Origin of the sequence: Lelliottia sp. 489, from assembly GCF_050435885.1 — a bacterium.
Lineage (GTDB): Bacteria > Pseudomonadota > Gammaproteobacteria > Enterobacterales > Enterobacteriaceae > Enterobacter > Enterobacter nimipressuralis.
The window spans coordinates 230686-461371 of sequence record NZ_JBNDLC010000002.1; the positions used below are offsets into that span (position 1 = coordinate 230686).

The window sequence follows — 230686 nt, forward strand, 5'->3', positions numbered from 1 at the left end:
TATCCGCCGCGCGGCGGATCTCCGGACCTTCTGGCATTTTATCTTCCTTTGTTTAGTGCGTCGCGCCGCCCACGATTTTCACGTCAGACGCCTGGCGCAGGGCCACTTCGACCGCCACGATCAGCGCCGCTTTCACCGTGTGCGCCGCCATACTCGGTGCGCCCGGATGCGCTGCAGCCTGTTCAGGCAGGTACGGAATATGGATAAATCCACCCTTCACTGCGGTTTTTCCACTGATTTTATGCAGCAGCCCGTACATGACGTGGTTACAGACGAAGGTGCCCGCCGTCTGCGAAACGGAGGCGGGGATCCCCTTCTCGCGCATCGCCGCCACCATCGCTTTGATCGGCAGCGAACTGAACCACGCCGCGGGACCATCCGGGACGATCACCACATCAATCGGCTGCTGGCCGTGGTTATCGGCGATCCTGGCGTCGTCCACGTTAATGGCGACGCGCTCGACGGTCACATCCACACGACCGCCCGCCTGTCCGACCGCGATCACCACCGCAGGTTCAAGTTCATCGATAGCCGCATTCAGCACGCTTAACGACTCACCAAAAACGCAGGGCAGCTGGCGCGTCACCACGCGGCAGCTGTCGATGATACTCCCCTCAAGCTGCCTGACCACTTCCCACGAAGGGTTAACGGTCTCGCCGCCAAATGGCTCAAAACCGGTGACTAATACATTACGCATCGTCTCTCCTTACAGGAACATCAGGAAGTACAACAGGAACACGTTGGCAATCAGCAGCAGCACGCCGGTCGGCACCTGCGCTTTGATTACCGCATTTTTATCCGGCAGCTCCAGCAGCGCGGCGGGCACGATGTTGAAGTTCGCCGCCATTGGCGTCATCAGCGTTCCGCAGTAGCCGGAGAACATGCCAATCGCCGCCATCACCGCCGGGTTACCGCCATGCTGCAGCACCAGGATCGGGATGCCGATCCCCGCCGTCACGATCGGGAACGCCGCAAACGCATTGCCCATCACCATCGTGAGCAGCGCCATGCCGATCGTGTACACCGCCACGGCGATAAAGCGGCTGTCCACCGCCAGGTAGCTTTTCGTCAGCCAGGAGATGCCCTCACCCACGCCAGCGGCGGTAAAAAGCAGGCCCAGCGTCGCCAGAATTTGCGGCAGGATAAACGCCCAGCCGATGGAATCCAGCAGACGGCGCGCCTCCTGCAACGGCTGATGCACTTTTTCGTGCGTCATTTTGACCGCCATTGCGAGGCCAATCAGCGACCCGGCGGTCATCGAGAACAGCGTCACCAGCGTCGAATGGTTACCCGGTCCGAACAAATTTTCCTGCAATCCTGGCACATGGTTGAACATCAGCACGCCCACCACCGTCACCACAGGAATGGCTAACGCCGGATAGAACAGACGGTTGCCGAGCCGCTTCGCGCTGGCCTCCCGCTCTTCGGGTTTACGCTGGTGATAGCTGCCCAGACGCACGCCGCCAAAACCGGCGATCAGCGCCAGCCCAACCACCGCCAGACCGACCGCAATATGCACGGTGCGCTTATCGCCCACCAGCTGATACGTCCAGTCACCGAGCAGGAAAATCAGGCCGTACACGCCCCAGAACAGGCCGGTAGTGATGCGACGCGGGTTCGCTTTATCGCGAAACGACATCACGGCGACGATCAGCAGGATCAGCCCTGCCAGCCAGTAAAGATAACTTTGCTGGAAATTCATGAGGCATCTCCCTGCGTGTGCGTGGTTTTCGCCAGCTCGCGCTCAAGATGCTTGTCCAGCCGCCACAGGCGAGTGGCGTGGATAATAAAGGCGCAGACCGCCGTCGGAATGCCCCACAGCGCAATGTGCAGCGGCTCGGTCTGAATTCCGCCGGACTCCAGCATAAAGTTATGCATAAAGATGATCGCCCCGAAGGCGACAAAGATATCTTCACCGAAGAACAGCCCGACGTTGTCCGTCGCCGCCGACATCGCCCTCAGGCGATAGCGCACCGCGCCCGGCAGTTCGCCGTATTTTTTCTCCGCAGCCCCTTCTGCCATTGGAGCCAGCAGCGGTCGCACCATTTGCGGATGGCCGCCCAGACTGGTCAACCCCATCGCCGCCGTCGCTTCACGCACAAACAGATAGACAATCAGCAGTCGCCCTGCTGTGGCGCTGTGGATTTTGGCAATCCACGCCTGCGCGCGCTCTTTCAGACCGTGACGTTCCAGCAGGCCAATAACGGCCAGCGGGATCAGCAGGATATAAGGCAGGTTACGGGTATTCAGGAACCCTTCGCCCAGCTTTTCGAGGATAGTCGCGACCGGCATATTCGCCGCCACACCGGTGACAATCCCGGCGACAATCACCACCAGCACCGGATTAAAACGTAAGATAAACCCGACCACGATCACCGCAATACCGATGAGTGGCCAGAGCGAAAGCGTCTCTGCCATGTTGTCCTTCCTGTTGTTGTATAGCGTTTTGTTGTGTTTGCGTTTTGTGCTTTAGGCACTGATTTTTATATTATTTAACTCAAATTCTGCGCGCAAGCGACGGGCAAACGCCAGCGCGTGTTCGCCGTCTCCGTGCAGACACACCGTCTGCGCGCGCACAGAGGCCCACTCACCGCTCGTACTTTTCACCCGCCCCTGCTGCACCATGTTCAGAGTTTGCGCCAGCGCCTGCTCTTCATCGGCAATCAGCGCCCCCGGCTCGCTGCGCGGCACCAGGCTGCCGTCGGCCCGATAGCCGCGATCGGCAAACACCTCTTCGCGGGTCACCAGGCTATAACGCTCACCGGCGCGGATCAGCTCGCTCCCCGCCAGCCCGACCAGAATCAGATTGCCGTCCACCGCATGCACCGCGCGGGCGATAGCGTCAGCCAGCTGCGCGTCTTTCGCCGCCTGGTTGTAGAGCATCCCGTGAGGTTTCACGTGACGCAGTTGCCCCCCTTCGGCGCGGGCAATCGCCGCCAGCGCACCAATCTGGTACAGCATTTGGGCGTAAACCGTTTCTGGCGGCAGATTCATGGCCGTGCGCCCGAAGTTCTCCCGATCGGGAAAGCTCGGGTGGGCACCTATCGCCACGCCGTTTTTTAACGCGCCTCGCACGCTTTCGCGCATGGTCTGCGCGTCCCCGGCGTGAAAGCCACAGGCAATATTGGCCGACGACACCAGCGTCAGCAGCTCGGCATCGCTCCCGCAGCCTTCACCCAGATCCGCATTTAAATCAACGACGATCATTCAACCTCCATGCCAGTTGTTCGATGAATTGCCGCTGCACACGGAGCGCGTCGAGAGCCTCTTCCAGGGTACAGGGCACAAAGTGGATCGGCTGTCCGAGCGGGATTTGAGCCAGATGGTACATATCGGCTTCAATGATGCAGGCGATGCGCGGATAACCGCCGGTGGTCTGGGCGTCATTCATCAGCACAATCGGCTGGCCGTTGTGCGGCACCTGGACAACGCCCGGCAGCAGGCCGTGGGAGACCATTTCACGATCGGTGGTACGCGCCAGCTGCTGGCCCTGCAAACGGTAGCCCATACGGTTACTCTGCGGGCTGAGCCGCCACGGCAATCGCCAGAAGGCATCCTGCGAGGCCTGGTCAAACTCATGGTACTCCGGCCCCGGCAGGGCGCGAATGCGGTTACTCCACAGGAGCTGTTTCACCCCCTGCGCGTCGGTAAATTGGCGTGATTCGCTGCCCAGCGGCAGGTTATCGCCATCCTTCAGCAGGCGCCCTTCAAAGCCACCAATGCCCGTTTTGAGATCGGTGCTGAACGAGTTCATCACTTCCGGTACGTCAATCCCGCCGCCGACCGCCAGATAGCTGCGCATGCCGTGAGTCGGGCGATGAAGCGTCAGACGCTGCCCTGCTTTCACCTGCAGCCGCCAGCCGGTCCACACCGCCGCGCCGTCAAGCGTCGCGTCACAGCCCGCGCCCGTCAGGGCAAACCAGCCGTCGCGTTCAAATTCAAAGCTGCACTGTCCGAGGGTGATCTCCAGCGCTGCGGCATTCGGATCGTTGCCCACCAGCAGGTTGGCGATCTGCAACGCCGGTTTGTCCAGCGCGCCGCAGTAGCTGACCCCGGACTGGCGCAGCCCGGTGCGCCCGCCGTCCTGTACCGAGGTGTATAACCCCGCGCGAATCACCTTCAACATACCCCCTCCTTCTGCGGCACGAACCGCACGGTATCGCCCGGTCGCAACAGCACCGGCTCTTCGCGTTTAGCATCAAACAGCGCCTGGGAGGTATGGCCGATAAGCTGCCAGCCCCCCGGCGAGGCGAGCGGATAAACCCCGGTCTGCGATCCGCCAATTCCCACGGAACCGGCCGGGACCATCAGGCGCGGCTCGCCCCGGCGGGGCGTGTGGAGCGGCTCCGGCAATCCGCCGAGATACGGGAAACCTGGCTGGAACCCTAAGAACCACACCACGTAGTCCACCGAGGCATGCAGCTCGACGACCTGTTTTTCCGACAGCCCCGCATGACGCGCCACGTCGCCTAGATCCGGGCCAGCCGCGTTGCCGTACACCACCGGGATCTCGATAAATCGCGACTCCGGCTCCAGCGCCTCGCTCTCCTCCCACCAGCGCTGCAACCGCTCGATGGCGTCCAGCGCCACCGACTGCGGATTGCGCAGCACCACGGTAATGTTGTTCATCCCCGGAATGGCCTCGACCACTTCAGGGATTTCGCCCAGCCGCTGGGTTAAGCGCCAGATCCTTTTTTGCGTCGTCATCGTGACCGGAGGCTCTAACTCCAGTACCACTGCCGTTTCGCCTAATAAATAACAACGCGCTCGCTGCACTTACACACCTCTCATCAGGCAGGATTAGGGATATCGATAAAGGTCACGTCGAGATCGGTATTTTCCGTCAGCCATTCGCTCAGGGCGCGGATGCCGCCGCGCTCAGTGGCATGGTGCCCTGCCGCGTAGAAATGCAGCCCCTGCTCGCGGGCAGAGTGAATGGTCTGCTCGGACACTTCACCGGTAATAAAAGCGTCGACACCAAAGCGCGCCGCATTGTCGATAAAGCCCTGGCCGCCGCCGGTACACCACGCCACACGTTTCACCAGATCCGGACCGGTATCACCGCTCCACAGTGGACGGCGGCCCAGACGCGCCTCAATCCAGGAAGCAAGTTCCAGGCCAGGAACCGGCATGGACAGCTCACCCCACGGCAGCAGCTCTTCGATTTCACCCATCACGGTGATGCCGAGCAGCTGAGCGAGCTGAACGTTATTGCCCAGCTCCGAATGCGCATCCAGCGGCAAGTGCCAGCCGTACAGATTGATGTCGTTCGCCAGCAGGGTTTTCAGGCGGTTGCGCTTCATGCCGCGAATAATCGGTGCTTCGTTTTTCCAGAAATAGCCGTGATGCACGATCACCGCATCCGCTTGCAGGCGCACCGCTTCATCCAGCAGGGCCTGACTCGCCGTGACGCCGGTGACAATCTTTTGCACCGTTTCACGCCCTTCCACCTGCAGGCCGTTAGGGCCGTAGTCGCTGAAGCTGGCGCTGTTCAGCTTTTCATTGATTAAGGTTTCCAGTTCGCTGTTTTTCATCATTACTCTCTTACGCTTTGCGGGCGGCTTCATAGGCCGCCAGTGTGGCGACTCGCGCCTGTTTATGGTCAACAATCGGGCGCGGATAATCGAGGGTTTCACCCGTTTTATCCGCCCACACCCAGGGTTCATGGATCGATTTTCCCGGCACGTCGGCCAGTTCAGGTAGCCACTGGCGGATAAACTCGCCGGTAGCGTCAAATCGTTGTCCCTGGGTTGTCGGGTTAAAAATACGAAAATAGGGAGCGGCATCCGTTCCGGTCGACGCCGCCCACTGCCAGCCGCCGTTATTGGCCGCCAGATCGCCGTCGATCAGCTGAGAAATAAAATATCGCTCTCCGGCGCGCCAGTCGATCAGCAGGTCTTTCACCAGGAAGCTGGCTACGATCATCCGCAGGCGGTTATGCATCCACCCCGTTTCGTTAAGCTGACGCATGGCCGCATCGACTATCGGATAGCCCGTCTGCCCGTTTTGCCACGCCTGTAGCCGGGCGTCATCCTGTTGCCACTGCACCTTGTCCGTCCAGCGGATGAAGGGACGATGTTTACATAAATCAGGATGATACGTCATCAGATGACGGTAGAATTCGCGCCAGATCAGCTCGTTAAGCCATACCGCCCCCGGCCCGCCGTCGAGGGCCTGCGGCTGTTCGGCCAGCAGGCGGTGCAAACACTGACGCGGGGAGAGCACGCCCAACGCCAGACAGGCGGATAAACGGCTGGTGCCTTCGATGGCGGGAAAATCGCGCTGTTCTTCATACTCAGCGGCCTGCTGTTTGCAGAACTGCCGCAACTGCGCAATCGCGGCCTTTTCGGTTGGTGGGAAGTGGTCCGGGTCGAAATCGCGCTGAGGGTAGTCAACGTTGATCTCCGCAGAAACGGTCAGCGCCTCTCCTCGGGCCGCTGGCGCGGCGACGCACTCCGGTAGCCCCTCTTTCAGGCGTTTCAGGTAGGCATTTTTGAACGGGGTGAAGACTTTATACATCTCGTGATTGCCGGTCATGACGCTGCCCGGCGCTAACATCACGCTGTCGTCAAAGCCCTGGCACACAACCGTAGTAAGCCGGTTTTCAAGCTGTCGGTCGCGCTGCTGCTCGTTGAATTCGTACTGATAGTTGTAAAAAAGATGGGTGACGTTGTGCGCGTCGCAGATCTGCTGCACTTTGTCGCTCTGCGCGGCAAAGTCGCTCACTTCCTCATAAATCAGTGGAATGCCCTTCTCCGCCAGCCCCTGCTGCAGGGCATTGAGATGCGCACGCAGGTATGCCGCCTGTCGCGGGGCCATGCCGTGCTCACGCCACTGTTCGGGCGTGGCGATAAACAGGGCCAGCACGCGGGCGTCTTGAGAGCGGCAGGCGGCCGCGAGCGCGATGTTGTCATGAAGGCGCAGATCCGCGCGAAACCAGACCAGATGCGTGGTCATAACACTCCTAAATAATTGTCCATAACCTAAGCGTAGCGTTTCTGACCGCAGGCCGAAACCGCGTCGTCTATCCCTAAACGTGGGATATCTGACTCTATAATGTTTAAGTTATGTTACAGGAGCAAGTGTAACCTTTGCCCGGCGGGCGAGCGGAAAGCGACAGACACAAAAAAACCGCCACATCGCTGTGGCGGTTCGACATTGCTGTGTGGCTATTTGTTAGTAAAAATCGCAGGTCGCTTTTTCGGCCTGGTCCATCCATACCGGTTTCTCGCTGGTTTTCGCCCAGACGCGGTGCAGATAGCTATAAAAACGTGCACGGTCTTTCCAGAACAACATCACTGGCAGCGCCACAATCCCGGCCACTACGGCGAAGGTGCGACGTAAAAAGACAACATGTGCTGGAAACTCTTTATACAGGTCCATGATTTTCTCCCCTATAGCTGGCCGGAAACGTTATCCGGAAATTTCAAAAGTGGTTATCTGGCTAAAATAGTACCGCTTTGTTTGTAATTTTACTACTCATCCGACCACTTATTTTCATCCGTTTAGTGAATATTTACACTCCGCCTGTAATTAAGTTACATAAAAGTTAACAAGATACTTACCATTAGTTAAATCAGGGTCTTGTCATTTTTATACTTTTTTTACACCCACCCCGCTGATTTTTGCGAAATCTTTGCGCCATAAATCCTACCTTTTGCACAACGACAAAAGTCACCCGGAGGTGAATTGTGAGTGCAGGTCTGATTGCTGGCATCGTGCTGGTGTTCCTGTTGTTGGGCTATTTGATTTATGCCCTGATTAATGCGGAGGCGTTCTGATGGTGGCCCAGGCATTTTTACTGATCGCCAGCTTCCTGCTGGTGCTTTTCCTGCTCGCAAGGCCGCTGGGAAGCTGGCTGGCACGGATGATTAACGGCGGCGCACTGCCGGTGATTGGGGGCGTCGAAAACGGGATCTGGCGCGTACTTGGGATCAACACCCAGGAGATGAACTGGCGGCAGTATCTGATCGCCATTGTATTGCTGAATATCGTCGGGCTGGTGGTGCTGTTCGCGATGCTGATGCTGCAAGGTATTCTGCCTCTCAACCCGCAGCAGCTGCCGGGCCTGTCGTGGCACCTGGCGCTCAATACTGCCGTCAGCTTTGTCAGTAACACCAACTGGCAGTCTTATGCCGGTGAAACCACTCTCAGCTATTTCAGCCAGATGGTGGGGTTAACGGTGCAGAACTTCCTCTCTGCCGCCAGCGGCATTGCGGTGATATTTGCCCTTATCCGCGCCTTCGCCCGCCAGAAAATCAGCACTCTGGGCAACGCCTGGGTCGATCTCACGCGCATTACCCTGTGGCTACTGCTGCCGATTGCTCTGCTGATCGCCCTGTTCTTTATTCAGCAAGGCACCCTGCAAAACCTGCTGCCCTACTCGTCTTATACCTCTCTTGAAGGTATGAAACAGATGCTACCGATGGGGCCAGTGGCATCGCAGGAAGCGATCAAAATGCTGGGCACCAACGGCGGGGGTTTCTTTAACGCCAACTCCTCGCATCCGTTCGAGAACCCGACCGCGCTGACCAATATCGTGCAGATGCTGGCGATCTTCCTGATCCCCGCCGCGCTCTGTTTCGCCTTTGGTGATGTGGTAAATGACCGCCGTCAGGGCCGGACGTTGCTTTGGGCGATGTCGATTATCTTTGTGGTCTGCGCGGCGCTGGTGATGTGGGCGGAGTGGCACGGCAACAGCCATTTCCTGCAGCTGGGCGCTGACAGCAGTATCAATATGGAAGGCAAAGAGAGCCGCTTCGGTATCCTCGCCACCAGCCTGTACGCGGTAGTGACAACGGCTGCCTCCTGCGGCGCCGTCAACGGGATGCATGACTCCTTCACGGCCCTCGGCGGGATGATCCCTCTGTGGCTGATGCAGATTGGCGAAGTGGTCTTCGGCGGCGTCGGTGCCGGTCTGTACGGCATGCTGCTGTTCGTACTGCTGGCGGTGTTTATCGCCGGGCTGATGATTGGCCGCACGCCGGAGTATCTGGGTAAAAAAATCGACGTGCGCGAAATGAAACTGACCGCCCTCGCCATCCTGGTAACCCCTGCGCTGGTGCTGATGGGCACCGCGCTGGCCCTGATGACCGAGGCCGGGCGCAGCGGCATTTTCAACCCAGGCATCCACGGCTTTAGCGAAGTGCTGTACGCCGTGTCGTCTGCGGCCAACAACAACGGCAGCGCCTTTGCCGGATTAAGCGCCAACTCTCCGTTCTGGAACTGCCTGCTGGCGTTCTGCATGTTCGTGGGCCGCTTTGGGGTGATCGTGCCGGTACTGGCTATCGCCGGATCGCTGGTGAGTAAAAAAATTCAGCCCACCTCAACCGGTACGCTCCCGACACACGGCGCGCTGTTTATTGGCCTGCTGATTGGCACCATCCTGCTGGTCGGTGCCCTGACCTTTATCCCCGCCCTCGCGTTAGGCCCGGTCGCGGAACATCTTTCTTTACGCTAACAGAGCGGAGATATCAGTCATGAGTCGTAAACAACTGGCCCTCTTAGAACCGACACTGGTTCGCCAGGCGTTGATGGATGCGGTGAAAAAACTCAGCCCGCGCGTGCAGTGGCACAACCCGGTGATGTTTATCGTCTGGATTGGCAGCGTGGTCACCACCGCGCTTGCCATCGCCATGAGCACCGGACACCTGACGGGCGACGCCTTGTTTACCGGGGCCATCAGCCTGTGGCTGTGGTTTACGGTGCTGTTCGCCAACTTTGCCGAAGCGCTGGCGGAAGGCCGCAGCAAAGCGCAGGCCAACAGCCTGAAAGGGGTCAAAAAGACTGCGTTTGCGCGCAAATTGCGCGAACCGAAATATGGCGCGCAGATGGATCACGTCCCGGCCGATGAACTGCGCAAAGGCGACGTGGTGCTGGTGGAAGCGGGCGATATTATCCCCTGCGACGGGGAGGTGATCGAAGGCGGCGCGTCAGTGGACGAAAGCGCCATCACCGGGGAGTCCGCGCCGGTGATCCGTGAGTCCGGCGGCGATTTTGCCTCGGTCACGGGCGGGACGCGCATTCTCTCTGACTGGCTGGTGATCCAGTGCAGCGTCAATCCGGGCGAAACCTTCCTCGACCGGATGATCGCCATGGTCGAAGGCGCGCAGCGTCGCAAAACGCCAAATGAAATCGCGCTCACCATTCTGCTGGTAGCCCTGACCATCGTCTTCCTGCTGGCGACCGCCACCCTGTGGCCGTTCTCCGCTTACGGCGGCACGGCGGTGAGCGTCACGGTGCTGGTGGCCCTGCTGGTCTGCCTGATCCCGACCACCATCGGCGGTCTGCTGTCGGCCATCGGCGTGGCCGGGATGAGCCGGATGCTCGGCGCGAATGTGATCGCCACCAGCGGCCGCGCGGTCGAAGCGGCGGGTGACGTGGACGTGCTGCTGCTGGATAAAACCGGGACCATTACTCTCGGCAACCGTCAGGCGTCGGACTTCCTGCCTGCGCCGGGTGTCGATGAGAAAACGCTGGCCGATGCGGCGCAGCTCTCCTCGCTGGCGGATGAAACGCCGGAAGGCCGCAGCATCGTGATTCTGGCTAAACAGCGCTTCAATCTGCGCCAGCGCGACGTGCAGAGCCTGCACGCCACTTTTGTGCCCTTCACGGCGCAAACGCGGATGAGCGGGATTAACATTCAGGATCGCATGATTCGTAAAGGCTCCGTGGACGCCATTCGTCGCCACATCGAAGCCAATAACGGCCACTTCCCACCGCAGGTCGATCAGCTGGTGGAAAGCGTGGCGCGTCAGGGTGCCACCCCGCTGGTGGTCGCTGAAGGGGCTAACGTGCTGGGGGTGATCGCCCTGAAAGATATCGTCAAAGGCGGCATCAAAGAACGCTTTGCCCAGCTGCGCAAAATGGGGATCAAAACGGTGATGATCACCGGGGATAACCGTCTTACCGCCGCCGCCATTGCCGCCGAAGCGGGGGTGGACGATTTCCTCTCCGAAGCGACGCCGGAAGCGAAGCTGGCGCTGATCCGCCAGTACCAGGCGGAAGGCCGTCTGGTGGCGATGACCGGCGACGGCACCAACGATGCCCCGGCGCTGGCGCAGGCTGACGTGGCGGTAGCGATGAACTCCGGCACCCAGGCGGCAAAAGAAGCGGGGAACATGGTCGATCTGGACTCTAACCCGACCAAACTTATCGAGGTGGTCCATATCGGTAAGCAGATGCTGATGACGCGCGGGTCGCTCACCACCTTCAGTATCGCCAACGATGTGGCGAAATATTTCGCCATTATCCCGGCCGCGTTTGCTGCCACCTATCCGCAGCTCAACGCGCTGAACGTGATGCATCTGCACTCGCCCGCGTCGGCGATTCTCAGCGCCGTGATTTTCAACGCCCTGATCATTGTTTTCCTGATCCCGCTGGCGCTGAAAGGGGTGAGCTATAAACCGCTGACGGCGGCCGCGATGCTGCGCCGCAACCTGTGGATTTATGGTCTTGGTGGATTAGTGGTGCCCTTTATCGGGATCAAAATTATCGACCTGTTACTGACCCTGTTCGGGCTGGTTTAAGAGAGAAATCAAATGACTATGTTACGTCCCGCTATACTTCTGTTTATTCTGCTGTCGCTGATTACCGGTGGGCTTTACCCGCTGGTGACCACCGCGCTGGGCCAGTGGTGGTTTAAGGATCAGGCCAACGGCTCGCTGATTATGCAAAACGGTGAGAGCCGCGGTTCGCGCCTGATCGGGCAGAACTTTACCGATGCCCGCTACTTTCAGGGGCGTCCTTCCGCCACCGCTGAAACCCCGTATAATCCAATGGCATCGGGTGGCAGCAACCTGGCAGGAAGTAATCCTGAACTGGATAAAGCCGTGAGTGAACGCGTCAGCGCCCTGCGCGCGGCTAACCCGCAGGCGAACCCGACGGTGCCCGTTGAACTGGTCACCGCTTCGTCCAGCGGGCTGGATTATAGCCTGACGCCCGCCGCTGTGACGTGGCAAATCCCGCGCGTGGCCGCCGCGCGCGGGCTGACCACTGACCAGGTCAGCAAGCTGGTTGCTGAGCACACGCAAAAACCGCTGGTCAGCTTTATCGGCATGCCGGTCGTAAATATTGTTGAGCTGAATCTGGCGCTGGACGCGCTAAGGAAAAACTAAATGACCGACGAGCCCCTGCGCCCGAATCCGGATCGGCTGCTTGAGCAGACCGCTGAAGCGCATCGCGGCAAATTAAAAGTGTTTTTCGGCGCCTGCGCGGGCGTCGGGAAAACCTACGCCATGCTAACCGAGGCGCAGCGTTTGCGGGCGCAGGGGCTGGATATTCTCATCGGCGTGGTGGAAACTCACGGGCGCAAAGAGACGGCGGCGCTGCTGGAGGGGCTGGCGACGCAGCCGGCGCGTCGCATCAGCCATCGTAGCCGTCTGGTCTCCGAGTTTGATCTCGACGCCGCCCTCGCCCGCCGTCCGGCATTAATTCTGATGGACGAACTGGCGCACAGTAATGCGCCAGGCTCGCGTCATCCCAAGCGCTGGCAGGATGTCGAAGAGCTGCTGGAAGCGGGTATCGACGTCTTTACCACCGTTAACGTGCAGCATCTGGAAAGCCTGAACGACGTGGTCAGCGGCGTCACCGGCATTCAGGTGCGCGAAACCGTCCCCGATCCCTTTTTTGATTCCGCCGATGAAGTAGTGCTGGTCGATCTCCCCCCGGACGATTTGCGCCAGCGCCTCCACGAGGGCAAAGTCTATATCGCCGGGCAGGCCGAACGCGCTATCGAGCACTTTTTCCGTAAAGGGAACCTGATTGCCCTGCGCGAGCTGGCGCTGCGGCGCACCGCCGATCGGGTGGACGATCAGATGCGCGCCTGGCGCGACCGACAGGGGCAGGACCGCGTCTGGCATACCCGCGACGCTATTTTGCTCTGCATCGGGCACAGCGGCGGCAACGAGAAACTGGTGCGTACCGCCGCGCGGCTGGCGGCAAAATTCGGCAGCGCCTGGCATGCGGTTTACGTCGAAACCCCACACCTGCACGCCCTGCCGGAAAACCAGCGGCGCGCTATCCTCAGCGCCCTGCGCCTCGCCCAGGAGTTAGGCGCAGAGACCGCTACCCTGTCCGATCCGGCAGAAGATAAAGCCATCCTGCGCTACGCCAGGGAACATAATCTCGGCAAAATCGTCATCGGGCGCCGTCAGCATCGCCGCAGGTTTAGCCGCGAATCTTTCGCTGACAAACTGGCGAAACGCGCGCCGGATCTGGATCTGGTGATTGTCGCGCTCGACGAAAAACCGGCCCCCCTTCCCAGCCGCACGCCTGACGCCCGCAGCTTTGGCGATAAATGGCGCATCCAGCTCAGAGGCTGCCTGGTGGCGACGGTGCTTTGCGCCCTGATCACCATTGTCGCCAGCCAATGGCTGATTGCCTTTGACGCCGCCAACCTGGTGATGGTCTATCTGCTCGGTGTGGTGGTGGTGGCTTTGCTCTACGGGCGCTGGCCGTCGGTACTGGCGACGATCATTAACGTCGCCAGCTTTGACCTCTTCTTCATCGCCCCGCGCGGCACGCTGGCGGTGTCGGATGTGCAGTACATTCTGACGTTTGCCGTGATGCTGACCGTCGGGCTGGTGATTGGTAATCTCACCGCGGGCGTTCGCTACCAGGCGCGTATCGCCCGCTACCGCGAACAGCGCACGCGCCATCTGTATGAGATGTCGAAATCGCTCGCCGTCGGGCGCACGCCGCTGGATATCGTCCAGACCAGCGAGCAGTTTATTCGCTCCACGTTCCAGGCCAGCAGCCTGATTTTGCTCCCGGACGAGCACGGAAAACTGCGCCCGCTCACCTCCGCCAACGGCATGACGCCGTGGGATGAAGCCATCACCCGCTGGAGTTTTGACAAAGGGCTGCCCGCCGGTGCCGGAACCGATACGCTACCCGGTGTGCCCTATCTGATTCTCCCCCTGCGCAGCGCCGACAAAACCCTGGGGCTGGTGATTGTTGAGCCGTCGAATCTGCGACAGCTGATGATCCCGGAACAGCAGCGTCTGCTGGAAACCTTTACCCTGCTGGTTGCCAGCGCGCTGGAGCGTCTGGCCCTGACCACCAGCGAAGAGCAAGCGCGGCTGGCGAGCGAGCGCGAAAGTATTCGCAACTCCCTGCTGGCGGCGCTCTCTCACGATCTGCGCACGCCGCTGACAGTGCTGTTTGGTCAGTCGGAGATCCTGACCCTCGATCTGGCGGCGGAGAATTCCCCTCACGCTCTGCAGGCCAGCGAGATCCGCCAGCACGTGCTCAATACCACCCGGCTGGTGAATAATTTGCTCGATATGGCGCGTATTCAGTCCGGTGGGTTTAACCTTAAAAAAGAGTGGCTGACGCTGGAAGAGGTGGTCGGCAGCGCGTTACAAATGCTGGAGCCAGGGCTGGGCGGTCGCCATATCACCCTCGACATGCCTGAACCGCTCACGCTGATCCACGTAGACGGGCCGCTGTTCGAGCGGGTGCTGATTAATCTGCTGGAGAATGCGGCGAAATACGCGGGCGCAAAAGCGGAAATTGGTTTAACGGCGGGCGTCGCGCATCAGGCACTGCGCCTTGAAGTGTGGGACGACGGGCCGGGCATTCCGTCCGGTCAGGAAAACGCGATTTTTGAGAAGTTTGCGCGCGGGAATAAAGAGTCGGCCATTCCCGGTGTCGGGCTTGGGCTGGCCATCTGTCAGGCGATTGTCGATGTGCACGGCGGAACCATTACCGCCCACAACCGACCGGAAGGAGGTGCCTGTTTTTGTGTTACACTTCCGCTGGATGTCCCGCCAGAAATGAATGAATTACCCGAGGATTTGTGATTAACGTCCTGATTGTTGAAGACGAACTCGCCATTAGCCGTTTCCTGCGCGCTGCGCTGGAGGGAGACGGCTTGCGCGTGTATGACGCCGGGACATTACAGCGCGGACTTATCGAAGCGGCCACCCGCAAACCCGACCTGGTGATCCTCGATTTAGGCCTCCCCGACGGCGACGGTCTCGATTTTATCCGCGAAGTGCGCCAGTGGAGCCAAATGCCCATCATTGTGCTCTCTGCCCGCGCTGAAGAGACGGATAAAATTGCGGCGCTGGACGCCGGGGCCGATGACTATCTCAGCAAACCTTTTGGTATTGGTGAACTTCAGGCTCGCCTGCGCGTGGCGCTGCGCCGCCACAGTGCGACGACGCCGTCCGATCCGGTGTTTACCTTTTCAGATATCCAGGTCGATCTGCCTGCCCGTCGAATTCTGCGCGGTACCCAAGAGATCCACCTCACCCCGATTGAGTTTCGCCTGCTGGCCGTGCTGCTTAACAATCACGGCAAAGTGCTGACCCAGCGTCAGCTGCTTAATCAGGTCTGGGGACCGAACGCCGTTGAGCATAGTCATTATTTACGCATATATATGGGCCACCTTCGTCAAAAACTTGAGGCTGACCCCGCTCGCCCCCGCCATTTATTAACTGAAACCGGTATCGGTTATCGGTTTATGCTTTGAATAACTATTCAGAATTAACTCAATTAAATTAACACAACATATTTCTGCCTTTTTAATTATTACGAAAACACGTATTCCCTCCCACTTTAAATTAAATAAACACACCAAGAATACATTGTATTAACATTATTAATACAATGCAGCGTTATGCACTGCTCTATTCACGCAAAACGAATATTTATTTCTGATTTGATCGGTTATTGGTGATCTTCTTCACGGTTTGCTGCCTTTTCATGGATAAAATGGCCTTGCTTTCAATTACTGAAAGGAAAAACAGTCATGGAAAACAATAATCGTTTAATGCCGCATATAAGGCGAACAACGCATATTATGATGTTCGCCCACCGCAATAGCTTTGACTTTCACTTCTTCAACGCCCGGTAGTCCTTCGACCCAGGGCGCGACTGCTTACAGGTTTTCCTGAAACACCCTGACTTACAGGCATTTGCCTGTGGGCGCTGCGCTCATTTTCCTTAAATCCTGTCTATTCCGTTTCCGGACGGCCTGGGATTTAACTCATCAAAAAGCAATTCACTGATTTTTTATCAGCGGCTCCTCTTTGCTTTTTTTTCCGGACTATTTCGATTTCTTATTTATACGAAGTCGAAGGACAAATATTGCCTAAAATAAAGAGATAAATATGAAAATGCTAAAAATCGCTGCCAGCCGCGCTTGCCCGGACTGCTTCACCACCACTCGGGAAATGGTCGATGCCAGTGCGACCGATTATATTGATGTGGCAGCCGTAGTACTGGCCGTCGGCGATATTTTTAATGGCACCATTGAAGAAATAGAAGCCACCGGTTTTGGAATTCCGGTATTTATCGCGACTCATAAAGAAGAGATGGTTCCGGCCGAATATTTACCGCGCATTCACGGCGTATTTGAGTGCAACGACACCAGCAACGATTTCTACGGACGCCAGCTGGAAGCCGCCGCGCTGAAGTATGAAACTCAGCTGCGCCCGCCGTTCTTCCGCGCGCTGGTAGATTACGTGAAACAGGGTAACAGCGCCTTTGATTGCCCGGGGCATCAGGGCGGTCAGTTCTTCCGCCGTCACCCTGCCGGTAATCAATTTGTCGATTTCTTTGGCGAGACGCTGTTCCGCTCTGACCTGTGCAATGCCGACGTGGCGATGGGCGATCTGCTCATTCACGAAGGTGCACCCTGTACGGCACAAAAACATGCGGCGAAAGTGTTTAACGCCGATAAGACCTACTTCGTGCTGAACGGCACGTCGTCGTCCAACAAAGTGGTGCTGAACGCTCTGCTGACGCCGGGCGATCTGGTGCTGTTTGACCGTAACAACCATAAATCTAACCATCACGGCGCGCTGCTGCAGGCCGGTGCAACGCCGGTCTATCTGGAAACCGCTCGCAACCCGTACGGCTTTATCGGCGGGATTGACGCCCATTGCTTCGAAGAGAATTATCTGCGCGAGCTGGTGGCCGAAGTGGCTCCGGCCCGGATGCGCGATCAGCGTCCGTTCCGCCTGGCGGTCATTCAGCTCGGCACCTACGATGGCACCATCTACAACGCCCGTCAGGTGGTCGATAAGATTGGTCATCTGTGCGACTACATCCTGTTTGACTCGGCGTGGGTCGGCTACGAGCAGTTTATTCCCATGATGGCAGATTGCTCCCCGCTGCTGCTGGAGCTGAACGAGAACGATCCGGGGATTCTGGTCACTCAGTCGGTGCATAAGCAGCAGGCTGGCTTCTCCCAGACCTCGCAGATCCACAAAAAAGACAGCCATATCAAAGGCCAGCAGCGCTACGTTCCGCACAAACGTCTGAACAACGCTTTCATGATGCACGCCTCCACCAGCCCGTTCTATCCGCTGTTTGCCGCGCTGGACATCAACGCCCGCATGCATGAGGGCCAGAGCGGACGCAACATGTGGATGGACTGCGTGGTGAACGGAATCGAAGCGCGCAAGCTGATCCTACAAAACTGCCAGTTCATCCGCCCGTTTGTGCCTGAAACGGTAGATGGCAAGCCGTGGGAAAGCTGGCCGACGGCAGAGATCTCCACGGATCTTCGCTTCTTCCATTTTGTGCCGGGTGAAAACTGGCATGCCTTCGAAGGTTACGCTGAGCATCAGTATTTTATCGATCCGTGCAAACTCCTGCTGACCACACCCGGCATCAACGCCCGTACCGGGGAATACGACGATTTCGGCGTACCGGCCACCATCCTCGCCAACTTCCTGCGTGAAAACGGCATCGTCCCGGAAAAATGCGATCTCAACTCCATCCTGTTCCTGCTGACGCCTGCCGAAGACATGGGCAAGTTGCAGCAACTGATCGCTCAACTGGTGCGTTTCGAGAAGCTGCTGGAAACCGATGCGCCGCTGAAAGAGGTGCTGCCGTCCCTCTACAAGCAGCATCCTGAGCGCTACGCCGGTTACTCTCTGCGCCAGATTTGCCAGGAGATGCATGACCTTTACGCCCGCCACAACGTGAAACAGCTGCAAAAAGAGATGTTCCGCAAGGCGCATTTCCCGCAAGTGAAAATGAACCCGCAGGCGGCGAACTACGCCTATCTGCGCGGCGAAGTGGAGCTGGTCTCTCTGCGCGATGCAGAAGGCCGTATTGCCGCGGAAGGCGCGCTCCCTTACCCACCGGGCGTGCTGTGCGTGGTCCCGGGGGAAGTGTGGGGCGACGCGGTTCTGCGCTATTTCACGGCGCTGGAAGAAGGGATTAACCTTCTGCCGGGCTTCGCGCCGGAACTCCAGGGTGTGTACGTCGAAGAGTGCGACGGGCGCAAACAGGTTCGCTGTTACGTGATTAAGCAGCCAGCCGCCCAGCCCGCGCTGCTGAAAGGGGAAACACTATGACTAAAAAATCCAACAAGATGGGCGTGGTGCAGCTCACCGTCCTGACCATGGTCAATATGATGGGCTCGGGGATTATTATGCTCCCGACCAAACTCGCCGAAGTCGGTACCATCTCAATTATCTCCTGGCTGGTGACCGCCGTTGGCTCGATGGCGCTGGCGTGGGCTTTCGCCAAATGCGGGATGTTCAGCCGTAAGTCCGGCGGGATGGGCGGTTACGCAGAGTATGCCTTCGGCAAGTCGGGCAATTTTATGGCCAACTATACCTACGGTGTGTCGCTGCTGATCGCTAACGTCGCGATTGCGATTTCGGCGGTCGGGTACGGCACCGAGCTGTTCGGCGTCGCCCTGAGCCCGGTGCAGATCGGTATCGCGACCATCGGCGTGCTGTGGCTGTGTACCGTCGCTAACTTCGGCGGCGCCCGTATCACCGGGCAGATCAGCAGTATCACCGTCTGGGGGGTGATCATCCCGGTGGTGGGTCTGTGCATTATCGGCTGGTTCTGGTTTAGTCCGACGCTGTACGCCAACTCCTGGAACCCGCACCACGTGCCGTTCTTCGCGGCGGTCGGTTCCTCCATCGCCATGACGCTGTGGGCTTTCCTTGGGCTGGAATCGGCCTGTGCGAACGCCGAGGTGGTGGAAAACCCGGAACGCAACGTGCCGATCGCGGTACTGGGCGGGACGCTGGGGGCTGCGGTGATTTACATCGTCTCCACCAACGTGATTGCCGGGATTGTGCCAAACATGGATCTGGCGAATTCGACCGCGCCGTTTGGCCTGGCGTTTGCGCAGATGTTCACGCCGGAAGTCGGGAAAGTGATCATGGGCCTGATGGTGATGTCCTGCTGCGGTTCGCTGCTCGGCTGGCAGTTCACCATTGCGCAGGTGTTTAAATCCTCTGCCGACTCCGGATATTTTCCGAAAATCTTCTCCCGCGTCAGCAAGTCCGACGCACCGATTCAGGGGATGCTGGCGATTGTCATTTTCCAGAGTGGGTTGTCGCTGATGACCATTAGCCCGTCGCTGAATAGCCAGTTCAACGTGCTGGTGAACCTGGCGGTGGTGACCAACATTATTCCGTACATTCTGTCGATGGCCGCACTGGTGATTATCCAGAAAATGGCGAATGTCGATCCCCGCAAAGCGAAGATTGCGAATTTCGTGGCGCTGGTTGGGGCGATATACAGCTTCTATGCACTCTACTCTTCCGGCCAGGAAGCGATGCTGTACGGGGCGATGGTGACGTTTATGGGCTGGACGTTGTACGGTCTGGTGTCGCCAAGATTTGAGCTGAAGAATAAGCACAGCTAAGAGCGACAAAAAAGCCCGGGGGCCTTACTGCTCACCGGGCCTGCGAGGTAAAAGCAAAACGGCAACCGAGGTTGCCGTTTTAATGTTTCCCTCACGCTTGTCGGCTAAGGGTATCAGACCGCAGACTTACGCGTTCTTCAGCACTTCACTCACAATCTCAACCGCTTCTTTTTCAATCAGCTTACGGTGTTCGTCGCCGAGGAAGCTTTCGCAGTAGATTTTGTACGCATCTTCCGTACCGGACGGACGCGCGGCGAACCAGCCGTTATCTGTCATCACTTTCAGACCGCCGATTGACGCACCGTTACCGGGTGCCGCCGTCAGACGTGCGGTGATCGGGTCGCCTGCCAGCGTGTTAGCGCTCACCATCTCTGGAGAGAGCTTAGACAGCGCGGCTTTCTGTGCGGAGGTCGCACCGGCCTGAATACGGTTATAGCTTGGCGCACCAAAGCGAGCCGCCAGCTCGTTGTAGTGCTCCTGCGGGTTTTTGCCGGTGACGGCGGTGATTTCCGCGGCCAGCAGGCACATGATGATCCCGTCTTTATCCGTCGACCACGGCGTACCGTCGAAACGCAGGAAGGATGCACCCGCGCTCTCTTCGCCGCCAAAACCAAAGCTGCCGTCGTGCAGACCGTCAACGAACCATTTGAAGCCCACTGGCACTTCCACCAGCTTACGGCCCAGATCGTTCACCACGCGGTCAATCATCGCGGAGGAGACCAGCGTTTTACCGACAGCCACCTCTTTACCCCACTGTGGGCGATGCTGGAACAGATAGTTAATCGCCACAGCCAGGTAGTGGTTCGGATTCATCAGGCCCGCAGGAGTAACGATACCGTGGCGGTCATAGTCCGGGTCGTTGGCAAAGGCCAGATCGAACTTATCGCGCAGGGCCAGCAGACCCGCCATCGCGCACTCGGAGGAGCAGTCCATGCGGATTGCGCCATCTTTATCGAGGTGCATAAAGCGGAACGTCTGATCGACCTGATCGTTAACGATAGTCAGATCCAGCTTGTAGAATTCGGCAATGCGCTTCCAGTATTCGATACCGGAACCGCCGAGCGGATCCACGCCCAGCTTCAGGCCCGCTTTCTGAATCGCGGCGATATCAACGATATCGGCCAGCCCTTCGATGAACGGCTGAACCAGATCCAGCTCTTTCACGTGACCGGAAGCCATCGCCGCATCCAGAGAGATACGTTTTACGCCTTTCAGGCCGTCAGCCAGCAGCGCGTTGGCGCGGTCTTCGACCACTTTGGTGACATTGGTATCAGCCGGGCCACCGTTGGGTGGATTGTATTTGATACCGCCATCGTCCGGCGGGTTGTGCGAAGGGGTGATGACGATACCGTCAGCCTGCGCGCCACCTTTTTTGTTGTGCACCAGAATCGCGTTTGAGACCGCAGGCGTCGGGGTGAAGCCGTTGTCTTCCTGCACGATGACATCCACACCGTTTGCCGCCAGCACTTCCAGCACGGAAATGAACGCCGGTTCGGACAGCGCGTGGGTGTCTTTCCCGACATAGCACGGACCGGTAACGCCATTTTTAGCGCGCTCTTCCGCGATGGCCTGAGCAATGGCCAGAATATGCGGTTCGTTAAAGCTATGGCGCGCCGCGCTGCCGCGGTGGCCAGACGTACCAAACTTCACTGCGTGTTCTGCGTTGCCCACTTCCGGCTTCAGTACGTAGTACTGCGCGGTGAGTTGAGCGACGTTAATCAAATCGCTTTGTTGTGCAGGCTGACCCGCACGATCGTGATTTGCCATTGCCTGGTCCTTCCTGTGCAAGGGTTAAATGGTACCGCAAACCTTTTCAATCAATTCCGCCGGGAATTGCATCGACTGCATGATGTGTTCGACCATGCTGCATTTGCGTCCGGTGTTGGTATTGGTGATCACCCAGTACGGCGTACCAGGGACATGTTTAGGTTTGGTTTGATTGCCGTTGGCAAGCAGCGTCTGTTCGTCGCCCGCGAAGTAGACGCGGGTACGGCCATGAAGCGAATCAGTGGCTTCAGCAAACGCTTTGTTATCCAGTGAATAGAGTGTAGACAGCACCAGCATAAAGCGGTTAACCGCTTTTTTCTGCTCGGCGTATTCGTCGGAAAGCAGCAGTTCACGCACCGCGCGTACTTTGTCTTTCACCGGAGCCACTGTTTTCGCTTCCGCGACCACATTTGGCTGACGAACCTCTTTAGAAACCGGAGTTGCAGGCTGTGAGGCGGCGGAAAATTTCAGCATGCGCCGTAAAATGTCTGATGCACTCTCGCCAATATGTCGCGTGTGGCTGGCAATATACTGATAGAGCTCATCATCAACTTCGATTGTTTTCATCTTAATCCAGTGCAATATCTTATCTGAATACAAGTCGTTGGGATTATAAGGGCTAATCCCAACCGCGGATAGGGTCAAACCTGGGTGGCGGCAAAAGTCAGATTAAACTGGAACCTTGCAGCCGGGCGGCAGAATGGTCAACATAATACCCTAACCTGACATACGTAAAAAAAGAACTTTGCCATGAAATTGAATAGCCGAGCGCAATCTGCACAATCGCCGAACAATAATTCTCCCATCGTACTGGTTCATGGCCTCTTTGGCAGCCTGGATAATCTGGGCGTTCTGGCCCGCGATCTGGTGGCCGATCGCGATATTTTGCAGGTGGATATGCGTAACCACGGGCTTTCCGAGCGCAGCCCGGAGATGACTTACAGCGCGATGGCCCAGGATCTGCTGGATACTCTCGATGCGAATCAGATTGAAAAAGCGACGCTGATTGGCCATTCCATGGGCGGCAAAGCGGTGATGGCCATGACGGCGCTGGCACCGGAGCGTATCGATCAGCTGGTGGTGATTGATGTCGCCCCGGTGGATTATGACGTGCGTCGCCACGACGAGATCTTTGCGGCGATTAATGCCGTGACCGAGGCCGGCGTGTCTACACGCCAGCAGGCCGCAGCCATCATGCGTGAACATCTGGATGAAGAAGGCGTGGTGCAGTTCCTGCTGAAATCTTTCGTCGATGGCGCATGGCGGTTTAATGTGCCGGTGCTGTGGGATCAGTATCCTCAGATTGTCGGCTGGCAGACCGTTCCGGCCTGGCCACACCCTACCCTGTTTATTCGCGGCGGCAATTCTCCGTACGTCACCGACGCCTATCGCGATACGCTGCTGGCGCAATTCCCACAGGCGCGTGCGCATGTGATTGCCGGAGCCGGGCACTGGGTTCACGCTGAAAAACCCGAAGCCGTGCTGCGGGCGATCCGTCGCTATCTCTCTGATAAAGCGATTTGATTAAAAAGCCAGCGACCGGTTGCCCGCAGGCTACCAGTCGTTGGCGTGCAGGTATCCGTGATGTATGATGTCGCGCTCATCGCCCCGGCAATAGCAGGGCCGCTCGTTTTCCCCGAAGTCTCTGAATCATGGCCAAAGAACAAACGGACCGCACGACACTAGATCTGTTCGCGACTGAACGTCGACCGGGACGACCAAAAACCAATCCGCTTTCGCGTGATGAACAGTTGCGCATCAATAAGCGCAATCAGCTGAAACGCGACAAAAGTCGTGGGCTTAAACGCGTCGAGCTGAAACTCAACGCGGAGGCCGCCGACGCCTTAAGTGAACTGGCCGATGCCCGCGAGATCAGCCGCAGCGAGCTGATTGAAGAGATGCTAATGGCGCAGCTTCAGGCATGGCGCAGCACCAGGTGATCGTCTGAAAATCCCCTCAATTGTCCCTTTCATGTAGCACAGAGTGCAGTCCCGCGTGATAGCTGTTTCCGCAGACTTCTCTGTTCTGCTATGATTGCCCTTATCCGTGGACAATTTGCGCCACCATACCATTAAGTTTCAAGAGGTTATTTTACTCATGGCAATCATCGGCATTTTCTTCGGCAGCGATACCGGTAATACCGAAAACATCGCAAAAAACATTCAAAAACAGCTTGGTAAAGACGTTGCCGACGTACATGACATTGCTAAGAGCAGCAAAGAGGATCTCGAAGGTTACGATATTCTGCTGCTTGGCATTCCAACCTGGTACTACGGCGAAGCACAGTGTGACTGGGATGATTTCTTCCCGACGCTGGAAGACGTGGATTTCAACGGTAAACTCGTTGCCCTCTTCGGCTGCGGTGACCAGGAAGACTACGCGGAATACTTCTGTGATGCACTGGGCACCATCCGCGACATCATTGAACCGCGCGGCGCGGCAATCGTCGGTCACTGGCCAACGGCGGGTTATCATTTCGAAGCCTCTAAAGGCCTGGCCGATGACGACCACTTTGTCGGTCTGGCTATCGACGAAGACCGTCAGCCAGAACTGACCGCTGAGCGCGTCGACAAGTGGGTAAAACAGATCCGCGAAGAGCTGCACCTCGACGACATCCTGAACGCATAATGCAGTGATGAGGTGCAACTTACTACGTTGCACCTCATTGATAGATAATACCGATTAAAATAATTGCTACAAATTTTTAACTTTCGTGTTCATACCTGTACAATGTCCCCGGGTTAAAGTGGATGCCATCCAACAAGTTTGTTGGTGATACCACGTTTTTATAAGCATACTTTGCTTGAGACTTGCAGTTTTCATTTAGGCATGGCAGTTCTATAATGAGACGCATTATCCCAACTGCATTTTCTGTCACTTCTTCTAAGGAAGTGAATCGTTTAGCAACAGGACAGATTCCGCATGACTGACAACAATACCGCATTAAAGAAGGCTGGCCTGAAAGTTACGCTTCCTCGTTTAAAAATCCTGGAAGTTCTGCAAGGGCCGGACAACCATCACGTCAGTGCGGAAGACTTATACAAACGTCTGATCGACATGGGCGAAGAGATTGGACTGGCGACCGTATACCGCGTTCTGAACCAGTTCGATGACGCCGGGATTGTCACCCGCCATAATTTCGAAGGCGGTAAATCCGTTTTTGAACTGACGCAACAGCATCATCACGATCACCTGATTTGCCTCGACTGTGGCAAGGTGATTGAATTCAGCGATGACTCTATCGAAGCACGTCAACGTGAAATCGCCACCCGACATGGCATCCGTCTGACCAACCACAGCCTGTACCTGTATGGTCATTGTGCTGAAGGCGATTGCCGCGAAAACGAGCACGCACACGATACCAAATAATCGTGTTACAAACTCTGAGCCAACCTGACGGTTGGCTTTTTTTTTGCCTGCAATAAATGCAAAAACGCCCAGCAAGCTTTCGCGGCCGGGCGCTGAATACAACGAATTACTGTGCGTTGTTACTGCGAATCTCTTTCCAGATCTGATCGCAACGTTTTGCCACTTCCTGATCGTTACCGGTTTTACGCGCCTGAATGCAGGCCTGATAATCCATCACGCGGATGTTTTCCTGCGTCGCGAACTGCTCATGGGCTTTCTCTTTCTTCAGCACCGTCAGTACGCTCTGACAGGCTTCGATTTTTTCCGGCGAGCCTTCAGCGGTGTTAATGCAGGTGCTGTAAGCCTCTTTCAGGCGAGAATCTTCTTTCTGTGCCTGAGGTTGTGCGCAGGCGGTCAGTCCTGCGGCCAGCACAGCAACGAATGCGATTTTCTTCAACATGTCGGTCTCCATTCCGGCGGGAGTGATCCCGCCAGATCGTTCATCAGAAGATGGTGAAAGGTGCGATAACCATGAATTTCACGTCACGCTCATCCTGGAAGATGTTGCCGTAACCGCCCGAGTAGCTCGGAATATCGGAGTGGTTGTCGTATTGCGTGAAGTGCAGTTTGAACATGGTGCCTTTGGCGCGACCATCCTGCAGGGTATACATTGCATCCAGGCTGTATGAAGACTCTTTCAGACGATAGTTTGGATCGTAGTAAGCATCTGGCGTCGCCATGTCAGCTGGCTTCGCGTCCCATGCGTAGGCGTAAGATGCGCCCACCGCCCAGCCCGGCAGATTCCAGTTTTTAAGGTCATACATCGCGCCGAAGAAGAGCGCTTTTTCGCCGTCGGCGTTGAAGTCAGAACGGTTATCCCACCAGATATCCAGACGACCGTTAGACGAGGCGTAGGTTGGGGTCATACGCTGCAGGAAATAGCCCTGCTGCCCTTCCGCTTTAACGTAAGTTCCTTCAAGGCGTAAATCTACCTGACCAATTTTGTAGCCGAAGGTCAGAGCCTGCAGCCATGCGGTGCCGTCATACAGATCGTTTACGCCGCCATCGCTGACTTTGTCCCGCGTACCGTAGAACTGATAGCTGGTGGTCAGCGGGCCGCCAACGATATCGAATTTGTAGCTGGCTTTGGCGAAGTACTGATCGACGTAACCTTCTGCCTGACCGAATGCCGCTTCCAGTACCAGATCATTTTTGAAGTCATATTTCGCGCCGAGTGAGTGCAGATATTCCACCCGCGTCTTTTTATCGTTCTGGTAGAACTTGTCCATCTCGATGTGCCACGGCGCTTTGTACTCGTTGGTCCACATGTACGAGAAGCTCAACGCACCAGCGTCGCCATAATCAAAGTTCGCCCCGGCTTCTGCGCCCTGGTAAGTACCCGGCATGAAGCTCCAGTGCGGTGCTAACAGAGTCTGGCCGGTTGGCTGAATATAACCGCCGCGCGCCCATACCGGACCGTATTTAAATTTGGCCGCCGCTTTATACAGGCTTATACCGCTCTTATCGCCCGACCAGTCTTCTTTGTAAGCTTTATTACTGGAGGAGAATGCGATTTCGTTCGGGTGTGCGCTATCGCCGTTTTCCGCCATTTCAATGGCAGTAAACGCGGCAATATCCAGGCCAAACATATCAGCGGCATAACCGGACTGGAAATCCAGGTTGGCGTTCCAGGTGGAGTGAGAAAGGTTTGTTTTATATTTGTTTTCGGTGACGTCTTTACGGTCACGTTCACGTTGCCAGTAATAAATACCGCCCGTGAGCGTTGAATCATCAATAAAGCCTGCTGCCTGAGCCTGCGGAGCCGCGATAAATCCCGACACTGCTGTCACACCGGCGATAGCCAGCGCCAGCGCACTACGTTTGCCACTGAACGTACGCATAGATTGTTCCTCTTTGACGAATAAAAGCGCCTTAAACGGCGAAAAATCTAAAAGACCAAATGGTCAGGGGTAGTCTGTAATACCCTCGAATTAACTACCGCCTTTAGACTATTTTTCGCGACGCGAATTATCAATGCTTTTCAGTGGGCAAAATGCAGGATTATGACGAAGTGCACATAATTGGTAGTGATTTGAAACATATCACTCGGGACAAGGCTTAATCAGAAAAAAATGGTTAAATTCAGTAGGTAATGATAATTGATAGCGCTTACATACTTTAATTTCGCTTATTTCACGTTACGCGAAACTTTATTAAAAAAAATAAGTAGCAGCTCATTGACGTGTAAATTTAATGTTAAAAATAGACGCGAAAAGTAAAAGCATGATCGATAAGCAAAAAAAACGCCGCGTTATGCGGCGTTTGTCTCTCATTGACCAGGCTTACTCGCCAATCTTGGCCCAGGTGTCACGCAAACCGACGGTACGGTTAAACACCAGTTTGGTAGCGGTTGCATAACGGCTGTCGAGGCAGAAGTAACCTTCACGCTCGAACTGATACGCTTTACCTGCTTCGGCCGTTTTCAGGGAAGGTTCTGCATAGCCCTGTTTAATGACCAATGATTCCTGGTTGATGGTCGCCAGGAAATCCTCTGCTGCGCCTGGATTAGGAACGCTGAACAGACGATCGTAAAGACGAATTTCAACCGGCAGTGCGTGTGCCGCGCTGACCCAGTGAATGACGCCCTTCACTTTGCGTCCGTCCGCCGGATCCTTGCTCAGGGTCTCGGCGTCGTAAGTGCAGTAGATGGTCGTGATGTTGCCTTCAGCGTCTTTTTCTACGCGCTCAGCTTTGATCACGTACGCGTTGCGCAGGCGAACTTCTTTGCCCAGCACCAGACGTTTGTACTGCTTGTTCGCTTCTTCACGGAAGTCGGCGCGATCGATCCAGATCTCCGCGCTGAACGGCACTTCACGGCTGCCCATTTCCGGCTTGCTCGGATGGTTAGGCATAGTGACCTGCTCGCTTTCACCCTGCGGGTAGTTTTCGATGACCAGTTTAACGGGATCGATAACCGCCATTGCGCGCGGGGCGTTTTCGTTCAGATCTTCGCGAATACAGGACTCCAGAGAGGCCATCTCAATGGTGTTGTCCTGCTTGGTCACGCCGATACGTTTGATGAACTCGCGAATAGAGGCCGCCGTGTAGCCGCGACGACGCAGACCGGAGATGGTCGGCATACGCGGGTCATCCCAGCCTTCAACGTGCTTGTCAGTCACCAGCAGGTTCAGCTTACGCTTGGACATCACGGTGTACTCCAGATTCAGACGAGAGAACTCGTACTGACGCGGATGCACAGGAATGGTGATGTTATCCAGCACCCAGTCGTACAAGCGACGGTTGTCCTGGAATTCCAGCGTACACAGAGAGTGCGTAATGCCTTCCAGCGCATCGCTGATGCAGTGGGTGAAGTCGTACATCGGGTAGATGCACCACTTGTTGCCGGTCTGGTGGTGTTCGGCAAATTTAATGCGATACAGCACCGGATCGCGCATCACGATGAACGGCGATGCCATATCTATTTTCGCACGCAGACAGGCTTTACCTTCCTCGAAGCCACCGGCACGCATTTTTTCGAACAGTGCGAGGTTCTCTTCGACGCTGCGATCGCGGAACGGGCTGTTTTTGCCCGGCGCAGTCAGCGAGCCACGGTATTCGCGGATTTCATCTGCAGACAGCTCATCAACGTAGGCCAGGCCTTTGTTGATCAGTTCAATCGCGTAGGCGTGCAGCTGATCAAAATAGTCCGAGGAGTAGCAGATATCGCCAGACCAGCTGAAGCCTAACCATTGCACGTCGTTCTTAATGGACTCAACGTATTCGATGTCTTCTTTTACCGGGTTGGTGTCATCGAAACGCAGGTTGCACTGGCCCTGGTAATCTTGCGCAATGCCGAAGTTCAGACAGATAGATTTCGCATGCCCAATATGCAGGTAGCCGTTTGGCTCCGGCGGGAAACGGGTATGAACTGTGGTGTGCTTACCACTGGCCAGATCTTCATCGATGATCTGGCGAATAAAGTTACTCGGGCGGGCTTCAGCCTCACTCATCGTGGATTCCTCAAAGCGTAAACAACGTATAACGGCATATGATCTTATAAGCAGGACGTAGTGACAACCTTTAGTTATGCAAAAAACGGCTTTGAAGTGAATATTGGGGAGGATTGCTGCAAAAAAAAGCGGCGGAGGATATCCCCCGCCGCTTAAGGCATGACTCTACTCAGGAGCGATTACTTGCCTTTAATCTCATACAGTGGCGTTTGACCGGCAACAACCTGACCTTTCGCCTGGAGAACCAGACCGCTAAAGTCGTCGATATTGCTGCAAACAACCGGGCTGATCATGGAGCGTGCATTGGCGTTCAGGAAGTCCAGATCCATTTCCAGAATCGGCTGACCTGCCACCACTTCGGCACCCTCTTCGACCAGACGCGTGAAGCCTTTACCGCCCAGGGCAACGGTGTCGATACCCATGTGGACTACGATCTCAGCGCCTTTCTCGGTTTCGAGGCAGAACGCATGGTTCGTGTTGAAGATTTTCACGATGGTACCGGCTGCTGGAGAGACCACGGTTTTTTCCGTTGGCTTCACGGCTACGCCGTCGCCGACAGCTTTGCTGGCGAACGCTTCATCAGGAACCTGCTCCAGGGCAACCACTTCACCGGTGACTGGAGAAACCAGCGCGGCGATGGTGGTGGCATTAGGAACAGCCTGCGGTTTAGCAGCAGCGGGGGCAGCGGCGACAGGTGCAGCTTCTGAAGCGGCTACCGGGCCAGTGGTTTTCATGGCGTTAGCGATTTTTTCTGCCACGAAGCCCACGATAATCTGCACGCTGGTTTTGTTCAGACGAATCACACCGGATGCGCCGAGACGTTTTGCCAGTGCTTCGTTAACCAGAGAAGAATCTTTGACGCTCAGGCGCAGACGCGTGATACAGGCGTCGATACCGGTCAGGTTGTCAGAACCGCCCACAGCGGCGATGTACTGACGCGCCAGACCTGCAACATCCTGCTCTTTGTCACCGCTCACATTCACGTCCTGACCATCTGCTTCGCTACCGGCAACAGCCAGTTCGCGACCAGGAGTCATCAGGTTGAATTTGGTGATAGTGAAGCGGAACACCACGTAGTAAATCACGAAGAACACCAGACCCTGAGGGATCAGCATCCACCAGTGCGTGGCCAGCGGGTTACGGGAAGAGAGAACCATATCCACCAGACCCGCACTGAAGCCGAAGCCTGCAATCCAGTGCATTGATGCGGCGATGAATACGGAGATACCGGTCAGCACTGCGTGGATAACGTACAGAACCGGTGCCACGAACATGAAGGAGAATTCCAGCGGCTCGGTGATACCTGTGAAGAAGGCCGCGAATGCGCCCGCCATCATGATACCCAGAACTTTTGCTTTGTTCTCTGGACGTGCGCAGTGGTAGATGGCCAGCGCTGCACCCGGCAGACCGAACATCATAATCGGGAAGAAGCCCGCCTGGTAACGACCTGTGATACCGACAACCGCTTTACCTGCTTCGATGGACTGTGCGCCGCCGAGGAAGTTAGGGATATCGTTAATACCTGCAACGTCAAACCAGAACACAGAGTTCAGCGCGTGGTGCAGACCGACCGGAATCAGCAGACGGTTGAAGAACGCGTAGATACCCGCCCCTGCAGAGCCGAGTTTCTGAATGTGTTCACCGAAGTTCACCAGACCGTCGAAGATCACCGGCCAGACGTACATCAGAATGAACGCCACGGCGATCATCACGAAGGAGGTCAGAATCGGCACCAGACGACGACCGCTGAAGAACGACAGCGCCTTCGGCAGCTCAACGCCGCTGAAGCGGTTGTACAGTTCCGCAGAGATGATACCCACCAGGATACCGACGAACTGGTTGCTGATCTTACCGAACGCGGCAGGCACCTGGTCCACCGGGATCTTCTGAATCATAGCAACCGCGGCCGGAGAACAGAGTGTGGTCAACACGAGGAAGCCCACAAAACCGGTCAGTGCTGCTGCACCGTCTTTATCTTTGGACATACCATAAGCGACACCTATCGCAAACAGTACAGACATATTGTCGATGATGGCGGAACCGGACTTGATGAACAGCGCCGCAAGCGCGTTATCACCACCCCAGCTAACCGGGTCAATCCAGTAACCCACACCCATCAGAATTGCTGCCGCCGGCAGCGTGGCGACCGGCACCATCAGTGCGCGACCAACCTTTTGTAAATAACCTAGAATACTCACTTGTGCTTCCCCCTATGAGACCCCGTTTAAGGCACGTTCTCAGCTGTTTTTTATTGTGTCACTAACTTATCAATACAGTTGATGAATCACTGGCATTCTGAGTGTGTGAAAAATTAATTCGTATCGCAAATTAAATGCATACTTTTTGTGAGTTTTGTCACCAAATATCGTTATTAACCCTCCCTTTTGCTGGCTAACAGTGAAAACTTATTTTATCATTCAAAAAATCAAGTCGGATTGCCCCCTGCCTCGCGTGATCCAGGTTACGCTTATTTCAGGTCAAGGCGCGCCATCCGCCCACTTTTTTTAACTTTAACTTTAGAGGTGAACAATGAGACTGATTCCCCTGGCGACTGCTGAACAAGTCGGTAAATGGGCTGCACGCCATATCGTTAACCGCATCAACGCGTTCAAACCTACTGCCGATCGTCCTTTCGTTCTGGGTCTGCCAACCGGTGGCACACCACTGACCGCGTATAAAGCTCTGGTCGAAATGCATAAATCAGGCCAGGTTAGCTTCAAACACGTTGTCACCTTCAACATGGACGAATACGTCGGCCTGCCGAAGGAGCACCCGGAGAGCTACCATAGCTTCATGCACCGTAATTTCTTTGATCACGTTGATATCCCAGCTGAAAATATTAACCTGCTGAATGGCAACGCGCCTGATATTGACGCAGAATGCCGCCAGTACGAAGAAAAAATCCGCTCTTATGGCAAAATCAACCTGTTCATGGGCGGCGTAGGCAACGACGGTCACATCGCGTTCAACGAACCGGCCTCTTCTCTGGCGTCTCGCACCCGTATTAAAACCCTGACCCATGACACCCGCGTGGCAAACTCTCGCTTCTTTGATGGCGACGTAAGCCAGGTGCCAAAATACGCCCTGACCGTTGGCGTGGGCACCCTGCTGGATGCCGAAGAAGTGATGATTCTGGTGCTGGGTAATGTGAAAGCACAGGCACTGCAAGCCGCCGTTGAAGGCAACGTTAACCACATGTGGACCATCAGCTGCCTGCAGCTGCATCCGAAAGCCGTTGTGGTGTGCGATGAACCGTCTACCATGGAACTGAAAGTGAAGACGCTGAAATACTTCAACGAGTTAGAAGCTGAAAACATTAAAGGTCTGTAATTGATGAGCCGCCTCTTCCCTGAGAGGCGGTCGATTTTTTAAACCGGGGGTCGTTATGTACGCTTTAACCCACGGTCGGATTTATACCGGCCATGAAATTCTGGATGACCATGCGATTGTTATCGCCAATGGCCTGATTGAACGTGTCTGCCCGCAGGCTGAATTACCGCCAGAGATCGAACAGCGCTCACTCAATGGAGCAATCATCTCCCCCGGTTTTATCGACGTCCAGCTTAACGGCTGCGGCGGCGTGCAGTTCAATGACACGCCAGAGGCGGTCACGGTTGAAACGCTGGAGATCATGCAGAAAGCCAATGAGAAATCAGGCTGCACCAGCTATCTGCCAACGCTGATTACTTCCGATGACAACCTGATGAAGCGAGGTATCCGCGTGATGCGTGAATACCTGGCGAAATATCCGCATCAGGCGCTGGGTCTGCACCTTGAAGGCCCCTGGCTGAACATTGTGAAGAAAGGCACCCACAACCCGAATTACGTGCGCAAGCCAGACCCCGAGCTGGTCGACTTCATGTGCGCTAATGCCGATGTGATCACCAAAGTCACGTTGGCACCGGAAATGACCGGGCCAGATGTGATCAGCAAACTGGCGGCGTCAGGCATCGTCGTTTCTGCGGGCCACTCCAATGCGACACTCGCCGAAGCGAAAACCGGTTTCCGCGCAGGCATTACTTTTGCGACGCACCTTTATAATGCCATGCCGTACATTACGGGCCGCGAACCTGGGCTGGTCGGTGCGATTCTTGATGAGCCGGACGTTTACTGTGGCATTATTGCTGATGGCCTGCATGTGGACTACACCAACATCCGCAACGCGAAACGCCTGAAAGGCGATAAGCTGTGCCTGGTCACCGATGCTACCGCACCGGCAGGGGCAAATATTGAACAGTTCATTTTTGCTGGTAAAACAATATACTACCGCAATGGACTGTGCGTAGATGAGAACGGAACGCTGAGCGGCTCTGCGCTGACGATGATCGAAGGGGTTCGTAACCTGGTTGAACATTGCGGCATTGCGCTGGACGAAGTGCTGCGTATGGCAACACTCTACCCGGCTCGCGCGATCGGCGTGGACAAACAGCTGGGCGGTATCGCACCGGGCATGGTGGCAAACCTCACCGCCTTCACGCGCGATTATAAAATTATTAAGACCATCGTTAATGGTAACGAGGTCGTCACTGAGTAAGTAAAAGTATGACATCTGGCGGACAAGCTCAAATTGGTAATGTTGACCTCGTTAAACAACTCAACAGTGCGGCTGTTTATCGCCTGATTGACCAGCATGGTCCAATCTCGCGTATTCAGATCGCCGAACAGAGCCAGCTTGCCCCCGCCAGTGTGACCAAAATCACGCGTCAGCTGATTGAGCGCGGATTGATCAAAGAAGTCGATCAGCAGGCCTCCACCGGGGGCCGCCGCGCCATCTCCATCATTACCGAAACCCGCAATTTCCACGCCATCGGCGTACGTCTTGGCCGTCACGACACCACGCTCACCCTGTACGATCTGAGCAGCAAAGTGGTGGCGGAAGAGCACTATCCCCTGCCCGAACGTACTCAGGAGACGCTTGAACACGCGCTGCTTAATACCATCGCGCAGTTTATTGACAGCTGCCAGCGTAAAATCCGCGAGCTGATCGCCATTTCAGTGATCCTGCCAGGTCTGGTCGACCCGGAGAGCGGCGTGATTCGCTATATGCCCCATATCCCGGTCGAAAACTGGGGGCTGGTCGGCGCGCTGGAAAAACGTTTCAACGTCACCTGTTATGTCGGCCACGATATTCGTAGCCTGGCGCTGGCGGAGCACTACTTTGGTGCGAGTCAGGATTGCGAAGACTCTATTCTGGTGCGCGTACACCGCGGTACCGGGGCCGGGATCATCTCCAACGGCCGCATTTTCATTGGCCGTAACGGCAACGTTGGTGAGATTGGCCATATTCAGGTCGACCCCCTCGGCGAGCGCTGCCACTGCGGTAATTTCGGTTGTCTGGAAACGGTCGCGGCCAATGCAGCGATTGAACACCGGGTGCGTCATCTGCTTGAACAGGGCTATCAGAGCCGTATCACCCTGGATGATTGCAAGATCAACACTATCTGCAAAGCGGCCAACAAAGGCGACGCCCTTGCCTGCGAAGTGATTGAGCAGGTCGGCCGCCACTTGGGTAAAACCATCGCCATCGCAATCAACCTGTTTAATCCGCAAAAAGTGGTGATTGCCGGTGAAATTACCGAAGCGGAAAAAGTGCTGCTTCCGGCCATCGAAGGCTGCATCAATACTCAGGCGCTGAAAGCCTTCCGCCAGAACCTCCCCGTCGTGCGCTCGACGCTCGATCACCGCTCCGCCATTGGTGCTTTTGCGCTGGTGAAACGCGCCATGCTTAACGGTCTGCTGCTCCAGCGTTTGCTGGAAAGCTAACAGCCCTTTATAGTTACGCCTTCTTTTTTTGAGATGCCAGGTAGTCCATGACCATTCAGAATGTGATTTGTGATATTGACGGCGTGCTGATGCACGATAACGTTGCGGTGCCCGGTGCCGCTGAGTTTCTGAACCGTATTCTGGAAAAGGGAATGCCGCTGGTTCTGCTGACTAACTATCCGTCGCAGACCGGCCAGGATCTGGCCAACCGCTTCGCCACCGCCGGTGTCGACGTGCCGGACAGCGTGTTTTACACCTCCGCCATGGCGACCGCCGACTTCCTGAAACGTCAGGAAGGGAAAAAGGCTTACGTGGTCGGGGAAGGCGCGCTGATCCATGAGCTGTATAAAGCCGGATTCACCATCACCGATGTCAACCCGGATTTCGTCATCGTGGGTGAGACCCGTTCATTTAACTGGGAAATGATGCACAAAGCCGCCTATTTTGTGGCAACAGGCGCGCGCTTTATTGCCACCAACCCGGATACCCACGGGCGCGGATATTACCCGGCGTGCGGCGCGCTCTGCGCGGGCATCGAGAAAATCTCTGGCCGTAAACCTTTCGTGGTAGGCAAACCTAGCCCGTGGATTGTGCGCGCGGCGCTCAACAAAATGCAGGCCCACTCCGAGCAAACGGTGATCGTCGGCGATAACCTGCGTACGGATATTCTGGCCGGTTTCCAGGCCGGGCTTGAAACGATCCTTGTGCTCTCGGGCGTCTCCACCCTGGATGACATTGACGCTATGCCTTTCAGGCCGAGCTGGATTTACCCGTCGGTTGCTGAAATCGACGTTATCTGACGAAAAACCACGCCGCTGAGCGTGGTTTCTCATTTTCAGGCCTTAAAAACGCAACGCCATCTAATAAAAAACGCCATCCATTGCATAATCATCAATAAATCTGCTCACGATATACTCTTTTTTCAACATTCAGCAATGACTGTTGCGTTATTTGCGTTTTTGCCCGTAAAAGTCTTGCGCGCGCACCGTGTTTTGCGGCATTTTCATAAGCAAGCAACATCACACTGCAACAGGGTTAACGGAGAAGGTTATGTGTTCAATTTTTGGCGTACTGGATATCAAGACTGACGCGGGCGAACTGCGTAAAAAAGCACTGGAGCTTTCTCGCCTGATGCGTCACCGCGGCCCGGACTGGTCCGGCGTGTACGCAAGCGATAAAGCGATTCTGGCTCACGAACGTCTGTCGATTGTTGATGTCAACGCCGGTGCCCAGCCGCTGTATAACGAGAAAAAAACTCACGCGCTGGCCGTTAACGGTGAAATCTACAACCATCAGGCGCTGCGCGCAGAATACGGCGATCGCTACGCGTTCCAGACGGGTTCCGACTGCGAAGTCATCCTTGCCCTGTATCAGGAAAAAGGACCCGAATTCCTGGACGATCTGCAGGGCATGTTTGCCTTCGCACTGTACGACAGCGAAAAAGACGCCTATCTGATTGGCCGCGACCACATCGGTATTATCCCGCTGTATATGGGTCACGACGAACACGGCAACTTCTACGTCGCCTCTGAAATGAAAGCCCTGGTCCCGGTTTGCCGCACCATTAAAGAGTTCCCGGCAGGCAGCTACCTGTGGAGCAAAGACGGCGAAATCCGTCAGTATTACCAGCGCGACTGGTTCGATTTCGACGCGGTGAAAGACAACGTCACCGACAAAAACGCGCTGCGTCAGGCGCTGGAAGATTCCGTAAAAAGCCACCTGATGTCTGACGTGCCTTATGGCGTGCTGCTTTCTGGCGGTCTGGACTCCTCCGTGATCTCCGCGATCACCAAAAAATTCGCTGCCCGTCGCGTGGAAGACGGGGAGCGCTCTGAAGCCTGGTGGCCGCAGCTGCACTCCTTCGCCGTAGGCCTGGAAGGTGCACCGGATCTGAAAGCCGCGCAGGAAGTGGCAAACCATCTGGGTACTGTACACCATGAAATTCACTTCACCGTGCAGGAAGGTTTAGACGCGATCCGCGACGTGATTTATCACATCGAAACCTACGATGTGACCACCATTCGCGCATCCACTCCTATGTACCTGATGTCGCGTAAAATCAAAGCGATGGGCATTAAAATGGTGCTGTCGGGCGAAGGGTCTGACGAAGTGTTTGGCGGTTATCTGTACTTCCACAAAGCGCCAAACGCCAAAGAGCTGCACGAAGAGACGGTGCGTAAACTGCAGGCGCTGCATATGTTTGACTGCGCACGCGCCAACAAAGCGATGTCTGCCTGGGGCGTGGAGGCCCGCGTGCCGTTCCTCGATAAATCGTTCCTCGACGTGGCCATGCGCATCAACCCGCAGGATAAAATGTGCGGCAACGGTAAAATGGAGAAACATATCCTGCGTGAATGTTTCGAATCTTACCTGCCGGCAAGCGTCGCATGGCGTCAGAAAGAGCAGTTCTCCGACGGCGTGGGCTACAGCTGGATCGACACCCTGAAAGAGGTGGCGGCGAAGCAGGTTTCCGATCAACAACTGGAGACCGCCAGCTTCCGCTTCCCGTACAACACGCCTGGCTCGAAAGAAGCGTATCTGTACCGTGAAATCTTCGAAGAACTTTTCCCGGTCGCCAGCGCAGCAGAGTGTGTGCCAGGCGGCCCGTCAGTGGCCTGCTCCTCAGCGAAAGCCATCGAGTGGGATGAATCGTTCAAATCCATGAACGATCCATCAGGACGCGCGGTAGGGGTTCACCAGTCGGCCTATAAGTAATCGCCAGAATCGTACTCAGGCCCTTCGGGGCCTTTTTTATGCCTCGCGTTTTGCAGAACAAAAACGATTAATAACCAATAATTGCCGATTATTCGGCCACGCTGTTCGCAACCTAACCAAACAGTCACAATCCGGCCATTTTCGTTGAAAAAGGTATTGACGCTGCAAAGCTCTATACGCATAATGCGCCCCGCAACGCCGATAAGGTAACGCGAAAAAAAGATGGCTACGTAGCTCAGTTGGTTAGAGCACATCACTCATAATGATGGGGTCACAGGTTCGAATCCCGTCGTAGCCACCATCTTTTTTTGCGGGAGTGGCGAAATTGGTAGACGCACCAGATTTAGGTTCTGGCGCCGCAAGGTGTGCGAGTTCAAGTCTCGCCTCCCGCACCATTTCCAGTTCTGCGTTGCACGGATGGGGTATCGCCAAGCGGTAAGGCACCGGTTTTTGATACCGGCATTCCCTGGTTCGAATCCAGGTACCCCAGCCATCTTCTTCGATTTAGCGGTTCTCCGCGGTTATTGGGGTATCGCCAAGCGGTAAGGCACCGGTTTTTGATACCGGCATTCCCTGGTTCGAATCCAGGTACCCCAGCCATCGAAGAAAGCAGTCTGGCTACGTAGCTCAGTTGGTTAGAGCACATCACTCATAATGATGGGGTCACAGGTTCGAATCCCGTCGTAGCCACCAAATTAGAAATTTATCGATTATTTCGATAAACTAGAAAAAATTGTTGGGGTATCGCCAAGCGGTAAGGCTCTGGTTTCTGATACCAGCATTCCGAGGTTCGAATCCTCGTACCCCAGCCAATTTCAAAAGTCGTTAGATTGTTGTTTGTTTAACGCACCCTGTTGGGGTATCGCCAAGCGGTAAGGCTCTGGTTTCTGATACCAGCATTCCGAGGTTCGAATCCTCGTACCCCAGCCACTTAATAGCAAAAAAGCCCGCTCTGCGGGCTTTTTTGTTTTTGTGCTCTGGAGATATCCCCCTCCCTCAAAACAACGAGGGAGGAGACAGCACTTACAGACCTAACGCGTACTTCAATGCCTGACGCTTCAATCCGCCCGCACGCTCGGCTGCCATCAGACCCACATTGCGCAGAATTCGCACCGGGCCGAGATCGTTGCTGAATCCCGCATAAAACAGATCCATCCCCGACTGCATTAAAAAGTTATCCGCCATGCGACGCGTCTGGTAGCGCTTCAGCACAGCCGCACTCGCCCAGGATTCCGCATGGTCACGCGCGCTGCTCATCACCGATAACAATGCTTCGACGTCACGATATCCCAGGTTGACGCCCTGCCCGGCCAGCGGATGAATGGTATGCGCGGCATCCCCCACCAGCGCCAGCCCTTCTTGTGCATATTGCAGGGCGTGACGACGGGTTAACGGGAATCCCCCCGCCGCCACCGGCGTCACCGCGCCGAGACGCGCCGGGAAGTGTTTTTCGATTTCGCGCTGCAGCTGATCCATCGACAAACTTTGCAGCTGGCGAATGCGCGCCGGCGTGTCGTACCACACCAGCGACGCCCAGTGTCCAAAGAGCGGTAAAAAGGCATGCGGACCGTTGGGGGTAAAGTGCTGCCAGGTACTGTCGCCCGGCTCATTTTCACATTTAACGGTAATCAGCATACAAGATTGCTGATACTGCCAGGCGTGAATACCAATCCCGGCCATCTGTCGCACCTGCGAGTTCGCACCGTCGGCCCCCACGACCAGCTTCACGGCCAGTTCATCGCCGTTAGCCAGCTCCAGCAAATAACCGCCCTCATGGCGATGCAGCGCTTTCAGGGAATCCGGAACGCGCAGCGTCACGTTCTCATGCGCCTCCAGCGCCTGCCACAGGGCTAGCTGCAGAACGTTATTCTCCACCATGTAGCCCAGCAGCGGCAGCTTCAGTTCAGCGGCGTCAAAGGTCACATGCGCGGTTTCCCACTCCCACGTCTCCAGCCGTCGATACGGATGGGCGCGCATCGCGAGGATCGCCTCCCACACGCCCAGCCCGCGCAGCAGATCGACCGACGCGGCGCTGATCGCCGAGATCCGCACGTCCGGCTGCTGAGCCTCGTCAAATTCGGGGGGCGCGGCCTGCTCGATCACCGTTACCTGGAATCCCTGTTGTGCCAGTCCCAGCGCCAGTGCGCCGCCGACCATCCCGCCGCCGACCACGGCGATTTCGGTTTTCTGGAGTGTCATGGTCAATAATCCTTTGAAGAGAATCCCTTAAGTTTACCGGATTTTTTCTCCCTTGAGGCAGCCAACCTTCATACTGGTCACAACCCCACCAAAGCATTACAATACGCGGCTTGCAATCCTGAGCCTGAGCAAGTCGATGACTAAAAAACTCCATATAAAAACCTGGGGCTGTCAGATGAATGAATACGATTCATCGAAGATGGCCGATCTGCTGAATGCCACCCACGGGTATCAACTGACTGAAGTGGCAGAAGAAGCCGATGTGCTGTTGCTTAACACCTGCTCAATCCGTGAAAAAGCGCAGGAAAAAGTCTTCCACCTGTTAGGTCGCTGGAAACTCCTCAAAAAGAAAAATCCGGACCTGATTATCGGCGTCGGGGGCTGCGTGGCCTCGCAAGAGGGCAAGCTGATCCGTCAACGCGCCCATTACGTCGATATTGTGTTTGGCCCGCAAACTCTTCATCGCCTGCCGGAGATGATTAACTCAGTGCGCGGCGATCGCAGCCCGGTGGTTGACGTCAGCTTCCCGGAAATCGAGAAATTTGACCGTCTGCCAGAGCCGCGTGCCGATGGCCCAAGCGCCTACGTCTCCATCATGGAAGGCTGCAACAAATACTGCACCTACTGCGTCGTGCCTTACACGCGCGGTGAAGAGGTCAGCCGCCCTTGCGACGATATTCTGTTTGAAGTGGCCCAGCTGGCGGCCCAGGGCGTGCGTGAAGTGAACCTGCTCGGCCAGAACGTGAACGCGTGGCGTGGCGCAAACTACGACGGCTCCACCGGCACCTTCGCCGAGCTGCTGCGTCTGGTTGCCGCCATCGACGGTATCGACCGCGTGCGTTTCACCACTAGCCATCCGATCGAATTTACCGATGACATCATTGATGTCTATCGCGATACGCCAGAGCTGGTGAGCTTCCTGCACCTGCCGGTTCAGTGCGGCTCTGACCGCGTGCTGAACCTGATGGGCCGCACGCATACGGTGCTGGAGTACAAAGCGATCATCCGCAAGCTGCGTGAAGCGCGCCCGGATATCCAGATTAGCTCCGACTTTATCGTCGGCTTCCCTGGCGAAACCACCGACGACTTCGCGCGTACTATGAAGCTGATTGGCGAAGTCAATTTCGACACCAGCTTTAGCTTTATCTTCTCTGCGCGTCCGGGCACGCCAGCCGCCGATATGGTGGACGATGTGCCGGAAGAGGAGAAGAAACAGCGTCTCTATATTCTGCAGGAGCGTATCAACCAGCAGGTCAACGCCTGGAGCCGCCGTATGCTCGGCACCACGCAGCGTATTCTGGTGGAAGGCACGTCGCGTAAGAGCCTGATGCAGCTCTCTGGGCGAACCGAGAACAACCGCGTGGTGAACTTCGAAGGCACTCCGGACATGATCGGTAAGTTTGTCGATATCGAAATCCAGGAAGTGCTCACCAACTCCATGCGCGGCAAACTGGTGCGCACGGAAGCGGAAATGGGCCTGCGCGTCGCCGAAACGCCAGAGTCTGTTATTGCCCGCACGCGTAAAGAAAACGATTTGGGTGTCGGTGTTTACCAGCCTTGATCCATTCAGGCCTGTCGCTCTGGCAGGCCTTGTATTTCCCCTCTGCGTCCCCAATATGCAACCATAAGCTTGCGCCTTTAAACTGTGGCGTGAATAATTTCGTAAAGACGACTCGTCTGTAAGTCAGTTCGGCACGTTGCTCTCTGACCCTACACACATTAAGAGGAACAGTTTGAATACAGAAACGCGTGAACTTACCCTGGAGCCAGCAGACAACGCTCGCCTGCTGAGCCTGTGCGGGCCGTTTGATGACAACATCAAACAACTGGAGCGACGTCTGGGTATCGAAATCAATCGTCGCGATAATCACTTCAAACTCACCGGACGCGCCATCTGCGTCAACGCCGCTGCGGACATTCTGCGCAGCCTGTATGTCGATACCGCCCCGATGCGCGGCGAAACTCAGGATATCGAGCCTGAGCACATCCACCTCGCCATTAAAGAAGCGCGAGTGCTTGAGCAGAGCGCGGAAAGCGTGCCGGACTACGGCAAGGCCATCAATATCAAAACCAAGCGTGGCGTCATCAAGCCGCGTACGCCAAACCAGGCGCAGTACATCGCCAATATTCTCGACCATGACATCACCTTCGGCGTCGGCCCGGCGGGGACGGGTAAAACCTATCTGGCCGTTGCCGCCGCCGTCGATGCACTGGAGCGTCAGGATATTCGTCGTATCCTGCTGACGCGCCCGGCGGTAGAAGCCGGTGAGAAACTGGGCTTCCTGCCCGGCGATTTGAGCCAGAAGGTAGACCCGTATCTGCGCCCGCTGTATGACGCCCTGTTTGAAATGCTCGGCTTCGAGAAAGTGGAAAAGCTGATCGAGCGTAACGTCATTGAAGTCGCCCCGCTCGCCTATATGCGCGGCCGTACGCTGAACGATGCGTTTATCATTCTCGATGAGAGTCAGAACACCACCATCGAACAGATGAAGATGTTCCTGACGCGTATCGGCTTCAACTCGAAAGCGGTTATTACCGGCGATATCACCCAGATCGACCTGCCGCGCAGCACCAAATCCGGTCTGCGTCACGCCATCGAAGTGCTGGCGGAAGTAGACGAAATTAGCTTCAACTTCTTCAACAGCGAAGACGTGGTGCGCCATCCGGTGGTCGCCCGCATCGTCAACGCCTATGAAGCGTGGGAAGAAGCAGAACAAAAACGTAAAGCAGAACAGGCCGCGGAACGAAAACGCGAAGCCCAGGAGCATGAGAATAAATGAGTCAGGTGATCCTCGATTTACAGCTAGCCTGTGAAGACAATTCCGGTTTGCCGGAAGAGCGTCAGTTTCAAACATGGCTGGATGCGGTGATCCCGCAGTTTCAGGAAGAGTCAGAAGTCACGATTCGCCTGGTCGACGAAGCGGAGAGCCACGAGCTGAACCTGACCTATCGCGGGAAAGATAAGCCGACCAACGTGCTCTCTTTCCCGTTTGAAGCGCCGCCGGGCATCGAAATGCCGCTGCTCGGCGACCTGATCATCTGCCGTCAGGTGGTTGAACAGGAAGCCAAAGAGCAGCAAAAGCCGCTCGACGCTCACTGGGCGCATATGGTTATCCACGGCAGTCTGCATCTGCTGGGTTATGATCATATTGAAGACGAAGAAGCGGAAGAGATGGAATCCCTCGAGACAGAGATAATGCTTGCTCTGGGCTATGAGGATCCGTACATTGCCGAGAAAGAATAGTCAGTTAAGCATCAGGCTTTATTGACCGATCAGGCCGCCGCATATGGACCTTTCCTGCGGCGGCGCGCATTAAACTCACAAGAGAACCCTTAACAAACGCCATGAGCGACGACAATTCACACAGTAGCGACACGACAACCAGTAAGAAGGGATTTTTCTCCCTCATTCTGAGCCAGCTGTTCCACGGCGAACCGAAAAACCGTGATGAACTCCTGGAGCTGATTCGTGATTCCGGGCAGAACGATCTTATCGACGAAGATACGCGCGAAATGCTCGAAGGGGTCATGGACATCGCCGACCAGCGCGTTCGCGATATTATGATCCCCCGCTCGCAGATGATTACCCTGAAACGCAACCAGACTCTGGACGAGTGCCTCGATGTGATCATCGAATCGGCCCACTCGCGTTTCCCGGTGATCAGCGAAGACAAAGATCACATTGAAGGGATTCTGATGGCCAAGGATCTACTGCCGTTTATGCGCAGCGATGCCGAAGCTTTCAGCATGGAAAAAGTGTTACGCCAGGCGGTGGTGGTCCCGGAAAGCAAGCGCGTTGACCGCATGCTGAAAGAGTTCCGCTCCCAGCGCTACCATATGGCGATTGTTATCGATGAATTTGGCGGTGTTTCCGGCCTTGTGACTATCGAAGATATTCTCGAACTGATCGTCGGTGAAATCGAAGATGAGTACGATGAAGAAGACGATATCGAATTCCGTCAGCTGAGCCGCCATACCTGGACCGTGCGCGCGCTGGCCTCCATTGAAGAGTTTAACGACACCTTTGGCACCCACTTCAGCGATGAAGAGGTGGATACCATTGGCGGGCTGGTGATGCAGGCCTTTGGCCATCTTCCGGCGCGCGGCGAGTCCGTTGACATCGATGGTTACCAGTTCAAGGTCGCTATGGCCGACAGCCGACGTATTATTCAGGTTCACGTCAGAATGCCGGACGACTCCCCGGTGCCAAAACTGGAAGATTAATGTAAATGGCATTTGCCCCACTGCTTGAACGCCAGCGCGTCCGTTTGCTGCTGGCGCTGTTGCTCGGAGCCAGCGGAACGCTGGCTTTTTCTCCTTATGACATCTGGCCTGCCGCCCTCCTCTCACTGATGGGGTTACAAGGGCTGACGCTGAATCGTCGCCCGATTCAGGCTGCGGCCATCGGCTACTTCTGGGGTCTGGGCCTGTTTGGCTCTGGCATTAACTGGGTTTACGTCAGTATCGCGCAGTTCGGCGGTATGCCTGGCCCGGTTAACGTCTTCCTGGTGGTGCTGCTGGCGGCGTATCTCTCACTGTATACCGGTCTCTTCGCGGGGATTTTGTCGCGCCTGTGGCCGAAAACCAGCTGGCTGCGCGTGGCGATTGCGGCACCCGTGGTCTGGCAAATCACCGAGTTTTTACGCGGCTGGGTGCTGACCGGCTTCCCGTGGCTGCAGTTTGGCTACAGCCAGATCGATGGTCCGCTAAAAGGCCTGGCGCCGGTGATGGGCGTGGAGGCGATCAACTTCCTGCTGATGGTGGTGAGTGGTCTGCTGGTGCTGGCCCTGGTGCAGCGCAACTGGAAACCGCTGGTCGCGGCAGTGGTGCTGTTTGCCCTTCCCTTCCCGCTGCGCTTTATCCAGTGGTTCACTCTGGAGCCCGCGCGCGCGACTCAGGTGTCGATGGTACAGGGCAATATTCCACAGTCGCTGAAGTGGGATGAGAACCAGCTGATCAATACGCTGAAAATCTATCTCGATGCGACGCAGAAAGAGATGGGCAAATCTGACCTGATTATCTGGCCGGAATCTGCGATTCCCGATCTGGAGATCAACCAGCAGCGTTTCCTGAGCATGATGGACGATCTGCTGCGCGCGAAGAACAGCACGCTGATCACCGGGATTGTCGACGCGCGTCTGAACAAACAGAACCGTTACGACACCTACAACACCATTATCACGCTCGGCAAAGACAACCCGTACAGCTACGAATCGGCGAATCGTTACAACAAAAACCACCTGGTGCCGTTTGGTGAGTTTGTGCCGCTGGAAACGATTCTGCGTCCGCTGGCGCCGTTCTTCGATCTGCCAATGTCGTCCTTCAGCCGTGGGCCTTATGTCCAGCCGCAGCTTCATGCGCATGGCCTGGCGCTGACCCCTGCGATCTGTTACGAAATCATCCTTGGCGAACAGGTGCGCGATAACTTCCGTCCCGATACGGATTATCTGCTGACCATCTCCAACGACGCCTGGTTTGGTAAGTCGATTGGCCCGTGGCAGCACTTCCAGATGGCGCGCATGCGTTCCCTGGAGCTGGCCCGTCCGCTGCTGCGCAGCACCAATAACGGCATTACCGCCGTGATTGGTCCGCAGGGTGAAATCCAGGCGATGATCCCGCAATTCACACGCGCCGTGCTGACAACCACCGTCACGCCAACCTCCGGCCTCACGCCGTATGCTCGCACCGGCAACTGGCCGCTGTGGATCCTGACGGTTCTGTTTGGTTTTGGCGCTGTGTTAATGAGTTTGCGTCAGCGTCGTAAGTAATCCCCCAGTGCCCGGCGGCGTTTCGCTTGCCGGGCCTTCATTCCCTCATTTCCAGGCCTGGCCTGGCACGACACATCTGATACCCGGCAAATCCCCCTCGACTCCCATTTCTGGCACGCCTATTGCTTTGTTAAATCACAGATTCAGTGGTTTGGCTTAACGTGCAACGTTGGCGCACCACCGCAGTTCATCGGTAGCACCGAAACGGTGCAGGCAGATATTTTTGCCTCTGAATGGTGCGGCGCGCTTCGCAAAAATAAACAATAACGCAGCAAAATCTTTACATTAAGCCAGACTAAATGTTAACAAGCTTGCATAACACTGCACTCGCATCGCGCGAGATATAACAACATCACAATGGGTATCAATGCGTCATTGGCGCAGATAATAAAGGAGTTGGGTATGCAATTACGTAAACTGGCCACAGCAATGCTGGTAATGGGGATGTCCGCAGGCGTCGTTCACGCTGAAGACGCTCCGGCTGCCGGGAGCACTCTCGACAAGATTGCCAAAAATGGCGTGATCGTGGTCGGCCACCGTGAATCTTCCGTCCCGTTCTCATACTACGACAACACGCAAAAAGTCGTAGGCTACTCTCAGGACTACTCCAACGCGATCGTAGAAGCGGTCAAGAAAAAGCTCAACAAACCTGACCTGCAGGTGAAGCTGATTCCAATTACGTCGCAAAACCGTATTCCTCTGCTGCAAAACGGCACCTTCGATTTTGAGTGTGGTTCCACCACCAACAACCTCGAACGTCAGAAACAAGCAGCCTTCTCCGACACCATCTTCGTGGTCGGTACGCGTCTGCTGACCAAAAAAGGCGGCGAGATTAAAGACTTCGCAGACCTGAAAGGCAAAGCGGTTGTTGTGACTTCCGGTACCACCTCTGAAGTGCTGCTGCATAAGCTTAACGACGAGAAGAAACTGGATATGCGCATCATCAGCGCGAAAGACCACGGTGACTCTTTCCGTACGCTGGAGAGCGGCCGCGCGGTGGCATTCATGATGGATGACGCGCTGCTGGCGGGCGAACGTGCAAAAGCGAAGAAACCAGACAACTGGGACATCGTCGGCACGGCGCAGTCGAAAGAGGCATACGGCTGTATGCTGCGTAAAGACGACGCGGGCTTCAAAAAGCTGATCGATGACACCATCGCTCAGGTTCAGACCTCCGGCGAAGCAGAAAAATGGTTCGATAAGTGGTTCAAGAACCCGATTCCACCAAAAAATCTCAACATGAGCTTTGAACTGTCTGACGACATGAAAGCCCTGTTCAAAGAACCAAACGACAAAGCACTTAACTAATTAGAACCATTAAGGGGCGGGATCTCCTGCCCTCTCGATTGTCGGGAAGCGCGGACAGACTATACGTTGAGTGGTCGTTCCCCACTCAGCGCGAACATTGAGCTTCTCACCAATCTTCGAGGGTAGCGCTGCTACCCTTTTTTTTCTGGAGTTTATTATGTCAATAGACTGGAACTGGGGCATTTTTCTGCAACAAGCTCCGTTCGGCAACACCACCTATCTTGGCTGGCTGTGGAGCGGCTTTCAGGTTACCGTTGCGTTATCGATAACGGCCTGGATAATCGCTTTCCTGGTCGGTTCCCTGTTCGGTATTTTACGTACCGTTCCGAACCGTTTTCTCTCTTCCCTGGGTACCCTGTACGTCGAACTGTTCCGTAACGTTCCGCTCATCGTGCAGTTCTTTACCTGGTATCTGGTTGTGCCTGAACTGCTGCCGGAAAATCTCGGCATGTGGTTTAAATCTGAGCTGGACCCGAATATTCAGTTCTTTGTCTCCTCGATGCTCTGCCTTGGCCTGTTCACCGCTGCGCGCGTGTGCGAGCAGGTGCGTGCCGCGATTCAGTCGCTGCCGCGCGGGCAAAAGAACGCCGCACTGGCGATGGGCCTGACGCTGCCGCAAAGCTACCGCTACGTGCTGCTGCCAAACGCTTATCGCGTAATCGTTCCGCCAATGACCTCCGAGATGATGAACCTGGTGAAAAACTCGGCCATCGCCTCCACCATTGGTCTGGTCGATATGGCGGCGCAGGCGGGCAAGCTGCTGGATTACTCCGCCCACGCGTGGGAATCTTTCACCGCCATTACCGTGGCCTATGTGCTGATTAACGCTTTCATCATGCTGGTGATGAACCTGGTTGAACGTAAAACTCGCCTGCCGGGCAATCTGGGGGGCAAATAATGTACGAGTTTGACTGGAGTTCCATTGTTCCCGCCATGCCCTATCTGCTCGACGGGCTGGTTATTACCTTAAAAATCACCGCCATTGCGATCGTGGTTGGTATTGTCTGGGGCACGATTTTGGCGGTCATGCGCCTGTCGAGCTTCAAGCCTTTCGCCTGGTTCGCCACCGCCTACGTCAACGTTTTCCGCTCTATTCCGCTGGTGATGGTGCTGCTGTGGTTTTATCTGATCGTCCCCGGCCTGCTGCAAAACGTGCTGGGGCTGTCGCCGAAAACCGATATCCGCCTGATCTCTGCCATGGTCGCGTTCTCAATGTTTGAGGCGGCGTACTATTCGGAAATTATTCGCGCGGGTATTCAGAGCATCTCTCGCGGACAATCGAGCGCAGCACTGGCGCTGGGGATGACCCACTGGCAGTCCATGAAGCTCATTATTCTGCCACAGGCGTTTCGCGCCATGGTCCCGCTGCTGCTGACGCAGGGCATCGTTCTCTTCCAGGATACCTCGCTTGTGTATGTGCTGAGCCTCGCGGACTTCTTCCGTACGGCCTCCACTATCGGCGAACGCGACGGTACGCAGGTTGAGATGATCCTGTTCGCAGGTGCAGTTTATTTTGCAATTAGTTTAAGCGCGTCGCTGTTGGTTACCTGGCTGAAGAAAAGGACAGTCTCATGATTTCCCTGAAAAATGTTTCTAAATGGTATGGGCACTTTCAGGTGCTGACCGACTGCTCCACCGAAGTGAAAAAAGGCGAAGTGGTTGTGGTATGCGGGCCGTCTGGCTCCGGTAAATCGACGTTGATTAAAACCGTCAACGGCCTGGAACCGGTGCAAAAAGGCGAGATTGTCGTCGATGGCACGAAGGTGAACGACAAAAATACCAACCTGGCGAAACTACGTTCCCACGTCGGAATGGTGTTCCAGCACTTTGAGCTGTTCCCGCACCTGTCGATTATCGAGAACCTGACGCTGGCGCAGGTAAAAGTGCTGAAACGCGACAAAAAAGCGGCGCGTGATAAAGGCTTAAAACTGCTGGAACGCGTGGGGCTGTCTGCTCACGCCGATAAGTTCCCGGCCCAGCTCTCCGGTGGTCAGCAACAGCGTGTGGCGATTGCGCGCGCGCTGTGCATGGACCCTATCGCCATGCTGTTTGATGAACCGACCTCCGCGCTTGATCCGGAAATGATCAACGAAGTGCTGGATGTGATGGTGGAGCTGGCGCACGAAGGGATGACCATGATGGTGGTGACCCACGAGATGGGCTTTGCCCGCAAAGTGGCCAACCGCGTGATCTTTATGGACGAAGGGAAAATTGTCGAAGATTCGCCGAAAGAGGACTTCTTCGCTAACCCGCAATCCGATCGTGCCAAAGATTTCCTTGCCAAAATCCTGCACTAATCAAACGGGTGCGCAATCTTCGGATTGCGCACCACTTCACGCTTTGGGTCTCTTCTTCTCGTCTGCTTCATCTTGCGGCGTTAACCTTGTCACAAAATAACGCCAAAAATGGAGCACCCTATGCCACTGCCGATCATTCTCGATTGCGATCCTGGTCATGATGACGCTATCGCGCTTGTCCTTGCCCTCGCCTCACCGGAATTAGCCCTCAAAGCCGTCACCTCCTCCGCCGGAAATCAGACCCCGGACAAAACCCTGCGTAATGTGTTACGCATGCTGACCCTGCTCAATCGCATGGATATCCCGGTGGCGGGCGGCGCGGTGAAACCGCTGATGCGCGATCTGATCATCGCCGATAACGTCCACGGCGAGAGCGGGCTGGACGGCCCGGCGCTGCCGGAACCTGGCTTTGAACCGCAAAACTGCACGGCGGTTGAGCTGATGGCGAACGTGCTGCGAGAAAGCGACGAGCCGGTGACGCTGGTGGCCACAGGCCCGCAAACCAACGTGGCATTGCTGCTCAACAGCCACCCGGAACTGCACGCGAAAATCGCGCGGATTGTGATCATGGGTGGAGCGATGGGGCTGGGGAACTGGACGCCCGCGGCAGAGTTCAACATCTTCGTCGATCCGGAAGCCGCAGAAATTGTCTTCCAGTCGGGCATCCCGATTGTGATGGCCGGTCTGGATGTCACCCACCGGGCGCAGATCATGGCAGCAGATATCGCGCGTTTTCGCGCAATTGGCAATCCTGTTGCCACCACGGTCGCTGAGCTGCTCGACTTCTTTATGGAATACCACAAAACCGAGAAATGGGGCTTCCAGGGCGCGCCGCTGCACGATCCGTGCACCATCGCCTGGCTGCTGAAACCGGAGATTTTCACGACCGTTGATCGTTGGGTCGGGGTTGAAACCCAGGGGAAATACACTCAGGGCATGACGGTGGTGGATTATTATTTCCTGACGGGCAATACGCCAAATACCACGCTGATGGTGGATATCAACCGGGAAGCGTTTGTCGATTTGCTGGCAGAGAGACTGAAGTTTTACGCCTAATCAGTGCGCCGGGCGGCGCCGCGCTTTTCCGGCCTACAGTTTTGCAGGCCCGGTAAACGTCGCGCCACCGGCGTTGAGGTTACGGCTCGAAAGGCCGTCTCTGGAACTGGTCATGACCGCATTTAGGGCAGCGCGGCAGAATGTCCGGGGTATACACCGCCAGATGGAAATGACAGTTTTCACAGACCAGATTGCCCAGCCCAACCACCTCGCCGCTGTGATACACGCCGTGATGGTTCAGATCCTGAAACACTTCGCGCCACTCCAGCTGGGTTTTATCGGTGATATCTGCCAGCTCCTGCCACAGACTCTCTTTAATCACCCGCATAAATACGCTGTCGGTAACGTCGTTTTGACTCTCTTCGTAGCTTCGCGCGAACTCCTCAAGGTCGCGGCGCACGGCCCGCGTCACCTCTTCCACTTCGGTGCGCGTCAACTCACCCGTCTGTACAACCCGAACACGCGCCTGCTCGACAAGAGCATCAATATCACGTTCGCCGTTACGCAGGCGTTCCGTCAGTGTGGCAACCAGTTCGCGGTAAAATTGAGCAACCTTGTTCATCCTTTCGCCTCCCGGGTAAGTAACTGTCTCTAATAATAGACCTTATTTTGCCGCTGCTTTGTCAGGTCGACCACAGACCGGGTAAATTCCTGCAAAGGCGTGATGCGATACCGTGCACAGTATTTGAACAGTTCGTGCTAGGATGAAGCTCATTCATTGAAAGGTTAATCATCATGTCTCTTCTCGATTACGCAATGAAGCTTATCGGTGGCGCATCAACCACCACCGTGACTTGCCCGCACTGCGGCCTCAAGTCCTCCCACCCGACCTCCAAAATTCGTCTCAAACAGGCCATGCTGTGCCCCGGCTGTAAAGCCCTGTTTGTTGCTCCACGCTGATTGCACGCGCGCCCTTTGGCGCAACATCGGTGTTCTATACTGAAGTAAGAGTCCAGCAGCTGTTAAATCCAAGATGCCCCACACCCATCCTGAGAGAACGTTTCTGATCTGATTTCACAACTGCTCCTGCGCGTTCATGTCGCACCAGAGCAACCCTATGAAAATGAGCCTTAAATCGTGGCGGAGTCGTTCCCGTTCACTTCCGCCTGTCAACGTCTCTGCCCTGAAGGGGCACGAGCCTGTACCGGAAAATAGTCTGCAGGCCGAGCTTTTTTCGACGGCGCAGATGGCGCGCTACGGTCAAAAACTGGCGCGTTCGCACAAGCTGTCGCCCGACAAACTGCCCTATTACCTGCTCAAACGCCTCGATGATAACGAGGCAGTCATTACGCAAAACTGCTACGACCTCAATGCCGGTAAAAAAGCGACGATAATGCCCGCCGGTGAGTGGCTGCTCGACAACTACTACCTGATTGAGGAGCAGATCCGCATCGTGCGCCAGCATCTGCCGAAGAATTTCGGCAAAGGGCTTCCGGCGCTGGCCTCCCCTCATGACTGCCCGCGAATTTACGCCATTGCCGCCGAGGCGATTGCCCATGGCGACGGGCGCTGGGACGCCACCAGCCTCACCAGCTATATCAGCGCCTATCAGCAGGAAACGCCGCTGACGCTGGGCGAAGTCTGGGCACTGCCCGGAATGCTACGCCTGGCGCTGATCGAGAATCTGCGCCGGGTCAGTATCGACGTGGTTAAAGCCCAGCAGGAGCGCAATCTGGCGGATAGCTGGGTCACCCGCATTTTCGAATGTGCGGAGAACACGCCCGCTGATCTCATCATGGTGATCGCCGATCTGGCGCGCTCCAGCCCACCGCTCACCAGCGCGTTTGTCGCCGAGCTGGTGCGCCGCCTGCAGGGACGCGGCAATATGCTGGCGTTACCGCTGACCTGGGTCGAACAGCGTCTGGCGGAACAGGGTGTCACCACCGATACCCTGATCCACCGTTTCAATCAGCAGTTAGCCGCCAGCCAGCTGTCCGTGAGCAACAGCATCGCCGGCTTGCGTTTGCTGAGTGAAACCAACTGGGCCGATTTTGCCGAAGCCATGAGCGTCGTCGAGCAGACGCTGCGCCAGGACCCGGCAGGCATTTACCCGCTGATGCACTTCGATACGCGCGATCACTATCGTCACGTCATAGAAGTTCTGGCGCGAGACAGCCGCTTTAGCGAGCCGGAAGTTGCCAGCCGCGTGCTGGCGCTTGCAAGCGAAAATGCGCCCGAGACACCCGGCGCCCATATTGGCTATTACCTGAAGGGCGAAGGCCGCCAGCAGCTGGAGATCCTGCTTACGGCAGATGCGTCGCGGCTGATTCGCCTGCGGCACAGCTTCAACCAGATCCCGCTGATGTCATGGCTCGGCAGCCTGAGTCTGTTAACCACTGCCGCCACGGCTGAAATCCTGCACCGCACGGCGCAGCAGGGGATGGGCTGGCTGCTGATCCTCCTCGCACTGCCGCTGATTATTGTGCTCAGCCAGCTTGCCAGCGACCTGTTGAGTGAAGCGACGACCCGTTTTCGTACGCCGCGCCCGCTGCCGCGCATGGACTTTTCCAGCGGTATTCCGCCGGAGTCAGCCACGATGGTGGTCATTCCCTGCCTGCTCACCAGCGCCGACGGAATCAGCAAGCTCATCACCCGTCTGGAAGTGTGCTGGCTGGGCAATCAGAGCGATCATCTCTGTTTCGCTCTCCTGACCGATTTTGCCGATTCGGCAGAGGAATATTCACCGCAAAACAGTGCCCTGCTCGACCAGGCGATGTCACACGTTCAGGATCTCAACCGCCGCTATCCGGCCAGCCGCCCGCTGTTTTATCTGCTTCACCGGAACCCAGAATGGAACCCGCAGCAGGGCGTGTGGATGGGTTATGAACGCAAACGGGGAAAACTGGCGCTGCTGAACAGCTGGTTACGCCATCCTGACAAACAATTTTCCAGCGTCGCCGATCTGCCAGCCCACCAGCGACCGGCGCCGATCAAATACGTGATCACACTCGACAGCGACACTCTTCTGCCGCGCGATACCGCCCATAAGCTGGCTGCAACCATGGCCCATCCACTCAACCGGCCAGAGTATGACGCCGCGCGCCAGCGGGTGGTCAAAGGCTACGGCATTCTGCAACCGGGCATGGCGGAAGAAATGCCCCGCAACGGGCAAGGGCGCTATGCCGCCATGTGCAGCAGTATTGCGGGGAATAACCCCTATTCAATGATGTCTTCCGATATCTATCAGGATCTGTTCAACGAAGGCTCTTTCGTCGGGAAAGGGATTTACGACGTCGATATTTTTGTGCAGGCCACGCAAAACACCTGCCCGGAAAACCTGGTGCTCAGCCACGATTTGCTGGAAGGGTGTTATGCCCGCTCGGGGCTGTTAAGCGAAGTGCTGCTCTACGAGCAGTACCCGAATAACTATCTTTCAGATGTCGCGCGCCGCACCCGTTGGATCCGCGGCGACTGGCAACTGCTGAACTGGCTCAAACCGCGCGTCAGAAAAGCCGATGGCACGCGCGATAAAAACCCGCTGTCCGCCCTGTCGTACTGGAAATTATTCGACAACCTGCGCCGTAGCCTGGTCGCCCCATCCCTGTTGGCGCTGCTGTTTTGCACCCTGCTGTGGGTGCCGAATCCCCTGTACTGGCTGGGTGTGCTGGCGCTGGTCTGGCTCTTGCCCACCGGGCTGGCGGTCGCCTGGGATCTGATCAATAAACCTGCCCGGCGCCATACTGTGCAGCATCTGCTGCTGGTCGCCTCCAGCGCCCTGAAGCGGCTTTCCCGCATCGGACTGACTGTGGCGACGTTGCCTCATGAGGCTGGCTATTCTCTGTATGCCATTGCCGTCACGTTCTGGCGTCTGGGATTCAGCCACCGCAACCTGAGCCAGTGGGCCAGCTTCAGCCCAGACGACGATGTGGCAAAAACCTCACCGCTCCGCTTTTATCGCGCGATGTGGATGAATGTCGCCTGCGGCGTGGCTCTCAACGTCCTGACCGCCCATATTGCGCCGATGTTTTCCTTTATCGCGCTGCCCTTAAGCCTGCTTTGGTGCCTGACACCGCTGCTGCTGAGCTGGATGAGCCGCCAGCCTGCGCGCCGGACATTTTCCCCCAACAAGGAACAGAAGCTGCTGCTGCGCCAGACGAGCCGCGAAATCTGGGCCTTTTTTGAAACCTTTGCCACCGCGAAAGAAAACGGGCTGCCGCCGGATAACTATCAGGAGATCCCCCACCCGGTTATTGCCCATCGAACGTCGCCGACCAATATTGGCCTTTCGTTGATGGCAAACCTGACGGCGTGGGATTTTGGCTATCTGCCGATTGGCGAGGTGTTGCAGCGCGTGACACTGACCCTGGACACGCTGGATAAAATGGAGCATTTCCGTGGGCATTTGTATAACTGGTACGACACCCAGACCCTCGCGCCCCTTAGCCCGCGCTACGTATCCAGCGTCGACAGCGGCAATATGGCGGGCCACCTGCTGACCCTGCGCGAAGGGCTGACCGCCATGCGAAATCAGCCCGTGTTAAATTGCACGCAGGTGCTGGCCGGGCTGAACGATACCCTGGGGATCCTCGAAAAACACTGGGGACAGCACGCCCCAACCGGGCTGCGGCTGTTGCGTAAACACTGTCTGAACGCTAACGCCCTGTCTCCGGCGCAGGTTTACTTCGAACTGAAGCAGATGCGAGCCCAAAGCAACCACCTGACGGCGCTGTGCCATCAGGATGACAAACTGGTTCTGCGCTGGATCGAGCATTTGCAGCGCCAGCTGGTGCAGCTGTGCCATGAATGGTCGCATCTGCTGGGCTGGTTAACGCCCGCCTATGACTCCCCGACGCTGCCGTCTTTGAGCGAGCTTGCTCAGGCGACGCACCGCGGTGAAGGCACGCCCTCCACCTCGGCGATTACCCTGGCACGCATGCGCCTGAATATTATTACCGAGCTGGAACAGCGGCTGAACGAGCATGCGCGGATGGATTTCACGTTCCTCTACAGCGAAGTGACCAGCCTGCTCAGCATCGGCTACAACTGCGACAGCAATATGCTGGATAAAAGCCACTACGATCTGCTGCCCTCCGAAATTCGCCTGACCAGTTTCCTCGCCATCGCCACTAACCAGCTGCCGCAGAAGAGCTGGTACGCGCTCGGCAGGCTGTTTACCACCATTGAGAACGAAACCGCCCTGATGTCCTGGAGCGGTTCAATGTTTGAATATCTGATGCCGAATCTGGTGATGCCCACCTGGCCCGGCAGTCTGCTGGACGAGATGAGCCAGTCGGCGGTAATGCGCCAGATCCATTGGGGAAAAGAGCGCGGCGTCCCCTGGGGGGTGTCGGAGTCGGGCTATCACGCCTTTGATGTGCAGCAGAACTATCAGTATCAGGCCTTTGGCGTGCCGGGTCTCGGCCTGCGTCGTGGGCTGGCGGACGATATGGTCGTCGCCCCTTACGCCACGCTGCTGGCGCTGATGATTGCGCCGCAAAAAGCCTGTGACAACCTGCTCCGTCTGGAAAAAAACGGCGCGCGCGGGGAGTTCGGTTTTTATGAAGCGCTGGATTACACCCCGTCGCGTCTCGCCTCCGGACAGTTGTACGCGGTGGTACAGTCGTGGATGGCGCACCATCAGGGGATGGCGTTTCAGGCGCTGGCGCACGTAATGCTGGATGCGCCGATGGCCGACCGGTTTATGGCCAGCACCGCCTTCCAGTCTGCCAGCCTGCTGTTGCAGGAGCGAGTACCGGACGCGGTCGATCTCTATAGCCCGCGTCGTCATTTTGAGTCTCACGAAGGACGCGTTAAACCGGTGCACTACGAGCCGAGGATTTTCACTACGCCGGACAACCTGATCCCTGAAGTTCAGCTGCTCTCAAACAGTCATTACCATCTGATGATGACCCACACCGGCGGCAGTTATAGCCGCTGGAACGATCTGGCCCTCACCCGCTGGCGCAGCGATACCACCCGCGATAACTGGGGGGCGTTCTGCTATATCCGCGATTTGCAGTCGGGCGAAACCTGGAGCAACTCCTGGCAGCCGATGGGTGATGCGGACAGCAGCGACGAAGTGATCTTTACCGATGCGGGCGCGGAGTTCCGCCGCACGCTCGGCTCCCTGAGTGTGAAAACTCAGGTGGTTGTGTCGCCGGAAGATGATATCGAACTGCGGCGCGTAACGCTGCTGCACCGTGGCCGCCAGCCGCGCACTATCGAGCTGACAACCTACGCCGAAGTGGTACTGGCACCGGCCACCAGCGACTTGGCGCATCCGTCATTCAGCAAACTGTTTATCCAGACTGAGCTGGTCCCTGCTCAGAACGCCATTCTGTGCCACCGACGTCCACGCGCGCCGGATGAAAAAAGTCCCTGGCTGTTCCACATGATGGTGATACAGGGTAGTAGTCAACCTCACGCCTCGTTTGAAACCGACCGAGCGGCGTTTCTTGGCCGCGGCAGGCATCCGGCAGATGCGCAGGCAAACTGGCAAAGCGGGCCGCTCAGTAACTCCTCTGGCTCGGTGCTGGACCCGGTGCTGGCCATTCGCCAGTCGATCACCCTGCAACCCGGCCAGCCGGTCACCGTCGATATCCTGTATGGCGTGAGCGAAAATCGCCAGCAGAGCCTGACGCTGCTGGAAAAATATCGCGATCATCCGATCGCCGACCGCGTCTTTGAGCTTGCCTGGTCGCACAGCCTGGTGGTGTTGCGCCAGATTAACGCCAACGAAGATGACGCCGCCCTGTTTAACCGGCTCGCCGGTGCGATTCTGTATCCGTGCCAGGAGTTGCGCGCCGACAGCCAGACCCTCAGCCGCAATCGACGCGGCCAGTCGGGCCTGTGGGGCTGGGCGATTTCCGGCGATCTGCCGATTGTGCTGCTCAGCATCAGCAGCGAAGAGAGCATTCTGTCGATTACCACCCTGATTCAGGCGCACCGTTACTGGCGGCTGAAAGGGCTGGCGGTGGATCTGGTGATCCTGAATGAAAGCCCCGGCGGTTATCAGCAAGCGCTGCAAAATCAGATTATGGATCTGATTTATGCCGGGTCAGAAGCGAGCCTGCTGGATAAATCGGGCGGGATTTTTGTCCGTAACGGCGAACATCTCTCCACCGAGGACAAACTGCTGCTGATGAGTGTTGCTCACCTGTATCTCGACGATCGTGCAGGCGGATTGAACGAACAGTTGGATCAACGCATTCATAGTCTTAAAACCGTGCCTGCGCCCTTTATTGTGCACGGCGGATCGGGCGTTATTCAGCATATTCCCTGGACGCCGGATACGGGGCAACTGCTGCATTTCAACGGCCACGGCGGTTTTTCTCAGGATGGCCGCGAGTACCAGATTGTCCTTCGGGAAAATGCCCCGACGCCCGCCCCCTGGTCGAATGTGCTGGCCAATGCCCGTTTCGGCAGCGTGCTGTCGGAGGCCGGGCAAGCCTACAGCTGGTATGAAAATGCCCATGAATATCGCATCACGCCGTGGGAAAACGATCCCGTCAGCGACCCTGGCGGAGAGGTGTTTTACCTGCGCGACGAAGAGAGCGGCGCGTGCTGGTCACCGACCACCTTACCCCTTCGCGGTGAAGGGGATTACCTCTCTCGCCACGGGTTCGGCTATAGCGTCTTTGGCCACCGGGAGAGCGGCATTGACAGCGAGCTGACGGTGCTGGTCGCCGAGCATGAGCCGGTCAAACTGGCGATCCTGACGCTCAGCAACAACTCCGGGCGGACACGAAAACTCTCCGTCACCGGATACGTGGCCTGGACGCTGGGTGAATCACGCTCGCAGTCGGCCCACCATATTGTGACCCATGCGGCCAGCGTCAACGGCGGCTGCGGCGTGATGGCGAACAACTTTTACGGCGGCAACGGCAGCGGCCGTACGGCATTTTTCGCCGTCAGCGGTGCCCACTGCTCCCTGACGGGCGATCGACGTGAGTTTCTGGGTCGCAACGGCTCCCTGCACGATCCGCTGGCGATGCGCTTGCAAAGACTGTCGGATAAAACCGGAGCCGGGCTGGACCCTTGCGGTGCGGTGCAATCGGCTACCACGGTGATCGACGGCGATCACAAGACCTTTATTTTTGTGCTGGGAGTGGGCGACGATCCGGCGCAAGCGCAGACGCTTCTCAATCGCTATCTCAACGAAGAGGCCGCCCGCGAGGAGCTGAACAACGTTCACCGTTACTGGCACAGCGTGCTCGATAACATCGTGGTTAACACCCCGGACAGCGCCGTCAATCTACTGACCAACGGCTGGCTGCTGTATCAGACAGTGGCCTGTCGTCTGATGGCGCGCAGCGGGTACTATCAGTCCGGCGGCGCGTTTGGTTTCCGCGATCAGCTTCAGGATACGCTGGCCCTTAGCCACGCCGCGCCTGAACGCCTGCGGGACCAGATTGTGCTCTGCGCTTCCCGGCAGTTTATTGAGGGCGACGTGCAACACTGGTGGCATCCACCGCACGGCAACGGCGTGCGCACGCGCTGCTCGGACGATTATCTCTGGCTGCCGCTGGCGGTTTGTCACTATGTCGAGACTACCGGGGATAACGGCGTGCTTGAGCAACAGATCCCTTATCTGGAAGGCCGTCTGCTTCAGCCCGGCGAAGAGTCGGTTTACGACACACCGATAGTGAGTGCCGTCGAAGAGACGCTGTGGCAGCACTGCGTGAAAGCACTGCGTCATGGTTTGCAGTTCGGGCAGCACGGTCTGCCGCTGATGGGCGCGGGCGACTGGAATGACGGCATGAACAGGGTCGGAATCGAGGGGAAAGGGGAAAGCGTCTGGCTTGGGTTCTTCCTGTACGACATTTTGCAGCGCTTCGCGGATCTGGCTGAACAGCGTCAGGACGGGACGATAGCGGAACTGTGCCGCACCCAGGCGTCACGTTTGCAGAAAAACCTGGAGGCTTCCGGCTGGGACGGAGAGTGGTATCGTCGCGGCTATTTTGACGGCGGCGAACCGCTGGGGTCGAAGGCCTCTCAGGACTGCCGAATTGATGCCATTGCCCAAAGCTGGTCGGTACTCTCTGGAGCCGCCGATCCGGTGCGCAGCACGCGGGCGATGCAATCGCTGGATAAGCTGCTGGTTGATAATGACGCCGGGCTTATCAAACTGCTGACGCCACCGTTCGATGGCCACGGCCCGAACCCGGGCTACATTCAGGGCTATCTGCCCGGCGTGCGGGAAAACGGCGGGCAATATACCCACGGTGCGATCTGGGCGGTGATGGCCTTTGCCCGAATGGGCAATACGGAGCGGGCCTGGCAGCTGTGGTCGATGATCAATCCCATCAACCACGCTTTAACGGCCGATGACGTTGAACGGTATAAAACCGAGCCTTACGTCATGAGTGCCGACGTCTACAGCGTCGCGCCGCATAGCGGACGTGGGGGCTGGAGCTGGTATACCGGTTCAGCGGGATGGGCCTATCGCCTGCTCACAGAGGAGTTGCTGGGGATAAAACGCTACGGTGAAACCTTTGTCGTACATGCGCAGTTACCGCATGACTGGCCGTCACTCAACATGAGCTATCAGCAAGGGAATAGTCATTATCACATTACGGTTTCCCGGGGTGGTGAAGCCTACCAGGTACGACTTGATGGCGTTATGCTGCCTGATGACCGCATTCCGCTGATGAAGGATGGGCAATCTCATACGGTTGAGATTGTTCAGAATTAATTTCTGAAAACAGGCGCATTAACACCTGCCGTTAATGCGCTGATTATCGCGGAGGACATCAATTGCCGTTTGCATCGCAATTTTATTATCCCGCTTTTTTTGCTGCGCTTGCATCACTTGCAAATATTCGAGCAACGTTCGGGTATTGATCGGCCTTCCCTGCTTACCCACAGCCAGGACAGCTTCACCTAAAATAATTTTGACGGGCGGTAATTGTGCGGGGTACCAGTCGAGAGTGTCTTCTGATTTCATTATAAAATTCTCACGGAAGGGTATTATATCATAAATCCTGTCTGAATTCCCGGTCCCCTTTTACGCCATGAATGCGCGAAAACATTACCCGTAAACGTCAGCATAAAAGCGTATAATTAATAACCACCCTTAAGAGTATTCATTTATGTCCTATACCAGTGGCCTTCGGGAATTTAAAGAGCGGCCCGTACACGTGGCCTGCCCGGTCTGTTCCCACAGGGCCGATCAAAAAGCGGGGAAGATGCGAAAGGATGCGGTGCTTGAATGCCCCTCATGCGGATTACTTTTCCGCCCCTCCGAATGCTGGTGCATTGGAGGATAACCTTAACCGAGGCCATCATCATGAAAACCAGGAAAGCTGTTTTTATTGAAGGTCATATTGTTGCTAATCGACGGCTTGGCGAAACCTGCCACCCTTTTTGTATTCACAGCGTCATGTTCAGTAATGGGAAATATGCCATTGTGCGCGCTGAGTCCGGGATCTGTTTTAACCCTGGAGAAATTATTCAACGCTACGATTGCGAATGGTTTTTCCACGAGCAGAAAATTCATCTACTGCCTTTTCAGTACATTAAAGAAAACGAATCTCTGCGGCAATTATCTGAATATGAAACCTGATACCCCCTCACACCGGGTTACTGTCAGTTATATTGTCAACGCCAGTGACGCTCGCTATATGAATAATAAAACGCGCGCCGAACCTGCTACCTAAAAATGGATGCCCCTCGCTTTTGGCCGGACGAACCGGTCGCCAGGGCCACATCGCGTGACGTTAACGCATTTGCGTGAAAGGCTGTTTTGACGCAGGCGTTTGGGCTATGCTATGCGGATCTGAAATACCACATCCATTGGCTACGTTTGTAGCTGTATTGAGAACAGGACCACTGGCTGCCATGCAAGAGCAATACCGCCCGGAAGAGATAGAATCAAAAGTCCAGCAACACTGGGACGAGAAGCGTACCTTTGAAGTCACTGAAGACGAGAGCAAAGAGAAGTATTACTGCCTGTCGATGCTTCCCTATCCTTCTGGTCGACTACACATGGGCCACGTGCGTAACTACACCATCGGTGATGTGATTGCACGCTACCAGCGTATGCTGGGCAAAAACGTGCTGCAGCCCATCGGCTGGGATGCTTTTGGTCTGCCAGCAGAAGGCGCGGCCGTCAAAAACAACACGGCTCCTGCGCCGTGGACTTACGACAACATCGCCTACATGAAAAACCAGCTCAAAATGCTGGGCTTTGGTTACGACTGGAGCCGCGAGCTGGCGACCTGCACCCCGGAGTACTACCGCTGGGAGCAAAAATTCTTCACCGAGCTGTATAAAAAAGGCCTGGTGTACAAGAAAACGTCTGCCGTTAACTGGTGCCCGAACGACCAAACCGTTCTCGCGAACGAACAGGTTATCGACGGCTGCTGCTGGCGCTGCGACACCAAAGTTGAGCGTAAAGAGATCCCTCAGTGGTTTATCAAAATCACCGCTTACGCCGACGAACTGCTGCGCGACCTGGATACTCTGGATCACTGGCCAGATACCGTTAAAACCATGCAGCGCAACTGGATTGGCCGTTCTGAAGGCGTCGAGATCACCTTTGACGTGCAGAACAGCGATCAAAAACTGACGGTTTATACCACGCGCCCTGACACCTTCATGGGGTCTACCTATCTGGCCGTGGCTGCCGGTCACCCGCTGGCACAGCAGGCGGCGGCGACCAATCCTGAACTGGCTGCTTTCATCGACGAATGCCGCAACACCAAAGTGGCCGAAGCCGAAATGGCGACCATGGAGAAACGTGGCGTCGCGACGGGCTTTAACGCCATTCACCCGCTGACCGGTGAAGCAATCCCGGTCTGGGCGGCTAACTTCGTGCTGATGGAATATGGCACCGGTGCCGTGATGGCGGTGCCAGGCCACGATCAGCGCGATTACGAATTTGCGACCAAATACGGCCTGACTATTAAGCCGGTAATCCTGGCCGCCGACGGTTCTGAACCGGATCTGTCCGAGCAGGCGCTGACTGAAAAAGGCACCCTGTTCAACTCCGGCGAATTTAGCGGCCTGAGCTTCGAAGAGGGCTTCAACGCTATCGCTGACAAACTGGCTGCGCTGGGCGTGGGCGAGCGTAAAGTGAACTATCGTCTGCGCGACTGGGGTGTTTCCCGTCAGCGTTACTGGGGCGCACCGATTCCTATGGTGACTCTGGAAGACGGTACTGTAATCCCAACGCCTGAAGATCAGCTGCCGGTGATCCTGCCGGAAGATGTGGTGATGGATGGGATCAGCAGCCCAATCAAAGCCGATCCTGAGTGGGCAAAAACCACCGTCAACGGCCAGCCAGCCCTGCGTGAAACCGACACCTTCGATACCTTTATGGAATCGTCCTGGTACTACGCGCGCTACACTTGCCCGCAGTATCAGGAAGGGATGCTGGACGCCAAAGCGGCCAACTACTGGCTGCCGGTTGACATCTACATCGGCGGTATCGAACACGCCATCATGCACCTGCTCTACTTCCGCTTCTTCCACAAACTGATGCGCGATGCGGGCCTGGTGAACTCTGATGAGCCAGCCAAACAGCTGCTGTGTCAGGGTATGGTTCTTGCAGATGCGTTCTACTATCTCGGCGAAAACGGCGAGCGTAACTGGGTTTCCCCGGTTGACGCCATCGTTGAGCGCGACGAGAAAGGCCGTATCGTGAAAGCCAAAGACGCGGCAGGCCACGAGCTGGTGTATACCGGCATGAGCAAAATGTCGAAGTCCAAAAACAACGGCATCGACCCGCAGGTCATGGTAGAGCGCTACGGCGCGGATACCGTGCGTCTGTTCATGATGTTTGCGTCTCCGGCGGATATGACTCTGGAGTGGCAGGAATCCGGCGTAGAAGGCGCGAACCGCTTCCTGAAACGCGTCTGGAAACTGGTTTACGAGCACACCTCTCAGGGTGAGGCTCCGGCACTGAATGTGGCAGCACTGAGCGAAGATCAGCAGGCGCTGCGTCGTGATGTTCACAAAACTATCGCAAAAGTGACCGATGATATTGGTCGTCGTCAGACCTTCAATACCGCAATTGCGGCTATTATGGAACTGATGAACAAGCTGGCGAGAGCCCCGCAGGAAGGCGAGCAGGATCGTGCCTTGATGCGTGAAGCGCTGCTGGCTATCGTTCGCATGCTGAACCCGTTCACGCCTCACGCCAGCTTTACCCTGTGGCAGGAGCTGAAAGGTGAAGGCGATATCGATAACGCACCGTGGCCGGTTGCTGATGAAGCCGCTATGGTTGAGAACACCACGCTAGTGGTGGTTCAGGTTAACGGTAAAGTGCGCGGTAAAATTACTGTTGCCGTCGATGCAACGGAAGAACAGGTTCGTGAACGCGCAGGCCAGGAACATCTGGTTGCGAAGTACCTTGATGGCGTTACCGTACGTAAAGTGATCTATGTACCGGGTAAACTGCTGAATCTGGTCGTTGGCTAAGCGCGGGAGGAAACGTGCGACAACTGGCAACAATACTCTTATCTCTGGCGGTGCTTGTCACCGCAGGTTGTGGCTGGCATCTGCGCAATACCACGGCAGTGCCGCCTCAGATGAAAACGATGATCTTCGATTCCGGGGATCCGAATGGTCCATTGAGCCGCGCCATTCGTAACCAGCTGCGTCTTAACGGCGTTGAGCTGATCGAAAAAGGCACATTGCGTCAGGATGTTCCATCGTTCCGTGTATTAAGCTCCGTGCTGAGCAAAGACACGGCGTCCATCTTCCAGGATGGCCGTACGGCGGAATACCAGATGGTGATGTCGGTGAGTGCTGCCGTGCTGGTGCCGGGTAAAGACATTTATCCGATCAGTACCAAAGTCTACCGTTCGTTCTTTGATAACCCACAAACTGCGCTGGCAAAAGATGCCGAGCAGCAAATTATCATCAACGAAATGTACGACAAGGCGGCGGAACAGCTGATCCGTAAACTGCCAAGCATTCAGATGGCGTCAAAAGACACCAGCACGGAACACTCTGTGCCACTGGATACCACACCGCAAGTTACCGGAACGCTGGGTAACTAATGGTTCGGTTGTATCCTGAACAACTCCGCGCGCAGCTCAATGAAGGGCTGCGCGCGGCGTATCTGCTCCTCGGAAACGATCCCCTTTTACTTCAGGAAAGCCAGGATGCCGTGCGCCAGGTCGCCGCGTCTCAGGGCTTCGATGAACATCACGCTTTCCAGATAGACAACAGCACCGACTGGCAGACACTCTTTTCCCTGTGCCAGGCGATGAGCCTGTTTGCCTCGCGCCAGACGATTATGGTCCAGCTGCCGGAAAATGGCCCGAATGCGGCGATTAACGAACAGCTCGCCACGCTGGTCAGCCTGCTGCACAACGATTTACTGCTGATTGTTCGCGGGAATAAACTCACCAAAGCGCAGGAAAATGCGGCCTGGTTTACCCAGCTCGCGGCCCATTCTGTGCAGGTGACCTGCCAAACCCCTGAACAGGCGCAGCTGCCGAAGTGGGTGGCAGTCCGGGCGAAGCAGCTCAATTTGCAGCTGGATGACGCGGCCAATCAGCTGCTGTGCTATTGCTATGAAGGCAATCTGCTGGCGCTGGCTCAGGCGCTGGATCGCCTGTCACTGCTGTGGCCGGACGGCAAACTGACGTTACCGCGCGTTGAACAGGCGGTGAACGATGCGGCGCACTTTACCCCCTTCCACTGGGTCGATGCGTTGCTGGCGGCGAAGAGCAAACGCGCACTGCACATTTTGCAGCAGCTGCGGCTCGAAGGCAGTGAGCCGGTGATTTTGCTGCGCACGCTGCAGCGTGAACTGTTATTGCTCAACACCCTGAAACGCAAGTCGGCCAACATGCCGCTGCGCGCCCTGTTCGATAAACATCGCGTCTGGCAAAACCGCCGCGCCATGACCACCGAGGCAGTTAATCGCCTCAGCGCCGAGCAGCTTCGTCAAGCGGTGCATCTGCTGACACGCGCCGAACTGACGCTGAAGCAGGATTACGGTCAGTCGGTCTGGGCGGAGCTGGAAAGTCTTTCCCTTCTGCTGTGCCATAAGGCGCTGGCAGACGTCTTTATTGATGGTTGATATGAGTTCTTTACAGGCGTTGTATGGCGGCACCTTCGATCCGGTCCATTATGGACATCTGAAGCCGGTCGAAATTCTGGCGAATCTGATTGGCCTGCAGCGCGTGATCATCATGCCGAATAATGTTCCCCCGCACCGCCCGCAACCTGAAGCGACCAGTGAACAGCGTAAAGAGATGCTGGCGCTGGCCATCGCCGATAAGCCGCTGTTTCAGCTTGATGAGCGCGAACTGCGCCGGGATACGCCCTCCTATACTTCGCAAACGTTGCAGGAGTGGCGCGCTGAGCGCGGCCCGACGCAACCGCTGGGATTTATCATCGGCCAGGACTCTTTGCTCAATTTCCCCTCCTGGCATCAATATGAAACCATTCTGCAAAACAGCCATCTTATCGTCTGCCGTCGCCCTGGTTATCCGTTGACCATGAAGGAAGAGCAGCATCAGGCCTGGCTGAACGCCCATCTGACGAACGATGTGGAAGATCTGCACACCCTGCCTGCCGGTAAAATTTATCTGGCCGAGACGCCCTGGTTTGATATCTCCGCCACCCTGATTCGCGAACGGCTTCAGCAGGATTTATCCTGCGACGATATGCTGCCCGCGCCAGTGCTCCACTATATCCATCAACACGGGTTGTATCAGAAAAGCGCAGATGAATGAGGGGAAGCGCGAAAATTCGCGTTATTCACCGCCGCGCCATTGACAGCCCTCTTCAGGCTGATATCCTCCGCAGCCTGACTTCCTGCCAGTCGTTGCCAAATAGAAATTGTTTTACAAAAATGGCGATGCATTGTCAGGCCGGGGATGGGATGATACCCGCCTTTACAAGTCCGTCAGGTGACATTTGTCCCGACACAGCCGCCAGTTAAGGTATACTGCCAGGCTATCCATTTAATCGTTGCTCAACTTCACTCACCAGGGGGAAAACTTGCAGGGTAAAGAACTCCAGGATTTTGTTATCGACAAAATTGATGACCTGAAAGGTCAGGACATCATCACTATCGACGTTCAAGGTAAATCCAGTATCACCGACTGCATGATCATTTGCACCGGCACATCCACACGTCATGTTGCTTCTATTGCCGATCATGTGGTTCAGGAATCGCGTGCAGCTGGCCTGATGCCGCTGGGCGTAGAAGGCGAAGCCATTGCTGACTGGGTTGTTGTGGACCTTGGCGATGTGATCGTCCACGTCATGCAGGAAGAGAGCCGTCGTCTGTATGAGCTGGAAAAACTCTGGGGTTAATGCGTGAAGTTGCAACTGGTAGCCGTCGGCACAAAAATGCCGGACTGGGTACAGACGGGTTTTACTGAATATCTGCGCCGTTTTCCCAAAGACATGCCGTTCGAACTGGTGGAGATCCCAGCAGGAAAGCGCGGTAAGAACGCGGATATCAAACGTATTCTCGAAAAAGAGGGTGAGTTAATGCTGGCAGCGGCTGGCAAGAACCGCATTGTAACCCTCGATATCCCAGGCAAACCCTGGGATACGCCGCAGCTGGCGCACGAATTAGAGCGCTGGAAGCAGGATGGCCGCGACGTCAGTCTGTTGATTGGTGGTCCGGAAGGGTTGTCCCCCGCCTGCAAAGCGGCCGCAGAACAAAGTTGGTCCCTCTCCGCGCTGACGCTGCCCCACCCGCTTGTTCGGGTGCTGGTCGCAGAAAGCCTCTATCGCGCGTGGAGCATTACTACCAACCACCCTTATCACCGTGAGTAATGATTGACCAGGGCAAATTAAGCAGCGGATGAAACTACAGAATTCTTTTCGCGACTATTCGGCTGAGTCCGCGCTGTTTGTGCGCCGGGCGCTGGTCGCTTTTACCGGGATTTTGCTGCTGTCTGGCGTACTCGTCGCCAACCTCTACAATCTGCAAATCGTCCGCTTCACCGATTATCAAACGCGCTCCAACGAAAACCGCATCAAGCTGGTACCCATCGCACCCAGCCGCGGCATTATCTACGACCGTAACGGCACGCCGCTGGCGTTAAACCGCACCATCTACCAAATCGAGATGATGCCGGAAAAAGTCGATAACGTGCAGGACACGCTGGATGCGCTGAAAGGCGTGGTCGATCTCACGGATGACGATATCGCCGCCTTCAAGAAAGAGCGTTCGCGTTCGCATCGCTTTACCTCCATCGCCGTGAAAACCAATCTGACGGAAGTCCAGGTCGCCCGCTTTGCGGTGAACCAGTACCGCTTCCCCGGCGTTGAGGTCAAAGGCTATAAGCGTCGATTCTACCCTTACGGCTCCGCGCTGACTCACGTCATTGGCTACGTTTCCAAAATTAACGATAAAGACGTCGATCGTCTCGACAAAGACGGCAAACTGGCAAACTACGCCGCTACCCATGATATCGGTAAGCTTGGCATTGAGCGCTTCTATGAAGATGTGCTGCATGGACAAACGGGCTACGAAGAGGTTGAAGTAAACAACCGTGGCCGCGTGATCCGCCAGCTAAAAGAGGTGCCGCCGCAAGCCGGTCACGACGTCTATCTGACGCTCGATCTTAAGCTCCAGCAGTATATCGAAACCCTGCTGGCAGGCAGCCGTGCAGCGGTGGTTGTCACCGATCCGCGTACCGGCGGTATTTTGGCGCTGGTATCTATGCCAAGCTACGATCCGAACCTGTTCGTCGATGGCATCTCCAGCAAAGACTATTCCGGTCTGTTGAACGATCCGAACACCCCGCTGGTGAACCGCGCCACCCAGGGCGTCTATCCGCCAGCATCCACGGTCAAACCGTATGTTGCCGTCTCCGCCCTGAGCGCTGGCGTAATCAACCGCAATACCAGCCTGTTTGACCCCGGCTGGTGGCAGCTGCCCGGCTCAGAAAAACGCTATCGTGACTGGAAAAAATGGGGCCACGGCCACCTGAATGTCACCAAATCACTGGAAGAGTCGGCGGATACCTTCTTCTATCAGGTCGCCTACGACATGGGGATTGACCGCCTCTCGGAGTGGATGAGCAAATTTGGCTACGGCCACTACACGGGCGTGGATCTCTCGGAAGAGCGTTCAGGCAACATGCCAACCCGCGAGTGGAAGCTGAAACGCTTTAAAAAGCCGTGGTATCAGGGCGACACCATTCCGGTCGGTATCGGCCAGGGTTACTGGACCGCCACGCCAATCCAGATGAACAAAGCCATGATGATCCTCATCAACGACGGCGTGGTGAAAGTACCGCACCTGCTGATGAGTACCGTCGAAGATGGCAAACAGGTTCCATGGTCACAGCCCCATGAAGCACCGGTGGGTGATATCCACTCCGGCTTCTGGGAAATCGCCAAAGACGGGATGTACGGCGTCGCCAACCGTCCAAACGGCACCGCGCATAAGTATTTTGCGGGCGCACCGTATAAAGTGGCGGCGAAATCCGGTACCGCACAGGTCTTCGGCCTGAAAGCCAACGAAACCTATAATGCGCATAAAATCGCTGAGCGTCTGCGTGACCATAAACTTATGACCGCATTTGCGCCTTATGATAAGCCGCAGGTGGCGGTAGCGATTATTCTCGAAAACGGCGGCGCTGGTCCGGCGGTAGGTACGATTATGCGCCAGATCCTCGACCACATTATGCTGGGCGACAACAACACCGACCTGCCGGCTGAAACCCCAGCCGCCTCTGCGGCGGAGGACCAATAATCATGACGGATAATCCAAATAAGAAATCGCTGTGGGACAAAATCCACATCGACCCGGCCATGCTGCTGATCCTGCTGGCATTGCTGACCTACAGCGCCCTCGTTATCTGGAGCGCCAGCGGCCAGGATATTGGCATGATGGAGCGCAAGATTGGCCAGATCGCGATGGGGCTGGTGATCATGGTGGTGATGGCGCAAATCCCGCCGCGCGTCTATGAAGGCTGGGCGCCCTACCTCTATTTTATCTGTATTATTTTGCTAATCGCCGTGGATGCATTTGGGGCGATTTCGAAAGGTGCGCAGCGCTGGCTCGATCTCGGGATTGTGCGTTTTCAGCCCTCCGAGATTGCGAAAATCGCCGTTCCGCTGATGGTCGCACGCTTTATCAACCGTGACGTCTGTCCGCCGTCGCTGAAAAATACCGCCATCGCGCTGGTGCTGATCTTCCTGCCGACCCTGCTGGTTGCGGCGCAGCCCGATCTGGGAACGTCGATTCTGGTGGCGCTGTCCGGCCTGTTCGTGCTGTTCCTGTCCGGCCTGAGCTGGCGATTAATCGGTATCGCGGTGGTGCTGGTGGCCGCCTTTATCCCGATACTCTGGTTCTTCCTGATGCATGACTATCAACGTCAGCGCGTCATGATGTTGCTCGATCCGGAAACCGATCCGCTGGGTGCGGGCTATCATATTATTCAGTCTAAGATTGCAATTGGCTCGGGTGGTTTGCGCGGTAAAGGCTGGCTGCACGGAACACAGTCACAGCTGGAGTTCTTGCCGGAGCGCCATACGGACTTTATTTTCGCCGTTCTGGCGGAAGAGCTTGGCCTGGTCGGTATTTTGATTTTGCTGGCCCTGTACCTCCTGCTGATCATGCGTGGACTGTGGATCGCCGCGCGCGCGCAGACCACCTTCGGTCGCGTCATGGCAGGCGGTTTGATGCTGATTTTATTCGTTTATGTCTTCGTAAATATTGGTATGGTGAGTGGGATTCTGCCGGTTGTAGGCGTGCCATTGCCGCTGGTGAGTTACGGAGGCTCGGCACTGATCGTGTTGATGGCCGGGTTTGGGATAGTAATGTCTATCCATACCCACAGAAAAATGTTGTCCAAAAGCGTATAAAAATAAGGGGATCGCCATGCGTAAGCAGTGGCTGGGTATCTGCATCGCAGCAAGTTTACTTGCAGCTTGTTCAAGTGATGATGGTCAGCAACAGGCAACCATCGCGCCGCCGCAGCCTGCGGTCTGTAACGGTCCGGTTGTTGAAATCAGTGGCGCGGACCCGATTTATGAGCCGCTGAACGCGGGCGCCAATCAGAATTACGAACGCGACGGCAAGAGCTATAAGATCGTTCAGGACCCGTCCCGTTTCAGTCAGGCCGGTTTTGCCGCCATCTATGACGCGGAGCCAGGCAGCAACCTGACCGCCTCTGGCGAGACCTTCGACCCGGCGCAGATCACAGCCGCGCACCCGACGCTGCCTATCCCAAGCTATGTGCGCGTCACCAACCTGGCGAATGGCCGCATGATTGTGGTGCGCATTAACGACCGTGGCCCTTACGGTAACGATCGCGTGATTTCGCTCTCTCGCGCGGCAGCCGATCGTCTGAATACCTCCAACAATACTAAAGTCCGCATCGATCCGATTATCGTGGCCCAGGACGGCACGCTGTCTGGCCCAGGGACCGTATGTACCACCGTCGCCAAACAGACCTATGCCCTGCCCGCTCGTCCGGATTTGAACGGTGGAATGGGGAGCGCCTCTTCCCTGCCGCAGGACACCACGCCACCGGATAATGTGCGCGCCATCAGCAACGATACGCTGAAAAGTGACGACTCCACCGGTGCACCGGTGAGCAGCAGCGGTTTCCTGGGCGCAGCGACACCGCTGGCCTCCGGCGTGCTGGAAGGCAGTGAGCCAACGCCAGCCCCCGTTGCGGCCACGCCTGTCACTCAGCCAGCGCCGGTGACCGCGCCTGCTGCGGTGACGCCGCCAGCGGCGACCTCTGCCAGCGGCAATTTTGTGGTTCAGGTCGGTGCGGTAAGCGATCAAGCGCGTGCGCAGCAGTATCAGCAGCAGCTGAGCCAGAAATTTGGCGTACCTGGCCGCGTTGAGCAAAACGGTGCCGTCTGGCGTATCCAGATGGGGCCGTTTGCCAGCAAATCGCAGGCCGCGTCGTTGCAGCAGCGTCTGCAAAACGAAGCGCAGTTACAGTCGTTTATCGCTGTTGCGAAGTAATGAATCGGCGGTATCCGAATTGTCAGTTTGTGTAACCAACGTTCACAATCTCATGCTGAAAGTCGGATGCCTGCCTGTATAGCATTTGCTATAGTAAGGCACTTTTTTTAATTCCATCACGGATGTCGTAGTTCTGACCATGAAGACCACTCTCTCCGCTCGATTCTTGCAGCGCATGGCGCTGACCACGGCCCTTTGCGCAGCCGCTCTCTCAGCCGCTCACGCCGATGACCTGAATATCAAGACCATGATCCCTGGCGTTCCGCAAATTGACGCGGAATCCTACATCCTGATCGACTACAACTCCGGCAAAGTGCTGGCAGAACAGAACGCTGATTCGCGCCGTGACCCTGCGAGCCTGACCAAAATGATGACCAGCTACGTCATCGGCCAGGCGATGAAAGCGGGTAAATTCAAAGAGACTGACCTGGTCACCGTGGGTAACGATGCCTGGGCGACCGGTAACCCGGTGTTCAAAGGCTCTTCCCTGATGTTCCTGAAACCCGGGATGCAGGTGCCCGTTTCTCAGCTGATCCGTGGCATTAACCTGCAGTCCGGTAATGACGCCTGTGTGGCCATGGCCGATTTCGCCGCCGGTAGCCAGGACGCCTTTGTCGGCTTGATGAACAGCTACGTTTCAGCGCTGGGCCTGAAAAACAGCCACTTCCAGACCGTACACGGCCTGGACGCAGACGGTCAGTACAGCTCCGCACGTGATATGGCGCTAATTGGCCAGGCGCTGATTCGTGACGTGCCGAACGAATACACCATCTATAAAGAAAAAGAGTTCACCTTTAACGGCATCCGTCAGACCAACCGTAACGGTCTGCTGTGGGATAACAGCCTGAACGTCGACGGCATCAAAACTGGCCATACGGATAAAGCAGGCTACAACCTGGTGGCCTCCGCGACTGAAGGCCAGATGCGTCTGATCTCTGCGGTAATGGGCGGTCGTACCTTTAAAGGCCGTGAGACGGAAAGTAAAAAACTGCTGACCTGGGGCTTCCGTTTCTTCGAAACCGTGAATCCGCTGAAGGCCGGTAAAGAATTTGCGTCAGAGCCGGTGTGGTTTGGCGACAACGACCGCGCATCCCTGGGTGTAGATAAAGATCTGTACCTGACCATTCCTCGTGGTCGCATGAAAGACCTGAAAGCCAGCTATGTGCTGAACACCAGCGAACTTCACGCGCCGCTGCAGAAGAACCAGGTGGTGGGAACCATTAACTTCCAGCTCGACGGTAAAACCATCGATCAGCGTCCGCTGGTGGTGCTGGATGAAATTCCTGAAGGCAATTTCTTCGGCAAAATCATTGATTACATTAAATTGATGTTCCATCACTGGTTTGGTTAAAAATTGAACACTTGAAAGTGTGATTTTGATCCCCATATACTAGGTATCCTGATAACTCCCACCCGCACGTGGGAGTTATTATTTTTTTGATGTAATGCCGGAGCTGACATGAAAACCAAACTTAACGAACTGCTTGAATTCCCTACCCCGTTTACTTACAAAGTAATGGGTCAGGCGTTGCCGGAGCTGGTTGACCAGGTGGTTGAAGTGGTACAGCGCCATGCGCCGGGTGACTACTCTCCGACGGTAAAACCAAGCAGCAAGGGCAACTACCACTCGGTTTCCATCACCATTACTGCCACGCATATTGAGCAGGTCGAAACCCTGTACGAAGAGCTCGGCAATATCGAAATCGTCCGTATGGTGCTGTAGTCCCCTCGTGGTTACCCGCTTTGCCGGGTAACCCGCTCCCCTCTCTGTGATATACTCCCCACACCCTTTTCTCGCTACCTCCCCCGGAGTTGCTGTTTTGTATCAGGATAAAATTCTTGTCCGCCATCTCGGGCTGCAACCTTATGAGCCTGTCTCTCAGGCTATGCATGATTTCACTGACTCACGCGATGACAACACGCCCGATGAGATCTGGCTGGTTGAGCACCTGCCGGTTTTCACCCAGGGGCAGGCGGGTAAAGCGGAGCATGTACTGGTTCCCGGTGATATCCCGGTTATTCAAAGCGATCGCGGCGGGCAAGTGACCTACCACGGACCGGGTCAGCAAGTGATGTATGTCCTGCTGAATCTGAAACGCCGCAAACTCGGGGTACGCGAACTGGTCACGCTGCTGGAGCAAACCGTAGTGGATACGCTGGCAGAATACGGCATCGATGCCCATCCGCGTGCCGATGCGCCGGGGGTGTATGTCGGGGAGATGAAGATCTGTTCGCTCGGGTTGCGCATCCGCAAGGGCTGCTCATTCCACGGCCTCGCGCTCAATATCAATATGGATCTTTCGCCTTTCCTGCGCATCAATCCGTGTGGTTATGCGGGAATGGAAATGACCCAAATGCACCAATGGGTAGAAAATGTCACCCCAGATATTATTCGCCCGACGCTGGTAAGTAATCTTTTAGCGCTGCTAAACAATCCACCACACGAATATATTCCCGCTTAATATATTATACATGATGGTCCATTTATTTTATGGACCTTCGCGTATTTACCGCATTTACGCTTTACAATAATCCATAGTTTCTATATTTTCGAAGCGCTTGAGCAGGTTCACATATTTTGCTGCGTTTAATTTCAGTACGTGAATACCACCTTGCGAACTGGCCTTCATTTGATTGAAAATTACACAGTTAGTTGATTTCCCTAAACAATTGACATCCACAAAATACTTTACCAATCACTACAAGCACAATATATAAATTCAACTATCATTCATATTGTGAATGAATACGGAGTGACAGCGTGGATTATAATAATTTACCGGCTAAACGACTGAATGAGCCAGGCGGTCAGGACAAGCCGCAAGTTTTTAGGACTTTACGTAATATTGACCTCAATTTATTGACGATCTTTGAGGCCGTATATGTCCATAAGGGTATCGTTAATGCTGCGAAAATTCTTAATCTCACCCCCTCAGCAATTAGCCAGTCAATTCAGAAATTGCGCGCTATATTTCCTGACCCGCTGTTTATTCGTAAAGGCCAGGGTGTCACCCCTACCGCTTACGCCACGCACCTTCACGAGTACATCAGCCAGGGGCTGGAGTCGATTCTCGGTGCACTGGATCTCACTGGCAGCTATGACAAACAACGCACCATTACCATAGGCACATCGCCTTCCGTCGGCGCGATGGTCTTGCCGATTATCTATCAGGCGGTTAAGCGTGAAGCCCCGCAGCTGATGCTGCGCAATATTCCGGTTAACGACACGGAAACCCAGCTCGCACAGTTCCAGACTGACCTGATTATCGACAGCAATGCTTTTGGCGCACGGTCGCTGGCCCACAGCGTGCTTTACGCCGACGGGCTGCTGCTGGTGTGTCGCAAAAATCATCCGGCCCTCAGCCAGACGGCAACGGCTGAAAATCTGCGTGAATATGAGTACGCCCTGTTCATGAATGACGGGCACAACCTGAATCAGCTGCACCAGCGCGTTAACGAACTGTTCCCGGATCGCCTGGTGAACTTCAGCAGTTACAATATGTTTACGATTGCGGCGCTGGTGGGCAACAGCGACATGATCACTATTATGCCTTCGCGCCTTTATACCCTGCTGCGCCAGTGCTGGCCGCTGGAACAGATCCCCTACGCGCCGCTAAATGCTGAATCTATTGAGATTGCGCTGCATTACAATAAACTGAGCCTGCGCGATCCGGTTCTGGAAAACGTGATTAACATTATCCGTCAGGCATTTTAAAGCCCCTTCCAGCGCAAGCCCCTGCCCCGCAGGGGACATAGGGCACAAAACAACAACTATTTTACAATTTGGCGACCTCACAGGCTGCTTTATCGCCCTTATCAATGATATACTGCCTGTCGTTCGTTCAAAAATAGTTGATAAATACAACATTCCCTTGAATTGAAACGCTTTCCCTCGAATTTCGCAACTGGAACACGCACGCTATGAGTAAACCCATTGTGATGGAACGCGGTGTTAAGTACCGCGACGCCGATAAAATGGCCCTTATCCCGGTTAAAAACGTGGTTACGGAGCGCGAAGCGCTGTTAAGAAAACCGGAATGGATGAAAATCAAACTTCCGGCTGACTCGTCACGCATTCAGGGTATCAAAGCGGCGATGCGTAAGAACGGCCTTCACTCTGTCTGTGAAGAAGCGTCTTGCCCGAACCTTGCGGAATGTTTCAACCACGGTACGGCCACCTTTATGATTCTGGGCGCGATTTGCACCCGTCGCTGCCCGTTCTGCGACGTAGCACACGGTCGCCCGGTTGCCCCTGACGCCAACGAACCACTGAAGCTGGCCCAGACCATTGCCGACATGGCATTGCGCTACGTGGTGATTACCTCCGTTGACCGTGACGATCTCCGCGACGGCGGTGCGCAGCACTTTGCAGATTGCATCACCGCCATCCGTGAGAAAAGCCCGAACATTAAGATTGAAACGCTGGTGCCCGATTTCCGTGGTCGTATGGATCGCGCGCTGGATATTCTCACCGCCACGCCACCGGATGTGTTCAACCACAACCTGGAAAACGTGCCGCGCGTTTACCGTCAGGTGCGTCCGGGCGCAGACTACAACTGGTCACTGAAGCTGCTGGAACGCTTTAAAGAAGCGCATCCGCACATTCCAACCAAATCTGGCTTGATGGTCGGTCTGGGCGAAACCAATGCCGAAATTATTGAAGTGATGCGCGATCTGCGCCGCCATGGCGTAACGATGCTGACCCTGGGTCAGTATCTGCAGCCTAGCCGTCATCACCTGCCGGTACAGCGCTACGTCAGCCCGGATGAGTTCGATGAAATGAAAGCCGAAGCGATGGCGATGGGCTTTACCCACGCGGCTTGTGGTCCATTCGTTCGCTCTTCCTACCATGCGGATATGCAGGCGAAAGGCGAAGAAGTGAAGTAATAATTTATTACACTTCACCCATAAAAAAACCGGCTATTACGCCGGTTTTTTTCTTTCCAGAGAACTGGAAGGACAGTGCCATTACTCTTTGTGCGACAGCTTCTCAGCCGGGACGTCGCCCTCTGCCGTTTTCTTAGCAGTGGTGTCGTCATCGTTCATCGCTTTTTTGAAGCCTTTAATGGCTGTACCCAGGTCTCCGCCCAGAGTACGTAACTTCTTGGTACCAAACAGCAGGACGACCAGCGCCGCAACCACCAGCAGTTTAGTAATACTAATCTCACCCATAGATACCTTCTTCACTTAAAACAGGCTGCAAACAGCGCCAGAAAACCTGATGTTATTAACGGACATTCGACGCGCGCACACAATAGCAATCTGTAACAAGGTGAATCAAGCTTTGATGAAAAAAACATCACATTAATTGCGGTGGCGCAAACCGTCGGTTGGTCAGAACCGGTAATTGCCGCCGCGCCTGCGCGATTCGCTCAGAAGAGATCTCGGCTAAGAAAAGGCCAGGCGCTTCACCTGCTGCCGCAATCGTCACGCCCAGGGGATCAACAATCCGGCTTTGGCCGATATTCTTATTACCGCACTCTCCGGCGGCAACAATGTAGCAGGTGGTGTCCAGCGCGCGTGCGGTTAATAACGTCGCCCAGTGATGCTCTTTGAGCGGCCCTCTGACCCACGCGGCGGGCAACACCAAGACTTCCGCCCCGGCCAGTGCCAGGTTCAGAGCCATCTCCGGGAAGCGTAAATCGTAGCAGGTCATCAGCCCCAGCTTGATGCCCTCGACGTCTATCAGCGGTGGGATCTGGCTGCCGGGATCAACCAGGCGGGATTCCTGAACAGTAAAGGCATCATAGAGATGGAGCTTGGCGTAATTCGCGATGATTTTCCCCTCACGCAGTACGACCAGGGTATTGGCTGCCCTACCCTCGGTCGTCGGGACATGCACCGTCAGCACCGTTGTGAGCCGGTTGTGCTGGCTCTCATCCAGCAGCAGCTGTAAAAAGCCGCCGTCCAGGGGCTGCGCCGACTTTACCGAAAGGTCCGGGTCCTGATCATGACGAGCCAGAAGCGCCTCCGGGAGAACCAGCAGCGCGACTCCCTGGCGCGCCGCTTGTGCCATCAATGAGACACACTGCCGGGCGTTTTCCTCCCAGAATGGGCTAACCGCGAACTGTCCAACCGCAACATACATATTTTCCCCCTGCTTCACTTAGCGATACACTCAATACTTTGACTCATTCAATAGCAGGAATTGACAGTGTTACAACTCCTTTTAGCCGTATTTATTGGCGGCGGCACGGGCAGTGTTGCGCGATGGTTTCTCAGCATGCGCTTTAACCCCATGCATCAGGCCATTCCGATGGGTACACTCACCGCGAACCTGATCGGCGCGTTTATCATTGGTATGGGATTAGCGTGGTTTAACCGCATGACGCACATCGATCCGATGTGGAAATTATTGATCACCACCGGTTTTTGCGGCGGATTAACGACCTTTTCCACCTTCTCGGCTGAAGTGGTATTTCTGCTCCAGGACGGGCGTTTTGGCTGGGCACTGACAAACATTGCCGTCAACATGCTCGGCTCGTTTGCGATGACCGCGCTCGCATTTTGGTTATTTTCTGCCGCCAGCGCGCATTAATCACTGGCATATTAATGTTAGCTTAATTTTTCTCTGTCACGCTTGTCGACAAATCGACCAGGGGTGATGAGATGAAAGAAAAAGTGATGAGCGCAGGCATGATGTTACTGAGCGTACTTATCGTCGCCAGCTTTCTGAAAATGTATTTGTTTTAGCTCTAAAAAAAGCACAAAAAAAAACCCGCTCAATGAGCGGGTTTTGGAGTTCTTGCTGAACGGCTCGAATTACAGAGCAGTTACGTTAGCAGCAGAAGGACCTTTGGCACCGTTAGTGATTTCGAACTCAACGCGCTGGCCTTCAGCCAGGGTTTTGAAACCATTAGTCTGGATTGCAGAGAAGTGTACGAACACGTCTTTGCTGCCATCTTCCGGAGTAATGAAACCGAATCCTTTGGACTCATTAAACCACTTAACGTTACCTTTAATCTTAGACATCAAAATTACCTTTACATGAAAAATGGACACAAATGCTGTGTCGGGTATCAGTACAACAATTGTGGGCCGTTTTGTCCAGCGGTTCTTTGTTAAAAAGTGACAAAAGTCGCGTTAATTTTATCGACTGGCTGTTTGTGCTTTGCGATTCAAAAAGCGTGCATTTTTCAGCCAATCAACAGGTTTTTTTCAGTTAAAACTGGAAGCGCATCCAGGCGAAGTAAACGTTACCGTTGTTGTAGGTACCCGGAATATAGGTCATCTGGAATGTCGCCGGGCCGTAGCCGATTGACGCCAGCGGCAGCAGCACGGGAATCGGGATGTATTTCCAGTTATCACGCGCCGTAAAGCCCGCCGTGTACCCCAGGCCCATGTGGAAATTGTCATCAGCCAGCGGACGCCAGGTTTTCTCCCAACCATAACCACCAATCGGCTCCCATTTGTTATAGGAGTCTTTAAACGCCATCAAGTACAGGCCGTGCCAGTTGCCTTTATCATCCCAGCGGGATTGACCAAAACCAGCACCCCACGGGCGTTCGTTGTAACGATCCGTTTTCTCTTTGTCGTAGGCAAAACGGGCGTGCCAGGTGATTGCCGGAACATACAGGTCATAATGCTCAGGTTCGTTCCAGGTCTGCGCTACGTTGTCGGTGAAGGTTGAGAACCATCCTTTATCCGTCGCTTTCTCATCTGCCATCGCCGAAGCCGATAAGGTGAGCTGAGCAAAAACAAACAACATAACCAGGAAAATATTATTTCTTATCGTCACAATGAAATTACCATTTTTCGTATTCGGGGCGATTTTAACAAATATTAATTAAATGAAGACTGAATAACATCGCCCTTAATCCGAATTATTTACTTTCAAAAGTGGGAATATTCCTGGTGAATAACAGCAAAACGCCCCGAAATAATCGGGGCGCAAAGATTAATTAACGTTTATGTAACAATTTATACAAAGCAGGAATAACCAGCATGGATAATAAGGGTGCTGTGACCATACCGCCGATCATTGGTGCCGCAATGCGCTGCATCACCTCAGAGCCGCTTCCGCCGCCCCACATGATGGGCAGCAATCCCGCCATGATCGTGGCAACCGTCATCACTTTTGGCCGCACGCGCAGCACTGCACCTTCATGAATCGCACGCATCAGTTGCGTGTTTCCCCCCTCAGGATATTTATCCAGAGCCTGATTGAGATACAGCACCATAATAACGCCGAATTCTGCAGCCACCCCGGCGAGGGCTATAAATCCGACAGCACCCGCGACGGAAAGATTATATCCCAGCAGCCACAACAGCCATACGCCGCCTATAAGTGCAAACGGCAAAGTCCCCATTATTAATAAGACATCCGCGATCCGCTTAAACGTCAGCCACAACAAAATAAAGATAATCATCAATGTTACCGGAAGCACCAGTTTCAGTTTTTCCGTGGCGCGTTCCAGATATTCAAATTGCCCGGACCACGACAGAGAAACCCCCTGCGGCAATGTGACCTGTTCGGCGACGCGATGCTGCATCTCTTCAACAGCGGACTTCAAATCCCGCCCGCGCAGGTCGACATAAATCCAGTTTGAGAGCCGTGCGTTCTCGCTTTTCAGCATCGGCGGCCCTTCTGTGACCTGGATATCCGCCAGTTCTCCCAGCGCGATCTGGCTGCCGTTTGCCGTCACTACTGGCAGAACCCGCAGCTTATCGACGTTATCCCGCAGATCGCGGGGATAGCGCACGTTGATGGGATAGCGCTCGCGCCCCTGAATCACCTCTCCGATGTTGTCACCGCCCACCAGCGTCGAGACCATACTCTGCAGCTCATCAACGGAGACACCGTAGCGCGCCGCTTTTTGCCGGTCGATACGAATATCGACATAGCGCCCGCCCGCCAGCCGCTCCGCCAGCGCAGACGTCACGCCCGGTACCTGTTTCACAATCGACTCAATTTGCCCGGCGACGCGTTCGATATCGGCAATATTGTTGCCGTTCACCTTAATCCCCACCGGACTCTTGATCCCCGTCGCCAGCATGTCCAGACGGTTACGAATCGGCGGCACCCAGACGTTGGCAATACCAGGGACCGAGACGGTTTTATCCAACTCCTCCACCAGTTTTTCAGGCGTCATACCCGGCCGCCACTGGTCGCGCGGCTTAAAGTGGATCGTGGTTTCTATCATGGTCAGCGGCGCCGGATCCGTTGCCGTGTCCGCCCGTCCGGCTTTACCAAACACGCTCGCGACTTCCGGAACGCTCTTGATCAACCGATCCGTTTGTTGCAACAGACGACTGGCCTCGCGCGCCGAAATGCCCGGCAGCGTCGACGGCATATACAGCAGATCCCCCTCATTGAGCGGCGGCATAAACTCGCTGCCCAGCCGACTGAGTGGCCACAGCGTCACCAGTAAAAGCGCCAGCGCCAGCGCCAGGGTTGTTTTGGGAAAGCGCAGAACGTGATCGAGCAACGGCTCATACAGCCGAATCAAAAAGCGGTTTATTGGGTTGGCCTTTTCATCCGGGATTTTGCCGCGAATGAAATAGCCCATCAGCACCGGAACCAGCGTGATACCAAGCCCAGCCGCCACCGCCATCGACCAGGTTTTGGTGAAAGCCAGCGGCGAGAACATGCGGCCCTCCTGCGCTTCGAGGGAAAAGACCGGGATGAACGACAGCGTAATAATCAGCAGGCTGCAAAACAGCGCCGGTCCCACTTCGACCGCCGCCCGCTCGGCCAGATGCCAGTAATCGCCGGAGGTAGGCTCCTGATCCGGATGATCGTGTCGCCACTGCTCCAGCACTTTGTGCATGTTTTCAATCATCACAATCGCTGCATCGACCATCGCGCCAATCGCAATCGCAATCCCCCCCAGCGACATAATATTGGCGTTGATGCCCTGGTAGTGCATCACCACGAACGCCCCCAGAATCCCTAAGGGTAACGAGACGATTGCCACCAGCGCCGAGCGGAAATGGAAGAGGAATAACGCACACACCAGCACCACGACCGCAAACTCTTCCAGCAGTTTATGGGTCAGGGTTTTGACCGACTCTTCAATCAGCGTTGAGCGATCGTAAACCGGCACAATCTCCACCCCTTCCGGCAGCGTTTTTTGCAGCGCCTGAAGTTTATCTTTCACCGCATGAATAGTTTCCAGCGCATTTTGCCCGTAGCGCATCACCACCACGCCGCCCGCCACTTCACCTTCACCGTTCAGCTCCGCCACTCCGCGACGAATTTCTGGCCCGTAGCTCACCGTCGCGACATCGCTGAGCAGCACCGGTTTGCCGTCACGCGACGTAAGCACCACATTGCGGAAATCATCCAGCGAGCGCAGATAACCGGTGGTACGCACCATGTATTCCGCCTCCCCCATCTCCAGCAGCGCGCCGCCGCTCTCCTTATTCGCCGCCTGAATGGCACTCACCAGCTGACCGTGGGTGATATTCAGCGCACGCATTTTTTCGGGCGACGCCACTATTTGATACTGACGCACCATGCCGCCAATGCTGGCGACTTCCGAGACGTTCGGCACGGTTTTAAGCTCAAACTTTAAGGTCCAGTCCTGCAGCGCCCGCAAATCGGCGAGGCTGTGCTTGCCGGTGCGGTCGATCAGCGCATATTCATAAATCCAGCCGACCCCTGTCGCATCCGGCCCAAGAGAGACTTTCACCCCCGCCGGGAATTGCGACTGCACCTGGCTCAGATACTCCAGCACCCTTGAGCGCGCCCAGTACAGATCGGTGCCATCTTCGAACAGCACATAGACATAGGCATCGCCAAACATTGAAAAACCGCGCACGGTTTTGGCCCCCGGCACGGAGAGCATCGAAGTGGTGAGCGGCCAGGTCACCTGATCCTCAATGACCTGCGGCGCTTTGCCTGGATAGCTGGCTTTGACGATCACCTGCACGTCCGAGAGATCCGGCAGTGCGTCCAGCGGCGCGCGCTGTACCGCCCACCAGCCCCAGCCAGCCATGATCGCGGCTGCGAGGATCACCAGCAGCCGGTTACGTAATGAAGCACGAATGACGGCGGCGATCATGGCGTCACCTCCGGCAGCGCGCTGCGCAGGCTCGCTTCCGAGTCGATCAGGAATTGCCCGGAGGTCACCACGGTATCGCCCTCCTGCACGCCGGAGGTGATTTCGGTCCAGCCTTCAGCCGTCATTCCCGTTGTCACCTTAACCGGGCGGAAATATCCATCGCCCGTTGCCAGTAAAACACGCTGCGATTCACCGCTGTTAATCACCGCCTCTTCCGGGACAGCAAGCACCGCAGCGCCGCGCGTTTGCTCTGCGCGAGAAACATTCAGGAACATACCTGGCTTCAGTTTATTGCCTGGATTTTCCAGTACGATTCGCGCCTGAAGCGTGCGCGTGGTCGCTTCCATTTGTGGCAACAGTTCGCTGACGGTGCCGTGAAAACGCTCGCCCGGCCAGCTTTCGGACGTGGCACTCATTTCGCTGCCGACCGTCAGGGATTGCGCCTGGGTTTGCGGATAATCCACAACCAGCCAGACCGTATCCAGCGCGGCGATCTCAAATAACGGCGCGGTGGCCGCCACCTGCGCCCCTTCCCGCGCGTCCAGCTTGACGACATACCCGGCGCGGTCGGCGCGCAGGGTTAATCGGGTTTGCGGTTTCCCGCTGCGCTCGACGGCGCGAATAGTATCTTCCGGCATAAACTGCAGCGCCAGCCGCTCCCGCGCCGCGCGGGTGAGCGTCGCGTCCCCGAGCTGACGTACGGCCAGATACTCCTGCTGCGCCGTTGTCCACTGGGGAACCCAGATCTCTGCCAGCGGTTCACCGGCTTTGACCTGCTGCTGCTGCGCACGCACGTAGAGTTTTGCGATCACCCCCGTAGCGGGTGCCGGATAAATTGTCAGGCTGCGTTCATTAGTCGAGACCGTCGCATAGGCCGAGAAAGGCTGCGCCAGCGCGCGCTTCTGCGCTTTGCCCGTTTTCATCCCGAGGTTTTGCTGCTGCTCGGCACTGATCCCCACGCCCGTCGCCGCTTTCTCTTCGTCGGCGTAACGCGGCACCAGATCCATATCCATGAAAGGCGATTTTCCGGGCTTATCGAAACGCTGGCCCGGCATCATTGGGTCGTACCAGTAGAGCACTTTTCGCTCGGCCGGTTTTGCCTCATCGGGAGCGGCATGCATCGTGCGCTGCCCCGCGTAATAGCCGCCGCCCGCAGCCAGCAGAACGGCCAGTGCGGTTGCGCTTAACGTCAGTATTTTCATTGTGTGATGTCCTGCGGGATCAGCCATTGAATTGCCGCCCAGGTCCGCGCCATCTCGCGCTCGGCCTGATTGGCAGCCAGTTCGGTGTCGAGCACGTTACGACGTGCCTCCAGGAGCGCCGGGAGTTCCGACTGCCCGGAGCGATACTGTGCGGCCAGCACCGCCAGCCGTTGATGCTGGAGCGGCAGGAGATCATCACGCTGGCGCTGCCACAGGGTCTGCGCGGCCTGGTATTGCGCCACCAGCGACTGCACCTGCGCGACATGCTCGCGCTGAATCAACGTCAGCTGATCCACGGCCTGCATCGAGCGCGACACCTCAGCGGCATAGTCCTTGTCCTGTCGGCGCGACTGGAACAGCGGCAGATCGACGGTAAACATCACGCCCGCCATATCGTCATACCCTTCGGCGCGATGGGCGTAGAACACCTCCACATCGACGTCGGGGATCGCCGCTATCGCCGACTGGGCCGAGCGGGCTTTTGCCGTTTCCGACTCGCGCTGCGCGGCCTCCACTTCCGGATGACGGACAATCGCCTCCACCAGCGTCTTTTCGTCGGCAGGTAAACGTTGATAGCGCGGCAGCGGGCCTTGCACATCGGTAATGGCTTGCCCGGTGAGCTGGAACAGGCGGCTTTGCGCCAGCTGAACATCCCGGCTCGCGAGCGTCACTTTGTCGCGCATCGCGCTCAGGGTCATCTGCAGCGAAAGCACGCTGTCGGGCGATGCACTTCCTGCGCCGACGCTGGCCTTTTGCACGCCCTGCTGACGCTCGATTTCATTCACCAGATTTTTGGCGGTCGCGAGTGCCTGCTTTGATAATGCAAGGTCAAGCCATGCCTGCGCCGTATCACGCTGGAGCGCGGCGCGAATGGCCTCGGACTTCGCCTCCACACCCCGCGCCTGGGCCTGTAACGTTTGCGATTTACGCTCCCGCTTTTCCGCACTCACGTAGCTTTGCATGATGCCAATGCGCTGCATCGTCATCCCTTCGCGGGTAAACCGCTGGTCATTACTCCCCTGCACCGGCACGTTTTCGATGCCGAATTTGAGTTTAGGGTCGGGCAACTGAGTGGCGGAATCCGCCATCATATCCAGCGCCTGCGCTTCGTTGCGGCTGGCAGAAAGCTCCGCAGAATAGCGCTGGGCTTCGGTCAGGGTTTGCGCGAGCGTCCAGGACTGGGCCTGAACCGCTGAGCTTAAAAAGCCGAGCAGCACCCCACCGAGCCACAGGCTCAGTGTCTGATATTTCATGGTCTTATCCCTTAGCGCAGCGGCGTCAGGGAGATAATCTGGAAGCCGTCACCCGCGCGTTCGAGCGTAAAGGTGACGCGATCGCCGGACTTCAGCGAAGCGGTATCCACGCTTTTCGCCAGCACAAACGGCATGGTCATCGCGGGCCACTGCAGTTCAGGAATGGCCTGATGCTGAAGGATGATTTGGGGTGGCGCGATCTCCTGAACCACGCCCTGGCCTTGCCAGTGTTGGGCTGCAGGTGACGGATCGGTGGCCTGAACGGAAAGAGAGATAAGGGAAAACAGCACGCCCGTAAGCGCAGAGACAAAAATTGCACGCATGATAAAACTCCTGTTAATCGTAAAAGAAAAATAAATTCAACGAATTAACAGAGAGCTATTCCCGGAACCGGCAAAAACGGATCGTTGCCGGCGGCCCCGCTGCGGGAGGGGTGAGTGACCATGCGGACGGCGAAACGTCGCTGCATGAAGGGGTATTTAAGGTGATGGTCATGGTCGCAGGAAGCGCGACCACCTGCGTCTGGCCGGGATCTTTTTGCGCCTGATCCGGAACGCAGTGTTTTTCACACAGAGGCGAAATGTTGCTGAGCTCGTGATGAAGCGGCGTGGTCATCATGTCCATATGCTGGATCATGGCGCTTTCGCCGCGCGGGCTCAGGGAGCAATCATGGGACGCAACCGCGACCTGGCTCTGAATCAGCAGCCAGCCGAACGCGAACAAAAACATCAGCAGATGTTTTTTTAGAAAGCGCAGGCGGTAACTCCAGCTGGCATGCATATTCGCGTCGTCGGGTGGCAAAAGGAAGCCGAGTATAAGAACAGCGCGTGTTGAAATTAAAGCTATTTTAAATAGTTTTACGTTCTTAATCCTTTCACGGATAAAACCCTCTAAATATCACAACAATTAATTATCATTTTAATGACATATAATAATCATAGCTTCGGTCAATAGTGTGGTGACACAAATGACGTAGTGGTGGCAAAATATCGTTGATGGCCGTTTTAGTAGTCATTTTATTGATTTTAGTCAGCAAGAACTGCCCATTTATTCGGCACATTTCAACACTTCATTTTTTTGATTTTCCGTGCTCTCTGGGGAGCGCACGTACAGGGGAAACCATGCTTACCGTTATCGAACTCCTTATCGGAGTGGTCGTCATTGTCGGCGTTGCGCGCTACATCATTAAAGGCTATTCCGCCACCGGGGTATTATTCGTCGGCGGTTTAACGCTGCTTATTATTAGTGCGCTAATGGGCCACCAGGTGTTACCGGCCAGCGAAACCAGCACCGGTTATACCGCCACCGATATTGTGGAATATATTAAAATTCTGCTGATGAGCCGCGGTGGCGATCTCGGCATGATGATTATGATGCTGTGTGGTTTCGCCGCGTATATGACCCATATCGGCGCCAATGATATGGTTGTCAAACTGGCCTCAAAGCCGCTGCAATATATTAACTCCCCCTACATTCTGATGATTGCCGCCTATTTCGTGGCGTGCCTGATGTCGCTGGCGGTCTCCTCCGCTACCGGTCTCGGTGTTCTGCTGATGGCGACGCTGTTCCCGGTGATGGTGAACGTGGGTATCAGCCGCGGTGCCGCGGCGGCGATTTGCGCCTCCCCTGCCGCGATTATCCTCTCCCCAACATCCGGTGACGTGGTATTGGCTGCAAAAGCCGCCGAAATGCCGCTGATTGATTTTGCCTTTAAAACCACCCTCCCGATCTCTATCGCCGCCATTATCGGTATGGCGGTTGCGCACTATTTCTGGCAGAAGTATCTCGATAAAAAAGAAAACATCAGCCACGAGATGCTGGACGTGAGTGAAATCACCACCACCGCGCCATCGTTCTACGCCATTCTGCCGTTTACGCCGATCATTGGCGTGCTGATTTTCGACGGCAAATGGGGCCCACAGCTGCACATTATTACCATTCTGGTGATCTGCATGCTGCTGGCGGCGGTGCTGGAATTCGTACGCGGCTTTAACACTCAGAAAGTCTTCTCCGGCCTGGAAGTGGCGTATCGCGGGATGGCTGACGCCTTTGCGGGCGTGGTGATGCTGCTGGTCGCGGCGGGCGTTTTCGCCCAGGGTCTGAGCACCATCGGCTTTATCCAGAGCCTGATCTCGATCGCCACCTCCTTCGGCTCTGCCAGCATTATTCTGATGCTGGTGCTGGTTGTCCTGACGATGCTGGCCGCCATGACGACCGGCTCCGGTAACGCCCCGTTCTATGCGTTCGTCGAGATGATTCCAAAACTGGCGCACTCGTCCGGCATCAACCCGGCCTATCTTTCGATTCCAATGCTGCAGGCCTCCAACCTGGGCCGTACTATCTCCCCGGTTTCCGGCGTGGTGGTTGCGGTCGCTGGTATGGCTAAAATCTCCCCATTCGAAGTGGTGAAACGTACCTCGGTTCCGGTGCTGGTCGGCCTGGTCATTGTGATTATCGCAACAGAAATCCTGGTGCCGGGTACGGTCGCGGGATAAAAGAATGGGCTGGTGGCACTGCGCTAGCCAGGCCTGCCTTACCCTCAGCCCGCGCCGCCGGGCACAAAAAGCGCCTGCGGGCGCTTTTTGTGCTTTAATAAGTTCCTGGAATTAATTTCCCTTTAATCATCAGGAATTCAAATGTTCAGGAAGGATATCATTCTCCGGTTCAGTGCAACCGCCCTTGCCCTGTGCGCCTTCTCAGCACATGCCGCGCCGCTTCAGGCCACACAATATGCCGATTTTGATCGCTACGTCCTTGCCCTCTCCTGGCAGACCGGTTTTTGCCAGAGCATGCACGAACGCAACCGCAATGAGCCTGACGAGTGCCGCCTGCAAAAAGAGAGCACAACCAAAACGGATTTTCTGACGGTTCACGGCCTGTGGCCGAGCCTGCCCAAATCTATCGCCTCGCGCGGGGTGGACGATCGCCGCTGGATGCGATTTGGCTGCGCCACTCGCCCCGTCCCCAACATGCCAGAAGCCAGAGCCAGCCGTAAATGCGCCGCTGCCGAAACCGGGCTATCCTTTGAAGCCGCCGCAAAACTCAACGGCGTAATGCCGGGCGCGGGCGGAGAGTCTTGTCTGGAACGCTATGAATACGCCAAGCACGGCGTCTGCTTTGGGTTCGATCCTGACGCCTATTTTGGCACCATGGTGCGCATGAATCAGGAAGTGAAAAGCAGCGCGCTGGGGAAATTCCTTGCTGATCATTACGGCAAAACGGTTTCTCGCCGCGATTTTGACGAGGCCGTCGCCAAAAGCTGGGGCAACGAATCCGTTAAAGCCGTCAAGCTGACCTGCAACAATAACCCGGCGTATCTCACCGAACTGCAGCTTTCGCTCAAAGCAGCGACCATCAACGCGCCGCTCTCATCGGCGTCGTTTGCGCCCCAGCCGCACCCTGGCAACTGCGGCAAGCAGTTTGTCATTGATAAAGTCGGCTACTGATCTTCTGCCGGGTGCAGCCGCACCCGGCGTTTCATCCTTTTCCCTTATATGACGATAAGCGTCACACTTCTGCTCTCACGCCTCATCTCTCCAGCTAATGCATTATTTATCCGGTAAACAACCCTGAAACCTCCCCGCCATAATCGCGGTGTCATCTACAGGAGAATGTTCACATGGCTAAAAAACTGATTGCGTTGTGCGCCTGCCCGATGGGTCTGGCACATACCTTTATGGCGGCTCAGGCGCTGGAAGAGGCCGCGGTAGAAGCAGGCTACGAAGTCAAAATTGAAACCCAGGGGGCGGATGGCATCCAGAACCGCTTAACGCCACAGGATATCGCCGGGGCGGACATTATTATTCACGCCATCGCGATCACCCCGGAAGACAACGAACGCTTTGAAACGCGGGACGTGTACGAAATTACCCTTCAGGACGCCATTAAAAACGCGGCGGGAACCCTGAAAGAAATCGAAGAAATGATTGCTGCAGAACAACAATAATCCTCCACCTCAGGGGTCCTGGTTATGGCAATTAAAAAACGCAGTGCGGTTCGGTCGGACGGTCACGAAGGCGATACCCTCGCACTTACCCCCGCGCCCGCCGCAACGGGCAATACCTTCTGGAAAGAACTTCCACAGCACATTATGTCGGGAATTTCCCGCATGGTACCTACGCTGATCATGGGCGGGGTGATCCTCGCCATTTCGCAGCTCATCGCCTATGTCTGGCTGGAGATCCCGCCAGATACCGGCATTCTCGATGCGCTGAACTCCGGCCACTTCACGGGTTTTAATCTGTCGGTGCTGAAGTTTGGTTACCTGACGGAATCCTTCGGCGGGCTGCTGTTCAGCTTCGCGATCCCGATGTTTTCTGCCTTTGTCGCCAACTCTATCGGCGGCAAGCTGGCCTTCCCGGCCGGTTTTATCGGCGGGCTAGTCTCCACCCAGCCGACGCTGGTGCTAAATTTCGACCCGGAAAAACTCACCTGGCTTGCCACCAAACCAGTGCCTTCTACCTTTATTGGCGCGTTGATTATCGCTATTGCGGCGGGCTATCTGGTCAAATGGCTGAACAACAAAATTAACCTTCCTCAGTATCTGCTGGCGTTTAAAAGCACCTTTCTGATTCCGATCCTCTCCGCGCTATTTGTGATGCTGGCGATGTATTACGTCATTACGCCTGTTGGCGGCTGGCTGAACGCAGGCATGCGCACGCTGTTGCTGGCCGCAGGCGAGTCTGGCTCGATGATGTACGCCATCGGCATGGCGGCGGCGACCGCCATTGATCTCGGTGGGCCGATCAACAAAGCGGCGGGATTTGTCGGGCTTGGGCTAACCACCGATCACGTATTACCGATCACCTCCCGCGCCGTCGCGATTGTTATCCCGCCGATTGGTCTGGGGCTGGCGACGTTAATCGACCATCGTCTGACCGGCAAACGTCTGTTTAGCCCGCAGCTTTACCCGCAGGGAAAAACGGCAATGTTTCTGGCGTTCATGGGTATCAGCGAAGGGGCAATTCCCTTCCTGCTGGAAAACCCGCTCGCCACGCTACCGGCCTATATGGTGGGCGCCATTGCCGGAGCGATGACGGCAACGGCGCTCGGTGCCGTGCAGTGGTTCCCGGAATCCGCTATCTGGGCATGGCCGCTGGTTACCAACCTGGGAGCCTACATGCTCAGCATTCTGGTTGGCGCGACGATCACCGCCCTGCTGGTGGTGCTGATACGTAACAACATGCATAAGCGCGGAAAACTGTCCGTCGATACGCTGTAACGAGGTCATGAGATGGAATTACTGACACGGCTACGCGCCTGGCTTGCAGCAGAAAATCTGGATGGCGTGCTGATCTCCTCGCGCCAGAACAAGCAGCCGCATCTGGGTATTTCAACCGGTTCCGGTTTTGTTCTGATAACAGATAAAAGCGCGCATATCCTGACGGATTTTCGCTATTACAGCGACATCGCCTCCCGTGTGAGCGGCTATCACCTGCACCTGCTGGATGCAGAAAACCCGCTCACCAGGGTAGTGAACAGGCTGATTGCCCGCGAAGGGATCGCCACACTGGGTTTTGAAGGCGAACAGGTCAGCTGGCAGACCGGGACCCACTGGCGCAATACGCTGGATGCGAAGCTTTGCAGTATCTCCCTCGACGTCTTACGGCAGATCAAAACCGCTGAGGAGATCGCCTCGATTCGCGCGGCCTGCGGGATTGCTGACAGCGCGGCGCAGCATATTCGTCGCGTGATTCAGCCCGGTATGCGCGAGCGCGAGGTGGCAGCGGAACTGGAATGGTTTATGAAGCAACAGGGGGCAGATAAACCCTCCTTCGATACCATCGTCGCCAGCGGAACGCGCGGCGCGCTGCCGCATGGTAAGGCCTCCGACAAAGTGATAAACGCAGGAGAGATGGTCACTCTCGATTTTGGCGCCCAACACCAGGGATATTGTTCGGACATGACGAGGACATTCCTTGTCGCCGGACACGGCCAGAAGCCTGAGGACCATCCTCTCTATTGCGTGTATCAGACGGTGCTTGAGGCACAGCTCACCGCCATCGCCACCATTCGCCCCGGCGTCGCCTGTCACCAGGTTGATACTGCAGCCAGAACGATTATCGAACGCGCAGGGTACGGCCCGCAGTTTGGTCATAATACCGGGCACGCGATTGGTATCGATGTGCATGAGAATCCGAGATTCTCTCCCACCGACACCACCCTGCTTCAGCCCGGTATGCTGCTGACCGTTGAGCCGGGGATCTACCTTGACGGGCTGGGCGGGGTGCGTATTGAGGATGTGGTACTGGTGACGCCCACTGGCGCTGAGGTTCTCTACACCATGGACAAAACGCTACTGACAACAGGGGAACGTTAATGGACACAGAACTTCTGCGCAAACTGAGTGAGGCCGATGCCATCGCCGCCTCTGAACAAGAGGTGCGCGATATCCTGCTGGCTGAAGCGCAACGTTACGCGAAAGAGGTCCGGTTTGACGGGCTAGGCTCGGTGCTCATTCGCGTCAACCGCAGCGACGGGCCGAAGGTGATGGTGTGCGCCCATATGGATGAAGTGGGTTTTATCGTGCGCTCCGTGACAAAAGAGGGGGCCATCGAGGTGTTGCCTGTCGGCAATGTCCGCATGATGGCCCGCACTCTGCAGCCTGTAAGAATCACTACGCGCGACGGCCGGAAAATCCCCGGATTACTGAACGGCGAGACGAAAGGCGAGACGGTAGAGAATTTACGCGTTGATATCGGGGCGACCTGCGCCGACGAGGTGCTGGCGGCAGGCATTGATGCGGGCGATCGGGTGACTTTCGACACCCTTTTTCAGCCCCTTCCTCACGGCCGGGTGATGGGCAAAGCGTTTGACGACCGTCTCGGCTGCTATCTGCTGATTACCCTTTTGCGTGAACTGCACGCTATACCGCTGGACTGTGAAGTGTGGCTGGTTGCCAGCTCAAGCGAGGAGGTCGGGCTGCGCGGCGGACAGACGGCAAGCAGGGTCGTGAATCCTGACCTCGCCCTGGTGCTGGACACCGCCTGCTGGTCCAAAAACTTCGACTACAGCTCAGCAAATCACCGCCAGACGGGAGCCGGCCCCATGCTGGTGCTGTATGACAAATCACACATTGCCCCGCCGAAGCTCACCGCTTTCGTTGAGGAGGTAGCTCTGGCTCAAGGCATTGCGCTGCAAAAAGATATGTTCAGCAACGGCGGCACCGACGCAGGCGCAATCCATCTTTGCGGAACCGGCGTCCCGGCGGTGGTACTCGGGCCGCCGACCCGGCACGGTCATTGTGCCGCATCCATTGCTGACATCCAGGATATTGACCATACCCACCAGCTGCTGGTTGCCCTGCTGGCTCGTCTGAATCGTGAGACCGTGGATCATCTGACGGACTTCAGATGCTGATCTCACGTTGAACGGAGGTAAACATGTTATCGATTGAATTTTTTTGTCCGTTGCCAAACGGCCTGCACGCTCGCCCGGCCTGGGCGCTGAAAGAGCAGTGCAGCGCATGGCGTAGCGACATCCGCTTTATTAACAAGCGCCTGAACACCCACGCGGATGCCAAAAGCTCGCTTGCGCTTATCAGTACCGGTACGCTCTTTAACGACAGCTGTGTGCTTGAAATCAACGGTAGCGACGAAGAGCAGGCCAGACGCGTGCTGGAGCATTACCTCAATGTCGCGTTTATTGATAGCGACAGCATCCCGTCTGGCGATGCGCCTCATATCGCGCATCCCCTTCCCCGCTCGCTGGTGCGGCTCAATCCCCATTTACGCGAGGCCATTACGCTTGCCAGCGGCATTGGCTCGGGCACCCTTCGCCGCTTGCAAAGCGATAACCTCGAGCGCTATCGCCAGCGTCCGGCAAGCCCGGAAGATATCACGCGTCTGGAGCACAGCCTGGCGACCCTCGCTGAACAGCTCAACCAGCGCCTGCGCGGGCTTGATGGCGAGAGTAAAACCATCATCAGTGCTCATCTGTCACTTATTCAGGATGACGAGTTTGGTGCGAATATCCGTCGTCTGATCGTCGAAGAACGCCTGAGCCTGGCGAATGCCATCATTCGCAATATGGAGCAGATCTGCGACAAACTCTCGCTTTCCGCCAGTGATTATCTTCGCGAGCGGGTCAGCGATATCCGCGACATCAGCGAACAACTGCTGAGTATTACCTGGCCTGAGCTTCAGCAAACAACCCCCTTGACCCTCGAGACGCCGACCATTCTGGCGGCAGAAGACCTCACGCCCAGCCAGTTTTTAAGCCTCGACACCCGCCAGCTTAAGGGGATGATCCTGGAGAAAACCGGGCGCACCTCGCACACCCTGATTCTGGCGCGTGCGGCATCAGTGCCGGTGATGAGCGGGATCACGGTGGCATCGCTGGCTGCGGATATCGGCAAACAGGTGATTCTGGACGGCGTGTGCAGCGTGCTGGTGGTGGCCCCTGACGAGGCCGTCAGCCAGTACTACAGCGTGGCGCAGCGCCTCGCCGACAAACGTCATCATCAGCAGATCAAAGACGCCGGGCTTCCCGCAGTGACGCGGGATAATATCCCGGTGGCGATCGCCGCCAATATCGGCAGCGCGCTGGAGGCACCCGGCGCATTTGCCAATGGCGCGCAGGGCGTAGGACTGTTTCGCACAGAAATGCTGTATATGGATCGCGACGCCGCCCCGGACGAGCAGGAGCAGTTTGAAGCCTACCAGCAGGTGCTATTGTCTGCCGAAGGCAAGCCGGTCATCTTCCGCACTATGGATATCGGCGGGGATAAGCAGATCCCCTGGCTCAATATTCCGCCAGAGGAGAATCCGTTTCTCGGCTACCGCGCGGTGCGTATTTACCCTGAGTTTGTCGACCTTTTTCGCACGCAGCTGCGCGCCATTTTGCGGGCCGGTGCGAGCGGTAACGCCCTGCTGATGATCCCCATGGTGCACAGCCTCGATCAGATTTTATGGGTGAAACAGGAGTTGCGAAACGTACAGGAAGCGCTGAAAGCACAAGGGCTACGCCATACCTCCCACCTGCCGCTGGGCATTATGGTCGAGGTGCCTTCGGTCTGCTATATCATCGATCACTTCTGCGATGAGGTGGATTTTTTCAGCATCGGATCGAATGATATGACCCAGTATCTTTACGCGGTGGATCGCAACAACCCGCGCGTGTCGCCGCTCTATAATCCGATCACGCCTTCATTTTTACGCATGGTGCGCCAGATCGTTACCACCGCCCACCGCCACGGAAAATGGGTGGGAATTTGCGGAGAACTCGCCGGAGAACGCCGCTATCTTCCACTGCTTTTGGGGCTTGGGATTGATGAGTTCAGTATGAGCGGCCCGCGCATTCCGCCGGTAAAAGCGCAGCTACGCCAGCTTGAGAGCGGTGCCTGCCAGGCGCTGGCCGACAGTGCCTGCGAATGCCGCAGCGCCGAGGAGATAGAGACGCTGCTCGCCGAATTTACACCGCAAGAGCCGGCCCGCCCGCTGCTGGCGCTGGAGAATATCGTGGTGAACGAACCGCTCGCGTCAAAGGAGCAGGTTCTGCAGTTTCTGTGCGGCAATCTGGCTATTCAGGGGCGCACGGAGAATCCGCTAGAGCTGGAAGAAGATCTCTGGCAGCGCGAAGAAATTGTGACCACCGCCGTGGGCTTCGGTGTGGCCATTCCGCATACCAAATCCCAGTGGATACGCCACTCCAGCATTAGCATTGCACGCCTGGAAAAGCCCATCGACTGGGAGTCAGATATGGGCGACGTGGAGCTGGTGATTATGCTGACGCTCGGCGCGCAGGAAGGGATAAACCATGTAAAAGTGTTCTCTCAGCTGGCGCGAAAACTGGTGAACAAAGCATTCCGCGAGTCTTTGTTTGCGGCAAATACCCCGCAGCAGATCCTCGATTTGCTCAATGCTGAACTCAGCTTCTGACCGCTACTGAAAACGTGCGCGGTACTCACCCGGCGTCAGGCCAAACTGGCGCCGGAACAGTCGACAAAAATAGTCGCTGTCGGGGTAGCCGCAGCGTTTCGCCACTTCGCCCACGGGCAGGTGGTACTTTTGTAAAATCGTACGGGCTTTTGCCATCCGCACCCAGCGCACATAATCGACAAAACTCATGGTTCCATGCTGCGAAAACAGGCGGGAGAGATGATTAGGGGTGATGGTAAACAGCGCGGCGACGCTCTCACGCGCTACCGGCCCGGCATAATTTTCCTGTACCCAATTGCAGATGCTCTGATAGAGAAAATCCCCACGCGATAAACCCGCCTCTGGCCTCGTGGACACCACCTTCCGGCACCAGTGCAATACGCTCAGCGTCAGGGGCTGAATAATGGCCTGGTCCTGCGGCGAGGCGCTCAGATGAGTCAGCGCCATCAGCATCGCCGTGCGCTCGCCCCGCTCCGGATGCGGCAACTCTATTTTTCGCTGCGGATACCCGGTCTGCCCACTACGGGAGTCGTGAAACGCCAGACCGAGCCAGGAAGGGGCAAAGACAAGACTCAGCAGCATGATCGGCTTTTCAAACGTCGACATCGTCACGGCACGGGCGGGAAGAAACAGCATCTCCCCCTGCCCAATCAGCTTTTGCTCCGCGATAAGCCGGTTCTCGTATTCACCACGCAGCACCACCTCCAGCCGTGGCCACTCAATACTCACACTGCCCGCAGGCAGCGTGGCAGGTCGATGCGCGAACCAGACGCGGCCCAGTTGCTGCGGATTGAGTACCAGACCGCTCAACAGGTCGGCAAAAAACTGCTGGTCGGCGGGCAAGGGGCGCTCAGCCATACTATCCCCTGCGCGCATCCGGGCGCACCAGATCCAGGCGGTGATCTTCGCTTATCGAATAGTAAGCCGTTGGGCCTCCCGCTCGCAGAATCGGGTTGGCCTTCGCGGTCTGGAAGATGCCCTCTTCCAGCAGCGACTCGGCGATATGGATCCCGACGACTTCACCCAGTACCAGCCAGCTATCGATGGCCGTTCCATCTGCGCCGGTCAACTGAATACATTGCGACAGCCTACACTCAAAGTTCACCGGACTTTCCGCCACGCGCGGCACTTTGACCAGCGCGCTATCGGCTTTTGTCAGCCCGGCAAAGGCAAATTCGTCTTCTCCGTGAGGAAGGCTGGCCGAGGTTTCGTTCATCGCCTCTGCAAGCTCACGTGTGGCAAGGTTCCAGACAAACTCTTTTGTCTCGACGATATTTCGCACGCTGTCCTTCCAGCCGCTGCTGGCAAACCCAATAATAGGCGGACGGTAATTAAAACAGTTAAAGAAACTGTAGGGTGCGAGATTGGTTTGCCCCGAGGCATTCTGTGAGGCAATCCAGCCGATGGGCCGAGGGCCGATAATGGCGTTCAGAGGATCGTGCGGTAAACCATGTCCCTGCGAAGGCTGATAAAAGTACATTACGCTCTCCGGTGATTAGTCAGAACCTCATTATGCCGTGGGATTTGGCCCGGTACAGCAGCCGCGATGAAATCATTCCGTTCATAAAATTCATCTGCGCAACGAATGTGACATTGATCACTTCAAAGTTGCGTGCACAGCCAGTATCATCAGAACAGATAAAACCCTCGCTGCCAGACGGCGAGGGTTTTCTTTTGGATTGGTTTCTGCGGTACACGCAGCATTAACGACATGGAGTAATAAATGTCCAGACCCACAATTATCATTAATGAACTCGACGCAGAACGTATCGACCGCCTTCTGGAAAAACCAGAGTTTGCTTCACTGCCGGTTGCCGACGCCCTGAACGCGGAGCTGGACCGGGCACAGATGTGTACCCCGGAAACCATGCCGCATGACGTCGTGACGATGAACAGCCAGGTAAAATTCCGCGATCTGACCACCGGCGATGAGCGCACGCGCACCCTGGTCTATCCTGCACAGATGACCGACAGCAGCACGCAGCTTTCCGTTCTCGCCCCCGTCGGCGCCGCGCTGCTGGGCCTGCGTACCGGCGACACCATTCACTGGGAGTTACCGGGCGGCGCCTCCGCGCATCTGGAAGTGCTGGAACTGCTCTACCAGCCAGAAGCGGCCGGCGATTACCTTCGTTAATCTCATCTGAATAAGCGCATAATCGCGTTTCCCAGAGGATGCACCCGCATCCTCTTTCCGTAAAATCACCTTTATTTCCTATAGAAGCCAAAATTATCTTCATCCAGGCTTAATCCGTTTCAACGGCCCAGGGTCTTCTATGGATGAGATAGAAGTCATTTCTCTTATCTATTTAATTTTACTGGCGATTATCGTCACGGCCGTGCTATATCTTGAGCGTCACTGGTAGCCTTTACTCCCACCTCAACTCCGCAAAGAAACGTCAAATAACGCCACGATATGAAAAGTGTCTGACAGATATCAGAAAACCATATTATTTTGTGATTGAATGAATCGAGCGTTTATAAACAAGGAGAAACGGGTATGTATCAGACAATTATTATGCCGGTTGATGTTTTCGAAATGGAACTGAGCGACAAAGCCGTCCGCCATGCTGAGTTTCTGGCGCAGCAGGATGGCGTGATTCACCTCTTGCACGTCCTGCCCGGTTCGGCCAGCCTGAGCCTGCACCGCTTTGCAGCCGATGTTCGCCGCTTTGAAGAGCATCTTCAGCACGAAGCCGAAGCGCGGCTGCAAACCATGGTCGGCCATTTCACCCTCGATCCGTCACGGATTAAAACCCACGTGCGTTTCGGCAGCGTTCGCGATGCGGTCAATGAAATGGCGAACGAACTGAAAGCCGATGTGGTGGTGATCGGCTCGCGTAATCCGTCCATCAGCACCCACCTGCTCGGCTCGAATGCCTCAAGCGTGATTCGCCACACCCATATTCCGGTGATGGTCGTTCGCTAACGCCCAGGTGATGGTCGTTCGCTAACGCCCAAAAGAAAAACCCCGCTAGCGCGGGGTTTTGTCTGGTGCAGGTGGTGCCTTACTTTCTTTTATTATGCTGTTTTGGTGCGAATCAGATAATCAAACGAGCTTAATGACGCTTTCGCCCCTTCGCCGGTGGCGATGATAATCTGTTTGTACGGCACCGTCGTGCAGTCTCCCGCCGCAAAGACACCCTTCACGCTGGTTTCACACTTGGCGTCGATGATGATTTCGCCCATACGGTTACGCTCAACGGAGCCTTCCAGCCAGGTGGTGTTTGGCAACAGACCAATCTGGACGAAAATCCCTGACAGCGGCACGCTGTGCACATCGCCGCTAACGCGGTCGCGATACTCAAGGCCTGTCACTTTGCTGCCGTCGCCTTTCACTTCCGTCGTCTGTGCGTTCAGCACGATATCGACGTTCTTCAGGCTGCGCACTTTATCCTGCAGCACCTGATCGGCTTTCATTTCCGGAGCAAATTCCAGCAGGGTAACGTGTTCCACAATACCCGCCAGATCGATAGCCGCTTCAACGCCGGAGTTACCGCCGCCAATCACCGCCACGCGTTTACCTTTAAACAGCGGGCCGTCGCAGTGCGGGCAGTAGGTCACGCCTTTGGTGCGATACTGATCTTCGCCAGGGACGTTCATGTTGCGCCATTTCGCGCCGGTGGCGATGATCACGCTGCGCGCTTTCAGCACCGCGCCGGAAGCCGTTTCAATCTGGTGTAAGCCACCTTCCTGCGCTGCCGGAACCAGTTTGCTGGCACTTTGGCTATCAATCACATCCACTTCATAATCGCTAACGTGTGCTTTCAGGGCACCCGCCAGCTTTTGACCTTCGGTTTTCGGGACCGAGATGTAGTTTTCGATGTCGACGGTGTCGAGCACCTGGCCACCGAAACGCTCACCCATCAGACCGGTACGAATGCCTTTACGGGCAGAATAGACCGCCGCCGCCGCACCCGCCGGGCCGGAACCGACAATCAGCACGTCGTAAACATCGCGTTTATTCAGCTCTTCCGCCGCACGTTTTTCGGCACCGGTATCAATTTTGGCGACGATTTCCGTCAGCGTCATACGCCCCTGACCAAACTCCTGACCATTGACGAATACCGCCGGAACACCCATCACGTTGCGATCGGTGATTTCGTTCTGGAACACACCGCCGTCGATGGCCGTATGTTTGATGCGTGGGTTAAGCACTGCCATCAGGTTCAGCGCCTGCACTACGTCCGGGCAGTTATGGCACGAGAGCGAGTAATAGGTTTCAAATTCAAAATCGCCGTCGATGTTGCTGATTTGCTCCAGCAGAGCCTGTGCCTCTTTCGACGGATGCCCACCGGTCCACAGCAGCGCCAGCACCAGGGAGGTAAATTCGTGCCCCAGCGGAGAACCGGCAAAGCGCGGCCCCTTGTCAGAACCTGGGTTAGTAATCAGGAATGACGGCTTGCGTACCGCGAGGCTGTTATCTTCTTTAAAGGTCACTTTTGGTGACAGTTCGGCGATTTCCGCCAGCAGTTCCTTGATTTCTGCCGATTTAGCGCCGTCATCCAGCGTGGCAATCAGCTCAACAGGTTTGGTCAGTTTCTCAAGGTAGGCCTTGAGCTGGGTTTTCATGTTGGTGTCGAGCATCGTTAATCTCCTGCTTTACGTTTCCTCATGTAAACCGCCTCTTAGCTGGCGGCCTTCGCGCCCCGGTCACTTATTCCTGGGATTCGCATAGCGCCGCCGCGATGCGGCTTACATGAGATAACGTAAAAATTTCAAAAAAGCGGGTGCCACAATGCACCCGCCAATCGTCGTCAATTTCCTTTGGATTTCGCGCCTGAGCGTGAAAAAGAGGGAAATCTTAGATTTTGCCAACCAGGTCCAGAGATGGAGCCAGCGTCGCTTCGCCTTCTTTCCATTTAGCCGGGCACACTTCACCTGGGTGAGACGCCACGTACTGTGCTGCTTTGATTTTACGCAGCAGGTCAGATGCATCACGGCCGATACCTTCAGCAGTAACTTCGATAGCCTGGATAATGCCCTGCGGGTCAACGACGAAGGTGGCGCGGTCAGCCAGGCCTTCATCTTCACGCATGTTGTCGAAGTTACGGGTCAGGGCGCCAGTCGGGTCGCCGATCATCGCGTATTTGATTTTCGCGATGGTTTCAGAGCTGCCATGCCATGCTTTGTGAGTGAAGTGGGTGTCGGTAGAAACAGAGTAAACGTCCACGCCCAGTTTCTGCAGTTCGTCGTAATGATCCGCTACGTCGCCCAGTTCGGTCGGGCAAACGAAGGTGAAATCTGCCGGATAGAAGAAGAACACGCTCCAGCGACCTTCGGTATCTTTCTCGGTCACTTCGACGAATTCACCGTTTTTGAACGCCTGGTTTTTGAAAGGTTTAATTTTAGTGTTAATCAAAGACATCTGTACTTCCTCCGTGTTTTCGTTGAGATGTAAGGTAACGAACTTTGACTGATGGGGCTAATGCGTTTGCCGTATCAAATCAATCAGTCATACCTTACAACCCGAACCGACAACGTTGTGAATGGTGTTGGGTAGCCCAAAAGTAAAAAGGCCGCCCCAACGGGCGGCCCTGATACCTGAATTCCCCGTAGGTACCTTCAGTGCCAGCCGAAGCTGGCTTTGCGTTGCGCTCTACAGAACCTGAGTCAGGTCGTAACAGCGGTATCGATTACACCACCCGCGCAGGCATTGAGCAATCCACGACCGGGTCATTCCTGTCTATGGCTGTGATAGGTTTTTCCGAATAACGATTTTCACGCCCCTTCTGCCCTCTATTCTCCCGAGGAAATAAATTTGCCCTTGATGCTGTATTTACCCATTATAAAATACAAAATTATTATTAATGCGCCGCAACCCATGCAGTCCAATTATTATTAATAGCCAGAAACATTTTCATTGATGTATTTTATTTAAAGCACATTGTGAAACATAATATTTCAGTCAGCACAAAACCGAGTGTTATCACAAAACACCAGGGCACTATCCAATCAAATTTTATTTAAGGACAACTTTCTTTTTACATGCAGGGGAATTGCTTTATTATCACCACGTCATTCCCGACGAAGTAATGATATGGCAAAAAAAGTCATAAAGAGATTGATTATGTCCATCTATAAATATCCTCTTAAACTGAATGTTCTCGACGCCGCAATAGAGAGAATCGACTGGACGCTCGAAAACTTATCGAAAGTCTGCGTCTCTTTTTCCGGTGGAAAAGATTCCACCATTATGTTGCATCTTACGGCGCAGCGGGCGCGTAAACAGAAACGGAAAATTAGCGTTCTGTTTATCGACTGGGAGGCGCAATTTACTTACACCATCGAACATGTCGAGAACATGCGGGCGCACTATTCCGACGTCATCGATCACTTTTACTGGGTGGCACTGCCCCTCACTACGCAAAACTCCCTGTCACAATTTCAGCCTGAGTGGCAGTGCTGGGAGCCGGGCACCGACTGGGTCCGCCAGCCGCCGGAAGACGCCATTACCGATCCGCACTATTTTGATTTCTATCAGCAAGGGATGACCTTCGAATCGTTCGTCAGAGCCTTTTCCGACTGGTATGCGCAAAAACGCCCTGCCGCGGTGCTGATCGGCATTCGCGCCGACGAGTCCTATAACCGCTTTCTGAGTATCGCCAGCGCCCGCAAACAGCGGTTCGCGGACGACAAACCCTGGACCACCTTTGCCCCCGGCGGACACGCCTGGTACATGTATCCCATCTACGACTGGAAAACCGCCGATATCTGGACCTGGTTTGCCAAAACCGGCTGCAGCTATAACCCCCTGTACAATCTGATGTACCAGGCGGGCGTCCCCCTTCGCTATATGCGCATTTGCGAACCTTTTGGCCCGGAGCAGCGCCAGGGCTTATGGCTCTACCATGTGCTGGAGCCGGAGCGCTGGGCGGCGATGTGCGAGCGGGTCAGCGGTGTGCGAAGCGGAGGCATATACGCGGGTCATGACAACCATTTTTACGGCCATCGTAAAATTCTCAAACCCGATCATCTTTGCTGGCAGGAATATGCCCTGTTATTACTCGACAGTATGCCTGTCGCCACGGCGGAACATTATCGCAACAAAATCGCCGTCTATTTGCACTGGTATCAAAAACAGGGCATGGAAAATATACCGGACACTCAGGACGCGGATATTGGCTCAAAAGACATTCCCTCCTGGCGGCGAATTTGTAAGGTACTTCTTAATAATGATTATTGGTGTCGGGCGTTATCATTTAGCCCAAATAAACCTAAGCATTACCAGCGCTACAGTGACCGAATGAAAACCAAACGCCAGCAGTGGGGAATTTTATGCAACAACGATTAATTAACGATATGGAGCACTATCTGCAATCGCTTTCTGAAGAGAAGAAAATAGAGGCCATCAACGCGTTTCGTCAGGCGATTCACCAGTTCAGCCCCTTTCACGAACAGCCCGTTGACTGCGTACTGTGGATTAAACAAGAAGAGATCAGCGCTAACGACTACAACCCCAATACCGTGGCCCCGCCGGAAAAACGCCTGCTCAGCAAATCGCTGGAGCTGGATGGGTTTACGCAGCCGATCCTGGTCACTGAAAACGGGCCGCACAATTACGAGATCGTGGACGGTTTCCATCGGCGTGAGCTTGGCAGCCACCGGGCGGCGTTAAAACGTCAGTTGAAAGGCTATCTGCCCGTCACCTGCCTGCGTAAAGAACGTCAGGAGAAGTTCGACCGGATGGCCGCCACCATTCGTCACAACCGTGCGCGCGGGCGCCATCAAATCCATTCGATGTCGGAGATTGTCCGGGAACTGATGTTGCTCGGCTGGGACAATGAGAAAATCGGGCTGGAGCTTGGGATGGACAGCGACGAAGTGCTGCGCCTGAAACAGATCAACGGCCTGCTGGAACTGTTCGCAGACCGTCGTTATTCAGACGCCTGGACCGTTAAATAATCACAGCGCGTTCAGGCGCTCGGCCGCCGCTAACAGCGTCGATTCCTGCTTCGCAAAACAGAGACGAATCAGTTTATGCGGGAAGGGATCGGCGCAAAATACCGACAGCGGTATCGCGGCGACGCCCGCCTCTTTGGTCAGCCACTGGCAAAAACTGACGTCGTCCAGATCGGAAATCGCGCTGTAATCCGCCAGCAGGAAGTAAGTCCCTTCGCACGGCAGAATTTCCAGCCGACTGTTGCTCAGCGCATTCACAAACCGATCCCGTCGCGCGCGATAAAATGCCGGTAATTCACGATAGTGCTCCGGTTCGGCGCGGAGCATATCCGCCAGCGCCAGCTGCGCAGGGGTGTTTACAGCAAACGTCAGATACTGATGCACTTTACGCAACTCGGCGCTGATCGCCGCAGGCGCGACGCAATAGCCCACTTTCCAGCCGGTCATGTGATAGGTTTTACCAAACGATGACACCGCGATGGCGCGTTCGCGAAGCTGCGGATGGGCGAGCACGCTGGCGTGCCCCTCGTCTGCAAAACAGATGTGCTCGTAGACTTCGTCGCTCAATACATAGATTTCACGTTCAGCAATCGCCTGCCACAGCGCCGCGAAATCCGCTTTGCGCCAAACAGTTGCCGACGGGTTGTGCGGCGTATTAAGGATAACCAGACGGGTTTTCTCACTCAGCAGCGCGGCGAAAGCCTGCCAGTCGGGGCGAAAATGCGGCGGCTGAAGCGCAACACGTTTGACCACGCCGCCGGAGAGTTCAATGGCTGGCGCATAGCTGTCGTAGCTCGGATCGAAGCAAATCACCTCATCACCGGTACGCACCAGCGCGGTAATCGCCGCATACAGCGCCTCTGTCGCCCCCGCCGTCACCGTCACTTCACTGTTGGCGTCCGGCTTGTAGCCATAGAGTTCTGCCGTTTTATCGGCAATCGCCTCTCGCAGCGGCTGCGCGCCCGTCATCGGCGCATACTGATTGGCCCCTTGCGCCACGTGGTGCGCCAGGCGCTCCTGCAGATAGGTCGGGCCGTCAAAGTCAGGGAATCCCTGCGAAAGGTTGATGGCGTTATGGGCCTGGGCCAGCGCGCTCATCTGCGTAAAGATGGTGGTACCAAGATTGGGAAGTTTGCTTTGCGGAATCAACGGGTTATTGCTCATTGTGTCGTGCCTGCATGTAATACTTATGTTGCTGCCACTATAACACGATGTTAGTCTTTGGCAATCAAGACGCTTAGACGTCTAAATCATATAATTATTCCTGCCGAGAGGGTAAAGGAAAATGACAGACCACCTGCAACTCACACAACTCGTCGACGCCTGCCGCTGGATTGGTGCCAAAGGCTGGGCCCCCGCGACGGGCGGGAACATGTCCGTGCGACAGGACGACACGCTGTGCTGGCTGAGCGAATCTGGCAAAGACAAGGGCAGCCTGACAACGGATGATTTCCTGCAAGTGGAGATCGCCACCAACCGCGCGCCGTCCGGGCGCAAACCGTCGGCGGAAACGGGCTTGCACACGCTGATTTATCGCCTGTTTCCGCAGGCCAACGCGGTGCTGCACGTGCATACGGTCAATGCCACCGTGCTGTCGCGCCTGACCAAAACGGCCGAGCTGCGCATCAGCGGTTTTGAGATGCAAAAATCCCTCAGCGGGCAGACCACCCATCTGGATACCCTCGCTATTCCGGTGTTTGACAACGACCAGGATATTGACGCCCTCGCCTCACGAATCGCCCATTACGCACAGGAAACCCCACTTAATTATGGTTTTCTTCTGCGCGGTCATGGCTTAACCTGCTGGGGACGCGATGTGGCCGAAGCCCGCCGTCACCTTGAAGGCCTTGAATTCTTATTTGAATGCGAAATGCGTTTACGACAACTGGAGAGATTATGATTCGCGCGATTGTGACGGATATTGAAGGGACCACCAGCGATATTCGTTTTGTCCACAATGTGCTATTCCCCTATGCGCGCGAGCGGCTGGCGGCGTTTGTCACCGCCCAGCAGTACGCCGAACCGGTGAAATCCATTCTGGACAATCTGCGTGATGAAATTGCCAGCCCCCACGCCAGCATCAGCGAACTTATCGACACCCTGTTTACGTTTATGGATGAAGACAGGAAATCCACCGCCCTGAAGGCCCTGCAAGGGATCATCTGGCACGACGGATACGCTAACGGCGATTTCACGGGCCATCTCTACCCGGACGTTTTGCCTGCGCTGGAAAAATGGAAAGCGCAAGGGATTGATCTCTATATTTATTCCTCTGGCTCTGTCGCAGCGCAGAAACTGTTATTTGGCTACAGCGACGAAGGTGATATTACTCATCTGTTCAGCGGTTATTTCGATACCCACGTGGGCGCTAAACGTGATGTGCAGTCCTACACCACCATTGCCGCGCAGATCGGCGCCGCCCCGTCGCAAATCCTGTTCCTCTCGGACATTCACCAGGAGCTGGACGCCGCTGAGCAGGCAGGTTTTCGTACCCTGCAGCTGATTCGCGGTGATGACGATGGCGCGAGCCACCACCATCAGGTACACCAATTCGACGAGATTAATCCGGAGCAGATCCCTTCATGAGCGCTTTGACCATTTATTCCGACACCGACACCCGCGCCCCGCTGTGGCACAGCACCGATCCCCGTGATATCGCTGAAAAGCTCAACGCCCGCGGTGTGCGTTTTGAACGCTGGGAAGCCGACCGCGATTTAGGCCGCGATCCCGCACCGGAAACGGTGATTAATGCGTATCAGCACGCGATCGATAAACTGGTGGCGGAGAAAGGCTATCAGAGCTGGGATGTTATCAGCCTGCGCGCGGATAACCCGCAGAAAGAGGCGCTGCGCGCGAAGTTTCTCAACGAACATACTCACGGCGAAGATGAAGTGCGTTTCTTTGTCGAGGGTGCCGGGCTGTTTTGTCTGCACATCGAAGACCAGGTGTACCAGGTGCTGTGTGAGAAAAATGACCTCATCTCCGTACCCGCCGGCACGCCGCACTGGTTTGATATGGGTTCCGAACCCAACTTCACCGCGATCCGCATTTTCGATAACCCGGAAGGATGGATTGCGCAGTTCACGGGAAGTGAAATCGCGGATGGCTATCCGCGACTGGCTTAAGCGCTTTGCCGGGCGGCGCGAACGCTGACCCGGCTTGTTCAGCGGTAGATGCCTTCAGCGCTTCAGTCCGTTCGCATCAACAACCAGCCGCTCCAGCACGATGCCCCATCCACCACGCGTTTGAGTGTTAAATCAGGATCACGCATCACGTTTCGGTCTTCCTCAAAGGATGCCCTAAAAGCATAACCGCACTCAGGCGAATTTCACTTTTGCCACCGCTTCCGGCCACACTACGCCCGTATCCAGCACCCACCCGCTGATCAGCGCCGCAGGCGTCACGTCAAACGCCGGGTTGTAGACTTTCGCCTCTTCCGGTGCCCACTGCACCGCGCCAAAACTCCCGGCAACACCCGTTACTTCGCTGGCCGCGCGCTGTTCGATAGGGATGGCATCACCGTTCGGACAGTTCGGGTCCAGCGTGGTTTGCGGTGCTGCGACATAAAAGGGAATCCCGTGGAATTTCGCCAGTACCGCCAGTGAGTAAGTGCCGATTTTGTTCGCCACATCGCCGTTGGCGGCAATGCGATCCGCCCCAACCCACACTGCGTCCACCAGCCCTTTCGCCATCAGGCTGGCAGCCATGGAGTCGGTGATCAGCTGATACGGCACGCCCAATTCGCCCAGTTCCCAGGCGGTGAGTCTGCCGCCCTGCAACAGCGGGCGCGTTTCATCCACCCAGACACTGGCGATTTTTCCCTGCTGATGAGCAACCGCAATCACCCCCAGCGCCGTACCGACGCCCGCAGTCGCCAGCCCACCGGTATTGCAATGGGTCAGCAGACGGCTTCCAGGCTTCACCAGTTCGCTTCCGGCGCGGGCGATGGCGTCGCAAAGCTGCTTATCCTCATCGATCAGACGCAGGGCCTCAGCGCTCAGCGCAGGGACAAAATCCTCCTGCCACAGCGCCTGCTTCATGCGATCGAGATTGTTCATCAGGTTCACGGCCGTTGGGCGTGACGCCCGCAAAGTGTCGAGGGCCAACGCCAGCTCGTCGCGGCTTTTCCCTGCCTCGGCCAGCAGCGCCAGCAAAAGGCTCGCAGACAGCCCAATCAGCGGCGCGCCGCGCACTCTGAGCGCGTGAATGTGGCCGACCAGCGCCTCTACTGTGGAGGCATCCAGCCAGCGTTTCTCCTGCGGAAGCGCCTGTTGGTCGAGAATAAATAGCTGATTACCCGCCACCCGCAGGCTTGTCGTCTGTAATGTCTGCATGTCGTTAATTCTCTGTTGCGTTGTTGTATCACATTGTGTCAGGATAAAATTCAGATGTATAGACGTCTAAATGTCTTTATTACCAGAACTGATGAGGAACAGGCAATGTCGCAATACCGTACCTTTACCGCCCAGGATGCCGTGGAATATGCAAAGCAGTTCGGCGGCCTTGATGACCCATCATCGCTGGTGGAGGCGCAGGAAGTGGGCGACGGCAACCTCAATCTGGTGTTTAAAATTTTCGATGCCGACGGCGTCAGCCGTATCATCGTCAAGCAGGCGCTGCCTTACGTGCGCTGCGTGGGTGAGTCCTGGCCACTCACGCTGGATCGCGCCCGCCTCGAAGCGCAAACCCTGGTCGAGCACTACCAGCACAGCCCGCAGCACACGGTCAAAATCCACCATTACGATCCGGAGCTGGCGGTGATGGTGATGGAAGATCTCTCCAGCCATAAAATCTGGCGCGGCGAGCTGATTAGCGGCGTCTGGTACCCGCAGGCTTCGCGTCAGCTGGGGGAATATCTCGCTCACACCCTGTTCCACACCAGCGATTTTTACCTCCATCCGCACGTCAAAAAGGCGCAGGTGGCGAAGTACATCAACCCGGAAATGTGTGAGATCACCGAGGACCTGTTCTTTAACGATCCGTACCAGATCCACGAGCGCAATAACTATCCGGCGGCACTGGAAGCGGACGTGGCCGCCCTGCGCAGTGACGATCGGCTGAAAATTGCCGTCGCCTCGCTCAAGCACCGTTTCTTCTCGCAGGCCGAAGCGCTGCTGCACGGCGATATTCACAGCGGCTCGATTTTTGTCGCGGAGGGCAGCCTGAAGGCGATTGACGCCGAGTTCGGCTATTACGGGCCGATCGGTTTCGATATCGGCACCGCCATCGGCAATCTGCTGCTGAACTTCTGCGGTCTGCCGGGCCATCTGGGTATTCGCGATGCCGCTGCCGCCCGCGAGCAGCGCCTGACGGATATTCAGGAGCTGTGGAACACCTTCGCGGAACGTTTCCAGGCCCTGGCGCGTGAAAAAACCCGCGATGCGGCCCTGAGCGTGCCGGGCTATGCGTCAGAATTTCTGAAAAAGGTCTGGACCGATGCTATCGGTTTTTGCGGCACCGAGCTGATTCGCCGAAGCGTTGGGCTGTCGCACGTGGCGGATATCGACACCATTGCGGACGAAGCAATGCGCCACGAGTGCCTGCGCCACGCCATTACGCTCGGCAGAGCGTTGATTGTGATTGCCGACCGAATCGACAGCGCCGAAGAACTCGTGGCGCGTGTTCGCCAGTACAGCTGATTCCGTAACCCTTGCCGGGTGGCGATGTCGCCTGCCCGGCCTGTCACACTTATCCCAGATACTCAATCACCGACAGCCCGCCGTTGTAATCCGTGCTGTAGATAATCCCCTGCGCATCCACAAACACATCGCATGACTGAATCACCTGCGGGCGATGAGGGCGCGTGTCCATCATCTTCTCCGGCGCGGCCGGAACCAGCGCGCCGGTTTCCACCGGGCGGTACGGATTCGAAATGTCGTACGCGCGCACGCCTGCATTCTGGTAGGTGGCGAAAATCAGCGTCGAGCTGATAAAACTCCCGGGCCGGTTTTCGTGCAGATTGTGCGGCCCGAAGTGCGCCCCTTTCGCCACGTAATCTGTCTCTTCCGGCTGCGGAAAGGTCGAGATACTGACCGGGTTCGACGGCTCGCGGATATCAAACAGCCAGATCAGCTTTTCGCCGTCCTCCTGGTTGTCGAGCACCGCTTCGTCCAGCACCACCAGCAGGTCCCGATCGGGCAGCGGCAGCGCGGTATGCGTTCCACCGCCAAACGGCGGGCTCCAGTTGCGATGGCTAATCAATTTCGGCTGGGTTCTGTCCTTCACATCCAGCAGGGTCAGCCCGCCATCGCGCCAGCTGCCGTAGGCCGTATCGCCCGCGATGATCGCATGATGCAGCGCGTAGCGTTTGCCCTCCGGCCAGTTCGGTTGTTCGCCTGCCGCCTGATTCATCCCCGGCAGCCACCAGCGGCCTGCCACTTCCGGTTTGCGCGGATCGGCAAGATCGATAGTCAGGAAAATGTAGTCGGTAAAGCCATGGATCAGCGCCGAGACATACGCCCAGCGCCCGCCGACGTACCAGATGCGATGAATACCGATCCCGTCGAGCGACAAGAAGCTGATTTCACGCGGTTTGTCCGGCGTGGAGATATCAAAAATTCGCAGCCCTGCGCTCCAGCCTTTGTCCTGCACGTCGCTGACGGTGTGCCCTACCTGGCGGGTGTAGTAGACCTTTTCATCGGCAAAACGGGCGTCGGCAAACAGATCGCGGGCGTTGATGACCAGTAACAGATCGTCATGGACCTGGAGATGCACATTCCAGGTGCCGGGCGGCGCAGCCACGTAGCCCGCCGCTTTGGGATTTTTCGGGTCACGTACGTCGACGATGGAAAAGCCCTGCGACACCATATGCCCGATGTAGGCAAAGCCGCGATGGACCATCAGCTGAACGCCGTCCGGGCGACCGCCCTGATCGCTGTGACCGATGAGCCGCATATTGCGGCTGTATTCCGGTGTAGGTAATTGAGAGGACATATCCGTTCCTTTTGCCGGATGGCGGCTACGCCTTCTCCGGCCTACAGAACGTAGGCCCGGTTAGCGCAGCGCCACCGGGCAATATTATTTGCTCTTCGCTTCCAGGGTCGCAAACCACGGCGCGACGAAATCTTCGGTCTGGCCCCAGCCCGGAATGATTTTTCCGAGTGATGCCACATTGACCGCACCCGGCTGGGCCGCCAGCAGTGCCTGTGGAATTGCCGCCGCTTTAAAGTCGTAGGTCGCTGGCGTGGTTTCACCTGCGATTTTATTGGCGATCAGGCGCACGTTAGTGGCGCCAATCAGTTTCGGGTCAACCGCCACGCTCACTTTCCACGGGCTGCCGGATTCACGCATCAGTTGCAGATCCTGGTTCGAAATATCGATGCTGTAGAGTTTGATCTCGGTGCGGCCATTCTCTTTCAGCGCTTTGTAAGCGCCCTGGCTGAAGGCATCCCAGGTTCCCCAGATCGCATCGATTTGGCCTTTCGGGTACTTCGCCAGCACCGCGCCCACTTTGTTCGCCGTATCGCCCTGCACGTCAGAGGACACCGCACCAATCGACTCCAGCTCTTTGATGCCCGGATACTCTTTTTGCAGCGCCTGGTACGCCGCCTGACGACGCTCCATCGGCGGGAAACCCGCGACCCACAGTTTGATAATATTGGCTTTGCCGTTGAAATCTTTCGCCAGCTGGCCGAAGGAGAGATTCGTCAGGGAGGCATCATCCTGCTGAGTGACGGTCACGCCCGGAATCTCACCGTTGACGGCCGTATCAAACACCGCCACTTTGATCCCGGCATCCACGGCCTTTTTCACCAGCGCCGTGGAGTAAGGATCGCGGCCCTGGGAGAGAATAATCCCGTCATATTTCTGGCTGATGGCCTGGTTGACGAAATCCTGGAATTTGGCGTCATCGCCGTTGCTTAAAAAGGTGCTGACTTTAAAGCCGAGCTTTTTCCCTTCCTGAATCGCGCCCGAGACAAACTGCGTGGTGTTGTCGTCGGAGCCAAGGTTGCGGATCACCGCGATACGAATCGGACCGTCATGGTTTGCAATCGCCGCCGGAACGGGTGCTGGGGTGGCCGCGTAACCCGGTAACGCGGTCAGTAACCCCAGCGCCACCAAAGAGAGTGCTATTTTCTTCATTCTGTTATCCCATTGTGTTGTTAACGTTTTTGTATGTAGGTAATCGCCAGTGCCACTGCCAGCACCAGCCCTTTTATAATGTCCATGGCGTAATACGGAACCGAGAGCATCACCAGCCCGTTCGACAGCACGCCTAAAATCACCGCCCCCACCAGAGTTCCCAGTGCGTTGGGTTTACCGGAACCCGCCAGCGAGAAGCCAATCCACGCCGCGGCTACCGCATCCATCAGATAACCGCCGCCCGCATTGACCTGCGAAGATCCAATGCGTGACGCCAGCAAAATGCCGCCTAACCCGGCCAGCAGAGAGGCAATCACATACGCCGCCACTTTGTAGCGCGTGGTGCGAATTCCAGACAGACGCGCCGCTTCCGGGTTTCCGCCGATGGCGTACATGCGTCGTCCGTGGGTGGTCAGGGAGAGGCCCAGCTGCGCCAGTACCGTCACTACCAGCATGATGATCACAATGGTCGGCACCTGGCCGAGCAGCCCGAACGCCGCTGGAATGGTCCCTTCAGCCATGTCGCCGCTCGGCAGTACCATGTTTTCGGTAATCGATCCGCCGTAGCTGTAGGTCATCGCCACGCCCTGAATCACAAACAGACTGGCGAGGGTCGCCAGCATGTCCGGAATCCGGAGGATGACAATCAGGAAGGCGTTAAACAGCCCGACCAGCGTACAGAGCGCCAGGGTGATCAGAATCGACTCGGTGGTGCCGTAGCCGTGCCAGACGAAGAGTGAAATCACCAGCGCATTGGCCAGCGACGCCGTCGAGCCTACAGAGAGATCAAACCCGCCGACGGTCAGGGAGATCGACACCCCGATGGCAATCACAGTCACAATGGCGATGGAGCGTAAGATATTGATGATGTTAAAAGGATCGAGGAAGTTGTCCGATGCGATGCCAAAAATCGCCACCAGCGCGACAACGGTCAGCAACATGCCCCATTTGTAGAGAAAATCGAAAAACTGCTGACGGCCCGACGCCGTCGCATTCACTGAAAGGGCCTTGCTCACGACGCCGTACCTCCGGTTGAATAATAAAGTAATGTCTCTTCGCGGGCCTGTGCCCCGGCGACTTCCGCCACGATGCGCCCGTCCCACAGCACGCAGATGCGATCGCACAATCCCACCAGCTCGGCGAATTCGCCAGAGGCATAAATCACCCCTTTGCCTTCGCGCGCCAGGCCATCAATCAGCTGGAACAGATCGGTTTTGGCCTTCACGTCCACGCCTTTGGTCGGCTCGTCAAAAATCAGTACGCTGGCGTTGCCGCGCAGCCATTTGCCAATCGCCACTTTCTGCTGATTGCCGCCTGACAGACGACGTAAAACCTGCCCCGGCCCCCGTGCACGAATACCGACGCGGGCGATCACCTCCTCAGCCCAGCGCCACGCCTGACGATGTCCAAACAGGCTCCAGCGCGAAAAGCTGTGATCTGCGCTAACGGCCAGATTCATGCTCACCGGCTCGTCAATAAAAATGCCCTCTTTGCGCCGCTCTTCCGGCACCAGCGCCAGCCCGCGCAGCACAGAATCCGCCGGATCGCGCGGCTGCCACGGCTGATGGTTCAGCTCTGCGCGATCGACGCGGCTTTTCGAGGCGCCAAACAGCGCTTTGCACAGCTCGGTTTTTCCCGCCCCGGCAAGCCCGGCAATGCCAAGAATTTCGCCCTTGCGCAGGTGCAGGGAGATATCTTTCAACAGCGCTTCGTCGTGCAGCCCTTCCACGCGCAGCAAGGTTTCATCACTGTGCGGCGGTCGCGCAGGCGGATAGATGTCGCTCAGTTCATGACCGAGCATCTTCTCGACGATATCTTCGCCGGACAGTAAAGCCATCGGCCCGGACTCAATCAGCTTCCCGTCGCGCAGCACGGTTAGGGTGTCGCAAATGGCTTTCAGCTCATGAATGCGATGGGAGATAAACACCACGCCGATCCCCTGCTGTTGCAGGCGTCGGACCACCGCGAACAGGCGCTCGCTTTCGTGCGTGTCCAGCGGTGCGGTCGGCTCATCCAGAATCAGAAAACGGCAGTGATGCGACAATGCCCGCGCCAGCAGAATTTGCTGCTTTTCGGCGAGGGTGCAGCTATCGATGGAACGACGGACATTAAGGGAGATATCCAGCTGCGCCAGGGCCTGCTGCGCCTGCTCGCGAATCGCGCGCCAGCGGTAGCGATGGCCCGGCTGCGCCAGATTATCGAGCATAATGTTTTCGGCGATACTGAGGCCCGGGATCAGCGCCACGTCCACCTCCTGCTGCACCAGGTGAATGCCCAGCCGTTTGGCGTCCAGCGGTTCACGAATGGCCACCGGCTGATTGTTAATGCTGATTTCGCCCTCGTAGTGGTCATGCGTGCCGCAGAGCACCGCCATCAGCGTCGATTTTCCCGCCCCGTTGGCCCCCGTCAGCGCATGGACAGAACCGCCCGTCAGGGTGAAATCCACGCGCGACAGCGCCTGAAAGCCGGAAAAGGCCAGGCTGATACCGCGCATCTCAAGGCGACTGGAACCCATCCGCTGTCATTCCTTCTTATTTAATATTTTGATTTATGGAATTTTTCACAGCTCGGGTTGACTGGCAATGATAGAAAAGGCATAAGATAAAGCTAAATATTATTAGCCATCCGGATGTCCAGACATAACATCGGGTTAGCGCTTCGCAAAAAGGACACCCTCATGAGTCACACTGATATTCGCGTCGTACCCGGCCCGGCAAACTACTTCTCCCACAACGGCAGCCTTGCGCGCCTGAGCGATTTCTTCACCCCGGAACAGCTGTCCCGCGCGGTGTGGATTTACGGTGAACGCGCCATCGAAGGTGCCCGCCCGTTCCTGCCTGACAGCTTCCACGCCGCAGGCGCGAAGCATCTGCTGTTTAAGGGCCACTGCAGCGAGCGGGATGTCACCCATCTGGTGAATGACGCGTGCGATGATGTCAGCGTGGTGATCGGCGTGGGCGGCGGCGCAGTGATGGACACGGTCAAAGCCGTGGCGCGTCGTCTGGGTGCGCCGTTCGTCGGCATTCCGACTATCGCCGCCACTTGCGCGGCCTGGACGCCGCTGTCCGTGTGGTACAACGACGCCGGTCAGGCGCTTCAGTTTGAGATATTCGATGACGCCAACTTCCTGGTGCTGGTCGAGCCACAGATTATCCTCAACGCCCCGGCGGAATACCTGCTGGCGGGTATCGGCGACACGCTGGCGAAATGGTACGAAGCGGTGGTGCTGGCACCAAAACCGGAAGCGCTGCCTCTGACGGTGCGGCTTGGCATTAACGGCGCGCTGGCGATCCGCGACGTGCTGCTGGAGAGCAGCGAGCAGGCGCTGGCCGATCAGGCGCGCGGCGAACAGACCCAGGCGTTTCGCGATGTGGTCGACGCCATTATCGCCGGTGGCGGGATGGTTGGCGGGCTGGGCGAGCGCTATACCCGCGTGGCGGCAGCTCATGCGGTGCATAACGGTTTAACGGTTCTGCCGCAGACCGAAAAATTCCTCCACGGCACCAAAGTGGCCTACGGCATTCTGGTGCAGAGCGCCCTGCTCGGTCAGGACGATGTTCTCGCGCAGTTAATTGCGTCGTATCAGCGTTTTCATCTGCCAACGACCCTTCGCGAACTGGAGGTGGATATTAACAACCGCGCTGAACTGGATAAGGTGATCGCCCATACGCTGCGCCCGGTAGAGTCGATTCACTCTCTGCCGGTGACGCTTACGCCCGAGTCGCTTTACGCCGCATTGGTGAAGGTGGAAAACCTCAGCCGCTAATCGCTTCGACCGTCTATACCTAATGATGATTCTCACCACTCTCGCAACGAGGTCATCATGCAGATCGATTTAACGGGTAAGAAGGCGCTGGTTACTGGCGCCAGTCGTGGTTTGGGCCGTGCCATCGCGCTATCCCTGGCTCAGGCCGGGGCCGACGTGGTTATTACGTATGAAAAATCCGCCGATAAAGCCCAGGCCGTCGCCGCAGAGATAGCGGCGCTGGGGCGCAACAGCGAAGCCATTCAGGCAGACAGCGCCAGCGCAGAGGCCATTCAGGATGCCGTTACGCAGGCGGCACGCACGCTCGGTGGGCTGGATATTCTGGTCAATAACGCCGGGATTGCGCGCGGCGGTCCGCTGGAGTCCATGACGCTTGCGGACATTGATGCCCTTATCAACGTCAACATTCGCGGCGTGGTGATCGCTACCCAGGCCGCGCTGGTCCATCTGTCTGATGGCGGGCGCATCATCAATATCGGCAGTTGTCTCGCCAACCGCGTCGCCCAGCCGGGCATAGCAGTCTATTCCATGACGAAATCGGCGCTTAACTCCCTGACCCGAGGTCTGGCCCGCGATCTGGGACCGCGCGGCATCACCGTCAATCTGGTCCATCCCGGCCCTACCAACAGCGACATGAACCCGGAAGATGGCGAGCAGGCCGACTCCCAGCGCCAGCTGATCGCCATCGGTCATTACGGCCAGCCGGAAGATATCGCGGCGGCGGTCACCTTCCTGGCAAGCCCGGCGGCAGGGCAAATCTCCGGCACCGGTCTGGATGTGGATGGCGGCCTCAATGCCTGAGACTTTTTTGCCGCCCTGATTCCAGGTTTTTTGCACGCCTCTGTCGCCTGACAGAGGCGCTTGCGAGGGGTCTCGCAGCCTTCTATTTTGCCTCTTTCACCAGCAAATTCTGTGCCTTACAGTGCCCAAAAGAAATTCGGAAATTGTCTAATAGTCTTATTATTTCCTTATAAAAACTGTGGGTGTAAAGTGCGTAGATTCAAATCGATTTGTTGGTCAAAAAACGCAAAACCTCAACCACTTATCTGCATGAGGAGATTGTGCCATATGGCTGTTCAGCTAATTCAGGATGATGAAGGAACAACGCAGTTTGCGGTGATCCCCTGGCATGAATATTCGCGCATGTGTTTACAGCTGTCGGAAAACGATGACGAGAGGGATAGCGATCTGGAAGATATCGAGTGTGAGCACGATACCGATGATGATGTCGAGCTACCGGGTGATGTCTGCGACGTGATGCATAAAGAAAATGTCAGTCTGCAGGCTGCATGGCGTATTTTGCGCGGCTTATCTCAACAGGACGTTGCCGACAAACTGGGCATCAGTCAGTCTGCCGTTTCACAGCTCGAGGCGCTCGACTCACGCCCGCAAAAGCGCACGCGTGAAAAACTTGCGGCCATTTATGGCTGCACGCAGGAGCAGATCAGTCTGTATCACCCGAAAGAGGGTTAACAGCACTTCGCCCCACCTTTGCTGCCGTAACGGGCGTCCTGACGATCGCGGAAAAATTCCTCGTAGGTCATTGGCGTCTGGTCCGGATGCGTAACCCGCATATGCTCGACATAATTGTCATAGTCCGGCACGCCGATCATCATTTTGGCCGCCTGGCCGAGGTATTTCCCTGCTTTGGATAAGGTATCGAACATGATTCGGTTCCCGGAGTGGTGAAAATAGCAGGCCGGGTGAGCGCAAGCCCCACCCGGCATGATGATTAATGTGCCCCTTTTGCCTGAACCACAATCTCATCCAGATTTTCTGGCATCGGCTCGTATGGCGTCTCTTTCGCGGTCGGCTTGTCTTCTTTCAGTGCCGCCAGCGCGGTCTTCAGAGAGTACAACGCCAGCACCACAACCACCACCATAAAGAAGATTGTCAGCCCAGCATCCAGACGGTTGTTAAACACCAGCTGTGACAGTTGCGACTCCGTATACTGCGCCGGGATCTTGCCGCTGTCGATCATCGCCTGGAATTTATTGGCGATCGCGAGGAAACCGACTTTGTTGTCCGGGCTAAACGCTTTCTGCCAGCCTGCGGTGAGCGTGCAGATCAGCAGCCACGCCGTTGGCAGCAGCGCCACCCACGCGTAACGCTGACGCTTCATTTTGAACAGCACCACCGCGCAGAGCATCAGCGCCATGCCTGCCAGCATCTGGTTAGCGATACCGAACAGCGGCCACAGGGTATTGATCCCGCCGAGCGGATCGACGACCCCCTGATGGAGGAAGTAACCCCACGCCAGCACGCACAGCGCCGTTGCCAGCAGGTTGGCGGGTAGCGAATCCGTGCGTTTGAGGTTCGGCGAAATCACCCCCAGCAGATCCTGCAGCATAAAGCGCGCCGCGCGCGTCCCGGCATCCACCGCCGTCAGAATAAACAGCGCCTCGAACAGAATGGCGAAGTGATACCAGAACGACACATCCATCAGCCCGCCGAGCGCGCCGTGCAGAATATAGGCCATCCCCACCGCCAGCGTCGGCGCACCACCTGCACGGGAGATAATCGACTGTTCCCCCACTTCGTTAGCGATATGGGTCAGGGTTTCCGGCGTAATCGCAAAGCCCCAGCCGCTCACCACCTGCGCCGCAGAAGCTACCACGTCAACGGTTCCGGCCGGCGCCAGCACCGCCATCGGGCTGTTCATCGCAAAGTACACGCCCGGATCGATAATGCAGGCAGAGACCAGCGCCATAATCGCGACGAAGGACTCCATCAGCATACCGCCGTAGCCAATCAGGCAGGCCTGATTTTCATTGGCCAGCATCTTCGGCGTGGTACCTGATGCGATCAAGGCATGGAAGCCGGAGACGGCACCACAGGCGATGGTGATGAACAAGAACGGGAACAGGTTACCGGTCCAGACCGGGCCGGTGCCGTCGATAAATTTGGTCAGCGCCGGCATCGTCAGGGTCGGGCGCATGATCAGAATCCCGATCGCCAGCCCCACGATCGTACCGATTTTGAGGAAGGTGGAGAGGTAATCGCGCGGTGCCAGCAGCAGCCAGACCGGCAGAACCGCCGCCACAAAACCGTAACCCACCAGCATCCAGGTCAGCTGCACGCCAGTAAAGTCAAAGTACGGTGCCCAGGTCGGGCTTTCCGCTACCCAGCCGCCGGAGATAATCGCGAAGACCAGGAAGAACAGACCAATCACCGACACTTCACCAATGCGCCCAGGGCGGATATAGCGAATGTAGATCCCCATGAAAATCGCCAGCGGGATGGTAAAGGCCACGGTGTACGTTCCCCACGGGCTGTGGGTCAGGGCTTTCACCACAATCATCGCCAGCACCGCCAGAATGATCACCATGATCATAAAGGTGGCGATCAGGGCGATCACTCCGGCCGTTGCGCCCATCTCCTCTTTCACCAGCTCACCGAGCGAGCGCCCGTCGCGGCGGGTCGAGACGAACAGCACCATAAAATCCTGCACCGCACCGGCCAGCACCACGCCCGCGAGGATCCAGATCATCCCAGGGAGATAGCCCATCTGCGCCGCCAGCACCGGCCCGACGAGCGGCCCCGCCCCGGCAATCGCCGCAAAATGGTGGCCGAACAGCACTTTTTTATCCGTCGGTACGTAGTCCAGCCCGTCATTATGACGAACCGCAGGTGTCATGCGCGTGCCATCTACCGCCAACACTTTGTCAGCAATAAAGCGCCCGTAAAAACGATACGCGATCAGATAAATGCAGACGGAAGCGACGACAATCCATAGCGCATTGATCTGTTCACCACGGTTGAGGGCGATATAGCCCAGAGCAAATGCGCCCACAACGGAGAGCACTGCCCAGATGAGGTATTTCCCTGAGTTGTTCATAGTTGTTGTCCGTTAGCGTGAAACAGTGAGATGTTACATTTTTTTTCTAGATCACTGCTTAAAATTTAACAACTCTGAAACGCAATAATGTGTGGTCAAACCAGATATTTACGCCACAGTGTTAAGCGGATCACTTTCGTGCCTTCCGCGTGCGATTTCCTCTCTCCTCCCCCGTCACATTTTTGGTTTTTTCCTGGCAAAGCCCCCTGTCGAAATGATTTGAATCATCTTATCTGAGCAAATAATCAACAAAATACCCTTGTGTATTCGCACGTTAACAAGGAAAAGGATATGAAAAGTTCAATACCTCAGGACTATAAGGTAGGGCCCGGCGCCTATTTTGCGCTGGCTTTCGCCGCCGTTTTCTTCTCCGGCCTGTTAGGGGGAAAAGAGTGGTACGGCGTGTTTGATTTCACCACGCTCAACGGGGCATTCGGCAAAGTGGTCAGTAAAGCCAGCCTCGAAGACGGTACCCTGACCACGGCGACCAGCGCCTTTCGCGGTACCGGCGGCAGCGGCGCGATGGACGGGTTTCTGTTTGCGCTGGGGCTGATTCCGGCGGTGATGTTCGCACTCGGCATGATCAACGTGCTGGAACATTACGGCGCGCTGCGGGCGGCGCGTAAACTGCTGACGCCTCTGCTGCGCCCGCTGATTGGCATTCCGGGCACCACCGGGCTGGCGCTGATCGGCAGCCTGCAAAGCACCGATGTCGGCGCGTCGCTCACCCGTAATCTTGCCGATGAAGGGCAAATCAGCGAAAACGAGAAAGACGTCTTTGCAATGTTCCAGTTCTCGGCCGGGGCGATGATCACCAACTTCTTCTCCTCCGGCGCCATTTTATTCACCCTGATCGCGATAGACGGCACCGCCGCCGTCCCGACCTCCATCGGCACCTGTGTCGCCGTGATGTTCATCATGAAAATCGTCGGCGCCAACATCCTGCGCCTGATCCTCTTACTCACCGGTAACAAAGCCGCCGTGGCCCAACAGGCAGAAGGAGAAGCCTCATGAGTGCACCGCAATCCAATCCCGTCATTACCGATGTTTTTGTTGAGGGCGCGCGTAAAGGCTGGAGCATCGCCACCAGCAGCACCCTGCCGAACGTGGTGATGGCTTTTATCATCATTAAAGCGCTGGAGATCACCGGCGCACTCAAAGGGCTGGGGATGATTTTCGCCCCGCTGATGGGGCTGTTCGGCCTGCCGGGTGAAGCGGCCGCAGTGCTGATTGGCGGCTGGATGTCGATGGGCGGCGGTATTGGCGTCGCTATCGGCTTGTTTGATAAAGGCATTCTGAGCGGCGAACATTTGGCGATCCTCGCCCCGGCCATCTATCTGATGGGTTCTCAGGTCCAGTATCTGGGCCGCATTCTTGGCGTGATCGGAACCCGCGCCAAACGTATTCCTCTGATGATTGCCATTTCGGTCATCAACGCCTTCTTAGCCATGCTGCTGATGCGCATTATTCTCTGAACAGGATGGAACCATGAATCTTGACCATTACATCAACGAACTGAAAACCCTGGTGAACGTAGACTGCGGGACCCAGACTCTGGCAGGCGTTGCCACCGTTGCCGGCATTATGGAATCACTGTGGCAGCAGGAGGGCTGGCACACCGAGCGGGTGAATCTAGGCGAGCAGGTCGGTCCTGGCGTGCTGGTCTGCAACAAACCCGACGCAGAAAAGCTGGATGTCCTGCTGGTGGGCCATCTGGATACGGTCTTTGCGCCGGGTACCGTCGCGGAGCGCCCGATGAGCGAGGATGGTACTCGTCTGTACGGGCCGGGCGTCTCGGACATGAAAAGCGGGTTACTCAATATTCTGTGGGCGATGCGCGAACTGGATGCCGCCGACAAAGCGCGCCTTTCTATTGCCGTGGCGATGAATCCGGACGAAGAGACCGGCTCAGTTTACTCTCACGAATGGATCGGCGGACTGGCGAAACGCGCCCGCTGCGTGCTGGTGTGCGAAGCCGCCCGCGCCGACGGTTCACTGGTGAAAGCCCGTAAAGGGATGGCCGGATATCATCTGACGTTTAGCGGCGTGGCGGCGCACGCGGGGAACGACCCGGAGAAAGGCCGTTCGGCGATCACCGCCCTCGCTAACAGCGTTATTGCCATCAATGCCCTGGCAGACTGGGATCGCGGCACCACCCTCAACGTCGGGGTGATCAACGGCGGAAGCGCGGCAAACGTGGTGGCGGATAGCGCCGTCGCGGAGCTTGATGTGCGTTTCTGGGAAAATGACGAAGACACCCGTGTGCATCGTGCGCTCACCGCCCTGTGCGAAAACGGTTTTTTGAAGGGAGTGACGACCACGCTTACCCGCGTTAATCACAAGCCTGCAATGGCGGCCAGCGAAGCGACTCAGGCGCTGATGCGGCAGGTGGAAAAGGCTGGCAAAGAGGAAGGTATCGATATCACCTGGCAGGCCGTGGGCGGAGGCAGCGATGCCAACCATACGGCAGCGCTCGGCATTCCGACTCTCGACGGCTTCGGGCCGATCGGTGCCGGTTTCCATAGCCCTGCCGAGTGGCTGGATAAAGCCTCGATTGAGCCACGCATTCGCCTGTTAAAGCGGGTGATTTCAATGCTGTAAGACGAAGATTGCCCGGTGGCTGTACGCTTACCGGGCAATCCCACGCAACCAAATTACCCGAGCACCATCGTACTTAACCGGCAGGTACAGCAGCGCCGCCCCTGCTCGTCAAAGATCGCGATCTCCCAGCTTTGGTTCTGACGCCCCAGGTGCAGCGGCTGACACACACCGCGCACTTTGCCCTGTGACACAGCGCGATGATGGGTGGCATTCAACTCCGTACCCACCACGTTTTGCCCGTCGCGGGTCATCAGAAAACCGGCCATTGAACCGAGCGTCTCCGCCAGCGCCGCCGAAGCCCCGCCGTGCAGCAGACCAAACGGCTGATGCGTTCGCGCATCGACCGGCATTTCCGCTTCCAGCGTGTCGTCACCGATACGCGTGTAAACCATCCCGAGGTGCGCCACCATGGTGTTGTGACTGGTGGCGTTCAGCTCTTCGAGGGACAAATGACGTTTCCAGATCATTTACGCCCCCAGCGTTGAGCCGCCATCCACCACGATATCCTGCAGCGTGATGTGGCTGGCCAGATCCGAGGCGAGGAACAGAATGGTGTTGGCAATTTCATGAGGACGCGCGATTTTACCCAGCGGAATGCCAAGCTTAAACTGCTCGCCAAATCCACGAATGCGCTGCTGCTCGGCGTCGTCGCTCACCCACAATGTGCGTTGCATGTCCGTATCCGTCGAGCCAGGCGAGACAATATTGCAGCGCACGCCGCTGCTTGCCAGCTCCAGCCCGACCGTCAGGGCCAGGCTTTTCAGCGCCGCTTTCGACGCGCCATATGCGCTCATGCCGATGCGCGGCGTATGCGCAGCGTCAGAGGCGACCGTCACAATCGTCCCGCCCTGCTGACGGCGGAACTGGCCCATCGTCTGCTGGAACAAATTGAACGCCCCACCGACGTTAACCGCAAAAGTCTGCTGCCAGTCGTCCTGCGAGAGCTGATCCGTCGCCCCCATGCGCAAAATCCCTGCCGCGTTAACCAGCACGTCGAGGCGATCGATGGTCGCCAGCACGCGCCCGCAAACCTCGTTCACCTCGGTAGCATCCGCCACGTTCAGCACTTCAGTGGTAAACGGGTAATCCTGCTCGGGAAAAGCGAGATCAAAGCCCGTCACCCGTGCCCCCGCGTCCACAAAGGCCCGCGCCGTGGCGTACCCGATGCCCTTTCCGGCCCCCGTCACCCAGACGGTTTTGCCGGTAAAATCGAATCCGGCCATCACTTCACCTCGCGGGAAAGCAGTGCCCACCAGGCATCAATGGTCGGGTTTTTCGCCAGCATCACGAAGTCGATATCGCCATGCACTTTGCGCCAGCGGGCTGCGAGAGCCATCATGCGCACGGAGTCCAGACCGTAATCGATCAGGTTCTCGTCATCCATCGGCTCGTCGGATTCATCCAGCAGCGGCAGCACGACGGCACGCAGGGCCGCTTTGCTTGCCGGCACGGACGGCAGCAGTTCGTCAGTCATCACCACGCGACCGGTTCGGCCCGCCACGTATTTGAGGGACATCAGGTGCTCTTCGCGGCTGAAATCGGCCAGTGCGTCAGCGATAAAGAACGGTTTGATATCACGCATGAAAGCATCGGTCGCGGTCGTCATACAGCCGATGTGCGCGTAGACACCGGTGATCAGCAGCTGATTGCGGCCCGTCTCTTTCAGCATCTGTTCCAGCGGCGAGCGGTGGAACGCGCTGTAGCGCCATTTCACCAGCACCGTATCGGCTTCGTCCGGGGTTAGCGCCGCGACAATGCGCTGCTGCTCCGGTGAACGGGTCAGGCCCGGTCCCCACATGTCGTTCAGCAGGGCGCGATCTTCATCGCTCTGCTCTTTCGGCTGCGCGGTGTAGTAGACCGGAATGTTGTGCTTTTTGCAGTAATCGCGCAGTTGGGCGATGTTCGCCACCACTTGCTCCATCATCGGGCAGTTATCGCCCCAGAAGTTGAGGAAATATTCCTGCATATCGTGGATCAGCAGCGCCGCACGCTCCGGCTCAAACGCCCAGCTCACTTTGTTGTCTGGCAGATCGGCCGCCGTTGGCAGCGCATAACCGGTTAATTTTGGAATTGCCATTTTTAACTCCTCAGCCCTGGGCGCGTTCGGCCAGCCACAGGCGCAATTGTTTCTTGTCCACTTTTCCTACCGGCGTCAGCGGCAGCGCATCCACGCTCTCGACACGATCCGGCAGCTTAAAATCCGCCACGCCCTGCTCACGCAGGAAACGCCGCACCTCCACCGCCCGCAGCGGGGTTTTCACCACCAGATACGCACAGCTTTTTTCGCCGAGCAGGCTGTCTTCCATGCTGACGAGCGCCGCATGAATGACCGCGTCGTGGCGCAGAAGCAGGTTTTCGATCTCTTCGGCGGCAATCTTCTCGCCCCCGCGGTTGATCTGATCTTTTTCGCGCCCCTGAACGGTGATGTAACCCTGTTCATCGATGGCGATCAGATCGCCGGAGCAGTAAAAACCGTCGGCGTCAAAGGCGCTGGCGTTATGCTCCGGGCTGTTGAAATAGCCACGGAACGTGTACGGCCCGCGCGTCATCAGACGTCCCACTTCGCCGCGTGGCAGAGGATTGCCCTGTTCATCGGCCACCCACACTTCATCGTCCGGACACATCGGACGGCCCTGGGTGTTCATGATTTTTTCCGGGGAATCGTCGAGCGCCGTGTAGTTCACCAGCCCTTCCGCCATGCCAAACACCTGCTGCAGCTGGCAGCCAATCTCCGCCGGAATACGTGCGGCAAGGGTCGCAGACAAACGCGCCCCGCCCACCTGCAGCAGCGCCAGCGAGGCGAGCTGTGCATTGCCCGCCCCTTCGGCAATCGCCTGCAGCCACAGGCTGACCGCCGGAGGCACCAGCGAGGTGACGTTAATCTGATGTTTTTCGATCAGCGGGAAGCAGAGCGTGGCGCTCGGATCGTTGGCCAGCACCACGCAGCCACCCGCGAGGAACACGCCAAGGGAACCAGGGGAACTCATGGCGTAGTTATGCGCGGCAGGCAGCGCGTTCAGATAGCGCGTCTGGCTGTTGATGGCGCAAATCTCGTTGCTGCGACGAATGCTGTAGTAGTAATCGTTGTGCGTGCGCGGGATGAGCTTCGGCGTGCCGGTACTGCCGCCGGAGAGCTGGAAAAAGGCCACTTCGTCGGCCGGAGTTGGGCTGGCGATAAAGTTATCGGCCGGGCGCGCAATCGCGGCTTCCAGCGCATGTTCGCCCGTATCGCCGCGCAGCAACACCACGCGCACGGAGCGGTGCTGGTCGAGAAAGGTATTCAGGAATTCATCGCCCGCGAACAGCGCGTGCTGGCGATCGGCAATCAGCAGCACCGGTTCAATCTGCGCGGCGTAGGCGTTCAGTTCGCTGCGCTGATGGCTGAACAGGGCATTTACGGGCGCAACGCCCACCTGCAGCAGCGCGAAGAAGGTCACGTAAAACTCGGCGACATTGCCGAGCTGCACCAGCGCCGTTTCACCGCGTTTCACGCCCTGCGCCTGCAACGCGGAGGCAAGATTGTTCACGGCCTGATGGAACTGTCGATAAGTGTACTGACGCTCGCCGTCAATAATCGCCGTCGCCTCGCTCCCGGCGTGGCGGGTCAAAATATCGGTCAGAGGCAGATCCTGCCAGTAGCCTTTTTCGCGGTAGCGCCGGGCAAAGTCTTCGGGCCAGCGGGTAAAGGGAATGCTCATGATGGTTCCTCAGTGCAGACCAAAAACGTTCAGCATGGTGGAGAGTTTCACCCCGGTTTCGCGCCACTCACCGACCGGTGAAGAGGCCGGGACAATGCCCGCGCCCGCGAACAGGCGAACAGAATTCTGATGAATGCGCGCGCAGCGGATCGTCACCACCCACTCGCCGTTACCTTCGCTGTCGCACCAGCCGACGATGCCGCCAAACAGTTCGCGATCGAACGGCTCCAGCTCCGCGATCAGCTGTTTCGCCGCCTGATGCGGGAAACCGCTCAGGGCGGGCGTCGGGTGTAGCAGGCAGGCCAGCGTCAGGGCATTTTCGTTGTCGTGCGCTTCGCCCTCCACCGGCGTCGCCAGATGCCAGAGCGTCGGCGTCGTCACCAGCTGCGGCGAAGAGGGCATGGTCAGATGATGGCTGCGTTTTTCGAGCACGGTTTTCATCGCCTGCGTGACCAGGTCATGCTCGTGGCGATCTTTTTCTGAGGCCAGCAGCTTGTTTCCGGCTTCGCGATCCAGCATGTCGTCCGGCTGACGACGCGCGGAACCGGCCAGCGGCAGAGAGCTAAAATGCGCCCCCTCTTTGCGCAGCAGCAGCTCTGGGCTTGCGCCCAGCAGCACGCCGCCGTCTTCGAGCGGCACGTGGAAGTTAAAACTCGCCGGGTTCTGTGCGATCAGGCGCTCAAGCAGCGCCCCGCTGTCAATCTTCTGGTCAGCGGCGATATCAATCAGGCGCGACAGCACCACTTTATTGACCTGCGGCGTAGCGGTGAGCGCAGCGGCGCGGGCCACCATCTCTTCGAAAACGGGCTGAGGTGGGATTTCGGTGCGTCGGGTGACGGACAGCTCCTGCGCCCCTGGTAGATAGCGCGCGGATTTTTGTCGCGCCGGGCGGGAAAAGATCTGCCAGTTTTGCGGAATAAACAGTGACGACGGTTTGCGGGTATCGAACGGAATAGCGCCGACCATAATCGGATGGCTTATTCCGCTGTCTTTGGCATGCTGAAACGCCTGCGCCAGCTTTTGCTGGAAGGCACCTGCCGGATCGTCGCCGCCAACGGCGGATTCAGAAAAACGGGCAAAACAGCCTGACGTGGTAAAACTGCGATAAGGCGACATAAAGAAAAAGCTGTCTGATTGCAGCGTGGTCGCGGTGTGCTGAACTTCCTCAGCCAATGACGTATCCATATCATCCTCCTTAAAAATGATAAACGCAGTACGAATAATTATCATTTATATTTTCGATGGCTAACCTAATAGCAGAGCGCGACGGTGTCAACCGCCGACAGCGCATCTTGTGCGACTATCGCTTGCATCCCTTCGGCGCATTCATGAAAATGAGAAGCATTAACCTCAACAAAAACAGGATGCCGCTTTGTGAAACTCCCTGCCGTTTGTCGTCAAACCCTGCTTTTCGCAGGACTTTTTGTTTTAGGACTAACCTCAGCCACCGCCGCCGACTGGCCGCGTCAGGTGAGCGACAGCCACGGTACGCACACCCTCGAAAGCAAACCGACCCGCATTGTTTCCACCAGCGTGACCCTCACCGGCTCGCTGCTGGCGATTGACGCGCCGGTCATTGCCAGCGGTGCCACCACCCCTAACAACCGCGTGGCGGATGCGCAGGGCTTTATGCGCCAGTGGGGCGATATCGCCAAAGCACGCAAACTCTCTCGCCTCTATATCGGCGAACCGAGCGCAGAAGCCGTGGCCGCACAAATGCCGGATCTGATCCTGATCAGCGCCACCGGCGGCGATTCAGCCCTCGCACTGTACGATCAGCTTTCAGCTATCGCGCCGACACTGGTGATTAACTACGACGATAAAAGCTGGCAGGAGCTGCTGACGCAGCTCGGCACGATCACCGGGCAGGAAAAGCAGGCTGCCGCCCGCATCGCAGAATTCGACACGCAGCTGGCGCAGGTGAAACAGAAAATGAAGCTGCCGCCACAGCCGGTAAACGCCATCGTCTACACCGCCGCTGCGCACAGCGCGAACCTGTGGACAACCGAATCGGCGCAGGGCAAATTCCTGCAACAGCTCGGCTTCCAGCTGGCTGAACTGCCTGCCGGGCTACACACGTCCAAAAGCCAGGGCCAACGCCACGATATTATCCAGCTGGGCGGTGAAAACCTGGCGACGGGTCTGAACGGGCAAGGGTTGTTCTTGTTTGCGGGTGACCAGAAAGATGTGGATGCGATTTACGCTAACCCGCTGCTGGCCCATCTGCCGGCGGTGCAAAACAAACGCGTCTGGGCGCTCGGCACGGAGACCTTCCGCCTGGATTACTACAGTGCGATGCTGGTGTTGCAGCGTTTAGAGGTGTTATTCAAATAGCGAAGACGGTTGTGCCCGGTGGCGGTTACACCTGACCGGGCACTGCATTTTATACTTCTTCAATCACAACGGGTTCCTGACGGAACCGGCGTAACTCTGCCAGCGTCGTCAATAAAATCACCCCGACAATGGCCAACACAAAACCGCTGCTGCTCGCCGACGCAACCGGGGTCATAATCACCCCCAGCCCGCCTAAAATCGCCGCGCCAATTGCATCGCCCGTCACGTTCTGCGCGGTCCACAGGCCGTTGATCCGCCCGAGCATGCCTTCCGGCGTCTGGGTCTGAATCAGGGTGTATTGCAGCAAAGAACTCACCGCACTCAGCCAGCCAAACAGCGCCAGACACACCACGCCCAGCGCCCAGAATGGCATCAGGCTAAAGAAAGCAATGGCGATAAACGATGCCAGCGTCGCCGACAACATGATCAGTCCAGGCCGCGCGCTGTGTGCCAGATTGCCGCTGGTCAGGGCGCCAAACGCCGCACCGAGCGGGATCGCCGCGTACAGCAGGCCGATCTGCGAGGCGCTCATCTGCCACTCTATCGCCAGCGCCGGATAAAGCACGCGCACCGCGCTCGCCATCGTCAGCAGCCCGCCGAGGAGGGCGATCCCGCCAATCAGTGGATTGCTGAACAGAAAACGGATCGCCGCCATCAGTGATTTTAACGGGTGTTCGCGCGGCTGCGGCGGAGGGGGCAACAGCGGCAGACGCAGCAAGGTGAGCGTGGTAATAAAGGTCCCCGCCGCCGCCAGGCCGTAGTTCCAGGCAACATTCCCGGTCGCCAGCAGCAGGCCGCCGACCATCGGCGAAATCACCGAACCCAAGCGCACGGTGAGCATCGTGATCGCCCCGGCCTGCATCAGATTTTCACGCCCAACCAAGGCCGGTGTCGCCGCCAGCAGTGCCGTCACGCCCAGCGAGGCAAAGAATCCATCCCACAGCCCTAACGCGTAAATGGCGATAAGCGACGGCTCCGGCAGCAAGGCGTTCAGGCACAGCCCGACGAAGCCCACGCCGCAGGTGCCGCGCGCCAGCAGGATCAGTTTTTTACGCTCGTAGCGGTCCGCCAGCACGCCGCCGACCATCAGGCCGATAAACATTGCGCTGCCCGTCAATGTGACGGAAAGCCCGACCAGCCAGCTGGAGTGAGTCATGGCCTGGATCTGCACCGGAACGGCGACGCCAAGCAGGCCAAGGGATAAAATGGAGATAAAACGGGCGATAAACACGGCGCGAAACGCCGGATGCGTTTTCAGCAGGCTGAGGTTGAGCAGCCAGGATTTTTGATTCATGACAAGGCCTTGTGGTCTAACTTTCTACCAATTCCATGGCCGCACATGCTAACATAGCCAAATAAGATAGATAACGATAATTACTATCATTATCAAATCATGGATGTTGCTATGTCGTCTTCCTCTTTGACGGTGCGCGCCGCTGCCGTGCCCGTTTTATTGTTGTTACTCATTCTTGCTGTTGCACTCAGCCTGCTGGTTGGCGCGAAACCGCTGCCCGCATCCACGATCGTCGATGCCCTGTCCGGTACCTGCCAACGCGCAGACTGCATTATTGTGCTGGACGCCCGTCTGCCGCGCACCCTTGCCGGGCTGCTGGCCGGTGCGGCGCTTGGCCTCGCCGGTGCGCTGATGCAAACCCTGACCCGCAATCCCCTCGCCGACCCGGGTATTCTCGGCGTTAACGCCGGTGCCAGTTTTGCTATCGTCCTCGGCGCGGCGCTGTTTGGTTTTTCCTCCCCCGGCGAACAACTGCTGATGGCCTTCTGCGGCGCCCTCGCCGCGTCCTTGCTGGTGGCCTTTACCGGCAGCCAGGGCGGCGGCCAGCTTAGCCCGGTCCGTCTGACGCTGGCGGGCGTGGCGCTCGGCGCGGTACTCGAAGGTCTGTCCAGCGGCATCGCCCTGCTCAACCCGGACGTCTGGGATCAGCTGCGCTTCTGGCAGGCCGGTTCGCTGGATATTCGCACGCTACAAACCCTGAAAGTGGTGACGCTGCCGGTGCTGATCGCCGCCGCCATCGCGCTCTTCTCCAGCCGAGCGCTGAACAGCCTGAGTCTCGGAACAGATACCGCCACCGCGCTCGGCAGCCGCGTGGCGCGTACGCAGCTGCTCGGTTTACTGGCGATCACCGTGCTGTGCGGCAGCGCAACGGCAGTCGTCGGCCCGATTGCCTTTATTGGCCTGATGATGCCGCACATGGCGCGCTGGATTGTCGGGTCCGATCACCGCTGGTTGCTGCCGGTCACGCTGCTCGCTACGCCGACGCTGCTGCTGTTTGCCGATATTCTGGGCCGCGTGCTGGTACCGGGCGAACTGCGCGTCTCGGTGGTCAGCGCCTTTATCGGCGCGCCGGTGCTGATTTTCCTGGTTCGACGCCAGCGCGGAGGTGCCCTGTGATGGCCCCGTCCCGACGTTTAGTTTTCTCCTGCCTGCTGCTGGTGGCCGCCAGCCTGCTGATTGCCGTCTGGAGTCTGCGCAGCGGCGCCGTGACCCTCGATTTCAGCCAGGTGTTTAACGCCCTCACCGGCAGCGCACCGCGCAATATCACCATGGTGGTGACGGAGTGGCGTCTGCCGCGCGTGATAATGGCGATTCTGGTCGGCGCCGCGCTGGGTGTGAGCGGCGCAATTTTCCAGTCTCTGCTGCGTAACCCGCTCGGCAGCCCGGACGTGATGGGCTTCAACACCGGGGCGTGGAGCGGCGTGCTGGTGGCGATGGTGCTGTTTGGTCAGCATCTGACGGCGATTGCGTTTGCGGCGATGGCAGGCGGTATTCTCACCTCGCTGTTAGTCTGGGCGCTCGCCTGGCGCAACGGCATCGAAACCTTCCGCCTGATCATTATCGGCATCGGCATTCGCGCCATGCTGATGGCCTTCAACACCTGGCTGTTGCTGCACGCCTCGCTGGAAACGTCCCTCTCTGCGGGGTTGTGGAACGCCGGTTCGCTCAACGGCCTGACGTGGGCCAAAACCCTGCCCGCCACGCCGATTATCGCCCTGATGTTTATCTGTGCCTGGCTGCTGGTGCGCCGAATGCGGCTGCTGGAGATGGGCGATGACAGCGCCTGTGCGCTGGGCGTCAGCGTGGAGCGTTCGCGCCTGACCCTGATGCTGGTCGCCGTGGTATTAACCGCCGCCTCCACCGCCATCGCTGGCCCAATTTCGTTTATTGCTCTGGTCGCTCCGCACATTGCGCGACGCATCAGCGGCACCGCGCGCTGGGGCGTAACCCAGGCAGCCCTGTGCGGCGCATTACTTTTACTGGCCGCCGATCTTTGCGCCCAGCAGCTGTTTATGCCTTATCAACTTCCGGTGGGCGTGGTGACCGTCAGTCTTGGCGGGATTTACCTCATCGTCTTGTTAGTCCAGGAGTCCCGCAAGAAATGAATGCCATCACCTCCCGCTTGCGCGGCGAAAAACTGACCCTCGGCTACGGTAAAAAAATCGTGGTCGACGACCTGAGCGTCTCGATTCCTGACGGCCATTTCACGGCGATTATCGGCCCGAACGGCTGCGGAAAATCGACCCTGCTGCGCACCCTGAGCCGCCTAATGACGCCCCAGCACGGCAGCGTGTTTCTCGACGGCGAGCAGATCCAGAGTTTTGCCAGCAAAGAGGTCGCGCGTCGGATTGGTCTGCTGGCGCAAAACGCCACCACGCCGGGGGATATCACGGTGCACGAGCTGGTGGCTCGCGGACGCTATCCGCATCAGCCGCTGTTTACCCGCTGGCGCAAAGAGGATGAAGAGGCCGTTGCGCGCGCGATGCAGGCGACAGGCATTACGGATCTGGCGACGCAGAGTGTCGATACGCTGTCCGGCGGCCAGCGGCAGCGCGCGTGGATTGCGATGGTGCTGGCGCAGGAAACCGCGATCATGCTGCTCGACGAGCCGACTACCTGGCTGGACATCAGCCATCAGATTGATCTACTGGAACTGCTGAGCGATCTGAATCGCACCCAGGGGTATACGCTCGCGGCAGTTTTGCACGACCTCAACCAGGCGTGCCGCTACGCCACGCACCTGATTGCCCTGCGCGACGGGAAGATTGTGGCGCAAGGAGCGCCGAAAGAGATTGTCACGCCGGAGCTTATCGAGCGGATTTACGGCATGCGCTGCATGATTATTGACGATCCGGTGGCGGGTACGCCGCTGGTGGTACCGTTGGGGAAACGCGCGGTCTGACTCCTCTCATTTCTGCCCTCTCCCTGAGAAGAGGGCAGAAACCGGTGCTTACCCTAAAATGCCCTTCAACACCGGCCCAATCTGCTCAAACGCCTGCGGAGAGATAATATCCACGTGGGCGCAATCCTGGCGATAGACCTCCAGCTCACTCACCCACGGGGCCCACGCCTGCTGCGGGTCCATGGTGCGCGTGCGTTCGGCGACAAACAGCGTCGCTTTGCCGTCAAAGCGTGAACTGTGGGCCGTGGTCAGCAGTCGCACCGCATCGGCGTAGTTCCCTTCGATAGCGCTAAACAGCTCGCCGGACGCCTGCCCCTGCTGGGCCGCCATGAACGCTTCGCGCTCGCGTTCGATCTCTGCCAGCACTTCCGGGTCCAGCCCGTTAGCCTCTTTTTCCGCCCAGTTTTGCGTCTCCGGCGGCCAGGTATCCAGCAGGCCGAGGAACGCCACCGCTTCGCCCTGCTCACGCAGACGTGCCGCGATACCCTGTGCAAGCGTTCCGCCGAGCGAGTACCCGAACAGATAGTAGGGTCCCTTCGGCTGCTGAGTGCGTAGCGTCTGCAGATGATGTTCGATCACCGCATCGAGCGTCGCGCCCTGCGCCATCGGGCCATCTGGCCTTGGCGACTGGATACCGGTAATTGACCAGCGCGGGCTGAGGTAGCGCGCCAGCACGCTGAACTGCCAGGCAAAACCGGACGCAGGATGGAAGCAGAACAGCGTCGGGCCCGTACTTTGGCGCAGCGGAAGGAGGGTTTCGTACCCCAGACGCTGAGCCTGCTCGTCGCTGATGGTCGACTCCAGCAGCGTGCTGAGCTGATTAACCGTCGAGGCGACCATAATCTGCCCCGGCGTGACTTTGCGGGAGAACGCACGACTGAGCTGCGCCGCGAGACGCATCGCCAGCAGCGAGTGGCCGCCGAGGGCAAAGAAATCCGCTTCGATATCATTTACTTCGCAGCCGAGTAGCGAGGAGAACGCCTGCGCCACTGCAATTTCAGTGTCCGATTCCGGCGCGCGGCCCGAAGCTTTGCTGGTTAACTCCGGCAGCGGCAGTGCTTTGCGGTCGAGCTTCCCGTTGGCACTCAGGGGCAGTTCGCTGATTTGCAGCAGCACCACCGGCACCATATGCGGCGGAAGCTGCGCTTTGAGTGCTTCGAGCAGCGCATCGCGATCCAGCGGCAGGCCGGATTCGGAAACGACGTAACCCACCAGTTGGCGCGCATCGCCACCCGTGGCGGCCGCCTGATTAAAGACGCAGGCATGGGCCACCGCCTGCGCCACGTCAGGCAGCGCCTGCATCGCGCGGTCGATTTCACCCAGCTCAATACGCTGGCCGCGAATTTTTAGCTGATCGTCGCTACGCCCGAGGTATTCCACCGCGCCGTTGTCCAGCCAGCGGGCGACATCACCGGTACGATACATCCGCTCGCCCGGCGCAAAAGGATCGGCGATAAAGCGACTGGCGGTCAGATCCGGACGACCCAGATAGCCCTGCGCCAGCTGGATGCCCGTCAGATAGAGATCGCCCGCCACCCCGAACGGCACCGGGCGCATCATGGCGTCCAGAATCCGCAGGCCGGTATTCCACACCGGGAAACCAATCGGCACGCTGTTGCCTGACACCGCCGCCAGCGCGTCGCCAAAGGCCGGATACCAGCTCACGTCCACTGCCGCTTCCGTCGGGCCATACAGGTTATGCAGCGGCGCGTGCGTGAGCACTTCCCACTCGCGGCACAGATCTGTCGGCAGCGCTTCCCCGCTGCAGAACACCTGCTTCAGACTCGCGCAACAATGTGCATTTTCCGGCGTTAACGAGGCGACAAATGCCGCCAGCATCGACGGCACAAAGTGCGTGGTGGTCACGCCGTAGTGGGCAAAGAAGTGCTGCATCGCCAGCGGATCGCGGTGGGCGTCCGGTTCGGCCATCACCAGTTTTGCCCCGGCAATAAACGGCCACCAGAACTCCCACACGGAGACGTCAAAGCTGCACGGCGTTTTCTGTGCGACCACATCCTGCGCGCCCAGCGGGTAGTGGTTTTGCATCCAAAGCAGGCGGTTAACGATGGCGGTTTGCCCGACCATCACCCCTTTTGGACGTCCGGTCGAACCGGAGGTGAAAATAATATAGGCCGTCTGTTCCGGCGTGCTCAGATTCAGCGGTTCACTGCCGTTCGCAGGCAGCAGCGCGTCGTAGCACAGGCTATCAAGGCCCGGCACGTCGCTAAAGCGCGGGAGCTGATCGTCGGTGGTGATGAGCAGCGATGGGCGCGCATCTTCCAGCATCATCCGCAGACGGTCGTCGGGATAACCCGTATCGAGCGGCAGCCAGGCGGCTCCGGCCTCGACAATCCCATGCAGCGCCAGAGTCAGGAAGACCGAACGCGGCAATGCCACCGCCACGCTGTCACCGGGTTTAACCCCGCGTTCACGCAGCAGCGTCGCCAGCGCGATGACCTGCTCGCGCGTCTGACGATAGCTCAGCGCATGGTGGGCATCCGCCAGCGCCGGGGCGTCCGGCGTTTTGTGCGCCTGTTCCGCCACCAGCGCGCTCAGGGTGGTCGCCTTGAGCATCACGCCGGTGTCGTTGATCTGCGCCAGCTGCTGATACTCCGCTTCCGAGACGGTTTCCGCCTCGCCGCAGCCGAGTGCCGGATTGGCGGAAAACTGCGCCATCAGCGCATTCAGGCGCGCCACGTGGCGGGTGAGCGTTGCCTGGTCATAGCGCTGTTTGTTCGCCAGAATTTCAATGCTCAAACCGCCCTGCTCGTCCGGGAACAGCGCCAGTTCGAGATCGTTCACCGGGCCGGTCGCCAGCGTATGGGTGACAGCCTCAACGCCATCAATATCCAGCTGATAATCAAAGACCTTCACGTTCAGCACCGGGCCAAACAGCGCTTCGTCTCCTGCGGCACGACCGCTGTCGCGCACAATCTGCTCGGCGTCGTAACGCTGATGGCGGCGCATCTTTTTCAGCTGATTCGCCAGGCGCAGGGCCAGCTCCGGCAACGTGTCCTGCGGGTTAATGTTGACCGCCATCGGCAGCACGTTCAGCACCGGGCCGGTGGCGGTGAGCGCCGCCGATCCCATGCGACGCATAAAGATAAAGCCCGCCGCGTAGTCCATGCGTCCGGTTAAACGCCCGAGCCACAGGGCCACCAGCGCGAGGGCCAGATCCGTGCGCTGCACCTGCGGGCAGGAGGCCGTCAGTTGGCTAAACGCGCGACGATCGGCGACCAGCTTCAGGCGTAAAATATCGGTCGTGGCAGCACGCCCCGGCAGCGGCACGGGGGAGAGCGAAACGGGCGGCGGCAGCTGTTTACGCTGCTCGGCCCAGAATGCGCCGTCGCGCTGAAAGGCGTCGCTGTCGCGATAGCGCTGATACTCTTCCACCACCTCGGCAAAAGGTGTGAACGGCGTGGGCGGTGTCGGCTCGCCTTTCGACCAGGCTGCGTAAATGGCGGCGATCTGGCGGGTAATCGCCGGGAAACTGAAGCCATCAACCACTAAGTGGTGATAGCGCTGATACCAGTACCAGCGGTGATTATCTACCTGAATCAGGCACTGAAACGCCAGCGGCTGGCCGCTCTCGACGCGCAGGTTTTGCTGAAGATCGGCCTCCATCAGCGCCACGGCGGCGGCATGGGGATCGACGCTGTCGCGCAGATCGACCCGTTGCGGCTCGGCGAACGTCATGGCGTCATCGATCCACTGCCACACTTCGCCGTTGTCTTCGCTAAAGCGCGTGCGCAGCGTGTCGGCTTGCATCATGCCTTCGACAATCGCTTTCGCCAGCAGCGGCGCGTTAATTTCGCCTTTCAGTTCAACGTAGTGCGCCACGCTCCAGGCATTAGGCAGCGTGGAGAGCTGTTCTGCCATCCAGATACCCGGCTGGGCGGCCACGAGAGGAAGATGCGTGCTCATACGTTCTCCTCGGCAAAAAAGGACGGGATCAGCGTCTGCCAGTTTTCTGCCAGCCAGTGCTGGCAGGCCTCCTGGGATTGCGGGGCGCACACTTCACGCCAGCCCGCAGGCTGTGCGCACTGCGCGGGCCACAGGCTGTACTGACCGTTTTCGTTTTGCAACACAGAGAACTGCCCTTGCGGATTGTCGAAGGGATTACTGAATTCCATACCAAACTCCTGTCGAAAAAAATCGCCTGCCTGGCGTTAGTGAATGAGTGGCTGCCAGAGGGTGATAAGCCCCTGCGTCAGCCCGCCACGCCAGCAAAGCGCATCATGTCCGCCGTCAACCTGACGCCAGAAAATCGACTGCTGTGTGTGTTGTAGTTGGGCGTAAATGGCCTGATTGGCCCGGAAAATCAGCGGCTCGCGCTGGCCCGCCTCAAGAACGATGCGAAGGTTTTGCGCGGATTTTTCACCCGCTTTGAGTTGTTCGATAAGCAGCCCGTCCTGCTGCGCGCCGCGATGCGGCCACCAGTAGGAGCCCGACTGGCTGAGCACGCAGCCAAAACGCTGCGGCCAGTTAAGCCCGGCGTACAGAGAGGACAGGCCGCCAAAGCTTTGCCCGGCGACGACCGTGTGGTCAGCTCGCGGGCTGAACGGCGCGATGGCGTGAATCTGCGGGAGTAATTCTTCCTGCACCGCCAGCCAGAAATCGGGGTTGCAGGGCAGCTCGCGGCTGCGATGGGCGGTATCGATCACATCAATGAGCACGTAGACCGCAGGAGGCAGTTGCCCCTCGTTTGTCAGCGCCGTCAGGGCGGGCCAGACAGGCATACTTTCAGCCCAAAACTGGCCATCGAGAAGAATTGCCAGCGGGCGCTCGGCTGCGCTCTCCTCGCCCGTGGTGAAGATCCACACCCGGCGCGAATTCCCCAGACGCGGGCTGTACCACTGAATGCAGTGCGGCGCAGAATACGGCGTTTCGGGATGACTCCAGCCTGGCTGAACGGGCGCATTCGGCATCTCCAGCGCCGACACCGGATGGCCGCGTCCGCCGCGCCAGCTCTGGGCATTCAGCGGATCGGCAATCGCGTTTGGCAGCAGTTTGCGCCAGCCCTCACGCAGCGCCATGCGATCGGGCGCGTCGGCGGTGAAGACGGTTTCGTCGAAATCCTGGGCGTTATCGGAGGGAATAAAACAGTAGCTGCCGCGCCACTCAGGGCTGAATTCCCCCTGCCACTGCCAGACGTCGGTGTCGGGAAGGCGCGTGAGCGACTGGGGACGCGCATTTTGATGGTGATCCGTGACGCCGGTGATGTAGATCCACACCCGCTGCACCGTCGAGGTGAGTTGCGTTCCGCCGGGATCGCGCCACCAGAAAGTGACACGATAATTATCCCCTTCGCGGACCGCTTCCGGCCCTTTTTTTGACTGCCACCAGGCATCACTTCCCGTTGTTAGCGCCGTCACCCGTTTAACCTCATGTTTTTCGCGTCTTTTTTGTTATATGACAAAAATTATTGATAATATTATTGATAACTATTTGCATTTGCAATAGCGTAGTGCCCGCGCTGTGGGAAGCGCGCTCATAAAATAACCATGCCACGCATTGTGTGCGCTCGAGGACAGGGCTGCTTACGCAACGTGCCGGTGATAATTCATGCCGCCTCCTCTCCCGTTAGGGAATGGAGCCAAGGGGACGCGGCAACGAAAAGCAGGACGTACAATGAATAAGAAGATTCACTCCCTGGCCTTGCTGGTCAATCTGGGGATTTACGGCGTGGCCATGCCAGCCATGGCAGACGACAAAACCACCAGCAGTGCCGCGCACGAAGATACTATGGTGATCACCGCCGCCGAGCAAAACCTGCAGGCGCCGGGCGTTTCAACCATCACGGCCGATGAAATTCGTAAAAATCCTCCCGCTCGCGACGTGGCCGAAATCATTCGTACCATGCCGGGCGTTAACCTGACCGGTAACTCCACCAGCGGTCAGCGCGGTAACAATCGCCAGATTGATATTCGTGGCATGGGCCCGGAAAACACCCTGATTCTGATCGACGGCAAACCCGTCACCAGCCGTAACTCCATCCGTCTCGGCTGGCGCGGCGAGCGTGATACGCGCGGCGACACCGGCTGGGTACCGCCTGAGATGATCGAGCGCATCGAAGTCATTCGTGGCCCGGCGGCGGCGCGCTACGGTAACGGCGCAGCGGGCGGCGTAGTGAACATCATCACCAAGAAATTCGACAACCAGTGGCATGGTTCGTGGAACTCCTACCTGAACGCGCCGGAGCATAAAGACGAAGGCTCCACCAAGCGCACCAACTTCAGCCTGAGCGGCCCGCTGGGCGGCGATTTCAGCTTCCGTATGTTCGGTAATCTGGACAAAACCCAGGCCGACGCATGGGATATCAACCAGGGCCATCAGTCCGACCGTACCGGAATGTATGCCGATACCCTGCCGGCCGGTCGTGAAGGCGTGGAAAACAAAGATATCAACGGCGTGGTGCGCTGGGACTTCGCGCCAATGCAGTCTCTGGAATTTGAAGCGGGCTACAGCCGCCAGAATAACCTCTACGCGGGCGATACCCAGAACACCAACAACGACAACAGCTCGAACGGGCTGGTGAAGAAGAATTACGGCAAAGAGACCAACCGTATTTACCGACAGAACTGGGCGGTGACCTGGAACGGCGGCTGGGATAACGGCGTGACCACCAGCAACTGGGCGCAATACGAGCACACCCGTAACTCGCGTCTCGGCGAAGGGCTGGCGGGCGGTCTGGAAGGGCTGTTCAACAGCGACAAATTTACCGATACGGATCTCTCCGACGTCACCCTGCACAGCGAAGTTAACCTGCCGTTCGATTTCCTGGTCAACCAGAACCTGACTCTGGGGACCGAGTGGAACCAGCAGCGCATGAAGGATTACGCCTCTAACTCCCAGACCCAACAGGGCGGCGCGATCCCTGGCATGAGCGACGATCGTAGCCCGTACTCGAAGGCGGAGATCTTCTCCCTGTTCGCCGAAAACAACATGGAGCTGACCGACAGCACCATGCTGACCCCGGCGCTGCGCTTCGATCATCACACTATCGTGGGCAACAACTGGAGCCCGTCCCTGAACCTGTCGCAAGGTCTGGGGGATGATTTCACGCTGAAGATGGGTATCGCCCGGGCGTATAAAGCGCCGAGCCTGTACCAGACCAACCCGAATTACCTGCTCTACAGCAAAGGCCAGGGCTGCTACGCCAGCGGCGACGGCGTCGGCTGTTACATGATGGGTAATGACGATCTGAAAGCCGAAACCAGCATCAACAAAGAAATTGGCCTCGAGTGGAAACGCGACGGCTGGCTGGCGGGTGCAACCTGGTTCCGTAACGACTATCGCGACAAAATCGAAGCGGGCTATGCGCCAATCGGCCAGACCTCTACCGGCAAAGTCTCCACCGATATTTACCAGTGGGAAAACGTGCCAAAAGCCGTCGTAGAAGGGCTGGAAGGCTCCTTGAACGTGCCGGTGACGGATGCGATCAACTGGACCAACAACATCACCTACATGCTGCAAAGTAAGAACAAAGAGACCGGCGATCGTCTGTCAATCATCCCGGAGTACACGCTGAACTCAACCCTGAGCTGGCAGGTACAGCAGGATGTGTCGGTGCAGTCGACCTTCACCTGGTACGGCAAGCAGCAGCCGAAGAAATACAACTACAAAGGCCAGCCGGTGAGCGGGTCTGAAAAAGACGAAGTCAGCCCGTACAGCATCGTGGGCCTGAGCGCGACCTGGGACGTGACCAAATACGTCAGCCTGACCGGCGGCGTGGATAACGTCTTCGACAAACGCCAGTGGCGTGCAGGTAATGCCCAGACCACCGGGAATGCCACCACGGGCGCGTACATGTACGGTGCAGGTGCTTACACCTACAACGAACCGGGTCGCACCTGGTACATGAGCGTTAACACCCACTTCTGATAGACTGTAAGCCCTCTTCCATCGAAGGGGGCTTTTTCTATCAGGGGGACCGATGCACACCACACACAGCCTGCTGACACTCGGCGGCGTCTCGCTGCACCGCATTGATTTCGATCCCACCACCTTTGATCACGCCGATCTGCTCTGGCTGCCCCATCACGCCTACCTCAGCCACGCCTCTGCCAAACGCAAAGCGGAACACCTCGCCGGACGCATCGCCGCCGTCCAGGCGCTACAGCCCTTTGGTATCACCACGGTGCCCGGTATCGGCGTGAACGGCGAACCGCTGTGGCCAACCGGTTTTGCGGGCAGTATTTCTCACAGCGGCACCCAGGCGCTGGCGCTGGCGGTGCGCCGCGACAACGCGCTGGTGGGGATTGACTGCGAAACGCTGATTGCAGAAAAGGAAGCCGTAGAGATTCAGGAGGGGATTATCAACGAGCAGGAAAAACGTGTTCTGCTGGGCGCGGGATATCCGTTTGCCCTCGCCCTGACGCTGGTCTTCAGCGCCAAAGAGAGCCTGTTTAAAGCCCTGTTCCCGCGCGTTAACGCCTATATGGGTTTTGACAGCGCCTGCGTGACGGCGATGACTCGCAGCACGCTCACCCTGTCGCTGGCTCGCCCGCTGGCCGGTTTTTCGCACAACCACGCTTTTCACCTTCACTGGTGCCAGCAAAACGTCGACGTGATAACGCTGCTCTGCGAATAAATCGCCTCAGCGTTAACCCGCCTTCCCTGTTACTTTCAAAACCCGCTATTTATTTCTTCGTTAAATAACATGGAGCCGACCGGGCAGTTTAGCGGGGAATTTCCTCCGCAACCCCTTGCCTGAACGCTTCCAGTCGCTGGATCTGGCGCCCTTCGCTGTCGAAGTTCTCCGCCGCCAGCCACGCGCGCAGTTCGGCGTCGCGCTCCGGCCACTCGGTATTAATGATGGAAAGCATATCGCTGTCGCGGTTGCGCCCTTTGCGGATCAGTTTTTGCCGCAGCCGCCCTTCCCAGACAAACCCCAGCCGCTCTGCCGCGCGCCGCGACGCCACATTCATCGAATCGCATTTCCACTCCACGCGGCGGTAGTGATGTTCGAAGGCATTTTGCAGCAGCAGCCAGACCGTTTCCGTTCCCATGGGAGAGTTTTTCATCTGACGCGACCAGGTCACGTGGCCAATCTCCACCGACCCCATCAGCCGCTCAATCGCCATATAACTCACCACGCCAACCGCACGCTCTGAACGTAGATCAATGACCGCGTAAGGCACCAGAGCATCGTCCATCACCTTGCCCAACAGCCAGTGCGCGGTGGCGTTGACGCTCTCCGGCTGCGTGCTGGCAAGCCAGGTCCAGTCGCTGTCATCGCCCAGGGCATACGCGTCAAACAGATCCACGGCGTGCCGCGCGGCGTCCAGCGGCTCCAGACGGCAGAATCGCCCGTTCAGCGGCGTGCGGCGCAACACCGAAGCACCTTTCCAGTGGGGAACAATATCGTTTACGACTTGACCATGTTGATTAATTTCCGGCACGCCCGCGACTCCCTGATATGTAATGCAATTGTTATATCAGGACAAAAAGCAGGCGAAAAGCCCTGCGTGAAGGAAAGCGCTTAATAGCCAATCTGCATGCGTTATATCCCCATGGCATAAGCAAAGCAGAATTTAGACTTTGAGGATTTTCACGGCAGGCCTAACGTAGCGATGCCAAAAACAATCACAACACATTTTCTTTCAGGGATCGCTATGACGAAAAAACTGCTGCCGTTACTGGTATTGGCCGCGCTGTCAGCCGCCGCCAACGCCGCTACTCCGCCGAATACGCTGGTTGTCGCTCAGGGGCTTGATGATATCGTCAGCCTCGATCCCGCAGAGGCCAACGAGCTTTCCAGCATCCAGACCGTGCCGAGCCTGTACCAGCGTCTGGTGCAGCCCGACCGCGATAATCCGGCAAAAATCTCCCCAATTCTGGCGGAAAGCTGGGAAGCAGACGCAGCAGCGAAAACCCTGACCATCAAACTCAAGCCTGACGCCAAATTTGCCTCCGGCAACCCGCTGCGCCCGGAAGATGTGATTTTCTCCTACACCCGCGCCATCACCCTGAACAAATCCCCGGCCTTTATTCTGAACGTGCTGGGCTGGGAGCCGGGTAATATCGCCAGCCAGCTGAAAAAAGTGGATGACCACACGCTGCAACTGCACTGGACGGCTGACGTCAGCCCGGCGGTGGCGCTGAATATTCTCTCCACGCCGATTGCCTCTATCGTCGATGAAAAGCTGGTTTCAGCGAATGTGAAAGACAACGACTTCGGTAATACCTGGCTGAAAATGCACTCGGCGGGCAGCGGCGCGTACAAAATGCGCGTCTACCAGCCGCATCAGGCCATCGTGCTGGAAGCTAACGACACCGCCCCTGGCGGCGCGCCGAAGCTCAAAAGCATCATTATTAAAAACGTCCCGGACCCGGCCTCTCGCCGTCTGCTGATTCAGCAGGGTGATGCGGATGTGGCCCGCGATCTCGGCGCAGACCAAATCAGCGCGCTGGAAGGCAAAGCGGGTGTGAAGGTATTAAGCATCCCGTCTGCCGAGCAGAACTATCTGGTGTTTAACGCCGGAAACAGCGCGAACCCGCTGCTGAACAACCCGGCGTTCTGGGAAGCGTCGCGCTGGCTGGTGGATTACGACGGTATCACTAAGGATCTGCTGAAGGGCCAGTATTTTGTGCATCAGAGCTTCCTGCCGGTCGGGCTGCCGGGCGCGCTGGAGGATAATCCATTCAAATTCGATCCGGCCAAAGCGAAAGCGATCCTCGCCAAAGCGGGTATTAAAGACGCGCACTTCACGCTGGACGTGGAGAACAAACCGCCGTTTATCACCATCGCGCAGTCAATGCAGGCGAGCTTCGCCCAGGGCGGCGTGAAGGTGGATCTGCTGCCTGCTGCGGGCAGCCAGGTGTATGCGCGCGTGCGTGCCAAACAGCATCAGGCGGCGATTCGCCTGTGGATCCCGGATTACTTCGATGCGCACTCCAATGCCAGCGCCTTTGCCTGGAACGACGGAAAATCCAGCACCGTGGCCGGTCTTAACGGCTGGAAAATCCCCGATCTGACCAAAGCCACGCTGGCCGCCGTGGCCGAGCCCGATCCGGCAAAACGCCTGGATCTGTACACCAAAATGCAGCAGGAGTTGCAGCATAATTCGCCGTACGTGTTTGTCGATCAGGGCAAAACCCAGATCGTGGTGCGCGATAATGTGAAGGGGTACCAGCAAGGGCTGAATGCCGATATGGTCTGGTACGATAAAGTGACTAAATAATCTGCCCTGATGACCGGGTGGGGTTCGCCTCACCCGGCCTACAACACAGTGAAACGTCGGCCCGGCCAGCACAACGCCGCCGGGCAAAAGGAATAACGCTCTCTCCATGCCACCTCTATCTTCCCACGTGATGCGTGTTGTTCAGGGCCTTTTCACCCTGCTCCTCACGCTGTTCGGGCTGCTGCTCGTCACGTTTGCGCTCTCCGCTTTTTCCCCCGTCGATCGCGTCTTGCAGATCGTCGGCGATCACGCCAGCCAGTCGACGTACGATCAGGTTCGTCACCAGCTTGGGCTGGATCAGCCCCTGCCGGTGCAGTTTTGGCATTACCTGCTGAACCTGTTTCACGGCGATCTTGGCACCGCCAGCGCTACCGGACAGCCGGTATTGCAGGATCTGCTGCACGCATTTCCCGCCACGCTGGAACTCGCCACGCTGGCGCTGATTATCGGCTCCGTGCTTGGGATTATTGCGGGCGTGCTGTGCGCGCGTTTTGCCGGTTCGCCGCTGGATCTGATCATCCGCACCCTCACCCTGCTCGGTAACTCGGTGCCTGTTTTCTGGCTGGGGCTGCTCATGCTGGCGCTGTTTTACGCGAAGCTGCAGTGGAGCGCCGGGCCGGGCCGGTTGGACGATATCTGGCAATACACCGTGGAGCCGCGCACCGGTTTTGCGCTGATCGATACCTGGCTTTCAGGGGACCGCGAGGCGTTTAAAAATGCCGTCAGCCACCTGGTGCTGCCGGTGCTGCTGCTGGCCTACTATTCCCTGGCGAGCATCACTCGCCTGACGCGCTCGGCGTGTCTCAGCGAAATGAACAAAGAGTACATCCTGCTCGCGCGCACCAAAGGTGCCGGAGAGATGGCCATTCTGCTGCGCCACGTGCTGCCCAATATTCGCAGCACGCTACTGACGGTGATCGCGCTGGCTTACACCAGTATGCTCGAAGGGGCTGTGCTGACCGAAACCGTCTTTTCATGGCCGGGCATTGGCCGCTATCTCACCACCGCATTATTCGCGGGCGATACCACCGCCATCATGGGCGGTACGCTGGTGATTGGCGTCTGTTTTGTGCTGATAAATAATCTGACCGACCTGCTTGTGCGGGCCACCGACCCCAGGGTGCGCTAATGCCTTTTTATCTTTTTCTGCGCCGACTGCGCCGCTCTCCCGCTGCGTTCTGCGGGCTTATCGCAATCGTTCTGTTGCTGCTGATCGCGCTGCTTGCTCCATGGCTCGCTCCGCTCGACCCGAACTGGCAGAACGCGGCAGCACGCCTGCAGGCACCGAACGCCACGCACTGGCTCGGCACGGACAGTTTCGGGCGCGATCTGCTCTCACGCCTGATCTACGGCAGCCGTCCCGCTCTTGGGCTGGTGGCGCTGGTGACGATCATCACCCTGCCCACCGGGCTGCTGATCGGGATTTTGTCAGGCTACTACGGCGGCTGGCTGGAGCGTGTGCTGATGCGTTTTACCGACGTGGTGATGTCGATGCCACGCCTGATCCTCGCCTTTGCCTTTGTCGCCATGCTCGGCCCTGGCCTTGTGAACGGCGCGCTGGCGCTGGCGCTCACCACCTGGCCGGCCTATGCGCGTCAGGCCCGGAGTGAAATTCAGCGTCTGCGTCACAGCGATTATCTGGCGGCTGCCGAGATGATGGGCATTCGCGGCGGGCGTCTGTTGCTTGGGCATATTCTGCCGCTCTGCCTGCCGTCAGCGATTGTGCGACTGGCGCTGGATCTGGCGGGCATTATTCTGGCCGCCGCCGGGCTGGGCTTCCTGGGTCTGGGCGCGCGTCCGCCGATGGCCGAATGGGGCGCGATGATTGCCGACGGCATGCAGGTGATTTTCGATCAATGGTGGATCGCCGCTATTCCTGGCGGCGCGATCCTGTTCGCCAGCCTGGCGTTTAATCTGCTGGGCGACGGCCTGCGCGACATTCTGGAGCCGCAACATGACTGACTCCCGCGTTATCGTCGATGCGCTGAATATCGACTACCCCGCCGCGCGTGTGGTGAACAACCTGAGTTTTACTCTCGGCAACGAACGGCTGGCGTTAGTGGGCGAATCCGGCTCCGGTAAATCCATGTCGGCCAGGGCGCTGATGGGGCTGGTGCGCAGGCCCGGCGTGGTCAGTGCCCGGCAGCTTAACGTGCTGGGCCACGATCTGCTGACCCTGAATAATCGCGGCTGGCAGCGCCTTCGCGGCAACGGCATTGCGATGGTGCTGCAGGACCCGCGCTATGCGCTCAACCCGGCCAAAAACGTCGCCGCGCAACTCGAAGAGTCGCTGACGCTGCATCAGTCTCTCTCCCGCAAGGAGCGGCAGGAGCGTATTCGCGACATCATCCACGCCGTCGGGCTGGAGCAGAGCGTGTTGACGCGCTATCCCGGTGAACTCTCCGGCGGGATGGGCCAGCGGGTGATGATTGCCATTGCGCTCATCAACAATCCGCAGGTGCTGATTGCCGATGAACCCACCTCGGCCCTCGACGCGCGTCTGCGCAATCAAATCCTCGAACTGCTGGTGAAGCAGTGCGAAGAGCGTCAGATGGCGATGTTACTGATTAGTCACGATTTACCGCTGGTGGCTGAACATTGCGACCGAGTGCTGGTGATGTATCAGGGCGAAAAAGTCGATGAGATGGCCGCGCGGGAACTGCCGCAGGCCACGCATCCCTACACCCGCACGCTGTGGACCTGCCGCCCGGATGCCAGCACCTATGGGCAAATGTTACCGACGCTGGATCGCAAGGAGATACACCATGGCACTCGTTGATGTCCGTCAGTTGCAGGTGTCGTTCGGCGAAAAAACGGCGGTATCGTCGGCCAGCTTTGCCATCGAAAAAGGGGAAACCTTCAGCCTTATCGGGGAATCCGGCTGCGGAAAATCAACCATTCTGCGCGTGCTGGCCGGGCTACAACGCCAGTGGCGCGGCGACGTGACGCTGCTCGGGGAAAAACTGAAACCCGACGCCCGGTTTACCGGCGCGCTGCGGCGCAACGTGCAGATGGTGTTTCAGGATCCATGGGCGTCCCTGCATCCGAATCACACCCTTTCACGCACGCTGACAGAGCCGCTAAAAATTCACGGTGAAACACAGATTGCAGAGAAAGTAGCCGACGCGTTGCAGCAGGTGGGGCTGTCGGCTGACGCGGGCCAGCGTTATCCGCATCAGCTGTCTGGCGGCCAGCGTCAGCGCGTGGCGATTGCCCGCGCCCTGTTGCTGCGCCCCCAGCTCTTGCTGCTGGACGAACCAACCTCGGCGCTGGATATGTCGGTGCAGGCGGAGATCCTGAATCTGCTGAACCGCCTGAAACAGCAGCACGGTATGACCTATCTGCTGGTGAGCCACGACGCGGATGTGATTGCGCATATGTCAGACCGCGCGGCGTTTATGGCGCACGGCGAGATTCAACGGGTCTTTGATCGTGAAGCGATGCGAAACGGCGAGCACCGGATGGGGTAGGTTTCATGCGGGCCAGTGTGTGCTCTTTCGGGCTGGCTACCGCCCGGCAGGTGTTTTCTGGAAAGCGCCTCGCAAATCGAAAAGTAACCTTGTGAAACTCAGGGTTTAGCCTTTTATTTGCCCTTCCTCGGTCGTAAAGTGCCTGCGTTGCGGTTTATCCGCGACCGGGCGTAGGAACCCGTTGGCATAAAGCGATAACTTTTTTCGCGACAGCGCATACCCCGTTAACTTACGGTGGCGCTGGCGGAGCAGCAAACGCTGGCCGTTTTCTTTGTGCACGGTATTCCTACCTCCGTCAGCGCTGCCCCTCCCTGAGCGCAGGGACTTACAGGGTGGTCAATTAATTTCATGCATAATGAGGATGCCAAATGGCTACTATCCCAACCCTGTTTTACGCGCAATCTGACGAAAGCGTTATTCAGCAGCTTCTCAACGCCCCGCTCCCGCAAACGGCGGATTTATTCCAGGTGGCCGATCTCTGCGCCTCATTTGTCTGCGTGCTGGTCGAAACCCACGACAGCAAAACGCGCGAGGCCTTGTGCGAGCGTTTACTGCAAGCGCTCAACCAGCTGCGCGAACTGTGCGATAAAGATCTTCCACCGTACCTGATTGAGCAACTGATCAAAGGCGAGAAAATCAGCTCAAACGTGCCGGATCTGTGGCAAGAAACCGCCACGCTGTTGGATTACATTCAGGCGCTAACGAACGCTATTCTGGCAGGGACTCTGCCACCGAATGTGGCAAAAGAGTTAACGGGGCTGCTGCATGATATGGTCTGGCTGCTGACCGATTTTGTGAAGGAGCCGTACATCACGGCGCACTGAGGCAGGAGTGAGGCCGAAATTCTGCTGATGAATGGCACAGAATTTCGGCACAGGATCACTTGAGGAGTTTCACCGTGGCCTCGATGTCGATCTCATCTTCAGAGAAGATCAGCGTCGTCCCCTGGAAGGTGGTGATCGCCAGTTTCTTCACCGAGCGCATCTCACCCGGTTTCGCCGCAGATTTCGGACGAATATTGTTCAGCAGCAGGCCAACGGACAGGATCGCATTTTCTTTATCGATGCCCGAGTCCGCAGGCACTTCTTCGCTGTAGACCAGGAAAGATTTAATCGACGTCAGCTTAATGCGCTCGCCCGCGATATAGATGTATTTGCTTTCCGGCACCACTTTCACCGCATACGCGGACAAGCCTTTGTTGTTGGTCGTCGGTTCAAACGTGACCGCCGCATCTTTCTTAATCAGCTCAGGATTGGCAACCTTGATCACATGAAAATACCGGTTGTCACCGTTTTCATCTTTGATAAATCCAAAGCCTTTATCTTTAAACCACGTTGTGATCGTTCCGTTCATCGCCATTACCGCCTGATTAATCGTTTATCAACACAAATTTTGCAGCGCGCAGTGTAAAGCACATTGCCTGCGCAGACTACGTCTTTGGGTTAAGTCTGGACGATAAATTTGTGGGATGCGAGTCCATTACCCGGTGGGGAAGTTGCTAACACGGGCCTACGTACCGCTTCGGTATTAGCCTGGTGAGGTGTAACCCTCAACCGGCGTTTCCTCTCTGGAATGCGCCTCGCAAATCAAAGATTAACTTTAAAAAATAGGTAGTTATCGATTTACTCGCCATTACACTGATGATGTTTTCGCGAAGTGCCGGGCAGATAGAATCTGCTGTAAAGGCGTTTATCTTGTAAATCGTAACTTATAGGATACAATAAATGAGTGTTAATCACAGGCTACAATCATGCCGATAGTGAAGCACTATAAAACGGCTGACGATCGTAACCCTTTTGACGAGTACTTTCGCAGTATCAAAGACCCGATAGCCAAAGCCATGATAGCGACACGCATCGCCCGAATGGCAACCGGAAACTACGGAGATTGTAAAGTGTGTCGCGACGGTATATCAGAGTTGCGTATCGCTCAAGGGCCGGGGTATCGGGTGTATTTTAGTTATGTAACAGATTCCAGTGATGGCAGCGTAAATCTGGTGTTGTTGTGCGGGACAAAGAAGAGTCAAAACGCCGATATTACTACTGCGTTAATCTATCTTAACGACTACAAAGCAAGGTAATGAGAGGAAATAATGGCTAAATCCTTTCTCCACGATGATGCGATGGTACAACTGCTGAAAGACGATCCGGCATTTGCCCCTGTCTATCTTCACCAGGCATTAATTGAGATCGATGAAGAAGGGGGTTACGAGGCATTCATGCTGGCACTACGCCACGTTATTGAAGCCACTGGAGGCATGACTGCTGTCGCGAAGCGCGCGGGGGTTTCCCGTGAATCGCTCTACAAATCACTCTCTCCAAATGGGAATCCGTCTTTTAAACGCGTAGCCGCGCTGGCATCTGCTACCGGTTACCCTATTTCACGCATAGCCACCGCATCGGCCTAATCAGTGCCGCAAATCACGCCGCTTGCAGGAGATGTCTATACTCATTTCATCCCCGCAACCGGAGCGCGCCATGCCCCTACCCGACTTCCATGTATCCGACCCTTTTACGCTGGGTATTGAACTCGAACTGCAGGTGGTGAACCCGCCGGGGTACGATCTCAGCCAGGACTCTTCGGCGCTGATTGCCGCCGTGAAAAACGATATCAAAGCCGGTGAGGTCAAACACGATATCACCGAGAGTATGCTCGAAATCGCCACCGGCGTGTGCCAGGACATTCATCAGGCGGCAGCGCAGTTTTCCGCGATGCAACAGGCGATCCTACGCGCGGCGGCGGATCAGCATATTCAGATCTGTGGCGGCGGCACGCATCCGTTTCAGAAGTGGCAGCGTCAGGAGGTGTGCGACGACGAGCGCTACAACCGCACGCTGGAGATGTTTGGCTATCTGATTTTGCAGGCGACGGTTTTCGGCCAGCATGTTCACGTCGGCTGCCGAAACGGTGATGAGGCGATTTACTTGCTGCATGGCCTTTCGCGCTTTGTGCCGCACTTTATCGCCCTCTCCGCCTCGTCGCCTTACATGCAGGGCAGCGATACCCAATTCGCCTCCTCGCGGCTCAATATTTTCTCGGCGTTTCCGGATAACGGCAAAATGCCGTGGGTGAATAACTGGCAGGAGTTCGAAGGGCTGTTTCGCCGCCTGAGCTATACCAGCACCATCGACAGCATCAAAGATCTGCACTGGGACATCCGCCCCAGCCCGCATTTTGGCACCGTTGAGGTGCGGGTGATGGATACGCCGCTGACCCTGGCGCACGCGATTAACATCGCCGGGCTGATTCAGGCGACTTCGCACTGGTTGCTAACCGAACGTCCGTACAAGCACCAGCCGCAGGATGCCCTGCTCTATAACTTCAACCGTTTTCAGGCCTGCCGCTATGGGCTGGATGGCCTGTTAACCGACGTGAACAGCGGCGAACAAAAAACCATTGCCGAGGATATCGCGTGGCTGCTGGAGCGCGTCGCGCCATCAGCCGATAAGGTGGGCGCGACAAGCGCGATTGCGGAAATTGCCCTGATGTTAAAACAGGGCAAAAGCGAGGCGCAGCGGATGCGGGATTTTATCGCCGACGGCGGTTCGCTGACCTCGCTGGTACAAAAACACTGCGAGCTGTGGACTACTCACCCGTAAGTGAGTGCCCCCACTCGCGCAGACGCTGGAACAGCACGAACAGCGCCGGGATAAAGACAATCCCGACCACGGTCGCCACCAGCATCCCGCTGAATACCGTGGTCCCGATGATGCGGCGGCTCTGCGCCCCCGCACCGGAGGCCAGCATCATCGGCAGCACGCCGATAATAAAGGACACGGCGGTCATCATCACGGCGCGGAAGCGGCGCGACGCCCCTTCGCGGGCGGCATCGACAATCGTCATGCCGTCGATGCGCCGCGCGCGGGCAAACTCGACGATCAGAATGGCGTTTTTGGCCGCCAGGGCGATAAGCAACACCAGCCCAATCTGCACGTACACATCGTTGGCAAAGCCCGCAACCCACAGCCAGACCAGCGCGCCGCCGATGGCAAACAGCACCGAGAGCATCACGCTTGCGGGCAAGGTCCAGCTTTCGTACTGCGCCACAAGGAACAGCCACGCCATCACCACCGCCGCCAGCACAATCCAGATCGCCTGATTGCCCGTCTGCTGCTCCTGATACGACATACCGCTCCACGCGTAGTCATACCCGGCGGGCAGAGTATCGTTCAGCAACTGGCCCATCGCCGCCATTGCCGTACTGCTGCTCACGCCCGCCGCCGCTGAGCCGCTCACCGACACCGACGGGAACTGGTTGTACTGCTGCACAAACGGCGCACCGACGGTCGGGGTGATAGTCACCAGATTGCTCAGACGCACGCGCTCGCCGTTATTGCTGCGCACATAAAGCTCACTGATCTGCTCCGCACGCTCACGCCACTGCATCTCGTTTTGCATCACCACATGGTAAACGCGATTGTTAATGCTGAAATCCCCGGCGCGCGTGCCGCCAAAGGCGGTTTGCAGGCTGCTGAAGATGCGGCTCACGGGCACATCCAGCCGTGCTGCGCGCTCGCGATCCACCTCAAGGGTCAGCTGCGGTACGTTGCTGCTCCAGGTGGTAAACACGCGGGTGAGTTGCGGATGCTGGTTGGCTTTCGCAAGCACCTCGCGGGTGACGCGCTCCAGCTCCGCCGGGCTTTGACCTGCCTGGGCCTGAATACGCAGATCGAACCCGGAGGCATTACCCAGCCCCGGCAGCGTCGGCGGCGCGAAGGTCATGATGGTCGCTTCCGGCAGGGCCAACAGCTGACCTTGCAGCCCGCCCATCACCTCGTCGAGCGGCGGGCGCTCACTCCAGTCTTTCAGCATCACCGAGATAAATCCGCCGTTCGAGGCGCTGGTGCCATTGAGAATATTAAAACCCGATACCTGAATGACATCCGCCACCGCCGGATTGGCGGCAATCAGCTCGCGCGCCGTCGTCATCACCGCTTCGGTGCGCTCCAGGGATGCCGCCTCCGGCAGCTGGACGCTGGCGAAGAAGTAGCCCTGATCTTCCTGCGGCAGGAACCCTTTTGGCATGGCGGTAAAACTCAGCGCCACGATGGCCGCCGCACCGGCAGTCGCCAGCAGTGCCACCACAGGGCGACGGTTAAAGACCTCCACCAGACGGGTGTAAGCCTGCCGCGTGGCGTCCAGCGCGCGGTTAAAGCCGCGGAACACCGCCGTAGGACGCCCGACGCGCGGGCGCAGCAACAAGGCGCACAGCGCCGGTGTAAGCGTCAGGGCCACAATACTTGAAAGGGTTACGGCGGTGGAGAGCGTGACCGCAAACTGGCGATACAGCTCGCCGACAATCCCCGGCAACAGCGCCACCGGCACGAACACCGCCAGCAGCACAAGAGTGGTAGCGATCACCGGCCCGGCAATCTGACGCAGGGCGTTGGCCGTCGCCTCCGTGCGGCTTTGCCCTTCCGCCATCAGCGTTTCGACGCTCTCGACCACCACAATCGCGTCATCCACCACCATGGTGAGCGCCAGAATAATGGCGAACAGACTCAGGGTGTTCGCCGAATAGCCGAGCGTGTAGAGCACCGCGAAGGTGCCAATCAGCGACACCGGGATCGCCAGCACCACAATCAGCGTCGCACGCCAGCTTTGCAGAAACAGGGAAACCACCACCACCACGGCAAGCAGCGTCAGGGCCAGTGAGACACCAATCTCTTTGATGGTCGCCGCCACAAACTCGGTGGTGTCGAATTTCACTTCCCACGTCAGATCCGCCGGGAAGCGTGTGGCGAGCCGCTCAAGCTCGCCGCGCACCGCTTCGGCCACGCGCAGGGCATTGGCCGACGGCGTCGGATAGATGCCTAAGTACGCCGAATCGTGACCGTTCAGCTGCGCGCCAGAACTGTAACTGCGTGATCCCAGCTCGATCGTTGCCACGTCTTTCAGGCGCACCAGTTGCCCCATGTCACCGGCGCGGATAATGATATCGCCAAAGGCGTCGGCTTCGTTGAGACGCCCCAGCCCGTTGATAGTGAGCGTTTGCTGCTGCCCGTTGAAGACCGGCGGCGTTCCCACCTGGCCTGCCGCGCCCTGCACGTTCTGCTCGTGCAGCGCCTGGGCCACATCATCCGTGGTGACGTTGAGAGCGTTCATACGATCCGGACGAAGCCAGATGCGCATGCTGTAGTCGCGCGCGCCAAACAGCTGGACCTGCCCGACGCCCGGCAGGCGTGCCAGGGCTTCGCGCACCTGAGTGCTGGCGTAGTTGCTGACAAACAGCGTTGAATGGGTACCTTCCGGTGAGTAAAGACTTACCCCCATCATCAGGTTGGTGGCGCGTTTTCGCACCTGCACGCCGTTTTGCTGCGCCTCGGCGGGCAACTGCGCCAAAGCCTGCGCCACGCGGTTTTGCACATCAATCGCCGCCAGATCCGGGTCGGTGCCTGCGGCAAAGGTGATGTTCAGGCTGTAGGCGCCTTCATCGGAGCTGGTCGATTCCATGTACAACATGTGATCCACGCCGTTAAGCTGGGTTTCCAGCGGCGTGGCGATGGCTTCTGCCACATCTGCCGCGCTGGCACCCGGCCAACTGGCGCTCACATTCACCACCGGCGGCGTGATCTGCGGGTACTGCTCCACCGGAATTAGCCTCAGGGCGATGGCCCCAAGCAGGGTGATCACCAGCGCAATCACCATCGCAAAGCGCGGGCGTTTGATAAACAACGTCAGCATGGTGGCTCCTTAATTCAGAATCTGGACAGCAGCACCGGGCTGCAGTCGCGGTGCGCCGTCAGTGACCACGCGCTCATTCGCCTCAACGCCGCTTTGCACGGTGAACTGCTGGCCCATTTGTCCGCCGAGCGTGAGCGCGCGTTTTTCAGCATTTCCGTCGGCGTTCACTACCCAGGTGAAAAATCCGTCGCCATTTTGTTGTACCGCAGCCGCCGGGATCACCAGCGAATCCTGCTCGCTCTGCGGTCGCAGCCAGACATTCACGTTGCCCCCCGGCAGCAGGCGGTGCTGCGGATTGGCGAATTCGGCGCGCAGCATTACGCTGGCGGTGCGCGGGTCGATACGGTTATCCACCGAGGTCAGGGTGCCGTTTTCACGCTGCTCGCCGTTCTGAATCTGCGCCAGCCAGGCCTGTTTTAGCGCCGTGATATCCGCATGCTGCCCGGCTTTCGCGGCAAATGCCCCCTCTTCCAGGGCGAAGGCAATGCGGATGGGGTCAAGTTGCACCACCTCCACCAGCGGGCCGCTCGATGGATTCACTACGCTGCCGACATGGAAGCGGCTGTGGCCCATACGCCCGTTGATGGGTGAGACTATCCGCGTGAAACCGAGGGTGACGTTTCGCGCCTCGAGACGGGCATTGGCCTGCTCCAGCGCCGCGCGAGCCACGTCGCGCTGCATCTGTGCATTGTCGACGTCATTACGGCTGATAGCGTTGCCGGTTTTCAGGCTTTGAAAACGCGTGAGTTGCTGCTGCGCCTGGCGCAGGGTGGCTTCGGCACTTTTCACTTCCGCCTGCGCCAGACGCACCGCCGCACGCGGCTCCGCGTCGTCGAGTTCGAACAGCAGATCGCCCTGTTTGACGTACTGCCCGTCGCGGAAATGGATTTTGGCAATCGCCCCTTCCGTGCGCGCCCGCAGCTCTACCGTATGGATCGCCTCAATGCGGCCAGGGATCTGGCGCTCAGCGGCGTGGGTGGTCTGCTCGACGCTGGCGACGCGCACCGGAATGGCGGCGGCAAGGGCGGTTTGCAGGGTGCAGGAAAGAAGTGCGACCGCCAGAGCGGTGCGCAGGAAGGTGGATTTCATGGGGAAGTCCTCAGGTGATTGTCTCCCTCACCCTGGCCCGCTCCAGTGGAGAAGGTCAGGATGAGGGTGAGGGCAAAAAGTTATGCAGCCTTACGGAACCTGCGGGTCAGTCGCTTCTCAATTTCGACGATGAAGAACATCACGCCAGCCAGCGCCAGGGTAACACCCCAGTAGCGCAGCGGCAGGGCTTCGGTGCCGAAAAGCATCTGCATAAATGGCAGGTAGATAATCGCCAGCTGCAGCAGGAACAGCACACCCGTTACCAGCCAAATCCCTTTGTTCGCCAGCAGACCGCGGTTCAGAGAGAAACCATCGCTGTTGCGGCAGTTAATCATGTACACCCACTGCGCACACACCAGCATCTGCAGCAGCACGGTGCGGATGAACTCGGCGCTGTGGCCGCGCGGCGCGAGCCAAGCTTCCAGCGCAAAGGCTGCAATCGCAATCATGGTGCCGACGAAGGCCACGCGCCAGACGGCGAAGGCATCCATCACGTGCTGACCGGTCTGACGCGGCGGACGCTTCATGATGTTGCGCTCGGCGGCTTCAAAGGCCAGGCCGAAGGAGAGCGTGGCGGAGGTCGCCATGTTCATCCACAGAATCAGCACCGGCGTCAGCGGAATAATGTTCCCCGCCAGCAGGGCAATTACAATCAGCAGACCCTGCGCCAGGTTGGTTGGCATAATGAACAGAATCGTTTTCTTCAGGTTGTCGTAGACGCGACGCCCCTCTTTTACCGAGCTGGCGATGGTGGCGAAGTTGTCGTCCGTCAGAACCATATCGGCGGCTTCTTTGGTCACTTCCGTGCCTTTGATGCCCATGGCGATCCCGACATCCGCCTGACGCAGCGCGGGCGCATCGTTCACCCCATCGCCGGTCATCCCGACGATTTCACCTTTCTCCTGCAGGGCTTTCACCAGGCGCAGCTTATGCTCCGGGCTGGTACGCGCAAAGATGTCGTACTCCACCGCCGCATCCGCCAGCTCGGCGTCGTCCATCTTCTCCAGCTGATAGCCGGTAACTGCCTGCGCGCTGTTGGTGATCCCCAGCATCTGCCCGATGCTCATTGCGGTCTGCGGGTGGTCGCCGGTGATCATCTTCACGCGGATACCGGCCTGCTGACAGGCGTGGATGGCGTCGATAGCCTCCGGACGCGGCGGGTCCATCATCCCGGCGATGCCGAGGAAAATCAGCCCGTTGTTCAGGTCGTCGTGGCTCAGCCCCTGCTGATCGGCCGCCGCCGGTTTGTACGCGGCTGCTACCATGCGCAGCCCCTGGCTGGCATAACGCTCCATCTCGGTTTCCCACCAGGCGCGGTCAAACGCGTCGACACCGTGGCGAGTCTGCTGCTGGTCGCACAGGGCGAAAATCACGTCCGGCGCGCCGGTGACCAGGATCTGCTCCTCACTGCCAATCTGGTAGTGGGTGCTCATGTACTTGTACTGCGAGTCGAACGGAATTTTGTTAATCAGGCTGGTGACGACCGGCTCAAGATTAGCTTTGGCGGCCAGCACTTTCAGCGCCCCTTCCGTCGGCCCGCCGGTGATCCCCCACAGGCCGCGCTCGTCCTGAATAATCTGGCTGTCGTTGCACAGGTCAATGGTGCGCAGATAGTGCTCCAGCACCGTGCCCTGCTGAACGTGAACCGGCTCGTCGCTGCCGTCCAGATAGATGTTGCCCACTGGCTCGTAGCTGTTGCCTTCCACGCGGTAGCAGCAGTCGGCGGTGATAATTGCTTTAACGGTCATTTCGTTCATGGTCAGGGTGCCGGTTTTATCCGAGCAGACCACGGTCATCGCCCCCAGGGTTTCAACGGTTGGCAGCTTGCGAATAATCGCCTTTTTGCGCGCCATCGCCTGAACCCCGAGCGACAGGATAATCGAGATAATCGCTGGCAGACCTTCCGGCACAGAGGCCACCGCCAGGCTGATCAGAGAGAGCAGCAGCTCGCCCATTGGGATGTCGCGGAACACCAGGCTGAAGACAAACAGCGCCGCCATCATCGCCAGAATAATGGCGAAGATCGCTTTGCCGAGCTTGTCCATCTGCACCAGCAGCGGCGTGCGGTGCTTTTCAATTCCGGCCATCATCTGGTTGATGTGACCAAGCTCGGTGTCCTGGCCGGTGGCGATAACCACGCCCACACCGCCACCTGCGCTTACGGTGGTGCCGGAGAACACCAGGTTCGTGCGGTCACCGAGCGATAAGTCGCCCTGCAGTGGATTGGTATGTTTATCCACCACCGTCGATTCACCCGTCAGAATCGCCTCTTCGACGCGTAAATTATGCGCCTCGATCAGACGCATATCCGCCGGAATACGATCCCCGGCGCGCAGGACAATAATATCGCCCGGCACAATATCCGTGGTTGGAATGGTCTCATGGACGCCGTTACGAATAACTCGCGCATCGCTGGAGAGCATATTGCGAATACTTTGCAGCGATTTCTCCGCATTACTTTCCTGCACATGACCAATTAAGGCGTTGATTACCGCCACGCCGAGAATCACCAACGTATCCACCCAGTGACCCATCACGGCGGTTAATACGGCGGCGGCCAGAAGAACATAAATCAGGACGTCATTAAAATGGGCGAGAAAACGCAACCAGGCCGGTTTGCCTTTTTTCTCAGGCAGGGCATTTGGGCCATATTGCTGCAAACGCGCCTGGGCTTCTGCACGGTCCAGTCCGTTGGCGTGGCTCTTTTTTTGCGCCAGTACCTGCTCGATGGTCTGCTGGTATGGCCGATTCTGGGAGTGAGTCTTTTTGGTCATTGATGCAATTCCTTCAATATCCGGTGGACGGAAGCCTGAATTCCTTTCTGGCTTTATTAAATTCATTTTTTATGGCGTTAATTCTTGCGGTGTAAATTGTTCTGCCGCAATATAATTAGCGCCGGCTTATTCAAAACACACATTCAATATTTCGATGAGATGATTTTTACAAAATATTTCTAAACGCAATCTAAACGAGGAGAGAGCATGTTTGGGATTTATCGCGGGCGCCGCCTGGCTTTGTACATAGTTGTTGCCATTGTTATTGCGACGTTAATTGGATACAGCACATATACGTTTGTAAAATTATTCACCTGATGATGACAGTTATTTACATAACCACAGAATAATTGAATTCATTCATTCGAGGTTTAATTAAATCAGGAATATTCCCGGAATAATTATTCTTTTTTTATCAGGAAAGTGAATTTCGGGATGATATTGCTTTACGTTGCAGGATGCCGGACAATAACTTTTTTAACTGACAATTAACATTGATATGAAACACCCGTTAGAATCGCTGTTAACGGCAGGAGGCATTTTGCTGATGGCACTGCTCTCCTGCCTGTTGCTTCCCGCGCCATCATTCGGACTGGCGCTGGCGCAGAAACTGGTCGCTCTGTTTCATCTGATGGATCTGAACCAGCTTTACACTCTGGTGTTCTGTCTGTGGTTTATCCTGCTCGGCGCCATCGAATTTTTCGTCCTGCGTTTCATCTGGCGCCGCTGGTTTTCACTGACCGCGTAGCCCCGTGAAATCGCGCATTCCGTGGATCAGCGCTTCGCACCAGGCCGCGTAATCGTGGCCGCTGGACCACGGATGGAAGCTCACGCGATAGCCTTTCTCGCGTAATACCTGCTCAAACTTTTCCGTATTGCGATAGATCCCCCCGCCCGGCCCGGAGGTTTCGAAGCGCCCGGCCTGCAGCCAGAAGCGAATCGGATACGTTGGCGACTGCTGATACTGACGCGTGAGCCAGCCCGGCGCGTCCTCTTGCGGCGCCCACCAGTACGACCCCGACAAACTCAGCACATTGCCGAACAGATACGGATAACGCAGCGCCACCCAGGACGACGCAATTCCGCCATAACTTGATCCCGCCAGCACCGTCTTTTGCCGCTGCAGCGCAATCCCCTGTCCGCGCAGCCACGGCAGCAGCTCCTGCGCCATAAAATCGGCGTAATCCGGATTCGGCGGCAGCTCTTTGCCGCGACGGGCGTGATCGAGGCTATCAATAAACACCACGTTAATCGGCGGCAGGTGATGGCGGGCTATCAGTCCGTCGAGCACATTGGCAAAATGGTACTCATCCTGGTAAATCTGCCCGTCGAACAGGATCAGCGTCCAGCGTGCGGGCTGTGCGCCGCGCGGTTTGTAAATCATCACTTCCCGCGCATTACCGAGGATATGACTCGTAAACGGCTGGCGCGTCAGCGAGCCATGGGTAAGCGGCTGCGCGGCGGCCTGCGCAGAACAGTAGCGCGCGGGGCTGAGATCGAGCAGCGAATAGCGGTTCCAGCGATCGGCCTGCTGATCGCCGTAGGTCTGTGGATTGAGCGGATCGGCCTGCGCGCTCACCAGAATGGCGCGGCGCTGATCGCGTGCGCTGCCCTCCACGCGCGGCACGTCCGGTGCCAGTTTGTACTGCATGATTGTATCCGCCGGCACCACGTAGCTGCGGAACCAGACGTCGGTTTTGCCAAGACGAAACAGCGGATCGTGATCGCCTGCGGGCGATCCGAGAAGAAAGACGTTATCCCGCGCGCCGCGCCATAAGAACGTCACGCGCTTGTGGCTGGCATCGACCGGCTCCACCATCGGCGTTCCCTGCCGAATTTGCGCCTGCCAGAACGCATGCGTATCTCCACCGGCAGCAACCGTTTTAGCCAGCGTTTGCAGCGTAGGGCTTTCTGGCTCGAGCATCTGCGTGCGCGGGAGTGGCGACGTCTCTTTCATCCGCCACGTAAAGCGCCACGGCTTGCCCTCTTCCCCGTGCAGCACCAGAGACGTGCTCTGCTGCACCGGCAGCGCAAACAGCAGTGAGTGCTCACCATCGCTGGGACCTTTTTCAATCAGCGTGCGAATACGGCGGTTTTGCCCGTCCAGCAGCCTGGCATCGGTTACACCGCTCAGCGTCGCGGAAACGTAGTTTTCATCGAGCGCGGGCAGGACGAAACAGACCTCGCCGCTGGCATCGAATTTCCCTTTCTGTTCCCCCTGAATGGAAGGATGCTCGCACGTTGCCGCCAGTGCTGGCAGCGTACTTATCCCTAACAGCAACCCACTCCACGCCCTTTTCATACCGACTCGTTCCCCTGCAAAATTTGTTAGCAACGCTAATGCAAATGGTAATAATTTGCAATATCATCTACGCCGTTATTAGGGTGTTTTTATGGCGATAGCAATTAAGGGATTTTAATAAAAATGTTTAAAAATAATAAGATAATGCAACTCTGGTTGCTGAGTCTGGCCAGCGTCAGCGTGGCGGCTCAGGCAGAAACAAATGAAGAAACGCTTCTGGTCACGCAGAGTATCAGCCAGGAGCCGACCGCTCCGGTGAAGGGGATCGTGGCGACGAAGACCCTTTCGGCGACCAAAACCAGTGCCGATATTGTGAAAACGCCGCAGTCGGTTTCCGTCATTACGCGCGATCAGATGGAGCAGCTGGATGTCACGTCCGTGTCACAGGCCCTGCGCTACTCTGCCGGGGTGTTTACGGAATATCGCGGCTCGTCCAACCGTAACGATGAAGTGTTCGTGCGCGGCTTCAGCTACGTGCCGAAATTCCTCGACGGGCTGAGCTACGGCGCGACGGCCTCCTCGCAAACCGGCACCGTGGATCCGTGGCTGCTGGAGCGCGTCGAGCTGGTGCGCGGCCCGGCCTCAGTGCTGTTTGGTCAGGTCAACCCGGGCGGGCTGATCAGCATGACCAGCAAGCGCCCGACCAGTGAGCCAGTTCACAACGTGCAGTTCCGCACCGGCAATCACGATCTCGGTGAAGGGGCGTTTGATTTCGGTGGCCCGCTCAGCGACGATGGTCGCGTGCTGTATCGCGTGAACGGAATAGCCCGCACGCAGCACAACCAGGTGGAGGATTACAAAGAGACGCGGATGGCGATTGCCCCGGCGCTCACCTGGTACCCTAACGATCAGACGCGCTTTACCCTGCTGACCAGCTACCAGAAAGATCCTGACGCGGGCTATCGCAACTTCCTGCCCGCTTATGGCACCGTGACCAGCGCCAACGGGCGCTACATTCCGCGCGACTTTAACGTCAGCGATCCGGATTACAACCAGTCCTGGCGTGAGCAGACGATGATCGGCTACGAGCTGGAACATCAGTTCGCCGATAACCTCACCTTCCGCCAGAACGCCCGCTACGCCTCCATCAAGCAGAAATATCGCTATCTGGTGTACGCCAACAGCGCGGCAGACAGCACGGTGCTGACCCGCCGCGCCCAGCATGAAGAGCGCACCACCAACGAGTTTGGTCTCGATAACCAGCTGGAATCCCTCTTCACTACCGGCGATGTGAGCCATACCCTGCTCGGCGGGCTGGACTACAAAACCAGCAAAGATAAGCAGTTGCTGGAACGCGGGATGGGCAAACAGTACGACCTCGACTGGACGAAGCCGGTATATGGCATCAACGTCGATGAGAGCACGTTCAGCACCGCGACGGACGAGCAGCAAAACCTCGACCAGATGGGCGTCTATTTGCAGGATCAGCTGAGCTGGAATAACTGGGAATGGCTGGTGTCCGGGCGTTACGACTGGACCGAAGTGCGGACCACCGATTTCACCGGCGGCGCGCCGACCCAGCAGAACGATAACAAGTTCACCTGGCGCACCGGGCTGCTCTATGCGTTCGACTTTGGTCTCTCGCCGTACGTCAGCTACAGCACCTCCTTCGAGCCGAGCCTGCAAACTAACCGTGCACCGGGCGTGGCACCGTTTAAACCAACCACCGGGAAGCAGACGGAAATCGGCCTGAAGTATCAGCCGGTCGATTCCACGCTGATGACCCTGGCGCTGTACGATCTGACCCAGAGCAACGTGGCGACATACAACAGCGCCCAGGGCTGGTTCGAAAACGCGGGCGAAGTGCGCTCCAAAGGGGTGGAGGCCGAGATCCACTCAACGCTGATGGAGAGCATCAACCTCATCGGGTCGTATACCTACACCGATGCGGAAACGCAGAGCACCACAGTGGCAGGCACCGAAGGCAAAACCCCGGCGCGTATTCCGGCACACATGGCGTCGGCCTTCGCCAGCTACACCGTGCCTGGCGGGGCGCTGAAAAGCCTGACGGCGGGCGTGGGGATGCGCTACATCGGCACCAGCTATGGCGATGCGAAAAACACCTTCAAAGTGGCGTCGGTAGATCTGTATGACGCGATGATGAGCTATGAACTGGGCGAGCTGAACAGCAGCCTGAAAGGGGCCAGCGTGCAGTTCAACGTCAATAACGTGGCGGATACCAAGTATGTGGCGTCCTGCGCCAGCGATACGGCGTGTTTCTACGGGATTGGTCGTACGGTGACGGCGACGGTGAATTATCGTTGGTAGTGAGCGATTGCCGGGTGGCGGCACCGCCGCACCCGGCATACAAACTCACACGTCTTTTAATGCGTGCGGCTGTGATTCTCTTTGCGGTACGCACCCGGCGGCTGATTGAAGGTACGGGTAAAAATCCGCGTAAATGTCTGCTGAGAATCAAACCCGTAGCGCAGACAGATGTCATACACCCGTTCGTCGGACTCGCGCAGATCCCGCGCTGCCAGCAGCAGTTTGCGCTCGCGAATGTACCGCCCCAGGCTTTCACCCTTGTACTGCATAAACAAACGCTGCAGATGCCATTTGGAGTACCCCGCGTGACGGGCGATCTCCTCAATGCGCAGCGGCTGATGTAGATTGTCGTCGATCCACTCAACGATGGTGTCGATGACCTGAGCGGAAATAGTCATGCTGCTCTCCCCCTCGACTGCTTGTCGGTTAAACATTATTCCCACCACTCACGAAATTGCTGCGTCGTATCATTCACCCTGACCGGCTCGCCCAGCTCCGGCGTCAGCAGACGATACTTTTTATCCTGGCTTGCGCGCGTCAGCTGAATTACCGGGTCGTTCCAGCTGTGTTTTGCCAGCACAAAGCGTCCGTAATGGCCCGGCACCACCGCTTTAGCGTTGATATCGGCGGCGGCCTGCGCGGTCTCTTCCGGCAACATGTGAATGTATTTCCAGTCCTGGTCGTACTGTCCGTTTTCCATGATCGCCAGATCGACCTCGCCGAACTGCTCACCAATGGCTTTAAAGTGCGGGCCGTAGCCAGAATCGCCGCTGTAGTAGACCTTTTGCTCAGGCGTGACGAACATAAAACTGCCCCACAGGGTTTGATTGCGTTTGAGTCCTCGGCCAGAGAAATGGCGTGCGGGCAGCACGTGTACCGTCAGCTCATCGCTGATACGCACCGACTGATTCCAGTCGCGCTCGTCGATAATCTGTGGGTCCATTCCCCAGTAGCGCAGATGCGACCCGACGCCGAGCGGCGTGACCACACGCTTCACCTTCGGCATCAGCGCCTTGATGGTGGCGTAATCGAGGTGATCGTAGTGATCGTGCGAGATGATCAGCAGGTCGATCTCAGGCATCGTTTCCGCGCGCCACGGATATTCCCCGGCAAAGGCTTTGTTGAGGAACGAAAACGGCGCGGCGTAGCTGCTGAAGACCGGATCAATCAGAATGCGTTTGCCCGCCAGCTGCAGATACCACGACGAATGCCCGAGCCAGACCAGCGTCTCCTGCTCCAGCGGAATCGCCGCCAGATCGGTTTTCACCAGCGGCAACGGCTGAGCGGGACGGGCGTTTTCCTTTTTGCTGACCAGAAATTCCCACATCGCCACCAGCATATTTTTGTCGCCGTTGTAGCCCGGCGTCGGCAGCGTATTGTGGAACTGTCCGTCGCGATAGTGTGGCGAGGCCTCCACTTCACTGAGCTGTGCGCCCTGCGGCGGCTGGCCGAATCCGGCATTTAACACAAAGGGCAAACTCGCCGCTGAAGCAATAATCATGACAAACACCACGCTAAGAAGAAGAGGCTTTTTCATATCCTGACCCGAATACGCGCCCCCTTCCGTTGGTTTGCGCGGGTTGAACTTGATTATGAGTGAGTAAGCACTCATTATAGATATGATGATAAAGTCGTCAAGACGTTTTCGATCTTTGACATTCCGCGTTGCAGCGTGGCAAAGAGCATGTTTCAATCAGGGTTTTACACATTGACAGGAGGGGAATTTTAGTGGCACGTCCGAAGAGTGAAGATAAAAGACAGGCGTTACTGGAGGCAGCAACCGCTGCATTTGCGCAGTCAGGGATTGCTGCATCGACGGCGCTTATCGCCCGTAACGCGGGCGTCGCTGAAGGCACGCTGTTTCGCTATTTTGCTACTAAAGACGACCTGCTGAATGCCCTCTATCTGCACCTGAAACAGGATCTCTGCCAGACCATGCTGGCAAACCTGGACCGCGCCATTAACACCCCGAAAGAACATACCCGCAATATCTGGAACAGCTATGTGGACTGGGGGATTCGCAACCCTGTCGCCCACGGCGCTATCCGCCAGCTCGGCGTGAGTGAAAAGATCAACGCCGAAACGGAACAGGCGGTGCATGAGATGTTCCCGGAACTGCACGAGCTGTGCCGTCGCTCTGTGCGCCAGGTGTTTATGTCCGATGAGTTTCGCACCTTCGGCGATGCGATTTTCTTATCGCTTGCCGAAACGACGATGGAATTCGCCACCCGCGACCCGTCCCGCGCCAGTGATTTTAAATCCCTTGGCTTTGAATCCATGTGGCGCGCGCTCGCCATTGAGGATGTGAATGGACAGTAAATCCCTGCAGGCCTGCGCCAAACGCGTCGCGCTGGAATTGCCCTTCACCGAGCACTGCTGGCCCTTTGGCCCAGAATATGACGTGTTTAAGATCAACGGGAAGATCTTCATGCTGATGGCGGTCGCCCACGGGCGGGCGCATGTCAGCCTGAAATCCGATCCGGAGAAATCACTGCTCAACCAGCAGATCTATCGCGGCATCGAACCCGGCTATCATCTGAATAAAAAACACTGGATCTCCCTCTACGAAGCCGACGATATCACGCCAGAACTGGTGGCGGATTTGGTTCTCGACTCGTGGAATCTGGTGGTGGATAAGCTGCCGAAAAAAGATCAGAAGCGCATTCGCCCTGCCTGATTGTTCATGTCAGACGAACAGTATAAGCGCATATCTGGCACTTATCTTTTCCCGTGAGTCCTTGTAATCTGCTCTCTTTTCTCGCCCGCAGACGGCGAATTTATTGACCAGGAGTTGTTATGGATATCATTTCAGTTGCCCTGAAGCGTCACTCGACCAAGGCATTTGATCCCACCAAAAAGTTGACCGCAGAACAGGCAGAACAAATCAAAACGCTGCTGCAGTTCAGCCCGTCCAGCACCAACTCACAGCCGTGGCATTTCATCGTCGCCAGTACCGAAGAGGGCAAAGCGCGCGTGGCAAAATCAGCGGCAGGCACTTACGTGTTCAACGAGCGTAAAATGCTGGATGCGTCCCACGTCGTCGTCTTCTGCGCAAAAACCGCGATGGACGATGCGTGGCTCGAGCGCGTCGTGGATCAGGAAGAAGCCGACGGGCGTTTTGCGACCCCAGAAGCGAAAGCCGCAAACCACAAGGGCCGCTGCTACTTTGCCGACATGCATCGCGTCGATCTAAAAGATGACGATCAGTGGATGGCCAAACAGGTTTACCTGAACGTCGGTAACTTCCTGCTGGGCGTGGGTGCGCTGGGTCTGGACGCGGTGCCGATTGAAGGTTTCGACGCCGCCATCCTCGACGAAGAGTTCGGCCTGAAAGCGCAGGGCTTCACCAGCCTGGTCGTTGTGCCGGTCGGCCACCACAGCGTGGAAGATTTCAACGCCGCTCTGCCAAAATCTCGTCTGCCGTTGAGCACGATTATTACTGAGTGCTAATCGACAGGGGCACGCTGGTTTCCGGCGTGCCAAATTCTCTCCGCATAACGCCCAATCACCGCCAGCGACGCCGCCAGAATCAGGAAGAAAATCACTTTATTCATCCCGTCCCAGAAGTATTCGAAATAGCGGGTATAGAGGTTGATGGCGAGAAACGTCAGGCCAAAACCGCGCAGCATGCCGTCGTCGGTTTTCAGGCTGATATAAATACAGACAATGGCGGCGACGGCGAAAAGCAGCGCCCACGGCAGCAGCGCGGCGCGGGTGACGCCATACCAGCTGTCGATATCGTAATTACCAAAAATCGACATGATCCACAGGGCCACAAACAGGTACGTCAGCCCCATCGCTTTACTGGTGGTGTACAAGTGACGTTTGATTAACATCGCCCGCAGCAGCCAGCACAGCGCCAGCAGCGCCCCGCCGAAGAAGATAAACCGCACCGGGTAGTTCATCCCCAGCCAGTAGGCCCCCCAGCCGGACATATACCCGGTTTCAGCCCCAAACCAGTTGCCGAGCGACAGCAGGAAAAAGAGCCACACCAGACCCGAGCGCCCAAAGAAGCCCACCAGCCCGTAAACCACGCAGCCTGCAAGGAATAGCGGCGCGATATGCCCGCTGCCGTTATCCAGCCGCTCGCCCAGCTGCCAGAGCGCAATGGCGGTGAAGAGAACGCCGAGAAACAGAATTGCTTCGGTGCTGTAGTGCCACTGGGTTTCTCGCCGCTGGCGGCTGAATCCCCAGAGATAAAAGGCCACCGCCAGCACGGCGGGCAGCCCGATGCGGGCAACGAAAGAGAAGGAGAAAAAGGCGATGATACGTTCCATCAGCTCGCTGTCAGCAAACAGGCTGGCGAAGGCGATCATCACGCAGGCCAGCGCGGTCCAGAAGGCGTAACGGCTGAGTCGCTGCCAGTCCATCGCCACGCGTTTGAGGGTGCCCGCCAGCCGCTGGTGTTCATCGGTACTGAGCGCGCCCTCCTGCTCCCATTCGACGAGCGCCCGACGCAGCAGGCGTTCCTGTTTGCGAGTCACGTTCATGTTCTGTCCCTGAATGAGTGAAATTTAGTTGAGTATAACAGCCTGTTCCGCCAGCCACGTGAGCGCATGTTCCCCCGCGTCGTCCACCGGGAGATAAACCAGCAGCCGCGAGCCGTTGCGCGGAGCGGAGTACCAGTACATCTGCTGAAGCTGAAAATCCCCCAGCTGCGGATGACTAAAGAGTTTCAGCTGATTTTCCACGCCGCGCACGTCATAGCGCTGGTGCCACAGGGCCTCGAACTCTGCGGAGACGGCAAAGAAGCGCGCCAGCTGCGCTTCCCACTGCGGTTCGCCACGATGCTCGGCCATTGCCGCGCGGAAGTAGGAGACGAAAATCGGCAGCACGTCATCGCGTTTGCCGAGTCGACTGCGCCACGCCGGATGGGTGAGAAAGAGGTAGATGCAGTTACGATCTTCCGGCGGAATGGCGTTGAAATCCACCCCCATCAGATGACCAAAACTGTCGTTCCACGCCACGATGTCGAAGTTCGGTTTCTGGATGCTGGCCGGTTTCGGCATCAGCGTATCCAGCAGACGCCGCGTGCCTTCGCTGATCCCCTCACACACGGTCTGCTGCGGCGCTTCGCCCGGCGGCAGCCCCGCCAGCACAAACAGATGGCGGGTTTCCGTGGCGGTGCATTGCAGGGCTTTCGCCACCGCCACCATGACGGCGCTGGAGGGATTGACGTCCCTGCCCTGCTCAAGCCAGGTGTACCAGGTCACCCCCACATCCGCCAGCATCGCCACCTCTTCGCGACGCAACCCCGGCGTGCGGCGCCGACCGCTGCGCGGCAGGCCCAGCCGCTGGGGATCGAGGCTTTCGCGGCGCGCGCGTAAAAAGGCCCCAAGCTGCTTGCGGTTGTCGTCCTGCAAAGAGGAAGTGGGTTCGGTCATTAGCGTCATACAGCCCCCTGCGTGGTAGTGCCAGTACCAGTATAAGCAAGAACTGGTACCCGTTTTTATTATCACCGATGCTACGTCCATCTGCTGAATGACGCAATGGAGTCACCATGAATACGTCTGTTGTTTCACCGGGTCGCGCAGGCCTGATATTGCTGCTTACAGGCCAGATGCTGCCGCTGATTGATACCTCAATCACCAACGTGGCGCTGGATTCGATCACCCACTCACTGCACGCCACGGCCACCGAACTGGAGCTGATTGTGGCGCTGTACGGCGTGGCCTTCGCCGTCTGTCTCGCGCTGGGCAGTAAGCTTGGCGATAACCTTGGCCGCCGCCGTCTGTTTATGTGGGGCGTGGCCTCCTTTGGCGCGGCATCGCTGCTGTGCGGCCTGGCGGGAAGCGTGGAGCAACTGCTGGGCGCTCGCGTGTTGCAGGGCGCAGGCGCGGCGCTGATCGTGCCGCAGATCCTCGCCACGCTGCACGTCACCCTGAAAGGCACGGCCCACGCCAAAGCCATCAGTCTGTTTGGCGGCATCGGCGGAATTGCGTTTATCGTCGGCCAGATGGGCGGCGGCTGGCTGGTGTCGGCGGATATCGCCGGGCTGGGCTGGCGAAACGCGTTCTTTATCAACGTGCCGATTTGCCTGCTGGTGCTGGCCCTGAGCCGTCGCTACGTGCCGGAAACTCGCCGCGAAACGCCGTCGCGCATCGACTGGCAGGGGACCACCCTGCTGGCAGTGATCCTGTGCTGCCTGCTGTTCCCGATGGCGCTCGGGCCGGAACTCCACTGGCCGCTGGTGTTGCAACTGGCGCTGATCGCGGTGGTTCCGCTGATGCTGTGGATGCGCGCCAGCGCGTTGCGTAAGCAGCAGCGCGGCGAACATCCCCTGCTGCCCCCGCGTTTGCTGAAACTCACCAGCATCCGCTTTGGGATGGTGATCGCCCTGCTGTTTTTCAGCGCCTGGTCAGGCTTTATGTTCTGTATGGCACTGACCATGCAGGCTGGGCTGGGGATGGCGCCGTGGCAGTCGGGAAATAGCTTCATCGCCCTCGGCGTGGCCTATTTTGTCTCCGCCTGGTACGCGCCAAAACTGATTGCCCGCTACAGCATGGGGCGCATTCTGATGACCGGCCTGACGGTACAGATCGCGGGTCTGCTGCTGTTGATCGCCACCTTCTGGCGCTTCGGCCAGGCAAATACGGCGCTGACGCTGGCCCCTGCCACAATCCTGATTGGCTATGGTCAGGCGCTGATCGTCAACAGTTTTTACAGGATTGGGATGCGCGATATCAGCAGCTGCGACGCAGGCGCGGGAAGCGCAATCTTGAGCACGCTGCAACAGGCCACGCTCGGTCTCGGCCCTGCCATTCTTGGCACCCTGTTCCTGACCTTTGCGCGTCACAACGGCGGCCATTACCCGCAGGCAATGATCGGTTTTCTGAGTATTGAAGTGGTGATGATGCTGGCGCTTGGCGGCATTGCCCTGTGGTTACGCCACCGCCTGGAGGCCGGCCCGCTACCTGCCGCATCATAGACACCACCTGCATAGCGTCGCGGGTTGCATAATAAACACGCAGCCGTCATGATAAAAGGAGGATATTCAGGAGACGTTATGCAGGAATTAATTGCTCAGGTTGAAGAGCTTGGAATTGAAATTAATCACACCACTTCGCTGGTGTTAATCTTTGGCATCATTTTACTCACCGCCGTTATTGTCCATCTGATATTGCACAAAGTGGTGCTGCGTCTGTTTGAAAAACGGGCGCAGGCCAGCTCTCATTTGTGGCTGCAAATCATTACCCAGAATAAGTTATTTCACCGTCTGGCCTTTACCCTTCAGGGGATAATCGTCAACGTTCAGGCGGCGCTGTGGTTACAAAAAGGCAGCGAAGCGGCTGAAATATTAACCACCTGCGCCCGACTGTGGGTCATGGTTTATGCCCTTCTCTCCTTCTTCTCGTTATTAGATGTGATTTTCAATTTGTCGCAAAAGCTGGCAACCGCCTCTCAGCTTCCGCTCAAAGGAATATTCCAGGGCGTGAAGTTAGTGAGTGCGATCCTCGTCGGCATTCTGATGATCTCCCTGCTGATTGGTCAGTCTCCGGCGATTCTGATCAGCGGTCTTGGCGCGATGGCCGCGGTACTGATGTTGGTCTTTAAAGATCCGATTCTGGGCCTGGTCGCCGGTATTCAGCTCTCGGCGAACGACATGCTCAAGCTCGGCGACTGGCTGGAGATGCCGAAATACGGCGCGGATGGCGCGGTGACGGATATCGGCCTGACCACCGTGAAAGTGCGCAACTGGGATAACACCATCAGCACCATTCCTACCTGGGCACTGGTGTCGGACTCTTTTAAAAACTGGAGCGGCATGTCAGCCTCGGGCGGTCGACGAATTAAGCGCAGCCTGAGCATTGATACCACCAGCATTCATTTTCTTGATGAGCACGAGCAGCAGCGTTTAATTCAGGCGAAACTGTTGAAGCCCTATATGGCGGCGCGTCACGAAGAAATTCATCTCTGGAATCAGGAAAATGGTGAAGGGGAATCGGTATTAAATCTGCGCAAAATGACCAATATTGGTACATTCCGCGCGTACCTGAATGAATATCTTCGCAACCATCCGCGTATTCGTAAAGATATGACCCTGATGGTGCGCCAGCTGGCACCGGACGCCAATGGTTTACCCATTGAGATATATGCGTTTACCAATACCGTGGTTTGGGCGGAATATGAATCCATTCAGGCAGATATTTTCGACCATATTTACGCCGTGGTCGAAGAGTTTGGCCTGCGAATTCATCAGTCGCCCACCGGGAACGATATTCGCTCGCTGGCGGGCGCGTTCGCGAAATAACCCTCAGGTACTGGCGCGCGCCACGTAGCGCCAGTCCATCATCACCCTTTCCGTCGGCGCATCCGGGTTATCGATTTTATTCAGCAGCAGATCGACCGCTTTGCGCCCGATATCCCGCGACGGCTGTTCAATGGTACTGAGCGGCGGGGAAACCATCTCCGACAGCTCCGTGCCGTCAAAACCGACCACCGCGATGTCCTGCGGAACCCGCAGCCCGGCCTGTTCGATGGCGCGCAGAGCACCCGCTGCCAGGGTGTCCGATACGGCAAACACCGCATCCGGCGGGTTGTTCGCCAGCAGTTTATTCATTGCCGCCATGCCCGCGCTGGAGCTGAGATCGCTCGCGTACTCCACCACCTGATACTCGAGATCGCGCAGATGCAGCACGCTTTTGTAGCCGCGCTCGCGCAGACGGGCATATTTGTAGCTGAGATCGTGGTTAATGAGCGCAATCCGTCGACGCCCGCCGTCCGCCAGCTGGCTGACCACGTGCTGCGACGCGTCCACATCGTTAATGCCCACGCAGGAAACGGTGCCGGAGTCGGCATATTCCGCGCACTGCACCCAGGGCGCACTGCCGATGAGGGCGGAGAGTTCCGGCAGTTTCGAGAATGCGTCCATGGTGATGATGCCGTCGACGATTTTGCCCGACAGCAGGCTCAGGCCGGAGCGCGACCGTTGCAGATCCGAGCCGGAATTGCACAGTAAAATGCGGTAGCCGTTTTTCTCGGCCTCTTCTTCGATGCCTTTCACCACTTCGCCGCAGAACGGGTTGGCGATGTTCGAGACCATCACGAGGATCATGTAGCTGCGCGCGGTACGAAGCTGGCGCGCCAGCAGATTGGGCTGGTAGTTACTCTCTTTAATCGCCTGCAAGACGCGCTCGCGGTTCTTCGCTTTCACCGAGTCGCTGTTGTTAAGCACGCGCGACACGGTCGCCACCGAGACACCGGCGAGCTTAGCGATTTTCTGAATTGACATAACGACGGCACATCCTGCAGTTAGCGTTTTCATCAGGCTAACATAATTTTGCTGCCCGGCGAACCGGGCAGCACGTTACCGCTCAACGCGTATCCAGCGCTGCTGTTGGTGGCTTTTAACAATGGCATCAATGATATACATCACGTTTGCGCCATCGTGGAAGGTCGCAAAAAGTGGCTTCTCGGGCAGGGCATTTGCCTGCACGGCACGATAGAACTGCGCCATCATATTCTTGAACGCATCGGGCCAGCCTTCGATGTGCCCGCCGGGGAAGTGGGCGCTGTCGGCGGCATCTGCATTCATCAGGCCCGGATCGTCTGACAACGTCTGATTTGCCTGCTCGCGATACCCGATCCACAGCTGCTGCGGAATCTCCTGCTCCCAGGCCACAGAACGCTCGCTGCCGTTGATTTCAAAACTGAGGCGGTTTTTGCGCCCGGCGCTGACCTGCGAGACGCTGAAACTGCCTTTGCTGCCGTCGTCAAAGCGGAACAGGACCGAGCCAAAATCCTCCGTCGTGACGGCTTTATCCGCATACACGGCGTCGGCCTGGCGGGTAAAGGTCTGGTCGCCCGCCACGTTCGCTTTACGTGTCGGCCAGACGATCGACAGATCGGCCATCACCTCGACAATGCGTCGTCCGGTGACAAACTGCACCGTGTCGCACCAGTGCGAACCGATATCCGCCACCGCCCGCGAGGCCCCGCCGAGGGCGGCATCGACGCGCCAGTTGTAGTCAGTCTCCCGCAGCATCCAGTCCTGCAAATAGCTGCCGTGCGAGGCAAACAGCCGCCCCACGCTCCCCTCGCGCATCATGCTCGCCGCCTGGCGCACCATCGCGAAGTGGCGATAGACAAAGCTCACGCCGTGGATCACCCCCGCCTGCCCGGCCAGGTCCACCAGCTCCCGCGCCTCTTCCGGCGCCATACACAGGGGCTTTTCAGAGAACACATGTTTGCCCGCTGCCAGAATTTGCCGGTTAATCTGCGCGTGCAGATGGTTGGGCGTGCAGTTGTGAACCACCTGCAATCCCGGATGGGCAAGCAGTTCGTCCACGCTGCCATAGGCATGAGGCACATTCAGCGCCCGCGCCTTTTCCTGCGCCTGCTCAAGCGAGCCGTCGCACAGGGCGACGACCTGCACAACACCCAGCCGACGCAGGGCCTCGATATGCGCCGGGCCGATAAAGCCGCTGCCGACGATCCCGACGTTAATCATGCGCGCCTCCTGCGGCGAAATCGTCAAATGCGCGGCCAGAGACCGGAATGATGTGGCGGCGGATGAACTCGCTGCCTTCGCTCGCCCCCACGTCACCGTCTTTCATGCAGCACTCCCACTCCAGCACCGCCCAGCCGTCGTAATCGTACTGCGTGAGCTTGCTGAAAATACCGTTGAAGTCGATCTGCCCGTCGCCCAGCGAGCGAAAACGCCCGGCGCGGTTGATCCACGGCTGATAGCCGCCGTAAACGCCGCTGCGTCCGTTGGCGCGAAACTCGGCGTCTTTGACATGAAACGCCTTGATGCGTGCGTGATAGATGTCGATAAACGACAGGTAATCCATCTGCTGCAGCAGCATGTGGCTCGGATCGTAGAGAATATTGCAGCGCGGATGGTTGTCGACCAGCGCGAGGAAGCGCTCGAAGGTTACGCCGTCGTGCAGATCCTCCCCCGGATGCAGCTCAAAACAGAGATCGACGCCGTGCTCGTCAAAGCAGTCGAGGATCGGACGCCAGCGGCGTGCCAGCTCTGCGAAGGCATCGCGAAAACGCTGCTCGTTGTGCGGCGGCCACGGGTAGAAAAACGGCCACGCCAGCGAACCGGAAAAGGTGGCGTGGGCGGTTAATCCAAGCTTCGCCGACGCCGCAGCGGCCTGTTTCACTTTGGCGGTTGCCCACGCCTGGCGCGCCCCGTCGTTACCGCGCACCGCAGGCGGCGCGAAGTGGTCAAAGGCCTCGCCGTAGACCGGACTGACCGCTACAAGCTGCCCTTCCAGATGGGTGGACAATTCGCTGATGACAAGCCCATGCCCGCCCAGTATCCCGGTGATCTCATCGCAGTAGGTCTGGCTGGTCGCCGCCAGCTCCAGATCGAAAATCTGTGGATGGTTGCAGGGGATTTGCAGCGCTTTATAGCCTTTCGCTGCCGCCCAGCCCGCCAGCCCGTCGAGGGAGTTAAACGGCGCGCGCTCGCCAATAAACTGCGAAAGAAAAATGCCCGGTCCCTTAATCGTCCTCATAACACCTCCAGAAAATTACGCCTTATCTTCATCATATTTGAATGCGATAAGGAAAATCAGCGCGATCGCGGCGGCAGCTATCGCCGGGATCCACCAGAATGTGACCCACGCCTGCGGCACGGCCTGCCCCGCCACCAGGCTGTTATACAGTGCGCCAGAAATCTGTGAGCCGAGCAGCATGCCGATGCCGTAGGTGAACATCACCACCATACTCTGGGCCTGGCCTTTTACCTTTTCACCCGCCACGCGGTCGGTGTAGATAAAGCCGACGACAAAGAAGAAGTCATAGCACACGCCGTGCAGCAAAATGCCGAGATAGAGCAGGAAGCGTCCCTCTTCGCTGACGCCGAGCGCAAAGAAGGCGTAACGCACAAACCACGCCAGCATGCCGATCAGCAGCATGTATTTTACCCCGAGGCGGCGGAACAGCAGCGGGATGACCAGCATAAAGACGATCTCGGACATCTGCCCGAACGACATGGCGGTGCTGACATCACGGATACCGGCGTCGGCGAGATAGGAGGCGGTATACGCGTAATAGGTGCCCAGCGGAACGGAGATCAGCATCGCGCACAGGGAGAAGATAAAGAAGTGGCGCGTTTTCAGGAGTGCGAACGCATCCGCACAGAACAAATCGCGCACGGCAACGGGCATGCCTTTTGCCGGAGCTGGCGTGTGCGGCAGCGTCAGGCTATAGAGCGCCAGCAGAACGGAGCTTACCGCCGCGACCTGGAAAATGGTCACGCTCGACGCCACGCCCGTCACGCCGATGAAAATCCCGGCAACAATCCAGCCGATAGTGCCAAAGACGCGCACCACCGGGAACGTTTTGTCGACGTTCGCCAGGCTGTGAAACGCGATGTTGTTGGTCAGCGCCAGCGTCGGCATGTAGCAGAGCGTGTAGCCAAACAGCAGGCCGATCAGCAGCGCGCCGTTTTCCGCGATCAGCGCCCCCGGCACGAACCACAGAATCGCCGCACCGGCGAGGTGCATCACGGCCATCACCTTCTGCGAGGCGAAGAAGCGGTCCACCAGCATCCCGAGCACAAACGGCGACAGAATCGAGGCAATGGGCCCGGCGGAGAACGCATCGCCAATCAGCAGGGACATGTTGTGCTGAGTCATCACCAGCCCGAGCGTGACCGACCAGCTTCCCCAGATAAAAAACTGTAAGAACATCATCAGCGACAGCCGCGGCACCAGCAGCCGATGCTGGGCTATCGCCTTTCCACTACTTTCAGTTGTTGACACCATGATAAGCCTCACCCTCAAAAAGTAATCGATTACAAACCTCGTCAACTAAAAAGTAATCGATTACAAAATAAAGATCCTGCGGATCAAAACAGAACTGCGAGAACGGTCACGATCTAAATTTCCGCCCCCTTCTCCCACGCTTTCTCCGAATTTACATATTTAGTTACATTTGCCCGATAAATTAGTCTGCGCTTAATTCATTAAATAATTATGATTCCGATTCTCATTCAAAAAAATCACATAACAACTCTTCCGGACAGGAAACATGACCTCTTTTAATGGCAAGGAAATCACGAAACCGTTCGCGGTTTCACTTATCGCGCTGGCAATCCAGACCGTCGTTCACCCGGCACTGGCGGCAGATAACAAAAGCGAACAGGAGATGGTGGTTTACGGCGACGCAAACACCACGATGGATGAGCAGCAGGATTACGCGGTTAAAACCACGCGCGCAGGGACCAAAATGTTGCTCGCCCCACGCGATATCCCGCAGTCGGTGAGCGTGGTAACGCAGCAGCGTATGAAGGATCAGGACCTGCAAAACATCGATGAGGTGCTGACCAACGCCACCGGTGTGTCGTCGCAGCAGATCGACAGCGAGCGCTCGAACTATTTCTCCCGTGGCTTTGAGATTACCAACTTCTCCTACGATGACATCCCGACGTCCATGGGCGACGCGTGGAACTTTGGCGATGCGACGGAAGATACGGCGATTTACGATCGTATCGAAGTGGTACGCGGCGCGGCGGGCCTGATGACCGGCGCGGGCGATCCGGGGGCATCGGTAAATATGGTGCGTAAACGCGCCGACAGCAAAACCGTGACCGGCAACGTCAGCGCCAGCTATGGCAGCTGGAATAAGCAGCGCTACGTCGCCGATCTCTCTGCCCCGCTCAACGCTGACGGCAGCCTGCGCGGACGGGTGATCGCCGGTTATCAGGATCAGGACAGCTGGCTGGATCGTTACGGTAAACGCAAAAAATTTCTCTACGGCGTGATGGATGCGGATCTTACGGACCACACCACCCTTTCACTCGGCTGGGATTATCAGCAGACCAACACCGCCAACCCGACCTGGGGCGGCCTGCCGAGCCTCTACAGCAACGGTTCGCGTACCCACTACGATCGCAACGTCAACACCTCGGCGGACTGGACGGGCTATTCCATCGAATCCCGCAAGGTGTTCGCGAACCTCTCCCACAGCTGGGACAACGGCTGGTCGGTGCGTTTCAACGGCACCCACGGCGAGCAGAACTTTAACGATACGCTGCTGTATGTGATGGGCAATCCGGACGCGAATACGGGCGACGGCGCGAGCGGCTGGGGAAGCAAAGATCGCGGCAAACGCACCCTCGACTCCTTTGACTCCTACGCCAGCGGCCCGTTTGAACTGCTTGGCCGCCAGCACCAGCTGATGGCCGGGGCCAGCTACAGCCGCCAGCATAACGCCACCTTCAGTAAAGATGGCCCGATGGACAGCGTGGGTATCTTTAACAACAACTGGGATGGAAGCGTGGCGGAACCGGCGTGGGGCGACTGGTATCAAAACGCCGATGATATCGTGCGCCAGAAATCGGCTTACACGGCGACACGCCTGTCGCTGGCCGATCCCCTGTCGCTGATTTTAGGCGCGCGTTACACCCAGTACAGCACTAACGGCAGCAGCGGCGATATGCGTAAATACAACACCACCCCGTACGGCGGCCTGGTGTTCGATATCACCGACGCGCTTTCGGCGTACGCCAGTTACACCTCGATTTTCGCGCCGCAGACCAAGCGCAGCAAAGATGGCGCGTGGCTCTCGCCGGTGACCGGCAAAAACTACGAAACCGGCCTGAAAGCCGACTGGATGGACGGTCGCCTGACCACCAACGTTGCGGTATTCCGCATCGAGCAGGAAAACGCAGCGGAGGCGATCAGCGGAGAGTTCGTCAACGGCTCCAGCGAGCAGGCCTATCGCGCAACAAAAGGGGCGGTGAGCAAAGGGGCCGAGTTTGAAGTGAACGGCGCCGTGACCGACGATCTGCAGCTGACCTTCAGCGCCACGCGCTACGTCGCCACCGATACGGATGGCCGCTTTAACAGCTATGCGCCGCAGACCCAGCTCAAACTCTTCAGCCGCTATCGCGTGCCGGTACTGCCGGACCTGACGGTCGGCGGCGGCGTGAACTGGCAAAACCGGGTGTATAAAGACGTAACCGGGCCGGATGGCGAAACCCAGCGCCTGTACCAGGGCAGCTACCCGCTTGTCGATCTGTTCGCGAAGTATCAGCTGACCAAACAGCTGGCGGTACAAGCCAACGTCAGCAATCTGTTTGATCGGGAATATTACTCGTATCTCGACGACTCGGCGGTGTATGGCGAACCGCGAAGTGTCTCAGTGAGCATGAGTTATCTGTTCTGATGAGATGATGTGAAAGCCCGCCAGCGACTCCGCCAGCGGGCTTTTTGTTAGCGCGCTTTACTGCGCGATAAGGTAAAAGCCACAAACAAGAATACCACCCACACGGGCAGTAGGAACGCCGACAGACGCATGTCATCGATGGTGCACATCAGCACCAGAATCATGCCGAGAAACGCGATACACAGGTAGTTACCCGCCGGATAGAGCAGCGCCTTGAACTGCGTCTCACGTCCTTTACGACGCATCGCCGCACGAAAGCGCAGGTGCGCCAGGCAGATCATGATCCAGTTCAGCAGCAGGGTAGCCACCACCAGCGCCATCAGCAGGCCAAAGGCCTCTTTCGGCAGCAGATAGTTGATCAGCACCACCAGCGAGGTAATGCCTCCGGAGAGCAGCAGCGAATTGACCGGTACCCCACGACGGCTGACGCGCGTTAAGAACTTCGGCGCGTTACCCTGCACGGAGAGGCCAAACAGCATGCGGCTGTTAGAGTAGACGCCGCTGTTATAGACCGAGAGCGACGCCACCAGAATGACGAAGTTCAGGGCCGATGCCACCAGGTTGCTGTTCATATCATGGAAAATCATCACAAACGGGCTGCTGTCGGATTTCACCTCTACCCACGGGTAGAGCGCCAGCAGAACCACCAGCGAACCGATATAAAACAGCAGAATACGGTAGACCACCTGGTTGACCGCTTTCGGAATGCTTTTGTGCGGATCGCGCGCTTCTGCCGCCGTGATCCCAATCAGCTCCAGTCCGCCAAAGGAGAACATGATCACCGCCAGGGACATAATCAGCCCGTTCCAGCCGGTCGCGAGGAAACCGCCGTGTTTCCACAGGTTATCGATGTTCGCGCGCTCGCCCCCGTGCCCGGAGAAGAGCAGCCACAGGCCAAAGCCGATCATGCCGATAATCGCCAGCACTTTGATCAGCGCGAACCAGAATTCCGTTTCGCCATACAGACGCACGTTCACCAGGTTTACGGCGTTGATAATAATGAAGAAGGCGGCGGCCCAGATCCACGTCGGGACATCCGGCAGCCAGTACTGCATGTAGATGCCCGCGGCGGTGAGTTCAGCCATGCCGACCAGCACGAACATCACCCAGTAGTTCCAGCCGGACAGGAAGCCTGCAAACGGCCCCCAGTATTTGTAAGCAAAGTGGGCGAAAGAGCCAGAAACCGGCTCTTCGACGACCATTTCACCGAGCTGGCGCATAATCAGGAAGGCAATCACGCCCGCAATGCCGTATCCCAGCAGTACCGCAGGCCCGGCCATTTGAATCGCTGGCCCGATGCCGAGAAACAGTCCGGTACCAATCGCGCCGCCGAGGGCAATTAATTGAATATGTCGATTTTGCAAACCACGTTGCAGCGTCGGTGTCTGTTCCGACGAGGCTTCAGAAACCGCATTGTCTGAAGCGGATGACGCGTCTTTCACGTCTGACCCCTGTGTATTTTTATTGGAAGGGGCACCTTTTAACACTTCGGGTCAGCAGGAGCAAGTTGCAGGCCCGGCTCAAATACCCATATGAATTTAAAAGCGCGGCTGGGTATGATATTGAGAACCCTACACTGACAGAGTGACCTATGACTGAGAAACAGTTCTACCCTATCGGTACGCCAGGCCAGCCATGGACTGCGGCGGAAAAACAGCAGTGGCGCGAGAACCAGACGCGTTTTCGCAGCTATCAGACGGACGTACTTGACGCGATCACCGCCCTGAAGCCTCGCTACGACGTAAGTCAGTACGGCGAATTACACTACGGCGACCAGACCTTCCCGCTGATGGCCGTGAAGTCACAAGACTGGGACGACAACCTTCCCGTCGCGCTGATTACCGGCGGTGTTCACGGGTACGAAACCAGTGGCGTGATGGGCGCGCTGAACTTCCTGGCGGAGTATCAGAATGAGTATGCGGGGAAAATCAATTTACTGGTGGTGCCGTGCGTCAGCCCGTGGGCCTACGAGCATATCACTCGCTGGACCTATGAAGCCGTGGATACCAACCGCCAGTTCTGGCCACAAGGGGAAGGCGAAGAAGCCCGCGCGCTGATGGCGTTAACCGCCCCGCTGAAAGGCAAATTCCTGCTGCACGTTGATCTGCACGAAACCACCGATAGTGATGAGAGCGAGTTCCGACCGGCGAAGGCCGCGCGCGACGGACTGCCGTTTGAGCCGGGGACAATTCCCGATGGCTACTATCTGGTGAGCGATACGCAGAATTCACGCCTGGATTTCCAGCAGGCGATTATCGACGCCGTGAAGAAAGTCACCCATATCGCTCCTGCCGATGAGAATGGCAAAATGATGGAGTTCACCGTCGTCAGCGAGGGCGTGGTGGAATATGACATTCATGCCTATCATCTGTGCGCCACCCTAACCGGCGCGCCGTTTACCACCACCACGGAAGTCTATCCCGACAGCCCTGGCACCACGCCAGAGGCCTGCACGCGCGCGCAGATTGTGACCGTTCACGCCGCAATTGCGTTTGCGCTGGCGCACGCTTAAGAAATGGATGGGGCATCCGTGCCCCTGATAACGAGGGTAAAACTTAGAACTCGTAGCCGACGGAAACTTTGAAGGTACGCGGCTCGCCCTGGAACAGGTAAGTTCCGGAATCGTCCACGCTTGCCCAGTAGTTTTCGTCCGTCACGTTGTCGATACCGGCACGCACGGTCATTTGATTCTGGTTCTGGTTTACCGCGAAGCGATAGCGCATGCCCAGATCCAGCGTGGTGTAGCTGTCGAGTTTTTTGCTGTTCGCCAGATCCGCGTACTGAGAGCCAGAGTGGTTCACGCGCGCGGTCGCCGTCAGGCCGTCGATCGGTTTGATGTCATATTCCGCCCCCAGCACCGCATAGAAATTCGGTACGCCGATGACCTTGTTACCCTGATTCAGCCCGTTGTTGGTCTTGGTCATTTCCGCCTGCAGCCAGGTGGCGCTGGCATTCAGACGCATACCCAGCATCGGCTCCCCGAACACGTTCAGCTCCACGCCGCGGTTACGCTGCTCGGCATCCAGACCGTAATGTTTGGTCACGCTGTCGAGGATCGCCGACGGCATTTTGATTTCGAACAGGGCCAAAGAGCCGCCCACCCGTCCGAAGTCTGCTTTCACGCCCACTTCGTTCTGCTTTGAGTGAACAATCCCGGTGCTTTGCCCGTAGTTAGTCGCGGTGTCTGGCGCGGTTTTACCCGGCTGTAGCGCTTCGGTGTGGTTAGCGTAGAGCGAAAGTTCGTCCCACGGTTTGTAGACCACGCCGTAAGTTGGCATCCAGCGGCTGCCGTCAAAGCCATCGGCGTCGTTTTCCGCACCGGTGATTTTGTTGTATCCGCGAATCACCACTTTTTGATGGCGCGCGCCAGCGGTAAACAAGAGTTTGTCGTCGAGTACGCCAAGGGTATCGCTGAGCAGCCAGCCCTGGGTGCGGGTGCGGCCGCTGGTCAACGGATCGCTGTAGTTACCGCCGGAGCCATTGAAGTTGCTGCTGTCAGGTTTATCCACGCCGGTATTGTGATAGATGTTGGTGATCGGGTTATCCGCTGCCGCCGACATCTTCCACGCGATTTTTTCGTTTTTGGTCATTGCGGAGTAGCCCACGTTGACCTTGTGCGACACGAAACCGGTATCGAAGTTACCGCGAATGCCCGCCATGCCGCTCACGGCGTCGCTGATGCGATTGGTATCCAGACGTGTCGCCGTGCCGTTGCCGCTCTTATCCATCAGCTTCGCGCCGCTGTACAGCCCCTCTTCGTGGGCGTGCTGCGCGCCCAGTCCGGTGTAAGCCGTCCAGCTATCGGTGATGTCGTACTCGCTGCGCCACATGCCGAATTCGTTTTCGATATTGCTGTAGGCCCATTTCTGCGAGTAGTTACGATCGTTTTTCGGAGGCGTCGGCACGAAATCGACCCCGGAAATGTTGACGCCCGTTTCGCTGCCATGGAAGGTTTTCTTCTGATAGCCCATGTCCAGCGAGGTGCGGAAGGTGTCACCTTTGAAATCCAGCCCGGTAGAGAGCAGCGTGGTGCGACGGCGGTCGTTGGCGACCGGTGCTTCGCCTTCGCGGTGGACCAGGTTCACGCGTGCGCCAAACTGGTCACTCTCCCCGAAGCGCCGACCGGCGTCCAGCGTAGTGCCAATCTGCGAATCAGAAGTGTAATCGACGCCAATTTTGGCCTGCGGCGTGTCGCCCGCGTGTTTTGGCTCAAGGTTGATCATCCCGCCGACGCCGGAGCTTGCCGCACCGTTCATCAGGGAGTTAGCGCCTTTGAAGATCTCAATGCGATCAACCATCTGCGTATCGACCACCTGACGCGGCAGCACGCCGGAGAGACCGCCAAAAGTCATGTCGTCGCCGTCGAATTTCAGGCCGCGAATGCGATAGCTTTCCGCGCTGTTGCCGTAGCCCTGCACCGACTGCACGCCCGCATCATTGGCGACCACATCGGCAATGGTTTTGGCCTGCTGATCTTCCACCAGCTTCGAGGTGTAGCTGATGATGTTAAAAGGCACGTCCATCGCATTCTGCTGGCCGAGCATCCCCATGCGGCCACCGTTGGCGACCTGTCCGTCAAGGAAGGCGGGCACCAGCTGATCGCCGCCCGGTTTGAAATCGCTGGCCGGCGCAGACTGCACCACGAGGGTCTCTTCTTTTGGGGTCTCCGCCGCAAAGGCGGAGTGCGTAACCGCGCCGATGGCGAGCGCCAGCAGCGTTTTGTTCATTCTGGTGTTGTTCATGATTAACTCGTTCAACATACGCGCAAAATGGCCCGTCGCCGGGCCTGATAATTTATAAGAAGTTTATTTCAGTGAAATTCTGACAACGCTGTCCGGTCCGTTCGTGGAGTGGTCTTTGTTGAACGCCTGTTTGACGGTGACGTACAGCGTCTGGCCATCTTCCGACAGCAGCAGGCTGTTTGGATTCGGAGGCAGATCCCAGCTCTGTTTGACGGCATAGGTCGTGGCATCCAGGCTCAGCAGTTTTCCGCTTTCGCGCTGGGTGATGTACAGCTCATTGCGTTTAGCGTTGAATTTCACCGCCAGCGAATCGCCCACATCCAGCTGCTTAATCACTTCGCCGGTGTGGATATCCAGCACCAGCGTGGTTTTAGCTTTGGAGTTATCAGTCACGAACAGGCGGCCCGTGGCCTTGTCTTCTGCCAGGTTAAGCAGCAGCGCCGGTTTGTCGCCGAGCGGTTTCCAGCGTTTTTCGATGCGATTGTTGCGCGGATTGATAATCAGGATTTCGCCGCCGCCGTTAGCCACGTATATGCGCTGAGTCTGCTCAGACCACAGCAACCCCGTCACCCACTGCCCGGCATTTTTGATGGTTTTTTTCAGCTTGAGCGTTTCGGCATCCACCACCCAGACCACTGCCGGATCGGCGACACCGCCGATGTAAAGGGTGCCGTCATGGAGCAGCACCTGGCGCGCCCCGTACGGGAGGCCTTCTTTGTTGCGCTCGGTGAACAGCAGACGATTTTTCACTTTGCCGTCCGCGGTGCTGATGGCGCTGATGCCGCCGTCCAGCGAGTTGGTCGCATAGACGGTGCTGCCATCCTTTGATATCGCCAGCGCAAAGTTTTTCAGATCCGTATGGCTGCGGCCAAGGGTTTTGAGCGTAGTGGGATCGAGTTTGTAGATCACCCCGCCCTGCACGTCCTTGAACCCTTCAGCGCTTGCGACATACAGCGCATCGCCTTTCGGACTGAGCACCATTTCGTATAAGCCGTCGGCCAGTTCACGCTTCACCACGCCGGTTTCCGCCGGCGCGGTTACGGCGGTGTGGGCTTCAGGGGCAGGTTTGGTGGCATGCTGCGCGGCGCAGCCGGAAAGAGAGGCAGCCACAAGCAGCGCCAGCGCGGACAATTTTTTTGTCATCAGGAACATCCTTTACCGTTCAAAAAGAGAATCAGGCGGGAAACTGCGTCGCATGCTGCTGTGCGATTAAGGTTGTTTTACAGGCTGTGAGGCCAGTGCAGAGTCCACCGTTAACACTCAGTGTTCCGTGTGAGATCTGCGCTCACTGTTGATGCGGGAATCGTCCGTCGCTGCCCACAAACACTAAAGAGAATGAGAACTATACTCATTATCTTTATATGATCAAGCGTAAAAATGGGCAACAAGATAAAACAAGCAGGGATGAGAGGGCGTTAGGTCACCTCATCTACTCTTTTGCGCAATAAATAACAGGCGCGTTTCTGTAGATAATGAAATAGCTGGAGGCGTTCGCTGGCGTTATCTGAACTTTAAGGCCGCGATCGCGCAGACGGAAAAAGTCCGGGACATCCAACCTGAAGGCTTCATTTCTTTTTGGGCGTCCACTGGTGTCGCTGGACACCATAATAATATCCCCCGCTTCTCGCCAGTAATTAAACGCAATTTTATTACTGACTTCGACAGGTGGCTGGCCTTTCTGGGTATATTCCCCGGACGTTGCATAGCTACCCTCCCCGTTCATAAATGAATAATCCATCATGACGTCGAGAAGATAATTATCGTCTACCACCGTTACATGCGCTTCGCAGCTGAAGTGATTACGCTGGTAATGAATATACCACGCATAAAGCAAGGGTGCGGCAATGGCCAGAACGATAAACGTCCAGCGCAGCGTTATTTTATTCATCATCATGATTTTGCGGCCTGTAAATAATGGAATCACACTGCGCATTTTTGTCCTTTAGCGGACGGTCGCAAATAATGACCGAATGAGCCTGCTGGGAAAAACTGCTGGTCATCCAAAGTACCCCTCCGGATTTGCACTGAATGGGATAGCGTTTCGCCAGCCCCGCCAGCATTTCACTGGTTTTCTCTTTATCCCGCCAGGAAGAATATACGTCACACCCGTTAAATTGACTCACCGACTGATAATGCGTCAGAGAGGACTTATCCTCTTTAATCAGAAAGTACGATATCGCGCAGGAGAGCAGAAAAAGAATGCCTGCCACCCCATAGGCAAGCTTTGCCGGGAAAAAAGAGGGTTTGCGAATCACCTCAGAAACAGCCACCGCCGTAACCTCGGCGACGGGATATTCTTCGGGCAAAACCGAAACCAGCGCCGTTGTCTGCGGGCGAATAAACGCGTCCAGCTCCCCTTCGCGCAGCTGCGCAATCGACTTAAACCCCTCTTTAGGCAGGGTCTTAATGATGTTTTCTTCCAACCCCGCAAATTTCAGCGCCTTGCGGATTTGGGAAATGGTCTGGTAAAGGTCATTGGTACTGACAATCGCCCCCTGTTTCTCCCAAATGGAGGCAAACAGAACCCGCTGCGTCACGACCTGGTCGTTGTTTTCCAGGAGTAAAAGCAGGCACTCGCTCACCGGGCCATGAAGCGTGGTAGCCCTCTGGGGATACCCGTCCAGCGGACCGAGACGCCGCAAATCAGGTTCAAACAGCAAGGTATCGTTGATGACGTACACTTTTTTCATGGTGCGATCGATAGTTGACATAGAAAACCTGATTCAGAATTTAGTTATTATATATCAGCAGGTTGAAATAAACACCTTCATGCAAAAAACCGCTCTTCGCTCGCGCCTTAAGCCTCTTAATCAGTATAAATCATATAACTTCACTCACGTTGTTGTCAGGCAATTCTTAAAGTTGTGGCATCGGAAACCTATGGATGAAGGAAACGTGATCATCGACACTCACAATCAGCCATTGATGCTTGAAAACCAGAAAACTTCGCGACTTTATGTTGAGTGGTTGATTCATTACGCGTTTTTAGCATTAATCTCCAGAAATAATAAAAAACAAGGTACATAGCACTACAGATGCAACTTATGTAAATAGAAACTCTATAAACAAATCGTCAACACAGGGTTTCTTATAGCGCATAGGGTTGTGTATTGGAAAGCACGAACGGCATACATATAATCCACCTTATAAAATGTATGGTTTATTAGAAAAGTGTATTTCCAGCGGCGTATGTCAGTTTGACTCTAATGCAGGAATAAAGAGATGGGCTATCGTCTATATGGCTTTATGATCGGTGATGAAATTCACTTCGATATTACAAATCGCAGACTGTACCGACTTACCGGTAGTCACAACGATAAAAGTGTGGCGTTTGCATCAATCTATTTTAACGAAACGATGTTACGGCTTTTCCTATATCTGCTGGAACATGGTCGTAAGAAAGTCATCGCTAAAGAAGAGTTGTTCGAAAAGATCTGGGAGGACAATAACCTCAGTCCTTCGACCCAGCGGTTATGGCAAGTGCTTCATAATCTGAACAACAAACTGAATCTTCTTGGATTACCCGAGGACTTTATTCGCAATATTAGAGGGCATGGTTACATCATTAATTACCAGGATGTCGTCCCCGTATATTATAGAATGAGCGAACTCCCTGCTCACTCTGTTAAAAAAGAGGAGAAGTCTGATCCCCTGAGTGAGTGATGTCAACTCAGCGGTTTTGCCCTTCGTACCTGAGTGCAAAGGGCTTTTTTTACTTCTTCAGTTTCATGTTTTGCATTCCATTAATGATGGCAACATAGCTAAAAATATTGTCGCTCGGTAAAAACCGGCCCGGGAAAAATAGATGAGTGTAATGAATCGTTTTCAAAATTTAAAAGTCAGCCGAAAACTCTTGTTCGGCTTTTCGACTATTTTATTGGTGACACTGGCCATTCTGCTGTCGGGAATGCTGGGGATGGTGAGCATTCAGGATCGCGTCGAGAAAAATGAACATACCACCGGCCTGTTTAACGCACTGTCCGCCGTGCGGCTGGCCCGTCTGAACTATCTGTATACGCAGGACCAGAAGTATCTCGATCAGACCAACGATGCCGCCCAGACGATGCAGGATATGATCGCCCGGCTTGAAACTTACACCTGGACGCCTGAGGGAAAAGTTTCCGTGGATAAGACGGACGCTGCGGTGAAAAACTACATCGCGTCCCTGACGCCGTTTACCAAAGCGGCGAGCGAAAAAACGGACAGTGAGCGCAAACTCAATACGCAATCCCTGTGCGATAACTCAGAAATTGCATCGAAATTAAGCCACAGCGCGGCGTTAACTCCACAGCAGACGCTGGTTGCGTCCCAGGTGGCCTTCATCCTGAGCGATATTGACTCCCAGGTCTCTCTCTATAAGCAGCATCCGACGGAGGCGGCAAAGCAAAACGTCCTGACGCGTCTGGACGCGGCCAAAAACGGGATAAAAGAGATGCTGCAGTTTGTGCCGGAAGATCAAAACGCCTGGCTGAACAGCACTCTTAAAGATATGCAGGCAATCGCTGCAGAACTCGACCACTACAAAGTTGTGTGGGCAGAACAATCGACCCTCTCAGACACTCTGACGGATAAAGCAGAGACACTGATTGAGACTATTCAGTCGATGTTCGCCAGACAGCAACAAAAAGTGGTTGAGACCGTAGATGGCGTCCGGCTGCAGATGAGCATCGTGGCTGCCATTGGTATTGCCCTTGGCCTGCTGCTGGCAATGGGGATCACCGCATCGATCACCCGTCCGCTGAACGAAACCTTGCGCGTCGCAGAGCAAATCGCCAAAGGCGATCTCACCAGTACGTTGACCAGCACGCGTCATGACGAACCTGGACTGCTGATGCAGGCCGTTTCAACCATGAACGAAAACCTGAAAAGCATTATTAATGACGTGCGCGAAGGGGTGGAAAGCGTGGCCCGCTCCTCCACGGAAATCGCCGCGGGCAACATGGATTTATCTTCACGCACCGAGCAGCAGTCTGCTGCCGTGGTGGAGACCGCAGCCAGCATGGAAGAGCTGACCTCAACCGTCGCGCTGAATGCGGAAAACGCTAACCAGGCGCGCCTGCTGGCGGAAGAAGCGTCGCAAAATGCCAGCGAAGGCAGCCTGATTTCGCAGAAAGTGATCGATACCATGAAAAATGTGCGACTCAGCTCGCACCGCATTTCTGAGATCACCACGGTGATTAACAGCATCGCTTTCCAGACCAACATTCTGGCGCTCAATGCTGCCGTGGAAGCCGCACGCGCGGGCGATCAGGGGAAAGGTTTTGCGGTCGTCGCCGCCGAAGTGCGCACCCTGGCGCAACGCAGCGCGCAGTCGGCAAAAGAGATTGAGAACCTGATTCATGAATCCGCCGTTCACGTCGATACCGGTTTTAACCTGGTGGAAGGCGCCGGTGCCGCGATGTTCAAAATTGAAAAATCGGTGGCTCAGGTGCGCGATATCATGAGTGAAATCGCGACCGCGACGGACGAACAGAGCCGTGGGATTTCACAGATTGCGCAGGCGATGGCCGAGATGGATACCACCACGCAGCAGAACGCCGCGCTGGTTGAAGAGTCCTCCGCTGCGGCCAGTTCGCTGGAAGATCAGGCCGTGCAGCTCGAGAAAGTGGTGTCGATCTTCCGTGTATCGAATACCCCACGCCAGCTTAAGGAGAGCCGTCCGGCGGGCAAAGGGCATGTTATTGCGCTGGCGCCCGGCAAAAAAGAGAGCGTCAGCGACCAGGACGACTGGGTGAAATTCTAATCCAGCCAGTGATTCCCCCCTTCTCGTCAGGTAAACCTTCCCGGTTTGCCTGACGAAAACGCGATAAAAGTGACCTATGGAAAACACCCTTAAAAAAGATCCTACGTTCCTCAACGGGCTGGGATCATCGTTGATCCGCGGTCTGTCACGCTTTAAAACGATCCCCGCCCAGCCTGGGTTGAAAACCCTGAAAACGGCCATCGCGCAAAAGCAAATCACCCCTGTTTATCAGCCGTTTATCAACGCACAGACCGGGAAAATCGCGGGCATCGAAGTCCTCGCCCGCTGGCGGCACCCCACCTATGGCGATGTTTCACCCGACGTATTTATCCCGCTGGCAGAACAACACGGTCTGATTATTTCGCTGACCCATCTGCTTATCCAGCAGGTGATTGCCGATCTCGAACACCCGATTCAGCACTTCCCGGTGGGAACTTATATTTGCATTAATATCAGCGCGCAAAATTGTCTCGATCCGAATTTCGAGATCGACACCTGCGAGCTGTTAAAGAAATGCGTCGCGAATCAGAGTCAGGTGGTGATGGAAATCACCGAGAGACACCCGCTGCATTTCACCCCGCAGTTGAGCAACTGGTTTGCTGCCCTGCGGCGCGCCAACATCTCTGTCGCGCTGGATGACTTTGGCACCGGCTATTCGAACCTGTCCTATATTTCTGCCCTGAATCCGGAATTCATCAAGATCGATAAAATGTTTATCAGCCAGATTGGCGTTAGTGCCGATACACGGCTCGTGGACAGCATGATTGCGCTGGCCAAAAACATGCATCTGAAGATTATTGCCGAAGGGGTGGAAACACAGGTACAGGCGAACTATCTGCGTGCTAAACAGATCGACTTCTTACAGGGGTTTTATTTTTGCCGACCGCTACCAGTGGAGGAGTTGCTTAACGTGGTGATGGAATGAGTAGCAGCGACTTAATGGTACGCCCTGTAGGATTCGAACCTACGACCTACGGCTTAGAAGGCCGTTGCTCTATCCAACTGAGCTAAGGGCGCACGGAGAAGCGTGCACTTGCGGTGTGAAACGCCTGGAATTATACGGTCAATGGCTAGTGAGTCAATGCCTTTTAGCGCAATCGCCTGCCTTCTCACCATCCCTCTGTTTATCCCTCGTCAATACGTCTGTTTTTTCGACATTCCTCTCATTTTTCTGCCACTTGATGACTCTACGAAAAGGCTTAACGCCGTTTAAGTAACGCCTGGTATTTTCTGCCGACCATCGCTCTCACACTAGCCTCCGGTATCCCGGCGCCGAGGAGCCGGAAGATAACAGGACAGTGTAGTGACCTCCCCATTCCCGCTTAACCATTCCGGCTTGCCAGAATGCGATCTCCCCCCACTGCGTAGCGTCTCGCCAGAGATTATCGGCATCAAGCTGGAGCCCATCGTGGCCCTCTCCTCTTCGCGAGTGGTCGGGCGCGAAGTGCTTAGCCTTCTCGCCTCCCCTGAGCAAAGTGAAGCGTTTTTTCAGCAACAATCGGTGAAACAGTCGCTTAGGCTGCTTGAACTGCAGCTCGCCATGTTAAAAAACACACTTTACGCTAAAAACCTTTTTATCAACCTGCCGATAACCGTATTGAGTGACCCAGAATCCTTCGCCCGAATCCTGCCGCTGCTTAACGCCGGCCAGAATATTGAAATTGTCGAACCCAGCGCACTCTTCAGACTTCCGGCTCCCATGCGTGAATGCGTAACCCGCCACTGGTGGATGCTCGTCGAACGCGGATGCCATCTCTGGCTTGATGACGTAAACACGGCTTCTGTTCGTCCTTTTTTAGGCTGTCGTTTACCGTTATGTGGCGTCAAGATCGATAAGATGGCGTTCTGGCGAAAAAAAGGCTCGCCTGCGCTAGCCCAGCTGGTAAATCTCTGCGCACAGGTCGCCAGCAATGTGCTGATTGAAGGTATTGAGTCAAACAGGGATCGGGAGTACGCGCTGCAGGCAGGAGCGGGATTCGGTCAGGGATATTACTGGCCGTCTGTAGGCTGGTCTGAAGAAAAAAGGACATTAGCCTGAGAGAGAATCTATGCGCATGACCGTACGCCGCTATCGGCGTCGTCGTAAAGGAAGCGATTCGCTGGGTTTTTCACATTCGCGTTCCAGCGCCCCTTTTTTTGATCGTCTTGTTTATTTGAGTCAATCCATCAACCAGACACGCAGACCCGACGCCCCCTTTATCGTTCTCGTGACCCACGATCGTTTCCTGCATGCAGGAATTCAGCACGGCCCATCCCCCCTGAAACACTGCTGTGGATATGACACGCTCGAATCGGCTTTCAGCGCACTGGAAAACTGGCCCTCGGCCAGACTGGTTGTCGATATGGAGAGCCGCACGATGCCGCTGATGGAGATGCTCACCACGCTCCGACGCGCCATTCTGTATCCCCCCTACACTGCCGTGAGCCTGCTGATACGCGCTGATGACTATGATGCCCGGCTGTTTTGCAAAACCAGCGGTCCCTTTGATGTGCTTGAGCGCCAGCTCCCGGCTCAGGCGCTGCAACATGCGTTAGCGACCGCCCTCCCTCCCGCGAATAATCGCCACATCTACTTTTCCAGAGAAGAGTGGTTTGTCCTGCAATATCTGACACAGGGGGAATCACTAAGAAATATTGCGCTTTTTCGCCAGCGCCCTTACAGCCGCGTGGTTTATCGTCTGGGACGAATTCTCAGTAAATTAGGGTTAAACCATCGTCAGGAATTACTGCATCTGCTGCACCGCCTTTCTGTCTCCTCTGCTGAATAACCCCTTAATTCCTAAAGACCTTTAAGAAATTACTTACGCGCCATATTAAAATTATGTTTTAAATTAACATTTATGCAAAGATTACAACTATTCCTAATCCAGGATTTCTCGTGATGTTAATCTCTGCGTAGCGATCAAAAAACAGCATTTTCATCCAGAAGTTAAGTTTTAATTTCATCCGTTAAAAAGATGATAACGATGTAAAAACGTGAGTATTCAATGAGTCGCTAAAAACGCCATCCCTTGCTGGCAGCAGATCCTTCTGCAACCGACGGCTTTTTTTGCTGAAAGGTGAACAGCACTTTCAAATGAAGGTGACGCGCGGAAAGCGGCAATAAATCTTCCGCCATGATGGCGCAGAAGATTCCGCTTACCGTGGGTGAAATGGCAACATTAAATTAACATTGAGGGGATTCTATTATTTTTTGCAATTACATAAATAGGATAATCCACATTAAGAGGAATGTCTGGTGATTTAGCCCAAATTTAAAATAATCACTTTCCGTCTCCAGAAGATCATATTAATAAACCCACCCTGAATAATTTACAGGGTTTTCGGAGAAAACTTACACGGTATAATAAGCATGTTCCAAAGGAGAATAAGAAATACCTTTACTCTTTCCAAAATATTAATAAGCCAACGCGCTACTGCCATTTTTTTCAGAATGCAAACAAGGATGCTTACGCTTTTTCCAGGGAATTACCCCCGTATAAGGATCTGCAGAATTATCCTTCCGGCTTACCAGGCACTTTTGCACAGATTGCAATTGCGCTTTCACAACCTGAGGCATAAAAAATGAAACCGGCATCCGTCATCATTATTGACGAGCACCCTATCGTCAGAATGTCAATTGAAGTCCTGCTCCAGAAAAACAAAAGCATTGAGATTAAACTCAAGTCAGGAGACAGCCATGAAGCACTCGACTACATTCGCAATCACCCTATCGATCTGGTGATCCTCGACATCGAATTACCTGGCACAGATGGGTTTTCATTGCTAAAAAGAATCAAGAACTTAGATGACAACATAAAAATTCTGTTTTTGTCTTCCAAATCAGAATCGTTTTACGCTGGCCGCGCCATGCGAGCAGGTGCAAATGGATTTGTGAGCAAAAGAAAAGATCTGAATGATATCTATAACGCCGTGGAAATGTTGCTCTCTGGATATTCGTTCTTTCCCTATGAGACCCTGAGCTTTATAAATCATCAAGGCTCACACCGGGGAGCAATAAATGACATGCCGTTATCAAACCGCGAGGTGACTGTTTTGCGTTATCTGGCCAATGGATTATCTAACAAGGAAATCGCGCAGCAATTATTACTTAGCAACAAAACAATTAGTGCGCATAAGTCCAACATCTACTCGAAATTAGGTGTGCAGACTATTGTAGAGCTGATTGATTATGCCAAAGCGCACGAGCTGCTTTAATCTGAAAGTCCTCCCTGAGACTCCAGTGAGTTTCAGGGAGGGTGTTTAGGCTTAATTATAATTAATCATAAAGGTCGCATCGGCATCTGCGCGCCCCGGCTGGGGATTATTTGCCGTAGCGATATAATTCGCATAAAAATTCAAAACTGCATTTCCCTGCTCATCAACCACCACATCCTGGCTCGCCTGCTGTAATGGCAGACGCGTTTTATCCCGATCGCGTATCTCTACCGCCACATTCGTCGCCTGGCTGGCATCGTTTAAGGCCAGCAGTTCTGGGTCCTGCGGATCTGTCTTTCCTGAAAAGGTAATCGACGCCGCACCCGGTGGGCAGCCGGTCAGCTTCAGCGTAAACGGCATCGCCTGGGTTCTGCTGCCCGTGGTGCTGAGCTGTTTGGTCGGCCAGGTGCCCAGCGTCACCGATTTGTCGCTGTCGCTCCCCTCAGCCACACAGGTAAAATCGATAATATTGCCGTACAGTTCGATATTGATTTCGCCCAGTGGGCTTGCCGCCAGCACGCCTTTCACAGGCATAAAGGCTACGGCTACAGCGGCAACTAAAATCCCTATGCGCATCGCCCTCTCCTTAATCGTAATCCACGCGAAGATAGCCGCGTGAGGTGAAGCGCCCTTCGCTCGGTTTATTCCCGGTGACGCTCACCGGCCAGGCGGTGATCCCAATCACTGCCGAAGCGTTGTCATCCAGGCGGAACGGGATCTTGCTGGCAAGATTGTTGGGCGTCAGGGGCGTATTGTTCGTGCTGGCGACGATAAAACCGAGATCAGGATTATCAGAAACCAGCGCATTTCCGGACACTTTTTCCGTTTCCACTCGCATAGTCAGGTAGGCGTTGGCCTCCACGTTAGTGCATTTTATGGCGATGGTCTGGGTTTTAGGCGAGACGTTCTGCGGGCGATTTCCCGCCCCGGCCTGGCTAAACAGCGAGGCGCCAATATCACCAAAATCGAATTCCACCACCTTCCCGGCGTTAATCGCACAGCTTTGCGGCACCTGAATGGTTCCACTGTAGCTGATGGTGTACACCGGGGTCGTCAGCGGGTCCGATGAGGTGGTCGTAACATAGACCCGGAACATCGTCTGACGCGGGATCTCCACCATATTGATAAACCGCCGCGTCACCTTCAGGCGAAACACCAGATTCGAGTCTTTCACCCCGAAAGGTTTATTTTTAGAGACGTTCGGGTGGCTCCCCATCTGAATAAAATTCTGCGGCGGGTAAAACACGCCAGAGTAGCTGTCGGTGATCTTCATCGCGCCATCCAGATACTCATTCAGCTTCAGATATTTGTAGCCATCGATGGTGCTGGTGATTGGGAAATCAGTCACGTAGCTGCGCTTGGTGGTGTTGCCCGATGTCCCTTTCGGGCAGACCGCGTTGACCCCCACCCACTGGGATTTCTCCGCAAGCGTGACAATCTGCCCAATCTGGTTATTGGAACTATTAAACTTATCCGTCAGATCGTAATAGATATCCGTCGGCACACCGTTTTCGTTAGCACAGACCGTGGCCAGCGCCTGCGTGACAGGAAGCATTACCAGCAGCGCGGCCATCAGGTATCGACTCTTAATCACAGCGAATCTCCTTCATCGTGATTGCCTGTTGCAGGCTCTTTTCAGGCAGGACGTACGGCGCGTGGCACTGGGCGCTGGCGCCGTTGCCCCACTGAACCAGCAGCTCGCCTTTAAGCGGCAGCCCGCTGAGGTAAATTTGCCCGTCATCGCCCACCATGCTGGTGACGCCGCTTCCGGTTTCGCGCACTACGGCACCGAAAGGCACCGGCTGATTGCCGCGCATGACGGTCAGCAGCGCACGAACGCCAATGCGCGTATCAAAGCTGGCACGCACTAGCGCACCGTTGGTCGGCACCACGCTGCTGACGTTGTTTTCGATATCGGTACTGTTGTTCATGGTATTGGTATCCAGCGCCACGCGGTTGTAGCGATAGACCGTGGCGTAAGGCATCACGGCGTAACCCCGCCAGTCGGTTTTCACACCGGTCTGGTTTTCGACATTCACCCCGGACGCGCCCGGTGCTTTGATTAGCACGTTGGTATCCCCCAGCGGCTGGCTGAAGGTCACACCGTCCGCATGGCCTACAACGCCGCCTGACATTTGCCAGTTCAGATCGTGCTGGTCGCGGGAATAGTTGTATCCGGCCCCGAAAGTGCCGTAGGTGGCCTGCCAGTTTGCGCTGGCGCTGCCGCTTGCACCGTTGGTGCTGGTGTGTCCCTGACTCACGCTGTAGTTCAGGTTTCGATCTTCCAGCAAGGTGCCGCTGACGCCGGTCTGCCAGGTGGTATCTCCGCTGCTGTTGCGGCTGGCAGAGGCCGTGGCGTAGGCGCGATCGAAGGCGCTGTCACGGCGATAACCGTGGCGGGTAAACAGGCTGAACGGAACAGACACGTTGAACGAGGCCAGCTTGTCTGTGCCATCAATACCCACCGCCTGATTCCACGACCAGGAGACGGAATAGCTCACGCCCCGCCAGCCACCGGCATAACCCAGCTGATACCAGACGCTGGAATCGCTGGTTCCCCAGTAGGTTTGCTCGCTGCCCGACACATAGAGCGACCCGTAATCCCCCAGCGACTGAGAGATGTTCACCTGGAAGCGCCCTTTTTTGTTCCACGTCAGATTGTGATAACTCACCACATCCGACACGCCATTCTCGTCCTTGCTGTCGCTGTACTGGTAACCTTCCATGGCTTTCCACGCCACGTCATCCAGGGTGTAGAACCCTTTGGTGGAATAGCGATAGCCAAGCAGCTGGAAGTTAGTCCCGAATCCGTTCAGGGATTTGGCGTACAGGAAGCGTAAAGATTGCCCTTCGTGACGACTGTCGTCAGCCAGCTGGCTGCGCGCCTGGGTGACATCGAGTGAAATCGCCCCCCAGTCGCCGAAGTTTTTCCCCGCACCAAGCGCGATGGCGCTGTAGCGCGAGGCGAGCTGGGTGCCGCCATACAGGGTGTAACCGTTGCTCAGGCCCGCAATCAGCGTGCCCTGGGTGAAGAACGGCGTGTCCTGATCGTCGTTTCCGCTGCGGTAATCCCCCGCCACCAGATCGTATTTCATGCGGCCTTCACGCTGTAAGAGCGGCACCGTGGAGTACGGCACCGTATAGCGCTGCGGGTTGCCGTCTTTCTCTTCAACCGTGACCTCAAGGTCGCCGCTCGACGACGTCGGGTTCAGATCGCTGATGGCAAATGCCCCTGCCTGAACGTAGCTCTGATAGATGACATACCCGTTCTGGCGGATCACCACTTTCGCCGGGGTGCGGGCAATCCCGCGCACGGTCGGCGCGTAGCCCTGCATGCTGTCCGGGTACATGCTGTCAGAGGAGTACATGCGCAGCCCGCGGAAACCGAGACTGTCGAACACGTCATTCCCGGTGTTGCTGTCCCCGGCCACTAGCTCGCTTTTCAGGGGAATGATTGTCCGCTGGGCGGATGTGCTGATGTTCTGCCACTCGCGATGGCTTTCCCCGTTGCTCTCGGTATAGCGCCACGCCCCGTTGTTACGCAGCCGCCACGGGCCATAGTTCAGCCCGCTTTGCAGATTCAGGTAGTAGCTGTTGTCGGCGTCATTGCCTTTGTTGCCGCTGAAGCTGTAGTTCAGTAGCAGCGCCGGTATGCCTTCGTCCCACTGATCCGGCGGAATATAGCCGCGCGCGCTGTTCTGCATTGCCACCTGCGGCAGGCTGACGTTCAGGCGCAGCGAGGCAAAATTGAAGCCAATCTCCGAGCCGGGGATCGCCGTCGCCAGCGGAACGCAGGTTTCGCCGGTCACGTTAAGCAGTTCAGGGAAGGCAGTAATGTTGACGCCAAAGCGGTCCAGCATCGCGCGCGTGATGCACGGCGACAGCCCGCCCGCGACCGGAGGTGTATTTTCATCCCCGGCCTCAAAGCGGACATCCTGGGTACCGATAAATTCATCGTTACGCCAGATATCCACGCGATAGGTGCCAGGCGCCTGCTGATGCCCCTGCTCAAAGCGCGACAGATCCGCCACGCCCGCCGTGTCATCAGACAAAAACGCGGGGTTAAAATAGTTCTCAGACCAGGCTATCCCCGGGCAGAGCACCGCCATTATGGCCAGCACACACGGGCGGTAACGCCATCGTGAAGGATTCATCACTGTGACTCTGCTCAAAGACTGACGCGACGCGCGGGAGTAATCGCGCCGTAATCATTCACGCTCTGCCAGGAGAGCGTGCCGCTGGCCCCGTCAGGTAGCGCCTGCTGGGCTGAATTCTTCGGCGCAATCATGATATTTTCCAGCTTCTTCCCGCCCAGTTGCAGGTTCACCAGCGTGACGTAATAGGGTGAAGCATTGCTGACTTTCAGGTGGTTGCCCGCGCGTTCAAAGCGCAGCTGTGAAAGCGCCTCTTCCGGCTGCATCGCCAGATTTTTTGGTCGCACAAACAGTTTGATACGCGACAGAATCGCCAGCTGCAGAACGTTTTTTCCTTCCAGGTTGGCTTTGTTCACCGAAGGAATGGCCTTCACGTTCATGTAAAACAGGGATTCGCGGTCCGTTGGCAGCGGCGGCCCCGCATAGATAATGCGCAGCGTGTTCTCGCTGTCGGGTTCGCTGACAAACAGCGGCGGCGTGACCGCGAAGGTTTTTTCTTTCTGCCCGCGATCGTTTTCAATCCACGCGTTAATTAAATAGCGCTCTTGTTTATTGCTGTTCGTGATCGCGAGCGATGTCTGTTTCGCGTCGGCCGGATAAATCACGCGCGTCGCCCCCAGAGCAATCCCACCGGATGCCTGAACGGGCAGAGAAATCATCATCAAAATAAGCGAAAAGATCAGTCCTGGTTTTATTAGGGAGTTCATCACAACAATACCTTTACTATTAAGTTCGCAGGCGTGTACGACGTTATGGATAAATCAACGTAAACCAGACATCCGACTGAATATTGCCCGGCACAAGGTGTTCTGAAATAGCCCGATAGCGCGCACTGAAATGAAAGTTCAGCTCGGGCGTGTCGATCGGCAGCATATTATTGGCGGTGGCGTTGGGAATAATCTGTCGCTTCTGCGAATCAAAAAGTGCCAGCCCAATCCCGCTACTGACGCGGCTGTTGCCGGGACGGGATGTTGCCAGAAAAACCTGCGGATCTTCAGCGGGCGTAATGCCCTGAAACATCATCCCGACCGTGCGGGAAACATCCACACTGCAATCCACCAGACGCAGGGTAAAAGGCACATCCACCGTCGAAAAACTGCCCACACCGTGAAAGGCGTTGGTGCGATACTGCCCCATCTCCACGCGCAGGCTTTGACTCTCGGGCGCCACGGCGCAACCGCCGTTGACCAGCTCACCTTTGAGATGTACCCGTCCGCCATCCACCACCACGCGGTGCGCCATCACAGGCTGTACGGCAGTAATCGTCAGCAGAAATAGAAGCCCAATTCTGGTCATCCTTAGCCCTCGATGTGGATCAAACTGGCCTCTTCCCTGAGGCCCGGTCTTCCCTGAAAAGCCGATTATTCGTATTTCAAGACGAAAGTGGCGTCCGCGTTCGCCTGACCAGGCTCAGTGGTTGCCGCAGTCGATTTGTAGCGTGCGGTGAAGTTCAGGGTGTTGGTCCCTGCGATCAGCGTTTTCGCTGCGGAGAAGGTTGCACCGTCTGGTGTCAGGGTGCTGGACGCGCTATCCAGGATCTCGATACCAACACCTTTAGCCGTGTTGTCGTTATCGCCTGCGGTTACAGCCAGCAGGGTTTTATCGGTCGCATCAATCTGGCCGGTGAAGGCAACAGCAGCGGTGGCAGCCACTTCTGGATCGCAATCATTCAGTTCAATGTTGAACGGAATATTAGAAGTGGTATCGCCCACTTTCGTGAATTTAGCGGTACGATATTGACCCAGAGTCACGATCTGATCCGCAGATTCAGTATTTACTGCGCATGCCGCATTAACTAATTCACCTTTAAAGTGAACGGTACCGCCATTGACGGAAACGGGATCTGCTGCATGAGCTGCACCCGCAACCAATACCAGCGAAGCAATGACGGAAGAAGCAATATTGCTAAGTTTCATATCTGTTCCTTTGGAATGTAAAAAGCCCTTCCCGGGTTAATTCGGGAATAAAAAACACATTCAATTGCGTAATTGAAAGTTTATTTTGGAAGCAACAAAGTAGCCCACGGACAAATATTAAAACAGGTCAAAACACTGCGATAATTCCAGGCTACATCCTAATTTCCCTTAGGAAAAGACCATTCAATGAGCAGGGTTTAGGGCCTGATTGTGGAAATCTCTCAATGGGTGACTGACAGCGGGCCTCGCTTCTGACAAAATATAGGCAATCCCCCTTTCAAACGTTACAGACGGAATCCTCTCTCTGATGGCAGCAAAGATTATTGACGGTAAAACGATTGCGCAGCAGGTGCGCTCTGAGGTCGCGGAAAAAGTGAAGGCGCGTACAGCGGCCGGAAAACGCGCTCCAGGGTTAGCCGTTGTGCTGGTTGGCAGCAACCCGGCATCGCAAATTTATGTCGGCAGTAAACGTAAAGCATGTGAAGAGGTGGGCTTCGTCTCCCGTTCCTACGATCTGCCTGAAACTACCAGCGAAGCAGAACTGCTTGAGCTGATTGACACCCTGAATGCCGACGACGCGATCGACGGTATTCTGGTGCAGTTGCCGCTGCCTGCAGGCATCGACAACGTGAAGGTGCTGGAGCGTATCGCACCGGATAAAGACGTGGACGGTTTCCATCCGTATAACGTCGGACGTCTGTGTCAGCGCGCACCGCGTCTGCGTCCGTGTACGCCGCGCGGTATTGTGACGCTGCTGGAGCGCTACAACATCGACACCTACGGTCTGAACGCCGTGGTGATTGGCGCATCCAACATCGTTGGCCGCCCGATGAGCATGGAGCTGCTGCTGGCCGGTTGCACCACCACCGTGACGCACCGCTTTACCAAAAACCTGCGTCAGCACGTCGAGAATGCCGACCTGCTGATCGTGGCGGTCGGTAAGCCGGGCTTTATTCCGGGCGAGTGGATCAAAGAAGGCGCCATCGTAGTGGACGTGGGTATTAACCGTCTGGAAAACGGCAAAGTGGTGGGTGACGTGGTATTTGAAGACGCCGCCGCGCGCGCGTCTTACATCACACCGGTACCGGGTGGCGTGGGTCCAATGACCGTAGCAACCCTGATTCAGAATACATTGCAAGCATGCGTTGAGTATCACGACGCAGAGGAAGCGTAAGATGGCAACATTTTCATTAGGTAAACACCCGCACGTTGAACTGTGCGATCTGCTGAAGCTGGAAGGCTGGAGCGAAAGCGGCGCACAGGCGAAGATTTTCATCGCCGACGGCCTGGTTAAAGTCGATGGCGTGATTGAAACCCGCAAGCGCTGCAAAATTGTCGCAGGGCAGACGGTCACCTTCGAAAACCAGAGCATCACCATTACCGCCTGAGTCGCTCAAGGCCCGGCGGCGCTTCGCATGTCGGGCCAATGACGCGTGATTGGTGTTTGTAGACCGGGTAAGGCATTTCCGCCGCCCGGTATTTTCCCCCTCTCAGCCCCCTGATCTCCCCTCAACCATAACGGTTAATTCTCGATCAACTTCAAAGAATCACTATTTCGTTTGTTGAAATGTGAAAATTAAGTTGCACGAATTTCAGGCTTCTCTCACGATAAGTAGAACGTTCTACTAAAACGTTCTACTTACAATAACAGCGCCTCTCAAAGCGCTTCTCGGGGGAAATCAGCATGAGTCTGATATCAGGGTTTGTTAAATCGTTGTCTAAGTTATCGATGATTGGTCGCGCGTTGATGCTGCCAATTTCACTGCTTCCTGCTGCGGGCCTGCTGTTAGCCTTCGGCGATAAATTCCACATGCCGCTGATGATGAACGCCGGTGGGGTCATTTTTGATAATCTGCCGATGCTGTTCGCCATTGGTTCTGCCGTCGGCCTGGCGTCTGAATCCGGGATCGCAGCCCTGTCGGCGGCGGTATCGGTGTTTGTCACTAACATCACCATCGGCACCGTTCTGAGCATTACACCGGAAATGGCCTCCCAGGGCGGGAAATACGCCATGGTGGTGGGCATTCCGACACTGCAAATGGGCGTTTTCGGCGGGCTTATCTGCGGTATTCTTGCGGCCTGGTGCTATAACCGCTTCCACACCATGCAGCTGCCGGAATTCCTCGGCTTCTTCTCCGGCAAACGTTTTGTCGCCATCGCCACTGCGTTTCTGTCATTCGTTCTCGGTTTGCTGCTGCCGTATGTCTGGCAGCACATTCAGGCGGGGATCGATGCCCTGTCGGTGATTGTGAACGGCGATAATCAGGCGGCCTCGACCTTTATCTTTGGTCTGGTTGAACGTGCGTTAATCCCGCTCGGCCTGCATCACATCTGGTATCCGTCGTTCTGGTACTCGTTTGGCGATTACACTACCCAGGCGGGCCAGGTGATCCACGGCGATCAGACAATCTGGTTCAAAATGCTGGAAGAAGGGACCAAATCCTTTAGCAGCGACACCTACCAGAACGCCGGTAAATTCATGCAGGGCGAGTTCCCGCTGATGTTGTTCGCGCTGCCAGCGGCCTGTCTGGCGATGTATCACGAAGCGCACACCAAGAATAAAAAAATCGCCTTCGGTATTCTGTTCTCGGCGGCGCTGACCTGCTTCCTGACGGGCATCACCGAGCCGGTGGAATTCACCTTTATCTTCGTGGCCCCAATCCTGTACGTCTTTAACGCTATTATGGCGGGTCTGGCCTACATGACGATGTACCTTCTGCACGCTCACATCGCCAAATCCTTCTCTGCGGGCCTGATTGACTACATTTCGTTTGGTATCCTGCCGTCGTTCAACGGCTATCAGACTAACTTCCTCAACGCGGTGATCATCGGTATTCCGATGGCGCTGATCTACTACTTCACCTTCCGCTTCGTCATCCGCCGTTTCGACGTCAAAACGCCGGGCCGCACGGAAGTGACCGCCACCACGGATGATAAAACCGACACCGAAATCGCGACCGAAATCATCGGCCTGCTGGGTGGCGCGAAAAACATCGACTCCGTCGGCTCCTGTATCACTCGTCTGCGTCTGGAAGTGGCGAAGAGTGATGAAGTGGATAAAGACGGGCTGAACGGTCTGGGTGCGCGCGGCGTCGTCTTCGTCGGCGATAACGGAATTCAGGTGATTTTCGGTGCCAGAGCACAGTTTATCGCCCAGACCATGTCCACCATGATCGGTAAATAATAAGATGCCGGACCGGCACGTCTCCTGTACTCTGGGAGGCGTGTCTTATCTGGCTGATAATCGAGAAATTTCAGGGAGCGAGTTTGAAGAAAGTCAGCATTATTGATGTCGCAAAACACGCAGGCGTATCGGTGTCCACCGTCTCGCTGGTGTTACGTCAGAAAGGGAAAATCTCAGAGGCAACGATTGAGAAAGTCCACGCTGCCATCAATACGCTTGGCTACATTCATAACGTCGCTGCCGCCAATCTTCGCGCCAACACCTCCAATCTTATCGGCCTGATCCTGCGTGATTTCAGCGACAGTTTCTCCATCAAAGTGATGGCGAGCATCGTGCAGGAGCTGGAAAAGCAAGGCTATATGGTTTTCCTCGGGCAGCCGCTTAACGATCACGAACATCTTGAGCGCTGCCTGCTTTCGTTTAAACAGCAGGGCGTCGCCGGGGTGATCTATCTGGCGTCCGATACGCGAACCTCCACGCTTCCGGCGCAAATCCGCGAATGCCCGTTACCGCTGGTCGTGGTCTCCCAGTCCTTGCTGAATGAAACCTGCAATCTGGTGATGCGCGATAATCGCCAGGCGGCGAATCTCGCCACCCGTTATCTGATTGAGCGCGGGCATCGTAATATCGCCTATATCGGCGGGCGGGAAGGCTGTCTGATCCGCGAGCAGCGCCTGCTCGGTTTTCGCAGCGCGATGACGCAATACGGCCTGGTGAACCGCGAAGAATCCGCCCCGGTCTGTAGCGACGATACCCAGGCGGCGGGGTTTATCACCCGTCAGCTGCTGGAAAAAAACAACACCATCACCGCCCTGCTCTGCCATTCGCCGGATGCGATGATCGGTTCGATTTCCGGGATTCATCAGGTCGGGCGTACCGTCGGGAAAGATGTGTTTCTGACGCAGCAGGTCGCGCTGGTCGGGTTTGAAGATATGCTGCATGTGAATCTGACCTCGCCGTCCTTCACCTATGTGTCGTCGGCGAGTGAAGAGACGGGCCGTCAGGCGGCCGGTTTAATGATTCGCAAGCTGAAAGAGCCGGATCTGCAAACGCAGCGGATCACCCTTTCCGGGCAGCTGATCGCGCGGGAGTCGGCCTAGAAATAGCAAAACGCCCGAACATGTCGGGCGCTTTATTGGCTGTTTTACGGCATTGACCGGGTAACAGTGACCTACTTACGACGCCAGGTGGTGCCCTGCGGGCCATCTTCCAGGATGATCCCCATTTCGGTCAGGCGATTACGCGCCGCATCCGCCGCCGCCCAGTCTTTCGCCTGACGCGCTTCCAGACGCGCTTTGATCAACGCCTCAATTTCCGCCACTTCGCCATCGTCCGCCTGCGCGCTGCTTTGCAGGAACACTTCCGGCTCTTGCTCCAGCAGGCCGAGCACCGCAGAGAGTTTACGCAGATGAGCGGCCAGCGCGTTCGCGGCAGCCATATCTTCTGTTTTCAGGCGGTTCACTTCACGCGCCATATCAAACAGCACCGAGTAGGCTTCCGGGGTGTTGAAATCGTCGTTCATCACCTCGATAAAGCGTGCTTCGAACGCATCGCCCCCTGCCGGTGCGACAGATTTGTCGGTGCCGCGCAGCGCAGTGTACAGACGCTCCAGCGCAGAACGCGCCTGTTTCAGGTTCTCTTCGCTGTAGTTCAGCTGGCTGCGGTAGTGGCCGGACATCAGGAAGTAGCGAACGGTTTCCGCGTCGTAATATTTCAGCACGTCGCGCACGGTAAAGAAGTTGCCCAGTGATTTGGACATCTTTTCGCGATCGACCATCACCATGCCGGAGTGCATCCAGTAGTTCACGTACTCGCCGCCGTGAGCACAGGTGGACTGAGCGATTTCATTTTCATGGTGCGGGAACATCAGATCCGACCCGCCGCCGTGAATATCAAAATGCTTGCCGAGCTGCTTGCAGTTCATCGCCGAGCACTCAATGTGCCAGCCCGGACGCCCTTCGCCCCACGGGGATGGCCAGCTTGGTTCACCGGCTTTGGACATTTTCCAGAGTACGAAGTCCATCGGGTTGCGCTTCACGTCAACGACGTCAACGCGCGCACCGGCCTGCAGCTGGTCCAGATCCTGGCGAGAGAGCTGGCCGTAGTTCGGATCGGTCGGCACCGAGAACATCACATCGCCGTTGTCGGCAACATAGGCGTGACCACGGGCGATCAGCTTTTCAGTGATATCGATAATTTCATGAATGTGGTGCGTGGCACGCGGCTCGCTGTCCGGACGCAGAATATTGAGTGCATCAAAATCTTTGTGCATCTCGGCGATCATGCGGTCCACCAGCGCAACAAAACTCTCACCGTTTTCATTAGCGCGTTTAATGATTTTGTCATCAATGTCGGTGATGTTACGCACATACTTGAGCGTATAGCCCAGGAAACGCAGGTAGCGAGAGACCACGTCGAACGAGACAAAAGTACGCCCATGACCGATATGACAGAGATCGTAAACAGTGATACCACACACGTACATGCCGACTTCCCCGGCATGGATAGGTTTAAATTCCTCTTTTTGGCGCGTCAGAGTATTAAAGATTTTTAACATCGAAGATTCCGTGTAGACGTGTGTGGATAATAAAGTCTGTATAATACCCATAATTCAGACCGGAATCAGCACACAATGCAAGATGATCCCGTCTTACGGTTATGCTATAACAGCCCTCTTATCTGTGACCTTACAGAGGTCGACGTACCACAATACCGGAACAGGATGCAAAAATGGTTACTTTCCACACTAATCATGGCGATATCGTCATCAAAACTTTTGACGATAAAGCGCCTGAAACAGTTAAAAACTTCCTGGACTACTGCCGCGAAGGTTTCTACAACAACACTATTTTCCACCGCGTGATCAATGGCTTTATGATTCAGGGCGGCGGTTTTGAACCTGGCATGAACCAGAAAGAAACCAAAGAAGCGATCAAAAACGAAGCGAACAACGGTCTGAAAAACACCCGTGGTACGCTGGCAATGGCGCGTACCCAGGCTCCACACTCTGCGACTGCCCAGTTCTTCATCAACGTGGCTGACAATGACTTCCTGAACTTCTCCGGCGAAAGCATGCAGGGCTGGGGCTACTGCGTATTCGCAGAAGTGGTTGAAGGCATGGACGTGGTTGAGAAAATCAAAGGCGTGGCAACTGGCCGCAGCGGTATGCATCAGGACGTTCCTAAAGAAGACGTTATCATTACCAGCGTGACCGTCAGCGAGTAATTGGTGGCGACACTCTTTATTGCAGACCTCCATCTGCAAACAGAAGAACCGGCGATCACCGCCGGTTTTCTGCGTTTTTTACAAGGCGAAGCCCGCTCTGCCGACGCGCTCTACATTCTGGGCGATCTCTTTGAAGCCTGGATTGGCGACGACGATCCCAACCCTCTGCACCGTGAAATCGCCGCCGCCATCAAAGCGCTGGTTGATTCCGGCGTCCCCTGCTTCTTCATCCATGGCAATCGCGATTTTCTGATTGGCAAACGCTTTGCCCGTGAAAGCGGCATGACGTTGCTGCCGGAAGAACAGGTGCTCGATCTCTACGGTCGCAAGGTGCTGATCATGCACGGCGACACGCTCTGTACCGACGATACCGGCTATCTGGCGTTTCGCGCCAAAGTCCATACGCCATGGATTCAGACCCTGTTTCTTGCTCTGCCGCTGTTTATCCGCAACCGCATTGCCGCCAAAATGCGCGCAGGCAGTAAAGCCGCCAACAGCAGCAAATCCCTGTCCATCATGGATGTGAATCCGCAGGCGGTTATCGAGGTGATGGAAAAACATCGCGTGCAATGGCTTATCCACGGCCATACCCACCGCCCGGACGTCCACACGCTGTCCGCCAACGGAGAGCCCGCGCACCGCGTCGTGTTAGGCGCCTGGCATACGGAAGGCTCAATGGTAAAAGTCACGCCAGACGGTATAGAACTGATCCCTTTCCCGTTTTAATCCCCCTCTGTTTGTTGCCGAAATCATCGCTACGCAATCGTTTTCCTGCTCGTAATTTAATGCTATTCTCTGTGCCCTCAAAGCAGTGTGTTCCGCACCCACAGGAGTTTTAAGACGCATGTCTTCCCGCAATAATCCGGCGCGTGTCGCCATCGTGATGGGGTCCAAAAGCGACTGGGCTACCATGCAGTTTGCCGCCGAAATCTTCGAAATCCTGAACGTTCCACATCATATTGAAGTGGTCTCCGCGCACCGTACTCCCGATAAACTGTTCAGCTTCGCCGAAGGCGCAGAAGAGAACGGCTATCAGGTGATCATTGCCGGTGCGGGCGGTGCTGCACATCTGCCAGGCATGATTGCCGCCAAAACGCTGGTGCCGGTGCTGGGCGTGCCGGTGCAAAGTGCCTCCCTGAGCGGCGTCGACAGCCTCTATTCCATCGTACAGATGCCGCGCGGGATCCCGGTCGGTACGCTGGCGATTGGCAAAGCGGGTGCCGCGAACGCTGCGCTGCTGGCGGCACAAATTCTGGCAACACACGATAAAGAGCTACATCAGCGTCTGGCAGAGTGGCGTAAAGCCCAGACCGACGAGGTGCTGGAGAATCCGGATCCGCGAGGTGAGGCATGAAACAAGTCTGCGTCCTTGGGAACGGTCAGTTGGGCCGAATGCTGCGTCAGGCAGGTGAGCCGCTGGGCATCAGCGTCTGGCCCGTCGGGCTGGACGCCGAGCCGGAAGCCGTGCCGTTTCAGCAAAGCGTTATCACCGCTGAAATCGAGCGCTGGCCGGAAACCGCGTTAACCCGCGAGCTGGCGCGTCATAACGCCTTTGTGAACCGCGATGTGTTCCCGATTATTGCTGACCGACTGACGCAAAAACAGCTGTTCGACAAGCTGGGCCTGGCGACGGCCCCGTGGCAACTGCTGGCGGATAAACGCGAATGGCCGGCTGTCTTCGAGACCCTCGGCGAGCTGGCGATCGTGAAGCGTCGCACCGGCGGCTACGACGGGCGCGGCCAGTGGCGTTTACGTGCAAACGAAACCGCCGAGCTGCCTGACGAGTGCTACGGCGAATGTATCGTCGAGCAGGGGATCAATTTTAGCGGCGAAGTGTCGCTGGTTGGCGCGCGCGCCCATGACGGCAGCACGGTGTTTTATCCCCTGACCCATAACCTGCATCAGGACGGTATTCTGCGCACCAGCGTGGTGTTCCCGCAGGCGAACGCCGCTCAGCAGGCGCAGGCCGAAGATATGCTCTCAGCCATCATGCATGAGCTGGGCTACGTCGGCGTCATGGCGATGGAGTGCTTTATCACGCCAGCCGGTCTGCTGATCAACGAACTCGCCCCGCGCGTGCATAACAGTGGCCACTGGACGCAAAACGGCGCCTCTATCAGCCAGTTTGAGCTGCACCTGCGCGCCATCACCGATCTGCCGCTGCCGCAGCCGGTGGTGAACAGCCCGTCGGTGATGATCAATCTCATCGGTACCGATCTGAATTATGACTGGCTGAAACTGCCGCTGGTCCATCTGCACTGGTACGACAAAGAGGTGCGCGAAGGCCGTAAAGTCGGGCATCTCAATCTGAACGATGACGACGCTGGCCGCCTGAGCGCCACCCTCGAAGCGATGGTTCCGCTGCTGCCACCTGAGTACGCAAGCGGCATCGCCTGGGCGCAAAGCAAACTCAAATAAGGTCTAAATGCCGGGGAGTTGATCTTTTCCTTCCCCGGCATCTTTCAACGCGCGTAAAATCCCCGCCTATTGCTGTTTTGTTTCCTTCAGGACTTCTCATGAACGATGGAACGGACTATCGCGCGATCCTTGCCGCCGATACCCCTTTACTCGACGTTCGCGCGCCGATCGAATTCACCCAGGGCGCCATGCCTGCTGCGCTCAATCTGCCGCTGATGAACGACGACGAACGCGCCGCCGTGGGCACGTGCTATAAACGCCAGGGGCCAGAAGCCGCGCTGGCGTTGGGCCATAGTCTGGTCAGCGGCGACACGCGGGAAGAGCGGATTAACGCCTGGCGCGACGCCTGTCTGGCAAACCCTGGCGGCTATCTCTGCTGCGCGCGTGGCGGGCAGCGCTCGCACATTGCCCAGGCGTGGCTAAACGCGGTGGGCATTGATTACCCGCTGATTGTGGGCGGCTACAAAGCCCTGCGTCAGACCGCGATCCAAGCCACCGCCGAACAGGTGCAAAAGCCGATGGTGCTGATTGGCGGCTGTACCGGCAGCGGCAAAACGCTGCTGGTTAAACAGCACGCGTCGGGCATCGACCTGGAGGGGCTGGCGCGTCATCGCGGCTCATCCTTTGGCCGCACGCTTAATGCCCAGCTGTCGCAGGCCAGTTTTGAAAATCACCTGGCCGTCGCGCTGCTGAAAAAGGACGCCGCGCGCTGGGTGCTGGAAGACGAAGGCCGCATGATTGGCTCCAACCATCTGCCGGAGTGTCTGCGCGAGCGCATGGCGGAATCACCTATCGTGGTGGTGGACGATCCTTTTGATATCCGTCTTGAACGCCTGCGCGAGGAGTATTTCGCGCACATGTGGCAGGATTTTTCAGCCGCATTCGGCGAAGAAAAAGGCTGGCAGGAGTACACCGATTATCTGCACCACGGTCTGTTTGCCATCCGCCGCCGTCTGGGGTTACAGCGGTTTGCAGAGTTCAGCGCCTTACTTGATTCCGCGCTCATCGAGCAGCAGCGCACCGGACGTACCGAGGCGCACTATTCCTGGCTTGCGCCACTGCTCAATGACTATTACGACCCGATGTACCGCTTTCAGCTGGCGAAAAAAGCCGACAAAATTGTCTTTCGGGGCGAATTTAACGCGGTGGCCGCCTGGCTGGCGGCCTGATTCTCTAACGGCGATCGCGCTTATCGGCGCGTTTCGCCAGCCAGTCGCCCAGCACCTGAACAATCTGCACCAGCACGATCAGCGCGATCACGGTGACAACCATCACCTGGGTTTCGTAACGGTAATAGCCGTAGCGGATCGCCAGATCCCCTACCCCACCGCCGCCGACAATTCCCGCCATCGCCGAGTAACCGATCAGGCTCACCAGCGTAATGGTCAGGCCGCGCAGCAGCCCGGCGCTCGCTTCCGGCAGTAAAACAGTGCAGATAATCCGCATCGGGCTGGCACCAAAGGCTTCTGCCGCTTCGATGATCCCCTTGTCCACTTCTCGTAGCGCGCTGTCCACCAGACGGGCGTAAAACGCAATCGCCGCCACGGAGAGCGGAACCGACGCCGCAATCGGACCGATGGTGTTGCCGAGCAGCAGCTGCGTCAACGGCAGCAGCAGAACCAGCAGGATCACGAACGGTACCGAACGGATAATGTTCACCAGCACGGAGCTCACCAGATAGACAGCGCGGTTTTGCCAGAACAGGTGGCGGTCGGTGACAAAAATTAAAAAGCCGAGCGGCAGGCCGCCAATTATCGCCAGCACCGTTGAGATGCTCAGCATCTGGAAGGTTTCGTTAAACGCAAGGCCCAGATCGGCCACTAAATCATCCACGGATCACCTCCACCTGGGCTGTACGATGACGAATATGTTCCACGGCAGACGCCACCACGGACGGGTCATCCGCCGTCAGCTGCACCACCAGAATCCCCAGCGCGCGTTCACCGATGTACTCGATTTTGCCGTGCAGAATATTCACCGCCACGCCAAATTTAATCGCCACATCCGAGAGCACGGGCTGCTCGGCGGAATCACCGATAAACAGAATTTTCAGCAGTTGCCCCGGCAGGTGCTGCTGCAACCGCTCCGGCAGGGTCAGGTTCAGAGTATGGGAGACCAGTTGCTGCGTGAACGGATGCTGCGGATGGGCAAAGACGTCAAACACCTCGCCCAGCTCCACCACTTCGCCGCCGGACATCACCGCCACGCGATCGCAGATAGATTTGATCACGTTCATCTCATGGGTGATCAGCACGATCGTGATCCCCATCTGCTGGTTGATCTGCTTCAGCAGCGCCAGAATGGTAGCCGAGGTTTCCAGATCCAGCGCGGATGTCGGTTCGTCGCAGAGCAGGACGTCAGGATGGTTGGCAATCGCACGGGCGATCCCCACGCGCTGTTTCTGCCCGCCGCTCAGCTGCACCGGGTAGCGATTCGCTTTGTCCGTCAGCCCGACCAGGGCGAGGATCTCCGCCACGCGCGGGGCAATATTGCTGCGCGCCCATCCGGCGGCTTTGAGGCTAAACGCCACGTTCTGCGCCACCGTGCGGGTATGCATTAAATTGAAATGCTGGAAAATCATGCCAATACGCTGGCGCGCTTTACGCAGATTCACGCCGTCGAGGGCAGAAATCTCCACGCCGTTAACATTCACGCGGCCCGCGCTCGGGCGCTGAAGCGCGTTAAGGGTGCGCAGCAGCGTGCTTTTCCCGGCGCCGCTGGTGCCGACAATGCCAAAAATCTCGCCCGCCGCAATCGTCAGGCTGACGTCGGAAACCGCGCGGGTGGAAGGTCCACGTCCTGTCTGGAAGTCGACGCATACCTTGTCTAACTCAATCATGACTACCTCAGAAATGCGAAAAGGGCAGACTCGGCTGCCCTGTCGATCGGTTACGCGATTACGGTTTTGCGGCCGTCATCCAGTCCGGTTTCTGGAAAGCGGTATACACGTTTTTCGGATCGTCGATCACCGCGCGATAGGCCGGGGACTGCACCACCGCCACGATATCTTTCGCGAAGGGTTTATCCGCATCTTCCGTGCGTACGGCGATGATATTTTTCAGGTTTTCATCGAGATGCTCCTGCGCCAGAGCGCTGGAGAGATCCAGCCCGGCGGCAATCGCAAAGTTGCCGTTCACCAGCGAGGCCGTGACACTATCAAGCGTGCGCGGCAGCTGCGCGGCTTCCAGCGGTTTGAAGACCAGCCCTTTCGGGTTGCTGGCAATATCGCGCTCAGAGGCTTTGGTCGGATCGATGTTGTCTTTGATGGTGATTAATTTCAGGGACTGCAGGAAACGCAGGCCGCGCGCGAGGTTGGTCGGGTCGTTTGACAGGGTCACAATATCGCCCTTTTTAAGCTGATCCAGGCTCTTGATCTGGCGCGAGTAAAAGCCCATTCCCGCAGTCGGCACGGTGAGTAATTTGGTCAGTTTCAGCCCTTTATCCGCCGTGAACTTATTAAAATAGAGCGAGTGCTGGAACAGGTTAGCGTCGATGCTGCCGTTTGAGAGCGCCATATTCGGCTGCACGTAATCACTGAATTCGCGCACCACGACTTTGTAGCCCTTCTCTTTCAACGAGGGGGCAATGGCCTGTTTCACCATATCGCCGTAAGGGCCTGGGGCGACGCCAAACACAATGGTGTGCGGATCGCTGTTAGCGTGGGCGGTCTGCAAACCGCAGAGCAGCAAAAGCGCACCGGCAGCGGCGCGAAGCGTGTGACGAATTCCCATGAGATCTCCATTTCAAAGCGGTGTGACGTTGTGATGCCCCGTACGATGCGGGGCAGAGTCTGTTTAACATGACACAGATCACAAGCGGCTGTCCTTGAAATTATTTCATGATGTTGCGGAATATGTCGTTGAATGTGCAGGAAATTGGGAAATGCGTTTTATGGGAAAGGATAGACCGTGCGCGTATATGAACGGGGGAGATCGGCACAGTTCGTGGCCCCGGTAGCAACGTGCCACCGGGGCCACGCGTTCAGACTTAGAAGTCGTAACGCAGACGTACCAGGTTCATATCACCCAGGTCGTCGGTGCTAGAGGTAAAGACGTGCTCGTAATCAACACGGAAACCGTAATCCAGCTGGAAGCTCACACCCACGCCATTATCGGTGCGCTGGTAGTTGCGGCCATTCACATACTCAATACGATCGCCCATCACGTACGGCTGAACGGATTTCAGCGCATACTGACCAACCGGGATTTTGTAGCCCGCGAAGTATTCAATACCCCACGCATCACCGGCAAAGTAGTCGTTCACGGACACTTTTTTGGTGGTCATGAAGTTCTGATACCAGCCGCCGCCTGCGGAGAAGGTCCAGTTGTCCGGGGTCCAGCTCAGTGCCGTACCGAGGATATTCTGGTCGTAAGATTTGCTGTCGCCGTTATCCGGGTTACGCATATCCGCACGGGTGTAGTTCCACGCCGCGCCCCAGGTCAGGTCGGTAGTCAGGTGGTAATCCAGACCCAGTGAACCGCCGCCTTTACGTTTGTAACGCAGGCCGTTACCTGGCAGGTATTCACCGTCTTCAAACAGGTAGGAGGCGTAGATATCGGCATCTCCCACGGTTTTCTTATATTTCAGCATTTTGCGTGAACGATAAGAGCCGTCGTAGTCGCCGTTGATGCCGTTACCCGGAGCCTGACCGATCATGTCGTAGTCCCAGATATCGGTTTTCGCGCCCACCACATCGTAATAGACGCTGTTCTGTTGACCGAAGGTCAGCGTACCCCAGGTATCGCTTTTCAGGCCGGTGTAGAGCATACGGCGAGAGGTGTCGTTCGCGCCTTCTGCGTAGTGATTATCCCAGTCGAACAGCGCCGGAATGTTCACACCCAGCTCGTAGTAGCTTATCCAGCTGATGTCATCGAACAGGTAGTAATCTGCGGCGAAACGGAAACGTGTACCGCCGTCGAAGCCGTTACGCTTGTAAGAACCTTTGTCGCCGTCACCCGTCATCATGTTGAACTGAGGACGAATACTGCCGCCAACGGTGAAGTTAAGACGGCTCAGGGGGTTGCCCGCCTGCGGATCTTGTTTCAGTACGGTGATTTCCGCTTGTGCTGCGAAAGACGCCAATGCCACTGCCGCGCCGATCGTTGCCGCCAGCGCTGTTTTTTTTATGGTCATTATTATTCCTTGATAGACACGCTGCTAATTATTTAGCAGACAAATAATATCCGGAATTAAACGAGCCGTGGTGTTGGGTTTTTAATGTTTTGTGCTGCTAAAAGTGGGGGTATTATCGATTTGTGCTACTTAATGATTACACACCAGTATATAAACCGGTGCGTAATCATCACGTGAGGGAATTAACTGGCAAACTGACGGAACAGGGCTTTGCCTTTTAGCAGACGCGTTCCCAGCCAGCCGCCGCACAAGGAGAGCAGCACTGCGCCGGAGACCGGAAGGATCAGCCACAGCCGCCAGTCCGGCTCCCACGGGAAGTCGAAGACTTTGGTCTGGAGCACGGCCAGCGCGGTTTCTGCACCGATGGCCGCCACCAGTCCCGACACCAGCCCCAGCAGCGCAAACTCGCACCACAGGGTTGTGCGCAGCAGGGATTTACTCGCGCCGAGCGTGCGGTACACCACCAGCTCCTGATGGCGCTGTCGCATTCCCACCTGCATCTGCGCCAGCAGCAGCAATAGGCCGCAGGCGGTGACCAGCACCACCATGACCTCCAGCGCACGGCTTACCTGCTCCAGCACCTGGCCGACCTGTTTCAGGATCGCGCCAATATCCAGCAGGCTCACCGTCGGGAACTCGCGGTTCAGCTGCGTCAGCATGCCGTTGCCGTTTTCCCAGCGGAAGCTGGTCAGCCAGCTTTGCGGCTGCCCGTCGAGCGCCCCGGACGGGAAGATAAAGAAGAAGTTCGGACGCAGGCTTTCCCAGTCCACTTTACGCAGACTGGTCACTTTGGCGCTAAAGTCCTGGGTATCGCCAGTGAACGTCACCGTATCACCTAAACCGACTTTCAGCCGTGCAGCCAGCCCTTCTTCCATCGACACTTCACCCGCTTTTGGCGGCCAGTTTCCGGCGGTAATCGGGTTATGATCCGGACGCTTGTCCTGCCAGGTCAGATTCAGCTCACGGTTAAGCGCCTCGTCCTGATTCCCCTCCGTCGGCTTGCCGTTAATCTGCGTCAGCCGCGCGCGGACAATCGGATAGAACGACTCGGGCACAATCTGATGCTCAGACAGGAAAGCCTTCAGCGGCGTGACCTGCTCCGGCGCGATGTTAATCAGGAAATAGTTCGGGCTTTCCGGCGGCAGCTGCTGCTGCCAGCGGTCAAGCAGATCGCCGCGCAGCACCAGCAGCATCGCCAGCAGCATAAAGGAGAGTGAAAATGCCGACAGCTGGCTGAGGGTAGACCACGGCTGGCGCAGCAGACGATTAACCGCCAGACGCACGGGCAGGGATTTCAGCGTCAGCCCTTTCAGCACGTTCAGCAGCATCCAGCCCAGCACGCCGCACAGCAGCGCCAGCACAACGGCACCGGCCAGCACCGCCCACAGTAACATGCTGCCGCCCATCAGCCAGGCGAGCAACATCACCACCACTGCCACCACAACCGGCAGATAGAATTTCAGCGGCCAGACGCTGGCGACCACATCCCTGCGCAGCACCCGCAACGGCTGTGTGGCCAGCAGCAGGCGATAAGGGCGCAGCCCCACCAGCAGCGAAATCACCACCATCGCCCCCATGGCCCACAGCCAGGGCCACAGGCTGGCTGGCGGAAGTGCGGCAGGCAGCACCGGTTTCAGCAGGATCATCAGCACTTTTTCAAACAGCAGCCCAATCGCCCCGCCGGTGATAGCAGACAACGCCAGCACCATCAGCCACTGGCCAACGATCAGCTTACGCAACTGCGCCCTGCCCGCGCCGAGGGTTTTCAGGATCGCCACCAGATCGTAGCGGCTGCGGCAGTAGTGCCCCATCGCTACCGCCACGGCAGCAACCGCCAGCAGCATGGTCAGCAGCGCAGAGAGCAGTAAAAACTGCTGCGAGCGTTCGAGGGATTTCCCCAGCGCGCCGTCGTCCTGCTCCATGCCAATCCAGCGATGTTCCGGTTTCAGCTGCGGTTTCAGCCACTTTTCGTAGGCGTCGATCTGCGCAGGCGTGCCACCAAATTTGTAGCGCCAGGTGACGCGGCTGCCCGGTTGTACAGCCCCGGTTTTTGCCACATCAGCGGTATTCATCAGCAGACGCGGTGCCATCTGGAAGGGGTTAAAGCCGGAATCCGGCTCCTGCACCACTTCCCCGGCGATTTTCAGCGTGGCATCGCCCACGTCGATGCTGTCGCCGGTTTTCAGGTTCAGCAGCGCCATCAGCCGCGGAGCCAGTAGCACTGAGCCTGCCGTTGGTTTTAAGCCCGGCGGCTCGGTTTGCAGCTCGCCGTACATGGGATAGATGTCGTCGACCGCTTTCACGCTCGCCAGCTGGGGCGTATCAGCGGCGAAGGTCATGGTCTGGAAACTCAACTGCTGACCGACCTTCAGCCCCTGTTTACGCGCCTCATCGATCCACGCCTGCGGCACATCGCGTGAGCTGCTCAGGGTGCGGTCACCCGCCATAAACTCGCGGCTTTGCTGGCTTAAGCCCTTTTCCATACGATCGCTGACGCTGCCGAGCGCCAGCACGCAGGCCACCGCCAGACTCAGCGCCAGCCAGACAATCAACAGCGAGGGCGAGCGCCATTCGCGCCAGAACCAGCGTGCAATCATGCTTCCTCCTGCAATTGCCCGTTAACCAGACGCAGACGTCTGTCGCAGCGGGCGGCAAGCTGCGGATCGTGGGTGACCAGAATCAGCGTGGTGCCGTGCTCGCGGTTGAGAGAGAAGAGTAAATCGGCAATTTTATCGCCGGTCTGCCGATCGAGATTCCCCGTCGGCTCATCGGCAAACAGCACCTCCGGGCGACCGTTGAACGCCCGCGCCAAGGCCACACGCTGCTGCTCGCCACCGGAAAGCTGCGCCGGGAGATGATCCAGACGCTTGCCTAACCCAAGCTGCTCCAGCAGCGCTTTTGCACTGCTGCGGCTCTGACTGGCATTTTCACCGCGCAGCAGACCCGGCAGCTCAACGTTTTCCAGCGCATTGAGGGTCGGGATGAGCATGAAGGACTGAAACACAAAGCCGATATGCTTTGCTCGCAGCGCCGCACGCGCCTCTTCATCGAGCTTATGCAGCGGCTGACCGACCAGGTTGACCTCCCCGCTGCTGCCATCGTCCAGCCCGGCCAGAATCGCCAGCAGGGTGGACTTACCGGAACCGGATTCACCAATCAGCGCAATGGTTTCAGCGCGTTTGACAACGAGTTCAACTCCGGTGAGGATGGATAGCTCGTGCTCACCCTGACCGACGGACTTCTTAAGATGATGAACTGCAACAATGTTTTCCGCTGGCATTTGCCCTTCCTGTTTCTGATTCTGATGACCTTTCGCGCCGCTGCGGCGGACACGTTACTGGTGCTGGGTGACAGCCTGAGTGCGGGCTACCGGATGGCGGCCACTGCCGCCTGGCCTGCGCTGCTCAACGATAAGTGGCAGACCCAAACGCCGGTGCTGAATGCCAGCATCAGCGGCGATACGTCCCAGCAGGGGCTTGCGCGCCTGCCTGCTTTGCTCAAACAACATCAACCGCGCTGGGTGCTGGTCGAACTGGGCGGTAACGACGGTCTGCGGGGATTCCAGCCGCAACAGACAGAAGAAACCTTACGCAAAATTATTACGGATATTCAGGCCGCCAATGCGCAGCCGTTATTAATGCAAATTCGTCTGCCTGCGAACTACGGACGCCGTTATAATGAGGCCTTTAGCGCCATCTATCCCAAGCTTGCCAAAGAATTCGATATTCCGCTGCTGCCATTTTTCATGGAGGAGGTCTATCTGAAACCGCAATGGATGCAGGATGACGGTATTCACCCCAATCGCGACGCCCAGCCCTTTATTGCAGACTGGATGGCGACTCGACTGGCTCCTCTAGTTAAACATGACTCTTAATTAAGCGGAGATCCTGACAGGTAAAGTTATGCAAAAATCGGTCTTAATTACAGGATGTTCCAGCGGAATTGGCCTTGAAAGCGCGTTCGAACTGAAGCGCCAGGGATTTTGGGTAATCGCCGCATGCCGGAAACAAGAAGACGTGGAACGCATGAACAGCAAAGGTTTTCAGGGCGTGTTACTGGATCTGGACTCGCCGGAAAGCATTGAACGCGCCGCCGCAGAAGTGATCGCCCTCACGGGTAATCGTCTGTACGGCCTGTTTAACAACGCCGGTTTCGGCGTGTACGGCCCGCTGCAAACCATCTCGCGCGAGCAGCTTGAGCAGCAGTTTTCCACCAACTTTTTTGGCATCCACCAGCTGACCATGGCGCTGTTGCCTGCGATGCTGCCCCACGGAGAAGGCCGCATTGTGATGACCTCGTCGGTGATGGGCCTGATCTCCACGCCGGGCCGCGGGGCGTATGCCGCCAGCAAATATGCGCTGGAGGCCTGGTCAGATGCCTTACGCATGGAGCTGCGCCACAGCGGTATTAAGGTCAGCCTGATTGAGCCTGGCCCGATTCGCACCCGTTTCACAGAAAACGTAAATCAAACCCTGTCCGACAATCCGGTCGAAAATCCTGGCATTGCGGCACGCTTTACCCTCGGACCAGAGGCAGTTGTCACCAAAGTGCGCCATGCTTTTGAAAGCGATCGCCCGAAAATACGCTATCCGGTGACCCTCGTCACCCACGCCGTGGGCTGGCTCAAACGTCTGCTGCCGGGGCGCATGATGGATAAAATTTTACGCGGTTGAGTTGAAGCCACGCTCCTCATCCCCCATGTATTTGTCAAATTGATAAAAGAGAATGCCGTATGTCCGTACAGAATATTGTCAACATCACTGAAGCGAACCTGCACCAGACACTCGAAGTGTCGATGACCAAACCTGTGCTGTTCTATTTCTGGTCCGAGCGCAGCCAGCACTGTCTTGAGCTGACGCCGGTGCTGGAAAGCCTGGCGGCGCAGTACAACGGTCAGTTCCTGCTGGCAAAACTGGACTGCGACGCCGAGCAGATGGTGGCCTCCCAGTTTGGTCTGCGTGCCATTCCAACCGTCTATCTGTTCCAGAATGGTCAGCCCGTAGATGGCTTCCAGGGCCCGCAGCCCGAAGAGGCGGTTCGCGCCCTGCTCGATAAAGTGCTGCCGCGCGAAGAGGAGCTGAAAGCGCAGCAGGCGCTGGCGTTGATTCAGGAAGGCAAACACGACGAAGCGCTGCCGCTGTTGAAAGAGGCGTGGCAGATGTCGAACCAGGACAGCCAGATTGGCCTGCTGCTGGCGCAGACGCAGATTGAACTGCACCGTTCCGAAGAGGCTGAAGCGGTGCTGAAAACCATTCCGCTGCAGGATCAGGATACCCGTTATCAGGGTCTGGTAGCGCAAATTGAGTTGCTGAAACAGGCGGCTGACACGCCGGAAATCCAGCAGTTGCAGCAGCAGGTAGCCGAGAATCCTGACGATGCGGCGCTGGCCAGCCAGCTAGCGTTACAGCTTCATCAGGTCGGACGTAACGAAGAGGCGCTGGAGCTGCTGTTTAGCCATCTGAAAAAGGATCTGGCAGCTGCTGACGGCCAGGCACGTAAAATGTTCCAGGAGATCCTGGCGGCACTGGGTACCGGCGATGCGCTGGCCTCAAAGTATCGTCGCCAGCTTTACGCCCTGCTCTACTAATCCAGTCTGAAAGCCGGGCAAGCGACATGCTGCCCGGCAACACACCTGCGCGTTACTCTGCTTTTTTCAATTGCGTCACCACCAGCTGATGGCGCGAGTTGTAGAATTTTCGATAGGTTAAATAGCAGGCGATAATGGTCGAAAGGCTGGCCGTCGAGAGCAGCATAAACGTCACCATAATCTGATATTTAATCGCTTTCACGGGATCAATACCGGCAAAAATCAGCCCGGACATCATCCCCGGTAGACTCACTAGTCCGACCGTTTTCGCCGAATCGACCGTTGGGATCAGCGACGATCGTATACTCTCACGGATCAATCGCGCCGACGCCGTTTTTGGCGTGGCTCCCAGGCTGAGTTTCTCCTGGATCTGCTGCTGCTCACTGCTAAAACGCTGGCCGAGATTGTTGTAGCACAACCCCACCGCCACCATCGCGTTACCCGCAATCATCCCGGAAATCGGGATCACCTGCATCGGTGAAAACTCAATCGATCCCGACAGCACCAGCACTGCCAGCGTCAACGCCGTGCCGGTGGTAATGGCGATAAACGAAGAGATAAAGGCCTTGTCGATGTATTTACTGCGTTTTTGCGCATTCCACGCGGCGTTAAAGCAGATAAACAGCACCATCAGCAGCGTCAGCACCGCGTGGTTGACGTTGAAAATATACTTCAGCACATAGCCGACGATAATCAGCTGAATGACCGCCCGGCAAATGCTCCACACAATGTCCTTTTCCAGACCGAGCTTCTCCCGATGGCTGACCAGAATCGCCACCAGGACCAGCACCATCGAAAGCGCCAGTGATTCGTTGGTAATATTATGCTCGTTCACGGTTTTCCTCCTTCATCTTCCCGCCCTGTGGCTGAAGGGTAATCACCTCATCTGCATGGGCAATCTCACCGGCGTCGTGCGTTATCCACAGCACCGCAATGTTGTTCTTTTTGGCGTAGCGATGAATGATCTCATTCACGTTGCGTTTGTTGTTTTCGTCGAGGGCGCTGGTCACTTCATCCAGCAGCAGCACTTTGGGCAGAAACTGCAGATTACGAATCAGCGAGACGCGCTGTTTTTCACCGCCGGAAAGTTCGTTTACGGACTTTGTCAGGGTTTCCGCTGGCAGACTAAAACGCGCCAGATCGGCAATGAATTTTTCCGGTTCGGGGGCTTTATCGCGGATCTGCCAGGGGAAGATCAGATTGTCGTACACCGTCTCACCAAACAGCGAGGGCGTTTGCACGCAGTAGGAGACCTGCTGGCGATAATGCTCGGGTGTGAGCGTCGTGATGTCCTTGTCTTCAAAGAAAATGTGCCCTTCCGTCGGGCTGAGGAGTGAGGCGATAATCTTCAGCAACGTGCTTTTACCGCAGCCAGACGGGCCCGTGATGAGCCTGAATTCCCCTGGCTGCACGTTGAAGCTAATCTGCTGCAATATCGTGGTTTCGCCCACGCGAAAACCCACGTTCCTGAGTTCCAGAAGCGCATTATTATCCTTCATATTATTTCCCGTTTTTTAATTCAGCTTCGTTCCAATATTGTAACCACGTTAATGGATTGGAGGCGAACTTCCCTGCAATAGTCGATATACTTAAGTTCAACAAACGAGCAGTTTTTGCTGCTCCACGGAATGCAAAACAGGAGGTTTTCATGTTGATCGTCATCCCTATCCTTATTTTCGTCGCGCTGGTGATCGTCGGGGCAGGCGTAAAGATCGTGCCCCAGGGCTATCAGTGGACGGTCGAACGTTTCGGCCGATACACCAACACCCTCCAGCCAGGCCTGAGTCTTATCGTCCCGTTCATGGATCGTATTGGGCGTAAAATCAACATGATGGAACAGGTGCTGGATATCCCTTCCCAGGAGATCATCTCCCGAGACAACGCCAACGTCACCATCGACGCCGTTTGCTTTATTCAGGTGATCGACGCGCCAAAAGCCGCCTATGAGGTCAGCAACCTGGAACTGGCGATTATCAACCTGACCATGACCAACATCCGTACGGTACTGGGGTCGATGGAGCTGGACGAAATGCTCTCCCAGCGCGACAACATCAATACGCGCCTGCTGCATATCGTTGATGAAGCGACCAATCCGTGGGGGATTAAAGTCACCCGTATCGAAATCCGCGACGTGCGCCCACCGGCAGAACTGATTTCGTCGATGAACGCCCAGATGAAAGCGGAGCGAACCAAACGTGCGTACATTCTTGAGGCCGAAGGGGTGCGTCAGGCGGAGATCCTGAAAGCCGAAGGGGAGAAACAGTCGCAAATTCTGAAAGCTGAAGGGGAACGCCAGTCGGCCTTCTTACAGGCAGAAGCCCGTGAACGTTCCGCTGAGGCAGAAGCACGCGCCACCCAGATGGTTTCCGAGGCCATTGCGGCCGGTGATATCCAGGCAATTAACTACTTCGTGGCGCAGAAATACACCGATGCTCTGCAGAAAATTGGCTCCGCCAACAATAGCAAAGTGGTGATGATGCCGCTGGAAGCCAGCAGCCTGATGGGCTCTATCGCCGGGATCGCGGAGCTAATCAAGAATAGCGGAGATGAGCGCAAAAAATGATTGAGATGATTGCAGCACACCCTCATGTTTTCTGGCTCAGCCTGGGCGGGCTGTTGCTGGCGGCTGAGATGCTGGGCGGCAACGGGTATCTGCTCTGGAGCGGCGTCGCGGCGGTCATCACTGGGCTGCTGGTCTGGGTCGCACCTTTTGGCTGGGAGTGGCAAGGCGCCCTCTTCGCCGTGCTGACGCTGGTCGCCGCCTGGCTCTGGTATCGATGGCTAACGCGCCAGGTGCGCGAGCAAAAACCTGCCGATGCCGCACTCAATCAGCGCGGCCAACAGCTGGTGGGTAAGCGCTATACGCTGGATACCACCTTAATTAACGGGCGCGGACATGTTCGTGTCGGTGACAGCACGTGGCCAGTGGTCGCCGATGATGACCTCGTGGCAGGGACTCGCATTGAAGTCATCGCGGTAGAAGGGATTACGCTTCGGGTGAAGGCCCGTTAAACGCTGGCCTTAAGATGGCAGCAGCCGGAAAGATTATCAATAATCGGACAGTCGGCGCTGTCATCCCCCGGACAGGATTCGGCGAGTGAGAGCAGCTGTTCACGCATCGCCTGCAGCTCCAGGATATGGCGCTCGATTTCCGCGACCTTTTCCAGAGTTCTCTTTTTCACATCGGCGCTGTGCCGTTTAGGATCGTTGAACAGATGGACCAGTTCACCGCACTCTTCAAGGTTAAACCCCACCTGCCGGGCCTGGCGTAAAAGCGTGAGTTCTTCGAGGTGCAGCTGCGTGTAACTGCGATAGCCGTTTTCGCTGCGCAGCGGCGGCGTGACCAGCCCTTTCTCTTCGTAAAAACGAATCGCTTTGCTGGTTAACCCGGTTTTTTTTGCCACATCACTGATATTCACATTTCCCCCTTGACCTTCCCCTTGATGGAAGGTTTAACCTTCATAACACTGTTCCAGAAAGAGTATGTTGGCTGAATAATCATACAGGAGTTTTGCTATGTCTCACACAATCAACCTAACGCTGGATGGCCTGACCTGCGGTCACTGCGTCAAACGTGTCAAAGAGAGCCTCGAACAACGTCCTGACGTTGAAAGTGCAGACGTGACGATTGAAAGCGCCGTTGTCACTGGCAGCGCCAGCGCCGACGCGCTGATCGATACCGTTAAACAAGCAGGTTACGGGGCGGAGCTAAGCCACCCAAAGGCTAATCCGCTGACAGAGTCATTAACCCCGTCGGAAGCACTGACAGCGGATACTTCTGAGCTTCCGGCAGCCCATGATATTGACGACAGCCAACAGCTGCTGATCAACGGCATGAGCTGTGCCAGCTGCGTCTCCCGCGTACAGAATGCGTTGCAGGCCGTACCGGGCGTCTCACAGGCGCGGGTAAACCTCGCGGAACGCACTGCGCTGATTATGGGCAGTGCGTCAGCCGCAGAATTAGTGCAGGCGGTGGAAAAAGCCGGCTACGGCGCAGAGGCCATTGAAGATGATGCCGAGCGCCGCGAACGCCAGCAAGAGACCGCCATCGCCACCATGAAACGCTTCCGCTGGCAGGCGATTGTCGCCCTGCTGGTCGGTATTCCGGTGATGGTGTGGGGAATGCTCGGCGACAACATGATGGTCACCGACGACAACCGCACGCTGTGGCTGGTGATTGGTGTGATCACCCTTGGTGTGATGGTCTTCGCCGGTGGGCATTTCTACACCAGCGCCTGGAAGAGCCTCAAGAACCGCACCGCGACGATGGACACACTCGTCGCCCTCGGCACCGGCGCGGCGTGGCTCTACTCCATGAGCGTGAACGTCTGGCCGCAGTGGTTTCCGATGGAAGCACGCCATCTCTATTACGAAGCGAGCGCGATGATTATTGGTCTGATCAACTTAGGCCATATGCTTGAAGCGCGCGCGCGCCAGCGGTCGTCCAAAGCGCTGGAACGTCTGCTTGATCTCACGCCACCGTCGGCCCGCGTGGTGACGGACGAGGGTGAACTCAGCCTGCCGCTCGCCGAGGTGCAGCCAGGCATGACGCTGCGCTTAACGACGGGCGATCGCGTGCCGGTCGACGGTGAAATCACTCAGGGTGAAGCCTGGCTGGATGAAGCGATGCTGACCGGTGAACCGGTGCCGCAGCAAAAATCCGCCGGTGATGCAGTCCATGCCGGTACGGTGGTGCAGGACGGCAGTGTGCTTTTCCGCGCCAGTGCTGTCGGGAGTCATACGACGCTTTCTCGCATCATTCGCATGGTGCGCCAGGCGCAAAGCAGCAAGCCGGAGATCGGTCAGCTCGCCGATAAAATTTCCGCCATTTTTGTGCCCGTGGTGGTCGGCATCGCGCTGTTCAGCGCCGCCATCTGGTACGTCTTTGGCCCGGCACCGCAGATTGTCTACACCCTGGTCATCGCCACCACGGTGCTGATCATCGCCTGTCCGTGTGCTTTAGGGCTGGCGACGCCGATGTCGATTATTTCCGGCGTTGGTCGCGCCGCCGAGTTTGGTGTGTTGGTTCGCGACGCCGATGCCCTCCAGCGCGCCAGCACGCTCGACACCCTGGTGTTTGATAAAACAGGCACCCTCACCGAAGGCAAACCGCAGGTCGTGGCGGTGAAAACCGTCGGTGTCACGCAAGAAGATGCCTTACGTCTGGCCGCCGCGCTTGAGCAAGGCTCCAGCCATCCGCTGGCGAGAGCGATTCTCGAGAAAGCCGGTCACGCAGCATTGCCGCATGTGAATAACTTCCGCACCCTGCGCGGGCTGGGGGTCAGCGGTGAAGTCGATGGCCACACGCTGCTGCTTGGTAATCAGGCACTGCTCAACGAAAACGGCATTGATACCGCTGCGCTGAACGATGAATTAACCGCCCAGGCCTCTCAGGGCGCGACGCCGGTGCTGTTGGCGGTCGAGGGGAAAGCGGCAGCGCTGTTCGCTATCCGCGATCCGCTGCGGGCCGACAGCGTGGCCGCGCTGAAACGTCTGCATCAGGCTGGCTATCGTCTGGTGATGCTCACCGGCGACAACCCGACCACTGCAAACGCCATTGCCAAAGAAGCAGGTATCGACGAGGTGATCGCGGGCGTACTGCCTGATGGCAAAGCCGATGCGATTATCAAACTGCAACGTCAGGGCCGACAGGTGGCGATGGTCGGCGACGGCATCAACGATGCGCCCGCACTGGCGCAGGCGGATGTCGGGATCGCCATGGGCGGCGGGAGCGATGTGGCCATTGAGACGGCGGCGATTACCCTGATGCGCCATAGCCTGATGGGTGTTGCCGATGCGCTGGCAATTTCGAAAGCCACGCTGCGCAACATGAAGCAAAATCTGCTCGGTGCGTTTATCTACAACGCGTTCGGCATCCCGATTGCCGCCGGGATCCTGTGGCCGCTGACCGGCACCTTGCTCAACCCGGTCGTCGCCGGGGCGGCAATGGCGCTCTCGTCCATTACCGTGGTCAGCAACGCGAACCGGTTGCTGCGCTTCAAACCGAAAGAGTAAACCTCCAGGCCGGGTGGCGAATTCGCCCAACCCGGCCTGGAGTTGCACCTTCAGCCACCACGCGCTAGCATGAACTTTTCCATCAATGGAGCGCGTATGAGTCTGTTTAGTCGTATAAAAACCACCTTCCGCGCTTTGTTTCCCCGCCGCTATCCCTGGCCGGGGCTGGATATTTCGCTCCCGGGCGGGCAGCATCTGCACCTGGTCGGCAGTATCCATATGGGCACGCGCGATATGTCGCCCCTGCCACCGGCACTCGTACAACTGTTGCGCAAAGCCGATGCGCTCATCGTCGAAGCCGATATTTCCGGCAGCGAATCGCCATTCGCCAATCTCGATATCCCGCCGCCGCTGAGCGAGCGTCTCAACGAATCGCAGCGCGCCGAGCTTGAACGTGTGGCCGATGAGCTGGGGCTTTCTTTATCCCTTCTGGAAACGCAGCCCCTGTGGCAAATCGCCATGGTGTTGCAGGCGACGCAGGCTCAACGACTGGGTTTGCGCGGGGAGTACGGTATCGACTACCAGCTCCTCAACGCCGCGCGTGCGCGTAATCTTGCCATTATTGAGCTGGAGGGCGCCGACAGTCAGGTTGCTCTTTTGCGCCAGCTTCCTGAGGATGGCCTGCTGCTGCTGGATGATACCCTTACCCACTGGCACACCAACGCGCGTCTGTTGCAGATGATGATCAGCTGGTGGCTGGAGACGCCGCCGATCAACGGCAAGCTGGAACTGCCCTCGACCTTCAGCGAATCGCTGTACGATGTGCTGATGCATGAGCGCAATCAGGCCTGGCGAGAAACGTTGCAGGCTCTGCCCGCCGGGCGTTACGTGGTGGCCGTGGGGGCGCTGCATTTGTATGGCGAAGGGAATTTGCCGTCACTGTTGAAATAAAAAAAATGGCCAATATTTCTATTGGCCCGTCAAAGAGGAATTTCATCGTTATTATTATGCCGAAGGAGACCTTCGGTCAGAGCCGATTGTCGCTCAAAGTAACCATCACTGCCAATACTATTGCGCAAGATGGTGCTATTTTTTAGACAGCTGTCAGGCGTATGCTGAGCGCGTAAATTGTCTGTGGTAAGAAGGATCATTATGACTCCCGCCGTTAAATTACTCGAAAAAAACAAAATTCCTTTCCGTATCCATACCTACGATCACGACCCCAGTGAGACAAACTTTGGTGACGAAGTGGTGCGCAAGCTGGGCCTGAACGCGGATCAGGTCTATAAAACGCTGCTGGTGGCGGTAAACGGTGATATGAAGCACCTGGCCGTGGCGGTGACGCCTGTGGCCGGTCAGTTGGATTTGAAGAAAGTCGCCAAAGCGCTGGGCGCGAAAAAGGTCGATATGGCCGATCCGATGGTTGCGCAACGCACGACCGGCTATCTGGTGGGTGGAATTAGCCCTCTCGGGCAGAAGAAACGCCTGCCGACATTGATTGATGCGCCGTCGCAGACTTTTGACACTATCTATATTTCCGGCGGTAAGCGCGGGCTGGATATTGAGCTGGCGGCGGGCGATCTGGCGAAGATGCTGGATGCGACGTTCGCGGATATTGCGCGCCGGGATTAAACGCGCTGTCCGCTTAGCGGGCCAACGTTCAGGTATGAATTTAGTCTCTACACCCGGACAGCGCAGGAACCCGCGTACACATCGTACATACGGATTCCTGGCACTGCCCGAGTTCAAAAAAGACGAACAAAATAGCCCGTTACTGCCAGCTCACCTCACCTTTCGGCTCGTAGGCATTCACATCCAGCGGAGAATTCTGCTGGATGTACTGCTTAAGCACTTCGGCGTCGATAAAGCCGGTGTTGACGTAGCCCGGTTTGTTGTCGATATGCGGATATCCGTCGCCGCCCGTGGCGTTAAAGCTTAATGTTGCCATGCGGTAGGTTTTAGCGGGATCGACCGGCTCACCTTTGATTTTTAGATCGTTAAGCGTGCCATTTTTCGCCGTAAAGCTGACGTTAGCAAACTGCGGATAGGCCCCGGAGTCCGGCTTCATTTGCGCAACGGCGGTCAGATAGTCGATCACCTCTTTTCCGCTCATGTCCGCATACACCACGATGTTGCCGAACGGCTGAACCTTCAGCACGTCTTTGTAGGTAATATCGCCGCCGTCGATGGAGTCACGCACACCGCCGCCGCTCATAACGGCAAAATCAGCACCGGTGCGTGCCATTTGTGCCGCCAGCAGCAGATGGCCCATGTTGGTCTGCACGAAGCGGACCTTGCTACGATCGCCTTCGAGTCGGCCATTCACCGTCCCGATTTTCACATCAAGCTGCGCTTTGCCTTTGTTCTGGAATGGCGTCAGCAACGACAGCATCTGGGCGTTTTCAGCAATTTCCGGGGTGTAAAGTACGCGCTCACTTTTCCCGTCGTCGTAGGTCACTTTCTTCTTCAGGTTCACCGGGATCAGCTGGTAGCGCACCATTTTCATTTCGCCGTTGCGGAATTCAAAATCTGCGCGCCCCACATATTTGCCCCACTCGTGCGCCTGAACAATCCAGATCCCGTTCTGGCGATCCGGTGCGCACGGCGTACCCGGCACGTAATCAACCTGCTTTTTATTCTCCGATGCCATGCACACCGGGTTTTGTGAGTGACCACCCACAATCATCGCCAGCGAGCCTGCTGGCAGGCTGCGCGCCATTTCTACGTCGCCAGGCGCGTTCGAGCCGTGCTCGCCGTTGTCGTAGTGCCCCATATGAGTGGTGGCGATAATCACGTCTGGTTTTTCGTTTTGATTCAGCTCCTGAATCACCAGCTTCGCTTCGTCAGCCGGTTTGCGGAATTCGATATCCGTGAAATATTCCGGATTACCGATTTTCGCCGTGTCATCGGTGGTTAACCCGATCACCGCGATTTTCAGATCGTCGCGTTTGAACAAGGCCCAGGGTTTAAACAGACGCTCGCCGGTACTCTTCTGATAAATATTGGCCGAGAGGAACGGGAATTTGGACCATTTTTCCTGCTGGCGCAGAACGGTTAGCGGGTTATCAAACTCATGGTTGCCGACGGCCATCGCGTCATAGCCGATTAAATTCATGCCGCGGAAATCCGGCTCAGCGTCCTGCAAATCGGATTCGGGCACGCCGGTGTTGATATCACCGCCAGACAGCAGCAGGACGCTGCCGCCCTCAGCCGCCACCTCTTTACGAATACCGTCCACCAGCGTTTTTTGTGCGGCCAGGCCGTACTCGCCGTATTCGCTACGCCAGAAATGGCCGTGGTGATCGTTGGTATGGAGAATGGTTATTTTATAGGTTTTATCTTTTTCGTACGCCTGCGCAGACTGGCTTGCCAGCGCCCATGCGGCTATCAGCGCCAGTGCGACGCCTCGCTTCATTAACTTCATATTCTCGCTCCCTGACCAAAAGACAAACGCAAAAATTACAATGAGTAAGAAGAATAGACAAATATGTTTTCAGAATTGCGACTTTCTTCAAATCTCGCGCACAGGTATGTTAGCGGGATAATAATGACATCCTGCACTTCTCCTAATAATAGACGTGGTATTTATGGCAATCAGTGAATCGACTCCGCCTGTTACGGGCACTCCGGCGTCCGCGCCGAAATCGCGCACCGCATTTGGTATTTTGGGTGCCATCAGTCTGTCGCATCTGCTTAACGATATGATTCAGTCGCTGATTCTGGCGATCTATCCGCTGCTGCAGTCAGAATTTTCATTAACCTTCGTGCAGATCGGGATGATTACGCTGACCTTCCAGATGGCGTCGTCCCTGCTCCAGCCGGTAGTCGGCTACTGGACGGATAAATATCCGATGCCGTGGTCGCTGCCTATTGGCATGTGCTTTACCCTGAGCGGGCTGGTGTTGCTGGCACTGGCAGGAAGCTTTGAGATGGTGCTGCTGGCTGCGGCGCTGGTGGGTACCGGTTCGTCGGTCTTCCATCCGGAGTCCTCGCGCGTTGCGCGTATGGCGTCAGGTGGACGTCATGGGCTGGCGCAATCTCTGTTCCAGGTCGGCGGCAATTTTGGCAGCTCCCTCGGCCCTTTGCTGGCCGCCGTGGTCATTGCCCCCTACGGGAAAGGTAACGTTGCGTGGTTCGTCCTCGCGGCGCTGCTGGCCATCGTGGTGCTGATCCAGATCAGCCGCTGGTACGCGGCTCAGCATCGGGTAAACAAGGGGAAACCTAAAGCCGTGATTATCAATCCGCTTCCGCGCGATAAGGTCATTCTGGCGGTGAGTATCCTGTTGGTGCTGATTTTCTCGAAATACTTCTATATGGCGAGCATCAGTAGCTATTACACCTTTTATCTGATGGAGAAATTCGGATTATCGGTGCAAAACGCCCAGTTCCACCTGTTTGCTTTCCTGTTCGCGGTTGCGGCGGGAACCGTCATTGGCGGCCCTGTGGGTGATAAAATTGGGCGTAAATATGTGATTTGGGGCTCTATCCTCGGCGTAGCGCCTTTTACCCTTGTTTTACCCTATGCAAGCCTTGAATGGATGGGGATTTTAACCGTGATCATTGGCTTTATCCTCGCGTCCGCGTTTTCCGCTATCCTGGTGTATGCTCAGGAGCTGATGCCGGGCCGTATTGGCATGGTTTCCGGGCTGTTTTTCGGATTTGCGTTTGGGATGGGAGGCCTTGGTGCGGCTGTGCTGGGGCTGGTTGCAGACCACACGAGCATCTTCCTGGTCTATAAAATCTGTGCTTTCCTGCCACTTCTGGGGATACTGACCATATTCCTGCCTGATTATCGCCATAAGGCGTAGTTTCTCTGCGGTCAAAGTAAACTTTGGCCGCACCTCTCACCTACTGCCATAAGGCTTTCCTCTTCATCCCTCCGGTAATTTGTCCTAATCTGCTTTTTTTAACGCTTATTGCTGTTTTCTTCAAATTTCAACAATTATTCATAAACATAATGGCCGAAATTGTCATAAACTATTAATCGGCTTTTTGGTTTTTACGCCAAAAATGGAACACCCCACGACGAAAGGAGACGGAATGCATCACGCCACACCGCTTATCACCACCATTGTAGGTGGACTTGTGCTCGCTTTTATCCTTGGCATGATTGCCAACAAATTACGTATTTCTCCTCTCGTGGGCTATTTATTAGCGGGTGTGCTGGCGGGTCCGTTTACGCCGGGTTTTGTTGCGGATACCAAACTGGCTCCTGAACTGGCGGAATTAGGCGTGATTCTGCTGATGTTCGGCGTGGGCCTGCACTTCTCCCTGAAGGATTTGATGGCGGTAAAGCATATCGCCATACCCGGCGCAATCGCCCAGATAGGCGTGGCGACGTTGCTGGGGATGGCGCTTTCCGCTCTGCTTGGCTGGTCGCTGATGACCGGTATTGTATTCGGGCTGTGTCTCTCAACCGCCAGTACCGTGGTGCTGCTGCGCGCGCTTGAGGAGAGGCAGCTGATAGACAGCCAGCGCGGGCAAATCGCCATCGGCTGGCTGATTGTTGAAGATCTGGTGATGGTCCTGACGCTGGTTCTGCTGCCTGCCGTCGCCGGTATGGTTGAACAAGATAACGTCGGCTTTGCCACGCTGGCGCTGGATATGAGCATTACCATCGGCAAAGTGGTCGCCTTTATCGCCATTATGATGCTGGTGGGCCGCCGTCTGGTGCCGTGGATCCTCTCCCGCAGCGCCGCAACCGGCTCTCGCGAACTGTTTACGCTGTCGGTGCTGGCCCTGGCGCTCGGTATCGCCTTCGGCGCCGTCGAGCTGTTTGACGTCTCTTTTGCGCTGGGTGCGTTCTTCGCAGGTATGGTGCTGAACGAATCCGAGCTGAGCCACCGCGCGGCGCACGATACGCTGCCGTTGCGTGATGCATTTGCGGTGCTGTTCTTCGTCTCTGTCGGCATGCTGTTTGATCCGCTAATCCTGATCGAGCAGCCGTTGGCCGTGCTGGGCACACTGGCGATTATTATCTTCGGTAAATCCGTGGTGGCATTCGGCCTGGTCAGACTGTTTGGCCACTCACCGCGCACAGCGCTCACCATCGCCGCAAGCCTCGCGCAGATTGGTGAATTTGCCTTTATCCTGGCAAGCCTCGGCATGGCGCTGAACTTGCTGCCACAGGCCGGGCAGAACCTGGTGCTGGCGGGAGCGATCCTCTCCATTATGCTCAACCCGGTGCTGTTTGCCCTGCTTGAGAAATACCTCGATAAAACCGAAACGCTGGAAGAGCAGACGCTGGAAGAAGCGATTGAAGAAGAGAAGCAGATCCCGGTGGATATTTGCAACCACGCCCTGCTGGTCGGTTTTGGCCGCGTCGGGAGTCTGCTCGGTGAGAAACTGATGGCACAGGGCATTCCGCTGGTGGTGATTGAAACGTCACGCACCCGTGTGGATGAGCTGCGCGCGCGCGGCATCCGCGCGGTGCTGGGTAATGCGGCGAACGAAGAGATTATGAATCTGGCGCATCTGGACTGTGCGCGCTGGCTGCTGCTGACCATTCCGAACGGCTACGAGGCGGGTGAAATCGTGACCAAGGCACGGGAGAAGTGCCCGACGATCGAGATCATTGCTCGCGCGCATTATGACGATGAAGTGGAATACATTACCGAACGCGGAGCGAATCAGGTGGTGATGGGTGAACGTGAGATTGCCAATACCATGATTACATTGATTGAGAAGCCGCCAATTGAAGAGGCGGTAACGGGTTAAACGTCTTCAATCTGCCCCCCTCTCTACGCGAGAGGGGGAACAATATTCCCTCACCGCCAGGGTGAGGGAAACCATCAACGATCCCAGTACGACTCTTCCAGACTGTCTTCCCGTTCCGGCAAGCCACGCGTTAAACGCGGGGAGTGCTGATTCAGCACCTGATAGCTCACGCGGTTCGCGTACTTACACACCTGCGCCAGCGACGAATAGGTCAGCCAGTTCAACTGGTGTTTACTTGAATTAGGGACGTTGGTGCGATGATAGGCGTTCGCAGTGATGTCGTGCAGCAGGGCAGCCAGCGCGCCATCGCCTGCGCCATTGGTGTTCATGATCTTCTCGGGTCCGCCCATGTATGGGGCAATGTGCGAGAAAATACGCAGCGGATTCACGCAATCTTTGTGGCGCATCGCGCGACTGAACTCGTACTGGTTGAACTCGGCAATCGCCCCCGGTAGCAGCGGGTGCTGGGTTTTGCGTTTGTTCTCTTCTTCGGTAAACCCGGCCATAAACAGCCCGATCGGGCCTGCGGTGCAGAGCACCAGGTCTACCCAGTCCAGCGCCTTATCGGCTGCCAGCAGCGGGTCACTTTCACCCGTCAGGGCTTCAGCCTCTTCTTCGTTCATCGCCAGAATCGAGACGTGCTCTTTCAGGAACGCCTGCCACCACTCCGGGTTATCGGCGATCACAAACTTGGTGCCCAGCGTCAGCACCACCGGCACGTTGTATTTCTTCGCGTACTCCACCGCCTTCATGGTCGCTTCCGGCATCGGTTCGCCGGGCTTGCAGCGTACCAGATAGGAGGTAAGCACCAGCGCGGAGGCACCGGCAATCACTTCTTCCGGAATACTTTCCGCGCGCAGTTTATTCATGTGCCCAGGGCTGATGGCAAAGGTTCGCTCGCCGGCGTCGCTGATCAGCGTAAAGCAGCGGCCAATGGCGCCATCGACGCCCTGCAGGTAGTTCAGATCGGTACGGCTGGAGGTGTTGCAGAGGTAGCGGTAGGCGTAACCACCGATTTCGATATTACGGCACATGACGCCCAGTAAGACGGAGCGGTCATCGGCCAGCACCGAATAGTTGTGCATGGTATTGCCGATGGTGCCACCAGCAAACTGATGCGTGATCAGGTTTTCGCGCACCAGCTCCTGATACAGGGCTTCGGCGACATCATCTTCGATCACCAGTGAATGCCCGGAACTCAGCCCATAACGTGCGACAAACGCATCATCCACTTTTGCTTCGATATCCACCAGCGTCTGATCGATACCGACCACCCAGGCTGCGTTAGTTTCTTTGACCGGCTGAATTTGTTGCAGCAGCGGATCGCGGGCGTTGACGGGGAAATAGTGTTTGGACTTGCGTTTACCGGGAAATTTCATGATCAGGGCTGCGAGTGACTATTGGGCCGGAAATGGTAGCACAAACCCAGCCCAATGCGCGATTAGCGGCTGCCGGTCACCAGCGCCGCCATCATCTCAATATGTTCCGGGGAGTCATTAAGTGCCGGAATATATTCATACTTCGTGCCGCCCGCTTCGAGGAAGAACTCCCGGTTTTGTACCGCGATCTCCTCCAGGGTTTCGAGGCAGTCCGCCGAGAAGCCCGGCGACATCACCTGAACATGTTTCACGCCCTTCTCGCCCACCATTTTGAGCGTTTCATCGGTGTATGGCGTCAGCCACGGCTCACGGCCAAAGCGCGACTGGAAGGTCATCATCACCTTTTCCGGCGGCAGTCCAAGAGCAGAAACCAGCTCGCGGGTGGTGTCGCGACAGCGCTGCGGATAGTCATCGCCTTCATCGGCGTACCGCTGCGGAATACCGTGGTAGGAGAGCAGCAGCAGATCCGGCTCGCCGTGTTTTTCAAACGAGGCGCGCGCACTGCTGACCAGCGCCGCGATATACAGCTCGTTTTCGGCGTAATCGCGGATAAAGGTAATACCTGGAATGCGGCGACGGGTGGCAAGAATGCGCGCCAGCTCGTCCCAGACGGCGGCCACCGTCGAGCAGGAGTATTGCGGATAGAGGGCCAGCACCACGATGTGATCCACGTCCTGTGAAAGCAGTTCGTCGACCGCGCTTTCCAGCGACGGTTTGCCGTAGCTCATCCCGAGGGCGACGGGCATATCCGGTAAACGGGCGGCCAGCGCTTTTTCCTGACGACGGCTGTAGACCATCAGCGGCGAGCCCTCTTCCATCCACACGGACTGGTAGAGTTTAGCCACACGGGGGGAACGAATCGGCAGAATGACACCGCGCAACAGCGGCCACCACAGCAACTTTGGCGTATCCACCACGCGGGCGTCGCTTAAAAACTGTCGCAGATAACGTTTAACTGCCGCAGGGGTA

Annotated in this window: 204 protein-coding genes, 8 tRNA genes and 1 pseudogene (2 of these 213 running past the window's edge); 125 read left to right on the forward strand and 88 right to left on the reverse strand. The window is 56.8% G+C overall.

Annotated elements, in window-relative coordinates; genetic code table 11:
- The 10 genes from nei to ABIE11_RS09180 all read right to left on the reverse strand — a co-directional run.
- A protein-coding gene (nei, locus tag ABIE11_RS09135) for an endonuclease VIII (RefSeq protein WP_102104150.1) crosses the window boundary here: on the reverse strand, positions 1–37 show its 5' portion. It extends 755 nt beyond the left edge of the window; the window shows 37 of its 792 coding nt (coding positions 1–37); it begins with the start codon at positions 35–37; the stop codon falls past the left edge of the window.
- A 15-nt stretch (positions 38–52) separates the two neighbouring features.
- On the reverse strand, positions 53–697 hold the full coding sequence (gene pcp, locus ABIE11_RS09140; protein ID WP_429184356.1) for a pyroglutamyl-peptidase I: 645 nt from the start codon (positions 695–697) through the stop codon (positions 53–55).
- Positions 698–706: 9 nt separating this feature from the next.
- Positions 707–1702: a DUF979 domain-containing protein gene (locus ABIE11_RS09145; RefSeq protein WP_429184357.1), complete on the reverse strand. Its 996-nt coding sequence runs from the start codon at positions 1700–1702 to the stop codon at positions 707–709.
- Entirely contained in the window at positions 1699–2418 is a 720-nt protein-coding gene (locus tag ABIE11_RS09150; RefSeq protein ID WP_429184358.1) for a DUF969 domain-containing protein, read from the reverse strand. The genes ABIE11_RS09145 and ABIE11_RS09150 overlap by 4 nt, the downstream gene beginning before the upstream one ends.
- Before the next feature lie 51 nt (positions 2419–2469).
- Positions 2470–3204, reverse strand: coding sequence for a 5-oxoprolinase subunit PxpA (pxpA, locus tag ABIE11_RS09155; protein ID WP_429184513.1), 735 nt, complete (start codon positions 3202–3204; stop codon positions 2470–2472).
- Positions 3194–4126 carry a 5-oxoprolinase subunit PxpC gene (gene pxpC / locus ABIE11_RS09160; protein WP_429184359.1) on the reverse strand — a complete coding sequence of 311 codons (933 nt, stop codon included), beginning with the start codon at positions 4124–4126 and terminating at the stop codon, positions 3194–3196. The genes pxpA and pxpC overlap by 11 nt, the downstream gene beginning before the upstream one ends.
- The gene (gene pxpB, locus ABIE11_RS09165) at positions 4120–4776 is read right to left on the reverse strand and encodes a 5-oxoprolinase subunit PxpB (protein ID WP_100777186.1); all 657 of its coding nucleotides are present in this window, start codon (positions 4774–4776) and stop codon (positions 4120–4122) included. Before pxpB ends, pxpC begins: the two co-directional genes overlap by 7 nt.
- Positions 4777–4790: 14 nt before the next feature.
- Positions 4791–5534: a type 2 GTP cyclohydrolase I gene (locus tag ABIE11_RS09170; RefSeq protein WP_429184514.1), complete on the reverse strand. Its 744-nt coding sequence runs from the start codon at positions 5532–5534 to the stop codon at positions 4791–4793.
- Positions 5535–5544: 10 nt separating this feature from the next.
- Positions 5545–6957, reverse strand: a complete 1413-nt coding sequence (gene phrB / locus ABIE11_RS09175) for a deoxyribodipyrimidine photo-lyase (protein WP_429184360.1) — start codon at positions 6955–6957, stop codon at positions 5545–5547.
- Positions 6958–7176: 219 nt separating this feature from the next.
- Positions 7177–7383, reverse strand: a complete 207-nt coding sequence (locus ABIE11_RS09180; protein ID WP_095281257.1) for a YbfA family protein — start codon at positions 7381–7383, stop codon at positions 7177–7179.
- A gap of 308 nt (positions 7384–7691) precedes the next feature.
- On the opposite strand from ABIE11_RS09180, the gene kdpF reads away from it, so the two are divergent.
- The 9 genes from kdpF (at position 7692) to potE (ending at position 19630) form a co-directional block, all read left to right on the forward strand.
- Positions 7692–7781 carry a K(+)-transporting ATPase subunit F gene (gene kdpF / locus ABIE11_RS09185; protein ID WP_003858638.1) on the forward strand — a complete coding sequence of 30 codons (90 nt, stop codon included), beginning with the start codon at positions 7692–7694 and terminating at the stop codon, positions 7779–7781.
- Positions 7781–9460: a potassium-transporting ATPase subunit KdpA gene (gene kdpA, locus ABIE11_RS09190; RefSeq protein WP_429184361.1), complete on the forward strand. Its 1680-nt coding sequence runs from the start codon at positions 7781–7783 to the stop codon at positions 9458–9460. Before kdpF ends, kdpA begins: the two co-directional genes overlap by 1 nt.
- 19 nt (positions 9461–9479) lie before the next feature.
- Positions 9480–11528 (forward strand): potassium-transporting ATPase subunit KdpB, encoded by a 2049-nt coding sequence (kdpB, locus tag ABIE11_RS09195; RefSeq protein ID WP_100777190.1) that lies wholly within the window; start codon positions 9480–9482, stop codon positions 11526–11528.
- Between the two features lie 12 nt (positions 11529–11540).
- Positions 11541–12116, forward strand: coding sequence for a potassium-transporting ATPase subunit KdpC (gene kdpC / locus ABIE11_RS09200; protein ID WP_409255543.1), 576 nt, complete (start codon positions 11541–11543; stop codon positions 12114–12116).
- Entirely contained in the window at positions 12117–14804 is a 2688-nt protein-coding gene (gene kdpD / locus ABIE11_RS09205) for a two-component system sensor histidine kinase KdpD (protein WP_429184362.1), read from the forward strand.
- The gene (gene kdpE, locus ABIE11_RS09210; protein ID WP_100777193.1) at positions 14801–15478 is read left to right on the forward strand and encodes a two-component system response regulator KdpE; all 678 of its coding nucleotides are present in this window, start codon (positions 14801–14803) and stop codon (positions 15476–15478) included. Before kdpD ends, kdpE begins: the two co-directional genes overlap by 4 nt.
- A 279-nt stretch (positions 15479–15757) precedes the next feature.
- Positions 15758–15862 (forward strand): leader peptide SpeFL, encoded by a 105-nt coding sequence (gene speFL / locus ABIE11_RS09215; protein WP_106875989.1) that lies wholly within the window; start codon positions 15758–15760, stop codon positions 15860–15862.
- 256 nt (positions 15863–16118) lie between these two features.
- Positions 16119–18317: an ornithine decarboxylase SpeF gene (gene speF, locus ABIE11_RS09220; RefSeq protein ID WP_429184363.1), complete on the forward strand. Its 2199-nt coding sequence runs from the start codon at positions 16119–16121 to the stop codon at positions 18315–18317.
- Positions 18314–19630 (forward strand): putrescine-ornithine antiporter, encoded by a 1317-nt coding sequence (potE, locus tag ABIE11_RS09225; RefSeq protein ID WP_312155481.1) that lies wholly within the window; start codon positions 18314–18316, stop codon positions 19628–19630. Before speF ends, potE begins: the two co-directional genes overlap by 4 nt.
- Before the next feature lie 126 nt (positions 19631–19756).
- On the opposite strand, the gene pgm is transcribed toward potE, so the two are convergent.
- Together pgm and seqA are read right to left on the reverse strand one after the other, a co-directional pair.
- The gene (pgm, locus tag ABIE11_RS09230) at positions 19757–21397 is read right to left on the reverse strand and encodes a phosphoglucomutase (alpha-D-glucose-1,6-bisphosphate-dependent) (RefSeq protein WP_100777196.1); all 1641 of its coding nucleotides are present in this window, start codon (positions 21395–21397) and stop codon (positions 19757–19759) included.
- A gap of 24 nt (positions 21398–21421) precedes the next feature.
- Positions 21422–21964, reverse strand: coding sequence for a replication initiation negative regulator SeqA (gene seqA, locus ABIE11_RS09235; RefSeq protein WP_100777197.1), 543 nt, complete (start codon positions 21962–21964; stop codon positions 21422–21424).
- A gap of 183 nt (positions 21965–22147) precedes the next feature.
- Between seqA and ybfF the strand changes: the two genes are divergently transcribed.
- The 4 genes from ybfF (at position 22148) to fur (ending at position 24766) form a co-directional block, all read left to right on the forward strand.
- A complete protein-coding gene (gene ybfF / locus ABIE11_RS09240) occupies positions 22148–22921 on the forward strand; it encodes an esterase (protein WP_429184364.1) in 774 nt (257 codons plus the stop codon).
- A gap of 128 nt (positions 22922–23049) precedes the next feature.
- Positions 23050–23337, forward strand: a complete 288-nt coding sequence (gene ybfE / locus ABIE11_RS09245; protein ID WP_102104162.1) for a LexA regulated protein — start codon at positions 23050–23052, stop codon at positions 23335–23337.
- 157 nt (positions 23338–23494) lie between these two features.
- Positions 23495–24025 carry a flavodoxin FldA gene (fldA, locus tag ABIE11_RS09250; RefSeq protein ID WP_429184365.1) on the forward strand — a complete coding sequence of 177 codons (531 nt, stop codon included), beginning with the start codon at positions 23495–23497 and terminating at the stop codon, positions 24023–24025.
- Positions 24026–24319: 294 nt separating this feature from the next.
- A complete protein-coding gene (gene fur, locus ABIE11_RS09255) occupies positions 24320–24766 on the forward strand; it encodes a ferric iron uptake transcriptional regulator (protein WP_064325325.1) in 447 nt (148 codons plus the stop codon).
- A 106-nt stretch (positions 24767–24872) separates the two neighbouring features.
- Here the strand turns inward: fur and chiQ are convergent, their stop codons facing one another.
- The 4 genes from chiQ to nagE all read right to left on the reverse strand — a co-directional run bounded on the left by chiQ (position 24873) and on the right by nagE (position 30953).
- Positions 24873–25202 (reverse strand): ChiQ/YbfN family lipoprotein, encoded by a 330-nt coding sequence (gene chiQ, locus ABIE11_RS09260; protein ID WP_100780751.1) that lies wholly within the window; start codon positions 25200–25202, stop codon positions 24873–24875.
- Positions 25203–25248: 46 nt separating this feature from the next.
- Positions 25249–26646, reverse strand: a complete 1398-nt coding sequence (gene chiP, locus ABIE11_RS09265) for a chitoporin ChiP (RefSeq protein WP_429184366.1) — start codon at positions 26644–26646, stop codon at positions 25249–25251.
- Positions 26647–27087: 441 nt separating this feature from the next.
- Positions 27088–28755 (reverse strand): glutamine--tRNA ligase, encoded by a 1668-nt coding sequence (gene glnS, locus ABIE11_RS09270; protein WP_231276560.1) that lies wholly within the window; start codon positions 28753–28755, stop codon positions 27088–27090.
- A gap of 179 nt (positions 28756–28934) precedes the next feature.
- Positions 28935–30953: an N-acetylglucosamine-specific PTS transporter subunit IIBC gene (gene nagE / locus ABIE11_RS09275; protein ID WP_102104164.1), complete on the reverse strand. Its 2019-nt coding sequence runs from the start codon at positions 30951–30953 to the stop codon at positions 28935–28937.
- 331 nt (positions 30954–31284) lie between these two features.
- Here nagE and nagB point away from each other — a divergent pair, with 331 nt between their 5' ends.
- From nagB to ABIE11_RS09335, 12 genes are all read left to right on the forward strand, one after another.
- Positions 31285–32085, forward strand: a complete 801-nt coding sequence (gene nagB / locus ABIE11_RS09280; RefSeq protein WP_100777205.1) for a glucosamine-6-phosphate deaminase — start codon at positions 31285–31287, stop codon at positions 32083–32085.
- A 55-nt stretch (positions 32086–32140) separates the two neighbouring features.
- Positions 32141–33289, forward strand: coding sequence for an N-acetylglucosamine-6-phosphate deacetylase (gene nagA, locus ABIE11_RS09285; RefSeq protein WP_429184367.1), 1149 nt, complete (start codon positions 32141–32143; stop codon positions 33287–33289).
- An 8-nt stretch (positions 33290–33297) separates the two neighbouring features.
- Complete coding sequence (gene nagC, locus ABIE11_RS09290; RefSeq protein ID WP_100777207.1) at positions 33298–34518, forward strand: DNA-binding transcriptional regulator NagC; 1221 nt, start codon at positions 33298–33300, stop codon at positions 34516–34518.
- A gap of 47 nt (positions 34519–34565) precedes the next feature.
- Positions 34566–35318 (forward strand): HAD-IIA family hydrolase, encoded by a 753-nt coding sequence (locus ABIE11_RS09295; RefSeq protein ID WP_100777208.1) that lies wholly within the window; start codon positions 34566–34568, stop codon positions 35316–35318.
- A gap of 250 nt (positions 35319–35568) precedes the next feature.
- Positions 35569–37233, forward strand: a complete 1665-nt coding sequence (asnB, locus tag ABIE11_RS09300; RefSeq protein WP_102104404.1) for an asparagine synthase B — start codon at positions 35569–35571, stop codon at positions 37231–37233.
- Between the two features lie 224 nt (positions 37234–37457).
- Positions 37458–37534, forward strand: a tRNA-Met gene (locus ABIE11_RS09305).
- Between the two features lie 9 nt (positions 37535–37543).
- Positions 37544–37628: transfer RNA gene (locus ABIE11_RS09310), tRNA-Leu, on the forward strand.
- A gap of 23 nt (positions 37629–37651) precedes the next feature.
- Positions 37652–37726, forward strand: a tRNA-Gln gene (locus tag ABIE11_RS09315).
- A 32-nt stretch (positions 37727–37758) separates the two neighbouring features.
- Positions 37759–37833, forward strand: a tRNA-Gln gene (locus ABIE11_RS09320).
- 16 nt (positions 37834–37849) lie between these two features.
- A tRNA-Met gene (locus tag ABIE11_RS09325) sits at positions 37850–37926 on the forward strand.
- Positions 37927–37970: 44 nt separating this feature from the next.
- Positions 37971–38045: transfer RNA gene (locus ABIE11_RS09330), tRNA-Gln, on the forward strand.
- A 43-nt stretch (positions 38046–38088) separates the two neighbouring features.
- Positions 38089–38163 (forward strand) — tRNA-Gln (locus tag ABIE11_RS09335).
- Positions 38164–38256: 93 nt separating this feature from the next.
- Here ABIE11_RS09335 and ubiF read toward each other — a convergent pair.
- Positions 38257–39432 carry a 3-demethoxyubiquinol 3-hydroxylase gene (gene ubiF, locus ABIE11_RS09340; protein WP_429184368.1) on the reverse strand — a complete coding sequence of 392 codons (1176 nt, stop codon included), beginning with the start codon at positions 39430–39432 and terminating at the stop codon, positions 38257–38259.
- 136 nt (positions 39433–39568) lie between these two features.
- Between ubiF and miaB the strand changes: the two genes are divergently transcribed.
- From miaB to rihA, 10 genes are all read left to right on the forward strand, one after another.
- Positions 39569–40993, forward strand: coding sequence for a tRNA (N6-isopentenyl adenosine(37)-C2)-methylthiotransferase MiaB (gene miaB, locus ABIE11_RS09345; protein ID WP_129034471.1), 1425 nt, complete (start codon positions 39569–39571; stop codon positions 40991–40993).
- 172 nt (positions 40994–41165) lie between these two features.
- Complete coding sequence (locus ABIE11_RS09350; RefSeq protein ID WP_181827485.1) at positions 41166–42212, forward strand: PhoH family protein; 1047 nt, start codon at positions 41166–41168, stop codon at positions 42210–42212.
- Positions 42209–42676 carry an rRNA maturation RNase YbeY gene (gene ybeY, locus ABIE11_RS09355; RefSeq protein ID WP_100777213.1) on the forward strand — a complete coding sequence of 156 codons (468 nt, stop codon included), beginning with the start codon at positions 42209–42211 and terminating at the stop codon, positions 42674–42676. The genes ABIE11_RS09350 and ybeY overlap by 4 nt, the downstream gene beginning before the upstream one ends.
- 101 nt (positions 42677–42777) lie before the next feature.
- Positions 42778–43656, forward strand: coding sequence for a CNNM family magnesium/cobalt transport protein CorC (corC, locus tag ABIE11_RS09360; protein WP_100777214.1), 879 nt, complete (start codon positions 42778–42780; stop codon positions 43654–43656).
- A 5-nt stretch (positions 43657–43661) separates the two neighbouring features.
- Positions 43662–45200, forward strand: coding sequence for an apolipoprotein N-acyltransferase (gene lnt / locus ABIE11_RS09365; RefSeq protein WP_100777215.1), 1539 nt, complete (start codon positions 43662–43664; stop codon positions 45198–45200).
- A gap of 402 nt (positions 45201–45602) precedes the next feature.
- Positions 45603–46508: an amino acid ABC transporter substrate-binding protein gene (locus tag ABIE11_RS09370; RefSeq protein WP_429184369.1), complete on the forward strand. Its 906-nt coding sequence runs from the start codon at positions 45603–45605 to the stop codon at positions 46506–46508.
- Between the two features lie 157 nt (positions 46509–46665).
- Positions 46666–47406: an amino acid ABC transporter permease gene (locus tag ABIE11_RS09375; protein WP_102104168.1), complete on the forward strand. Its 741-nt coding sequence runs from the start codon at positions 46666–46668 to the stop codon at positions 47404–47406.
- Entirely contained in the window at positions 47406–48083 is a 678-nt protein-coding gene (gene gltK, locus ABIE11_RS09380; protein ID WP_100777217.1) for a glutamate/aspartate ABC transporter permease GltK, read from the forward strand. Before ABIE11_RS09375 ends, gltK begins: the two co-directional genes overlap by 1 nt.
- Complete coding sequence (locus tag ABIE11_RS09385) at positions 48080–48805, forward strand: amino acid ABC transporter ATP-binding protein (protein WP_107704044.1); 726 nt, start codon at positions 48080–48082, stop codon at positions 48803–48805. The genes gltK and ABIE11_RS09385 overlap by 4 nt, the downstream gene beginning before the upstream one ends.
- A gap of 120 nt (positions 48806–48925) precedes the next feature.
- Positions 48926–49861, forward strand: coding sequence for a pyrimidine-specific ribonucleoside hydrolase RihA (rihA, locus tag ABIE11_RS09390; RefSeq protein WP_429184370.1), 936 nt, complete (start codon positions 48926–48928; stop codon positions 49859–49861).
- 79 nt (positions 49862–49940) lie between these two features.
- Here the strand turns inward: rihA and ABIE11_RS09395 are convergent, their stop codons facing one another.
- Positions 49941–50423, reverse strand: coding sequence for a zinc ribbon-containing protein (locus ABIE11_RS09395; RefSeq protein ID WP_429184371.1), 483 nt, complete (start codon positions 50421–50423; stop codon positions 49941–49943).
- Positions 50424–50596: 173 nt separating this feature from the next.
- Here ABIE11_RS09395 and ABIE11_RS09400 point away from each other — a divergent pair, with 173 nt between their 5' ends.
- Both ABIE11_RS09400 and ABIE11_RS09405 read left to right on the forward strand, forming a co-directional pair.
- Entirely contained in the window at positions 50597–50761 is a 165-nt protein-coding gene (locus ABIE11_RS09400; RefSeq protein WP_164971751.1) for a YnfU family zinc-binding protein, read from the forward strand.
- A 157-nt stretch (positions 50762–50918) separates the two neighbouring features.
- Positions 50919–59495, forward strand: a complete 8577-nt coding sequence (locus ABIE11_RS09405) for a GH36-type glycosyl hydrolase domain-containing protein (protein WP_429184372.1) — start codon at positions 50919–50921, stop codon at positions 59493–59495.
- A gap of 18 nt (positions 59496–59513) precedes the next feature.
- On the opposite strand, the gene ABIE11_RS09410 is transcribed toward ABIE11_RS09405, so the two are convergent.
- Complete coding sequence (locus tag ABIE11_RS09410) at positions 59514–59747, reverse strand: hypothetical protein (RefSeq protein WP_100777222.1); 234 nt, start codon at positions 59745–59747, stop codon at positions 59514–59516.
- A 145-nt stretch (positions 59748–59892) separates the two neighbouring features.
- Here ABIE11_RS09410 and ABIE11_RS09415 point away from each other — a divergent pair, with 145 nt between their 5' ends.
- From ABIE11_RS09415 to lipA, 16 genes are all read left to right on the forward strand, one after another.
- The gene (locus ABIE11_RS09415) at positions 59893–60069 is read left to right on the forward strand and encodes a YnfU family zinc-binding protein (RefSeq protein WP_215628780.1); all 177 of its coding nucleotides are present in this window, start codon (positions 59893–59895) and stop codon (positions 60067–60069) included.
- Between the two features lie 20 nt (positions 60070–60089).
- On the forward strand, positions 60090–60365 hold the full coding sequence (locus tag ABIE11_RS09420) for a hypothetical protein (protein WP_194512750.1): 276 nt from the start codon (positions 60090–60092) through the stop codon (positions 60363–60365).
- A gap of 275 nt (positions 60366–60640) precedes the next feature.
- On the forward strand, positions 60641–63223 hold the full coding sequence (leuS, locus tag ABIE11_RS09425; RefSeq protein WP_149044981.1) for a leucine--tRNA ligase: 2583 nt from the start codon (positions 60641–60643) through the stop codon (positions 63221–63223).
- A gap of 14 nt (positions 63224–63237) precedes the next feature.
- The gene (lptE, locus tag ABIE11_RS09430) at positions 63238–63807 is read left to right on the forward strand and encodes an LPS assembly lipoprotein LptE (protein WP_102104171.1); all 570 of its coding nucleotides are present in this window, start codon (positions 63238–63240) and stop codon (positions 63805–63807) included.
- Complete coding sequence (holA, locus tag ABIE11_RS09435) at positions 63807–64838, forward strand: DNA polymerase III subunit delta (RefSeq protein WP_429184373.1); 1032 nt, start codon at positions 63807–63809, stop codon at positions 64836–64838. Before lptE ends, holA begins: the two co-directional genes overlap by 1 nt.
- Positions 64831–65496, forward strand: a complete 666-nt coding sequence (gene nadD / locus ABIE11_RS09440) for a nicotinate-nucleotide adenylyltransferase (RefSeq protein ID WP_429184374.1) — start codon at positions 64831–64833, stop codon at positions 65494–65496. The genes holA and nadD overlap by 8 nt, the downstream gene beginning before the upstream one ends.
- 268 nt (positions 65497–65764) lie before the next feature.
- Positions 65765–66082, forward strand: a complete 318-nt coding sequence (gene rsfS, locus ABIE11_RS09445; RefSeq protein ID WP_100777226.1) for a ribosome silencing factor — start codon at positions 65765–65767, stop codon at positions 66080–66082.
- 3 nt (positions 66083–66085) lie between these two features.
- Complete coding sequence (rlmH, locus tag ABIE11_RS09450; protein ID WP_014069327.1) at positions 66086–66553, forward strand: 23S rRNA (pseudouridine(1915)-N(3))-methyltransferase RlmH; 468 nt, start codon at positions 66086–66088, stop codon at positions 66551–66553.
- A gap of 28 nt (positions 66554–66581) precedes the next feature.
- Positions 66582–68483 (forward strand): peptidoglycan DD-transpeptidase MrdA, encoded by a 1902-nt coding sequence (mrdA, locus tag ABIE11_RS09455; RefSeq protein WP_100777227.1) that lies wholly within the window; start codon positions 66582–66584, stop codon positions 68481–68483.
- 2 nt (positions 68484–68485) lie between these two features.
- Positions 68486–69598, forward strand: coding sequence for a peptidoglycan glycosyltransferase MrdB (gene mrdB / locus ABIE11_RS09460; protein ID WP_100777228.1), 1113 nt, complete (start codon positions 68486–68488; stop codon positions 69596–69598).
- 16 nt (positions 69599–69614) lie between these two features.
- On the forward strand, positions 69615–70715 hold the full coding sequence (gene rlpA / locus ABIE11_RS09465; protein WP_107704047.1) for an endolytic peptidoglycan transglycosylase RlpA: 1101 nt from the start codon (positions 69615–69617) through the stop codon (positions 70713–70715).
- A gap of 139 nt (positions 70716–70854) precedes the next feature.
- A complete protein-coding gene (gene dacA, locus ABIE11_RS09470; protein WP_095281215.1) occupies positions 70855–72066 on the forward strand; it encodes a D-alanyl-D-alanine carboxypeptidase DacA in 1212 nt (403 codons plus the stop codon).
- Between the two features lie 108 nt (positions 72067–72174).
- On the forward strand, positions 72175–72438 hold the full coding sequence (gene ybeD, locus ABIE11_RS09475) for a DUF493 family protein YbeD (protein WP_095281214.1): 264 nt from the start codon (positions 72175–72177) through the stop codon (positions 72436–72438).
- Between the two features lie 97 nt (positions 72439–72535).
- Positions 72536–73177 (forward strand): lipoyl(octanoyl) transferase LipB, encoded by a 642-nt coding sequence (lipB, locus tag ABIE11_RS09480; protein WP_123429272.1) that lies wholly within the window; start codon positions 72536–72538, stop codon positions 73175–73177.
- 299 nt (positions 73178–73476) lie between these two features.
- Positions 73477–74430 carry a YbeF family transcriptional regulator gene (locus ABIE11_RS09485; protein ID WP_102104175.1) on the forward strand — a complete coding sequence of 318 codons (954 nt, stop codon included), beginning with the start codon at positions 73477–73479 and terminating at the stop codon, positions 74428–74430.
- Between the two features lie 206 nt (positions 74431–74636).
- The gene (lipA, locus tag ABIE11_RS09490) at positions 74637–75602 is read left to right on the forward strand and encodes a lipoyl synthase (protein ID WP_102104176.1); all 966 of its coding nucleotides are present in this window, start codon (positions 74637–74639) and stop codon (positions 75600–75602) included.
- A gap of 81 nt (positions 75603–75683) precedes the next feature.
- Here the strand turns inward: lipA and tatE are convergent, their stop codons facing one another.
- A complete protein-coding gene (tatE, locus tag ABIE11_RS09495; RefSeq protein WP_100777233.1) occupies positions 75684–75887 on the reverse strand; it encodes a twin-arginine translocase subunit TatE in 204 nt (67 codons plus the stop codon).
- 127 nt (positions 75888–76014) lie between these two features.
- Positions 76015–76803: a deaminated glutathione amidase gene (locus ABIE11_RS09500; protein WP_429184375.1), complete on the reverse strand. Its 789-nt coding sequence runs from the start codon at positions 76801–76803 to the stop codon at positions 76015–76017.
- A gap of 66 nt (positions 76804–76869) precedes the next feature.
- On the opposite strand from ABIE11_RS09500, the gene crcB reads away from it, so the two are divergent.
- Entirely contained in the window at positions 76870–77253 is a 384-nt protein-coding gene (gene crcB / locus ABIE11_RS09505; protein ID WP_100777235.1) for a fluoride efflux transporter CrcB, read from the forward strand.
- A 224-nt stretch (positions 77254–77477) separates the two neighbouring features.
- Here the strand turns inward: crcB and cspE are convergent, their stop codons facing one another.
- From cspE to ABIE11_RS09540, 7 genes are all read right to left on the reverse strand, one after another.
- The gene (cspE, locus tag ABIE11_RS09510; RefSeq protein WP_000034826.1) at positions 77478–77687 is read right to left on the reverse strand and encodes a transcription antiterminator/RNA stability regulator CspE; all 210 of its coding nucleotides are present in this window, start codon (positions 77685–77687) and stop codon (positions 77478–77480) included.
- A 190-nt stretch (positions 77688–77877) separates the two neighbouring features.
- Positions 77878–78423, reverse strand: a complete 546-nt coding sequence (pagP, locus tag ABIE11_RS09515) for a lipid IV(A) palmitoyltransferase PagP (protein ID WP_228483358.1) — start codon at positions 78421–78423, stop codon at positions 77878–77880.
- Positions 78424–78616: 193 nt separating this feature from the next.
- The gene (locus tag ABIE11_RS09520; RefSeq protein ID WP_429184376.1) at positions 78617–81721 is read right to left on the reverse strand and encodes an efflux RND transporter permease subunit; all 3105 of its coding nucleotides are present in this window, start codon (positions 81719–81721) and stop codon (positions 78617–78619) included.
- Positions 81718–82923, reverse strand: coding sequence for an efflux RND transporter periplasmic adaptor subunit (locus ABIE11_RS09525; protein WP_429184377.1), 1206 nt, complete (start codon positions 82921–82923; stop codon positions 81718–81720). Before ABIE11_RS09525 ends, ABIE11_RS09520 begins: the two co-directional genes overlap by 4 nt.
- Positions 82920–84176 carry a TolC family protein gene (locus tag ABIE11_RS09530; protein WP_429184378.1) on the reverse strand — a complete coding sequence of 419 codons (1257 nt, stop codon included), beginning with the start codon at positions 84174–84176 and terminating at the stop codon, positions 82920–82922. Before ABIE11_RS09530 ends, ABIE11_RS09525 begins: the two co-directional genes overlap by 4 nt.
- An 11-nt stretch (positions 84177–84187) precedes the next feature.
- Positions 84188–84499 carry a copper-binding protein gene (locus ABIE11_RS09535; protein WP_107704053.1) on the reverse strand — a complete coding sequence of 104 codons (312 nt, stop codon included), beginning with the start codon at positions 84497–84499 and terminating at the stop codon, positions 84188–84190.
- A 55-nt stretch (positions 84500–84554) separates the two neighbouring features.
- Complete coding sequence (locus ABIE11_RS09540; RefSeq protein WP_100777240.1) at positions 84555–84956, reverse strand: hypothetical protein; 402 nt, start codon at positions 84954–84956, stop codon at positions 84555–84557.
- 341 nt (positions 84957–85297) lie between these two features.
- Here ABIE11_RS09540 and dcuC point away from each other — a divergent pair, with 341 nt between their 5' ends.
- The 7 genes from dcuC to ptsP all read left to right on the forward strand — a co-directional run bounded on the left by dcuC (position 85298) and on the right by ptsP (position 94054).
- Positions 85298–86671, forward strand: a complete 1374-nt coding sequence (dcuC, locus tag ABIE11_RS09545; protein ID WP_102104185.1) for an anaerobic C4-dicarboxylate transporter DcuC — start codon at positions 85298–85300, stop codon at positions 86669–86671.
- Between the two features lie 141 nt (positions 86672–86812).
- Positions 86813–87622, forward strand: coding sequence for a ribonuclease I (gene rna / locus ABIE11_RS09550; RefSeq protein WP_429184379.1), 810 nt, complete (start codon positions 86813–86815; stop codon positions 87620–87622).
- 173 nt (positions 87623–87795) lie between these two features.
- Complete coding sequence (locus ABIE11_RS09555; RefSeq protein ID WP_102104187.1) at positions 87796–88122, forward strand: PTS fructose transporter subunit IIB; 327 nt, start codon at positions 87796–87798, stop codon at positions 88120–88122.
- A 24-nt stretch (positions 88123–88146) separates the two neighbouring features.
- Positions 88147–89397 carry a PTS fructose transporter subunit IIC gene (locus ABIE11_RS09560; RefSeq protein ID WP_107704056.1) on the forward strand — a complete coding sequence of 417 codons (1251 nt, stop codon included), beginning with the start codon at positions 88147–88149 and terminating at the stop codon, positions 89395–89397.
- 12 nt (positions 89398–89409) lie between these two features.
- Positions 89410–90495, forward strand: a complete 1086-nt coding sequence (ypdF, locus tag ABIE11_RS09565) for an aminopeptidase (protein WP_429184380.1) — start codon at positions 89410–89412, stop codon at positions 90493–90495.
- Positions 90495–91535, forward strand: a complete 1041-nt coding sequence (gene ypdE, locus ABIE11_RS09570) for an aminopeptidase (RefSeq protein WP_429184381.1) — start codon at positions 90495–90497, stop codon at positions 91533–91535. The genes ypdF and ypdE overlap by 1 nt, the downstream gene beginning before the upstream one ends.
- A 23-nt stretch (positions 91536–91558) precedes the next feature.
- On the forward strand, positions 91559–94054 hold the full coding sequence (gene ptsP / locus ABIE11_RS09575) for a phosphoenolpyruvate--protein phosphotransferase (protein ID WP_429184382.1): 2496 nt from the start codon (positions 91559–91561) through the stop codon (positions 94052–94054).
- Between the two features lie 3 nt (positions 94055–94057).
- Here ptsP and ABIE11_RS09580 read toward each other — a convergent pair whose 3' ends face one another.
- Entirely contained in the window at positions 94058–94912 is an 855-nt protein-coding gene (locus tag ABIE11_RS09580) for a helix-turn-helix transcriptional regulator (protein ID WP_429184383.1), read from the reverse strand.
- A 1-nt stretch (position 94913) separates the two neighbouring features.
- Positions 94914–95534: a flavin reductase family protein gene (locus ABIE11_RS09585; RefSeq protein ID WP_107704061.1), complete on the reverse strand. Its 621-nt coding sequence runs from the start codon at positions 95532–95534 to the stop codon at positions 94914–94916.
- A gap of 243 nt (positions 95535–95777) precedes the next feature.
- On the opposite strand from ABIE11_RS09585, the gene rnk reads away from it, so the two are divergent.
- The 3 genes from rnk to uspG all read left to right on the forward strand — a co-directional run bounded on the left by rnk (position 95778) and on the right by uspG (position 96980).
- Complete coding sequence (rnk, locus tag ABIE11_RS09590; protein WP_100777244.1) at positions 95778–96188, forward strand: nucleoside diphosphate kinase regulator; 411 nt, start codon at positions 95778–95780, stop codon at positions 96186–96188.
- A gap of 139 nt (positions 96189–96327) precedes the next feature.
- Positions 96328–96417: a small membrane protein YldA gene (yldA, locus tag ABIE11_RS09595; protein ID WP_276528585.1), complete on the forward strand. Its 90-nt coding sequence runs from the start codon at positions 96328–96330 to the stop codon at positions 96415–96417.
- Between the two features lie 134 nt (positions 96418–96551).
- Positions 96552–96980, forward strand: coding sequence for a universal stress protein UspG (gene uspG / locus ABIE11_RS09600; protein WP_100777245.1), 429 nt, complete (start codon positions 96552–96554; stop codon positions 96978–96980).
- A gap of 92 nt (positions 96981–97072) precedes the next feature.
- Here the strand turns inward: uspG and ahpF are convergent, their stop codons facing one another.
- Positions 97073–98638 (reverse strand): alkyl hydroperoxide reductase subunit F, encoded by a 1566-nt coding sequence (gene ahpF / locus ABIE11_RS09605; RefSeq protein WP_429184384.1) that lies wholly within the window; start codon positions 98636–98638, stop codon positions 97073–97075.
- A gap of 217 nt (positions 98639–98855) precedes the next feature.
- Complete coding sequence (gene ahpC, locus ABIE11_RS09610; protein ID WP_100777247.1) at positions 98856–99419, reverse strand: alkyl hydroperoxide reductase subunit C; 564 nt, start codon at positions 99417–99419, stop codon at positions 98856–98858.
- Between the two features lie 702 nt (positions 99420–100121).
- On the opposite strand from ahpC, the gene ABIE11_RS09615 reads away from it, so the two are divergent.
- Positions 100122–101345: a phosphoadenosine phosphosulfate reductase gene (locus tag ABIE11_RS09615; RefSeq protein ID WP_102104194.1), complete on the forward strand. Its 1224-nt coding sequence runs from the start codon at positions 100122–100124 to the stop codon at positions 101343–101345.
- A complete protein-coding gene (locus ABIE11_RS09620; protein WP_429184385.1) occupies positions 101330–101956 on the forward strand; it encodes an IbrB-like domain-containing protein in 627 nt (208 codons plus the stop codon). The genes ABIE11_RS09615 and ABIE11_RS09620 overlap by 16 nt, the downstream gene beginning before the upstream one ends.
- Here ABIE11_RS09620 and ABIE11_RS09625 read toward each other — a convergent pair whose 3' ends face one another.
- Complete coding sequence (locus ABIE11_RS09625) at positions 101957–103117, reverse strand: pyridoxal phosphate-dependent aminotransferase (RefSeq protein ID WP_248859815.1); 1161 nt, start codon at positions 103115–103117, stop codon at positions 101957–101959.
- Positions 103118–103238: 121 nt separating this feature from the next.
- Here ABIE11_RS09625 and ABIE11_RS09630 point away from each other — a divergent pair, with 121 nt between their 5' ends.
- From ABIE11_RS09630 to ABIE11_RS09640, 3 genes are read left to right on the forward strand one after another with little or no spacing between them, the layout of a single operon-like run.
- The gene (locus tag ABIE11_RS09630; protein WP_429184386.1) at positions 103239–103853 is read left to right on the forward strand and encodes a methylthioribulose 1-phosphate dehydratase; all 615 of its coding nucleotides are present in this window, start codon (positions 103239–103241) and stop codon (positions 103851–103853) included.
- Positions 103850–104539, forward strand: coding sequence for an acireductone synthase (gene mtnC / locus ABIE11_RS09635; RefSeq protein WP_429184387.1), 690 nt, complete (start codon positions 103850–103852; stop codon positions 104537–104539). Before ABIE11_RS09630 ends, mtnC begins: the two co-directional genes overlap by 4 nt.
- Positions 104536–105078, forward strand: a complete 543-nt coding sequence (locus tag ABIE11_RS09640; protein WP_319423855.1) for a 1,2-dihydroxy-3-keto-5-methylthiopentene dioxygenase — start codon at positions 104536–104538, stop codon at positions 105076–105078. The genes mtnC and ABIE11_RS09640 overlap by 4 nt, the downstream gene beginning before the upstream one ends.
- Before the next feature lie 192 nt (positions 105079–105270).
- Here ABIE11_RS09640 and mtnA read toward each other — a convergent pair whose 3' ends face one another.
- On the reverse strand, positions 105271–106287 hold the full coding sequence (gene mtnA, locus ABIE11_RS09645; protein ID WP_429184388.1) for an S-methyl-5-thioribose-1-phosphate isomerase: 1017 nt from the start codon (positions 106285–106287) through the stop codon (positions 105271–105273).
- A 105-nt stretch (positions 106288–106392) separates the two neighbouring features.
- Here mtnA and mtnK point away from each other — a divergent pair, with 105 nt between their 5' ends.
- The gene (gene mtnK, locus ABIE11_RS09650; protein ID WP_100777255.1) at positions 106393–107592 is read left to right on the forward strand and encodes an S-methyl-5-thioribose kinase; all 1200 of its coding nucleotides are present in this window, start codon (positions 106393–106395) and stop codon (positions 107590–107592) included.
- Positions 107593–107641: 49 nt separating this feature from the next.
- Here mtnK and ABIE11_RS09655 read toward each other — a convergent pair whose 3' ends face one another.
- The 4 genes from ABIE11_RS09655 to ABIE11_RS09670 form a co-directional block, all read right to left on the reverse strand.
- Entirely contained in the window at positions 107642–108886 is a 1245-nt protein-coding gene (locus ABIE11_RS09655; protein ID WP_429184389.1) for an LVIVD repeat-containing protein, read from the reverse strand.
- Between the two features lie 84 nt (positions 108887–108970).
- Complete coding sequence (locus tag ABIE11_RS09660) at positions 108971–110035, reverse strand: sugar ABC transporter substrate-binding protein (protein ID WP_100777257.1); 1065 nt, start codon at positions 110033–110035, stop codon at positions 108971–108973.
- A 20-nt stretch (positions 110036–110055) separates the two neighbouring features.
- Complete coding sequence (locus ABIE11_RS09665; protein ID WP_149044983.1) at positions 110056–111051, reverse strand: ABC transporter permease; 996 nt, start codon at positions 111049–111051, stop codon at positions 110056–110058.
- Positions 111048–112550, reverse strand: a complete 1503-nt coding sequence (locus ABIE11_RS09670) for a sugar ABC transporter ATP-binding protein (protein WP_429184390.1) — start codon at positions 112548–112550, stop codon at positions 111048–111050. The genes ABIE11_RS09665 and ABIE11_RS09670 overlap by 4 nt, the downstream gene beginning before the upstream one ends.
- Positions 112551–112712: 162 nt before the next feature.
- Between ABIE11_RS09670 and ABIE11_RS09675 the strand changes: the two genes are divergently transcribed.
- From ABIE11_RS09675 to ABIE11_RS09685, 3 genes are all read left to right on the forward strand, one after another.
- Positions 112713–113801 carry an oxidoreductase gene (locus ABIE11_RS09675; protein ID WP_429184391.1) on the forward strand — a complete coding sequence of 363 codons (1089 nt, stop codon included), beginning with the start codon at positions 112713–112715 and terminating at the stop codon, positions 113799–113801.
- A gap of 57 nt (positions 113802–113858) precedes the next feature.
- Positions 113859–114602 carry an SDR family NAD(P)-dependent oxidoreductase gene (locus ABIE11_RS09680; protein ID WP_100777261.1) on the forward strand — a complete coding sequence of 248 codons (744 nt, stop codon included), beginning with the start codon at positions 113859–113861 and terminating at the stop codon, positions 114600–114602.
- A 267-nt stretch (positions 114603–114869) separates the two neighbouring features.
- Positions 114870–115274: a helix-turn-helix domain-containing protein gene (locus ABIE11_RS09685; RefSeq protein ID WP_429184392.1), complete on the forward strand. Its 405-nt coding sequence runs from the start codon at positions 114870–114872 to the stop codon at positions 115272–115274.
- On the opposite strand, the gene ABIE11_RS09690 is transcribed toward ABIE11_RS09685, so the two are convergent.
- Positions 115271–115468: a YbdD/YjiX family protein gene (locus ABIE11_RS09690; protein ID WP_100777263.1), complete on the reverse strand. Its 198-nt coding sequence runs from the start codon at positions 115466–115468 to the stop codon at positions 115271–115273. The two genes, ABIE11_RS09685 and ABIE11_RS09690, sit on opposite strands and share 4 nt — an antisense overlap.
- Before the next feature lie 65 nt (positions 115469–115533).
- Positions 115534–117639, reverse strand: coding sequence for a pyruvate/proton symporter CstA (gene cstA, locus ABIE11_RS09695; protein ID WP_100777264.1), 2106 nt, complete (start codon positions 117637–117639; stop codon positions 115534–115536).
- 291 nt (positions 117640–117930) lie between these two features.
- Between cstA and ABIE11_RS09700 the strand changes: the two genes are divergently transcribed.
- Genes ABIE11_RS09700 through ABIE11_RS09710 form a run of 3 tightly spaced genes read left to right on the forward strand, consistent with a single transcriptional unit; the run spans position 117931 to position 120240 of the window.
- Positions 117931–118653, forward strand: a complete 723-nt coding sequence (locus tag ABIE11_RS09700) for a nucleoside recognition domain-containing protein (RefSeq protein ID WP_100777265.1) — start codon at positions 117931–117933, stop codon at positions 118651–118653.
- Positions 118650–119114 carry a YjiG family protein gene (locus ABIE11_RS09705; protein ID WP_100777266.1) on the forward strand — a complete coding sequence of 155 codons (465 nt, stop codon included), beginning with the start codon at positions 118650–118652 and terminating at the stop codon, positions 119112–119114. Before ABIE11_RS09700 ends, ABIE11_RS09705 begins: the two co-directional genes overlap by 4 nt.
- A 13-nt stretch (positions 119115–119127) precedes the next feature.
- Complete coding sequence (locus ABIE11_RS09710; RefSeq protein WP_429184393.1) at positions 119128–120240, forward strand: M20 family metallopeptidase; 1113 nt, start codon at positions 119128–119130, stop codon at positions 120238–120240.
- Between the two features lie 53 nt (positions 120241–120293).
- On the opposite strand, the gene entH is transcribed toward ABIE11_RS09710, so the two are convergent.
- From entH to entC, 5 genes are read right to left on the reverse strand one after another with little or no spacing between them, the layout of a single operon-like run.
- Positions 120294–120707 (reverse strand): proofreading thioesterase EntH, encoded by a 414-nt coding sequence (entH, locus tag ABIE11_RS09715; protein ID WP_100777268.1) that lies wholly within the window; start codon positions 120705–120707, stop codon positions 120294–120296.
- Entirely contained in the window at positions 120708–121463 is a 756-nt protein-coding gene (gene entA, locus ABIE11_RS09720; RefSeq protein WP_429184394.1) for a 2,3-dihydro-2,3-dihydroxybenzoate dehydrogenase EntA, read from the reverse strand.
- A complete protein-coding gene (locus tag ABIE11_RS09725; RefSeq protein ID WP_231276295.1) occupies positions 121463–122317 on the reverse strand; it encodes an isochorismatase in 855 nt (284 codons plus the stop codon). Before ABIE11_RS09725 ends, entA begins: the two co-directional genes overlap by 1 nt.
- Positions 122318–122327: 10 nt before the next feature.
- The gene (gene entE, locus ABIE11_RS09730; RefSeq protein ID WP_429184395.1) at positions 122328–123938 is read right to left on the reverse strand and encodes a (2,3-dihydroxybenzoyl)adenylate synthase EntE; all 1611 of its coding nucleotides are present in this window, start codon (positions 123936–123938) and stop codon (positions 122328–122330) included.
- A 9-nt stretch (positions 123939–123947) separates the two neighbouring features.
- The gene (gene entC, locus ABIE11_RS09735) at positions 123948–125123 is read right to left on the reverse strand and encodes an isochorismate synthase EntC (RefSeq protein ID WP_429184396.1); all 1176 of its coding nucleotides are present in this window, start codon (positions 125121–125123) and stop codon (positions 123948–123950) included.
- Between the two features lie 189 nt (positions 125124–125312).
- Here entC and fepB point away from each other — a divergent pair, with 189 nt between their 5' ends.
- Positions 125313–126272 (forward strand): Fe2+-enterobactin ABC transporter substrate-binding protein, encoded by a 960-nt coding sequence (gene fepB / locus ABIE11_RS09740; RefSeq protein WP_429184397.1) that lies wholly within the window; start codon positions 125313–125315, stop codon positions 126270–126272.
- Positions 126273–126321: 49 nt separating this feature from the next.
- Here fepB and entS read toward each other — a convergent pair whose 3' ends face one another.
- Positions 126322–127566, reverse strand: a complete 1245-nt coding sequence (entS, locus tag ABIE11_RS09745) for an enterobactin transporter EntS (RefSeq protein WP_429184398.1) — start codon at positions 127564–127566, stop codon at positions 126322–126324.
- 111 nt (positions 127567–127677) lie between these two features.
- Here entS and fepD point away from each other — a divergent pair, with 111 nt between their 5' ends.
- From fepD to fepC, 3 genes are read left to right on the forward strand one after another with little or no spacing between them, the layout of a single operon-like run.
- Positions 127678–128682 (forward strand): Fe(3+)-siderophore ABC transporter permease, encoded by a 1005-nt coding sequence (gene fepD, locus ABIE11_RS09750; RefSeq protein ID WP_123429307.1) that lies wholly within the window; start codon positions 127678–127680, stop codon positions 128680–128682.
- Positions 128679–129671 carry an iron-enterobactin ABC transporter permease gene (gene fepG / locus ABIE11_RS09755; protein ID WP_429184399.1) on the forward strand — a complete coding sequence of 331 codons (993 nt, stop codon included), beginning with the start codon at positions 128679–128681 and terminating at the stop codon, positions 129669–129671. The genes fepD and fepG overlap by 4 nt, the downstream gene beginning before the upstream one ends.
- Positions 129668–130468 (forward strand): iron-enterobactin ABC transporter ATP-binding protein, encoded by an 801-nt coding sequence (fepC, locus tag ABIE11_RS09760; RefSeq protein ID WP_100777277.1) that lies wholly within the window; start codon positions 129668–129670, stop codon positions 130466–130468. Before fepG ends, fepC begins: the two co-directional genes overlap by 4 nt.
- Before the next feature lie 48 nt (positions 130469–130516).
- On the opposite strand, the gene entF is transcribed toward fepC, so the two are convergent.
- The 3 genes and pseudogenes from entF to fes all read right to left on the reverse strand — a co-directional run.
- Positions 130517–134392 (reverse strand): enterobactin non-ribosomal peptide synthetase EntF, encoded by a 3876-nt coding sequence (gene entF / locus ABIE11_RS09765; RefSeq protein ID WP_429184400.1) that lies wholly within the window; start codon positions 134390–134392, stop codon positions 130517–130519.
- Positions 134389–134601, reverse strand: coding sequence for an MbtH family protein (locus ABIE11_RS09770; protein WP_100777279.1), 213 nt, complete (start codon positions 134599–134601; stop codon positions 134389–134391). Before ABIE11_RS09770 ends, entF begins: the two co-directional genes overlap by 4 nt.
- 36 nt (positions 134602–134637) lie before the next feature.
- Positions 134638–135849 (reverse strand): annotated as a pseudogene (gene fes, locus ABIE11_RS09775) (enterochelin esterase); the annotation flags it as partial.
- A gap of 250 nt (positions 135850–136099) precedes the next feature.
- On the opposite strand from fes, the gene ABIE11_RS09780 reads away from it, so the two are divergent.
- Both ABIE11_RS09780 and entD read left to right on the forward strand, forming a co-directional pair.
- Positions 136100–138352, forward strand: coding sequence for a TonB-dependent siderophore receptor (locus ABIE11_RS09780; protein ID WP_429184401.1), 2253 nt, complete (start codon positions 136100–136102; stop codon positions 138350–138352).
- Between the two features lie 52 nt (positions 138353–138404).
- Positions 138405–139061: an enterobactin synthase subunit EntD gene (gene entD / locus ABIE11_RS09785; RefSeq protein ID WP_429184402.1), complete on the forward strand. Its 657-nt coding sequence runs from the start codon at positions 138405–138407 to the stop codon at positions 139059–139061.
- 88 nt (positions 139062–139149) lie between these two features.
- Here the strand turns inward: entD and ABIE11_RS09790 are convergent, their stop codons facing one another.
- On the reverse strand, positions 139150–139872 hold the full coding sequence (locus ABIE11_RS09790) for a GNAT family N-acetyltransferase (RefSeq protein WP_429184403.1): 723 nt from the start codon (positions 139870–139872) through the stop codon (positions 139150–139152).
- 213 nt (positions 139873–140085) lie between these two features.
- Between ABIE11_RS09790 and ABIE11_RS09795 the strand changes: the two genes are divergently transcribed.
- The 6 genes from ABIE11_RS09795 (at position 140086) to ABIE11_RS09820 (ending at position 145948) form a co-directional block, all read left to right on the forward strand.
- On the forward strand, positions 140086–141654 hold the full coding sequence (locus tag ABIE11_RS09795; RefSeq protein WP_429184404.1) for an ABC transporter substrate-binding protein: 1569 nt from the start codon (positions 140086–140088) through the stop codon (positions 141652–141654).
- Positions 141655–141760: 106 nt separating this feature from the next.
- Positions 141761–142783, forward strand: coding sequence for an ABC transporter permease (locus tag ABIE11_RS09800; protein WP_429184405.1), 1023 nt, complete (start codon positions 141761–141763; stop codon positions 142781–142783).
- A complete protein-coding gene (locus tag ABIE11_RS09805) occupies positions 142783–143616 on the forward strand; it encodes an ABC transporter permease (RefSeq protein ID WP_429184406.1) in 834 nt (277 codons plus the stop codon). The genes ABIE11_RS09800 and ABIE11_RS09805 overlap by 1 nt, the downstream gene beginning before the upstream one ends.
- The gene (locus ABIE11_RS09810; RefSeq protein WP_429184407.1) at positions 143609–144433 is read left to right on the forward strand and encodes an ABC transporter ATP-binding protein; all 825 of its coding nucleotides are present in this window, start codon (positions 143609–143611) and stop codon (positions 144431–144433) included. The genes ABIE11_RS09805 and ABIE11_RS09810 overlap by 8 nt, the downstream gene beginning before the upstream one ends.
- Positions 144420–145124: an ABC transporter ATP-binding protein gene (locus ABIE11_RS09815; RefSeq protein ID WP_429184408.1), complete on the forward strand. Its 705-nt coding sequence runs from the start codon at positions 144420–144422 to the stop codon at positions 145122–145124. The genes ABIE11_RS09810 and ABIE11_RS09815 overlap by 14 nt, the downstream gene beginning before the upstream one ends.
- 368 nt (positions 145125–145492) lie before the next feature.
- Positions 145493–145948, forward strand: coding sequence for a hypothetical protein (locus ABIE11_RS09820; protein ID WP_107704087.1), 456 nt, complete (start codon positions 145493–145495; stop codon positions 145946–145948).
- Positions 145949–146003: 55 nt separating this feature from the next.
- Here ABIE11_RS09820 and ABIE11_RS09825 read toward each other — a convergent pair whose 3' ends face one another.
- The gene (locus tag ABIE11_RS09825; RefSeq protein ID WP_107704088.1) at positions 146004–146483 is read right to left on the reverse strand and encodes a cold-shock protein; all 480 of its coding nucleotides are present in this window, start codon (positions 146481–146483) and stop codon (positions 146004–146006) included.
- A 391-nt stretch (positions 146484–146874) separates the two neighbouring features.
- On the opposite strand from ABIE11_RS09825, the gene ABIE11_RS09830 reads away from it, so the two are divergent.
- The 3 genes from ABIE11_RS09830 (at position 146875) to ABIE11_RS09840 (ending at position 148723) form a co-directional block, all read left to right on the forward strand.
- A complete protein-coding gene (locus ABIE11_RS09830; RefSeq protein ID WP_100777290.1) occupies positions 146875–147204 on the forward strand; it encodes a type II toxin-antitoxin system RelE/ParE family toxin in 330 nt (109 codons plus the stop codon).
- 12 nt (positions 147205–147216) lie between these two features.
- Entirely contained in the window at positions 147217–147531 is a 315-nt protein-coding gene (locus ABIE11_RS09835; RefSeq protein ID WP_429184409.1) for a DNA-binding protein, read from the forward strand.
- A gap of 70 nt (positions 147532–147601) precedes the next feature.
- Entirely contained in the window at positions 147602–148723 is a 1122-nt protein-coding gene (locus tag ABIE11_RS09840) for a YbdK family carboxylate-amine ligase (protein WP_100777292.1), read from the forward strand.
- Here ABIE11_RS09840 and ABIE11_RS09845 read toward each other — a convergent pair.
- The 3 genes from ABIE11_RS09845 to ABIE11_RS09855 all read right to left on the reverse strand — a co-directional run bounded on the left by ABIE11_RS09845 (position 148710) and on the right by ABIE11_RS09855 (position 155671).
- Positions 148710–151808, reverse strand: a complete 3099-nt coding sequence (locus ABIE11_RS09845) for an efflux RND transporter permease subunit (protein WP_429184410.1) — start codon at positions 151806–151808, stop codon at positions 148710–148712. The two genes, ABIE11_RS09840 and ABIE11_RS09845, sit on opposite strands and share 14 nt — an antisense overlap.
- 9 nt (positions 151809–151817) lie before the next feature.
- Positions 151818–152897, reverse strand: a complete 1080-nt coding sequence (locus ABIE11_RS09850) for an efflux RND transporter periplasmic adaptor subunit (RefSeq protein WP_100777294.1) — start codon at positions 152895–152897, stop codon at positions 151818–151820.
- Positions 152898–152977: 80 nt separating this feature from the next.
- Complete coding sequence (locus ABIE11_RS09855) at positions 152978–155671, reverse strand: cation-transporting P-type ATPase (protein ID WP_429184411.1); 2694 nt, start codon at positions 155669–155671, stop codon at positions 152978–152980.
- A 499-nt stretch (positions 155672–156170) separates the two neighbouring features.
- On the opposite strand from ABIE11_RS09855, the gene ABIE11_RS09860 reads away from it, so the two are divergent.
- On the forward strand, positions 156171–156419 hold the full coding sequence (locus ABIE11_RS09860) for a DUF1158 domain-containing protein (protein WP_100777296.1): 249 nt from the start codon (positions 156171–156173) through the stop codon (positions 156417–156419).
- On the opposite strand, the gene ABIE11_RS09865 is transcribed toward ABIE11_RS09860, so the two are convergent.
- Positions 156405–157973: an alpha/beta hydrolase-fold protein gene (locus ABIE11_RS09865; protein WP_429184412.1), complete on the reverse strand. Its 1569-nt coding sequence runs from the start codon at positions 157971–157973 to the stop codon at positions 156405–156407. The genes ABIE11_RS09860 and ABIE11_RS09865 overlap by 15 nt on opposite strands.
- Positions 157974–158096: 123 nt before the next feature.
- Between ABIE11_RS09865 and ABIE11_RS09870 the strand changes: the two genes are divergently transcribed.
- Positions 158097–160241, forward strand: a complete 2145-nt coding sequence (locus ABIE11_RS09870) for a TonB-dependent siderophore receptor (RefSeq protein ID WP_429184413.1) — start codon at positions 158097–158099, stop codon at positions 160239–160241.
- A gap of 56 nt (positions 160242–160297) precedes the next feature.
- Here the strand turns inward: ABIE11_RS09870 and ABIE11_RS09875 are convergent, their stop codons facing one another.
- Entirely contained in the window at positions 160298–160639 is a 342-nt protein-coding gene (locus ABIE11_RS09875) for a RamA family antibiotic efflux transcriptional regulator (RefSeq protein ID WP_020885132.1), read from the reverse strand.
- 35 nt (positions 160640–160674) lie between these two features.
- Positions 160675–161778: an MBL fold metallo-hydrolase gene (locus ABIE11_RS09880; RefSeq protein ID WP_429184414.1), complete on the reverse strand. Its 1104-nt coding sequence runs from the start codon at positions 161776–161778 to the stop codon at positions 160675–160677.
- A 191-nt stretch (positions 161779–161969) separates the two neighbouring features.
- Between ABIE11_RS09880 and ABIE11_RS09885 the strand changes: the two genes are divergently transcribed.
- The 3 genes from ABIE11_RS09885 to nfsB all read left to right on the forward strand — a co-directional run bounded on the left by ABIE11_RS09885 (position 161970) and on the right by nfsB (position 163691).
- Positions 161970–162560, forward strand: a complete 591-nt coding sequence (locus tag ABIE11_RS09885) for a TetR/AcrR family transcriptional regulator (RefSeq protein ID WP_100777300.1) — start codon at positions 161970–161972, stop codon at positions 162558–162560.
- Positions 162550–162918 (forward strand): MmcQ/YjbR family DNA-binding protein, encoded by a 369-nt coding sequence (locus ABIE11_RS09890; protein WP_100777301.1) that lies wholly within the window; start codon positions 162550–162552, stop codon positions 162916–162918. Before ABIE11_RS09885 ends, ABIE11_RS09890 begins: the two co-directional genes overlap by 11 nt.
- A 119-nt stretch (positions 162919–163037) precedes the next feature.
- Positions 163038–163691, forward strand: coding sequence for an oxygen-insensitive NAD(P)H nitroreductase (gene nfsB / locus ABIE11_RS09895; RefSeq protein ID WP_107704096.1), 654 nt, complete (start codon positions 163038–163040; stop codon positions 163689–163691).
- On the opposite strand, the gene ABIE11_RS09900 is transcribed toward nfsB, so the two are convergent.
- A complete protein-coding gene (locus tag ABIE11_RS09900; protein WP_429184415.1) occupies positions 163688–164731 on the reverse strand; it encodes a DUF2157 domain-containing protein in 1044 nt (347 codons plus the stop codon). The genes nfsB and ABIE11_RS09900 overlap by 4 nt on opposite strands.
- Before the next feature lie 24 nt (positions 164732–164755).
- Complete coding sequence (locus ABIE11_RS09905) at positions 164756–165634, reverse strand: helix-turn-helix transcriptional regulator (RefSeq protein WP_100777304.1); 879 nt, start codon at positions 165632–165634, stop codon at positions 164756–164758.
- A 107-nt stretch (positions 165635–165741) separates the two neighbouring features.
- Between ABIE11_RS09905 and ABIE11_RS09910 the strand changes: the two genes are divergently transcribed.
- Positions 165742–167169: an MFS transporter gene (locus ABIE11_RS09910; protein ID WP_429184416.1), complete on the forward strand. Its 1428-nt coding sequence runs from the start codon at positions 165742–165744 to the stop codon at positions 167167–167169.
- Positions 167170–167247: 78 nt separating this feature from the next.
- The gene (locus tag ABIE11_RS09915) at positions 167248–168492 is read left to right on the forward strand and encodes a mechanosensitive ion channel family protein (RefSeq protein WP_100777306.1); all 1245 of its coding nucleotides are present in this window, start codon (positions 167248–167250) and stop codon (positions 168490–168492) included.
- Between the two features lie 3 nt (positions 168493–168495).
- Here the strand turns inward: ABIE11_RS09915 and ABIE11_RS09920 are convergent, their stop codons facing one another.
- The 4 genes from ABIE11_RS09920 to ABIE11_RS09935 all read right to left on the reverse strand — a co-directional run bounded on the left by ABIE11_RS09920 (position 168496) and on the right by ABIE11_RS09935 (position 172963).
- Entirely contained in the window at positions 168496–169473 is a 978-nt protein-coding gene (locus tag ABIE11_RS09920; RefSeq protein WP_102104233.1) for a LacI family DNA-binding transcriptional regulator, read from the reverse strand.
- Positions 169474–169548: 75 nt separating this feature from the next.
- Positions 169549–170691 carry a Gfo/Idh/MocA family protein gene (locus tag ABIE11_RS09925; RefSeq protein WP_429184417.1) on the reverse strand — a complete coding sequence of 381 codons (1143 nt, stop codon included), beginning with the start codon at positions 170689–170691 and terminating at the stop codon, positions 169549–169551.
- On the reverse strand, positions 170684–171709 hold the full coding sequence (locus tag ABIE11_RS09930; protein ID WP_429184418.1) for a sugar phosphate isomerase/epimerase family protein: 1026 nt from the start codon (positions 171707–171709) through the stop codon (positions 170684–170686). The genes ABIE11_RS09925 and ABIE11_RS09930 overlap by 8 nt, the downstream gene beginning before the upstream one ends.
- 15 nt (positions 171710–171724) lie before the next feature.
- Positions 171725–172963 (reverse strand): MFS transporter, encoded by a 1239-nt coding sequence (locus ABIE11_RS09935; RefSeq protein WP_102104236.1) that lies wholly within the window; start codon positions 172961–172963, stop codon positions 171725–171727.
- A 265-nt stretch (positions 172964–173228) separates the two neighbouring features.
- On the opposite strand from ABIE11_RS09935, the gene fhuE reads away from it, so the two are divergent.
- Positions 173229–175367 carry a ferric-rhodotorulic acid/ferric-coprogen receptor FhuE gene (gene fhuE, locus ABIE11_RS09940; protein WP_429184419.1) on the forward strand — a complete coding sequence of 713 codons (2139 nt, stop codon included), beginning with the start codon at positions 173229–173231 and terminating at the stop codon, positions 175365–175367.
- A 47-nt stretch (positions 175368–175414) separates the two neighbouring features.
- Here fhuE and pheP read toward each other — a convergent pair whose 3' ends face one another.
- Positions 175415–176809 carry a phenylalanine transporter gene (pheP, locus tag ABIE11_RS09945; RefSeq protein WP_107704102.1) on the reverse strand — a complete coding sequence of 465 codons (1395 nt, stop codon included), beginning with the start codon at positions 176807–176809 and terminating at the stop codon, positions 175415–175417.
- A gap of 149 nt (positions 176810–176958) precedes the next feature.
- Between pheP and ABIE11_RS09950 the strand changes: the two genes are divergently transcribed.
- Complete coding sequence (locus ABIE11_RS09950; protein WP_429184420.1) at positions 176959–177879, forward strand: M14 family metallopeptidase; 921 nt, start codon at positions 176959–176961, stop codon at positions 177877–177879.
- Between the two features lie 43 nt (positions 177880–177922).
- Here the strand turns inward: ABIE11_RS09950 and ABIE11_RS09955 are convergent, their stop codons facing one another.
- From ABIE11_RS09955 to ABIE11_RS09970, 4 genes are all read right to left on the reverse strand, one after another.
- Positions 177923–180109, reverse strand: coding sequence for a TonB-dependent receptor (locus ABIE11_RS09955; protein WP_429184421.1), 2187 nt, complete (start codon positions 180107–180109; stop codon positions 177923–177925).
- 63 nt (positions 180110–180172) lie between these two features.
- On the reverse strand, positions 180173–181252 hold the full coding sequence (locus ABIE11_RS09960) for a YncE family protein (RefSeq protein WP_429184422.1): 1080 nt from the start codon (positions 181250–181252) through the stop codon (positions 180173–180175).
- Positions 181253–181538: 286 nt separating this feature from the next.
- Positions 181539–182003 (reverse strand): hypothetical protein, encoded by a 465-nt coding sequence (locus ABIE11_RS09965; protein ID WP_146003455.1) that lies wholly within the window; start codon positions 182001–182003, stop codon positions 181539–181541.
- Complete coding sequence (locus ABIE11_RS09970; protein ID WP_429184423.1) at positions 181990–182790, reverse strand: winged helix-turn-helix domain-containing protein; 801 nt, start codon at positions 182788–182790, stop codon at positions 181990–181992. The genes ABIE11_RS09965 and ABIE11_RS09970 overlap by 14 nt, the downstream gene beginning before the upstream one ends.
- 541 nt (positions 182791–183331) lie before the next feature.
- Between ABIE11_RS09970 and ABIE11_RS09975 the strand changes: the two genes are divergently transcribed.
- From ABIE11_RS09975 to ABIE11_RS09985, 3 genes are all read left to right on the forward strand, one after another.
- Positions 183332–183772 carry a winged helix-turn-helix domain-containing protein gene (locus tag ABIE11_RS09975; protein ID WP_102104243.1) on the forward strand — a complete coding sequence of 147 codons (441 nt, stop codon included), beginning with the start codon at positions 183332–183334 and terminating at the stop codon, positions 183770–183772.
- A 151-nt stretch (positions 183773–183923) separates the two neighbouring features.
- The gene (locus ABIE11_RS09980) at positions 183924–185852 is read left to right on the forward strand and encodes a methyl-accepting chemotaxis protein (protein ID WP_231276328.1); all 1929 of its coding nucleotides are present in this window, start codon (positions 183924–183926) and stop codon (positions 185850–185852) included.
- Positions 185853–185928: 76 nt separating this feature from the next.
- Positions 185929–186777 carry an EAL domain-containing protein gene (locus ABIE11_RS09985; RefSeq protein ID WP_429184424.1) on the forward strand — a complete coding sequence of 283 codons (849 nt, stop codon included), beginning with the start codon at positions 185929–185931 and terminating at the stop codon, positions 186775–186777.
- Between the two features lie 15 nt (positions 186778–186792).
- Here ABIE11_RS09985 and ABIE11_RS09990 read toward each other — a convergent pair.
- Positions 186793–186869: transfer RNA gene (locus ABIE11_RS09990), tRNA-Arg, on the reverse strand.
- 286 nt (positions 186870–187155) lie between these two features.
- Between ABIE11_RS09990 and ABIE11_RS09995 the strand changes: the two genes are divergently transcribed.
- The 3 genes from ABIE11_RS09995 to fimZ all read left to right on the forward strand — a co-directional run bounded on the left by ABIE11_RS09995 (position 187156) and on the right by fimZ (position 190049).
- Positions 187156–187890 carry an EAL domain-containing protein gene (locus ABIE11_RS09995; protein ID WP_429184425.1) on the forward strand — a complete coding sequence of 245 codons (735 nt, stop codon included), beginning with the start codon at positions 187156–187158 and terminating at the stop codon, positions 187888–187890.
- Positions 187891–187900: 10 nt separating this feature from the next.
- On the forward strand, positions 187901–188620 hold the full coding sequence (locus ABIE11_RS10000) for a helix-turn-helix transcriptional regulator (RefSeq protein ID WP_409255491.1): 720 nt from the start codon (positions 187901–187903) through the stop codon (positions 188618–188620).
- 796 nt (positions 188621–189416) lie between these two features.
- On the forward strand, positions 189417–190049 hold the full coding sequence (gene fimZ / locus ABIE11_RS10005) for a fimbria biosynthesis transcriptional regulator FimZ (protein ID WP_100777328.1): 633 nt from the start codon (positions 189417–189419) through the stop codon (positions 190047–190049).
- 51 nt (positions 190050–190100) lie between these two features.
- On the opposite strand, the gene sfmF is transcribed toward fimZ, so the two are convergent.
- The 6 genes from sfmF to fimA form a co-directional block, all read right to left on the reverse strand.
- Positions 190101–190583 (reverse strand): fimbria assembly protein, encoded by a 483-nt coding sequence (gene sfmF, locus ABIE11_RS10010; protein ID WP_233446111.1) that lies wholly within the window; start codon positions 190581–190583, stop codon positions 190101–190103.
- A gap of 52 nt (positions 190584–190635) precedes the next feature.
- Positions 190636–191622, reverse strand: coding sequence for a type 1 fimbria D-mannose specific adhesin FimH (gene fimH, locus ABIE11_RS10015; RefSeq protein WP_429184515.1), 987 nt, complete (start codon positions 191620–191622; stop codon positions 190636–190638).
- 13 nt (positions 191623–191635) lie between these two features.
- Positions 191636–194203: a fimbrial biogenesis usher protein gene (locus ABIE11_RS10020; protein WP_102104248.1), complete on the reverse strand. Its 2568-nt coding sequence runs from the start codon at positions 194201–194203 to the stop codon at positions 191636–191638.
- A 14-nt stretch (positions 194204–194217) separates the two neighbouring features.
- Positions 194218–194910, reverse strand: a complete 693-nt coding sequence (gene fimC, locus ABIE11_RS10025) for a type 1 fimbria chaperone FimC (RefSeq protein ID WP_100777332.1) — start codon at positions 194908–194910, stop codon at positions 194218–194220.
- Between the two features lie 43 nt (positions 194911–194953).
- Positions 194954–195499: a type 1 fimbrial protein subunit FimI gene (gene fimI, locus ABIE11_RS10030; protein ID WP_102104249.1), complete on the reverse strand. Its 546-nt coding sequence runs from the start codon at positions 195497–195499 to the stop codon at positions 194954–194956.
- A gap of 65 nt (positions 195500–195564) precedes the next feature.
- A complete protein-coding gene (gene fimA, locus ABIE11_RS10035) occupies positions 195565–196119 on the reverse strand; it encodes a type 1 fimbrial major subunit FimA (protein WP_100777334.1) in 555 nt (184 codons plus the stop codon).
- 307 nt (positions 196120–196426) lie between these two features.
- Between fimA and folD the strand changes: the two genes are divergently transcribed.
- The 4 genes from folD (at position 196427) to malI (ending at position 200403) form a co-directional block, all read left to right on the forward strand.
- Entirely contained in the window at positions 196427–197293 is an 867-nt protein-coding gene (gene folD, locus ABIE11_RS10040) for a bifunctional methylenetetrahydrofolate dehydrogenase/methenyltetrahydrofolate cyclohydrolase FolD (protein WP_102104250.1), read from the forward strand.
- Position 197294: 1 nt separating this feature from the next.
- Positions 197295–197507: a ribosome-associated protein YbcJ gene (gene ybcJ / locus ABIE11_RS10045; RefSeq protein ID WP_194512806.1), complete on the forward strand. Its 213-nt coding sequence runs from the start codon at positions 197295–197297 to the stop codon at positions 197505–197507.
- Between the two features lie 296 nt (positions 197508–197803).
- Positions 197804–199303, forward strand: coding sequence for a PTS transporter subunit EIIC (locus ABIE11_RS10050; RefSeq protein WP_100777337.1), 1500 nt, complete (start codon positions 197804–197806; stop codon positions 199301–199303).
- 83 nt (positions 199304–199386) lie between these two features.
- Positions 199387–200403, forward strand: a complete 1017-nt coding sequence (gene malI, locus ABIE11_RS10055; protein WP_102104251.1) for a Mal regulon transcriptional regulator MalI — start codon at positions 199387–199389, stop codon at positions 200401–200403.
- Between the two features lie 71 nt (positions 200404–200474).
- Here malI and cysS read toward each other — a convergent pair whose 3' ends face one another.
- Positions 200475–201860, reverse strand: coding sequence for a cysteine--tRNA ligase (cysS, locus tag ABIE11_RS10060; RefSeq protein WP_102104252.1), 1386 nt, complete (start codon positions 201858–201860; stop codon positions 200475–200477).
- Between the two features lie 173 nt (positions 201861–202033).
- On the opposite strand from cysS, the gene ppiB reads away from it, so the two are divergent.
- From ppiB to mnmH, 5 genes are all read left to right on the forward strand, one after another.
- Entirely contained in the window at positions 202034–202528 is a 495-nt protein-coding gene (ppiB, locus tag ABIE11_RS10065) for a peptidylprolyl isomerase B (protein WP_107704116.1), read from the forward strand.
- A 3-nt stretch (positions 202529–202531) separates the two neighbouring features.
- On the forward strand, positions 202532–203254 hold the full coding sequence (gene lpxH, locus ABIE11_RS10070) for a UDP-2,3-diacylglucosamine diphosphatase (protein WP_319423894.1): 723 nt from the start codon (positions 202532–202534) through the stop codon (positions 203252–203254).
- Between the two features lie 118 nt (positions 203255–203372).
- Positions 203373–203882, forward strand: a complete 510-nt coding sequence (gene purE, locus ABIE11_RS10075) for a 5-(carboxyamino)imidazole ribonucleotide mutase (protein WP_429184426.1) — start codon at positions 203373–203375, stop codon at positions 203880–203882.
- Positions 203879–204946 carry a 5-(carboxyamino)imidazole ribonucleotide synthase gene (purK, locus tag ABIE11_RS10080; RefSeq protein ID WP_429184427.1) on the forward strand — a complete coding sequence of 356 codons (1068 nt, stop codon included), beginning with the start codon at positions 203879–203881 and terminating at the stop codon, positions 204944–204946. Before purE ends, purK begins: the two co-directional genes overlap by 4 nt.
- Positions 204947–205044: 98 nt before the next feature.
- Complete coding sequence (gene mnmH / locus ABIE11_RS10085) at positions 205045–206115, forward strand: tRNA 2-selenouridine(34) synthase MnmH (protein WP_429184428.1); 1071 nt, start codon at positions 205045–205047, stop codon at positions 206113–206115.
- A gap of 4 nt (positions 206116–206119) precedes the next feature.
- Here the strand turns inward: mnmH and ABIE11_RS10090 are convergent, their stop codons facing one another.
- The 6 genes from ABIE11_RS10090 to ybbA all read right to left on the reverse strand — a co-directional run bounded on the left by ABIE11_RS10090 (position 206120) and on the right by ybbA (position 213359).
- The gene (locus tag ABIE11_RS10090) at positions 206120–206779 is read right to left on the reverse strand and encodes a methionine ABC transporter permease (protein WP_100777343.1); all 660 of its coding nucleotides are present in this window, start codon (positions 206777–206779) and stop codon (positions 206120–206122) included.
- The gene (gene sfbB / locus ABIE11_RS10095) at positions 206772–207785 is read right to left on the reverse strand and encodes a virulence-associated ABC transporter ATP-binding protein SfbB (RefSeq protein ID WP_100777344.1); all 1014 of its coding nucleotides are present in this window, start codon (positions 207783–207785) and stop codon (positions 206772–206774) included. The genes ABIE11_RS10090 and sfbB overlap by 8 nt, the downstream gene beginning before the upstream one ends.
- 58 nt (positions 207786–207843) lie before the next feature.
- Entirely contained in the window at positions 207844–208677 is an 834-nt protein-coding gene (locus ABIE11_RS10100) for a MetQ/NlpA family ABC transporter substrate-binding protein (RefSeq protein ID WP_123429346.1), read from the reverse strand.
- Positions 208678–208933: 256 nt separating this feature from the next.
- On the reverse strand, positions 208934–210085 hold the full coding sequence (locus ABIE11_RS10105) for a porin (RefSeq protein ID WP_181827920.1): 1152 nt from the start codon (positions 210083–210085) through the stop codon (positions 208934–208936).
- Positions 210086–210261: 176 nt separating this feature from the next.
- The gene (ybbP, locus tag ABIE11_RS10110) at positions 210262–212676 is read right to left on the reverse strand and encodes a putative ABC transporter permease subunit YbbP (RefSeq protein ID WP_429184429.1); all 2415 of its coding nucleotides are present in this window, start codon (positions 212674–212676) and stop codon (positions 210262–210264) included.
- The gene (gene ybbA / locus ABIE11_RS10115) at positions 212673–213359 is read right to left on the reverse strand and encodes a putative ABC transporter ATP-binding protein YbbA (protein WP_100777348.1); all 687 of its coding nucleotides are present in this window, start codon (positions 213357–213359) and stop codon (positions 212673–212675) included. Before ybbA ends, ybbP begins: the two co-directional genes overlap by 4 nt.
- Between ybbA and tesA the strand changes: the two genes are divergently transcribed.
- The 3 genes from tesA to ABIE11_RS10130 are packed head-to-tail and all read left to right on the forward strand — an operon-like array spanning position 213327 to position 215666.
- Positions 213327–213953 (forward strand): multifunctional acyl-CoA thioesterase I/protease I/lysophospholipase L1, encoded by a 627-nt coding sequence (gene tesA, locus ABIE11_RS10120; protein WP_100780759.1) that lies wholly within the window; start codon positions 213327–213329, stop codon positions 213951–213953. The two genes, ybbA and tesA, sit on opposite strands and share 33 nt — an antisense overlap.
- A 28-nt stretch (positions 213954–213981) precedes the next feature.
- On the forward strand, positions 213982–214752 hold the full coding sequence (locus tag ABIE11_RS10125; RefSeq protein ID WP_429184430.1) for an SDR family oxidoreductase: 771 nt from the start codon (positions 213982–213984) through the stop codon (positions 214750–214752).
- Between the two features lie 59 nt (positions 214753–214811).
- Positions 214812–215666, forward strand: a complete 855-nt coding sequence (locus ABIE11_RS10130; RefSeq protein ID WP_102104260.1) for a co-chaperone YbbN — start codon at positions 214812–214814, stop codon at positions 215664–215666.
- Positions 215667–215718: 52 nt separating this feature from the next.
- Here the strand turns inward: ABIE11_RS10130 and fetB are convergent, their stop codons facing one another.
- Positions 215719–216501, reverse strand: coding sequence for an iron efflux ABC transporter permease subunit FetB (fetB, locus tag ABIE11_RS10135; RefSeq protein WP_100777351.1), 783 nt, complete (start codon positions 216499–216501; stop codon positions 215719–215721).
- Positions 216488–217165 (reverse strand): iron efflux ABC transporter ATP-binding subunit FetA, encoded by a 678-nt coding sequence (gene fetA / locus ABIE11_RS10140; protein ID WP_429184431.1) that lies wholly within the window; start codon positions 217163–217165, stop codon positions 216488–216490. Before fetA ends, fetB begins: the two co-directional genes overlap by 14 nt.
- Positions 217166–217314: 149 nt before the next feature.
- On the opposite strand from fetA, the gene ABIE11_RS10145 reads away from it, so the two are divergent.
- Both ABIE11_RS10145 and ABIE11_RS10150 read left to right on the forward strand, forming a co-directional pair.
- Positions 217315–218229, forward strand: coding sequence for an SPFH domain-containing protein (locus ABIE11_RS10145; RefSeq protein WP_100777353.1), 915 nt, complete (start codon positions 217315–217317; stop codon positions 218227–218229).
- Positions 218226–218678 carry an NfeD family protein gene (locus ABIE11_RS10150; protein ID WP_429184432.1) on the forward strand — a complete coding sequence of 151 codons (453 nt, stop codon included), beginning with the start codon at positions 218226–218228 and terminating at the stop codon, positions 218676–218678. Before ABIE11_RS10145 ends, ABIE11_RS10150 begins: the two co-directional genes overlap by 4 nt.
- Here the strand turns inward: ABIE11_RS10150 and cueR are convergent.
- The gene (cueR, locus tag ABIE11_RS10155) at positions 218675–219085 is read right to left on the reverse strand and encodes a Cu(I)-responsive transcriptional regulator (RefSeq protein ID WP_429184433.1); all 411 of its coding nucleotides are present in this window, start codon (positions 219083–219085) and stop codon (positions 218675–218677) included. The two genes, ABIE11_RS10150 and cueR, sit on opposite strands and share 4 nt — an antisense overlap.
- Before the next feature lie 97 nt (positions 219086–219182).
- Here cueR and copA point away from each other — a divergent pair, with 97 nt between their 5' ends.
- From copA to ybaK, 3 genes are all read left to right on the forward strand, one after another.
- On the forward strand, positions 219183–221681 hold the full coding sequence (gene copA, locus ABIE11_RS10160; RefSeq protein ID WP_429184434.1) for a copper-exporting P-type ATPase CopA: 2499 nt from the start codon (positions 219183–219185) through the stop codon (positions 221679–221681).
- A gap of 96 nt (positions 221682–221777) precedes the next feature.
- Positions 221778–222572 (forward strand): TraB/GumN family protein, encoded by a 795-nt coding sequence (locus tag ABIE11_RS10165; protein WP_429184435.1) that lies wholly within the window; start codon positions 221778–221780, stop codon positions 222570–222572.
- Positions 222573–222773: 201 nt separating this feature from the next.
- On the forward strand, positions 222774–223253 hold the full coding sequence (gene ybaK, locus ABIE11_RS10170; RefSeq protein WP_100777358.1) for a Cys-tRNA(Pro)/Cys-tRNA(Cys) deacylase YbaK: 480 nt from the start codon (positions 222774–222776) through the stop codon (positions 223251–223253).
- Positions 223254–223392: 139 nt separating this feature from the next.
- Here ybaK and ushA read toward each other — a convergent pair whose 3' ends face one another.
- The gene (gene ushA, locus ABIE11_RS10175) at positions 223393–225045 is read right to left on the reverse strand and encodes a bifunctional UDP-sugar hydrolase/5'-nucleotidase UshA (RefSeq protein WP_429184436.1); all 1653 of its coding nucleotides are present in this window, start codon (positions 225043–225045) and stop codon (positions 223393–223395) included.
- Between the two features lie 163 nt (positions 225046–225208).
- Between ushA and ABIE11_RS10180 the strand changes: the two genes are divergently transcribed.
- Both ABIE11_RS10180 and ybaL read left to right on the forward strand, forming a co-directional pair.
- Positions 225209–226429 carry an MFS transporter gene (locus ABIE11_RS10180; protein WP_429184437.1) on the forward strand — a complete coding sequence of 407 codons (1221 nt, stop codon included), beginning with the start codon at positions 225209–225211 and terminating at the stop codon, positions 226427–226429.
- Between the two features lie 232 nt (positions 226430–226661).
- Positions 226662–228338: a YbaL family putative K(+) efflux transporter gene (gene ybaL, locus ABIE11_RS10185; RefSeq protein ID WP_100777361.1), complete on the forward strand. Its 1677-nt coding sequence runs from the start codon at positions 226662–226664 to the stop codon at positions 228336–228338.
- A gap of 74 nt (positions 228339–228412) precedes the next feature.
- Here ybaL and ABIE11_RS10190 read toward each other — a convergent pair whose 3' ends face one another.
- Positions 228413–229717, reverse strand: a complete 1305-nt coding sequence (locus ABIE11_RS10190) for an inosine/guanosine kinase (RefSeq protein ID WP_100777362.1) — start codon at positions 229715–229717, stop codon at positions 228413–228415.
- 62 nt (positions 229718–229779) lie between these two features.
- Positions 229780–230686, reverse strand: partial view of a ferrochelatase gene (gene hemH, locus ABIE11_RS10195; RefSeq protein ID WP_429184438.1) — the 3' portion only. It continues 56 nt past the right edge of the window; only the last 907 of its 963 coding nucleotides appear in the window; its start codon lies off the right edge, out of view; it ends in the stop codon at positions 229780–229782.

Coding starts and splice junctions, on each gene's coding strand:
- pcp (WP_429184356.1), bottom strand. CDS start 697: ATGCGTAATGTATTAGTCACCGGTTTTGAGCCATTTGGCGGCGAGACC.
- ABIE11_RS09145 (WP_429184357.1), bottom strand. CDS start 1,702: ATGAATTTCCAGCAAAGTTATCTTTACTGGCTGGCAGGGCTGATCCTG.
- ABIE11_RS09150 (WP_429184358.1), bottom strand. CDS start 2,418: ATGGCAGAGACGCTTTCGCTCTGGCCACTCATCGGTATTGCGGTGATC.
- pxpC (WP_429184359.1), bottom strand. CDS start 4,126: ATGTTGAAGGTGATTCGCGCGGGGTTATACACCTCGGTACAGGACGGC.
- ABIE11_RS09170 (WP_429184514.1), bottom strand. CDS start 5,534: ATGAAAAACAGCGAACTGGAAACCTTAATCAATGAAAAGCTGAACAGC.
- phrB (WP_429184360.1), bottom strand. CDS start 6,957: ATGACCACGCATCTGGTCTGGTTTCGCGCGGATCTGCGCCTTCATGAC.
- ABIE11_RS09180 (WP_095281257.1), bottom strand. CDS start 7,383: ATGGACCTGTATAAAGAGTTTCCAGCACATGTTGTCTTTTTACGTCGC.
- kdpA (WP_429184361.1), top strand. CDS start 7,781: ATGGTGGCCCAGGCATTTTTACTGATCGCCAGCTTCCTGCTGGTGCTT.
- kdpB (WP_100777190.1), top strand. CDS start 9,480: ATGAGTCGTAAACAACTGGCCCTCTTAGAACCGACACTGGTTCGCCAG.
- kdpC (WP_409255543.1), top strand. CDS start 11,541: ATGACTATGTTACGTCCCGCTATACTTCTGTTTATTCTGCTGTCGCTG.
- kdpD (WP_429184362.1), top strand. CDS start 12,117: ATGACCGACGAGCCCCTGCGCCCGAATCCGGATCGGCTGCTTGAGCAG.
- speFL (WP_106875989.1), top strand. CDS start 15,758: ATGGAAAACAATAATCGTTTAATGCCGCATATAAGGCGAACAACGCAT.
- speF (WP_429184363.1), top strand. CDS start 16,119: ATGAAAATGCTAAAAATCGCTGCCAGCCGCGCTTGCCCGGACTGCTTC.
- potE (WP_312155481.1), top strand. CDS start 18,314: ATGACTAAAAAATCCAACAAGATGGGCGTGGTGCAGCTCACCGTCCTG.
- pgm (WP_100777196.1), bottom strand. CDS start 21,397: ATGGCAAATCACGATCGTGCGGGTCAGCCTGCACAACAAAGCGATTTG.
- seqA (WP_100777197.1), bottom strand. CDS start 21,964: ATGAAAACAATCGAAGTTGATGATGAGCTCTATCAGTATATTGCCAGC.
- ybfF (WP_429184364.1), top strand. CDS start 22,148: ATGAAATTGAATAGCCGAGCGCAATCTGCACAATCGCCGAACAATAAT.
- ybfE (WP_102104162.1), top strand. CDS start 23,050: ATGGCCAAAGAACAAACGGACCGCACGACACTAGATCTGTTCGCGACT.
- fldA (WP_429184365.1), top strand. CDS start 23,495: ATGGCAATCATCGGCATTTTCTTCGGCAGCGATACCGGTAATACCGAA.
- fur (WP_064325325.1), top strand. CDS start 24,320: ATGACTGACAACAATACCGCATTAAAGAAGGCTGGCCTGAAAGTTACG.
- chiP (WP_429184366.1), bottom strand. CDS start 26,646: ATGCGTACGTTCAGTGGCAAACGTAGTGCGCTGGCGCTGGCTATCGCC.
- glnS (WP_231276560.1), bottom strand. CDS start 28,755: ATGAGTGAGGCTGAAGCCCGCCCGAGTAACTTTATTCGCCAGATCATC.
- nagB (WP_100777205.1), top strand. CDS start 31,285: ATGAGACTGATTCCCCTGGCGACTGCTGAACAAGTCGGTAAATGGGCT.
- nagA (WP_429184367.1), top strand. CDS start 32,141: ATGTACGCTTTAACCCACGGTCGGATTTATACCGGCCATGAAATTCTG.
- nagC (WP_100777207.1), top strand. CDS start 33,298: ATGACATCTGGCGGACAAGCTCAAATTGGTAATGTTGACCTCGTTAAA.
- ABIE11_RS09295 (WP_100777208.1), top strand. CDS start 34,566: ATGACCATTCAGAATGTGATTTGTGATATTGACGGCGTGCTGATGCAC.
- asnB (WP_102104404.1), top strand. CDS start 35,569: ATGTGTTCAATTTTTGGCGTACTGGATATCAAGACTGACGCGGGCGAA.
- ubiF (WP_429184368.1), bottom strand. CDS start 39,432: ATGACACTCCAGAAAACCGAAATCGCCGTGGTCGGCGGCGGGATGGTC.
- miaB (WP_129034471.1), top strand. CDS start 39,569: ATGACTAAAAAACTCCATATAAAAACCTGGGGCTGTCAGATGAATGAA.
- ybeY (WP_100777213.1), top strand. CDS start 42,209: ATGAGTCAGGTGATCCTCGATTTACAGCTAGCCTGTGAAGACAATTCC.
- corC (WP_100777214.1), top strand. CDS start 42,778: ATGAGCGACGACAATTCACACAGTAGCGACACGACAACCAGTAAGAAG.
- lnt (WP_100777215.1), top strand. CDS start 43,662: ATGGCATTTGCCCCACTGCTTGAACGCCAGCGCGTCCGTTTGCTGCTG.
- ABIE11_RS09370 (WP_429184369.1), top strand. CDS start 45,603: ATGCAATTACGTAAACTGGCCACAGCAATGCTGGTAATGGGGATGTCC.
- ABIE11_RS09375 (WP_102104168.1), top strand. CDS start 46,666: ATGTCAATAGACTGGAACTGGGGCATTTTTCTGCAACAAGCTCCGTTC.
- gltK (WP_100777217.1), top strand. CDS start 47,406: ATGTACGAGTTTGACTGGAGTTCCATTGTTCCCGCCATGCCCTATCTG.
- ABIE11_RS09385 (WP_107704044.1), top strand. CDS start 48,080: ATGATTTCCCTGAAAAATGTTTCTAAATGGTATGGGCACTTTCAGGTG.
- rihA (WP_429184370.1), top strand. CDS start 48,926: ATGCCACTGCCGATCATTCTCGATTGCGATCCTGGTCATGATGACGCT.
- ABIE11_RS09395 (WP_429184371.1), bottom strand. CDS start 50,423: ATGAACAAGGTTGCTCAATTTTACCGCGAACTGGTTGCCACACTGACG.
- ABIE11_RS09400 (WP_164971751.1), top strand. CDS start 50,597: ATGTCTCTTCTCGATTACGCAATGAAGCTTATCGGTGGCGCATCAACC.
- ABIE11_RS09405 (WP_429184372.1), top strand. CDS start 50,919: ATGAAAATGAGCCTTAAATCGTGGCGGAGTCGTTCCCGTTCACTTCCG.
- ABIE11_RS09410 (WP_100777222.1), bottom strand. CDS start 59,747: ATGAAATCAGAAGACACTCTCGACTGGTACCCCGCACAATTACCGCCC.
- ABIE11_RS09415 (WP_215628780.1), top strand. CDS start 59,893: ATGTCCTATACCAGTGGCCTTCGGGAATTTAAAGAGCGGCCCGTACAC.
- ABIE11_RS09420 (WP_194512750.1), top strand. CDS start 60,090: ATGAAAACCAGGAAAGCTGTTTTTATTGAAGGTCATATTGTTGCTAAT.
- leuS (WP_149044981.1), top strand. CDS start 60,641: ATGCAAGAGCAATACCGCCCGGAAGAGATAGAATCAAAAGTCCAGCAA.
- holA (WP_429184373.1), top strand. CDS start 63,807: ATGGTTCGGTTGTATCCTGAACAACTCCGCGCGCAGCTCAATGAAGGG.
- nadD (WP_429184374.1), top strand. CDS start 64,831: ATGGTTGATATGAGTTCTTTACAGGCGTTGTATGGCGGCACCTTCGAT.
- mrdA (WP_100777227.1), top strand. CDS start 66,582: ATGAAACTACAGAATTCTTTTCGCGACTATTCGGCTGAGTCCGCGCTG.
- mrdB (WP_100777228.1), top strand. CDS start 68,486: ATGACGGATAATCCAAATAAGAAATCGCTGTGGGACAAAATCCACATC.
- rlpA (WP_107704047.1), top strand. CDS start 69,615: ATGCGTAAGCAGTGGCTGGGTATCTGCATCGCAGCAAGTTTACTTGCA.
- dacA (WP_095281215.1), top strand. CDS start 70,855: ATGAAGACCACTCTCTCCGCTCGATTCTTGCAGCGCATGGCGCTGACC.
- ybeD (WP_095281214.1), top strand. CDS start 72,175: ATGAAAACCAAACTTAACGAACTGCTTGAATTCCCTACCCCGTTTACT.
- lipA (WP_102104176.1), top strand. CDS start 74,637: ATGAGTAAACCCATTGTGATGGAACGCGGTGTTAAGTACCGCGACGCC.
- tatE (WP_100777233.1), bottom strand. CDS start 75,887: ATGGGTGAGATTAGTATTACTAAACTGCTGGTGGTTGCGGCGCTGGTC.
- ABIE11_RS09500 (WP_429184375.1), bottom strand. CDS start 76,803: ATGTATGTTGCGGTTGGACAGTTCGCGGTTAGCCCATTCTGGGAGGAA.
- cspE (WP_000034826.1), bottom strand. CDS start 77,687: ATGTCTAAGATTAAAGGTAACGTTAAGTGGTTTAATGAGTCCAAAGGA.
- pagP (WP_228483358.1), bottom strand. CDS start 78,423: ATGTTGTTTGTTTTTGCTCAGCTCACCTTATCGGCTTCGGCGATGGCA.
- ABIE11_RS09520 (WP_429184376.1), bottom strand. CDS start 81,721: ATGATCGCCGCCGTCATTCGTGCTTCATTACGTAACCGGCTGCTGGTG.
- ABIE11_RS09525 (WP_429184377.1), bottom strand. CDS start 82,923: ATGAAAATACTGACGTTAAGCGCAACCGCACTGGCCGTTCTGCTGGCT.
- ABIE11_RS09530 (WP_429184378.1), bottom strand. CDS start 84,176: ATGAAATATCAGACACTGAGCCTGTGGCTCGGTGGGGTGCTGCTCGGC.
- ABIE11_RS09535 (WP_107704053.1), bottom strand. CDS start 84,499: ATGCGTGCAATTTTTGTCTCTGCGCTTACGGGCGTGCTGTTTTCCCTT.
- ABIE11_RS09540 (WP_100777240.1), bottom strand. CDS start 84,956: ATGCATGCCAGCTGGAGTTACCGCCTGCGCTTTCTAAAAAAACATCTG.
- dcuC (WP_102104185.1), top strand. CDS start 85,298: ATGCTTACCGTTATCGAACTCCTTATCGGAGTGGTCGTCATTGTCGGC.
- rna (WP_429184379.1), top strand. CDS start 86,813: ATGTTCAGGAAGGATATCATTCTCCGGTTCAGTGCAACCGCCCTTGCC.
- ABIE11_RS09555 (WP_102104187.1), top strand. CDS start 87,796: ATGGCTAAAAAACTGATTGCGTTGTGCGCCTGCCCGATGGGTCTGGCA.
- ABIE11_RS09560 (WP_107704056.1), top strand. CDS start 88,147: ATGGCAATTAAAAAACGCAGTGCGGTTCGGTCGGACGGTCACGAAGGC.
- ypdF (WP_429184380.1), top strand. CDS start 89,410: ATGGAATTACTGACACGGCTACGCGCCTGGCTTGCAGCAGAAAATCTG.
- ypdE (WP_429184381.1), top strand. CDS start 90,495: ATGGACACAGAACTTCTGCGCAAACTGAGTGAGGCCGATGCCATCGCC.
- ptsP (WP_429184382.1), top strand. CDS start 91,559: ATGTTATCGATTGAATTTTTTTGTCCGTTGCCAAACGGCCTGCACGCT.
- ABIE11_RS09580 (WP_429184383.1), bottom strand. CDS start 94,912: ATGGCTGAGCGCCCCTTGCCCGCCGACCAGCAGTTTTTTGCCGACCTG.
- ABIE11_RS09585 (WP_107704061.1), bottom strand. CDS start 95,534: ATGTACTTTTATCAGCCTTCGCAGGGACATGGTTTACCGCACGATCCT.
- rnk (WP_100777244.1), top strand. CDS start 95,778: ATGTCCAGACCCACAATTATCATTAATGAACTCGACGCAGAACGTATC.
- yldA (WP_276528585.1), top strand. CDS start 96,328: ATGGATGAGATAGAAGTCATTTCTCTTATCTATTTAATTTTACTGGCG.
- uspG (WP_100777245.1), top strand. CDS start 96,552: ATGTATCAGACAATTATTATGCCGGTTGATGTTTTCGAAATGGAACTG.
- ahpF (WP_429184384.1), bottom strand. CDS start 98,638: ATGCTCGACACCAACATGAAAACCCAGCTCAAGGCCTACCTTGAGAAA.
- ahpC (WP_100777247.1), bottom strand. CDS start 99,419: ATGTCTTTGATTAACACTAAAATTAAACCTTTCAAAAACCAGGCGTTC.
- ABIE11_RS09615 (WP_102104194.1), top strand. CDS start 100,122: ATGTCCATCTATAAATATCCTCTTAAACTGAATGTTCTCGACGCCGCA.
- ABIE11_RS09620 (WP_429184385.1), top strand. CDS start 101,330: ATGCAACAACGATTAATTAACGATATGGAGCACTATCTGCAATCGCTT.
- ABIE11_RS09625 (WP_248859815.1), bottom strand. CDS start 103,117: ATGAGCAATAACCCGTTGATTCCGCAAAGCAAACTTCCCAATCTTGGT.
- ABIE11_RS09630 (WP_429184386.1), top strand. CDS start 103,239: ATGACAGACCACCTGCAACTCACACAACTCGTCGACGCCTGCCGCTGG.
- mtnC (WP_429184387.1), top strand. CDS start 103,850: ATGATTCGCGCGATTGTGACGGATATTGAAGGGACCACCAGCGATATT.
- ABIE11_RS09640 (WP_319423855.1), top strand. CDS start 104,536: ATGAGCGCTTTGACCATTTATTCCGACACCGACACCCGCGCCCCGCTG.
- mtnA (WP_429184388.1), bottom strand. CDS start 106,287: ATGCAGACATTACAGACGACAAGCCTGCGGGTGGCGGGTAATCAGCTA.
- mtnK (WP_100777255.1), top strand. CDS start 106,393: ATGTCGCAATACCGTACCTTTACCGCCCAGGATGCCGTGGAATATGCA.
- ABIE11_RS09655 (WP_429184389.1), bottom strand. CDS start 108,886: ATGTCCTCTCAATTACCTACACCGGAATACAGCCGCAATATGCGGCTC.
- ABIE11_RS09660 (WP_100777257.1), bottom strand. CDS start 110,035: ATGAAGAAAATAGCACTCTCTTTGGTGGCGCTGGGGTTACTGACCGCG.
- ABIE11_RS09670 (WP_429184390.1), bottom strand. CDS start 112,550: ATGGGTTCCAGTCGCCTTGAGATGCGCGGTATCAGCCTGGCCTTTTCC.
- ABIE11_RS09675 (WP_429184391.1), top strand. CDS start 112,713: ATGAGTCACACTGATATTCGCGTCGTACCCGGCCCGGCAAACTACTTC.
- ABIE11_RS09680 (WP_100777261.1), top strand. CDS start 113,859: ATGCAGATCGATTTAACGGGTAAGAAGGCGCTGGTTACTGGCGCCAGT.
- ABIE11_RS09685 (WP_429184392.1), top strand. CDS start 114,870: ATGGCTGTTCAGCTAATTCAGGATGATGAAGGAACAACGCAGTTTGCG.
- ABIE11_RS09690 (WP_100777263.1), bottom strand. CDS start 115,468: ATGTTCGATACCTTATCCAAAGCAGGGAAATACCTCGGCCAGGCGGCC.
- cstA (WP_100777264.1), bottom strand. CDS start 117,639: ATGAACAACTCAGGGAAATACCTCATCTGGGCAGTGCTCTCCGTTGTG.
- ABIE11_RS09700 (WP_100777265.1), top strand. CDS start 117,931: ATGAAAAGTTCAATACCTCAGGACTATAAGGTAGGGCCCGGCGCCTAT.
- ABIE11_RS09705 (WP_100777266.1), top strand. CDS start 118,650: ATGAGTGCACCGCAATCCAATCCCGTCATTACCGATGTTTTTGTTGAG.
- ABIE11_RS09710 (WP_429184393.1), top strand. CDS start 119,128: ATGAATCTTGACCATTACATCAACGAACTGAAAACCCTGGTGAACGTA.
- entH (WP_100777268.1), bottom strand. CDS start 120,707: ATGATCTGGAAACGTCATTTGTCCCTCGAAGAGCTGAACGCCACCAGT.
- entA (WP_429184394.1), bottom strand. CDS start 121,463: ATGGCCGGATTCGATTTTACCGGCAAAACCGTCTGGGTGACGGGGGCC.
- ABIE11_RS09725 (WP_231276295.1), bottom strand. CDS start 122,317: ATGGCAATTCCAAAATTAACCGGTTATGCGCTGCCAACGGCGGCCGAT.
- entE (WP_429184395.1), bottom strand. CDS start 123,938: ATGAGCATTCCCTTTACCCGCTGGCCCGAAGACTTTGCCCGGCGCTAC.
- entC (WP_429184396.1), bottom strand. CDS start 125,123: ATGGATACGTCATTGGCTGAGGAAGTTCAGCACACCGCGACCACGCTG.
- entS (WP_429184398.1), bottom strand. CDS start 127,566: ATGAATCAAAAATCCTGGCTGCTCAACCTCAGCCTGCTGAAAACGCAT.
- fepD (WP_123429307.1), top strand. CDS start 127,678: ATGTCGTCTTCCTCTTTGACGGTGCGCGCCGCTGCCGTGCCCGTTTTA.
- fepC (WP_100777277.1), top strand. CDS start 129,668: ATGAATGCCATCACCTCCCGCTTGCGCGGCGAAAAACTGACCCTCGGC.
- entF (WP_429184400.1), bottom strand. CDS start 134,392: ATGAGCACGCATCTTCCTCTCGTGGCCGCCCAGCCGGGTATCTGGATG.
- ABIE11_RS09770 (WP_100777279.1), bottom strand. CDS start 134,601: ATGGAATTCAGTAATCCCTTCGACAATCCGCAAGGGCAGTTCTCTGTG.
- ABIE11_RS09780 (WP_429184401.1), top strand. CDS start 136,100: ATGAATAAGAAGATTCACTCCCTGGCCTTGCTGGTCAATCTGGGGATT.
- entD (WP_429184402.1), top strand. CDS start 138,405: ATGCACACCACACACAGCCTGCTGACACTCGGCGGCGTCTCGCTGCAC.
- ABIE11_RS09795 (WP_429184404.1), top strand. CDS start 140,086: ATGACGAAAAAACTGCTGCCGTTACTGGTATTGGCCGCGCTGTCAGCC.
- ABIE11_RS09800 (WP_429184405.1), top strand. CDS start 141,761: ATGCCACCTCTATCTTCCCACGTGATGCGTGTTGTTCAGGGCCTTTTC.
- ABIE11_RS09805 (WP_429184406.1), top strand. CDS start 142,783: ATGCCTTTTTATCTTTTTCTGCGCCGACTGCGCCGCTCTCCCGCTGCG.
- ABIE11_RS09810 (WP_429184407.1), top strand. CDS start 143,609: ATGACTGACTCCCGCGTTATCGTCGATGCGCTGAATATCGACTACCCC.
- ABIE11_RS09815 (WP_429184408.1), top strand. CDS start 144,420: ATGGCACTCGTTGATGTCCGTCAGTTGCAGGTGTCGTTCGGCGAAAAA.
- ABIE11_RS09820 (WP_107704087.1), top strand. CDS start 145,493: ATGGCTACTATCCCAACCCTGTTTTACGCGCAATCTGACGAAAGCGTT.
- ABIE11_RS09825 (WP_107704088.1), bottom strand. CDS start 146,483: ATGGCGATGAACGGAACGATCACAACGTGGTTTAAAGATAAAGGCTTT.
- ABIE11_RS09830 (WP_100777290.1), top strand. CDS start 146,875: ATGCCGATAGTGAAGCACTATAAAACGGCTGACGATCGTAACCCTTTT.
- ABIE11_RS09835 (WP_429184409.1), top strand. CDS start 147,217: ATGGCTAAATCCTTTCTCCACGATGATGCGATGGTACAACTGCTGAAA.
- ABIE11_RS09840 (WP_100777292.1), top strand. CDS start 147,602: ATGCCCCTACCCGACTTCCATGTATCCGACCCTTTTACGCTGGGTATT.
- ABIE11_RS09845 (WP_429184410.1), bottom strand. CDS start 151,808: ATGCTGACGTTGTTTATCAAACGCCCGCGCTTTGCGATGGTGATTGCG.
- ABIE11_RS09850 (WP_100777294.1), bottom strand. CDS start 152,897: ATGAAATCCACCTTCCTGCGCACCGCTCTGGCGGTCGCACTTCTTTCC.
- ABIE11_RS09855 (WP_429184411.1), bottom strand. CDS start 155,671: ATGACCAAAAAGACTCACTCCCAGAATCGGCCATACCAGCAGACCATC.
- ABIE11_RS09860 (WP_100777296.1), top strand. CDS start 156,171: ATGAAACACCCGTTAGAATCGCTGTTAACGGCAGGAGGCATTTTGCTG.
- ABIE11_RS09865 (WP_429184412.1), bottom strand. CDS start 157,973: ATGAAAAGGGCGTGGAGTGGGTTGCTGTTAGGGATAAGTACGCTGCCA.
- ABIE11_RS09870 (WP_429184413.1), top strand. CDS start 158,097: ATGTTTAAAAATAATAAGATAATGCAACTCTGGTTGCTGAGTCTGGCC.
- ABIE11_RS09875 (WP_020885132.1), bottom strand. CDS start 160,639: ATGACTATTTCCGCTCAGGTCATCGACACCATCGTTGAGTGGATCGAC.
- ABIE11_RS09880 (WP_429184414.1), bottom strand. CDS start 161,778: ATGAAAAAGCCTCTTCTTCTTAGCGTGGTGTTTGTCATGATTATTGCT.
- ABIE11_RS09890 (WP_100777301.1), top strand. CDS start 162,550: ATGGACAGTAAATCCCTGCAGGCCTGCGCCAAACGCGTCGCGCTGGAA.
- nfsB (WP_107704096.1), top strand. CDS start 163,038: ATGGATATCATTTCAGTTGCCCTGAAGCGTCACTCGACCAAGGCATTT.
- ABIE11_RS09900 (WP_429184415.1), bottom strand. CDS start 164,731: ATGAACGTGACTCGCAAACAGGAACGCCTGCTGCGTCGGGCGCTCGTC.
- ABIE11_RS09905 (WP_100777304.1), bottom strand. CDS start 165,634: ATGACGCTAATGACCGAACCCACTTCCTCTTTGCAGGACGACAACCGC.
- ABIE11_RS09910 (WP_429184416.1), top strand. CDS start 165,742: ATGAATACGTCTGTTGTTTCACCGGGTCGCGCAGGCCTGATATTGCTG.
- ABIE11_RS09915 (WP_100777306.1), top strand. CDS start 167,248: ATGCAGGAATTAATTGCTCAGGTTGAAGAGCTTGGAATTGAAATTAAT.
- ABIE11_RS09920 (WP_102104233.1), bottom strand. CDS start 169,473: ATGTCAATTCAGAAAATCGCTAAGCTCGCCGGTGTCTCGGTGGCGACC.
- ABIE11_RS09925 (WP_429184417.1), bottom strand. CDS start 170,691: ATGATTAACGTCGGGATCGTCGGCAGCGGCTTTATCGGCCCGGCGCAT.
- ABIE11_RS09930 (WP_429184418.1), bottom strand. CDS start 171,709: ATGAGGACGATTAAGGGACCGGGCATTTTTCTTTCGCAGTTTATTGGC.
- ABIE11_RS09935 (WP_102104236.1), bottom strand. CDS start 172,963: ATGGTGTCAACAACTGAAAGTAGTGGAAAGGCGATAGCCCAGCATCGG.
- fhuE (WP_429184419.1), top strand. CDS start 173,229: ATGACCTCTTTTAATGGCAAGGAAATCACGAAACCGTTCGCGGTTTCA.
- ABIE11_RS09950 (WP_429184420.1), top strand. CDS start 176,959: ATGACTGAGAAACAGTTCTACCCTATCGGTACGCCAGGCCAGCCATGG.
- ABIE11_RS09955 (WP_429184421.1), bottom strand. CDS start 180,109: ATGAACAACACCAGAATGAACAAAACGCTGCTGGCGCTCGCCATCGGC.
- ABIE11_RS09960 (WP_429184422.1), bottom strand. CDS start 181,252: ATGACAAAAAAATTGTCCGCGCTGGCGCTGCTTGTGGCTGCCTCTCTT.
- ABIE11_RS09965 (WP_146003455.1), bottom strand. CDS start 182,003: ATGATGATGAATAAAATAACGCTGCGCTGGACGTTTATCGTTCTGGCC.
- ABIE11_RS09975 (WP_102104243.1), top strand. CDS start 183,332: ATGGGCTATCGTCTATATGGCTTTATGATCGGTGATGAAATTCACTTC.
- ABIE11_RS09980 (WP_231276328.1), top strand. CDS start 183,924: ATGAATCGTTTTCAAAATTTAAAAGTCAGCCGAAAACTCTTGTTCGGC.
- ABIE11_RS09985 (WP_429184424.1), top strand. CDS start 185,929: ATGGAAAACACCCTTAAAAAAGATCCTACGTTCCTCAACGGGCTGGGA.
- ABIE11_RS10000 (WP_409255491.1), top strand. CDS start 187,901: ATGCGCATGACCGTACGCCGCTATCGGCGTCGTCGTAAAGGAAGCGAT.
- fimZ (WP_100777328.1), top strand. CDS start 189,417: ATGAAACCGGCATCCGTCATCATTATTGACGAGCACCCTATCGTCAGA.
- sfmF (WP_233446111.1), bottom strand. CDS start 190,583: ATGCCTGTGAAAGGCGTGCTGGCGGCAAGCCCACTGGGCGAAATCAAT.
- fimH (WP_429184515.1), bottom strand. CDS start 191,622: ATGGCCGCGCTGCTGGTAATGCTTCCTGTCACGCAGGCGCTGGCCACG.
- ABIE11_RS10020 (WP_102104248.1), bottom strand. CDS start 194,203: ATGAATCCTTCACGATGGCGTTACCGCCCGTGTGTGCTGGCCATAATG.
- fimC (WP_100777332.1), bottom strand. CDS start 194,910: ATGAACTCCCTAATAAAACCAGGACTGATCTTTTCGCTTATTTTGATG.
- fimI (WP_102104249.1), bottom strand. CDS start 195,499: ATGACCAGAATTGGGCTTCTATTTCTGCTGACGATTACTGCCGTACAG.
- fimA (WP_100777334.1), bottom strand. CDS start 196,119: ATGAAACTTAGCAATATTGCTTCTTCCGTCATTGCTTCGCTGGTATTG.
- folD (WP_102104250.1), top strand. CDS start 196,427: ATGGCAGCAAAGATTATTGACGGTAAAACGATTGCGCAGCAGGTGCGC.
- ybcJ (WP_194512806.1), top strand. CDS start 197,295: ATGGCAACATTTTCATTAGGTAAACACCCGCACGTTGAACTGTGCGAT.
- ABIE11_RS10050 (WP_100777337.1), top strand. CDS start 197,804: ATGAGTCTGATATCAGGGTTTGTTAAATCGTTGTCTAAGTTATCGATG.
- cysS (WP_102104252.1), bottom strand. CDS start 201,860: ATGTTAAAAATCTTTAATACTCTGACGCGCCAAAAAGAGGAATTTAAA.
- ppiB (WP_107704116.1), top strand. CDS start 202,034: ATGGTTACTTTCCACACTAATCATGGCGATATCGTCATCAAAACTTTT.
- purE (WP_429184426.1), top strand. CDS start 203,373: ATGTCTTCCCGCAATAATCCGGCGCGTGTCGCCATCGTGATGGGGTCC.
- purK (WP_429184427.1), top strand. CDS start 203,879: ATGAAACAAGTCTGCGTCCTTGGGAACGGTCAGTTGGGCCGAATGCTG.
- mnmH (WP_429184428.1), top strand. CDS start 205,045: ATGAACGATGGAACGGACTATCGCGCGATCCTTGCCGCCGATACCCCT.
- sfbB (WP_100777344.1), bottom strand. CDS start 207,785: ATGATTGAGTTAGACAAGGTATGCGTCGACTTCCAGACAGGACGTGGA.
- ABIE11_RS10100 (WP_123429346.1), bottom strand. CDS start 208,677: ATGGGAATTCGTCACACGCTTCGCGCCGCTGCCGGTGCGCTTTTGCTG.
- ybbP (WP_429184429.1), bottom strand. CDS start 212,676: ATGATTGCACGCTGGTTCTGGCGCGAATGGCGCTCGCCCTCGCTGTTG.
- tesA (WP_100780759.1), top strand. CDS start 213,327: ATGATGAACTGCAACAATGTTTTCCGCTGGCATTTGCCCTTCCTGTTT.
- ybbA (WP_100777348.1), bottom strand. CDS start 213,359: ATGCCAGCGGAAAACATTGTTGCAGTTCATCATCTTAAGAAGTCCGTC.
- ABIE11_RS10125 (WP_429184430.1), top strand. CDS start 213,982: ATGCAAAAATCGGTCTTAATTACAGGATGTTCCAGCGGAATTGGCCTT.
- ABIE11_RS10130 (WP_102104260.1), top strand. CDS start 214,812: ATGTCCGTACAGAATATTGTCAACATCACTGAAGCGAACCTGCACCAG.
- fetA (WP_429184431.1), bottom strand. CDS start 217,165: ATGAAGGATAATAATGCGCTTCTGGAACTCAGGAACGTGGGTTTTCGC.
- ABIE11_RS10145 (WP_100777353.1), top strand. CDS start 217,315: ATGTTGATCGTCATCCCTATCCTTATTTTCGTCGCGCTGGTGATCGTC.
- ABIE11_RS10150 (WP_429184432.1), top strand. CDS start 218,226: ATGATTGAGATGATTGCAGCACACCCTCATGTTTTCTGGCTCAGCCTG.
- copA (WP_429184434.1), top strand. CDS start 219,183: ATGTCTCACACAATCAACCTAACGCTGGATGGCCTGACCTGCGGTCAC.
- ABIE11_RS10165 (WP_429184435.1), top strand. CDS start 221,778: ATGAGTCTGTTTAGTCGTATAAAAACCACCTTCCGCGCTTTGTTTCCC.
- ybaK (WP_100777358.1), top strand. CDS start 222,774: ATGACTCCCGCCGTTAAATTACTCGAAAAAAACAAAATTCCTTTCCGT.
- ushA (WP_429184436.1), bottom strand. CDS start 225,045: ATGAAGTTAATGAAGCGAGGCGTCGCACTGGCGCTGATAGCCGCATGG.
- ABIE11_RS10180 (WP_429184437.1), top strand. CDS start 225,209: ATGGCAATCAGTGAATCGACTCCGCCTGTTACGGGCACTCCGGCGTCC.
- ybaL (WP_100777361.1), top strand. CDS start 226,662: ATGCATCACGCCACACCGCTTATCACCACCATTGTAGGTGGACTTGTG.
- ABIE11_RS10190 (WP_100777362.1), bottom strand. CDS start 229,717: ATGAAATTTCCCGGTAAACGCAAGTCCAAACACTATTTCCCCGTCAAC.